Raw genomic sequence first — 230,686 nt, forward strand, 5'->3', positions numbered from 1 at the left:
AAATACTAATCGGCTTCCAGTAATTCCTTAAGTCTGAAATTCTAAATTTAAGTGCAGAAGAAGTTAAAATAAAGCAAATGACGCCATTGATTAGAAAATCATAAAAATCAATATTTCTTACAGCTGCCTCAATATTATGAATATTAATTGTAATAAACTGATTACCATTTAATAGGCTGGCGCCCCACTGCAAAATAAAGACAAAAATAGCTGAGACAATTGGAACACCAATCGCCTGAGGAAAACCTAAAATTCGTTTATTAAAAATGGTCGTCGCAATGGATAAAGCAAAAATGACCGTCAAAGCCTGCAAAAGAAAAAAATTACCCATACGACCTCTTTAATTTATTCAATTTTAATAACATAGACTTTATTTAAATTTTACAACTTTGATAAATCATAAATTTAAAAGACTTTGTGATCGAATAAAGAATGAGGGCCTATGCTGTATTTTATCCATCTTATTATTTAACTTTTATTCACAAATGGTTTAGACACAACAATAAACCAATCATCCTCAATTCAGCATAGACAATGCTATTTTACGTCAATTGTTCTTCTGATTCGTATATCTTCCGTATAAAAATCAAGGAGCAACGCTCCTTTTTCATCCTATTTAAAGGTATTACACTGGTTCACATCACCTGATTTCAGACCAATCTGGAACCATTGCATCCGTTGTTCACTCGTACCATGGGTAAAACTATCTGGTACAACTTGCCCAGTCGCACGACGTTGTAAGTAGTCATCACCAATTTTTTCGGCTGCATCCATTGCTTCTTCGATATCACCCTGCTCAAGGAATTGTGTACGTTTTTGGTTCTGATGTGCCCAAATCCCTGCAAAACAATCCGCCTGTAATTCTAAACGAACAGAGAGTTGATTACCTTGTGCGGGGCTAGCCTGTGCTCGTGCTTGCTGCACCTGACCAGAGATCCCTAATAAGTTCTGAATATGATGTCCAACTTCATGCGCAATCACATAAGCTTGGGCAAAATCCCCCGCCTGATCTTGACGAGAAAGTTCCGTTTGATTCTGTTCCCCAGAAATTCCCATTTGTTGACGCATTTCTTTAAAGAAAGAAGTATCAATATAAACTTTCTGATCAGCAGGACAATAAAATGGTCCCATAGCGGCTTGTGCTGTCCCACAACCAGAGCGATCTACTCCACTAAATAGTACAAGGCGTGGTGGTTTATAGGTCATCCCAAGCTGCTGAAAAATGGGGGTCCATGTATCTTCTGTATCGGCCAAAACAGTACCGACAAAATCACTGGCTTCTTTTTGTTCAGCAGTTAGATTTTGTGGTGCACCGCCTTGCTGAGAAGACTGTGCTGTTACTGCTTGTGTCGCTTGATAGGCCTGCTGCGGGTCAACCCCAAAAAACTTCCAAGCCACAAAAGCGACCACTAGCCCAATAATACTAATGCCACCTGCTTTTGCTCCGCCACCACCGCGACGGTCTTCTACATTGGTACTGACTCGACGACCTTTCCAACGCATAATTACCTCACATAATTCTGATGATGACGACCTAGGTTTAAGTGGCTGGCTTTACTTTAGACCAAACCTTCTGAATGAGCATAACAACGATCAACACAACTGCACCTGCAAGCAAGCCAATGCCTAAGTTAATCAGGGTTGGTGTTAAGGCACCAATGATTGAACCGACACTTGGGATCAACTCTAAATGATCGACCGTTTCTTCAGTAAAATGATGCAATAAAGGAATGGTATGGCTAATAATCCCGCCACCAACTAAAAACATTGCAACTGTTCCAACAATTGAAAGTGTTTTCATTAAGATTGGAGCAAAACCAAGTAAACCACGACCGATTTTATTTTTAAATTCAGAAGCTTGTTGTGTTAGATATAAACCTAAATCATCAATTTTTACAATCATTGCAACCAGACCATATACCCCTACGGTCATGACAATTGCAATAATACTTAATACTGTCACTTTAGTCATAAATGCTGCTGTTGCAACTGTACCTAACGAAATCACCACAATTTCAGCGGAAAGAATAAAATCGGTTCGAATCGCTCCCTTAATTTTTTCTTTTTCAAATTTGGCTAAATCAACTTCAACCTGTTGTAGGTTTTCACTCGCTTCCTCTGCTGTTTTGGCCTTTTTGTGTTGCAGCATATGCACAACTTTTTCGACCCCTTCATAACAAAGGAATAAACCACCAATCATCAATAATGGGTTAATCAACCAAGGCGCAACAACACTAATGAGCAAGGCAAGAGGCACTAAGATTAACTTATTAACAAATGATCCTTTAGCAACACTCCAAACCACAGGTAACTCGCGGTCTGAACGAACACCACTGACTTGTTGTGCATTGAGGGCTAAATCATCCCCCAATACCCCTGCTGTCTTCTTTGCTGCCATTTTACTCATGACCGCAACATCATCTAAAATTGTTGCAATATCATCAAGTAATAATAATAAACCACTCGCCATTTTTATTTCCTAGTTTGTATTTATAGGGCTATTGTAGAATCACGCTGTGAAATCACAATATGATTTTGAGAAAAAGTTAAAATAATCGCTGACGAAAAAAATTTATTTCTCGTACAATAATATCAATCTTATATCTATGAAATTACTGAATCTTGGAACATCTCATGAGTAATATTGATCAACGTCCCATCATTTTGACAGGCGACCGCCCAACTGGACAACTCCACCTTGGACATTTTGTCGGTTCATTACGTTCTCGTGTAGGTCTACAAGACAGTCATCATCAACATCTATTATTGGCTGATGCGCAAGCGATGACAGACAATGCAGATAATCCAGATAAGGTACGCAACAATATTCTTCAAGTTGCACTTGATTATCTTGCTGTCGGGATTGATCCAAGCAAAACAACCATCTGCGTGCAATCTTGTTTACCTGCACTAAATGAATTAACCATGATTTACCTCAACTACGTGACCGTTGCACGTTTAGAGCGTAACCCAACCGTAAAAGCTGAGATTCAATTACGTAACTTTGAGCGTGATATTCCAGCAGGCTTCCTGTGCTACCCAATTGCACAAGCAGCAGACATTACTGCATTTAAAGCGACTGTTGTTCCTGTTGGGGAAGATCAACTGCCAATGATCGAACAAACTAACGAAGTAGTACGTCGTATTAACCGTCAAATTGGCCATGATTTGCTGCCAGAATGTAAAGCGCTTTTATCAAATATGGCACGTTTGCCTGGTTTCGACGGTAAGGCGAAAATGTCTAAATCATTGGGCAATACCATTGTGCTGAATGCTACTGATAAAGACATCAAAAAAGCCGTGAATGCAATGTATACCGATCCAAATCATTTACGTATTGAAGATCCAGGTCAGGTTGAAGGCAATATTGTCTTTACCTACCTTGATGCGTTTGATCCAAATAAAGAAGAAGTGGAAGAATTAAAAGCACATTATCGTCGTGGTGGTCTCGGTGATGGTACTGTGAAAAAACGTTTAGAAGGTGTTTTACAAGAGTTGATTGCGCCCATTCGTGAACGCCGTGCTGAGCTAGAAAAAGATCCTGATTACATTATGGATGTATTGAAACAAGGTACCGAAAAGTGCCGTATCATTACCCAACAAACACTTGATGAAGTTAAAGCGGGAATTGGATTATTTAAATTCTAATTTGCGTTACTTTTCATATAAAAAGCCCATGATTGGGCTTTTTATATTTTAACCTTTTGATTTAAGTTTAATTTTAGAACTCCTTCAAAAAATCCAAAACTAACAATTATCGTCACTTCTTAACATCTATTAACAGTAGTTAACATGAATACCGATGAACTTAGTCAGGTTTTTAAATACTATGGCGTTGTAGGTTAGTTAACACTAATCTCATGACATTTCTCCTTTCAACCGAAACTGTTTTAAACAGATTCGTTGTTCAACGCAGTGATCACCCCAATCATTGCGTTTTTTTTCGCGCGCCATAATGTGATCGATTTAGGTTGAAATTTAGCCGAGTTCGTTTTACTCTTATAACTGTTTTATTTCTATAAAAAATTTATTAATTAACGCTAAAAGAAATAAGAGTAATTGTGATGATCTGGGATCTTTTAACACATCCTTCCAATATTGTTTTTAGCATTGCTTTAATGTTGTGTCTATTTATTGGCATTCTCGAATTAATTCTTCTATTATTCGGTGGCAGTGCTAGCTTCTTGGAACAGTTTTTACCTGATAGCCTGACTGATATTGATCATGCAGACCTTTCTCTAGAGCAGTCTGATAGTGTTCTGACTCAACTTTTAGAATGGCTTTATCTAGGTAAAGTACCTTTACTGATCTGGCTAATCATCTTCTTAACTATTTATGCGCTCACAGGTTTAATCATTCAAGATTTGTTCTATCAGTTTACAGAACATTATCTCTCTGCTTGGATCATTGCACCTGTTTGCTTATTTTTATGCATGCCATTGGTGCGTTATAGTGCTGCATTCATTGCCAAAATCATTCCTAAAGATGAAACCACTGCAATTCAAGCAGATGATTTAATTGGTAGAACAGCGCATATTATATTAGGGGATGCTAAACCCAACTCCCCTGCACAGGCCAAAGTTAAAGATCAATTTGGTCAAACTCATTATGTCTTGGTTGAGCCTGAACTTGATCTTGTTTTTCATCAAGGACAAGACGTAATTTTAACGCAAAGAACCAAAATTGGATTCCAAGCGATTGCTTGTTAATTTTTATATTTAATACATGAGGGTGTTTACATGTTGAATTCAGCATTGACTGAAATTTTAATTATTACTGGTATTATTTTTGCGGCACTCATCTTTATTGGCATTGTTATCGCGCGTTTATATACACGTTCGAGTAAAGAGGTTTCTTTTGTACGTACAGGTTTTGGTGGCGAAAAAGTCATTTTAAACGGTGGTGCGATTGTCCTCCCAGTTTTACATGAGATTATTCCTGTAAACATGAACACTTTACGTCTCGAGGTAAAGCGTGCAGCCGACCAAGCACTCATTACCCGTGACCGTATGCGTGTTGATGTCATGGCTGAGTTCTATGTCCGTGTAAAACCGATTGCAGAATCAATTGCAACGGCAGCACAAACCTTAGGACGTAAAACCATGTCCCCGCCTGAACTTAAAGATCTGGTGGAAGGTAAATTTGTTGATTCACTTCGTGCCGTTGCTGCTGAAATGGCAATGGAAGAGCTCCATGAAAAGCGTGTCGACTTTGTACAAAAAGTTCAACAAGTGGTGTCTGAAGATTTATCAAAAAATGGTTTGGAGCTTGAAACCGTATCTTTAACAGGCCTCGACCAAACCAGCTTTAAATTCTTCAATCCGCAAAATGCGTTCGATGCAGAAGGTTTAACCAAACTGACTGAAACCATTGAAGACCGTCGTAAAAAGCGTAATGACATTGAGCAAGATGCTGACCTTGCGATTCGAGCAAAGAACTTAGAAGCAGAACGCGCACGCTTAGAAATTTCGCGTGAAGAAGAATATGCAAAGTTACAGCAAGAGCGTGAAATCTCAATTCGTAAAGCTGAACAAACCGCAGAAATCGCCTCTCAAGAAGCAGGTAAAAAACGTGAAGCTGAAGAAGCTCAAATTGCGGCTGAGCGTGAAGTGGAACTAAAACGAATTGCTTCTGCTCGTGATGTAGAGAATGAAAATATCCAAAAAGCTCAGCTCATTCAAAAAGCACAGGTCGAACAAAAGAAAACGATTGAATTGGCTGAGCAAGACCGCGCCATTGCCATTGCTGAAAAATCTCGTGCTGAATCAGAAGCCAAGGCGCAAGCTGACAAAGCCCGTGCCGAAGCGGTAAAAGCAGAGGAAGAAGTTGTGACGGTACGTGAAACACAACGTGCTGAGCGTCAAAAAGCAGTCGAGCTGGTTGCAGCTAAACAAACCGCTGAGAAAGAAGCGATTGCGATTACAGTGGCTGCTGATGCTGGTAAAAAAGCCGCTGCCGATGAAGCAGAAGCTGTGCGTATTGCCGCAGAAGCAGAAGCTGAAAAGATTCGTTTAAAAGCTAAAGGTGAAGCAGATGCAAAAATCCTACTTGCTCAAGCGTTGGAAAAACAATATCAGGTTGATGCGGAAGGTGCGCGTGCGGTGAATGAAGCAGCCAATACTCTTTCTGCTGAACAGGTAGAAATGCAAGTGCGCTTGGCACTATTAAAGCATTTACCAGAGATCATTCGTGAAAGTGTTAAACCAATGGAAAACATTGATGACATCAAGATTTTACAAGTGAATGGTCTAAGTAGCTTTGCTGGTGGCGGTACTGTCGGTAGTGATACGGTTGAAAATAGTCAAACCTCTTTATCTGATCAAGTGGTAAATAGTGCCCTACGCTACCGCTCACAAGCACCATTGATTGACAGTTTAATGAATGAACTTGGCCTACAAGGTGGCGATATCAATGGTTTAACGCAAGGGCTTAAACCAAAAGCTGAGTAATATAAATTTTTTTCAGGATTGTCTTGTTCCATTACATTAAAATGGAACAAGACAAATTATTAAACACACTCAATCCCAGCCAATAAAGCAGAGATAAAAGTACGTTTATCAATGATTTCATTATCAAATGCTAGTTCAATACGATCAAATAGCGTAATAAAGTCTTCGCTGGAATCCAAAATTGTTGCATGAAGTAGAGTGATTAGTCGTTGTTGCGAAACCTGAGAGTATGTATGGAACTCAGGCAAAAGTAATACCTTTACAGCAGTAATAACATCCTCAGGCTTGTTTACATCCAAGCCATGCAGCTTTAAACAATCTTCATCGCTTACATAGTTTGCATCAAATACTTTGAGCAAACTAAGCAGATCTAATATTTCTTGTTTAGCTTTCATTATTTCACTTGAACTTATAGTTAGATTGTAAATGCAATATCTTGATGGCTTACTTCTTTGACTGCCCAATGGTTGATTAATACTCCTAGCCCATGTTCTGGTTCCCATGAACACTCAAAAAGCAAACCAATAGCCTCATCTTTTGGCTCTAATTCCCCAATGTAAATGCCAACAGAAGTCAGTAGTTCTTTAAGTTGAGAGGCATTTTCTACTGAGGGAATGAGATGGGCAAAATTCTCACCGAACTGAGCTTTTAAATCTACCCAACAGTCGTGATAATAAGCCAATATGCTTTCAAATATCTGTTCTTTCAGTTCTTTTTCTTTTTCACAAAATTGGTAAGCCAGATTTAATTGCCATTCTTCAATCACTCCACTTTCAGTAGGAATAGTTAAAGTGACTTCTTTTTCGAAAATTTCACTGACATAAGGAATAATATATCTGCCATATTCATCTGGCTCAATCCCTTCCAATGATATACCCGTAATCGACTCCATATAACGTTCCAGAAATTAGATCTATAACTCAATTACTTTCTTATTAAGATTTAAATTTATCAAAAAACAACCACATTAAATATTTTATCATAGCTATTCCCTCATAAATTAAATGTGAATTTTCTAGATAACATTACTCCAATAAAAAAACCCCAATGTCTCCATTGGGGTTTTTTTAAAGATTAAAATCTAACGTATTACGCTAAACCTTTCTCTTTTAAAACTTGCAACATAGTAGAACCAAGCTCAGCTGGGCTACGTGTGTAAGCCATTCCCGCACGTTCAAATGCAGCGAATTTCTCTTCAGCAGTACCTTGACCACCAGAAATGATCGCACCAGCATGACCCATACGCTTACCTTTAGGCGCAGTTACACCCGCGATGTAACCGACTACAGGCTTAGTCACGTTAGATTTGATGAATTCAGCAGCTTCTTCTTCCGCTGTACCACCGATCTCACCGATCATGATGATTGCATCAGTATCTGGATCGTCTTGGAACAATTGAAGCGCTTCGATCTGGTTCATGCCTGGGATTGGGTCACCACCAATACCGATACAAGTAGACTGACCTAAACCAAGCTTAGTTGTTTGAGCAACAGCTTCATAAGTCAATGTACCTGAACGTGAGATGATACCAATACGACCTGGTTGGTGGATGTGACCAGGCATAATACCGATCTTACATTCACCTGGAGTGATCACGCCTGGGCAGTTAGGACCAACTAAACGAGTACCGTTACCGTTAGTTTCTAAATAGCGTTTAGCTTTAAGCATGTCGATAGTTGGAACACCTTCAGTGATCACAACGATTAAGCCAACACCTGAATCAACCGCTTCAACGATTGAGTCTAAAACGAATGGAGCTGGTACATAGATTACAGATGCATCTGCATTTGTTTCACGTACAGCTTCTTTCATTGTGTTGAATACTGGTAGGTCAAGGTGAGTTGTACCACCTTTACCTGGAGTAACACCACCAACAACTTTTGTACCGTAGTCTAAAGCTTGTGCAGAGTGGAAAGTACCGTTTTTACCAGTAAAACCTTGTACCAATACTTTAGTGTCTTTATTAATTAATACGCTCATGATTGATACTCCTTACGCTTTAACTGCAGCTACAACTTTTTCTGCGGCATCAGATAAACCGTTCGCAGAAATTAATTTCAAACCAGATTCATCAAGTAATTTAGCACCTAACTCAGCGTTGTTACCTTCTAAACGAACAACAACTGGTACAGTTACGTTTACTTCTTGAACCGCTGCAATAATCGCTTCAGCAATCATGTCACAACGTACGATACCACCGAAGATGTTGATTAAAACACCTTGAACAGAAGTATCAGCAAGGATGATTTTGAACGCTTCGATTACACGCTCTTTGGTTGCACCGCCACCAACGTCAAGGAAGTTTGCAGGCTGACCACCATAAAGTTTGATGATGTCCATCGTTGCCATTGCAAGACCAGCACCGTTCACCATACAACCGATGTTACCTTCTAAAGCAACATAGTTAAGGTCAAATTCAGATGCTTTCAATTCACGCTCATTCTCTTGAGACTTGTCACGTAAAGCAGCAACTTTAGGTAAACGGTAAAGCGCGTTAGAGTCGATACCTACTTTCGCATCTACACATAAAATATCGCCATTTTCACGAACTGAAAGTGGGTTAATTTCGAATAATGCAAAGTCATTTTCAACAAATGCTTGGTAAGCAGCAGCCATGATTTTTACAAATTGGCTGATTTGCTTGTCTTTCAAACCTAAAGCAAACGCAACTTCACGCGCTTGGAATGGTTGTAAGCCAACTAATGGATCAACTTCAACTTTGATAATTTTTTCAGGCGTTTCTTCTGCAACTTTCTCGATTTCTACACCACCTTCGGTAGAAGCCATGAAAGTAATACGACGGCTAGAACGGTCTACAACCGCGCCTAAGTAAAGCTCACGTTCAACTGGATAAACGTCTTCAGCAACGATAATGCTGTTAACTGGTTGACCATTTGCATCTGTTTGATACGTTACAAGACGAGTACCAATGATGTTGTTAGCAAATTCGATAACATCTTCTTTAGATTTTGCAACTTTAACGCCGCCAGCCTTACCACGACCACCAGCATGAACTTGCGCTTTCATTACAGCGAATTTACCACCAAGCTGTTCAAATGCAGCAACTGCTTCGTCTGCATTTGTTGCCAAGATACCTTCTTGTACTGGCATGCCATATTCTTTCAATAATGCTTTAGCTTGATACTCATGTAAGTTCATTTAGTTACCTACTATGTTGTTTGTAGTGATACAGCCCTGATCTTCTTAAAACCAGACTGCTACATATTGAATCAATGCTTGTCTAAACCAGACAATCATCATCATTCAAAAAAGTGTGGCGAACCACACTTTATGTTTTATTTACGCTTACGTTGAATGGCGTGGATTGCACGACCATCAACCGAAAGCGCTGCTTCATGTACAACTTCTGAGAATGTTGGGTGACCAAAAGTCATCAACTGTAAGTCTTCAACAGAAGAAACAAACTCGAGCGCGATCATACCTTGGTGTACGATATCAGATGCATTAGGACCCACAACGTGCATACCTAAAAGACGATCTGTTTTCGCATCAGCAACGAACTTCACAAAACCAGCAGTATCACCCGCAGCTAACGCACGACCATTCACCGCAAACGGGAATTGACCAGCTTTAACTTCGTGACCTTTTTCAGCTGCTTGTTCTTCAGTTAAACCAACCCAAGCTGCTTCTGGATGCGTATAAATAACGCTGATGATTGTGTCATAGTTCACTTGAGCAGCATGACCGTGAATACGTTCAACAGCCATTACACCCTCTTCCATTGCTTTATGTGCAAGCATTGGACCGCGTACTAAGTCACCAATTGCATAAACACCTTCTACAGATGTTTGGCACTGATCATTTACATCAACTAAACCACGTTCAGTCAATTTAATGCCAGAGTCTTCTGCCAATAAACCTTCTGCATACGCTTTACGGCCTACACAAACGATTAACTTGTCAAAAACTTGTTCTTTGTCTTCACCAGCTTGATTATATTTAACCGTTACTTCGCGACCATTGGTTTCAGCACCAGAAACTTTTGCACCGATACGGATATCTAAACCTTGTTTTTTCAAGATTTTTTGATATTCCTTCGCCAGTGCTTTATCTGCCATTGGTAAGAATGCATCTAATGCTTCAAACACAACAACTTCTGAACCAAGGCGACGCCATACAGAACCAAGCTCTAAGCCGATAACACCAGCACCAATAACACCAAGACGCTTAGGAACTTCTGAGAATTTCAATGCGCCAGTAGAATCAACAATTAAGTCTTCATCAACAGGTGCTACAGGAATATTTACAGGTACAGAACCCGTCGCAAGAATCACGTACTTCGGCTCTAAAACCTGTACTTCGCCTTCAAAAGGTGTGAATTCTACTTTTTTACCTGCAAGTAATTTACCAGTACCTTGTAACCACTCGATACCATTACCTTTAAGTAATTGAGCAACACCACCAGTCAATTGATCTACAACTTTGTCTTTACGTGCCAACAAAGTGTTTAAATCAAATTTAACTTCACCTGTCGTGATGCCGTGTTCAGCAAGTTCATGAACAGTTGCTTCGTAACGGTGAGAAGAGTCAAGCAATGCTTTAGAAGGGATACAACCAACGTTTAAACAAGTACCGCCTAAAGATGGCTTACCATTGTGAATACGTTTTTCGATACAAGCGACTTTGAAACCAAGTTGAGCTGCACGAATCGCCGCTTCATAACCACCAGGTCCACCGCCAATGACAACAAGATCAAACTGTTGAGACATTTTTCTATTCCTTAAATCTCCCCCTAACCGCCTCTTTCACAAAGAGGGGAAATACCTTTAGTGGTAGTCCCCCTTTATCAAAGGGGGATTTAGAGGGATTTAAATATGTTAAAGATCAAGAATGAGTTTAGCTGGCTCTTCTAACAATTCTTTGATTGTTACCAAGAAACCTACAGCTTCTTTACCATCGATTAAACGGTGGTCATAAGAAAGCGCTAAGTACATCATTGGCAAGATTTCAACTTGACCATTTACCGCCATAGGACGTTCTTGGATTTTATGCATACCCAAGATCGCTGTTTGTGGCGTATTCAAAATCGGCGTAGATAATAATGAACCGAAAGTACCACCATTGGTGATCGTGAACGTACCGCCAGTCATGTCTTCGATGCCTAATTTACCGTCACGCGCTTTGAAAGCGTAATCACGGATACCGTTTTCCACTTCTGCATAGTTCATGCGGTCAGTATCACGAAGCACTGGCACAACTAAGCCACGCTCACTTGATACAGCAACACCGATGTCATAGAAACCGTGATAAACAATATCATCGCCATCAATAGAACCGTTCACTGCTGGGTAGCGTTTTAATGCTTCAGTCGCTGCTTTAACAAAGAAAGACATAAAGCCTAAACGAGCACCATGACGTTTTTCGAATGCATCTTTATATTGCTTACGCATTTCCATGATTGGCTTCATGTTAACTTCGTTGAACGTTGTTAACATTGCAGTTTGTTGTGTAGCAGCCAATAAACGCTCAGCAACGCGCTTACGTAAACGAGTCATTGGAACACGTTTCTCGATACGCTCGCCTACCGCAACGCTTAATGGTTGAACTGATGCAGCAGGTTTAGCTTGATGGCTCGCAACATCTTCTTTAGTAATGCGACCACCGCGGCCTGTACCTTGTACGTCAGCAGCATTGATACCAGTTTCAGATAATGCTTTACGAACTGCAGGCGCTTGGTTTTGATCAACTGCTTGAGTTGATGCCGCCGCAGGAGCAGCAGCTGTAGGAGCTGCCGCTGCTGGTGCAGCAGCTTCAGGAGCAGCTTCAGGAGCAGCTGCAGAAACAGCACCAGCTTCGAATTGAGCAATCACTTCGTCAGAAAGAACTGTATCGCCCTCACCTTTGATGATTGCAACTAAGCTACCATCAGCTGGAGCAACCACTTCTAAAACAACTTTATCGGTTTCAATGTCACAGATCACTTCATCACGTGATACAGGTTCACCTACTTTCTTGTGCCAAGTTGCGATCGTACCGTCAGCAACTGACTCTGGAAATACCGGTGCTTTAATTTCGGTTGCCATTATTTAGAATCTCCTGATTGTTCAACTTCAATCGCAAGTGCGTCATTGATAAGCTGAGCTTGTTGTTTTGCATGCAAGTATGGCGAGCCACAAGCAGGTGCGGCAGATGCTTCACGACCAGCATAGCTAATACGGATTTGTTTACCAGATTTAAGAACGTCTTCATACAAACGAGGAACGATGAATAACCAAGCGCCTTGGTTCTTCGGCTCTTCTTGTGCCCAAACAAGTTCTTGAATGTTTGGATACTCAGCCATAACTTCAGCCAAGCGTTGTTCTGGGTATGGATATAATTGTTCGATACGTACAATCGCAATGTGGTTTAAACCAAGCTCACGACGTTTTTCGAGTAAATCGTAATAAACCTTACCACCACAAAGCACTAAGCGAGTTACGTCAGCTTTGTTGATTTGATCAATTTCATCGATCACAGTTTGGAATGAACCGTTTGCTAATTCATCTAAAGTCGAAGTCGCAAGTTTATGACGCAATAATGATTTTGGTGACATCACGATCATTGGCTTACGAATCGGACGAACAGCCTGACGACGTAAAGCATGGAAAATCTGTGCAGGCGTTGTTGGTGTCATCACTTGCATATTGTCTTCAGCGCATAGCTGTAAGAAGCGCTCTAAACGTGCAGATGAATGCTCTGGACCTTGACCTTCATAACCGTGTGGTAACAACATGGTTAGACCACACACACGCTCCCACTTGGTTTCACCCGAAGCGATAAACTGGTCAATTACAACTTGCGCACAGTTAGCGAAGTCACCGAATTGAGCTTCCCAAACGATCAAGCTTTTCGGCAATGTCGTTGAATAGCCGTATTCGAATGCAAGCACTGCTTCTTCTGACAGTAAAGAGTCATAGACCGCAGTACGTGGCTGATTTTCTTTGATATGGCAAAGTGGAATATAAACAGAACCATCGACTTGGTTATGTAATTTGGCATGACGGTGCGAGAATGTACCACGACCCACGTCTTCACCAGTAATACGAACCAAGAAACCATCATCAAGTAAAGTCGCATACGCTAAAGTTTCTGCAGCACCCCAGTTGAGTGGCATTTCACCTGTTTGCATTTTCACGCGATCATCAATGACTTTTTGAACTTGACGCTGTAATACAAAACCTTCTGGTAATGTATTCATTGTTAAACCAAGCTCTTTCAAACGATCGATGCTGAATGTTGTATCCCAAAGGTCTGTATATTCATGGCCCAAATATGGGGTCCAATCGACAAACATCTTTTTATTTGGTTCACGAACTAAAGCATTGGCAACGTGATTACCTGCTTCTAAATCAGAACGATAGCCTTCAACCATTGCATCTGCGCTTGCGCGATCAAGTACTTTTTCCTGAACCAATTGATCAGCATATAAAGTACGCGTAGTCGCCTTCTTGTTGATCACTTGATACATCAATGGTTGTGTTGCAGATGGTTCATCTGCCTCGTTATGACCGCGACGACGGTAGCAGAACAAGTCTAAAATGACATCTTTACGGAAAGTATGACGGAAATCATGTGCAAGCTGAGTTACGAAAATCACAGCTTCAGGATCATCACCATTCACATGGAAAATCGGTGATTGGATCATTTTAGCAACGTCAGTACAGTATTCTGTAGAACGTGTATCACGTGGATCAGAGGTCGTGAAACCAACTTGGTTGTTGATCACGATATGGACTGTACCGCCCACTGTATAACCACGTGTTTGTGACATTTGGAAGGTTTCTTGGTTTACACCTTGACCCGCAAATGCAGCATCACCATGAACAATCACTGGAAGAACGTCATCACCGCCAATGTCTTTACGACGAACTTGACGTGCACGAACCGAACCTTCAACAACAGGTCCAACGATTTCTAAGTGTGATGGGTTAAACGCTAATGCCAAGTGAACTTCGCCACCTGGTGTCATTACGTTTGAAGAGAAACCTTGGTGATACTTAACATCACCAGAACCTTTTTTATGTAGGCTTTTACCTTCAAACTCACCAAAAAGGTCAGCTGGGTTTTTACCCATAATGTTAACAAGAAGGTTGAGACGACCACGGTGTGGCATACCAATCACAACTTCTTTACAACCAACACTACCTGCACGCTGGATGATTTCGTTCATCATCGGAATAAAAGACTCACCGCCTTCTACACCAAAACGTTTCGCACCAACGAATTTATTACCAAGATACTTTTCTAAGCCTTCTGCAGCGGTTAAACGCTCAAGGAAGCCTTTCTTCTGATCACTGGTATAGTTAAATTTACCGCGAACACTTTCCAAACGTTGTTGAATCCAACGCTTTTCTTTGGTGTCAACGATATGCATATATTCCACGCCAACTGAACTACAGTAAGTCGCTTCCATTGCCTCAACCATTTCAGACAATGTTGCTTCTGCTTTGCCAATTGCGAGGTTGCCTGTATTAAATACAGTATCAAGATCCGACTTGGTTAAACCGTGAGCAGATAAATCTAGGTCAGGAACGTCTTCGCGTTTCGCAAGACCTAATGGATCGAGTTTAGCTTTTTGATGACCACGGTTACGGTAAGCAGCGATGAGTTGTAATACACCAATTTGACGACGCTCATGTTCTGTACTTACAGTGCTTTGTACGACAGGCTGAACTCGGCTTGCATTACGTCCCAAAAGGAGGAATTGCTCGCGCACACTGCCGTGTGGTTGATCACCTTTAGGGTATTTATCGAAATATTCACGCCAATCCTCTGACACTGAGGTTGGAGAAGTTAGGTACTGTTCGTATAGCTCTTCAATATACGCTGCACTATCAGCGGAAAGTTCAGTGTCAAGACGCGATGCGTCAGCAACTTCTTGCATTTTTGGACCCATTTCCTATTGCAAAAAATAATACAGGCTGCCTTTTAAGCACACCCATGATTCATAGTGTCAAATTGGTAAACACGACACTACTACCCAAGATCATCCAACCTTGAGACATTATTACTACACATCAGGAGTATTCCCTTTGATGTAACAAATGAGCTACGCACCTTCAATTCAAGGCACATAACTCATTTTTCATACTCGATGAAATCGAGCAATTTTTTGCAAATCATTTTAGAAAAATTAACTGGATTTTTAACTTTTCTAAATTGACTTTTTCCATGAAATCTGTACAAATCTCTAAGACATTATCGTTCGATAACATCAAGAATCTGTTTATTTTTTGATTTCATTTGTGGCAGAAATCCTAACATGTTCTCAAGCTTGGATTGATTTTTTTGACACATACCATCCATAAAGCAGCGAAATACACATATCAAATTATATTCTAATATAGCGCCCTTTTGATAAAAGTTGCACTCCAATCGATCAAAAATAAACATTCTCTACAAATCTTGCACAAATGTTATTCGGTTTGATGAAAAATAGATCAATATATTTAACATATCGATTCTCATGATTTGGTTTAACAGCAAAATCTATAAATATTTAAGGCCGAATTGCTGAAATTCAAGCCTAATTTTTCCAAGTAAACACTTTTTAACCAAGCTCACCCTTTAAGCAAATTCCAATAAAAAAGAAGCCCCTTTCGGGGCTTCTTTTTTAAGCTAGAAAAAGTGGATTAACCCGCTTGATCTAACAACATATTACGAATGTGACCAATTGCCTTTGTCGGGTTCAAACCTTTAGGACATACAGATACACAGTTCATGATCCCTTTACAACGGAACAAAGAGAACGGATCGTCTAAACGAGCCAAACGCTCTTGTGTTGCCGTATCACGAGAATCAATGATAAAGCGGTATGCATTTAACAATGCAGATGGCCCAAGGAACTTATCAGGGTTCCACCAGAATGATGGGCATGACGTTGAACAACATGCACAAAGAATACATTCATATAGACCATCTAAGTGTTCACGTTCTGCTTGAGACTGTAAACGCTCTTTTGCTGGCGCAGGTTGATTGTTAATCAAGAATGGCTGGATCTTGTCATATTGATCATAGAACTGATTCATGTCTACAACCAAGTCTTTTACCACTGGTAAACCAGGTAAAGGACGGATCACAATCTTTTCTGGCAAGTCGTTCAAGTTCCACAAGCACGCTAAACCATTTTTACCATTGATGTTCACACCATCCGAACCACAAATACCTTCACGGCAAGAGCGACGGAATGTTAATGACTCATCTTGCACTTTCAACGCAAGTAACGCATCAAGCAACATACGGTGCTTATCGGTTAACTCAAGTTTGAAAGTTTGCATGTACGGCGCTTTATCCTTATCAGGATCATAGCGGTAGATTTCGAATGTACGAGTGCCTCTACTCATCTTTGTTCTCCCGATTAGAATGTACGTGGTTTAGGTTCAATTGCTTCAACCGTTAATGGGCTGAAACGTACTGGCTTATATTCAAGACGGTTGTCTGATGAATACCATAAAGTATGCTTCATCCACTCATCATCACGGCGACCGTAAGAATAAGTTGGGTGGTCAGGTGCTAACTCATAGTCAACAACTGTATGTGCACCACGACATTCTTTACGTGCAGCAGCAGAAATCAGAGTCGCCTTCGCAACTTCATATAAGTTTTCAACTTCTAATGCTTCAACACGCGCAGTGTTAAATACTTTAGATTTGTCTTTTAAATGAATGTTACGAACACGTGGTTCAATCGCAAGGATTTCTTTTACGCCCTTATCAAGCAATGCTTGAGTACGGAACACACCTGCGTGATCTTGTACGATGTCACGGATTGCATCAGCAACTTCTTGCGCGTTTTCACCCGTAGTTGAATCATCCAACTTACGAATACGCTCTAATGTATTTACCAATACATCAGTCGGAAGCGGTTGATAATCATCGCCATGATGTTTAGTCACGTAGTCAATGATGTGCTCGCCCGCTGCTTTACCAAATACTACAAGATCAAGCAATGAGTTTGTACCTAAACGGTTTGCACCATGTACAGATACGCAAGAACATTCACCAATTGCATAGAAACCTTTTACTGGCTTCACATAGTCACGTGTACCTTTATAAGAATACTCTTTAGTATCCTTATCATAATGCGCAGAGAATTCACCCTCTTCAACACCATGTGGAACAACCACTTGACCATGAATATTGGTCGGAATACCACCCATTTGATAATGGATTGTTGGTACGACAGGAATTGGCTCTTTGGTACAGTCAACGTTCGCAAACTTCTTACCAATCTCAAATACAGATGGAAGACGCTTCATAATCGTTTCAGCACCCAAGTGAGTCATATCCAATAAGATATAATCCGCCTTAGGACCACAACCACGACCTTCTTTAATTTCTTGGTCCATAGAACGTGATACGAAGTCACGCGGTGCCAAGTCTTTTAAAGTCGGTGCATAACGTTCCATGAATGGCTCGCCGTCTTTGTTACGAAGGATACCACCTTCGCCACGACAACCTTCAGTCAACAATACGCCTGCGCCAGCAACACCCGTTGGGTGGAATTGCCAGAATTCCATATCTTGCAATGGAATACCTGCACGAGCCGCCATACCAAGACCGTCACCAGTATTAATATAAGCATTGGTTGATGCGCGATACACACGACCAGCACCACCTGTAGCGAACAAGGTTGCTTTCGCTTGGAATACTGCAATGTTACCTGTTTCTTGGTCAATTGCCGTCACACCAAGGACATCACCTGCTTCGTTACGGATTAAGTCTAATGCAATCCATTCAACGTAGAACTGAGTACCCATTTTTACGTTGCTTTGATACAAGGTATGAAGTAACGCATGGCCTGTACGGTCAGCAGCAGCACACGCACGCGGAACTGCTTTTTCACCATAGTTTGCAGAGTGACCACCAAATGGACGCTGATAGATCGTACCATCTTCGTTACGGTCAAACGGCATACCTAAGTGTTCAAGCTCGTATACCACTTTTGGCGCTTCACGTGTCATGAACTCGATTGCGTCCTGATCGCCTAACCAGTCAGAACCTTTTACCGTGTCATAGAAGTGATAATGCCAATTATCTTCTTGCATGTTACCTAACGACGCACCAATACCACCTTGAGCAGCAACTGTATGCGAACGTGTTGGGAATACTTTGGTTAATACTGCAACTTTTAAACCTGCTTGAGCAAGTTGATAAGCAGCACGCATACCAGAACCACCACCACCAACGATAACTGCGTCGAAAGTGAGGTTTTGAATATTTGAATAATCTTCTTTAGGGTTAATTGCGCCCATGATCTCTTCCTATCAATTTGCCCAGAAAATCTGGATACCCCAGATTGCGTACACGAACACTGAAATAATGACAGCAGAAGTGAGTACAAGGCGTAAACCTGAAGCTGAAGGGCCCATTTGACGAGTCGTTACATAATCAGTAAAGACTTGCCACATACCAATCCAAGCGTGTGCAACGAGCGCTAACACTGCTAATAAAGAGAAAATCTTCATTGGCAACGTCAACATAAAGCCAGCCCACTGTTCATAACCAAATCCGCTATTGCAAAGGATCCAGCCAAACAAAACCACAGTGTATGCAGCTAACACTACAGCACTGACACGTTGGATATACCAATCGCGAGAACCTGAACCTGTTAAACCTGTAGCACTTTTCATCAGAACATAATCCATACGAATGCTGCGACAATACCAATCGCAGACAAGATCAATGAAACTGTAGCAGCGATACGACCGCTTTGAAGTTCTTCAGCAAAACCGAGGTCAGCAAGTAAATGCTTCACGCCTGCGATAAAGTGGAAAATCAAGCCAGCTACAAATACCCATACGATGAAACGTACAATGATATTTCCGAAAACGACATTTTTAACGTAGTCAAATCCTTCTGGTGAAGATAAAGATTTATCCAAAATCCATAAAAGAACTGCAACTAATACGAAAACGATTACACCTGATAGACGGTGTAGAATTGATGCAATAGCCACGGGTGAGCGTAAATTTACCGCTAACACCTGACCCATGGACAAATTGACAGGTCTGTTGCTTTTCACAGCGGGCATCCTGTAGGTAGAAACTCCAACTGGAGTTTGTTTGAATTAATTCAAAGGAAAGCTGGCATTGTTAGGCAAGCACAGCACATGCCTAACCTATAAACGACAGCGAATTATAAAACGTGAAATATCAAAATACAAACAATCAACTTTCGCTTTAGTCGAAAAAAACTTTAAATAAGAATCATTCACACGCATAATAACGGCGATAAATGCATCAAGTTTTATCAAAAACAACTATCTATTTGTTTTGTAATGATAAAAATAAAATACTATTTTTTATAGATACTTTTTAATTTTATAAATTCTTTTCTTGTTATTTCACAAAAAAGTGCCCTTTTCAGCTTCAAAGCAACACAAATTTTCTACCTTTATATATAGTCAAAAATAATACCCCTCATTTATATATTAAATATAATCAATTAATAATATATTTTCATAAATCAATTAACCAAAATTAATCAGTCATTTTTTATACAAATAATCGCACCATAATGGGTCAATTATTACTCCATAAATAACGCTTTTAGATGGTTTTTGAATGAACAGTTCACCTCAAACCTTAACAAATAGAGGGATTGCAAGCGTCATAAGTATTTATTTTATAAGCAGCAACATCCGACCCAAATAAAAATTTACTTACAATTGGACTGATGCTTCATTTTTTTTATGCACCTGAAACTTGATTTGACATATTATACTCGACCGGTGCTGTGATTTTACTCAGTTTTTTCTTCGATACTGAATGACTAATTGACTGTAGCAACGTCATTTTTTATCCCTAAGTATAATTGACAAAATTTTAGTAGCCACTAATCTTATAGCAAATTTTGACACCGTCTGATTCGCACATGACAAGATTAGTATTTCGAGTCAGATAATCATTCACCAGGACAGGAGATCTATTGAATGTCTGCAGCAACTGGCAAAAAAGCCGTATTACAGCTTGATGGCAAAGAAATTGAATTACCAATTTACAGCGGCACATTGGGCCCAGATGTAATTGACGTTAAAGATGTATTAGCATCAGGTCACTTTACTTTCGATCCTGGTTTTATGGCGACAGCTGCTTGCGAATCTAAGATCACATTCATTGATGGTGACAAAGGTGTGTTATTACACCGTGGTTATCCAATTGATCAATTAGCGACTCAAGCAGACTACTTAGAAACTTGCTACTTATTGCTAAATGGCGAGCTTCCAAATGCTGAACAGAAAGCAGAATTTGATGCGAAAGTACGTAACCACACAATGGTTCACGATCAAGTAAGCCGCTTCTTCAATGGTTTCCGTCGTGACGCTCACCCTATGGCAATCATGGTTGGTGTTGTTGGTGCGTTATCTGCGTTCTATCACAATGGTTTAGACATCGAAGATGTGAACCACCGTGAAATCACTGCAATTCGCTTAATCGCGAAAATCCCTACACTTGCAGCGTGGAGCTACAAGTACACTGTAGGTCAACCATTCATTTACCCACGTAATGACCTTGGTTATGCAGAAAATTTCTTACACATGATGTTTGCTACTCCTGCTGACCGTGATTACAAAGTAAACCCAGTTCTTGCTCGTGCAATGGATCGTATCTTCACGCTTCATGCTGACCACGAACAAAATGCGTCTACTTCTACAGTTCGTCTTGCTGGTTCTACTGGTGCGAATCCGTATGCATGTATCTCTGCTGGTATCTCAGCACTTTGGGGACCTGCTCACGGTGGTGCAAACGAAGCTGTACTTAAAATGTTAGATGAAATTGGTAGCGTAGAAAACGTTGCTGAATTCATGGAAAAAGTAAAACGTAAAGAAGTTAAACTCATGGGCTTCGGTCACCGTGTTTATAAAAACTTCGACCCACGTGCGAAAGTCATGAAAGAAACTTGTGACGAAGTTCTTGCTGCATTAGGCATCAACGATCCGCAATTGCAACTTGCAATGGAACTTGAGCGTATTGCGCTTAACGACCCGTACTTCGTTGAACGTAAACTTTACCCGAACGTAGACTTCTACTCAGGTATCATCTTAAAAGCGATTGGTATCCCAACAGGTATGTTTACAGTAATCTTCGCGCTTGCACGTACAGTTGGTTGGATCAGCCACTGGTTAGAAATGCACAGCGGTCCTTACAAGATCGGTCGTCCACGTCAGCTTTACACAGGTTCGACGCAACGCGACATCAAACGTTAATTTCGATTAGCGTGAACAAAAAAGGATGCTTCTGCATCCTTTTTTTATTTTATCGGTTATGCTCTTGGAATAAAGCTTAAACAACATTCATTTTGCATAACTACTTTTATCGAGCCAATGAGCAAAAAAACCACTGTTTTGATGCAAGTCACACTACCCGCCTATCAAATAAAAATTGCGTCTTTTACGTTGTTTTTATTGATGATCATACTGACTTGGCTGCTACTCGTTTACTTTAGTTATGATCTAAGCCTGTACTATCTTTATCAATTCCTGCCTTTCTTCGCCCAACTACTCAGTATTGCTTTAATGTTTGCTTTATTGATCCCAACGCTTTACCTCTATAACCAGCTTTATCAGAAATACTTTAGATGCTGCATCACCTTTAAGCTATATCAGCAAGGCATTGCACTGGATGATTCAAAACAATCTACTTTTTTCTCTTGGCTAGATTTGATTCAGATACAGCTTCGACAACAACAAACTCAAATCCATAGTTTTCATCTCTTAAGTAAAAACAAACCTTATCGACAGTATTTTTATTTTAACTCATGGATGTGGCCTGCCACCTTAACCCAGCAACATTGTGAGTTTTTACCATTCTGGAAAAAACTGGAAGCTCTAGCAAAACAGCAACAGTTGCAACGCATTCACAGCTCTAGTAGCAACCAAAAGACTCATATTGAGATAAGCACTTTAATTGCAGATCAACAAGCGCTAGACATTTTCCAACGAAAACAGAGATGGTCTGCTATCGCATTAACACTTGGTATTTTAGTCAGCTTTAGTCTTTTTATGGGTTATCTACTCTGGCATGAATTTGAGGATGGCAGTATTGATCTACCCCATCAACAAACACAGGCAATCTCTGGCACAAATTTCGAAACTTTTCAGAATCAGGTCTATATTTTTAAACAAGGTCAAGGTACTTTTTTAGTTCCTCAAGTAAAGGCTAATCAATTTACAGGTTTAGCTTTAGGCAATCTCCCTGATCGTGCAGATGAGCTGTATAGCAATGTCGGTAAAACACCACAACATGTTTACTGGCAAGACCACATCTTGTCACAATTAAATCCTGCGCAAACAAGCTATTTAGGCAATGATTTCACCAAAGATGGTCAACAGGTTTATTTTCGGGATATACGCTTAACCAACGCGAATGCCGCACATTTCACGGCAATATTGCATCCAAGATTCAATACGCTTGGCTATTTTTATGCTAAAGATAATCAACAGGTCTATTACAAAACAACGGTCTTAACAGATTTAGATCCTCAACAGAGTCAAGCATTTCCAAATAATAGCCAATATATTCACGATCAGCATGTTGTCTATTACCTAGATAAAAAGCTTCACGGATTAAATGCTCAACAGACTCAAATTTTTAGCGGCAACAACCGTTTTAGCCACAAGCTTAATTTAGCAACAGATGGTCATGCTTATTACTTAAATGAACATCGATTACCAACTGTAGCCGAGTATAAATTTGGGGGAACTACCCCTGTTGTCGTAGCGCAACTACAACTGCTCGGTAGCCAAAGTAGCGAACCCTACCCAGGAAATTTCAGCTATTTTTTCGCTGATCAACAACACATTTATCTCTATGATGAGTTTTATCAAAACCTAAAAGTTCTGTACCGTTTTAAGCATCCAGTAGAGTTAAAGGTTTTAGATGATCGACGTTTTAGCGACGGGAAAAATATTTACATCCTGACCGAAAAGATCTACCGCTCTAGAGGTCGCTCTTCTGGAACCACCACACATGGTTTTAAAATCAGCCTGATGCGTGAAAAAGACCAGCAGATCATCGCTCAGTATTTTGCCCGTAATCCAAGTGCCTTAAAACTATCCAACCTGCTTCAGGATAGGGACATCAACTAAACTCAGAATATGAACAAGATAAGCTAGATGTCGATCAACACTTTTCATGATCGACAAGACTCTCTACAACAGGTGATTGTCTTAAATCTCATCTTCTTCTAGCTCTAATGCACGCAATAAAGTATTGCTGATGCCATCGGCACGCAACCATGCCAACTCATAACTCGCCTTTGCTAAAGCCAGTACACGACGTTCAAACTCATCCCAAATCGGCTTAACTTGTGCATCACTAATACCAAGACCACTTTCATGCGCCAAATGTTTATTCTTTTCACAAATCTTTAAGGCGTGGTACAACTTGCGCCCTTTACTCGCACTCTCCAATACACGGGTACGCTTATTCTGAATAAAGCCCTCAATATGCTGTACATTCGCATGAGGTAATAAAGGCACCAAGATCTGATCAAGTTGTGCATCTAAGCGTTTCCACACCATCAAGCGTTGCTCAGCCGTATAAGTATTCCACTGAATCACTTCATGATTAAAGCGGCGACAGCCACGACAGACTAGATCACCAAATACCGTTGAACAGCGCCCTGCACATGGGGTCAATGATGGAATTCGACGATCATTACTCAAAACCAACTCCTCTAAAACCATATTTATTTTATGGTTTTCTCGCTTATTTTCAGATTTCGCGCTAAAATGTGCGCCTTATTTTTCTATCTTAATACATTTGGAGTTATCCATGAACGCTACTGTAGAACAGCTTGCACCTGTAGAACAGCAAGCGACCAATAATTGGGTTGTTGCAGCACTATATCAATTTAAAGAAGTTTCAGATGCAGCGGATCTGCAACAACGTCTTTTGGACTTAGTGAATAGCATCAATTTATGTGGAACTCTGATTGTAGCCTCTGAAGGAATTAATGGAACTGTTGCTGGCGACCGTGCCGCGATTGATACAGTTCATCAATTCCTTTTGAACGAAGGTTTTAACGCAATGGAATATAAAGAGTCAGAAAGCTCTGAAAAACCATTCCGTAAAATGAAAATTAAACTCAAAAATGAAATTGTAACTTTAGGTGTAGAAGTTAAGCCACGTGATTTAGTCGGTCACTATCTTGACCCTAAAGAATGGAATGAATTGATTAATCGTGATGATGTGATCTTAATTGACACACGCAATGACTATGAATACAAAGCAGGCACATTCAAGGGTGCAATTGATCCTAAAACAGAAAGCTTCCGTGAATTCCCTGAATATGTAAAACAAAACCTTGAACAGCATAAAGACAAGAAAATTGCGATGTTCTGTACAGGTGGTATCCGCTGTGAGAAATCAACTTCATTGCTGCTACAAGAAGGTTTTAACGAAGTTTATCACCTGAAAGGCGGTATTTTAAAATACCTTGAAGAAACCCCTGCCGAAGAGAGCATGTGGGAAGGTGAATGCTTCGTCTTTGATGGCCGTACCGCGGTTACACACGGTGTTGAAGAAGGCGAAAATATTAAGTGTCACGCTTGTGGTTGGCCACTGACTAAAGTTGAAGCCGAGTTACCAAGCTACGAGCATGGTGTTTCTTGTGTTTACTGTATCGACAAAACCACTGACAAGCAAAAAGCGGGCTTCCGTATGCGCCAGTCACAAATTGCAGCAGCAAAACGCAAACGTCTATAAGCTGAAAAATTAAATTTAAAGCCATAGTTAAACTATGGCTTTTTTATTGTGCTGATAAAAATCATGTAACGATTCGGCTATTGAGCGTTACATCAACTACAACTATGCTAAAAACAATAATCAAATGAATCATATAAGGGCATTATGGGACTGGAACAATGGGTCTTATCGATCATGGAGAAACTTGGATATTTAGGTATCGCATTTTTAATGTTTCTGGATAATGTCTTCCCCCCTATTCCCTCTGAAATCATTATGCCTTCAGCAGGCTATACTGCATCAAAGGGCGAACTTACCCTGATCGGTGTCATTATTGCAGGCAGTGCAGGTTCAATACTCGCAGCGATGCTATTGTATTGGATAGGACGCAAAGTCCCTCAGCAACGTCTGTTTAATTTTGTAGAGCACTATGGAAAATATCTTCGTATTCAGGTGGCTGACCTAGAAAAAGCCTTAATGTGGTTTAACAAACATGGACATCGCATTGTTTTCTTTGGTCGTATGATTCCAGCTGTACGTTCTTTAATTAGTATTCCTGCTGGTATGAGTAGAATGCCTTTTGCCAAATTTATGTTCTACAGCACTGCTGGAACCGTGATTTGGACCAGTTTTCTGGCCTACCTAGGTTATCATTTTAGTGAAAATCAGGCACTGATGCTGGCGATTCTGCAACGTATCAGCTACATCATTTTTGCGCTTGTACTCATTTATATCGTGTGGTGGATAATCAAAAAGTTTTATCTGAATAAATCAAATCCCTAAAAGCGCAGGCTTGGTGACAACGATCATTCAGCTTTTGTTTGATCAAATGAAGCCAACCACAATTGACTCTTTTGCATTTCATCTTTCAGCCAATCTCTAAACACCAACTTGCGAATATCATCCTCAAAGGGCTGAGCTGATAATAAATGATAAGCGGAGCCATCAGCATACACAGCTGTCAGCCGATCCAGCATTTGATATTTTATTTCCCGCTCAACCATATAGGCAGAAACCACAGTCGCGCCCAAGCCAGCCAAACAAGCCTCTATACACAAATAAAAATGCTCCAGAGACGACCTTTTTAAATCCTTCAACTGTTCTGGGTGCTGACGCTTAAACTGTTGCCATAGTTTTGCTCTAGACTTGGAAATAAACACTTGTGTCGGTGCTGCACGATCATTCTTCCTGATCACACCTAACATCTGCTCATCTGCAATTTTTTCGCTATGGAGCACATCACCCCAATCGAAGTCATCCCGCCTTAAGGCCAAGTCAATGTTCTGTGAAGCAAAATCGACAGCCCCTCCACCCGTCAATAAACTGACTTCAAATTCAGGATAAAGCTGCTTAAAGTGTAGCAACCGAGGAATGAGCCATTTCATTGCAAGTGTGGGTTCACAAGAAAGAATTAAGCTCTTTTGCGCTTTGCTATATTGCTGTAATTGTAATAAACACTGATCTATTTGCTGGAATACCTGCTGGCAACAATCAAACAGTACTTCTCCTTCTGAGGTTAAAGTTAATTTTCTGGCTTCACGTACAAATAACAGCAAGCCTAAACTTTCCTCCAAGTTTTTAAGTTGCTTGCTCACCGCACTTTGCGTCACAAATAGCTTTTCCGCAGCAACAGTCACGCTTTCATAACGCGCGACATAATAAAAAAACTTGAGTGAATTCAAAGACACTCTCTCAATCATTCCAAAAACTCATGTATTGCAGGAATTAACTTCAATTTTAAATATAGCAAAAATATGAAAAATATAAAAAATCTTTAATACATCAATTTAGGAATAGATGAGTGAATGAAATCATTGCAGTAGCCTTAGTCACCCTGCTAGCGGTCATCAGCCCTGGTGCAGACTTCGCCTTAGTCACTCGAAACAGTTATCTTTATGGTCGTCATTTGGGTATATGTACAGCCTATGGTATTGCGATGGGTGTCTGGGTTCATATCAGTTATAGCTTAATTGGACTCACTTTTTCACAGCAATATCTCCCTAATTTAATTCAACTGATTCAATATATTGGCGCAGGCTACTTGATCTATATTGGTTATAAAACCTTTACGCAAGTCGCCATTTTATTTGATAGAAACAGCAATGACATTACACCTTGGCAGGCCATCAGACATGGTTTCCTCACCAATAGTCTCAACCCCAAAACCACACTTTTTGTCATGAGTATTTATTCTCAAGTCATGACCAGCAATAACAACCTACACACGTTAATTGGATATGGTATTTTTATTTCTGGCAGTCATTTAGTTTGGTTTTGCCTCATTGCGATTTTTTGCTCCACTCCTTTCATTCGAAATAAAATTCTCGCTCGCCAAGTCAGTATTAATCGAGTCATTGGTTGTATCTTGAGTGCTTTAGGAGTGAGTCTGTTTTTCGCTCATTTTTAAAACGGCCTAAATACAAAGCCGAAACACCAACAATCGGCAATAAAAAAACGCCTGCTAGAGGCGTTTTAATATTCTATTTGTTTCTCATTCATCAAACACAATAACCGCAGTATTAGCGGCATGTTTATGCTGGTGTATGGTACATCAGATAAAGTTCATTTAAATTATTTGGAATTTCTTCCGCTAATTCATCCATCAACTGACCATTACGGCGGAAAGATTCCATTTGTGGATCTTCTTCATCAATTCCACTAAACACCATAATTGGTAATGTTAAATCGATAAGCTGTTCTTCAAACTCAGGCGCGAACCATGCATCCTCATTAAGGAACATGGCATCAACAAAACCAACACTCCAATCACCTAAGCTCGATTCAACATCTGCTTCTTCGATTTCAAATGGAAACTCGATTCCATTTTCATTGGCTAAATCTTGACGAATAGATTCCAACCAAAGCTTAACCTGCTCAAGAACTTCAGCAGGAAGTTTCTTTTGATTACTTTCGAACAGCTCATCTAACCAACGATCAAATTGTGGACCAACTGCAATCGCACACAAAAAGCCATGAGTCGCTGCAAAATCTAGACCATATTCATTTTGATCGCCGTCAAGATAGTTACTCAATAAGTCTAAATCTAACGTGCTCATTCTTTAATCCAATTTTAAAAATACATCGCCAACAGCATAACATTTTCGGACATAAAGTCTTAGCAATTTTGCTTAGTCTTCGTCATCAAGATCATCGTCGTCGAAATCGTAATCAAAATCTTTGAGTTCTCGTTCTAAACGACGTTGCGCCAGAAGCTCATCGATCAAACGGCGCTTTTCTAATGATTCTTTGGCAGTAATTTTTCCAGATGACTCATCAAAACCTGCATCATCTTCACCATAGTTATCATCATCTAATTCAAAATCTGTAGAAGACACTAAGTACCTCTAATGAAAAAATATAAATGGGTCTAGCCGCTATTTATCGGTCTTAGCCAGCCTTGTCAAGTTTTATTTGTTTTTTTTGTGATAAAACGATGTTTTGTACTTTTTTTCGTCAGTTTTTTTGTGTATTTATAATCTAAGAACAATTGTAATTAAAAAACATCTTTAATCAGGACTGACTGCTTGAAAATTTATGACTTAACCCCATATTCAAGAAACGAACGTGAAATCAAAGCTATTTTTTATTTAAAGCAAACCGATCAAACCCAAAACATTCGTCGTGAATTGTGCTATCATGCACGGTTTTTCACCGCCACAGATTCAACAAAAGAGTAAGCAAAGATGAGCGATATGAATTCCCCTACTTCGCAAGTAGCGGCTCTGATTAGCCGAGGCAAAGAGCAAGGTTATTTAACTTACGCTGAGGTTAACGATCATCTACCAGACTCAATTACGGAAAGTGAGCAGATTGAAGACATCATTCAGATGCTTCAAGACGTTGGTATTCCAGTGCATGAACGTGCGCCAGAAACTGATGACACCATGTTTGGTGAATCAACTGAAGCGGCTGACGAAGTTGCCGAAGAAGAAGCTGCTGCCGTATTAGCATCGGTTGAAAGTGAGCCTGGTCGTACCACAGACCCTGTACGTATGTACATGCGTGAAATGGGTACGGTTGAACTTCTTACACGCGAAGGCGAAATTAGCATTGCAAAACGCATCGAAGAAGGTATTCGTGACGTTTTACATTCGATTGCTTACTGGCCAAATGCGGTTGAAGTTGTTTTACAAGAATATAATGACTTTTTAACAGGTGAGCGTCGTCTTGCCGATATTCTCTCTGGTTATTTAGATCCAGAAACTGACGAAGATATTCCAGAAGTTCTTGAAGAAGAAGCTGAGCTTGAAGACGACGAAGGTTCTTCATCTAAAGCAAAAGACGTCAAACTCGATGATGATGACGAAGAAGAAGAATCTGAAGGTGATGATGATTCAGAAGGTGAATCAGGTCCAGACCCTGAAGTTGCTAAAGTTCGTTTCTCTGAATTAGAAGCTGCTTGGAATGAAACCAAAGCGGTTGTCGCGAAACATGGTCGTGATAGTGATGAAGCAAAAGCTGCGCTTGAAGCACTTGCTGCTGTGTTCATGATGTTCAAATTTACACCACGTTTATTCGAAATCATTTCAGAAATGATTCGCGGCACACATGACCAAATTCGTGCAAATGAACGTGAAATTATGCGTTATGCAGTGCGTCGTGGTCGTATGGATCGTACTCAGTTCCGTACAACGTTCCCTGAGCAAGAATCAAATCCAGCTTGGTTAGACGAACAAATTGCCAAAGCACCTGCTGAAACCAAAGCACATTTAGAAAAAGTGCGTCCTGACGTATTGGCATTCCAGCAAAAAATTGCTGATATCGAGAAAGATCTTGGTTTAAACGTTAAAGATATCAAAGATATCTCGAAACGTATGGCAGTTGGTGAAGCAAAAGCGCGTCGTGCTAAAAAAGAGATGGTTGAAGCAAACTTACGTTTGGTAATTTCGATTGCGAAGAAATACACCAACCGTGGCTTGCAGTTCCTCGATCTGATTCAAGAAGGTAACATCGGTTTGATGAAAGCCGTAGACAAGTTTGAATATCGTCGTGGTTATAAATTCTCGACTTATGCAACTTGGTGGATTCGTCAGGCGATCACGCGTTCGATTGCTGACCAAGCACGTACCATTCGTATTCCAGTACACATGATTGAAACCATCAACAAGATCAATCGTGTTTCTCGTCAACTTCTTCAAGAAATGGGTCGTGAACCGACACCTGAAGAGTTAGGCGAACGCCTGGAAATGGATGAAGTTAAAGTTCGTAAAGTACTTAAAATCGCAAAAGAACCGATTTCGATGGAAACACCGATCGGTGATGATGAAGATTCGCATCTTGGTGACTTCATTGAGGACTCAAACATCACTTCACCAGTGGATGCTGCGACCTCGGAAGGCCTAAAAGAAGCGACGCGCGAAGTGCTTGAAAACTTGACTGAACGTGAAGCAAAAGTATTGAAAATGCGTTTTGGTATTGATATGCCAACCGACCATACTTTAGAAGAAGTTGGTAAACAGTTTGACGTAACACGTGAACGTATTCGTCAGATTGAAGCGAAAGCGTTGCGTAAACTTCGCCACCCTTCTCGTTCAGAACACTTACGTTCTTTCTTGGAAAACGACTAATATTTGGGAAATCTTGCGCTAGACCAAAGCATTACATTGGCTTAGCACAAGACTTGAAGTTCAACACTTCATCCCCATCTATGTATTAGATCAAAAGCGCCTGCACTGATGCAGGCGTTTCAAATTAAGAGGTTGCTCATGTTAGACCGCACTCCTTCTCGTGAATTGCAAGAACATCTTTGGGTTTTCCCGATGGACTATCCGATCAAATTGATTGGTAATGCAGGGGATGAACTTCGAGTGGCTGTTGTTGATATTTTGCAGAAGCACTTCCCTGAATTTGATGGCGAATCAGTAAAAGTTCAGCCGTCACGTACAGGTAAATACCATTCTCTGACTGCTCAACTGCGCTTTGAAGAGTTGGAACAAGTTCATGCCTTATATGCTGACCTTGCAGCCTGTCCTTTAATTAAGACAGCGCTTTAATAAAAAAATCCAAAATACGAAAGTGTTTTGGATTTTTTTTATAGGAATAAAAATGCAAAACACTGATGATGAATTCTACGAACGAGCTGACCAACACATTCGCCTGTCTAATCAGCAAATTACGAAAGAGATAGGAAAAGGGAAAGTAAGCGCCTCTATGCTTTTTGCAACATCCCGTTTTAATGCTTGGATCAGCGCAAGTGGATGGGAAACAGCAGAAGAACTCGCTAATGCAAAACAAGAAACTATCGAATACTTTCTTGCTGAATATCGTAAAATGCTTGAAGAAAATTTAGATGAATATATCGAAAATTTTGAAGAGTATATGTTTATCCCACCTAAATGATGACTTAAACACTAATCAATTCAAAGCCGCAAAGGGAATCCTGTTGTAATGAGTGCTGCAAAACCGACTTTAATCATTCGTTGTTTCAATGATCTACAAGATTACACCACTCGTTTTGAAGCAATGAAAGACTTCACAACACACCGTGATGAAACCACCCCTGATGAAGTCTGGTTATTACAACACCAAGATGTCCTGACCCAAGGACAAGCAGGCAAAGCAGAACACATCCTCATGCAGAGCAACCTTCCAATCGTACACACAGATCGTGGTGGTCAAGTCACTTGGCATGGCAGAGGTCAGTTGGTTGCCTATTTCCTGTTAGACCTGAATCGCTTGAAATGGCATGTTCGTACCTTGGTTAGTTTTGCAGAACAAGCCATGATTGATCTACTCAAACAATATAAGATCAATGCCTATGCCAAACCAGATGCACCTGGCGTCTATGTCGATGAACGTAAAATTGGTTCACTCGGTTTTAAAATCCGTCGTGGTCGTAGTTATCATGGTCTTGCCCTGAATATTGACTGTGACTTAACTGGATTTCAGACCATTAACCCATGCGGGTACGCAGGTTTAGAAATGGTACGCTTACAGGACTTACTTGAAGATTATCCAAGCTTTGAACAGCTCTGTGATACTTTCATTGCTTATTTAAAAAATACTGATTTCTTTAATGACCTTGTAGTCAAATCTGAATAATTTACTTTTCAATTCTAATAAAATAAATTAGAGTAAATACTCTAAATTAGCTTTTGCATAATTTTAACAAGGGATACGCAAGTGATTTCAACCAAAGCAGTGAAGCCCACGTTGCAATTTGCCTACGTCAAACTCATGATGGATGTTGTGGGTCGTGGCCTCGTGATGGCAAGCCAAGTGGATGATGAAGTACAACAGGAAGTGTCGAAATTTCCTGTTGGTTTTATCCTTTCAATGAATGTTTTCCCCAATGGACCTGCATTTGTTGCTCGAGTAACCGAACAAAAACAATTAGAGCTATTGTCCAATTACAAAGGCAAGCCTGATTTAACCATTACCTTCAAGCATTTAACCCATGCATTTTTGGTATTTTCTTTCCAAGAAAGTACCGCGCAAGCCTTTGCCAATGACCGTATGATTGCCGATGGTGATGTTTCAAGCGCCATCCGTCTAGTGCGCTGCTTGAATAAAATGGAAGCCCTGATTTTACCTAAGCTAATCGCTTCACTTGCAGTCAAGCGCTACCCTGCTGAATTAACATTAAAAGAAAAATTCACGGGTGCAAAAAATATTTATCTTAAAGTCGCAAAATCATATCTCAAACGGAGCGCATAACATGGCTAAGCCTTATTACGAGTTTTTCTGTCCTGTAAAAGTCATTGCTGGTAACGCTGCCTTAGAGCATATCCCATTTGAACTTGCGACACTTGGTGCAAAACGCCCGATGATCATTACCGATAAAGGTGTGCGTGCCAATGGTTTGCTCAGCCCAATCGAAGCAGCATTCAGCACTACTGATGCGGTGATTGGTGCGATCTTTGATGATGTTCCACCCGATTCAAGCTTGGAAGTTGTTCGCTTAGCAGCAGAACTTTACCGTAAGCAAAAATGTGATGCGATCATTGCGATTGGTGGTGGCTCAGTCATCGACACCTCTAAAGCGACCAATATCTTGGTGTCTGAAGGTGGTGATGATTTATTGCAATATTCAGGTGCACATAACCTGCCAAAACCACTCAAACCATTCTTCGTGATTCCAACCACCTCTGGTACAGGTTCGGAAGTCACCATGGTGGCTGTCGTTTCCGACACACATCGTAATGTGAAACTGGCATTTGCTTCATATTACCTCATGCCACATGCCGCGATTCTTGATCCACGCATGACTCAGACTCTACCACCGCATCTTACTGCTCTGACAGGCATGGATGCACTAACTCACTGTGTAGAAGCCTACACCTGTTTGGCAGCCAATCCACTCAGCGATGCCTATGCCAGTGCAGGGATTAAAAAGATCAGTGAAAACCTGTTCAAAGTTCTAGACAACCCAAGCGATGCACAAGGTCGTTTAGAGCTTGCACAAGCATCCACCATGGCGGGGATTGCCTTCTCTAATTCAATGGTGGGCTTAGTTCACTCATTGGGTCATGCGCTTGGTGCAGTTGCCCATCTGCCCCACGGCTTATGCATGAACTTATTCCTGCCATACGTTCTGGAATACAACAAAGAGATCAATGGCGACAAGATTGGTGAATTACTGCTGCCTCTCGCGGGCGCTGATATTTACGCTCAAACACCAGCCAACTTACGCGCTGACAAAGCAATTTCGACGATTTTAGCCATGCGTGATCGCTTATTCAGCTTGACTAAATTGCCACGTACTTTACGTGAAACAGGTAAAGTCACTGAAGCGCAACTGGATGAGGTTGCAGACAAGGCACTCAATGATGGTTCTATCATTTACAACCCGAAAGAAGCAAACCTGCAAGACATTCGTGCAATCTTACAAAAAGCATGGTAATACATTAAGTTAAATCAAGTATTCCTGCGTAAAAGCCTCGATATTGATTGAATATCGAGGCTTTTCATTTTTAAGTGAATCTTTATTCATCTATTTATTTACCCAATTGGCAAAAAAATTGCTAAAAAAAGCATAAAAGTACTGACAATTTATAGTGTTTTAGGATAGATTGGCGCACTTTCGTTTTTTGTACGGGGGATCGTTTTTGTCTCAAACGATCCTTAACACTATGGCTGATCTTTGATCAACGATTATGAGGATAACGCCGTTGACAAATTTATCTGGGACTCAACCAACAGCGAAGCTTCAAAAGAATCTTGTGCTTTGGCACATCATCATTATTGGCTTGGCTTATATTCAACCATTAACTTTATTTGATACATTTGGTTTAGTATCTGAAAGAAGTGGTGGTCATGTACCGACTTCCTACATATTTGCCTTAGTTGCAATTCTTTTAACGTCGATCAGTTATGGTCACATGATTCGTCGTTATCCATCTTCTGGTTCTGCATATACCTATGCCCAAAAGTCGATTCACCCTAATGTTGGTTTTATGGTGGGTTGGTCTTCGTGGTTAGATTATTTGCTCTCTCCTCTAGTCAATATCATCCTTGCTGATATTTATTTGAGAGCATTATTCCCAGAAGTAAACAACTGGATTTGGGTGATTGGTTTAACCATCCTGATGACGGTGATCAACCTGTTTGGTGCACGTTTTGTCGCGCGTTTTAACAGTACCATCGTGGTGATCCAGCTCGGTGTGATTTTCTACTTTGTGTATCAGGTCTATATCCTGCTCACACAAGGGGTTTATGCCGATGGCACACTGAATCCAGACAAAGCTGAGTTATGGTCACTTGCGCCATTCTGGAATGAAATGACCTCTGTCGGGGCGTTAATTGCAGGTGCAACCGTTCTATGCTTCTCATTTACGGGTTTTGATGCGCTTTCTTCACTTGCTGAAGAAACCAAAGATGCTGAGAAAACTTTGCCACGTGCAATTTTTACCACAGCATTGCTTGCAGGTATCATCTTCATTGTCAGCACTTACTTTATTCAGCTTTACTTCCCAAGTAATCCAAATACCTACTTCAACCCACTGGATGAGTCTCAGCCAGTTATGGTTGCTGCGATTGGTAGTCTGGCATTTAAGACCATGGTTTTATACTTTGCGGTCGTGGCAGTGATGGCATCAGGTATTTCGGCACATGCAGGTGTATCGCGTTTAATGTATGTGATGGGTCGTGATGGCGTGATCAATAAGAAGTTATTCGGTCATATTAGCCCACGCTTGCACACCCCAACTTACAACATCTTGATTGTAGGTGTTGTTGCACTGTCTGCTGGTTTCCTTGATCTTGAGCATATCGTGAACTTGATTAGCTTCGGTGCTTTAACTGCATTTAGCTTTGTTAACTTCTCGGTGATTTCTCGCTACGCGTTGCGAGATGGCAAGAATAAGACACCAAAAGATATTATCAGTTACATCATCATTCCTACACTGGGTTTCGCCAGCGTGTTTATGATGTGGTTAGAAATTGACAAATTGGCTTTACAGATTGGTCTGGCTTGGGCAGTAATCGGTGTCGGTTATCTTGCTTATAAGACTAAAGGCTTCAAATACAATGCGCCACAGCATAATGAATTTGATGACAGACATTAATCTGATAAGTTAATAAAAAAGGCGCTCAATGCGCCTTTTTTATGGCGTGAAAATTTAGCCGTGCAGCTTTTCAACAATCGATTTCACACGTTTTGCATAAAGCTTCGCTGTTTCCAAGTCTCCTGTTGGGATCTCATCGGTACTCGCATCTGATGGCGATTGAACCAACAAGCCAACTGAACCACCTAAATTGTTTACATCTTCACGTTTTGCATTTTTAGTATTGGCAGGCAATAATCCCAAGCTCACCCAAATACCGCCATGCTGTGAAGCTAAAGTTTGTAACTGAATCAAGGTGACCTGCTTATCGCCATTCAAGCTCGCGCTATTGGTAAAGCCTGCAAAGACTTTATCCTGCCAGCCACGGGTAAACCAGATTTTTGAAGAAGCATCGGCAAACTTTTTAAACTGCCAAGGGGCTGCCGCCATATAGGTTGGCGCTCCAAACACAATACCTTGTGCCTCATTTAAAGTCTGCCAGTCTTGCTCGGTAATCTCACCATTCTGATCAATTTCAATCAGAGAGGCGTCAATCGCACCCGCAAAAGTTTCAGCAACCACTTTGGTATGGCCATAGCCTGAGAAATAAACAACCGCAATTTGTGTCATGAGAGTATCCAAAATTTTTCAAAAGTTCGATTTAATGATATATTTTAGAAACTAGGTGTCAATTAGTTACCAGATGGTAACTAGGGACATTCAATTGGGAATTTGAGGGTTTTAGCTATGAATCAGGCATTAAAATATGATATTTATCAACAACATTGCCCTGCTCGGTTATTTTTTGAAAAAATTGCAGACAAATGGGTACTGATGATTATCAATGTGCTTGCGCGAGAGACCCAACATTTCAATTTATTGAAAAAAAGCATTCAAGGCATTTCACCGAAAGTATTGTCTCAAAAACTAAAAATGCTTGAACGCGATGGTTTTATTGAACGACAGGTACAAGATACCGCACCAATTCGAGTGGATTATTCACTCACCGCACTTGGTTTAGAAGTCGCGGAAATGGCGTATCAACTCAAAGATTGGGCTGAAAGTAATATCGAACAAGTCATCTATGCTCAACAACGGTTTGATTCAATTCAAGAAGAATAAACAAGACGATATGGTGAGGTTCATATGTATCCACAACCTTTAATTGCAGTTGCAGATGTCGAGAAAACCAGTCAGTGGTATCAAACTGTGCTTGGCTTAAAAAGCGGGCATGGCGGCAAAGACTATGAACAGTTGCTGTTTGAGCAGAACATGGTACTGCAACTGCACCAATGGCAAGCGCATGATCACCCACATATCGGAGATCCGAAACGAGTGATTGGTAACGGCATTTTGCTTTGGTTTGAAAGCGATCAATTTGATGAGATTGTCAAAAAGCTACAAACCCATCAAGTTGAAATTTTGGAAGGTCCTAAATATAACCCCAACGCACATCATCGCGAAATTTGGTTTAAAGACCCAAATGGCTATACGCTGGTTGTGGCAAGCCCATATGGAGATATCTAAGCTGGGAAATTAGAGTTGTTTAAAACCCTGTTGTCGCCACGCTTCATAGACAATCACAGCAGTTGCATTAGAGAGGTTTAAACTTCTTGAATTTTCAGCCATCGGTAAACGGATCCACTGTTCTTGCGGGAACATGAGACGTACCTGCTCAGGCAGACCACGAGTTTCAGGCCCCATCAACAAGGCAACTGGACGATTCAGATCAACCGTATGCGGTGTCGCTGAGCCTTTAGTGGTGAGTGGAAAAATATGCTCTACCCCTTTGGTTTTTAAGTCAGCAAGGCAAAGTTCGATATTGTCCCAGATTTGCATTCTTGCCCATTCGTGATAATCCAATCCTGCACGTTTCAACTTTTTATCATCCAGCTCAAAGCCTAATGGTTTGACCAAATGTAGTTGCGCACCTGTATTGGCACATAGACGAATGATATTACCTGTATTCGCTGGAATCTCAGGCTCGTATAGGACGACATGAATCACAAATTTTCTCTACTTTTCATAATCCCTCCTAGCCTCCCTTTGAAAAAGGGAGGAACTCCTCCTCTTTTTTAAAGAGGTGAGGAGCGGTTATAGCTCCGCAAGGAGGGATTCTATTGCCATTTTAACTGTTCACGTAAACTCACCACTTCACCAATAATGGTTAAAGTTGGTGCTACGATCTGATGTTCAGATACTTTGGTCGCGATATCTGCCAATGTACCCACCACCACTTTTTGATCAGGAGTAGTACCTTTAGAAATTAGGGCCACAGGCATGGTTGGACGTTGACCATGTGCAATCAATTGTTCACAAATGCGCTCCAAACCGACCAGTCCCATATAAAGGACTAAAGTTTGGTTTTCATAAACCAACTCATTCCAAGGTAATTCAGGTGAGCCTTCTTTTAAATGCCCTGTCAAGAACCGTACGCTTTGTGCATAATCACGATGCGTCAGTGGAATACCTGCATAGGCAGAACAACCTGAAGCTGCGGTAATACCTGGAACAACTTGGAAAGTCACATTGGCTTCCACCAATTCTTGAATTTCCTCTCCACCACGGCCAAAGATAAAGGGATCGCCACCTTTTAAACGGCAAACACGTTTACCTTGCTGTGCATATTCCACCAATAAGGCATTGATGCCGTCTTGTGGAACCGAATGATTAGAACGGGCTTTACCCACATAAATCTTTTCAGCATCACGGCGACACAATTCCAAGATGGGTGCAGACACCAAGCGATCGTAAATCACCACATCGGCTTGCTGCATCAAACGTAAGGCTTTTAAGGTCAAAAGCTCGGGATCACCTGGACCTGCACCCACTAAATACACCTCACCTTTCGGTGCAGTCCATTCCGTTAAAGCCTGCTCAATCAGATCATTTGCCACTTCAATATTGTCATTGAAAACCTGTTCTTTCAGCGGACTGGCATACAAGTTTTCCCAGAAGATACGACGCTCATCTGGATTGGCAATTTTGGCTTTCACTTGCTTACGCCACTGGCCTGAAAACTCAGCCAATTTGCCCATACCGTGCGGCACGATGGTTTCAATCTGAGTGCGCAGCTGTCTAGATAAAACGGGTGATGCTCCATTGGAAGCAACCGAAATCACCAACGGTGAGCGATCAATAATCGCAGGCACCATAAAGCGGCAATGCGGAATATCATCGACACTGTTGACCAGTAGATTACGCTGTTCACACTGTTCAAATACCGTTTTATTAACATCAGGTTGGTCTGTCGCGGCAATCACTAAGCGATACGCTGTTACCAAAATGGTTTCAGAAAAAGGCGCTTGTATATATTGTCCCGTTGATTGCTCAACAAGTTGACCTAATTCAGGAATGATGTCTGGTGCAATCACATCAACAATTGCACCAGCTTTGACGAGCAGGTTTGCTTTGCGGTAGGCAATATGCCCACCACCCACAATCAGACAACGTTGCTGCTGCAACTTTAAAGAGATTGGGAAAATTTCCACGTCACGCCTCTATATTTTCAATCTGATTGAGCTTAAGCAAAAACTATGCACAAATTCGATGCAAAGTTTAGTCGATGTAGCTAACACCGCCCATATATGGACGTAAAACTTCTGGAATTTCGATTGAACCATCAGCGCGTTGATAGTTTTCCATCACCGCAAGTAAGGTACGACCAACTGCCAAGCCAGAACCATTCAAAGTATGCACCAATTCGATCTTCTTCTGATCAACACGGTAGCGTGCTTTCATACGGCGTGCTTGGAAATCGCCCACATTTGAGCAGCTTGAGATTTCACGATAAGTATCTTGGCTCGGTACCCATACTTCTAGGTCATACGTTTTGACTGCACCAAACCCCATGTCACCACCACAGAGCAAAATCTTACGGTATGGTAAGCCCAATGCCTGCAAAATGCCCTCTGCGTGTGCAGTCAACTCTTCAAGTGCCTGCATAGAGTGCTCTGGTTTTACGATTTGCACCATTTCGACCTTGTCGAATTGATGTTGACGAATCAAACCACGAGTATCACGACCATAAGAACCCGCTTCACTGCGGAAACATGGGGTGTGTGCAGAATATTTCAGTGGCAAACGATCCGCATCAATAATTTCGTCACGCACGAAGTTGGTTACTGGCACTTCAGCGGTTGGAATTAAGTAATACTCTTTTTCACCTTGTAGCTTGAACAGATCTTCTTCAAACTTAGGCAATTGACCTGTACCACGTAAGCTGTCTGCATTGACCAAATACGGTACATAAGCTTCGGTATAACCATTTTTAAGGGTATGTGTATCCAACATGAACTGGGCTAAAGCACGTTGTAAACGCGCCAAAGGTCCTTTCAATACGCTGAAACGTGAACCTGTTAATTTGGTCGCTGTTTCAAACTCCAGACCACCCATCATTTCACCAAGATCGGTATGGTCTTTGATCTCGAAATCAAACTGGCGTGGTGTACCCCACTTTAAGATTTCAAGGTTATCACTTTCATCTTTACCAAAAGGAACAGATTCATCTGGCAAGTTTGGAATCGCCAATGATTTTTGTTCAAGCTCAGCTTGCAACTCAGCCAAAGCCACTTCTGCAGCTTTGATTTCATCACCAATGGCCGCCATACGCGCCATGATCTCAGAAGCATCTCCACCCGACTTTTTGATTTGACCGACTTGCTTGGCACCAGCATTACGCTCTGCTTGTAAGTTTTCAGCTTTGGATTGCAAATCTTTGCGGCGAGCTTCTAAATCAGCCCACTCTTGTACATTTAGCTGAATACCACGTTTTGCCAAAGCAGCATTAACTGCTTCAATATTATTTCTGAGTAATTTTGGGTCGATCATAATCAATCATGAATAGAGAAAAAAACTGGCTATAGTGTAAGGCTTTAACCCAAAAAAATACAGCGATTGCGCAGCATCTACACATCATATGTAAATGCTGCACTAAAACTAGTTCGGATCTTTTGGTAGGCTTGGTAAATATTCAGCCTTCACAAACTGCTTGGCTGCGTAGTATGGCAAGGTCAACTCGCTCATGCCTTCTGCATAAGATGCCAATTCATAGAGTGGATAAACAAATACAATACCATTTACCCCATAGTAATAGTTATCACTGACCTGTAACTGTTCTTTTTTAATGCTGTGGTCTTCCAACCAGTTTTGATTGGATGCATAGAGTTCATCGCGTAGTTTGGTATTCATATCGGGTTTAAGCAACTCACTGACCGTAATGTGTTTTTTATTGCTCAAGTCAAAATTCACAAACTCTTGATGTGACATGCCATGTGCAGCGCCTGCAGAATAGGAATAGGTCTGAATTGCAAAAGTCGCTAGATTATAATTTTGCCCAACAAAGCGTACATAAGTGCTGCTTTCACTTTGTGATGGCTCATCTGCGGGGACTTTGACTTTCTGATCTGCAATATTCGAAAAAGCATTCGGCTCGGCCTTTTTCATACGATTGACGAAATACTCATTAATCCACTTCTGATTAGTTTCAACCGTTTGTAAATCATAAGTGGTACAGCCATCTTCCAAACACACTTTTTGCTTTGGAATTTTAACAGCCACCACTTTTGCATGAATCAATGGAATATCCACTTTTTCAGTTGCCGCTGCGGACTCTTTTTTAGGTTGGCAACCTGCGAGCACAACGACAGTCAGGATGGGAATAAGTGGAATAATTTTTGATAGTTGTGAAGTATTCATCGTCATGCAAGTCTCTGATGTTTTTCTTCACTATACAAAGCCTTGCCCTGAGATGAAATTAAAAAATGTATCCAAGCTTCACATAAAAAAAGCCGCAACATGTGCGGCTTTTTAAATCAAACAATCAATTACTGATCAATAATATCGGTACCCTTTGGCGGTGTAAAATTAAACACCGATGCTGGAATCGTCTGATTCACCTTAATATCACTGAAACGGACATACGTGGTTTGACCTAAAGAGTCCTGTAACACCATCAAATTCGGTGCCTTATTACCACCAAAACTAATGGTTAAACTCTGGAATGCACCATCTTCCTGTTTTGGATATAAGGTATAATATAGTTTAGTACGGTCAGGCTGAGTCACACGATAGGACTGCATGATCTGGTTAGTATTGCCCGATAACAATAATGCAGGGGTATTGGCAATTTGGTCATCTAAGCTTTGACGCACTGCTTGCTGCAAGTCTGGGTCATAAATCCACACCACTTTGCCTGTGGTCACAATGGTTTGTTTGGCAGGACTGGTGGTTTCCCAATAGAATTTCCCAGGACGTTCAACTTTCATGGTCCCTTTGAACGTCTGATTCATATGTTGAGCAGTTAAGCCCTTTTTCTGTGCGACTTTATTACTATTACTAGGTGCAACTTTTGTAGTTTGTTCAAAATCTGCGGTGAATCGTTGCAAGCCAGATAACTGTTGAACCAAACTTGTGGTCGCTTGCTGAGCCGATGCAGCTACAGGTGCAGCGAATACCTGACTACTCACAACTGGAGCAAGTGTCATTGCACTTAACGTTGCAGCATAAGCCATTTTTTTTACGAAATTCATAAAAACAACCTTCTATCAGATTTCTACTGGTATGACGACATCTTACTGTTTTTGATCATTAAAAAAATGAAGAAAAGCAACGGTTTTGTGTAATTCGTGTCGCAAAGTTCTGCATTATGTATGAAGTTGCAGCCTTTATGTAGAGATTGTAAGGATGAAATTCAACTTTTCGACCATTCACCGATTAACAACTTCAATATCAGATCAGAGAAATTATTCATCAACAATGCTCTAGACGAAAAATAAGAGTTTGGTAACCTAAAACCAATAACTTAAAAAAGCACCATCCATGAAAAGTCTTGCCTTTATCCACCGTAATGACACTCGATTTGCAATTGGTGATTTTTATCCCGCCCTGTCAGTCTTTTCTTATCAGGAACTCGGCAATACCACCTCCCCTTTTTTGCTTTTAGATCATATTGGACCTGGACGTTTACCACCTAAAAGTACTAAAAAAGGTGTCAATGAACATCCGCATCGTGGTTTTGAAACCGTCACCTTTGTTTTTGCTGGTGAACTGCAACATCAAGACTCAACAGGAAGTGGTGGCGTGATTAGCCAAGGTGATGTGCAGTGGATGACTGCTGCATCAGGTATACAACATATTGAACATTTCAGTCCTGAATTTCGTGAGCAAGGTGGATTATTTGAAATGGTGCAATTGTGGGTCAATCTACCCGCCAAAGATAAAATGTCTGCACCACATTATCAAAGCTTGCTGAATCACAATATACCAAAAGTTATACTCGAAAATAATGCAGGCTATGTTCGTATCGTGGCAGGACAATTTAAGAGTACGCAGGGTATCGCCCAAACCTTTAGCCCAATGCATGTATTTGATATCCATTTGGCTAAAGGACAGCATCTTATACTTCCCGCCAATCATGGTGATAGCACCTTAATTTATTTACGCAATGGAAAGCTTCAATTCTCTGCTGAAGAAGAAGTTTTAGAAGAACAAGCTTTGGCAATCATGTCTAGTTTCGACAATGATGTAGCAGTTACCGCTTTAGAAAATTGCGATTTGCTATTTTTATCCGCCCCACCATTACAAGAGCCAATCAACGGGCATGGCTTTTTTGTTATGAACAGTTATGAGGAAATTCTGCAGGCCTATGACGATTTAAAAACAGGGCAATTTGGAAAACCATAAAACTCTCCACCTTAAAATCCAGTAGGCATAAAAAAACCCGCTAAAAGCGGGTTTTTCGAACTATTAAAACTTAAGCTTCAACAGTTACATAGCGACGGCCAAATTGACCTTTCACTTCAAATTTTACTACGCCATCAGCAGTAGCAAATAAAGTATGGTCACGACCCATACCAACATTTGCACCAGCGTGGAACTCAGTACCACGTTGACGAACGATGATGTTACCAGCAGTTACAGTTTGACCACCGTAAACTTTAACACCTAACATCTTAGGATTCGAATCACGACCGTTCTTCGTCGATCCACCGGCTTTTTTAGTTGCCATGTCTATTTACTCCTCGTGTTAGCCTGCGATACCAGTAATTTTCAACTCGGTAAACCATTGACGGTGACCTTGTTGCTTACGGTAGTGTTTACGACGACGCATTTTGATAATGCGAATTTTGTCGTGACGACCATGGCCAACTACTTCTGCAGTTACTTTTGCGCCAGCTACAACTGGAGCACCGATTTGAATGTTGTCACCGTTAACAACCATTAATACGTCATCAAACGTAATAGTCGCACCAGTTTCAGCTTTCAATAATTCTACTTTAAGGGTTTCACCCTCAACAACACGGTGCTGTTTACCACCGCTTTGGATTACTGCGTACATAATGTACTCCAACATGCCCGTGTCGTCGTGCCGATAAAAGGATATACCGATCTTAAAACGAGCGCCACTGGGTTTATACAAGGGGACAAATTTTAAGTGAAAATTGATCAAACAACAAGTTATTTTGTATAAATGCACGCATAACGATAACTTGCTTGGATTTTCCAGTAAAATCAATTAGATTGATGGCGAGCTGTTTTGATTGATTCGCATCAAAATTTGAAATACATTTTTGAAAACAAAATGTGACAATAACAAACTGTGTTTTTACAGTGCCCTAAGTAAAGTAATGGCGTTTGATGAAAACCGCCTTTTTCTGTCTAATTTAAGACCAAAAAGCTCTTCATTGTGTTTTAAATGACAAATTATACAGTCTGTATAACTGTTTAGTCACAGATTAATTGATACACTTGGCAACATTACCACCTATACGAGGTTTTCCTTCATATGGTTATCGATTTTAAGCAAGACATTCTCTCCCCTGTTGCGACAGATTTTGCTGCGATGGATCACCTCATTAATGAAGGGATTAGTTCTAAAGTTGGTTTAGTGATGAGTGTCAGCAAGCATGTTGTTGAAGCGGGTGGCAAACGTATGCGCCCAATCATGTGCTTACTGGCTGCACGTGCCTGTGGTTTAGCCAATATGCAACAAGCACAGCATTTAGCTGCTGTGATTGAAATGCTACACACTGCAACCTTAGTTCATGACGACGTCGTCGACGAATCAAGTTTACGCCGTGGTCGTCCAACCGCAAATGCAACGTGGAATAATCAAACAGCAGTTTTAGTCGGTGACTTCCTCATCTCTCGAGCTTTCGATTTATTGGTCGACTTAAATAATATGACCTTATTAAAAGATTTCTCGACTGGAACTTGTGAAATTGCAGAAGGTGAAGTTTTACAACTACAATCTCAACATCAACCAGAAACCACTGAAGAAACATATTTAAGAATTATCCACGGTAAAACATCTCGTTTATTTGAACTTGCAACCGAAGGTGCCGCCATTTTGGCAGGAACTGAAGAATACCGTGAACCGTTACGTCGTTTTGCTGGTCATTTTGGCAATGCCTTTCAAATTATCGACGATATTTTAGATTACACCTCTGATGCGGAAACATTAGGTAAAAATATTGGTGATGATTTAATGGAAGGTAAACCAACTTTACCGTTAATTTCAGCATTAGCCCATTCAACTGGTGAGGATCAAGCGATCATTCGTCGTAGTATTGCAACGGGTGGTGTTGAGCAATTAGATAAAGTGATTGAGATTGTTCATCACTCGGGTGGCCTAGATTACTGTCAAAAACGTGCGCAACAAGAAACGGATGCTGCTTTAGAAGCGTTAAAAGCGCTACCAGATAATGAATATCGCCAAGCACTGATCAATTTGACCTTAATGGCTTTACATCGTCTACAATAATTTTTTTGACCGCCTATGCATTTAACGTTATCTGATCTTTTTTTAAAAATGCAGGATCAGCTTGATCAACCTCAAGCTGTTCTTGACGAACAACTTCTCATCGAACTGGTCGACCGTATACGGCCAAAAAATCCAAATAATGCAGATGAGGTCAAGCAGCGTATTCATGCGCTAATCAAAATATTATTACTCACTCCAACATCTGCAATTCTACTGCAAAACTTTTTACTTAAGCTGATCAGCCAATACAAACAGCTTAGCTTATATGCCGATAGTGGCATTTTATCGCTTGATGGTTTCTGGAACCAATTAGGGCAACGTCTAGGCGCGCACTTCCTCCCTTTGGTCGAAGACGGTCAACAGCTTAAAACCCTCATTGGGAAAGTCTTTCACCAAGAAAATGACAGTGAATGGCTCGATCTGATTGAGAATCAAGACTGGATTACACTATTCAACCTGTTAGGTGAAAGCCAAAGCAATACCAGAGAAAAGCAAATTTCAAAGAATGAGCTAATTAAAGCGATTACGGTATTGTCCTATCGGATTAGTGGTATCGGTTTATATCCTGAATTTATTAATGCCCAACCCGAAATTACCGAATATGAATCGCCTTTTTTGGTACAAAACCGAGAAATCGTAGAATTCATCGAAAAATATAAAAAACAGATTGATGATCAAGATGCGGTTGCAGTTTTACCACCACCTGATGCTTCACAAGCCTTTGTGATGCTTGATCAGTGCCGTGAGGTAGTACTAAAAATTCGCCGTGCCACCAAACGGATTGGGGTCAGTATCAGTCTGACCTACTTATTGTCGCTATTAGAACAGGCGATTGACCGTATTGAACTACTGCTAACCTTGTTAGCCAGTAAAAATGATGCACGTTATACCGCATTGGGTGAGCTGATCGTCGATTTGACCAAAGCACATTATAATGAAAAAAGTGTACGTCATTTGCTCACCTCGACCAGTGAGTTGATTGCCTTACAGGTCACTGAGAATGCCAGTAAAACAGGCGAGCATTATGTAAGTACCGACAAAGCTGGCTTCTTTGGCATGTATAAAGCTGCAGCTGGCGCAGGTGCGATCATTGCCACCATGGCGACACTGAAAATTTTAACGGCACGCTTGGTACTCGCACCGTTTGGACATGCTTTCTTATACAGCATGAACTATGCACTTGGTTTTATGCTGATTCATGTACTGCATTTTACTGTTGCAACCAAACAGCCAGCGATGACTGCTGCCGCACTTGCCTCGACTGTACAACAGCAAAAAGGCAGTAAAACTGCGCAGATCGCAGAACTGGCGGCATTGATTATTAATATTATTCGAACCCAGTTTATTGCGATTTTGGGGAATATCTCAATTGCAATCCCAACCGCGGCGCTGATTACTTATTTGTGGCAATACAATTTGGGTGAACCTCTACTCAATCATGCCAAGTCAGCCGCATTGCTACATAGTCTCAATCCATTTACCTCATTGGCTGTTCCGCATGCAGCAATTGCTGGTGTTTGTTTGTTTTTCTCTGGTTTGATTGCTGGCTATTTTGATAACTTAGCGGTTTATCGCAAAGTCGGCCCACGTTTAAAACAGCATCGCCGCTTAAAACGCTGGATGGGACAGCAACGTTTAGACAAGTTTGCCAACTATATTGAGACCAACCTTGGTGCATTAGCAGGTAACTTCTTGTTCGGGATCATGCTTGGAAGTATGGGCACAATTGGATTTATCTTAGGTTTGCCTTTAGATATCCGTCATATTGCCTTTGCTTCTGCCAACTTTATTCAAGGTTTAATGACCATTGGTGGTCCTGACATTGGTTTAATTTTGGTATCATTCTTAGGTGTTATGCTAATCGGCTTAACCAACTTATTTGTCAGTTTCACCTTAACGATTATTGTTGCTCTACGCGCACGTCGTGTTCGTTTTGCACAATGGAAGCCTTTAGCCAAGTTAGTAACAACGCATTTCTTAACGCGACCAAGTGATTTTTTCTGGCCACCTAAGCAGCCCGTAGAAGTTGAAGAGCAAACCAAGAACGCATCTTCGCATCACTAACTTTGTACAGAAAAAACGGTGAAGTACAAGTCTAACATTTGAACTATTTTTACGTATAATCAATCCACCAAAAATAGTTCAAATGGGTTGGTATTCCCTGCGTCTATTGTTCAATAGATCACTTCTCAGCCATGGTATCCCCTTTACCCTAAGGAGATACGATGACGTGAGTCCGTATCTCAATTTGAATGATAGAGATCGAAACAATGCTTCTTGATTACTGACGTCCAAAGAATTTTATAATGTACTTGAAATAAGTCGTTTATTTTTTGCTTTCGTTTAATCATGTTCTATAGCAGATATGTGGTGTATATGGTGAAACGAATAAGTTAAAAAGAGCCTATTTCAATAAGTACATATATCAATCTAAAATGAGATATACATCAAATTTTGTTATGTTTTTTTACTAGCCCTTAAAAAAACACAAAAATGAAATTATCATAAAATTTCAAGACTTGACCAAAAGTGTACTCGCGAGTACACTTTCAAACACTCAACAACCCTGAATAATGGTTAAGCAAATAATGAGTAGCGCATGCCGTACCTATTGCTTTGTATTGGTTGCTTTTTTTTAGGACTCGGTGTGATTGGATTAATGAATTCCAACGCATCAACTTTAGACCTTTTTAGTGTTCAAGCTTTTTTTGAGCACCGTTCATTTACGCTTAACCATGTGACAGTTCTGCTCTCCCGACTAGGTGGAATGCCTTTTTTACTATTTTTAACAACATTTTTGTGTATTTACCAAACGTGGATTAAAAATTATAAGAATGTGACTTTTATCGCTTTAAGTGTGAGCGGCAGCATTGTGATTGGTTGGCTTCTGAAATGGAGCATTGATCGGCCAAGACCAATGGAGTTTTATCACTTGGTTCAAAGTTATGGCGCATCCTTCCCAAGTGCCCATAGCCTTTATGCTGCAACCCTTGCGAGTCTAGCCATGCTGTTGTGTCAACAGTATAAGTATCGCACCAGTGTCATTTTAGTATCTACTTTATGGTTTATATTCATGGGGATATCTAGAGTTTATGCAGGGGTTCACTTCCCAACTGACGTACTTGCTGGTTGGGGAATTGGGTTGATTTGGACTTCGTTGCTTTGGTTAGGGCTGTATCAAAGCACTTTCAGCAACAATTTGTTTTTAGATAAAAAATCTAAATTGAGGTGGAATAATGATGTCGGCTAAGCTTTGGGCTCCTGCCCTAACTGCTTGCGCATTAGCAACAAGCATTGCGCTTGTTGGTTGTAGCAAAGATCCTAAAGATGCACAGCAAGCTGCTGCTGCTCAAAAAATGCCACCTCCAGAAGTTGGTGTCATTGTTGCGCAACCACAAAGCGTTGAACAAAACGTCGAACTGTCAGGACGAACCTCTGCATATCAAGTTTCGGAAGTACGCCCTCAAACAGGTGGCGTAATCTTAAAACGATTATTTGCTGAAGGAAGCTACGTTCAAGCAGGTCAAGCACTTTATCAAATTGATGCAAATACCAACCGCGCAACGGCAGACAGTGCTCGTGCAACGTTATTGCGTCAACAAGCAAACTTAAATGCATTACGTGTGAAAGAAGGCCGTTATCGTCAGCTTGTCGGAACAAATGCTGTTTCTAAACAAGAATATGATGATATCAATGCTCAAGTAAAATTGGCTGAAGCTGATGTAGCTGCGTCTGAAGCTGCATTGAAAAATGCTGAAATCACTTTGGGCTACTCAACTGTTCGCGCGCCAATTTCTGGTCAATCTAGCCGCTCTTCGGTAACGCCTGGTGCGTTGGTGACTGCAAACCAAGCTGATCCACTGGTCACGATTCAACAACTAGATCCAATCTATGTTGATATCAATCAATCCAGTGCTGAATTATTGCGTTTACGCCAACAACTCAGTAAAGGCAGCTTGAATAACAGCAACAATACCCGTGTCAAAATCACGCTGGAAGATGGTTCTGAATACCCAGTTGAAGGTCAACTCGCTTTCTCTGATGCGAGCGTGAATCCAGATACAGGTACTGTGACTTTACGTGCAGTCTTCTCAAATCCAAACCATTTATTATTACCAGGTATGTATGCAACGGCTAAAATTTCGCAAGGAGTTTTACCAAACGCTTATCTGATCCCTCAAGCAGCTGTGTCTCGTTTACCAACAGGACAAGCAATTGCTTTAGTGGTAAATGCTAAAGGTGCGATCGAAACACGTCCAGTTAAAACTGTGGGTGTCAAAGGTCAAGACTGGATTGTAACCGAAGGCTTACAGGCTGGTGATAAAGTTGTTGTTGATGGTGTTGCCAAGGTAAAAGAAGGACAAGAAGTGTCTGCTAAACCTTATCAACCAAAAGCAGCTGAAGGTCAAAATGCAGCACCAAAAGCTGCTGAACAACAAAAGCAAGCCAATTCACCAAAAGCTGAACAAAAAGCAACTTCAGAAGCTTAAGGGGTAGATTGCATGGCTCAATTTTTTATCCATCGCCCAATTTTCGCTTGGGTGATTGCACTGGTCATTATGTTGGCGGGTATTATCACGCTTACAAAAATGCCAGTTGCACAATATCCGACAATTGCCCCCCCCACGGTAACTATTTCTGCAACTTATCCTGGGGCTTCTGCTCAAACTGTTGAAAATACCGTAACCCAAATCATTGAACAACAAATGAATGGTTTGGATGGCTTACGTTACATTTCATCGAACAGTGCGGGTAATGGTCAAGCATCGATTAACTTGAACTTTGCACAAGGTATCGATCCAGATATCGCACAGGTTCAAGTTCAAAACAAACTGCAATCAGCAACAGCGCTTTTACCTGCTGACGTACAACGTCAAGGTGTAAAGGTAACTAAGTCTGGTGCAAGCTTCTTACAAGTTATTGCTTTTTACTCGCCAGATAACAGCCTTTCTGCATCTGACATTAAAGACTATGTGAACTCAAATATTTCTGAGCCACTGAGTCGTGTGGCGGGTGTAGGTGAACTCCAAGTGTTTGGTGGTTCATATGCAATGCGTATCTGGTTAGATCCAGCAAAGCTGACGAGCTTTAACCTGACACCAAATGATGTTGCGACAGCCATTCGTGCACAAAACTCTCAAGTTGCAGTTGGTCAGCTCGGTGGTGCGCCATCGACTGCGGGTCAAGTACTCAACGCAACCGTGAATGCACAAACCATGTTGCAAACCCCTGAACAGTTTAAAAACATCTTCCTGAAAAATACTTCAGGTGGTGCTCAAGTTCGTTTAGGTGATGTTGCACGTGTAGAACTGGGTTCTGATAACTACCAATTCGACTCGAAATTTAATGGTAGCCCTGCAGGTGGTGTTGCAATCAAACTTGCAACAGGTGCCAATGCACTGGATACAGCTGCTGCAGTTGAAAAGCGTTTATCTGAGTTACGTCATAATTATCCAAGCGGCTTAAAAGACAAGCTTGCGTATGACACGACGCCATTTATTCGTCTATCAATTGAAAGTGTTGTCCATACGCTGATTGAAGCAGTAGTGCTGGTATTTATCGTAATGTTCTTGTTCTTACAGAACTGGCGCGCAACGATTATTCCAACATTGGCTGTACCTGTGGTTGTACTCGGTACATTTGCCGTGATTAATATCTTCGGCTTCTCAATCAACACACTCACCATGTTTGCAATGGTACTTGCCATTGGTCTATTGGTGGATGATGCCATCGTTGTGGTTGAGAACGTTGAACGGGTAATGCAAGAAGAACATCTCGAACCGATTCCAGCGACTGAAAAGTCAATGAGTCAGATTTCGGGTGCCTTAGTCGGTATTACCAGTGTGTTAACAGCGGTATTCGTACCGATGGCATTCTTCAGTGGAACCACTGGTGTTATTTATCGTCAGTTCTCGATCACGCTGGTTACCGCGATGATTCTGTCATTACTGGTAGCATTAACCTTTACCCCTGCCCTGTGTGCGACCTTGTTAAAACAACACGATCCAAACAAGCAGGAAAGCAACAATATTTTCGCGCGTTTCTTCCGCTGGTTTAACCGTAGCTTTGAAAAACTTTCAGAGAAATACCAAGGCGGTGTCAATCGTATGACCCACCACAAGTTATTCTCTGGTGTGCTTTATATTGTTGTCATCGCAGCTTTGGTTGGTATCTACAAAGTATTACCATCTTCTTTCTTACCAGAAGAAGACCAAGGTGTGGTCATGACCTTAGTTCAGTTACCACCAAGTGCGAGCTTGGAACGTACTGATAAAGTCATTGATACCATGACGGGCTACTTCTTGAATAAGGAAAAAGAAAATGTAGAGTCGATCTTTACCGTTGCTGGTTTCTCATTCACAGGGGTAGGTCAAAACGCGGGTCTTGCCTTTATTAAATTAAAAGACTGGAGTGAGCGTACGACACCAGAATCACAGATTGGTGCCATTATTCAACGTGGTATGGCATTGAACATGATTGTGAAAGATGCGTCTTACATCATGCCATTGCAGTTACCGGCAATGCCTGAATTGGGTGTCGCTTCTGGTTTCGATATCCAGTTGAAAGATGCAAGCGGTCAAGGGCATGAGAAGCTGATTGCTGCACGTAATGCGATTTTAGGTATGGCATCTCAAGACAAACGTCTTGCGGGTGTACGTCCAAATGGTCAAGAAGATACACCACAGTACCAGATCACCATTGATCAAGCACAAGCAGGTGCAATGGGTGTCAGTATCGCTGATATTAACAACACCATGAGCATGGCTTGGGGTGGTTCGTATATCAATGACTTCGTTGACCGTGGTCGTGTGAAGAAAGTTTATGTCCAAGGTGAAGCGGATACTCGCATGATGCCTGAAGACTTGAACAAGTGGTATGTACGTAATAACAAAGGCGAAATGGTTCCTTTCTCTGGCTTTGCCAAAGGTGAATGGACTTATGGTTCACCTCGTCTAGAACGTTATAACGGTGTATCTTCTGTTAACATTCAAGGTACTCCTGCACCGGGTGTCAGCTCTGGTGATGCAATGTTGGCGATGGAAGAAATCATTGGTAAGTTACCTTCTATGGGCTTAACTGGTTTCGACTATGAATGGACAGGTTTATCTTTAGAAGAACGTGATTCTGGTAGCCAAACAGCTCCACTCTTGGTTCTTTCATTATTAATCGTGTTCCTGTGTCTTGCTGCACTCTATGAAAGCTGGTCAGTCCCTGTTTCTGTATTACTGGTTGTACCTTTAGGTATCGTCGGCGCATTTACATTGACATGGTTAGGTATGCTGATTAAAGGTGATCCAAACTTATCCTTTAACATTTACTTCCAGGTTGCGATTGTTGCCGTAATTGGTCTATCCGCGAAGAACGCGATCTTGATCGTCGAATTTGCGAAAGAATTACAGGAACAAGGTGAAGAGCTTTTTGAAGCAACTCTACATGCTGCAAAAATGCGTTTACGCCCAATTATCATGACCACACTTGCATTCGGTTTCGGTGTTTTACCGTTAGCTCTAGCAAGCGGTGCTGGTGCTGGTAGCCAACACTCGGTCGGTTATGGTGTACTTGGTGGTGTAATTTCATCAACGCTTTTAGGTATTTTCTTCATCCCTGTGTTCTTCGTGTGGATTCGTAGTATCTTTAAGTACAAACCTAAAACTTTAAATACTCAGGAGCATTGATCGTGATGCAAACTGTATGGTCTATTTCCAGTCGTGGCATTGCAATCTCTGCACTCGCGCTTTCTTTGGCTGCCTGCCAAAGCATGCGCGGGCCAGAGCCTGTTGTGAGTTCAGATGTTCCTGAAAGCTTCGCGTCTTATGGTAATGCTTCTGGAAAATCAATCGCAGAACAAGGTTACAAAGATTTCTTTGCTGACCAACGTTTATTACAAGTGATTGATCTGGCGCTTGCCAATAACCGTGATTTACGTACTGCCGCTTTAAACATTCAAAAAGCGCAACAGCAATACCAAATCTCGGAAAACAATCAATTGCCGACTATTGGGGCAAGTGGTAGTGCCGTTCGTCAAGTCACCCCTAGCCGTGACCCTAATAACCCGTATTCAACTTATCAAGTTGGCTTAGGCTTAACTTCATATGAATTGGATTTCTGGGGTCGTGTACGTAGCTTGAAAGATGCAGCTTTAGATAGCTACCTCGCAACACAAAGCTCACGCGATGCAACGCAGATCAGTTTAATCAGCCAAGTCACTCAAGCATGGTTAAACTACTCATACGCGAATGCGCAATTGAAATTGGCGGATCAAACGCTAAAAGCTCAACAAGACTCGTTTAACTTAAACAAGAAACGTTTTGATGTGGGTATTGATAGCGAAATCCCTGTGCGTCAAGCACAAATTTCAGTTGAAACTGCACGTAATGATGTCGCGAACTACAAGACTCAAGTTGCTCAAGCACAAAACTTGTTGAACTTGCTTGTTGGTCAGCCAGTTCCTCAGAACTTGCTCCCTCAACAACAAGTTGCACGTATTACGCAACAAAGTGTGTTTAGTGCTGGCCTACCAAGTGACTTACTCAACAACCGTCCAGATGTAAAAGCGTCTGAATACCAGTTAAGTGCTGCGGGTGCGAATATTGGTGCTGCTAAAGCCCAACTGTTCCCAACCATTAGCCTGACTGGTTCTGCTGGTTATGCATCAACTGATTTGAGTGACTTATTCAAATCTGGTAATGGAGTCTGGTCAATTGGTCCAAGCTTGAATATCCCAATTTTTGACTGGGGTACACGTAAGGCCAATATCAAAATCTCTGAAACCGATCAGAAAATCGCACTTGCTAACTATGAAAAGTCAGTACAGTCCGCTTTCCGTGAAGTGAATGATGCTTTGGCAACGCGTGCTAACATTGGCGACCGTTTAACCGCGCAACGTCGTTTGGTTGATGCAACCAATACCACTTATAAGCTTTCAAATGCCCGCTTCCGTGCTGGTATTGACAGCTATTTAACCGTATTGGATGCACAACGTTCTGCTTATTCAGCTGAACAAGGCTTATTGTTGCTTCAACAAGCAAACCTCAACAACCAAGTTGAACTGTACAAAACTTTAGGCGGTGGTCTCAAAGCATCTAGCAGTGAAACGGTAACGCACCAGCCATCTAGCTCAGAACAACACTACGCAAAAAAATAATTTCATCTTTTGCGAATAAAAAAGCTCACTTCGGTGAGCTTTTTTATTGCAACCATGACCAATATTTCTTATCTTCAAACTGAATATATTGATGATTTAGAAAATACAATGTTACTAAGCAGTTTAGAGTCTGTACCTGGTCATGAAATCTTACGCCAGCTAGATGTGGTGTATGGCAGCACCGTTCGTAGTAAACATGTGGGCCGTGATTTGATGGCAGGCTTAAAGAATATTGTGGGTGGTGAATTGACGGGCTATACCGAATTGCTGGAAGAATCACGTCAAGAAGCGACACAACGTATGATCGATAAGGCAAAAGCTCTAGGTGCCAATGCCATTGTCGGTATTCGTTTCTCGACTTCAAATATTGCCCAAGGCGCATCAGAGTTATTTGTCTATGGTACCGCAGTAGTGGTACAACCCGTTGCACCTAAACTTCCTGATCCATTTGGCGCATAGGCAAAATTATGGATGGATTCATTTTTCAGATTGTCCTGTTTCTGATCCTATTTTCAGTCGGTTGGGGTTTTGGTCGTCATATCGAGCAAAAGCACTTACGTGAGCTGGATCAGAAAGAACAGCAATTTTCCCATATCCGTATCGATACCAATCGCTTTGTCGAAACCTCAGCCTATGGGCAAATGGTGAGCAGCAATGTGGTGATCTCCCATGATTATTTTAAGTATGTACTGGCAACCATTCGAAACTTCTTTGGTGGACGTCTAGTCAGCTATGAAAGTGTGGTGGAGCGTGCGCGTCGTGAAGCTGTAGTTCGCCTGAAGCAAGAGGCGCATGCCATGGGGGCGAATCATATTATGGGGGTTCGGCTCAGTACTACAGAATTGGGGATGCAAGGTGGTATGGTTGAAGTCTTTGCCTATGGTACGGCAATCGTAAACGCTCAACATTGATGACAGTAGCCTATTTGGGAATTACTGTACTACCCATAAAATAAAAAATGCCTCAAATCATGAGGCATTTTTTATCGCTTAGATTTTAAAATTAATGAAATAAAACAATCGCCTTTTGTAAGGTAAACCAAATCCCTACCAATAAAGGGAGGCCTACCACCAACCAAGCAAGTACCACAGTAATGGTCTTAGATGGTGCATGTGCTACATTATTTTCTATGCTTAGATCTTGTGATACTTTCTCATGCGCTAAAGCCTTTTCTGCGGCTAATTCCGCATCTGTCATATATTGATCTTCATCGACAGGTTTGATCAAGAGATTAAGCACAAACCCAACTGCCAACATCCCCGCTAAAATATACATGGCAACATCATAAGATTGTGCCTGAGTTACACCGTGCGCCAGTTGATAATCACGAATATTGGTAATCAGTAACGTTCCCAATATCCCTGCGACAGACCATGCGGTAAGCAAACGCCCATGAATGGCCCCGACCATTTGCGTACCAAAAATATCTGCCAAATAGGCTGGTACCGTCGCGAAACCACCGCCATACATCGACAAGATGACACAGAAAGCTAAAACGAATAATGGCAAATTTTCAGCATGTGCCAAGTGTGGAATTGAGACATATAACAAGAAGCCCAACGCGAGAAAAATAAAGTAGGTGTTTTTACGACCAATAAAGTCCGATGTCGATGCCCAGAAGAAACGCCCAGCAATATTAAATAAGGACAGTAAACCCGTAAAACCTGCTGCAAAAGTTGCAATCTGCATTTTTTGCTCTGCGTTTAATTCATTAATTCCCACATCTAAACCGATGAGGCGTCCGCCAAATACCTCCTGTAATAACGGCGAAGCCATCGCTAAAATGCCAATACCAGCAGATACATTTAGACAGAGCACGCCCCAAATTAACCAAAACTGCTTGGTTTTCCATGCCTTATTTAAATGAACATGACGATTGGTCACAAGACCCGTCGCCTGCGTTACGCTCGGTTGCCAGCCACTCGGTTTCCAATTTGAAGGCGGAATGCGGTAACCAAATGCACCACCGATCATAAAAATAAAATAAACGACAGCCAGTACCAAAAACGTTTGCCAGACACCAACAGAGGTATCCGTTGCAAAGAGCTTCATTAACTTATCTGCCAATGGCGCACCAATCATGGCGCCTCCACCAAAGCCCATAATGGCAAGACCTGTTGCTAAACCACGACGGTCTGGAAACCACTTAATCAGGGTAGATACAGGTGAAATATAGCCAAGCCCAAGCCCGATGCCCCCTATTCCACCTCCCAACCACAATAACCACAACTGATGTGTATAAACACCCAGTGCAGATAAGATCAAACCACTCGCCCAACAAAATGCCGCAACCACGCCTGCCTTTCGCGGTCCTGCATGTTCAAGCCAACCACCAAACAAAAATGCGGATGAACCTAAAAATACAAAAAACAGCGTGTACATAATGCTTAATGTAGACACACTCCAGTCGCAGGATGTAGTGAACAACTGCTCAAGCAGACCTATATTTTTACATTCGATCGGGGCATCAATTCCCAATGCTTTGGATAATGGCAACCAGAACACGGAAAAGCCATATGCCATACCAATACTGAGATGAATCGCTAACGCGGCAGGAGGCAATAGCCAACGGTTATAACCAGAATGGGCAATCGTGCGTTCCTTGGCCAAAAGTGAAAGTCGTCTTTCCATGTACAATCTCCGTGCCTTCACTGCTAAAGAAAGGTTAGTATTATTCATTTGGATCTAGGCAGCCATTCGCGCTTATGCCAGAGCTTTGTATTATGCTTATTTTTCAGTGAAGACCAATCAAATGATTGTGCAAAAAATATCTTGTTCTTATCAAGTAGCTTTTTTTAATGAAAAGTAAATAACAGGTTTAATGATTTTTAAAAATATCCTGTGACATGCACAGGATATTTGCCCTACTCTGCAAAAATTGCTTGCCAATAGTGATAGGTTTTCTCTTCCCCATCTTCTAACTTAAACTCATATGACATCTGACGAATTTCAGCAATTTCAAATTCAACAGCATGTTTAAATAAACCACCTGCATAAGCAAAAGTATGGTATTCGCCATTTTCACCACAAACATCAACATCACTAGGCATCCGCTCTAGCAAAGCTGCATCGATATCCTGTCCAATAAACGACTCATCCAATTTGCTGGCATCAGTCACAATGATTTTGGTTTTAATGCCTGAATCCAAGAAATCCTGCATCACTTCAAGCGAGTTGAGATTCCATATTGGCTCAACTACTTCGATGCCTAAAGGATGCAAACGATCTTCACGATATTTACGCACATCACTGAGGTAGATATCACCAAAGATAAAGTGCTCAACGCCCTGTGCCTTAAAATGATTGGCTGCATCGAGCATACGTTGCTCATAGACAGGCAGATTTTTCGGCAGGAATACAGGATAGAGTGGAATACCAATACTTTCAGCCTGCTTTTCAAGCAATGTATGCGGAATGGCATGCATGGACGACAAGGCTGTTTCTTCATTGACCGTAGTTAATAAAGCAACCACCTCAAACTCATTTTGCTGTAAGACCTTATACAAGGCCAAAGAAGAGTCTTTACCACCGCTCCAATTAAAAACGGCTTTCTTACGCTTATTCACACTCATTTCACTTTCATTTTGCGAATCATCTTATACAACAAGTTGGGTGACAATCGAGAGACCAGCACACCCAATTGTTCTTTTTTCCCACCAACTACAATATATTGCTCGCCTGCCATCAAGGATTCCACCACACGCTCCGCAAATACATCGGCATCTAAACCATTTTCAATGGCTTCATCCTGATGGCCTTGAGGCTTACCTTCACCATTTAAGGCATTAAAAGAGACATTGGTTTTGACAAAGCCTGGGAAGACCACCGAAACTTCAACACCCTCTGGTGCAACTTCAGCACGTAAACTGTTGGCCCACATATGAATCGCCGCCTTAGCCGCAGAATACGTGGCACGATATTGGGTTCCCAATAAGCCAGCCACACTCGAAACAAACACCACCCGACCTGATTTTTGTTTTAACAATGTTGGCAATACTGTTTTGGTAAAAAAGACCTGTGAAAAATAATCGACTTCCATGATGGCACGTTCAGTGTGCATGGTCGTATCTTGAATCAAGGCACGTTGACTCAAACCTGCATTATTGATCAGCCAGTCAATACGCCCTTTACTTGCCAAAACTTGTTCATGGGCATGACGGACTTGGGCTTCATCGGTAATATCCGCAGCAATCGAAAGATGCTGTTCGGGCTTGAGTAATCCAACTCGTACTGCTTCTAATTCATCATAACGACGTGACGTCAACACCACTTGTGCGCCTTGCAATGCACATTCACGAGCTAAAGCTTTACCTAAGCCAGATGATGCGCCCGTAATCCAGACCACTTTATTTTCAAGAGTTTTGAGTTTTGCCATTTTTATGTTCTGCCTATGCTTGATGACGCATAAATTTCAGGAAGTAATCTACATATGTTGCCGCTACTTGCTGATCAATTTGCGTGCCTAATTTTTCCAAACGTTTATAACCCAAATGTGTGGTCATATTAATCACCCCATTAAGAGTTTTATCGACCACAAAATTGAACTTGAGACATTTCTTTGGTTCACGAATCAAATGGGTGACACCAGCATCAATCACTTCGGTAAGAAGTTTAAGTGCATTTGAAACTTCTCGATGATCTCCTCCTGCCAACTTTTGGCTAGAAGCGATGACCTTTTGAGCCAAATGCTGCTCAACAGGATAAGTCATATATACCTGTTCATCTTCAAGTTGCAGGGTTTTAGAGAGATATTCCACCAAAGGGATTAAGCGGTCATTGCCAAAAAATGAAATCGACCATGGCATATATTTGCGAATTGCTTCCAAAATTTGCTGAATCACTTTTTCAGATTCACCCGTTTGTGAATACTGCTGATTTTCTTGTAACAGCACCATAAAAACTTGTTCAATCACTTCACAAGCCATTTCAGACAATACACTGCCCAAAGCATTGGCCTGACTTTCTTTACTTCCTTGCAATAATTGCGTCCGAATATGTGCAAAACGTGCATAAGTATCCGCATGAATATTTAAAAAAACGGCGGTGTTCATTCTCATAACCCTAATTGTAAGATTCCATAAAAAAAGAGCTTGTTTAACAAGCCCTTTAATCAGATCAATTTTTCTATGATTTTTGGCGTTGTACACGCCGAATTTAGCACACTCTATTCTGTATCGACATGCATAAATGCTAAAAAATGGTTGACGCAATCCGTTGCGGCATTGGCATCAACCTGATTGCCCATTTTCTCTAAACGCTTATAACTTAAATGTGCAGTCATATTGATCACCCCATTTAAGGTTTTATCGACCACGGTATTAAAGTTGAGACATTTTTTCGGTTCACGAATCAAGCTGGTCACGCCCAAATCCACAATCTGAATCAAGGTTTGAAATACATCAACCATGTCACTGATTTCATTATTCTTCAGTTGTGTGATCAATGTATGTGCCTGCTGCACCAACTGACGATCAATCGGATAAGACACATAAACCTGTTCATCGTGATACTTAATCATATTGGAAAAATAATTTGCAAAAGGACAGAGACGCTCATTACCAAATAAGGCAATCGACCACGGCATATATTTACGTACCGCGCCAATAATCTGTTGAATTACTTTTTCTGATTCAGCCGTATATTTCTGCGTTAACTGCGTCGGTTGGCGATTTTGAATCAAGAGTACTGAAAACACTTGCTCGACAATATCACAGGCAATTTCGGATAACACCTCACCCAAGATACGTGATTGACTCTCATGCGTACCAGCATTGAGCTGCTGGCGGATCGTTTCAAATTGTCCATGTGTGACGTCATTAATTTTCAATAGGATTGAATAACTCATGAGAAGCATCCCTTTTTTAGTTTTTCGCATTCTTATATTGTTGTTTTGAGCATCAATATTTTTAAGTTATGTGATGCATTACACAAATCTAACCCTATTTGTATAAAAATCCAACGCCTTTCATCGGCTTTTTCAGAAAAAAATGAAGTCTATAAAGCATTTATCTTGATTGAGCTGTCGATCATCAGTCATAAAAGCCACATTATGAAGATGTACTAAACATCTGCTCTATAAAAGCTCAAAAAACAGCAATTCAGACATTATTTAAGCAGCTTTTCGCATTAACACTTGGCATGGCTGAAATGCCTACAGAAGCGAGGATTTTTTGCTACAATAGATCTAATTTTTTATTCAATTTTAATCTTCTGTACTATGACTGACGCTCAATCTGCTCAAAATATTGCAACCACTTACGATCCAACCGAGATCGAAAAGAAATGGTATCAAATCTGGGAACAACAAGGTTATTTCAAACCATCAGGTCAAGGTGAATCGTTCTGTATCATGATTCCACCACCGAACGTCACTGGTAGCTTGCACATGGGGCATGGCTTTAACAATGCCATCATGGATGCACTGACCCGTTACAACCGTATGATGGGTAAAAATACCTTATGGCAACCAGGAACTGACCATGCGGGGATTGCAACGCAGATGGTGGTCGAGCGTCAACTGGGTGCGCAAGGCGTTAGCCGTCATGACTTAGGTCGTGAAAAGTTCATCGAAAAAATCTGGGAATGGAAAGAGCAATCAGGCGATACCATCACCCGTCAGATCCGTCGTTTAGGTTCTTCAGTGGACTGGTCGCGCGAACGCTTCACTATGGATGAAGGTTTGTCCAATGCAGTAAAAGAAGTGTTCGTAAAACTGCATGAAGATGGCTTAATCTATCGCGGTAAACGTCTGGTTAACTGGGACCCGAAACTACAAACAGCACTTTCAGACTTAGAAGTTGAATCGGATAAGGAAGAAGCAGGCTCATTGTGGCACTTCAAATATTTCTTTGAAGATAAAAACCTACGTACCCATGATGGTAAAGACCACATCGTTGTCGCTACGACTCGTCCTGAAACCTTGTTAGGTGATACCGCGGTTGCTGTGGCACTTGATGATGAACGCTATACGCATCTTGTGGGTCAGAACATTATCCTGCCAATTACAGGTCGTGCTGTTCCAATTGTTAAAGATGAATATGTAGATAAAGAATTCGGTACAGGCTGTGTGAAAATCACCCCTGCACATGACTTTAACGACTATGAAGTCGGTAAGCGTTGTGAATTACCAATCATCAATATCTTCAATAAAAATGCAGAAATATTGGCTGAGTTTGAATACATCGCCAAAGCAGGCGAGCAAATTTCTAAAACTATCCCTGCGCCTTCGGACTATATTGGTTTAGAGCGTTTTGCAGCGCGTAAAAAACTGGTTGAACAAGCTGAAGCTGAAGGCTGGTTAGATCAAATTCAACCTTATACACTGAAACCACCACGCGGTGACCGTTCAGGCGTGATCGTTGAACCATTATTGACAGATCAATGGTATGTAAAAATTGCACCATTGGCGCAACCTGCAATTGAAGCGGTTCAAGACGGTCGTATCAAGTTTGTTCCTGAACAGTACAGCAACATGTACATGGCGTGGATGAACAACATCCAAGACTGGTGTATCTCTCGTCAACTTTGGTGGGGTCACCGTATCCCAGCTTGGTACGATGCTGAAGGCAATATCTATGTGGGTCGTGACGAAGCTGAAGTCCGTGCCAAAAACAACATCCCTGCTGATGTTGTGTTAAACCAAGATGAAGACGTACTGGATACATGGTTCTCTTCTGCGCTGTGGACCTTCTCAACTTTAGGTTGGACTGGCGATACCAAGAAAGATGCGGAAAACTATTTCCTCAATACCTTCCACCCAACTGATGTATTGGTGACTGGTTTTGACATCATCTTCTTCTGGGTTGCTCGTATGATCATGTTTACGATGCACTTCATGAAGAATGAAGATGGTACGCCACAAGTACCGTTTAAAACGGTCTATGTTCACGGTCTGGTTCGTGATGGCGAAGGTCAAAAAATGTCGAAGTCTAAGGGCAACGTGCTTGACCCATTAGATTTAATTGATGGCGTAGACCTTGAGACCTTAGTACAAAAACGTACGACGGGTCTGATGAACCCGAAACAAGCAGCAAAGATTGAAAAATCAACTCGTAAAGAATTCCCAGAAGGCATTCAAGCTTACGGTACTGATGCTGTTCGTTTTACGTTCTGTGCACTAGCGAATACCGGTCGTGACATTAAGTTCGATATGAAACGTGTTGAAGGCTACCGTAATTTTGCCAACAAGATCTGGAACGCAACCCGTTTCGTATTGATGAATGTTGAAGGTCAAACCGTTGCTCAAGAAGCGCGTCCTGAGCTGTGGGAACTTCCAGAAAAATGGATCATGAGCCGTCTGCAAAAAGCAGAAGCTGCGGTACATCAAGCATTCGCTACGTATCGTTTAGACCTTGCTGCGCAAGCGATCTATGACTTTATCTGGAATGAATACTGTGACTGGTATGTTGAGTTAACCAAACCAGTTCTGAACGATGCCAATGTATCAGAAGAGCGTAAAGCGGAAGTTCGTCGCGTATTACTTGCAGTGATGGAAGCATCTTTACGTTTGGCGCATCCTTTGATGCCGTATTTGACTGAAGAAATCTGGCAAACCCTTGCACCAATGTTAGGCAAAGGTGGTGCTACGATTATGACTGCGCAATACCCTGTTCCTGATCAAGCGAAAGTGAATGATCAAGCTGAAGCAGACATGCAGTGGTTACAAGGTTTGATTGGTGCGGTACGTAACATCCGTGGTGAAATGGGCCTAGGTAATGCGCGTTTATTACCTGTATTACTCAAGAACATTTCTGATGCTGAGCGTGAGCAAATCATCCGTATCGAAGCTTTATTCAAAGCACTCGCTAAAGTTGAAAGCATCGAGTTCTTAAGCAATGAGCAAGAACCACCGTTGTCTTGCTCTAGCGTTGTTAGCCATGCATCGGTATTTGTACCAATGAAAGGTTTGATTGATCCTAAAGCTGAATTGGGTCGTTTGCAGAAGGACTTGGATAAAGTTCAAAAGCAACATGATCAAATTGCCAATAAACTTTCGAATGAAGGTTTTGTTGCTAAAGCACCTGCAGCAGTTGTTGAAGGTGAAAAAGTAAAATTGGCTGAGTTTGCTGATCAGTTAGTGAAAATTAAGCAAAGTATGGAGCAGATTGCTGCGCTTTAAGGTAGTCTGATAGACAATAGCGCGTTACTTTGAATAGAGTAACGTGTTTTTTGTTTAAAAAATCCCTGCTACTAATATCAATAAGCCCCTTGATTTTTTAGCACGATCAGCACAAGTATATTTAGCAATTTGTAGAGAAGGCAAATAATGCATACTTTTTCTTGCGGTCAAATTATCAATACGTATGCACTGGTTCTGTTACATTCCAAGGCCCTGTAAATAAAGTTATCCAAGATAATGTCACTGATTTAATTAAAATTATCAATACACCAATCTTGTAAAATGAATATAAAGTTAACGTAGGCTTGGGCTCGCCTAAGCCTACGTCCCTGTGAGCCATTTTAAAATACTTTTAGAATCCAGCATGTACCTTTAACACCCCATTAAAGAGTTTGTCGTCTGCATTTACTGGCCAGCCAAGCAATTCTTTTATATTAGTATCTACCCTGCTTTTAGCCCACTCACGCCCCTCTAAAGCATCAATTATATACAAAAAATTTCTAACACAATCAATGTACTTTCCTAGACTATCCACATCTGAGAACTCCCCACGATGTGCCAACTTGTTCCTTTGAACTATCATTTCATCAAATATCTTGAATAGGCTCCTTAACTTTTCCCAGCTTGGAACTACAGTGCTGTCAGGATGCAGTTCTGGAAAATATTTATTTAGAATTTTAATAATAGGGGGGCTTGGTAACTCAGTTATAAGCCAAGTCGATTTTGGAACCATATAACCGACATGTTGTTTAACTGCAATTTCTAAAGCAGAACATAGTATTAGCAATGCACTCCTAGGACTAGAATCTAACACTGAAACTGCCTCTCTAAGTAACTCATGGGCTAGAGGCTCCTCAATATCCTTAGATTTCCAAATTTTCTCTAATTCTACAACTTCGCTATCACTCCATTTAATACCTTTCCTCACCTTCAAACTAATTACAGGATGTCGCGGAGAAGGTACTGCATGATAAAATCCTTCCCCTGTTGTTCTCCAATAAAAACTTGGTGAGTTCTTTAAGGGCCTATGGCTGTTTTCAATATTTTGATGCCATCGCAATAAAGACAAAAACCTCATAAGAGTGCTATTTAGAAATAGTTCTTTTTCTTTACAAATCAATTGGACGTCATCTGGCAATAAATCTAATGGGCAAGGAAATCCTTCCTTTATATTACCTTCAGCATCTATTTGCTCTTCATCTCGAACAATATATGGAAGATTTATTTTAGGATTTATTCCAATTAAATACCTTCTCTTGATAAAACCATCTACAAATTTATAAATTTCTGAATCCACTTCCGCATCACTAAGACAGCGTATCTCTATTTTCTTGCCATAATCTTTATCTGGAACCATCCTAATTGAAAAATTTTCTTCCCTATTTTTAAAAAACGCCGCATCATCTTTGAGCACACTGAAATAAAAATCAGACATTTCAGCCTCTAATAGAAATTCTATTTTCATACTTTTTCTCTAACCCTTCGTAGGTCAATAACCAAAGAATATTATTCCGACTTTCAATTCAAACATGACCCACTCATCAAATCAATCAAACAGCAAGCGTTGGCCGCCAACACAAAGGCGCAAGCGGAATCTGACAACGACGTTATTGGGATGAGTCATATACGACTCAAGTAATCCGTGATGAATTGGATTATCAGCGACATATGGACTATATCCATTACAACCCTGTAAAACATGGACATGTGAGCGCAGTTAAGGATTTGAACTATTCAAAATTTCATCAATGTGTACGAGGTGGGATTTATACGGAGGATTGGGCAACGGAAGATGATTATGGAATGATTGGTTAAAATTAATGCGCTGGGGCAAGCAGCTGCCTACGTTGAGTTGATAAACGTGGTCAAAAGAAATTCTGAAGTTTCGACACTTAATCCATATGTGATTGTGGTATTAAATAAACTGCTCTGTAATTTGTAGTAGCTCATCCCAGCCCTCTCCCTAAGGAAGAGGGAGCATCCTTTGTGAATTAATTTATAATTTGATACGCGACATTCCCTCACCTTTCAGGAGAGGGAATTTTCATTATAAATTTTATGTAGATATATAATTATATGCCGCTCTTATCCCACCGTAGAATGTAAAAGCTTACAAAGCCCCATGCCCCAATAACATCTCCACCCCACTCACTTTTTTCATGTGTTTTAAACGCTCTTTTTCCCACTTCAACTGCTGCTTTAACTCAGCACAATCCGCATCTATGGCTTTATACACATCACTGATATGCAGATGCTCCGCTTTGACTTTTTTCGCCAACTGAAAAGAATCTAAAATCTCCTCAATTTGACTTTCAAGCTGCTGACTCTGTGCATCCAAAGCGAGTTTATAAAACTTCACTTGCTCTGCCGATAACTCTTTAGCTCCAACACCTTTGTTCTGTTCCAACTGTAACTGTAGCTTTAATAAATAAAACAAATCCTGCTGTTCATAGGCCTGACTCGCCTGCTGAAACAACTCGGTTTTTTCTTCTTTTTTGGACTCGTCTTGCTCACGGTCAGGATGAATCATGGCAGCAATTTTTAAATAAACCGTTTTCAACGATTGCGCTGCCATCTGCTCAGCTTGTTCTCTTTTCTGCTGTTGTCGAAGTTGCTTGGCCTCTTCCCGTGCCTGTTGCTGCTCGGCAGCATATTGCTCAAAATCATCCTCTTCTGATTCTTCACTTTGCTCAGAACTTTCATTAACTTCAAACTTAGCTGACTGTACTTTTTTATTCTTTTTAACCAATTGCTGAGCATGTTGCTGATAAAAAGTGTCAATCTGCTTGACCAACTTTAACTGTTCATCCTTCAACATTTTGGAACGCTTTAACATTTGGGCAAGCTGAGCAATTTTTTCATCCAATTGCTGCATATTAGTTTTGGAAAACTCATGCTGCTGTAACAGCGTCCAAAGCTGATCTAGCTGCTGAAACAACACTTCATGCAATTCGGTATACACAGGCATCAGCTTTTGCCGTGTGTGTTGTTGAATCTCGGCTTGCGCATTTTGCCATTTGGCAAGGCTGATTTTTTGCTGTTCTATTTGATCAATCAGGCGATTCAGCTTTTTCTGCTGTGAGGAAGGTTCAGCCCTTTGCTTTAAACTGACTTTGAGATCAAAGGACATAACACATCCACCTGAAAATAAAAAAGTGTAGCAATAATCAGCCGATAAAGGCAGCAAATGCTTTCAATATCGTGTTTGGACAACCGAGTCGTTTAACTAAGCTTTACTCATCGCCAAATAAGGCATTGGCTGAAACCACTTTGGTGATTTTAACTTTATCTTGTTTCAGCAAAGGATAGATTTTTTGTCTAAGTACATCACTGGTCATAGTACCATTCAAATTCAGTAATACAGGTTCTTCACTCAGTGATCCTTTGCCCAAGTACTCTTGATTCAAATCATTGGTGGTTGCTTGATTCACTACAACAAAATATCCCGTAATACCCTTAGCCTGACCACAGGCCAAACTTTGTGGTGACCAATCTCCTTGGCGAATCACTTTTTGCAACTTATAGCCTTTGCTTTTTAATTGCTGCGTTTGTGCTGCGGTTGCAATTGGAAAATCAATCCGCTTTTGTTGTCCTTTCCAATTCACCAGCAAATGGCTTGATTGACAAGATTCACGCATGACACCCCCACTTCCACTCAATGCGCCTTCATCGGGATCAAAACAGGATGAAATCACTTGAAAAGTCGCTTCGCCGCAATGCAACGGCTCGGATTGATAAGTTTTGAATGGCGTTGCTTGGGCTTGGCTCAACTGAATTAAACACACTGATAAAAGGCAAAAACTAATGAATTTATTGTTCATATGAGGTCGTATTAGAATTAAAGGCTGATTCATTCTAACTCAAAAAATAGCGGCTAAAGAAAGTTCTCATACTCCTCAATTTGAATTAAACATTAAAAATGACAAACCCAACTTTTAAGCTAAAATCCGTTATATACATCATCATTTAAATACTCGAATTGTATGAAGAATAAAATCCTATTGCTCACCTCATTTATTTTGCTCGCTGGATGTAATGAAAAACCAAAAACATCATCAGAAAGCGATCAACCCACACAGAAGGCAGCTCAACAGACTCAAGCCGTATCAGAATCGGTGCTTAATCCCGCTACCCCCGAATCCGATTATCTCGCCAATAATTCAACTCCACTACCAAAAGGCTATTTAGTCGATACAACCCATCTCAAAAAGCCTTTGTTTATTGATTTTAATGGCGATGGAGATCTGGATACTTTTCGAGTGCTGAAAAACCCAAATAAAAAAGGAATGAAATATCTCTTTGAATTCCGTATCTCAAATAGCAACAAAGTTTATTACTACGAAAATACAGATAAAGATTATGACCTCGATATTTTCGGAACTTTTGAAGTTGCACCTAAAACAGATATTTACGTAGATGAAGATTATCGCTTTGATGAAGATGGAAATATCTTAGCTGATGAGCAAATTGACCCAAAACATTATCTAAAGTTCAAGGGTGATGGTATTTCTGTCAATGTTTTAGAAGAAACCTGTGCAACTTCTGTATTTTTCTTAACAGATGAAAAAATTAAACGAATTGCGCTGTGCTAGCTCATCACTTGCATTTCATAAAAAAACCGCCCAATTGGGCGGCATATTCAATCACATAAATGGATTATTGCGCAGTATATCCACCATCCATAACCACCGCCTGCCCTGTAATCCCTGCGCCTTTGCTGCTGGCTAAGAAAATCGCATAGTCGGCAATTTCTTCAACACTGAGTAAACGCTTCTGCGGTACCATCGCTAAAATCACATCTTCCAGAGCACTTTCCAGACTCACGTTACGGGTTTTGGCCAAATCGGCAATTTGCCCACGCACCAATGGCGTATCCACATAACCTGGACATAGCGCATTCACGGTGATTCCGTCACGGGCACATTCCAAAGCTGCCACTTTAGTCAAGCCAATCACCCCGTGCTTGGCACTGTTATACCCTGCCTTCCCTGCAAAACCAATTAAGCCATTGATCGAAGACATATTGATAATACGGCCATATTGCTGTGCTTTCATAATCGGAAACACATGCTTAATCCCGATAAATGAACCTGTCAGCATCACCTGTACCAGTTTCTGATAAATATCGGTTGAGAAATCTTCAATTGCTGCGACATGCTGAAAACCCGCATTATTGATCAGGATATCCAGACGTCCGAAAGTTTGCTTGGTCAAATCAATTGCAGCTTTATAAGCCTGTTCATCGGTCACATCACATGGCGCAGATAAGGCCTCAAAACCTTGTTGTTTTAACTGCTCCACTGCTTGCTGGCATTTCTCTGCATTGACATCAGAAATCACCACTTTCGCGCCTTCCTGAGCAAATTTTTTCGCAATTTCTAATCCAATACCACTGGCAGAACCCGTAATAAAGGCCACTTTGGCTTCGAGTTGTTGAGTCACTGTTCTACTCCTGTTCTTGATGATCTTGATTGCTCACCAGTCATTACTGACAAGCTCAAATAAATTCGACTTAGACAATACCGAACCATGTAAATGCAGCAATCACCACAAATACTGCCAAGGTTTTAATAATGGTGACCGCAAAAATATCTTTATAAGATTGCTTATGAGTTAAGCCTGTGACCGCAAGCAAGGTAATCACTGCACCATTATGTGGAAGTGTATCCATACCACCCGATGCCATCGCTACCACACGATGCATCACTTCTGGTGGAATGCCCGCAGCTAAAATAGCTGCGTTATAGGTTTCCGCCATCGCACTCAAGGCAATACTCATCCCCCCCGACGCCGAACCTGTAATCCCTGCCAGTACTGTCGTAGTTACCGCACCATTGACCAAAGGATTGGTAAAAGTCGTACCCAGTGCATGACTAATCAGAGCAAAGCCTGGCAATGCCGCAATAATCGCACCAAAACCATATTCAGAAGCGGTGTTCATCACCGCCAATAATGAACCACTGATACTGGCATTAACGCCTTCTTTAAAGTTGGTCACCACGCGCTGATAATCAAATAAAATCGCAGCAATAATCCCGACAATCAAGGCCAAACCGACTGCCCAAATCGCCCCAGTTTTTGCTACATCAACAGTGTAGTTGGCTAGACCAATTGCATTAAAATCAAAGCCATTTGGGTACCATTCTTTGATGGCCGTAGACAGATAACGGTTCATCACTGCAACTAGAATCAACGGAACAAAGGCCATGCATTGACGTAGTACTGAACCATTGTTTTGGGTTGATGACTCAATATCGACTGCCGTTTGCGAGACTGCATCTTCAGCAGCAAAACCTGCATAGCCTTCACCTGCACGAGCCGCAGCTTTACGACGTGATTCCAAATATAGTAGACCCATGCTCAAGACGAAAATCGCCCCAATCACACCCAAAAACGGCGCTGCATAAATATTGGTGCCAAAGAATGTGGTTGGAATCACATTCTGAATTTGTGGTGTCCCTGGTAAGGCGTCCATGGTGAATGTAAATGCGCCTAAGGCAATGGTGCCAGGAATCAAACGTTTTGGAATATTGGCTTGTTGGAACAACTGATTGGCAAATGGATAAATCGCAAATACTGCCACAAACAGACTGACACCGCTATAAGTCAGAATGGCACCGAGTAAAACCACGGTTAAAATGGCTTTTTTTGCGCCAATCAAATTGACAATAGTGCGGGCAATCGACTCGGCAATACCCGACATTTCGACCACTTTGCCAAAGATCGCGCCAAGCAAGAACACCAAGAAATAGTCTTTAATAAAATTGACCATTTTCGGCATGAAAACGCCCGAATAAAACGGCAGCACATTGGCAGGGTTAATCAGAAAAACTGCCAATAATGCACACAACGGTGCCATGAGAATCACGGAAAAACCGCGATAGGCTGTGTACATCAGCAAGCCTAAAGACAGCAGAATGACAAATAAGTCCCACATATTCTTTTACTCCATTCCAAAGAATATATGTCAGGGTCAACCAAATTATTTTTTTTATACTGTGTGGTGGTTATCCTAACCATAAATAAAATCAAAATACTGCTAATTACAGTACAGAATCTAAAACAATGACGCATGTTAAAACGTATTTTAAAATAGCATTAAAATCACAAAAAACAAGACCATTAAAACAAAATAAATAATTTTAATTATTATTAAAAATCAATATATTGAATAAATAAGTATCAAATAATTTAATTGATTAATAAAATAAATCAACTATTCAAAAATACTCATTAATCCCATTAAATTATATTTAGCTTATTCTTTTTAAAATCCATTTTCCGATATTGAGATAAAATAAATGAATAATCACATGTGGGATTTTAAAAATAAACGGCTTGCCTCTCGTCACCGAATTAACAAAAATGCCAGTCACAATGTGCTGTTTTTTTTATAAATTACAGCATATAAATCAAAAACTTTCCGCATAGGTCGTCCACCATGACTTTAAAGCAACTCAAAGCATTTCTGGCTTTGACTCGTACCCTGAATTATGCAAATGCCTCTGCTGAATTGCATCTCAGTCAGTCTGCTTTAAGTCTGAGTATTAAATCACTGGAAGAAGAGCTGGGCGGCAAGCTGTTTAAACGCAATACCCGTCGGGTTGAGCTGACACAAGAAGGAAATTCATTGATTCCCTATGCCAAGAAGCTACTCGCCAATTGGGAAGATATGGAAAAAGACGTCAAGCAACGTTTTAAACTCAATCGCGGCACTCTGAACATTGCCTCGATGCCTTTTGTCACGCATGCGATTTTGCCGCAAGTCATTCATAGCTTTCTAGCCAAGCATCCCAATATCAGTTTTTCTATTCATGACATTCCCAATGAAAAAGTACTGGAGAATGTGCAGGATGGCATTTTTGAAATTGGCATTTGCTTTGAGCCACCACGCAATGATCAACTGGAATTTAAACCATTATTTGAGGAAGATTTCCTTGCGCTCTTACCAAAAACTCATCCTTTGGCAAGTGCGGATTCGATCAGTTGGAAACAGCTCTGCGCCAACCCCTTTGTGACCTTGCAACATCCCTCGATTGTTCGTCATCTAATTGAAGAAAACTGTCTTAAAAATCATCTGACTTTAGATTTAAAAGTTGAATGTCATCAGATCAGTTCCCTCTCCAGCTTTGTCGCATTGGATATGGGAGTCAGTGCCATACCCCGCCATTTTCAAAATTTTATCGACAAGGAACATAATGTCTTAATTGAAATTGAGGATGGCAAACTACCGCAAGCGATTGGCATTGTCTATAAAAAAGACTTTGAGCTTTCCAATATCTCAGCCGAGTTTATCGAGATCTTGCTACAACATGATTTTGACTAATCCATTTCGGTCGCTACTCCAACACGGACCCGCCCCGCCACAGCGTCCTTTTGAGTGAAATAGATGAAATTTATTGTATTAATGAGTTTCCCTCATTAATCCTTTAAAAATTTAAACTTCTGTAAATAATCCCTGAGTGCTAAAACTATTAGAAACCAAGGAATTTACAGGTGAAAAAAATGAATAAAGTCTATTCAACCGCAGCACTGGCACTGCAAGATGTAGTGCAAGATCAACAAACATTTGCGGTTGGCGGTTTTGGCCTATGTGGTATTCCTGAAGCCTTGATCCAAGCACTGAAAGAAACAGGCGTAACAGGCCTAACTTGCATTTCCAATAATGCAGGCATTGATGATTTTGGCTTAGGTGTCTTGCTCAAGACCCGACAAATTAAAAAAATGATCTCGTCTTATGTGGGTGAAAATAAAGAATTTGAACGCCAGTATCTAAATGGTGAACTTGAAGTTGAACTCACCCCTCAAGGCACATTGGCAGAAAAATTACGCGCTGGTGGTGCAGGCATTCCTGCCTTTTATACCGCAACAGGTGCAGGCACCTTGGTGGCTGAAGGTAAAGAGCAACGCGAATTTAATGGTCGTACTTACATCCTTGAACCTTCACTGACCGCAGATGTGGCACTGGTCAAAGCCTATAAAGCGGATAAAGCTGGCAATCTGGTGTTCCGTAAAACCGCGCAAAACTTCAACCCTGAATGTGCAATGGCTGGAAAGGTCACCATAGCCGAAGTGGAACAGATTGTTGAAATTGGCGAACTTGATCCAGATGAAATTCATTTAGCGGGCATTTATGTCAATCGTGTGGTGCTGAATGCCACCCCAGAAAAACGTATCGAACAAAAAACCTTAAAAGCACAGGACGCATAATCATGGCATGGACACGTGAACAGATGGCACAACGTGCCGCGCAAGAATTACAAGATGGTTTCTACGTCAATCTCGGTATTGGCCTGCCAACACTGGTTGCCAACTACATCCCAGAAGACATGGATGTGTGGTTGCAATCGGAGAATGGTCTACTCGGTATTGGTGAATTTCCAACAGAACAACAACTCGACCCTGATTTAATCAATGCAGGCAAACAAACGGTTACCGCTCGTGCAGGTGCAGCATTTTTCTCAAGCAGTGAATCATTTGCCATGATTCGTGGCGGCCACGTCAATATTGCCATTCTGGGTGCTATGGAAGTCTCTGAACAAGGTGACCTTGCCAACTGGATGATTCCAGGCAAAAAAGTCAAAGGCATGGGTGGCGCGATGGACTTGGTTGCAGGCGTTCAACGTGTGGTGGTGCTGATGGAACACAATGCCAAAGATGGTACCGCTAAAATCGTCAAACAGTGTAGCTTACCACTGACAGGCCAAAAAGTCGTACATCGTATCATTACCGACTTGGGCGTTTTAGATGTTGTCGCAGAAGGCATCAAACTGGTGGAGTTAGCACCGGATGTCACTGAACAACAAATTCAAGATGCCACAGGTGTTGAGCTTTTGATTGAAGCCAAAGCTTAACGTACACACCCTTTTATTTTTCTCGTTGAAGTGATGCTGTAATGGCATCACTTTTCGCTGTTTTCTCAACAGCAAAAACTCATTTAGGACAAATGAGTAAGGTGCAATAAAATTAAAAATGGATGCGAAAGATGAATAAACAACCTGCCCTGTTAGAACGCTTTGCCCTGCGTATTAGTAACTGGTCGGAAAAATGGTTTCCAGACTCTTATATCTTTGCCTTACTTGGCGTGATTATCGTTTCCTTTGCTGCCATTGGCATTGGTGCATCGGTACAAGATGTAGCCAGCTCCTTTGGTAATGGTTTTTGGAGCTTAATTCCCTTCACCTTACAAATGACCATGCTGATTATTGTTGGTTATGTGGTTTCTGTTTCTGCGCCTGTGAAAAAGCTGATTCAAAAGATGGCACGTATTCCCCATTCGGGACGTAGTGCCATTGTCTTGGTTGCCACCGTTAGCTTATTGATCTCATTGGTGAATTGGGCGGTTAGTACCATTTTGACCGCGTTATTGGTGATTGCGCTAGCCAAGCGTAAAGAGCTACAGATGGACTATCGTGCAGCAGCCGCTGCCGCAATTATTGGTATGGGGGCCACTTGGGCACTCGGTATCAGCTCTTCTGCGGCACAATTACAGGCCAATAAAGCCAGCTTACCTGAATCGATCTATAACCTAACAGGTGTGATTCCATTTACCGAAACCATTTTCCTGTGGCAATCGATGCTGATGACTTTGATCTTGGTGATTGTTTCGATTGCGATTGCTTATTGGTCAGCGCCAAAGGGCGACAATGTCAAAACCATGCAGGATTTTGAGCTTAATTTTGAAGAAGAGGAAAAGACCGAAGTCAAATCGACCCGACCTGGAGATTGGTTAGAGAACTCACCGCTTTTAACCATTATTGTGGTGGCATTAGGTTTGATCTGGATGTTTATCGAATTTTCAAAAACCAATCCAATCATCGCCATTTCCAGTCTCAATACCTATAACTTTGTGTTTTTGATGTTGGGTCTGGCACTACATCGTACTCCACGTAATTTTCTCAATGCTGTCAGTCAGGCGGTGCCTGCTGTGTCGGGTATTCTGATCCAGTTCCCACTCTACGGTAGTATTGCCTTTATTATGACCCAAGCGCTGAATAGTCAGGATTTATCCCTGTCACACTATATCGCTGAATTCTTTGTCTCGATTGCCTCCAAAGAGACCTTTGCGATTGTGATGGGCATCTACTCTGCGGTACTCGGTTTCTTTGTTCCCTCTGGTGGTGGTAAATGGATTATTGAAGCGCCTTATGTGATGCAGGCTGCCAATGATTTGCAAGTGCATTTAGGTTGGTCGGTACAGATTTATAATGCGGCAGAAGCATTGCCCAATCTGATCAATCCCTTCTTTATGCTGCCGATGCTGGGTATTTTAAAACTCAAAGCCAAAGACGTGATTGGTTTTACCGTCACTCAATTGGTGTTCCATCTGCCTTTAGTACTGTTCTTATTGTGGATTTTAGGGCGTACCCTCAGCTATAGCCCACCAGTCATGTAAGACCAGTAACAATTCACAGCGCTACTTTTCATATTGACAACATGGATATGAAAAGTGGCGCGAGCTATTCTTTAGCACAATAAAAACCATCTACCCATTTGCATTCAAATCCCCCACAGCCTTTCATTCAGAAGTGCCCAGAACTGTGCTATTTTTAGGCGAATTGCACCACTTTTCATCAAAATTACAATTTAATTTCTAAATTGGTGCGTTTTTTGCTTTATAAATTTCATCAAATTGAGTTGTTTCAATACAGCTTGAGTTTTTAGATTTACTAAATCTATTTTGGTGCAAAAAATGAATCAAATATTTGCATCAAAATAAAATTTAGCACTTTTTTTGAGCACCACTATGCAAAACGTAGATCTATTTTTCTTACTGCTCGGTGCAGTACTGGTATTAGCAATGCACGCTGGCTTTGCTTTCTTGGAATTGGGCACGGTACGCCATAAAAACCAAGTCAATGCATTAAGTAAAATCCTCACCGATTTTGCTATTTCAGCGATTGCCTATTTCTTTGTAGGCTATTGGATTGCATATGGTCAAAACTTTTTCCATGCAGGCAGTACCTTAGCAGCCGATCATGGCTATAACCTGATGCGCTGTTTCTTCTTACTCACCTTTGCCGCTGCAATTCCCGCGATTATTTCAGGCGGTATCGCAGAACGTGCCAAAATGCGTGCTCAAGCGATTGCAACATTGATCTTGGTGGCGCTGATCTATCCTTTCTTTGAAGGTATGATCTGGAATGGTAACTATGGTCTGCAAAAGTGGTTAGAGAACTCTTTTGGTGCAAGTTTCCATGACTTTGCAGGTTCGGTTGTGGTTCATGCAATGGGGGGTTGGATTGCACTTGCTGCGGTGATTTTACTTGGTGCTCGCCATGGTCGTTATAAAAATGATGGTCGTGTCAGTGCTCATCCGCCTTCATCTATTCCATTCCTTGCTTTAGGTTCATGGATTCTCATCGTGGGTTGGTTTGGCTTTAACGTGATGAGTGCCCAACGAGTCGAAGCTATCTCGGGACTTGTTGCCATTAACTCACTGATGGCAATGGTGGGTGGAACTTTAGCGGCAAACTTCATGGGTAAAGATGACCCTGGTTTCTTACACAACGGTCCATTGGCTGGATTGGTCGCAATCTGTGCAGGCTCCGATATTGTGCACCCAATTGGTGCGTTAGTGATTGGTGCTACTGCGGGTGCACTATTTGTTTACCTATTTACTTACACTCAAAACAAACTCAAAGTTGATGATGTACTTGGGGTATGGCCATTACACGGTGTATGTGGTGCATTAGGTGGTATTGCGGCAGGAATCTTTGGGCAACAAGCCCTCGGTGGTCTAGGTGGTGTTTCCATCATTTCACAAATTATTGGCACCAGTTTAGGTATTGTCATTGCACTTGCAGGTGGTTTCTTAGTGTATGGTCTACTCAAAGTAACCATGGGAATTCGCCTTTCTCAAGAAGATGAATACCGTGGTGCAGACCTTTCCATTCACAAAATTTCAGCGAATTCTGAAGAATCGATGTTCTAATTTTTAAAATCTTTTTAAGCGACGGAAACGTCGCTTTTTTTTATCTAATATTAAAAGGTATAGACTCAAATTTACGGGTTCATTGCAAGATAAGGAACTTATTGATTGGTCATCGCCCGCGTTTGAAATACACAGTCCAATAGCGCTTTTTATCGTTGTATTGCAAAGCTAAATCGCCATCATGGCACATATTATGCTTTACGTTTCTTGCAATTTTTACTGTAATTCATTCATTAAAAAATTGCTTAATTCATCGACAGTTACTATTAACAAAACGGTAAAGAATATAGCTTGAGCAATCGTATTGAAGTCTATTAAGATGAAAAATAATGTATTTTTATGCATAAAAAAAGAACACATTATTTTTCATAACAATGAACGGTTAAACCGCAACAATTACGAATGCGATCATAACGATACAAAAGGAGTTTTGTATATGACACCTAAACGCACCATGACCTCCCTACTTTGTGCAGGCACTCTGATGCTTGGATTAAGTGCCTGTAGTGACAATAAAGCGCCCGCTGCAGGTGAAAAAGCTGCTGAAGGTAGTGCTTCCGCCTCTGGTACGTTAAACAAAATCAAAAGCTCTGGCACGATTGTGCTAGGTTATCGTGATTCATCTATTCCGTTTTCTTATATTGCCTCTACCCCAAATCAGCCAGTAGGTTATGCACACGATTTACAACTTAAAGTTGTTGAAGCCCTAAAGCAGAAACTCAACATGCCAGATCTGAAAATCCGCTATAACCTCGTCACCAGTCAGAACCGGATTCCATTGGTTTCGAATGGTACGGTAGATCTGGAATGTGGCTCGACCACCAACAATAAAGAACGACAGCAGCAAGTCGATTTCTCTGTTGGTTTCTTTGAGGTTGGCTCTCGACTGCTGACTGCTAAAAACTCTGGAATTAAAGATTTTTCAGATTTAAAAGGCAAAAAATTGGTGACAACAGCAGGAACCACATCTGAACGTTATATTCGTCAACATCAACAAGAACTAGGGATTGGAGAAATTATTTCTGCCAAGGACCATGCTGAATCTTTCTTGATGCTGCAAAATGGCCGTGCTGTGGCATTTATGATGGATGATATTCTGCTTGCGGGTGAAAAATCCAAAGCCAAAGATCCAACTCAATGGGATATCGTCGGTACCGCGCCAATCCATGAAATCTATGGTTGTATGCTGCGTAAGGGCGATACTGGTTTTAAACAGGTCGTGGATGATGCCATCAAGGCAACCTATGCTTCTGGTGAAATCAACAAGATGTATGAAAAATGGTTCCAACAACCGATTCCACCAAAGAACATTAATCTAAACTTTGCAATGTCCGATCAACTTAAAGCATTAATCAGCAGTCCGCATGATCGGGATCAATAATTTGTCCTTATAACCAAAATCTTATTATGGAATCGGGGAACAGTGGATGTTCTCCCGCTTCTTCTCAGGAGTTATTATGACGTATAGCTGGAACTGGGGAGTTTTGTGGCAATCTACAGGTATCGGGGATACAACCTACCTGAGCTGGATAATAACGGGTCTGGGATGGCTTGTGGTGATTGCTATTGTTGCATGGAGTATTGCCATGCTTCTCGGCAGTATCCTTGGAATTATGCGAACGCTCCCAAATAAAACAGCCAGAGCCATTGGTACAGCCTATGTCACCCTGTTCAGGAATGTGCCCTTACTTGTTCAGTTATTTATCTGGTTTTATGTGGTTCCCAACTTTCTCCCTGCACCAATCAAAAACTGGTGGATGAATGATCTAGGTGCTAATACCACAGCCCTGATTTCTGCCAGTGTTGGGCTCGGGCTATTTACTGCTGCTCGTGTTTGTGAACAGGTTCGAACAGGTATCGAAGCCTTACCCAAGGGACAAATTAATGCAGGCTATGCTATGGGTTTTTCCACGGCACAACTGTATCGCTATATCATTCTGCCACAGTCTTTTCGTACCATTTTACCGCCACTGAGTTCAGAGCTAACCAACTGCGTGAAAAACACCTCGGTTGCCTCTCTGGTTGGGGTAGCGGAAATTATTTCACAGATGAAAACCATCAGTGAATATACCCAGAACACCATCGAAATTTACACCTATGTCACAATCATATTCATTGTGATCAATGTTTGTCTTATTTTTACCATGAACCTGCTGGAAAAACGTCTACGTATTCCTGGTTTAATATCAGGAGGAAAGTAGTATGGAATGGTTAACTTCTTTTCTAAATGATTTACAGCAGTCTGGACCTGCACTCTGGTACGGTTTCAGCATTACTTTAAAAGTGGTTGTTCTAGCAACGATCGGTGGTATTGCCATTGGTACGATATTGGCCCTGATGCGTCTATCTTCGATCAAGATTCTAAATTGGATTGCACAAGCTTATGTGGATCTGTTCCGCTCTATTCCCCTGCTGTTGGTGTTGATGTGGTTCTATTTTGCAGTTCCGTTTCTTTATACTGCGATCACGGGTCAATACCTGACCATTGATACTGCTCTGGTTTCAAGTATTGTGGCCTTTATGCTGTTTGAAGCTGCTTACTTTTCTGAAATTGTACGTGCTGGTATTCAGTCGATCCCCAAAGGTCAAGTTGCTGCGGCATATGCGCTGGGTATGAATTACAACCAGTCGATGCGATTGGTTATTTTGCCGCAGGCATTCAGAAAAATGACACCGTTACTGCTTCAGCAGACAATTATCCTGTTTCAGGATTCAACTATGGTCTATGCCATTGGATTATTAGATTTTTTCAGAACCAATTATGTTCGTGGCGATCTAATGTCCTTACTCACCCAATATATTCTATTTGCAGGGCTGGTGTATTTCACCATTAGTGCTTTAGCAACGTTCACAGTGAAGCGTTTACAAAGGAGGTTACGTGTATGAGTGACAAGAAAGTAATGATAGACCTCCAAAATGTCAGTAAATGGTATGAACAATTTCAGGTACTCACTGAATGTAGTACTCAAATCTGTCAAGGTGAAGTTGTCGTGGTCTGTGGCCCATCTGGTTCGGGAAAATCAACCCTGATTAAAACCGTAAACGGGCTAGAACCATTTCAACAAGGTAAAATCTTTGTCGATGGCGTGCCAGTTCATGAACCCAAAACAGATATGACTAAGCTACGCAGTCGTGTCGGTATGGTGTTCCAGCACTTTGAACTATTTCCACACTTGAGTATTACCGAAAATCTCACTATTGCACAAATCAAAGTGCTTGGTCGTTCAGAAGCGGAAGCAAATAAAAAGGGACTGGCTTATCTAGATCGTGTCGGTCTGAGCGCCCATGCAAATAAATACCCTGCTCAGCTTTCAGGTGGACAGCAACAGCGCGTTGCGATTGCGCGTGCCCTTAGTATGGATCCGATTGCCATGCTATTTGATGAGCCAACTTCTGCGCTTGACCCCGAAATGATCAATGAAGTACTGGACGTGATGGTCGGACTGGCCAAAGAAGGCATGACCATGATGTGTGTCACCCATGAAATGGGCTTTGCCCGGCAGGTAGCCAATCGCATTATTTTCATGGATCAAGGAAAAATTGTAGAAGACTGTTCCAAAGATGAATTTTTTGGTTCACCACGTGGAGAACGTGCCCAGCAATTTTTGGATAAAATTCTGCATTAATTTTTTCATGTTACACCAGCATAAAGCAGCCTTTTGGCTGCTGTATGCTGAAAATCCTACAAAATAAATCACCTATCTTATTTTCCAATAATTACCTTTCGCTCTTTTAAGACTCATTTAAGAGCCAATTAAGCTTCTCCGCATTAAATAATCTAACCATCATCTAGCCCTAACAGCCAGTTCCATGATTCAGAAAACACCCTTTTTTTTATGGCTGAGTTTTTTACTTTTTATCAGTTTTTTCATTTTGTTATGGGTGTTTCCTGTAGGTGGAACAATTGACTTAAACCTGATTCAACCGTGGGTTAGTCAACATGGTAGCTTCCCTTATAAAAATGATTGGTTTCTCGATAAGCTGAATCATACTTACGTCAAACAACTTTTAACGCTTGTTTATGTGGCTTTTTTCTTTTTGTGGTGTGCTTCTTTTAAAATTGAAAAACTGAAATCGAATCGTTGGCAATATGGCTATATGTTTTGGGTCAGTATGCTCTGCACCTGTATTGTCGGATTACTCAAAGCACATTCTACCCAAGCCTGCCCATGGTATATGACTCATGCAACGACTACAGGTTTTGTTTGGGATTTCTCTGCAACCGAAGGACATTGTTTCCCTGGCGGACATGCCAGTACAGGCTTTGCGCTGATTACAGGATTCTTTGCCTATCGCTTACATCAAACACAACGTGCTTGGTTTTATCTGATTGCAGGTATAACCCTAGGCTTTGCCATGGGTTGGGCCCAAATGATGCGTGGTGCTCATTTCCTAAGTCATAATCTTTGGACCGCTTGGGTTTGTTTTGTGATTAATTTACTCTGTTATGCATTGACTTATCAGCATCATCAAGCAGTTGCAAATCGTAATTCTGTACCTTTCCCGACGCCTGATGTGGTAAAGTGAACGCCCGTGCTCATAGAACGAGTACGTTTGACACTCACATTAGGATTATTTTTGCTGCCGTATGTCTGACTATCAAACGTTTTTAGAATCCACTTTAACGACCCAATCTGACTCTATTCAATCTTATGAATTAGATTCACGAAAAGTATGGCTTAAAAAAGCATCTGAACGTCATGGTTTATGGTTATATACTCCATTGAAATGGTTAGCTAAAATATTTAACTTAGGTTCAATCACGCCTGTTCCAAATCAAGGTGGATCAACCGCAATCCAATGTGAGTTTAAGCGCATCCAACAGCTTAAAGCTCTAGGCATTTCTACACCAAATGTATTAGCTATCTCTAAAAAAGGCATTTTATTGGAGGATGTTGGTTCACAGCGCCAGAGCCCTGTCAGTCAACTTGATCAAAAGTTAGGAAGCTTGAAAGATCATCCTGAACAACAGTTTCAATTATTTCATCAAGCAATTCAATCGATTAGTCAATTACATCAACAACAAGGATATTTGAGCGAAGCCTTTGCTCGGAATATTTTGGTTGATCAAGAAAATCATTTTACTTTTATTGATTTTGAAACCGATCCTCGTGATGTTCTGAGCCTACATGATTGCTTTGTGCGCGATTGGTTACTGTTTATCTTTTCAACTGCTTATCATTTTGAATTCGAACAACTTGAGCAAGCCAGCCACCAACTCTATCAAGCTTTATTAGATGAAATACAAGTCTATAAAGATATTTGCAAAGTCGGTAAGCGCCTGAATTGGGTATTACGCTTTAATGTCAGTAAAGTGGGCAATGATGGCAAACGTATTCAAAAATGTGTGCTGTTTCTGCGTTATCTCAAAGAACAAGCAGAACGTAGCAATGGTTAATGGTACTTTTGCTCATTATTTAATGTAGCTCATGATGGGCAAGTTTTTTTGGCAATTTGACCAACACACTTAAACCACCTAATTCAATACTTCGAGATAAAGTTAAAATCCCACCCAAACGCTGAGTGGCTTTGTCTACAATCGAAAGTCCAAGTCCACTCCCCACTTCTAAGTGATGATGTACGCGATAAAAACGTTTGAGCACTTTGTCATATTGTTCAGGATCAATCCCCGTACCACTGTCTTCAATTTGGACATAGGCAAAATTATCGGTATCGCTATACACTGAAATATTGATAACACCTTGGCTTGGGGTGTACTTAATTGCATTATCAATTAAGTTAAAGATAATCGAATGCACGGTTGATTCGAGGCTCTGCATTTCAATCGGCTCATTGCGTTCGAAACCTAAGTCAATTTCCTTTTGCATGGCCAAATTCACCAATTGCTCAACACAATTGAGTGCAACATCATTTAATCTGAAGTTTGTATTGGGTTCAATCAGACTCAGAGCAACATCCTGTTTAGCCAATGCCAAAAGCTGAGTGACTAAATGTTGAATACGGGCTAAACCTTTACTCAGATTTTGCAAAGCCTCATGTTCTGGAAACTGACTCATCAGAATTCTGGTCTGTAAATTCAGCGCAGTCACAGGTGTTCTAAGTTCATGTGCGGCATCGGCAATAAATTGCTTTTGTTCAGTCTGAGCATGCTGAATGCGTTCAAATAGACGATTCATTTCTTCAATGGTTGGCAACAGTTCTTGCGGATAATCTTTAACATTGATAGGCGACAAGCCATCCGAATCACGCTGCGTAAGTTCCTCTTTAAAATCATCTAAAGGCTTTAAACTCAAACTGATAATAAAGGCCAGAACTAAAATCGCAATCGGTAATAGGAGTAGATAAGGAACAAACATACTCCCAGCCAATTCCCAAGCAAAGGCATGGCGAACCTCTTCTTGCTGGCTGACCTGAATCTGATAATCTTTTAATGGGATCACATAAACACGCCATTTTCCTTGCGGTGTGTTCTGGGTATAAAAACCTGCTTGCTTCACAGGAGGGACTAAAAGATGTGTCTGATGCCATAAATGGCTTTGATCTTTATAAGCCCAGATATCAATCAGCAAATCTTCTTCGTGATAAGCTCGATGTAACTCCACGCGACTCGCCATAGGAGTTACAGGATGAGAGCTTGAACGTTCCGCCATATACTGCATTTGGGTATCTAAAATTTCATCGACCTCATGCAATGAAATTTTATATGCGGCTAAAATCAAAAAACAGCCCAGTACAATACTGAAAATGGAAGTGCCCCAAATCAGTCTTTTCTTGAGCGAATAATGCTGAGCTGTTTTCATCAATTTAAGCTTGCCCCAAACGATAACCTAAACCACGAATCGTACGAATAAAGTCTTTCCCAAGTTTGGCACGCAAGTGGTGTACATAGACTTCAATGGTATTACTGGTCACTTCACTATCAAAATCATACAACTTATCTTCAAGATTGGCTTTCGAGAAAATTTTGTTTGGATGAGAAACCATTGGAATCAGAATCGCCCACTCTCGATTAGAAAGTTCGATCTGTTGTCCTTTAAAAGTCGCCAAGTGTTGTTCAACATCTAATGTCAACTCGCCACTTTTTAACAATTGCGACTGACTTTTCAATTGTGCTGTTTCTACACTACCGCGGCGCAACAAGGCATTGATTCGTGCAAGTAGTTCATCAAACTCATAAGGCTTGATCAGATAATCATCCGCACCTTGATTTAAACCATCAACACGGTTTTGTAACTGGTCACGCGCAGAGATAATCAATACAGGCACAGTACTACGTTGACGAATTTGCTTGAGAATTTGCATTCCATCCATTAAAGGAAGACCCAAATCCAACAGAACCAAATCAAAAGCCTGCTTGGTCAGCAAAGCTAATCCATCTACCCCATTGTTGACCCATTCCACTTCAAACTGATGATATCGCAATAAAGTCAATGTAGACTCTGCAATCATAAAATCATCTTCTATCATCAAGATCTTGGTCATGATTTCACTTCACCTTATGGCTTAGGACATGTTTGCAACATGTCATCTTTAGGATTAATTACTTTAGTTTTAATATCAAGCAAACTGAGCATGGTTGGGAATAAATTATCCTGACTGAGTTTATTTTTACTTTGTTGTGCTAAGCATTTGATTTGCTTGCTTGCCTGTTGCTGCCATACACTAGAAAACCACATCAACATCGGAACATGTGTCTGTTGGCTCGGTGCAATCGCATAAGGCGCGCCATGCAAATACATACCACTTTCACCCGTTGATTCACCATGATCAGATAAATACCACAAACCTGTTTGATATTGCGTAGTATTTTTTAATGTATTGATCAATGAATCTAGAACATAATCAGTATAAAGCAAGGTATTGTCATAAGTATTGATTAAAGCTTCTTGAGTGCATCCCTGAATCGCATTGGTATCACACGTTGGCTTAAACACACGAAACTCCTCAGGTGCACGTTTATAGTAAGCTGGGCCATGACTCCCCATTTGGTGCAAGACCACCAATTGCGGACGTTTATCATCTTTTGGAATCGTTTCGAGATAAGCTTTCAGGCTATCAATCAAAATGTCGTCCAGACATTCACCATCCTTACACCATTTCTGCTTGATTGATTCTGGAATTTTATATTCTCCAATCCGATCACATGTCCCCTTACAACTTGAATTGTTATCAATCCAAGTGACTTGGTAACCCACACGTTTTGCAATATCCAGTAGCCCTTCTCTATGGCTAGCCAACCGCTCATCATAATCCACCCTTTGCATACCTGAGAACATACACGGTACGGACACTGCCGTTGCTGTACCACATGAGCTAACCTGAGAGAAATTCAAAATATCTTGTTTAGCTAACTTAGGATTGGTCTCTTTTGCATAACCATTCAAAGAAAAATTTTCTGCACGTGCTGTTTCACCTACCACCAAAACCATCAGTTTAGGTACACCTTTTGGAGTTTGAGAAACTTGTGCATCTTCACCGTAATGCACCAGAGGTAAATTCTCTTTAGGTGCTTTCTTTTTATAATAAGATACCGATGCAGCAATCATATTTTGCGGGGAAATCATCCCTTTCAAATCACGATTTTCACGAAAGATTGCAGCAAAATCGACATAGAAAATAAATAGTAAACCACCTACCATTGCCAAAGAAACCAGTGAAGCCACCACTTTTTTCCATATTTGTCGAATAATCGGTTCAGGTTTTAATTTAATTAGCAAAATCACAATAATTGGTACAATCACCATACCAATGATCCAAACCAGCAAATGCCAAGACCATGTATCCTTTGCTTCAGCTATATCCGTTTGCATCAGATTTTGAATTTGGTCAGCAGTAATCCAAACGCCTAGAGTGTTCACCGCATAGGCTGCAAAACCACCAATAAATATCAAAGCAATTGCAATTGGCTTTGCCGTCCATTTCCAATTTAAAATCTGTAACGCAAATAAATACAAGGCTGTCACGACACCCACTGAAGCAACCACAAATAGCCCAGCCTTAAGTCCTGTATAAGGCGTTAATGCTTGCATCTTTTGATAAAATGCAATATTCAGAAATACACCCAACCAAATTGCAAGTAGCACATTGAAGGTCAGAAGTGAAATCGATCTAGGCATGGCTTTTTGTAGCAACATAGGCATCACAGTCTAAAAATAATTTTCTTTGCTTTTTTTAAAATAAGAATAAAAACTTAAAAATCACTTAAACCTTGTAATAAGTGTGCAGATTTGCTGAATTGCTTTGTTCAAAAATAGGATGAACCATACAATCTAAAAGCACTGATTATATTTTTATAGTTGATGAAATAAATTTTATGATGATTATGTTTTTCTCTTATTACGCCCCAATATAAGCAAAAAAGCCCTTTAAGCAAGCTTAAAGGGCTTTTTTGAATGACAGCAGCTTAGAATTTGAATTCTAAACCTAAGCCTGCAACAGGTTGTTTATCCTTTTTGCTTGCTTGTTCAAGCGTTAGATAACCTGCATAACCATAAGTTTTAACTTGTTTGTTAAAAGCATAGTCAGCACCTGCAATAATTTGTTTTGCTTTAAAGTCGGCTGTATTGTTTTTAAAGCTCGTATCATTTTGGCTATATTGCCCCTTCACCGTCCAGTTTTTTGCTTGTGGGATATTATATTCCGCACCCACTAACCAACCTTGTGCATCGTCAATATTATCTGTAAGCACACCATTACCATTGCCAGCTGCTTTTTCAACTTCAGAAGTTTGATATAGAGCTTTTAATGCCAAACCATCAATCGGCGTTACTTTACCAATTGCACGTACGGTATTTGCCGCTGCAAAAGTATCTGCCGCTGCTGGCGCTGATCCAAGTTTCGGCTCAGCTGCATTTAAGAAACCGCGACCCAAGAAGTTACTTGGAATGGCTTTATCATAACCGATACCAGCAACCACCAATGGGTTTTCATAGGTAACAGATGCTGACCATGCATCGCCTAAACCGCGACCTGCAGTTTTAACAACGCCCTTATCTGATTTAATACCACTCGACTCACCAGTAGCCAATAAAGCATTAAACTTAAATGCACCATCTAATAACTTAAGCGCTGGAGACTCATACACAACAACGTTCGAAACACGGTTTTCACCTGTAAAAATACCTGTGATATCGGCTTTGTTAGCAACATAGTTATTAAACGTATCAACCACACTCGATAATTGCTTTAATGGCGTATCATGCGCACCAATTTTCAAGGTACCCAATTGCGCATCTTTTAAACCGACAAAACGGTTACGCTTGCTCCAGTCATCGCCATCACCATCGGCATTAAATGCCCACTCAATCGCATAAACTGCGCTTAAGCGTTCAGTCAGTTTTTCATCGCCTTTAAGTCCAAGGAATGAACTGTTTGAGCTAATTTCCCAAACATCTTTATTTGATTTTTTTGCATTTTTTTCTGGTAAATAATCAACACTGGCATCGATCTCGCCATAAAATGTTGGTGCTGCAAAAGTGGTTGTTGCAAGTAAACTAAGCACTGCTGCTGTTACAATTTTGATTTTCATTGTTTACATCCTGGTTAAATTTGTAACAAATCCTACACATTAACTTTATATGACAAAACGATTAAAATCTTATTAATTTATTCCTATTTCGACTAAAGTTTAATTTTTGTACACACACTTATTGTTTTTATTGAATCATTCCACACTTTTATTTATGAGTAATTTAATTTAAATATCAATCAATTAAACCAATATTTTCTTGATTATTATTCACCCACCTCTCTATATTCAAAAAATTTAAAAATCCGACAAAAAACATATAATCTATAGATAAGTCCTACTTTAAGCACGCTTAGTTGTTTCAGATCAGGTCTGTTTAACACAAAAATTGTAATAAAAAGTGATCTTCATCTTGCTTTATTTTTCCAATAATAAATTGGGCATAAACATAGGATAGAAACGATACAAATCACGATCAAATAACGATAATAGCCCAGCCAATCTCCAATCACGCCACTGAATAAATAGAGTAAGCCACTTATCGTTGCCATGATGGATACTTGGAAAGTAAAGTCAGTACCTGCAAATTGTTTACGGCTGTACTGCATAACTAGTGTCAGCATCACCACCAGCAACATCGCTGAACAGGCATCTTCAAATGCATTCACAACATAAAGCCAAATTGGTGTAATGTGATTTTGAGCTTCATAATGATAAGCAAGAACTGTATATCCACCTAAGCTCATGATTTTAAAAAAGGAAAATATAAGTAGGCAATGTACTCGGGAATAATGCTTCAATAATAGTCCAGCAATGCCAGCACCCAATAAGGCAGCCACAGCACCAAACATGGTAATAAACACACCAATCTGAGTGAAATTTAATCCCATATCGACCATCAATGGTTTTAATAGAGGTCCTGCCATACCGTCAGCCACTTTAAAACTGATCAACACCAGCAGCCATGCTTTTAATTCAGAAGAAGACTGAAAATAATTTAAGTAAGCTTTAATTGCCTGAGTAAAAGATTGAGAGTTTGCTTTATTTAGGGCGGCTTTACTTTCATGCCGCGGCTCAGGATAAAACAAAACAGGTAATGTGTTGATAAAAACCAATACAGCCAAAGCTAGAAAGGTTTTTTGCCAATGCAGCCAATCCAAGCACCAAAGTACAGCTCCCCCACCGACAATAAAACCTAAGCGCGATCCAACCACCTGAAAGGTATTACCCCAATGTTGCTGATCACTTTTAAGTAAGTTGACAGCTAGACCATCTGTAGCAATATCCTGAGTTGCACCAGTTAAATTTATCAAAAGCAGCAGCGCAAAGAAAATCAGCAGATAACTCGGCTGATCCAAAGCATGAATAGGGAAAAAAGATAAAATAATCAGAATAACAACGCTGCACAGTTGCGTTGGAATGATCCAGCTACGGTAATGCCCTAATTTCGATAAAGCAAAACGATCTACATAGGCCGCCCAAAAAATCTTAATTGACCAAGGCAACATGAGTAAGCCAAAGCCACCAATATGTGCCAACGATACGCCCTGTGTTCTTAAAATTACGGGCAATGCATGCGTCATAAAACCAACAGGCAAACCCTGCGCCCAATACAAAGAAAACAATAAAATGTAAATCTGTCTAAGATTAGGCATTTTGAGTTTTCCATAGCTATATGATGAAGTTGCTCAAGTATCTAATCCTTTCATCTACATGGCAATAAAATCTTATTTTTTGCCAATGCAGTACATGTAATGAGCGTTTAACATAATTGTAGTTGTCATTACATATCGTGATTTATGCCACAACATTTCCCTGATTTACCTCCGCTAGTTCCACAACGTGGCACTGCTTATAGCCGTGCCTTGTGTAAAAAACTTTTTCTTGGACAAGGCTGGACAGTCGTTGGTGAAATACCAAACTTACCAAAAGCTGTCGCGATTATCTCCCCACATACCTCTAATATTGACGGTTGGTATGGCTTTTTAGCCATTGGCGGTTTAGGTTTAAAAATTACAGTCTTGGGCAAAGATAGTCTGTTCAAACCACCATTTCAGCCGTTATTAAATTGGGCTGGGCTGATTCCTGTCCGTCGCGACAGCGCACACGGACTGACAGAACAGGTTGTTGCCACGATTCATGCGCACGATAAAATCTGGATCGGAATGGCACCTGAAGGCACCCGTAAAAAAGCTGAGAAAATGAAAAGTGGTTTTTATCATATTGCGCATGCTGCAGGGATTCCCATCGTAATGTTTGCCTTCGATTACGATCATAAAACCATTTATTGCTTAGGTGCTTTTACCCCGACAGGTCACTATCAACAAGATCTAGAGCAAATCATGCAACGCTATGTGGGACATTTCTCACCAAAGAATCCAGATTGGCTGGCTGAACCCTTACAAAAACTTGTGAAAAAAAACTAGAAAAATAAGGGCAAATCTGCTCTGATGTGCCCATCTTTTTGTTCATTTTATCTGCACCTGATATGAAAATTGCTCGACTGTCTTGCATGGCCGTCCTTAGTCTCGCTTTATTTGGTTGTGATCAAACAGCGAAAAAAACTCCCTCTACAACGGCAATTAAAGCGCGTGAACCCGTCATCGCACTCGCCTTAGGTGGTGGCGGTGCCAAGGGCTTTGCTCATATTGGTGTGATCAAAGTTTTAGAGTCTCATGGTATTAAAGCCAAAATCGTGACAGGTACCAGTGCGGGCAGTTTTGTGGGTAGTATTTATGCTAGCGGGCAAACACCTTATCAAATGCAAAACCTTGCATTGAAACTGCAAGAGTCTGATTTGCGTGATTTAACACTAAATAGTCAAGGCATTATTCTCGGTCAAAAACTACAGAACTATGTAAATACACAAGTTGGCAATAAACCGATTGAGCAGTTTCCAATCCGTTTTGCCGCCGTTGCAACACGTTTAGATAGTGGTAAAAAAGCTGAGTTTATTAAAGGCAATGCAGGTCAAGCCGTACGTGCTTCTTGTAGTATTCCAAACGTATTTGTGCCTGCGGTGATTGGTAATACCAAATACGTCGATGGTGGTCTAGTCAGCCCAATCCCTGTGAAAACAGCCAAAGACATGGGGGCTGATATTGTGATTGCAGTGGATATCTCTGCACGACCAGTCGGTGGTAAACCACTCAGTATGTGGGGCTTATTAGATCAAACCATTAATATTATGGGACAACAAAGTATTAATGAAGAACTCAATCAAGCCACGGTTGTGATTCAACCAAAAGTTGGGCATCTTGGTGCACTTGATCTTAAATCAAGTAATGAAGCAATTTTAGAAGGTGAAAAAGCGGCTCAAGCCAAGATCACTGCGATTCGAAATGCGATTACCACATTTAAAAACTCTCCTGCAGCTCTTAAGCCTGCGCCAAAGTCTAAATTCTAAAAACCCACCACAAGGGCTGTTGTTCTCTATAAATACTTGCGATACAAGTAAGATTTTTAGCAGGTATCAGCCCTAAATTCTAAAAAAACAATCTTTGTATATTCATAAAGATAATGATCTGCTAGAGTGCTAAAGGTGAATATTTTTTCACCTCCACTCCGTTTAATGATGCGAGCAAATCTATGGAATTTGTAGTTGAACCTTGGCACTGGTTTGTATTAGGGATTTTACTGATTCTTTCAGAGTTAATTTTGCCTGCTTTTGCTGCATTATGGTTTGGCATTGCAGCAGTCATGGTCTGTATTTTACTGTGGCTTTTCCCGATGATGGGCTTTACCACCCAAGTGATTACTTGGGGAATTTTATCTATTTTATGCACGATTCTTTGGTTCAAATTTATCAAACCTCTCTCCATTGATAAAACTAAAGCAGGACTTCCTCGTGAAGCAACCATTGGTCAAGTAGGTATGGTTATCCAAACTGGACTTGAGCATGGACAAATTGTTGTACGCTTTCCGATGCCTGTTTTAGGTAATGATGAATGGAATTGCCGTTGTACCGTACCTGTACAAGTCGGTGATCGCGTTCGAGTAGTTGATATTTTGGGTAATGATTTAGTCGTTCAACCGCATAGCACGTCATAAACACAAAAGAGGGTTTTCAATGTCTGTCGGTACTATTGTTGTTTTAGCTTTTTTAGCTTTTATTGCTATAACTATCTTTAAAGGGGTTCGTATTGTTCCCCAAGGTTATAAATGGATTGTTCAACGTTTAGGTAAATATCATACCACGTTGAATCCTGGTCTCAATTTCGTTATCCCCTATGTAGACGAAGTTGCTTATAAAATTACCACTAAAGATATTGTTTTAGATATTCCTTCACAAGAAGTAATTACCCGAGACAATGCCGTACTGGTGATGAATGCCGTAGCTTATATCAACCTGACAACACCAGAAAAAGCGGTGTACGGGATTGAAAACTATACTTGGGCAATTCAAAACCTTGTTCAAACTTCACTCCGTTCAATCGTTGGTGAAATGGACTTGGATGATGCACTTTCTTCACGTGATCATATCAAAGCGAAGTTAAAAGCAGCCATTTCTGATGATATTTCAGATTGGGGGATTACCCTTAAAACGGTTGAAATCCAAGATATTCAGCCATCTCATACCATGCAAGCTGCGATGGAAGCTCAAGCTGCTGCTGAACGTCAACGTCGTGCGACTGTGACTAAAGCAGATGGTGAAAAACAAGCTGCAATTTTAGAAGCAGATGGTCGTTTGGAAGCTTCGCGTCGTGATGCAGAAGCGCAGGTTGTTCTTGCAGAATCGTCACAACGTGCGATTGAAATGGTCACCACAGCTGTAGGTGATAAAGAAATCCCTGTTGCTTACTTACTCGGTGAGCAATATGTGAAAGCGATGCAAGATCTTTCTAAATCAAGCAATGCAAAAACTGTGGTACTTCCAGCCGATGTACTCAATGCCATTCGTGGAATTATGGGCAAACACTAAGTCCTGTTTCCAATAAAAATAAAGCAGCGTTATCGCTGCTTTATTTTTTATACACTCTGAATCCTTTTTCGATCTTTAAGTGGAAGTTTTCCCACCACCAAATCATAAGAATCCTTAATCAGGTCTTGCAGTAAATCAGCTGTAATTTCATGACCACTAGCAATTGATATCCAATGTTTCTTATTCATATGGTAGCCTGCCGAAATTGAAGGATACAGCTCCTGATATTCCAAACTTTTCTCAGGCTTGCATTTAATCGTCACCAGCAGCTTACCAGAATAAGCACCAATCAACATAAATACCTTATCAAAGACCTTAAAGACCTCACAATCTGGACCAAAAGGTTGTGACTGGATGGAAAAAGCCAGCTGTTGTCCATATTCAAGCGCACATTGTTCTAATTTATCGTCGTTCATTAAAATATATCCTATTGTTATTAAAAATGAATTTAATATTTCACGCTGTCTTTTTTCATTTTAGTTGATCATAAAATACTTCGAACTCTACTTCACCACCCTTTGCGGATATTCCCCAAGGTTGTTCTGTCGTTATAATGCAACGTTCCCGCTCATCTTGTTCACCCCATAAACGAATCATCTCACACGCAATCTTTCCATGTTGTGGATAGCTACTCGTTTCATGCAAATTTTGATCGGTAAAAATAGGGATTTTATCTATAAAAAACCATTTTCGATTCGACGTATCAATTAATAGACATTCAACCCACCCTGGAAAATATGAATCTACGAACCGAACGATTTGGACATTTACCATGTACATAACATATGTCACCTAGATTAAATTTCGATAATTAAGCCTATCTCATTGCTCTAAATGATTAATCAAGAATACATATTTTAAGAAATGAATATCAACTTTTCCGTGCCAGTAAAAACTGTGAAATCTCGACCAGCTCTTTGGCATCATCACCAAAATAAGCCAAGGCTTCAAAGGCTTGATCATGTAAAGTTTGTGCATAGGCCTGTGCTTGCGCTAAACCCATCAACGATGGATAAGTTGATTTCTGAACTTGCTCATCTTTACCCGCAGTCTTGCCTAAAGTCTCAGTGCTTGCCGTCACATCTAAAATGTCATCTTGTACTTGGAATGCCAAACCAATCGTTTGTCCAAATTGGCGTAATTTTGGAATTGCTTGATCAGTCCCATTAAAAATGGTCACCGCGCCCATCATAATTGCCGCTTGAATCAAAGCACCTGTTTTATTGCGGTGAATGTTTTCCAATTCAGCTTGATCAACTTGCTTCCCTTCCCCTTCAGCCTGTAGATCCAATACCTGACCACAAACCATTCTTGAACTTGCTGTTGCTAAAATTTGTACTTGTTTTAAGACAATGGCTGCTTCAGTACCTTGACCCTGCTCATCAAACAAACGGCTGCCCAATATTTCAAAAGCCATCGACTGCAAAATATCACCAGCCAATAACGCAGTATCTTCACCAAATGCGACATGGCAAGTTGGTTGTCCACGACGTAGTAAATCGTTGTCCATGCATGGTAAATCATCATGTGCCAACGAATAACAGTGAATCAATTCAACTGCAACTGCGGCACGGCGAGCTGCTGCAAAATTGTGATTTGGCTGTAATGACGCTGCTGCATAACAGAGTGCAGGACGAACCCGTTTACCACCTAACATCACGGTATGATGAACGGCTGCTTTTAAAGGTTCTGGAATTGAAAATGCAGCCAATGCTGTCAATAAATCTTGTTGAATACGTTGTTGAGCTTGTTTTAGAACATCCGCATTAACTTGAGAGATAGATGACACAGTTGTTGCCTCAGGAAATCTGAATGGAAGAGTAAAATGACAAGACTTGTCAGAATGGCAACATCATAACATTATTTATCTCATGAAATTGTGTTTGTATTTTTAATAGATTTAAAATAATAAAGCCTTCAAATGAAGGCCTTACCAATAAAATTCAAACCGATAAATTAGAAGCTATCTCCTGGCACACGAACCCAGCCTTCCATCAGCACACGTGCGCTACGACTCATAATGGCCTTTTTCACAGACCATTTACCATCAATCAATTCTGCTTGAGCACCCACACGTAAAGTCCCAGATGGATGACCGAAACGAACGGCTTCACGCTCACCTCCACCAGCTGCCAAATTCACCAAGGTACCCGGAATAGCTGCGGCTGTACCAATTGCCACTGCTGCTGTTCCCATCATGGCATGGTGTAATTTACCCATCGACAAAGCGCGAACCAATAAATCCACATCACTCGTCTCAACGGGTTTACCACTTGATGAGGTATAGTTTTTTGGTTGTGATACAAAAGCAATTTTAGGTGTATGCTGACGTGCAGCAGCTTCTGAAATATCTTTAATCAAGCCCATGTGTACCGCACCATAAGCACGAATCTTTTCAAAACGTGCTAAAGCTGCTGCATCAGCATTAATTTGATCTTGTAATTCTGTACCTTGGTAACCAATATCTTCTGCATTGAGGAAAATGGTCGGAATACCTGCATTGATAAATGTCGCTTGGAATGTGCCAATTTCAGGAACGGTCAATTGATCGACTACATTTCCTGTAGGGAACATATCCCCCCCTTCTTCACCATCATCAGCCGGGTCTAAAAATTCAATTTGAACTTCAGCGGCTGGAAAGGTCACACCGTCCAGTTCAAAATCACCTGTTTCCTGAACTTGACCATTGGTCACAGGGACATGGGCAATAATGGTTTTTTGAATATTCTTCTGCCAGATCCGTACCGTACAAATGCCATTTTCAGGAATACGCACTGTATCAACCAAACCATTTGAAATTGCAAATGAACCCACCGCTGCAGTTAGGTTGCCACAATTCCCACTCCAGTCGACAAATGGCTGATCAATTGATACTTGACCAAATAGATAATCAACATCATGTTCTGGCTCTGAACTTTTTGCCAAAATAACGGTTTTACTGGTACTTGACGTTGCCCCACCCATGCCATCAATCTGTTTGCCATAAGGGTCTGGACTACCAATCACACGTAGAAGAAGTTGATCACGCGCTTTGCCCGCTACTTGTGCCGCTTCAGGTAAATCATCCAGTTTGAAAAATACACCTTTACTTGTGCCTCCACGCATATAGGTTGCTGGGACTTTTATTTGCGGTACTGAGCTCATGTCAATGTCTTCCTTTTATCATATTCTTGGTGCAGATAAATTTTGAATCTAAAGGTACTGCACTGCTATTAAAAATACCACACGACCAATGGTTTTGGGATTGGTCATAATGCGTAAAATCTGCGCATTATAGTGAGTAGATTTCAAGGCTTTCACAATGGCAGAAATAGCAATCCATCCGTCGGGAAAAACTTGGGGATTTTTTAACTGTATAAAATTACAGCATATTTCATTTTAATATTCATATAAATATAAGATTTTAAATAACTTTTAAAAACAACTTTCCAGTCATAGCATCGCTGTACTTTTACTAGGCGAAAATCTTTCAATCTATTAGAATAATCCAGTTAATTCCTCGTCGAGCTCAGTCCTTTGAACAACGATTCTTCTCAACTTCAGCGTGGACTAAAAAACCGCCATATCCAACTCATTGCGATGGGTGGAGCGATTGGTACGGGCTTATTTTTAGGTTCTGCGCAAATTATCCAGTCTGCTGGGCCATCTATTATTTTGGGGTATGCGATTGGCGGCTTGATTGTTTTTCTAATCATGCGTCATTTAGGTGAAATGATTGTTGAAGAGCCTGTTGCAGGTTCATTTAGCCATTTTGCTTATAAGTATTGGGGTAAATTTCCAGGCTTTATAACGGGTTGGAACTATTGGGTGCTCTACATCCTTGTTGCAATGACTGAGCTAACGGCAGTAGGTAAATACATTAATTACTGGTGGCCGCAAATTCCTGCATGGCAATCTGTATTATTTTTCTTTGTCGTGATTACGGCAGTGAACCTGACCAATGTTAAGTTCTATGGTGAATCTGAGTTCTGGTTAGCAATCATCAAGGTGACTGCCGTAGTTGCTATGATCTTGTTTGGCTTGTTCTTACTCTTCACTGCGGATGCAAACTCAACAGCCTCATTTAGCAACCTTTGGTCACAGGGCGGCTTTTTTCCGCATGGCTTTGATGGCCTGTTTTACATGCTGGCTTTCTTGATGTTTGCCTTTGGGGGAATTGAACTGATTGGTATGGCCGCAGCAGAAGCCAAAGACCCAAAGACAACAATTCCGAAAGCGATTAACCAAGTCGTTATTCGTATTTTAGTATTCTATGTGGGTTCTCTTGCTATTCTCTTGTCACTTGTGCCTTGGAATCAATTGGATCTCGGTGGCTTAGATAAAAGTCCATTCGTGATGATTTTCAGCCAAATGGGGATTGGTTGGGCAGCCCACCTACTTAACTTTATTATCCTGACAGCAGCATTGTCGGTGTATAACAGCGGCATGTATGCCAATAGTCGAATGGTATTTGGTCTAGCTCAACAAGGTAATGCACCAAAAGTATTTACCAGAACCAATAAACAAGGGGTTCCTGTTCCAGCAGTACTGCTCTCAGCTTTCCTAATCTTTGGTTGTGTATTACTCAACTACTTTGTGCCTGAAGATGCCCTCGGACATTTGATGTATGTGGTTGTTGGTGCTTTAGTTTTAAACTGGGCAATGATCAGTTTGACCCATTTGAAATATAGAAGTTATATAAAAAAAGCTCAAATTAAAACCTCTTATCCAGCGTTATGGTCTCCGTTCAGTAACTATTTAGTATTAGGTTTTATTGCTGTTGTGCTTTACATCATGTGGCAACAAGGCTTCAAAGAATCTGTACTGATGATTCCGATCTGGATCGTAGGTATGTTTATTTTCTATAAGTTTTTAAATCGTAAAACTGAAAATTAACATTTGATCGGTTTCATTAAAAAGTGATTGCTTCTGCAATCACTTTTTTGTTTATAATCATAAAATTATGCGCTTATAGCTTAACTGGATAGAGCAGTTGCCTCCTAAGCGACCGACGTGGGTTCGAGTCCCGCTGAGCGCATAACCCATCTTCATTTTCCTTATGCAGCGATGGAAGACTTTAAATATCCCAGCTCTTTTCAATAGCTGTAATTTGGCTATATACACTTTGATACTCTGCCTGCTTTACGGTGCACCAAAGATCAACAAAGGCTTTGCCTAGATATTCAGTTAAACAGGTATTGGCTTTCAATAATTTTAGTGCTTGCATTTGCTCGGTTGGCAATAACACATGCTCACTTTTAAGTTTTAATTGATGTGCTTGCTTAGGAATATCTAATTGATGCGTTAAACCATGTAAAGTCCCAATCAAAATTGTTGCCAAAGCCAGATAAGGATTACAATCGGCTCCCGCAACACGATATTCTAAACGCTGATTTTCTTGATCTGAACATGGGATTCGAATTGCTACATTCCGATTATTCAGTCCCCAATTGGCTTCCAAAGGAACATGATTACCCAACTTGAAGCGACGGAAAGAATTTAAGTTGGGTGCCAAAATTGCCATTGAATCTGGCATCAAAAACAACAATCCACTCACTGCTTTTAATAATGCATCAGCTATATTGTCCTGTGATGAGCTAAAAAGATTCCGTTGGTTCTGATCCAAAAGACTCATATGGAAATGCATACCACTACCCGCTTTATGCATTTCAGGCTTAGCAAGGAAGTTTGCACGCAGATCATGCTTATTCGCAATCTGTTTGATGGTTCTTTTTAGCAACATAATCTGATCACATAAGGTCAAAAGATCCGTTGTATGTTGCAGATTAATCTCATACTGGCCTGAAGATGATTCGGAAACAATTCCTGTAATTTGAATGCTCTGCTGTTTTGCAACCGCTTCAATCTCATTCAGAATATTTTGATAATGATCAGAGGTATTTATATCAAAGCATTGTGACATCGTTTGTTCAGTATCATTAGCCTCACGTAAAGGATGTAAATAGAACTCAACTTCTGCAGCAATACAGGGGTAGTAGTTTTGCAGCTGTAATTGAGAGAGCATTTTCTTTAAGATATTTCTGGGCTCTAATAGACAGTCCTGCTGATGATCATCTTTCATACTGAGCAGTAATTGGGCCGTTATTTCAGGTTCAAGCGCATGTGGCTTTAATGTTCCTAAAACAGGCTCACATAAACGATCAGGTTCACCAATATATTTACCAAGCCCTGTTTCCTCAATCACTTTACCATCCAGACTCATGGCATAAATCGACAATGGGAAATAACAGCCTTTACTCAAATTTTTTAGGCAACCGACATCTATCCGTTTACCGCGTAAATGCCCATTTAAATCACATAAATAAATATCGACGTGTTGGGTCTGTGGGTAATGTTTTAAATAGGTTTCAACTTCTTCTATAAATCCTTTTTTTTGCGAAACACCGTCAACATCATTTTTCGAGGCTGCGGTATGAATATACTTTTTAAGCGCAGATGGATGATTGATCTCAACAAGTACAGCACTCATAGCTGAAAGCTCAAGTTATATAGATAGATTCAGCTTAGTTGAGGCTTAGGCAGAAGTAACGTAAACAGTGCGTAAATTGACTATGCTATTGAATAAATTTTTTATAAAAAGCAGAAAAATAAAAGCCCACAGTGCATGAGCTTTTATTATTTAAAAATAAATTACTGAATTTTGCCTTCAATCAACTGTTGATTCAGTAAAGTTTTAGCTTGCGATTGCAACTGTTCAACTTTCACTGTTTTCCCTGCAACCGACTCAGCTTGGTCATTAAAATAGCTAAAATGAGACTTTTCATTTTTCTCTGCAAATTTTAAAGCCACAATTTGATTTTGGTTAAACGCATTACTCCAAGCACCTCTGACTGCGCTCCAATAAGCCGCATTAGTTTTCCAATAATCATAAGCAGGCTTAAAGTCATAACCTTCGATTTTGTTGTATTGATTAACCCCAAGTTCGCGTGCAAGTGCGGTATTGGTTTTACTATCAAACTTAATATTGTCTTGCTCATGTACCCAACCCGTTGCCGTGAGTGCATGTCGATTAATACCAATAATCACGTCATAGTCATTACGTGTGGTATGTTCACGACGAGGCAATGGACGATAAGTTTCATTGGATACCCATTCAACAGCACCATTATCTTTAGTCCATTTACCTAAACCAGCATAACGGGGTGAATCATCCACTTGCCAAACAGTTTGTAGCCACTTGCCTTGGGTCTCTGCTTTTTTTAGCTCAATGCTTTTCCAACGATAGTCGCCAATATAGCTCCACATTTTAGTTGGTTCATATTCCCAGTCTTGTCGCCAGTGTTTTACCACATGCCCACCAGCCACCAAGATATGCTGTAGCGATACTTTATTGGGTGTGTTCTCTAAAACGATGACCGTTTCATGCCCACTCGATAAATCATCATCTTTGAGTTCATAACCTTGTTTAAGTGAATAAAGCTCTTCAAAACGAAAGTCGACTTTGTATTCCCCTGCCATTTTTAAAATGGCTTGGCGAGCTTGTTCTTGAGTCAGATCTTCATGTAAAGATTGCTGTTGTAATGCCTCAGCTAATTTTATTGGCTGTTGTGCAGCATTTACACTTGTTGTCCCCAGAACAAATGCCATAACCAAAACATAAGACAGCTTAAGTTTCATAAAAAAATCTCAATTCAACACTAAAATACTGATTCAAATAAATAAAACAACTTTTCAAACTCTAGTTGCATGTATCTTTTTGAAATAAACCTGTAAAGCATTGTAAATTATTGTGAGAATGATTACCATTTATATTATGGAATAATTTTCATTGCGACCAAATATTGTGAATATGCTGTCTCCTCAATTTTCGTTTAAGCCTAATTTTTTATTTGCTTCCCTTTTAGCAGCAGGCTTAATTTCTCCATCAGCTTATGCAATCGAGCAAACAACTGATACAACTGCAAAAGCACCACTTCATGTTCTTGACACGATTGTCGTGACAGGAACACGTTCAGAAAAAAAATTAATTGATAGCCCAATCCGAACTGAAATTATCAGTGAAGATGAACTGAAACGGACCAATGCCATAACCTTAAAAGATGCTTTGGAAAATATTCCAGGGATTCTGTTAAGAGAAATTCATGGCAAATCAGGCTATGAAATTTCATTGCAAGGCTTGAGTAGTGATCAAGTCCTGATTTTGATTGATGGCTTACCGCTTGCTGCCAGTACCAGTTCTACCGTTGATTTGGATCAATATTTAATTGGTGGTATTGAACATATTGAAGTGGTTAAAGGCGCTGCATCCGCACAATATGGCTCATCTGCGATGGGTGGTGTGATTAATATTATTACCAAGAAAGTTCAGGACGGTGTCTCGATTTCAGGACAGATCGATATTGGCTCTTATGGCAAACAAAATGCGGATGGAAAAAACACGTCCATCAACAATCACCATCAGAAAATCAGTATTGAAGCCGCAAATGCAAATTTGAAAGGCCGAATTATTGCAGATCAATTCACTAATGATGGATTTGCGGTAGAACCTGATGCTTACCCACGACAAGGAGATGAACAAAAGCGTCAACAATATGCTATTTATGGTGCATGGCAGGCCTCAGATCAAGTTATGCTTTGGGCAGATTTCAATGAATATAAAGAAAAAGATCATCAACGCAGCTTAAATTTTGTTCCACCCTTTTATTTAAAACAACACAAGATTGAAGATATTGAACGTCAACGCTTTAGCGCAGGATCTCAATTCGACCTTATGAATACTGCCAAAGTTGATTTAAAAGCAGTCCATGAAACTTATGACTCTACTTCTACTCAAACTTTAGATGGTTATCTATCTGCATTGAGAAACTCAAAACAAGAAAATAATCATTTCAGCTCTCAGCTCACATTCCCTAAATGGCATAAGCAAAATTGGCAGTTGGGCTATGACTGGCATGAAGAAAAGCTAGAACAGAGCAACAATGGAAAATTTGAGATGCAAGGTGGCAGTGTTAAGCGTGATCGCCATGAACTCTATGTTCAAAATGATTTCAATTTAGTCACCAATCTTGATGCGGTTATTGGTTGGCGTTTCCAAAATGATGATGATTTTGGTGACCACAATGCCTTTAAACTCAGTACTAAATATCGCTTTTATGAGCAAAATGATTTATTGGCAGATCTACGCTTAAGCTATGGTCAAGGCTACCGTGTTCCCAATTTAAAAGAACGCTTCTATTCTTTTGATCATAGTCACTTAGGCTATATCGTGATTGGTAATCCAAACCTAAAACCAGAGTCATCGGATAGCTATCAACTGGGATTAAGCCTGGTTCAAAATGAGCGTTGGAATGCTGATTTCAACCTATTCTGGAACGATGTTAAAGATCTCATTCAAACAGACTATGACAATGCCACAACGCTAAATGGTATAACCCAATATAGCTATAGCAACGTTGCCAAAGCTGAAACTAAAGGCTTTGAAAGCTCAGTTAAATGGAATCTGACACCGTATTTTTCACTCAATGGCGCATATACCTATACAGAAGCCAAAGATAAAACGACAAATACACTTTTAACACGACGCCCAAAACATATCGCGCGTTTAGGGGCTGATTATGCCTTGAATGATCAAGTTGATTTGACCTTCCGTACTCGTTATCAAAGTGATGAATATGGTGATAGTGCCAATCAACATAGCTCCCCGAGCTGGATCACTTTTGACTCACAAGTTGATTACCGCATCAACAAATATATCAGTGCCTTCGCAGGTATCGACAACATTTTCAACGAACAACGTGATTTCTCTGCAGCTTTCGATTATCGGCCTATTTCTGGTCGTTATACCTATATGGGTCTGCGCTTTAACTGGATGAAATAATCTTTAAAGGATAACTGGACAATGTCTCATTTAAATTTAGCTAAATTATTTGCCCTCAGTACTTTAAGTACTCTGCTCATCGCTTGTGGTGGTGGAAGTGATGGCTCACCTTCAAATAATGGCGGCTCAACCAATCCCCCTACAACACAGACAGATCTCTTTACAGTCAAAGCTAAAGAATGGTCTTTTCAAGGAAATACTACTGAAGCCCAATGCTATGATATTGATCTTCAACAAGCAGTTAACTGCTCTGGTATGGATTGGGATATCAAAGCAGTAATGAATCGTGGCACACCAACTTTTTCGAGTAATGGTGGTGCAAGTGGGAATGGTAAAGCAGCTGTTCTTTATTCACCATTTGATGCAACATGGAATAACTTATCCAAGCTAATTGATGCAAATAAACAAGGAAATGATGCGATTCCTGCATCGGCATGGTCTCAAGATGCATATAGCAATGGATTTACCGCAACAACAGGTTATAGCTTTTTAGAATATAATTTGTTTGGCGATCATCGTATGTCACCAAATTTTAAAATCTATTTTGTCACCACAGATACAAAAAATCTCAATACGGTTGGGACAGAAGACAAACCTGTGTATGCAGTACAAATTTATAATTATTATAATCAATCAGGTACTTCAGGTTATATCAGCATCCGCTATATTGATACACGATACCCTGATGTTGTTAAAACAATTGAGAACGTCGATGCAACAAATGGCTGGGCTTATTTAGATCTAAAATCTGGTGTTGCAACAAACTCCGCAACACAACCATGGCAGTTAGCTTTTAATCGTTACAATGTTCAAACCAATACAGGTATCGGTAGTACCATTGGTTTACAGCCTACTGGTTTTTATGATGCTGATAGTAAACCGATTATCAATAAATTTAAATCAGCCACGGTTTTTGTAGATACTTTAGCTGAACTTAAAGCAGTAGCAACAACAGTAAAACAAGTAAATAGTTGGACGAATAATGGTGTGAAGTCATTACTCAATCCAGCCTATAAAGGCGCATACGGTAGAGAACCACTTAACTATGGCTGGTTCACTTACTATTCAAGTGATAGCTTAGCTGCACCAGTTGGTTTAAAAGCGCATATGCTTAAAGCAAATCCTGAAGCCGCATCTCTTATTCGTGGTAATACAGGCAATAGCTATGCCCGTCTACACCTTAAAGATGTCAAATATGCAGATCCAAGCAATGCTTCAAGTGCAACCACATGGACCTTTGAGCTAGATATCCAACCTGCCAAATAAGCCATAAAAAACGGAGCCATGCTCCGTTTTTTTTACAAATTCATTCAGGTCTGATATGTATCAATCAATCAATCAATTGAACTGGCTTTATACGTCTAACTCTAATTGCCAACTCTTTCAGTGCGTGATTGACCAATACAACCAACATAAAGCCAATCACAAAAGAACCTATCACATCAAATGGGAAGTGAACACCTACAAAAACTCTCGATAGTCCGACAACAACACTACACAACAATCCAATCAGACCAATCTTTTTAAAACCCGCCATCCAATAAGAAAACCCAATAATCACAACTGTGATTGTATGTTGACTTGGGAACGATGAAGTTGAGCCATGACCAATTAACTTATGACCTAAGTCGATTTGAAATGGACGAGGATGATGATAAAAGAATTCAATAATGTCGCTTAAAAGTAAAGAAAACAACACAATCACTAAAGTTTTAGCAAATAAAAGACTATATGTTTTCCATTGGATTACCAATAAAAATACAAGAAAACTGATCAATACTGTATTTAAATCTTCTGCTAAAAAAATTGCGATTTTGTCTAAAGCAGGATGCTCTTTTGCAAAAGAATTTATGCTATTAAACAATGAGATATTTAAATCTTTAAAAATCATTTCCTTTTCTATCCACACTATCCATGAAGATCAATGCGCTCAATATACAGGATAATAATGAAGAAATTATTAATAATTTTTATATTTTATTATTCACATATTCCAAAAGGATTTAAGTCAAGTATTGCTTAATCGGCAAGTAAAATAGGTCAAGTAAAATCATCGATAAATAGGACAAAATTATCCTATTTATCAATGTTAATTGACTGAAACTTAGAACTTAAATTCTAAACCAGTACCCGCAATCGGTTGCTTATCTTTAGCACTTGCTTGCTCGAATGTTGAATATCCAGCATAACCATAGACTTTCACTTGTTTGTTAAATGAATAATCTGTTCCTAACAAAAGTTGTTTGGCATCGAAGTCCTCATTACCATTGTTAAAACTGGTGCTGTTTTGGCTATATTGCCCTTTCACGGTCCACTTAGATTGATTCGGTAGCTTATATTCCGCACCAATCAACCAACCTTGTGAATTATCAATACTACGGATGAATCCTTCTGGGTCTAAAGTTGTTGGATCTACAACTTTATTGCCTGGCTTATCTACAACCTTTGATGTCTGATAAAGCGCTTTTATGGCAAGTCCTTCAAGTGGCGTCAAACGACCAATGACACGTACAGTATTCGCTGCCGCAAACACCTCATCCACTTGCGTTTCTGTTTCTGCTGCATTCAATAAGCCATGCCCTAAGAAATCACTTGGAATCGCTTTGTCATAACCGACACCAACTAAGAATACTGGATGGCTATAGCTTAAGGATGCCGACCAAGCATCGCCTAAGCCACGCCCCGCGGTATTCACTCCACCGCGTTTATCATCTTCAATCCCGCGGCTTTCTCCTGTTGCAAGTAGAACACTTGCTTCCAAGTTACCACCGTTCAACGCAATTTCAGGGGAGTCATAAACCACTGCATTATTCACGCGATTTTCACCTGTCATAATGCCTGTGATATCTGCTTTATTACTAATATAATTATTAAAACTATCAACAGGGCTCGATAAATCTTTTAACGGTGTATTATGTTTACCGATTTTGACTGTACCAAAACGATCATCTTTCAACCCGACAAAACGGTTACGTTGCGACCAATCAGTTTTATCACCATCTGCATAAAATGCCCATTCCGCCAAATAAACCGCACTTAAATTTTCGGTTAATTTTTCCTCGCCTTTAATTCCGACAAACGAACTATTGCTATTTACTTTCCAAACATCATGATCTGCCGAATTTGCATTTTTTTCTGGTAGATAATCAATACTTGCATCAATTTCTCCATAAAATTTTGGCGCTGCAAATGCAGAGCTTGTCGCAATACTTATCATCGTCGCGAGTACAATTTTCATCTTCATTGTTATGTTCCTAACCATCTAAAAAAGTGTAAAAAATCCCTATTTCGCTATATTTCAAGCAAAATTTTAAATTAAGTGGGAATGCGTAAATAAGTATGCTTTTATATTCTCATGAATATAAAAGCATTATAACAAATTGATTTACATATTATAAAATGGAAATACACCGAATATTAAGGCACTACCCATCAACACGCAGCAGGTAATAAATGCCCATTTCAAAGTGAATTTCTGATGATCACCCATTTCTACAGCAGCCAAACCACATAACAAATATGTTGAAGGAACTAAAGGTGATAACAAGTGAATCGGTTGTCCAATAATCGACGCACGTGCAATTTCAACTGGTGCAATGCCATAATGCGATGCAGCTTCTGCAAGAATCGGTAAAACACCGAAATAAAAGGCATCATTAGACATAAAGAAGGTTAAAGGCATACTCAAAACACCCGTAATCGGTGCCAAATAAGGTCCCATGCTTGGTGGAATCACAGCAACAAACCCTTTAGACATCGCTTCAACCATGCCTGTACCCGATAAAATTCCTGTAAAGACACCTGCAGCAAAGATCACACCAACAACTGCTAGTACACTATCCGCATGCATGGCAATCCGTTTTTTCTGCATGTTGACGCATGGATAATTCACGACTAAAGCAATACAGAAACCGAGCATGAACAGGATAGACATTGGTAAAATCCCTTTCACCAAAGAAGCCATTAAAACTAAGGTCAAAATACCGTTAAACCAACGTAAATGAGGACGTTGTGCTTCAGGATCTTTTGAGATCGAAATATCATCCGCATGGCTAATATCGACCAGCTCAATCACACCTAAGCGTTTGCGCTCGTACATGCCATACAGATAGGCCAAGAAGAATAACCAAGCAGCCGCCACAATCATCGATGGAATCATTGGAATAAACACTTCACTGGCATCAACTTGTAATGCACTGGCAGCACGGGCTGTTGGTCCACCCCATGGCGTCAAATTCATCACACCACTACAAAGCAACATCAAACAGGTCATAATCAGTGGATTCATGCCTACACGTTTATACAAGGGCATCATTGCAGCCACACAGATCATATACGTGGTTGAACCATCACCATCTAAAGAGACCAATAATGTTAGAAAAACTGTACCTAAAGTGATTTTTAATGGATCGCCTTTTACTTTCTTTAAAATCCATCTTACCGAAGGGTCAAATAACCCCGAATCAATCATTAATGCAAAATATAAAATAGCGAAAAGAAGCATGACGCCTGTTGGTGCGAGCTTTTTAATACCCTCTAACATGGTATTGCCAAGTTCGGCCAATTGAATATGACTTAAGCTGTCAAAATAAAAACCTAAGCCCCAAGCGATAATAGCAAATATGAATGGGATTAAAATTAATGCAACTAATGCACTGAGACGTTTTGACATGATCAAATACATAAAGCACATGATCATGCTGATACCTAAAAAAGTCAGCATTGAATGCAATCCTTAGCATAATAAGTTTTTTTAATGGGTAGACCCTACCCTAATCCAGCACAGATTCTATGCGATTTAACTTTAGGTAATTCATTTAATTTAATTATATAACCAACACACCCATTCACATGAAAAATACCTTAAAAGTATGCAAATATACTTTTAATTGTAAGACTTTAATTATTAATATATTTTTAATAAAAAATTTAGATCAATCGATCAAAACACCTGAACAATAACCAATCAAAATGCTATATATTTAAAATATCAATGCAATATTATGGTGCATTTTTTGATTAAAAAATAACATTTTCAATTAAATGATAATTAAAATAAATATCATTCATTTATAAAACTTCTATTCAAGTTAAAATAAACATCTGTCTATTATCACTTCAACAATTATAACAATCATTATTATCCTGCGATATTAAAGTTAAATTAAAAAATTCATATTTTGAGAATAAAACCTATTTTTTAAACTAAATTATCTTATTTTTATCCGCTCGATATTCATTTGGTGAAATCCCAACCCAATTACGATAGGCTTTCCTAAAATTTGATGTATCAGAAAATCCTAAGCGTTCTGCAATTTCATCAATGCTCAAACTTGTTGCCAAATATTCATCTGCAAGTCGCCTTCTGGTACTGTCTAAAATCTCTTGATAACTGACTTCCGCATCTGCTAAACGGCGGTATAAAGTTCGCTTGGATAAATGCAATTGATCTGCAATCTCTTGTGCAGTTGGAAAGCTGCCTACCGCATCTAATAAGATCAGACGAATCGTACGAACTAAATCGGGTTCTTGTTGATCATCATCGCTACCCAGCATCCTTTCACAAAAAGACTGACACATATCAGCAGTAATCGGATTGGCATTGGGGCAAGGCTTCTCTAGCCAATCAAGATCAAAATGCCATTGCATTACGTCAGTATCAAACTCAACTGGACAACGAAAAACCTTTTCATATTCACCTGCATAGTCAGGTGCAGGATAAGGAAGTAACAATTTTTTCGCTTGAAATGGTGCTTCTAATACACACTCAATTAGGGTCTGCATTGAACTAAACCAAAACTCACATACCAAAGGCAATAATTTACCGAGCGCGATAATTTCATGACCTTCAAAAATGGCAACTTGCTTTTGGATCGAAAAGGTTTTCTTGAGAACTGGCGCCGCAAGTTTGATATGGCGAATCCCAAACTCTACCGCCTGCTGGAAATTACGAGAGGAATACAGTGCATAACCATAGACCCCAAAGTCCGAAAGGCGCTGTTTTTGCCCAGCTCGTATACCAATAAGCGGATCTTTTGATAAACGCTGAATCGTTTGAAAAAGTTGTAATTTTTGATAGGGGGAGATATGAGAAGCCGCACTATTTAGTGCATCTTGAGAAATTCCTGTACCCGTTAAAATCTCCTCCAAGCGATAGCCTTGCTGTTGCATAGCCTCCAGTAGACTAGTTAGACCTAAAATCGGTGTGCCTTGACCCAACTCTTTTTGATCATAACGCGCTTCGACTCGTACTGGAATAAGATCCTGTTTACGCATTTTTTCACCTCATCCCTTGAGTGATGATGCATAATGGCACTAAATTACTCTTTGTTGTCTCAATTTAACATCGACTACAAATCTCATCAATCATAAAGTCTATTCTACTAATAAGCATGAAAGGAGCAACAATGACACTTTCAACTTCACAACCATTCAGTGATCCTGCAACCGAACATATGTATTCTGTGTTTAATCAACAGCGTGCTGCTTTTGATGCTCAGCCCTACCCAGATCTTGATAATCGACGTACAAAATTATTGCAAATAAAAAAACAAATTATCCGTTATCAAGATGTGATTGCGACTGCAATTAATAGTGACTTTAGTTCACGCTCGGTAGATGAATCTAAACTGCTTGATTTGCTCGGCTCCGTACTCGAAGCAGATCATGCGATTCGCCATTTACGCCGTTGGATGCGGCCAAGTAAACGTCATACTGAATTGCTATTTTTATCGAATCGCCTACGTGTGCAATACCAGCCTAAAGGTGTAGTAGGTGTTATTGTTCCTTGGAACTTCCCTGTTTATTTAGCCTTGGGGCCATTAATTGCTGCAATTGCAGCGGGCAATCGGGTGATGATCAAACTACCTGAAGTGACTCCAGCAACCAATGCTGTGGTTAAACGAATGCTAGCTGAAATTTTTAGTGAAGATGAGGTTGCTGTTTTTGGTGAAGAGATCCTTGATCCAGCACAATTTACCTCGCTGCCATTCAACCATATTGTATTTACAGGTTCACCAGCGATTGGTCGAGTGGTGATGCGTGCAGCCGCAGATAATTTAACCCCAGTCACCTTAGAACTTGGCGGTAAGTCCCCTGCTTTAGTCAGCCGCAACTATCCGCTTGCTGATGCAGCAAAACGCGTTCTACATGGTAAAGCGACCAACTGTGGTCAAATCTGTGTTGCGCCCGACTATGCACTGGTGCCAAAAGAAAAAATCGATCAATTCGTTGCAGAATGCCAAGCGAATTTCACTGCGATGTATGGCAATAATATTAGCCAAAACACAAACTACACGTCGATTGTGAATGATCGTCATCTAAAACGGTTGCTTGATATCTTGGATGATGCCAAAGCCAAAGGTGCTCAAATCATTGCATGTGGTGAATATGATCGAGATAAAGATGCACGTCGTATGCCTATACATATCGTACTGAATTGCACAGCAGATATGCGGATTCTAAAAGAAGAACTATTTGGTCCAGTTTTACCTGTGGTTGCTTACGGTACAGTGGATGATGCAATTCAATATATTCAAGCGGGCGAACGACCATTGGCCTTATACCTCTTTACCCACGATGCCAATGAACGTGATTATGTCTTAAAACAAACCCATTCAGGTGGTGTGACTTTAAACGATTGGGGTTGGCATGTGGTCAACCATGATGCACCATTTGGTGGTATTGGTAACTCTGGCATGGGGACATATCATGGAGAAGAAGGTTTCCGTGAGCTCTCCCATGCAAAAACTGTTTTTGCACGTCATCGCTTCTTCCCAACTCAATTGTTCTATCCTCCATACGGTACTTGGGTACAAAAATTGGCTTTACGTTTCTTCTTGAAACAAGGTGATCCAAATATTAAATAAGATTTAATATTAAAAAAGCCTCTTGTTGAGGCTTTTTTAATATGCAGATGACAATGGATTACTTCACAACACCATCTTGTTGATATTTAGGTGAACGAGGTCCGTAGAGCAAGCCCAGGCCGGGGTTGTGCTGCGTTGGTGTAAATAATTGGGTATTTACAATCGCTGCCAAAGGATAAGCACGATCATTTAAGCTACCCGCAATCTGTTCAACCAATGCGCCAACAAGTGCAGTGAGTAAATCATTATTACCGCTATTGCTGGATTGAACGGCTTTCTTCTCACCAGTCCAAAGTGTCTCATTGGTTTTTAAATCAACCAGTTTTGCCTCTACACTAACTGCCGCAACACTTTGAATGACTTGATACTTGGAACCATATTCTTTAATTCGAATATAAAGTGCAGCATCAGCACCAAAAATTTCCTGTAATTTCTGTGGCGAGATGCTTTGAGCATCATGACCATTGGTCACGCCGTTCTCTTTAAACATTGAGTCGACAACAGAAATTGGAAAGACATAGTAACCCGCTTCGGCAACTGGTGTGATCACAGTCGGCCAATAGCTATAAGTTGCTTTTACATCTGGAGAATCATTGACAGGTGGTAATATCAAAATTGATTTTGGCATATGCTGTTTATAAGCAGTCATATCTTTATTGACTACAGGAGAAGATGCACATCCTGTGAGTAACAGACCAGTGATGACAAGACTCGAAATTATACACTGCTTGATCATGACTTGCCCGATCCTACATTTGCACTCATTTTCTGTAATAAGCGATCCATTAATACCGTTGACTCAGGATAAACCTGTCGCTCTAACTGAAAATATTCAGTTGCTTTTTGCGCATTATTTTCCTGCAAATATAACAAGCCCAGATGTGCATATAGACCAGGTGGGACTGCAAGATTTTTGCCTTTGGCTTTTTCTATTTCAGCTTCCAACTTGGTTATTTGTGCATTCGGCATCGCTTTTTCTGGTGCGTTATACATCAAATAGGTCTGCTGTGTATAAGAGCCCCAACTATATAAAGGTTGAGGCCCCGCAGCACAGCCAACCAAGCCGATCGTGATTAGACTGGTCAACAGAATTTTTTTCATTTCTACAACAATCCAAGCTTATTGAGCAGTCCAACGATTATTCTGGATATCAGTCACTAAGTTATTCACTGCTTCACGTACAGCCAAGTCGAGAACTTTACCGTTTAAGGTCGAATCATAAGAGGCTGTAGAACCAAAACCCAGTACTTCACGAGCACTTAAGGCATACTCACCCGCACCTTGTACTGAATGTACAATTTCTGAGGTCTTAACATCGACAATATTTAAATTTACTTTTGCATAGGCAACTTGTTGCTTACCGCGGCCTAAAATACCAAATAACTGTTGGTCACCCACTTCTTTACGACCAAACTCAGATACATCACCAGTAATGACATAACGAGCACCCTTAATGGTTTGGGCAGTATTGCTATAACCAACTTCTTGCTTAAGTTCGGACAAATTGTCGCGGTTTAATACAGAAAAATAGCCTGTTTGCTGTAGATGCGTTTCTAAAATAGTTTTTGCCTGTCCACCAAGACGGTCAACATTATCTGAAAATATGCCTCTCATATAGCTTGAACGATTATCAAACTTACCGATCGACACAGGTACTTTCGCCCCATTATATTTAATTTGCTGAACTGCTGCGGTCACCTGAGGGCTTTGAATCACTTTTGATGTTTCTGTGGTTGAACAGGCCATTAGACCTAAAGAACTGAATGCTGTCATCGCTAATAATTTTTTCATTTTGACTCTAGTAAGACATTAAAAAAGCCTTATAAGTATATACTAAAACAGTGATCCAACTCACCTTTTATACTTATCAGCATACACAAAAACCAATAAATAGCATTATAATACAGTGTATTACAAATACTATCACAAGCTATTCTCCAAACCTCAATCCGACTCCAGCAATCGTAAAAATATATTTAGGTGTTATTGCAGAATCTCCGATTTTGGTTCTGAGCTTTTTCACCAAGATCCTGAGATAATGAGTATCTTCTTCATGGGTAATCCCCCATAACTCGGTCATAATTTGTTTTTGTGTCACAATCTTGCCCTGATGGCGAATCAATAAAGCCAACAATTGAAATTCTTTTTTGGTCAAGGCGATTTCTTCACCACCCAGCTTGGCTGTATGCTCAGCAACATCAATACACAGTTGCCCGTCATTAAAGACTAAATGGTGCTCCAACTGTTGTGGCATATTCCTAAACATCACTCGAATACGCGCACATAACTCCTGGATACTAAAAGGCTTGGTAACATAATCATTCGCCCCTGCATCCAATAGCTTAATTTTCTGGTTTTCATCGGGACGCGCAGATAACACAATCACAGGAATAGCAGACCATTGTCGTAACTCAATCAAAACATCCTGTCCATCCATATCTGGTAGACCAAGGTCGAGAATCAACAAATCCGCACCACGTGTCGCCAAAACCTCTAACCCTTTCATGCCATTTTCAGCTACATGAACTTGATAACCTTGGGCACGTAAGGCAATATCCAGAAACTTCCGAATTTGTGGTTCATCATCAATAATGAGAATAGATGCTTGAGAATTTAATGTTTGCGGCATAGATGATAATTTTAATCCTGATGCAGTGGTAATCGTATTCTAATTAAAGTGCCCTGACCATATGTACCTGCCAAAGCTTCAATACTCCCCATATGCGCCCCAATAATCGCTTTGACAATTGCAAGACCTAATCCAGTGCCTGTTTTACCGCGATCCCCACGTTGCATGGTATAGAACATATCAAAGATTTGCTCTCGCTCCTCTTCTGGAATGCCAACACCTTGGTCAATAATATCAATCTGAAGATCACCTTCATCCTGTTGGATCCGTACTTCAATTGGCACATTATCAGGTGAAAACTTAGCTGCATTTTCTAGCACATTAAATATCGCTTGCTCAATCAAAGCAGGATGGACATACAATTGTGGTAAATCTTGTTTTATTGCTACATCAATGTTGACCTTAGGCTGATAACGTTTAAGTCGCTGCGTGGCAGAACCAATCAGCTCTTCTACCCCAATCCAGTCCCGACTTAAGCTTAAACCTTGATGACCTAATCGGGTCATATCCAGTAAATTTTGAATATAGCGATCCAGCCGTTCACCTTCAACATGAATGGTATCCAGTAAACTTTCTCGATCCGCTTCAGACATTTGCTCGCCATAGTATTTCAGGCTGTCTGCTGAACCAATCATTGCAGCCAACGGTGAACGTAAATCATGGGAAACAGATGAAAGTAAAGCTGAACGTAACTTTTCAGTTTCAGCAACTACGCGGGAGTTTTCCAACTGTAAAGACAACTGTACGCGAGAAGCGGTTTGAGCAATATCATCAATCATTAACTCAGCTAAACGCTGCTGCTCAAAACTAATGCTATCTGTATTTTGATTAAATCGAATAGCGATAACACCATAGTCCCCCACCAAATTCAGTGGATTAAACCACCATGCTGATTGAGTTAAAGTATTGGTAAAACGTCCACATGGTTTGGCATTTTTCTGAGTCCAATTTGCCGCAATTTGATCTTTTTCATTAAATAAACGGCTATCCCCTAATTCCTTTGTTCCAATTCTTAGCCAAACTGTTGCATTTAAAGAGCTTTCTAAATGTTGCTTGGCGATATTCAAAACTTGTTCAATATCGACACAACTGGATAGTTTCCGTTCCAATTCCTGCATTTGTAAGGAAACTGAATTCGCTGCACGTAAACTCAATACTTGAGCGCGTAATTGATTGGCTAAACGCCCCACCAACAATGCTGAAATGATAAAGATGATAATCGTCATCACCCCACGCTCTGCACTAATTCGAAGTGTAAATCGTGGTTCAATAAAGAAATAGTTATACAGCAAGAAGCAAATCACGACACTTAGAATAGTGATGAACATCCGTGCTCGCATCGCCACAATAAGTACGGTGACCACAAAAATTAAAGCCAGCTCGCTATAACCAATAAAATGATCACTCACGGTTGCGGTAATCAATCCCAACAAAACGATCAGAATACTTTCGATCATCTCACGTGGGTTAAATGCTAAACTTTGCTCGAACCAAGAAGAACGAGCACTATCTAGCTGTGGTTTAGCCTCATTATTGTTTTTAACTTTTAAGGGTTGAACAAATGTGATCTCAAATGGATGCTGTTTTTCTAACAGTTGATCCGCAATATGATCTGAGAATAAACGCTGCCACAACGATTTTTTAGGGCTTTTCCCCAATAAAATATTAGACGCACCATAATCATAAGCTGCTTGTAAAATAGTCGATGCAATATGATTGCTATAGAGTAAATAAGTATCTGCACCAAGTTTTCTTGCCAGATTAAAGGCCTTCGTCACAGCAAAGACTTGTGTATTCGAATTCTGACTTTTTTGGATTGAAATTACACTCCAGATTGCATTACGTCTTTCTGCAATACGATGTGCTCGTCGGACTAAATCTTCGGAAAACTCTGAACCATCAATCGCCAACATTACATGATTTTGAATAGGGATAATCTGTCCTTGGGCAACAAACTTTTCCCGATAATCAATTTCAACCTGCCCTGCAACTGTTTGAATCGCCAAATCACGTAAAGCGGTTAAATGTGCAGGTTTAAAAAAGCCTTGTAATGCGTGTGGTGCAACATCTGCCAAATAAATCTTGCCGTGCTGCATTCGTTCCAACAGCTCTGGAACAGGCAAATCAACCAGACGGATATCTTTCAAGCGTTTTAATAACGCATCGGGAACCGTTTCGCTGACCCGAATGCCCGTGATTTGATAAACCACATCATTCAGGCTTTCTAAATGCTGAATATTTAAAGTGCTATACACATCAATGCCTGCATCCAGCAACTCATTCACATCCTGCCAGCGATATTCATGTCGGCTATTGGGTACATTACGATGCGCGAGTTCATCCACCAAAACAATTTCAGGTTTTAATTTAAGAATTTGATCAAGATCCATCTCCTCCAAAATTCGACCTTGATACTCCACAGCTTTCCTTGGAACAACATTGAGTCCTTGAATTAAACGCTCAGTATCAGATCGACCGTGAGTTTCAACCACCCCAACCATCACATGTTGCCCTTGCTGCATCAATTCATGTGCTCGAGTCAGCATGGCATAGGTTTTACCCACCCCTGGTGCTGCACCCAAGAAAATGGTCAAACGTCCAGACTGTTCACGCTGACTATGAGCCAACCATGCATCTGCTTTATGATTACGGTCAATCTGCATAAGTGCGCTCTATTAATGAGGTTTAGACGACAATTGATCTAAGGCTAGATTCAACTGTAAAACGTTGACTCGAGCTTGCCCATAGAGATTGAACTGAGCAGGCTGAGTCTGTTGTTGCACTAAATCTCGCAGTTGCTGTTCAGGTAAATGACGTTGTTCTGCCACACGTTTCACTTGTAATAATGCACTCTCAGGTGAAATATCAGGATCAATCCCACTGCCTGATGCCGTGACTATATCGTTAGGTACCTGCTGCTCTGAAACATGATTATTGTGAGCAAATTGCACTGTTCTTTCCTTAATTTGTTTTTGTAAGTCAGGATTAGAAACCGCCAAATTACTTCCCGCCATCCCATCGACATTGTAACTTACCGCACTTGGGCGACCATGAAAATATTGTTCACTGACAAAGTTTTGCCCCACCAAACTTGAACCAACAATTTTGCCATCCAGTTCAATCAAACTGCCATTAGCCTGCTTCGGAAAAATCAACTGCGCAATAGACACACTAACGGTAGAGTACAGCAACCCTGCAATTAAGAAACCCACAGCTGTCAGCCCAAGACTAGGACCTAAGACCGAATGCCCTTGACCTGATAATGTCAAGTCATGTTGATTCAATTGCTCATGATTCAATAAAGTATTCATTTCCAACTCCTAAATCCACAATGACACAATAAGGTCAATTAACTTGATCGCAATAAACGGAAAGATCACACCACCTACACCGTAAATCAGCATATTACGGCGTAACAATTGCAAAGCACTCGCTGGCTTGAACTGCACACCTCTTAATGCCAATGGAATCAGCATCGGAATAATCAAGGCATTAAAGATCAATGCAGAAATTACTGCACTGCTTGGACTACCCAATTGCAAAATATTCAGTACCCCAAGTTCAGGAATTGCTACTGCAAACAGCGCAGGTAAGATCACAAAGTATTTAGAAACGTCATTGGCTAAAGAGAATGTGGTTAATGCACCACGAGTAATCAATTGCTGCTTCCCAATTTCGACCACATCAAGCAATTTAGTTGGATCAGAATCCAAGTCCACCATATTGCCTGCTTCTTTCGCAGCCTGAGTGCCTGAGTTCATGGCTAGGCCAATATCCGCCTGAGCCAAAGCAGGAGCATCATTGGTACCATCCCCCACCATCGCGACCAGTTTACCTGCAGCTTGTTCATTACGAATACAGGCCAATTTATCTTCAGGTCTTGCCTCAGCAATATAATCATCTACACCTGCTTCAGCAGCAATTGCTGCGGCAGTCAGCGGATTATCCCCTGTGACCATAATGGTTTTGATGCCCATCTCACGTAACTGTGCAAACCGTTCTTTAATGCCTTGTTTGATTACATCCGAGAGTTCAATTACCCCTAAAATACTGTGATTCGAAGCTACTACGAGTGGTGTCGCACCTTTAGAGGCGATTTGTTCAACACGAGTTTTAAGTTCAATGTTGTCTTTGATCTCTTGATTGGTAAATTTAAGAATAGCATCGACAGCACCTTTACGAATCTTTTGTCCGGTCACCAAGTCCACCCCAGATAATCGTGTCGATGCACTAAACTGAATGAATTCGGCATCTTGAGGTTCACGAATGTTCTCGCCCATTTCTTTACCCAAACTCACCACGGATTTACCTTCAGGGGTTGGGTCAGCAAATGAAGTTAACATCGCTGCTTGGCGTAACTCGGTTGGAGTCACACCTGCCAATGGATAAAAAGCAGTGGCCTGACGGTCGCCATAGGTGATCGTGCCTGTTTTATCCAACAACAACACATCAATATCACCGGCAACCTCAACCGCTTTCCCTGATTTAGCCAAGACATTGGCTTTTAAAGCACGGTTCATCCCAGCGATCCCAATTGCAGGTAATAAGCCCCCAATCGTAGTTGGAATCAAACATACCAACAGCGCAATCAGTAAAACCATACTGATTTTGATTCCCACCATTGAGCCAATAAATGGTAATGTCGCTACCACCACAATAAAGGTAATAGTCATGATATTAAGCAAAATACTTAACGCGATCTCATTTGGTGTTTTCTGACGGTTTGCACCTTCAACCAAGGCAATCATACGGTCTAGAAAGCTATGACCAGCTTCATTACTGACCCGAATAATAATTTCATCTGACAAAACTTTAGTACCACCAATCACACCTGAACGATCAGTGTTGGCTTCACGCAATACAGGTGCAGACTCACCAGTAACTGCCGACTCATTGATGGTGGCAAAACCTTGAATAATCTCCCCATCTGCTGGAACAATCTCACCAGCTTTGACAATCACCAAATCATCTTTTTTGAGTAGATTGGCAGAAATCGTATTCGGTACTGCATCTAAATCTAAAATACGATTTGCTGTTAAGTTTTCACGTGCCTGACGCAATGATGCTGCTTGTCCTCGACCTTTGGCTTCTGCGACCGCTTCTGCATAATTCGCAAATAAGACGGTCACCAATAAAATTAAGCTCAGCAATAAACCAAAACCTAAGCTAGTGCTCCCCATCAAAGTGGCCGCAATAGTCAAAACGGTTCCGACCCAGACACATGCCATAACAGGATTTTTAAAAGCATATTGTGGCAACAGTTTATGAAAAGTTTGCTGAATAATTTCTTTATTCAAAATATCCATCTGTTGTGTCGCATTTGAATGTTTCATTGTGCTTGCTCCACACTTAAACTTTTATCGATAAATAGTCAGCAATTGGTCCAATCACCAACACCGGCATGAATTGCAATAAGGTGAGAATCAACACGATCCCGATCAAGGTCAAAGCAAATGTCGGTGATTCAATGTGTAATGAACCTTTGCTTTCCGCTGCTTGAGCTTTGGTTGCTAAACTGACTGCAATCAAGACTGGAATGATTAGCACGCTATAACGCCCTGCTAATAAAGCGATACTGGCACTGAGATTCCACCATAGGGTGTTATCGCCTAAACCTTCAAAACCAGAGCCATTGTTTGCGTAAGCTGAAACATATTCATAAAACACTTGGCTAATCCCATGGAATGCTGGATTTGAATTCCCTGTAATTGCTGGGAATGCAATTGCGATTGCAGTCAAACCAAGAATCACCACAGGCTGTAATAGAATCACAAGCGCTAACAACTTAATTTCAGTGACTTCAATTTTTCGACCAAACAATTCAGGGGTACGCCCTGTCATCAAGCCTGCGATAAAGACAGCAAGAAACAGGTAAATAAAGAACTGCAATAAGCCACAACCAATCCCGCCCCAAATGGCATTAATCAGCATATTGCACAGCTCAACCAATCCTGTCAGTGGTGAGGCTGAATCATGCATCATATTGACCGAGCCATTATTGACTTGTGTGGTCAAACTTCCCCACAGGGCAGATGCTTCAACACCAAAGCGAAGCTCTTTCCCCTCCATCAACGCTGTGTTTGAAATTAACGAAGATTTTTCAGTCCACAAGGTTAATAAGGTTGAAGCCAATGACATCAGCAACATGGTGCCAAAAATCATCCACATCAATTTCTTACGCTGGATAAAGCGTCCAACCATAAATACTGCTGACAATGGAATAAGTAAGATCGCAATCATCTCAATCACATTCGATAACGGCGTTGGGTTTTCTAACGGCACACTGCTATTTGGCCCATACCAGCCGCCACCATTACTACCCAGTTGTTTAATCGCGACCATTGGCGCAACAGGACCAAGTGGAATATGTTGTGTTTGTACCTCAGAGCTTTGATCTAAGACCTGTGCTGTCGGGCCAGCAGATAATGTTGCTGGAACACCTTGAAAGGTCAGTAACAAAGAAAAAATAAGTCCTAATGGAATGAAGAATCTAAATAATGGTCGAATGATATCCATCCAATAATTACCTAGATTAATCTGATTCCAATTCTTTTGATCTGAATCTTCTGTTTGACGTGATTGCAGGAACAAAGCTCGTAACATTGCAACCAATAAAGCAAGCCCAACAATTGGAGACAAATATTGCAGCCCAACGATTACCGTCATTTGTGATAAATACGACAGTTGAGCCTGTCCTGAGTAATGTTGCTGGTTGGTATTGGTCAGGAATGAAATAGTGGTATGTAATGCCAAATCCCAGTTCATATTGGGAATATGATCAGGATTCAGTGGCAACCATGCTTGAGTCATTAAAACGGTAACGCTAGCGCCCAGCAATAAAACGTTACTGAGTAGGAAAGCAGCAAGATATTGCCGCCAATTCATACCGACTTGCTTCACATTTAGAACAGCATAAATCGGTTGCTCAATCCATTTAAACAATCGGTCGCTTTTCATTGGTTTTGCCTGCATCACATCCGCAAGATAAGCACCTAGCGGGTAAGCCAACAGCAATGAAAGGATAAATACAGAAATAAATTCCCACATAGCAAATGCCATTTAAAAATAGGTCAGCTTTAGTATGGAAATTGAGGACGTAAATTCTCTATATTGAAAAACGAGGGCAACGTAAATTTTACGTAAATTATTTGAATTAGATTTAAAATGCTTAAAAAATTAGCTAAAAATCAAATATGAAGAAATAAATCTCATTTTTTACAAAAAATCTTTGACCATATAAAAAACTTTTTTTCTAAAAATGCAAAAAGAAACGATTATTATTTTAAAATAATAATTTATATTTATCATTATTTTACAAATAAAAACACATATGTATATAAATTTTTTAAGATTTATTTTTATCCATTTTCATCTAATCCTTAGTACTGCTTAGTTCATTTAGAACATTTACTCTTATTTTAATTATGGTATTTTTGTTACATGAAGTTATAGCCAATCACGATAGATAACTTTTTGTTGTCAGATCATAGCTTCTTAACACTTAAGAATCTTGAAGTTCAAGGAAAGATTTACAATGAAACTAAAACATCTTAGCACTGCCATGATCTTAGCAACGCTACCTGCAACTGGAGTTTTTGCAGCTGCGTTAGACCGTTCAGGTCAATCTATGTCTGCTTTTTTACAACCGGGCAACTATTTTGAAGCCGGTCTTTCGGTTTTAGACCCAACAGTTAAAGGTCAAGAAGCGGGTACTTCATCAACGACACGTAAAATCGGCGATATGGGCGATGATTACATGTTCCCTAGCGCAGCATTAAAACTACAGCTGACTGATAATATTTCTTTTGGTCTTCTTTATGACCAACCATTTGGTGCTGATGCAAAATATACAGGTGACAATGTATTCGTATCTAGCCCAACTGACGGTGTTTTATCTGCAAAATCAATTGATGGTATTGTAACAAGCAGAGCAATTGCTGCATTGCAAGCACAAAACCTTCCTGTAAATGAACAAACCATTGCAGCTGCGAAAGCCCAAGTACAAAATACGCCTCAATTTAAGCAATTGGCTGGTGCATTAAATGCAGCTAAGAACTATCTTGGTTCTAGTACTGGTCAAAATAGTACCCAAGTTGAAGTTGATACACAAAATTTATCTATGGTTTTTGGTTTTCAACCAAATCAAAACCTTAATTTCTACGCAGGTCCTGTACTTCAAACAGTAAAAGGAAATGTAAGCCTTCGTGGTGAAGCATATAGCGTTTACAATGGTTATGATGCTGATATTAAAGAAACAACAGGTGTGGGCTGGTTAGCAGGTGCTGCTTACCAAATTCCTGAGATCGCACTTAAAGCGTCTGTAACTTACCGTTCAGAAATCGACCATGACGTAAAAATTAAAGAAGACTTATCTTTGTTAGGCTTCCCTGGATTAACAAGTGTTCTTGGTGGATTAGGACTTGATCCAAGCAAACTCACTGCTGGCCTTGCACAAGACAAGAAAACCAAAATCACAACACCTCAATCTGTTAACTTGGATTTCCAAACAGGTATCATGGCAAACACCGTTGCATTTGCCAATGTTCGTTGGGTGAACTGGAAAGATTTCTCAATCCAACCATATAAATTTGGTGTTTTATCACAACAAGTTGGTGGTTTAGTTGGTCGTCCAAATGGTTTCAACTTAGTTGAATATTCTGATGACCAATGGTCTGTAAATGCTGGTGTTGGTCGTAAACTCAATGACCAATGGGCTGGTAACGTTTCTGTAGGTTGGGATTCTGGTGCAGGCAACCCTGTAACAACTTTAGGTCCAACAGAAGGTTACTGGAATGTTGGTGTAGGTGTTCAATATAGCCCTACTCCTGCAACCTTTATCTCAGGTGGTGTGAAATACTTCTGGTTAGGCGATGCTAAAGCTCAAACTGGTGCTCAAGCAGGTGGTAATGACTATGTTGCAGACTTCCAAGATAACAAAGCAATCGCTTATGGTATGAAAATTGGTTACCGTTTCTAATTCGTTTCTATAAAAGAAAGGTCATCATCAGATGGCCTTTTTTATTGTGCTTTAATAAATAAAATCAAAACTATAGATCAATACCTAATATTCATTTCATACACTAGAACCACCAAGGTAAAACTTGAATGCTCAACTATTTTTCGTGACCTCATCAGTTCATTTATTGACATTTGTAAAATATTTAAGCGAATAAAAATTATGTTACTTTTCGCGCCATTCTGTTACAAAGTGATTTGAGAGAACATATTAATGAAGCTGAATGCTATTCAAACGGCTCTTCTACTTAGCTTAGTTCCAACAACGACAACATTTGCCGCAGCATTGGATCGCTCTGGCCAATCAATTACAGCGTTCCTACAGCCAAATAATTATTTTGAAGCAGGTATCACAGTTCTTGATCCCAATGTATCAGGTAAGGACATATCTCAAAACAATACAGGGAATATGGCGAATCATTACTACTCGCCAAATGCTGCCCTAAAAATTCAAGCAACGGATAAATTCTCGATTGGTCTTATTTATGACCAGCCTTATGGGGCAGATGCAGAATATACAGGTAAAAGTAACTTTATCGAAAGTCGCCCTGTTCCATTTAAAGGCGGTACATCGGTTACAGTTGATACCGAAAACTTAAACTTGTTATTTGGTTATCAGCCGAATCAAAACTGGAACGTTTATGCTGGTGCGGTTTATCAAACCTTAGACAGCACTGTGTTATTACGCGGTGAAAGCTATAGTGCTTATAACGGTTATGATTTTAAAACAGGTCGTGATGAAGCAGTGGGTTGGTTAGCGGGTGTTGCTTATCAAATGCCTGAAATTGCACTCAAGGCTTCTTTAACTTATCGCGCCAAGATCAAGCATGAAATGAATGCTTATGAAAAACATGGCGCTGCAGGTATGACACAATCACCAACACTTAATGCAGGTTTAACTCAGATTAATAACGCTGAAGGCCAGACAGAAATCACTACCCCACAATCCGTCAACCTAGACTTCCAAACAGGGATTATGGAAAACACGGTTGCATTTGCCAACTTACGTTGGGTGAACTGGAAAGACTTTGCCATCCGTCCATATAAATTTGGTACTGCCTCGGTTTTACCAACTATTACTGAAAAAACTGGTAAAAAAGACGGTTTTGATCTTGTTGCGTATACCGAAGATCAATACTCGATTACTGCGGGTGTAGGCCGTAAAATTAATGACCAATGGGCAGGTAATGTATCAGTCGGTTGGGACTCTGGTGCAGGCAACCCTGTCACGACATTAGGTCCAACTGAAGGTTATTGGAATGTCGGTGTTGGCATTCAATATAGCCCAACTCCTGCAACCTTTATTGCGGGTGGTGTGAAATACTTCTGGCTCGGCGATGCGAAAGCGCAATCAGGTTCACAATTCAATACACCAGGCTATGTAGCTGAATTTGAAAATAATGATGCCATCGCCTATGGTTTAAAGATTGGTTATAAATTCTAAGAAATCTCCCCTCACCCTGAGCCACGACTGAAGTGGCGCAAGGTGAAAAAGCCCCCTCCTTTTCTAAAGGAGGGCTGGGGAGGATTAATTACTCTGGAATATCACGTTGTGATACAGAACGAATCGCCTGTTTTAACGCTTCATAACCATGTAGTGGTGGGAATTGTGGAAACTCAGCAATCACATTGGCTGGCGCATCAAACAAGAAACCATGATCAGCTTCGCCAAGCATAGTCGTATCGTTATAAGAGTCACCTGCCGCGATGACGCGGAAGTTTAAACCGTGCAATGCTTTTACCGCCTGACGCTTTTGATCAGGTTGGCGCAATTTATATGCGGTAATCATACCGTTTTCATCAGTTTCAAGCTTGTGACAGAAAATCGTTGGCCATCCCAATTGCTTCATGAGTGGATGAGCAAACTCATAAAAAGTATCAGATAAAATAATCAATTGAAAATGAGTACGCACCCACTCAACAAACTCTTTAGCCCCTTCAAAAGGTCCCATATCAGCAATCACAGCTTGAATATCATTTAAGCCTAAACCATGCTGTTTCAAGATATTCAGACGTTGAGTCATGAGTACATCGTAATCTGGAATATCACGTGTAGTTGCTTCAAGTTCTTTAATCCCTGTTTTTTTTGCAAAGTTGATCCAAATTTCTGGAACCAAAACCCCTTCAAGATCTAGGCATACGATTTCCATGCTTATCCAACTATCCTATGTGTTAAAAATTGCGCTAGTTTAGCATGGAGAGCTGTTCAAGAATCGCCCTTTTTTCATACTCTAACCATAGATTTTTTGAATAAGAATTTGCTTGATGGTCATATCCGACTCGGCATAATTACATTACTATATGGCGTAGTGTGTCGTGTATACGATAAAGACCGATGATCATAAAAGGCAACGCGTTATGACTTTAAACTTGGATCAAATCAATACAGAATTTGGCAATGATGCTGAAAAACTAGTTGAATGGGCATTAAGCTTAAATGAAAAAGCTATTGTGACAACTAATTTTCGTCCATTTGAAGCTGTCATTTTACATATGTTGACCCGTGTCAAACCTGATATCCAAGTGGTATGGATGGATAATGGCTACAACACCGAAACAACCTATAAGTATGTTGATGAGATTACAAAACTGTTGAATCTTAATCTTCTGACTTATTTGCCAAAACGTTCACGTGCACATCGTGAAGCACTGGAAGGCACCGTGCCAGCATTGGATGATCCAAAGCATGAAGCTTTTACTGCTGAAGTAAAATTAGAACCTTTTGAGCGCGCATTACGAGAAACCGCACCCAAAGTTTGGTTTACGGCATTACGTGCAACAGATACCGCTGTTCGTGCTGAAATGGACCCTGTGAGTATTAATCCAGATGGTCTTATCAAGGTTGCGCCATTATTGAAATGGACTTCAAAAGACCTCTGGGAATATATGCAAAAACATAATTTACCTGATAATGAAGATTATTTTGATCCGACAAAAGGTGAAGAGCATCGCGAATGCGGTTTGCATCTAAACCACTAAATCTCTATTCCATTAAAACAAAACCACTGATTCGTCAGTGGTTTTGTTTTTTATGACTCGCTTGTCTAAAGTCATATTTTAACCAGAACAAACAGTATATACTGCGCAGAACGGTTCCAATAATTCTAATAAGAGCTCTTCGAGAGTATCTTAGAAAAAATGCGATGAGAGGCTAGGTCTGCTATGCGCCCACTACACCCAATTGATTTTATCTTTCTCTCGCTAGAGAAAAGACAACAACCTATGCATGTAGGTGGATTGTTTTTATTCGAGCTTCCAGAGAATGCTTCACCTACGTTTGTGCACGATCTAGTCAATGAAATTCGCCAATCAAAAAGTATCCCTGTTCCACCATTTAACAATCAATTGAATGGTTTGTTTTGGGGAGAAGACAGTGAGTTTGATCTAGACCATCATTTCCGCCATATCGCGCTACCAAATCCAGGGCGTATCCGTGAACTACTGGTGTATATTTCACAACAGCATAGCTCTTTGATTGATCGTGCCAAACCACTTTGGACCTGTGACATCATTGAAGGAATTGAAGGTAACCGTTTTGCCATGTACTTCAAAATTCACCATGCGATGGTGGATGGCGTTGCAGGTATGCGTCTGATTGAAAAATCACTGTCTCAAGATCCAAATGAAAAGCATGTCGTACCGTTATGGTGTGTGGAAGGAAAACGAACCAAGCGTTTGAAAGCACCTAAGCCACCAACGGTGAGTAAAATTAAAGGTGTGATGGAAGGGATTAAATCTCAGCTTGAAGTTGCACCTAAGGTCATGCATGAACTGTCACAAACCATCTTTAAAGAGATTGGTAAAAATCCTGATTATGTATCAACATTTCAGGCGCCTCCTTCAATTCTGAATCAGCGCGTGAGCTCTTCACGTCGCTTTGCAGCACAATCTTTTGAACTCGGTCGTTTCCGTCATATTGCCAAATCTTTGGGTGTAACGCTCAATGATGTGATTCTAGCAGTATGCTCAGGTGCTTTACGTGAGTATCTGATCAGTCATAACAGCTTGCCAAAAAAACCTTTAATTGCAATGGTTCCTGCATCACTGCGTACCGATGACTCTGATGTCAGCAATCGTATTACTATGATTTTGGCCAATCTTGCAACGCATATTGAAGATCCTATTGAGCGCTTAGAGATTATTCGTCGTAGCGTGCAGAACTCGAAACAACGTTTTAGCCGTATGACTGCCAATGAAATTCTGAATTATAGTGCGGTTGTGTATGGTCCAGCAGGTTTAAACATTGCATCAGGCATGCTACCTAAACGTCAGGCATTTAACCTTGTCATCTCTAACGTACCCGGTCCGCGTGAACCGCTCTACTGGAATGGCGCGAAATTAGATGCACTCTACCCTGCATCAATCGTGATGGATGGGCAAGCCCTTAATATCACCATGACGAGCTATTTAGATAAATTGGAAGTGGGTTTAATTGCATGTCGTAATGCTTTGCCAAAAATGCAAAACCTACTAACCCATTTAGAAGAAGAGATTCAACGTTTTGAACAAGCCATTCAAAACTTGCCACAGCAGAAAGTTGCGAATTAATCTTAGAGAAAATTAAGGGGCTTCGAATAGCCCCTTATTTTTTAATTGTGCGGCAGCGCTGTAACAGCTGATGGCAGGCTGAACGAATCATTGCCGTAGTAATCTGAACTTCTTTACCTTGGCTATCTACCATATAACATGTGTTTACAGGATTACTGTCTAATACATGCTTAAAACCGTGACTTACTAATCTTTCACTTACATTCATAATTAGATACCTCATATTATTTGCTAAGGCACCGAAAAGTACCTATGGCTCATTCTATGGTTCTAGTATTTAAAATTCATGATAGAAAGTAAAATTTCAGTTGTAACAAGGATTAAGCGAAATCTTGTTACAACTTTAGGTCAAAATGATATCGTATTGCTCTTGCGTATATAGATTTTCCACTTGGAATTTAATCACACGATTCACAAAATGTTCTAAATCCGCGACAGCAGGGGCTTCTGCTGTTAATAGCCGATCTATCACAGCTGGATGAGCAACGACAGTAAAGCCACCCTTGGAATCAAATGCACGTGCATAACGCATGACTTCTCGAAATATCTCGTAACATACTGTCTCTGCTGTCTTCACATAGCCCCGCCCTTGGCAGGTCGGACATGATTCACAAAGCAAATGCTCCAATGATTCACGGGTCCTTTTACGTGTCATTTCAACTAAACCCAACTCCGAAACTTGGGTAATTTTAGTTTTTGCATGATCACGTTCCAGCATTCGTTCAAACTGACGCATCACTTCTTCACGATGCTCAGCTTCTTGCATGTCGATAAAATCAATAATCAGAATACCACCCAAATTACGCAGACGCAGTTGTCTTGCGATCACTTGAGTTGCTTCCATATTGGTTTTAAAGACCGTGTCTTCTAAACTGCGGCCACCCACATATGAGCCTGTATTGACATCAATCGTGGTCATCGCTTCGGTCTGATCAATCATCAGATAGCCGCCAGACTTGAGTGCGACACGGGTCTGCAACGCTTTTTGAATATCTTCTTCGACGTTATACAAGTCGAAAAGTGGCTTTTCACCAGGATAATGAATTAAGCGATTTTGAATCGTGGGAACAAACTCATCGACAAACTCGCTGAGCTTGCCATGAATCTCACGTGAATCGACATAGATCTTCGCCGTTTCATCACTGGCTAAATCTCTGATGATACGTTGAGGTAAAGGGAGTTCCTCAAAGATCAGTTCAGCCGTTGCCGCTTCTTTTTGTTTGCGCTGAATGAATTCCCAAAGTTTACTGAGATAACACATATCTTGTGCAATCGCAGCTTCATCGACACCTTCTGCCGCAGTACGAACAATGACACTACCCGGCAAATTATGTTCTGCTTGAATATGTTCAATGATACTACGTAGACGATCCCGCTCCTCTTCAGACTCAATTCGCTGTGACACACCAATGTGATTGCCATAAGGCATGAGCACGAGATAGCGCGATGGGATAGAAAGATCAGTACTTAGACGAGCACCTTTGGTACCCAACATATCTTTCATAACTTGGACAGTGAGCATCTGCCCCGGATGTAACAGTTCAAAAACGTTTGGGGTCGGCTGCGAACGCGACCACACCATATCGTTAATATGCAAAAAAGCGGTTCGAGACAAACCAATATCGACAAAGGCAGCTTGCATACCCGGCAGTACACGCACTACTTTACCCTTGTAGATATTACCCACTAACCCACGTTTTACAGTTCGCTCAACGAATAGTTCATTGACCGTACCATTTTCAATCAATGCCACACGACATTCCATCGGCGTGACGTTAATCAGCAACTCTTCTGCCATAACAAACTCAAAACTTTATAAAAATTCTTATAACCGAAAGTGTCGTTCCCTGTATTGAAATACTTAGGTTTTAACGCTTTCTAATAACTGTGCAATCTCATGCAAAGGCAAACCGACGACATTACTATAACTGCCTCGAATCTGTGGAATATATTGTGCTGCAATTCCCTGTATTGCATAAGCACCTGCTTTGCCTACAGGTTCGCCTGTTGCCCAATATTTTTCCATTTCCGCATGACTGAGTTGTTGTAACTCAACTTGCGTTCTTACCACTGTACTTAATATCTGAGCAGAACTTGCAACACAAATTCCAGAATAGACATCATGCCATTGCCCTGAAAGCATCGACCAGATGGAAAAAGCATGTTGCTTTGACTCTGGCTTCCCAATAATCTGCCCAGCAAAACTTAAACTGGTATCTGCAGCAATCACAATTGCGTCAGCATATTTATTTAAAACAACTTGTGCCTTCTCGCGCGCCAAGCGTTCAACATAATGCTCAACAGCCTCTCCATCATGCACCGTCTCATCGACATCTGGACTATAAACCTCAAAGTCCAAACCCAATTGCTGTAATAGCTCCTGCCGACGAGGCGAGCTTGATGCGAGAATTATATGCGCCATTTATGTAAGCAATAATAAACCAATGGCCATGCCAGTACACTTGTCACGACCGGCTGCCAATGGCGCGCAATCGAAAAATGTGTTCCTGCAATGGTCTGGCTAATCCACAAAAAAGTAATATGTGCAACAACCGCAATCACTGCGATAACCCATGAATTACCAAACGTCAGAATACGACGTTCACGGATTAAATAGCGAATACCAAAACTGATCACAACAAAACTGAGTGCATTTAAGCCAAACGGTGCATCGAGCAACAGGTCGGCAAAAAGGCCCATGCCAAAAGCAAACCAAACACCACACCAAACAGGCTGATAGAGAATCCAGAACAGCATAATCATTAGCATGATGGATGGTCGCCAACCCGACGCCTCATAGGCCATTGGATAAACCATCAATACAGAACCAATCACGATGGATAGAATAATCATCCATAGTGGATCTTTGCGTTTCTCATAATTGAGCTTAGCGATCGGCATACGGTTGCTCCTGCGCTAAGGATTCAGAGAAGAGCACCACAACATGATGACCACTGGCAAGTTGAGCTGCTGGTGTAACATCAATTTCAGCAAACTCACCTGAAGTATGACGACTGACTTTAGACACAGTTCCCACTAAATAACCTGCTGGGAAATGTTCGCCTAAACCTGAACTAAAGACTTTGTCTCCAACCTGAATATTGGCACTGGTTGGCACATATTCCATTTTGAGTTGCCCCAAATCGCCAGTACCCGAAATAATCGCACGCATTCCCGTACGTTCTAAACGCACAGACAATGAATGCTCTTTATCAGATAGCAACATGATACGGGCACTATGTGGATAGACATTTATGATCTGCCCCATAATCCCTTTATCGTCTAGAACAGTTTGTCCCGCACTTAAATGATCCACTGAACCACGGTTAATGATAATAATATGGCGTAATGGGTCAGCATCAGTCCCTATCACCTCCGCAATTTGCATACGTCCATCAATAATTAACGGAGTATCCAAAAGCCCTCTTAAACGGTTATTTTCCGCAGAAAGTTCTGAAAGTTTTTGGAGGCGGACTTGTGCTTGTAATAGTTCAGCTTGCATTGCCGTGTTTTCACGACGCAATTGCGCTTCAGATTTGGTTTGTTGGTTAAGCCATTCTCGCGACAGTACAGGATAGCTTGCCAGCGCATAAATTGGATTATACGCGGCGTACAAGACATCCCTTGCAGGTTGAATTACATAAGGCATGCGCCAATCAAAGAAAAGCACCACCAAACATGTAATTACCGCAATAACAAATGAGCGAAAAGATGGCGGTTGTCTTGAAAAAAGATTCGGTTGCACCGCCTAGTCCTTATGATTTAACCAACGAAAAGCATGTCGTGGTTTGGATTGTCAAAGAACTCTAATACTTTACCGCCACCACGAGTGACACAAGTTAAAGGATCATCTGCAACAATTACTGGCAAACCTGTTTCTTGCGCAAGCAATTTATCAAGGTTACGCAACAATGCACCACCGCCTGTCAACACAATACCGCGCTCAGCAATATCCGAAGATAATTCAGGAGGCGTTTGCTCTAGTGCAGATTTAACAGCGCTCACAATGCTTTGTAACGGATCAGAAATGGCCTGCGTAATTTCATCAGAAGTCACCGTAATCGCGCGAGGTACACCCTCAGCCAAGTTACGACCACGAACTTCGATTTCGAGGGTCTTGCCATCAGCAACAGCCATACCCACTTCTTTTTTAATGACTTCGGCTGTCGTTTCCCCGATCACACAACCGTGTGCTTTACGCACATAATTGATGATTTGCTCATCAAATACATCACCACCGATACGTAAAGAATCAGCGTAGACACAACCCTGTAATGAAATGATTGCAATTTCAGTGGTACCACCACCAACATCAACCACCATCGAACCACATGCTTGCTCAACAGGCATACCCGCACCAATTGCAGCAGCCATTGGCTCTTCGATTAAACGTACATCACGCGCACCTGCATTAAATACAGCCTCGCGAATCGCACGACGCTCAACCAATGTCGATTTACAAGGTACACAGACCACAACACGCGGTGCTGGCGGGAACAAACGCTTTTCATGCACTTTGCCAATGAACTGATTCAACATGGTCTCAGTGACTTCAAAATCAGCAATCACACCGTCTTTCATCGGACGAATTGCTGAAATATTCGCTGGTGTACGGCCTAACATTTGTTTAGCATCAATACCTACAGCGGCAACAATTTTTTGTGAACCACTATGGCGAATTGCCACAACAGTTGGTTCATTTAATATAATGCCACGGCCTGGTGCATAAATAAGTGTATTTGCAGTACCTAAATCAATGGCTAAATCCGGCGAAAACAAGCCAATTAGTCGTTTTAGAATCACGGGGGCGTTCTCAATTAAACTTTGTGTGAATACAAGGTGGCAACTTTAACTAAATGTGATGATTTGAACAAGTCAATCGCTTATTATAACGCACGATATTTTGAAATTTTTTAATACTGAATTAGGTAAAGTTATGTCTACATCATCAGATGCTCAGCAGACAACAGACTTAAATGCGCAAACGGTCTCGCAAATCGCACACCTTGCACGTTTATCTCTCAATGACACGCAATCTGCTGAATATGCTCAAAGTTTAAATAAAATCCTTGGCATGATGGAAAGCTTGAAAGGCATTAATACCGATGATGTTGAGCCTTTAAAGAGCCCATTTGACAACCCGCAACCCTTACGCGCTGACGTTGTGACTGAAAGCAACCATCGTGATGAATATCAAGCGGTCGCGCCTGCTACAGAAGCAGGTTTGTACCTCGTACCTCGCGTAATTGAATAAGATTTATTCAATTAGTCAATATTTTATATTTAGAATGTAAAGAAATTTTTCATATGACAGATTTACATCGCTTATCAATCCGTGAACTCTCTGAAGGCTTAAAAACAGCCCAATTTTCATCACGCGAATTGACTGAACATTATTTAAAGCGTATCGCCCAAATTGACCCGAAAGTAAAAAGTTATGTGACAGTGACTGCAGAACAGGCACTTGCAGAAGCAAATGCGGCCGATGCGGCACTGAAAGCAGGTAATGCACATGCTTTAGCAGGTATTCCACTTGCCCACAAAGATATTTTTTGTACCCAAGGCATTAAAACCACTGCCGGTTCAAAAATGCTGGATAACTTCATTTCACCTTATGATGCAACTGTGGTTGCTAAAGCTAAAGCTGCGGGTCTCGTGACTTTAGGTAAGGTGAACATGGACGAATTCGCCATGGGTTCCACCTCTGAAAACTCGTATGTCGGTGCAACGTCTAACCCTTGGGCACTGGATCACGTTCCAGGTGGTTCGTCAGGTGGCTCTGCTGCGGCTGTGGCAGCTGATCTTGCGCCAATCGCAACAGGTACCGATACAGGTGGCTCAATTCGTCAACCTGCTTCATTCTGCGGCTTAACGGGCTTAAAACCGACCTATGGTCGTGTGTCTCGCTTCGGTATGATTGCGTATGCATCATCACTCGATCAAGGCGGTCCAATGGCACGTTCTGCGGAAGACTGTGCTTATTTGATGAATGTGATTGCTGGTCATGATGCCAAAGACTCAACTTCTATCAACAAAGAAGTGGACGATTACGTTGCTAACTTGAATGGCACAGCAGTGAAAGGTCTACGCATTGGTATTCCAAAGCAATACTTCAATGTTGCAGGTCTAGACGCTGATGTAAAAGCACGCGTTGAAGAGTCGTTGAAAAAGCTTGAAGACATGGGTGCGATCTTGGTTGAGATTGACCTCAACATGACTGAAGCCTATGTACCAACTTACTACTTGATCGCACCTGCGGAAGCTTCTTCGAACCTGTCACGTTTTGACGGTGTACGTTATGGCTATCGCTGTGAAAATCCTGTGGATTTGATGGACTTGTACAAACGCTCACGTTCAGAAGGTTTTGGTGCTGAAGTACAACGTCGTATCCTGATCGGGACGTATGCCCTTTCTGCGGGTTACTACGATGCATATTATGTCAAAGCACAAAAAGTACGTCGTTTGATTCAGCAAGATTTCCTCAAAGCATTTGAAAATGTCGATGTGATTGCTGCACCATCTGCACCAACCACAGCCTATAAGATCGGTGCAAACCTTAGCCCGACTGAAATGTATTTAGGTGATATCTATACCCTTGCTGTGAACTTGGCAGGTCTGCCAGCCATCAACGCACCTGTTGGTTTTGATAAAGACAGCTTGCCTGTGGGCTTACAGTTGATTGGTAACTACTGGTCAGAATCACAATTGCTTTCGATTGTGCATCAATATCAACAAAACACAGACTGGCATACCAAACGTGCGGCAATTGCTGAGGAGAATGCATAATGGCTGAAGCTCAAAAGTTAAAGTTAATTGACGGTTGGGAAGTCGTTATCGGGATCGAGATCCACACGCAGTTGGCAACCAAGTCTAAAATCTTCTCTGGTTCATCGACTGAATTTGGTCAAGATCCAAATACACAAGCCAGCCTTGTTGATTTGGCCATGCCGGGCGTATTGCCAGTATTGAATGCTGAAGTGGTTGATCTTGCAATTCGTTTTGGTTTGGGGATTGATGCCTATATCGACCAAGCCTCTGTGTTTGCACGTAAGAACTATTTCTACCCAGATTCGCCAAAAGGCTACCAGATCAGCCAGATGGACAATCCGATTGTTGGCTTGGGTCATATCGACATCCAGCTTGAAGATGGCACTGTGAAGCGTATTGGCGTGACTCGTGCCCATCTTGAAGAAGATGCAGGTAAATCGATCCATGACCAATTCGAAGGTATGTCGGGTATCGACTTAAACCGTGCGGGCACACCATTGCTAGAAATCGTGTCTGAACCAGATATGCGTTCGGTTGAAGAAGCGGTTGCCTATATCAAATCGATTCATACCCTAGTGCGTTGGTTAGGTATTTCTGACGGTAACATGGCAGAAGGTTCATTCCGTGCCGACTGTAACGTATCGTTGCGTCGTCCGGGTCAACCATTCGGTACACGTTGCGAGTTGAAAAACCTCAACTCATTCCGTTTCATTGAGCAAGCGATCAATGTTGAAATTGAACGCCAAATGGAAATTTTGGAATACGGCGGCGAGATTGATCAGGAAACCCGTTTGTTCGATCCGAACAAGATGGAAACCCGTTCAATGCGTTCGAAAGAAGAAGCGAACGACTATCGCTACTTCCCAGATCCAGACTTGTTACCAGTAATTATTGCTGACGAACAAATCGAAGCGGCACGTGCTGCCCTTCCAGAGCTGCCTAAAGCGCGTCGTGCACGCTTTATTGCTGACTTTGCTGTGACTGAGTACGATGCACATGTATTGACGCTGTCACGCGAAATGGCGGACTTCTACGAAGCGGTTGTGGCTGCTGCTGGCGGTGCGAAGCAAGGTAAAGTCTCTGCAAACTGGGTGATGGGTGAATTCTCAGGTGCTTTAAACAAAGCAGGCCTAGAATTGGCGGACTCTCCTGTTTCTGCTGAGCAGTTGGGCGGTATGATCGCGCGTATTGTCGACAATACCATTAACGGTAAAATTGCGAAGCAAGTGTTTGGCTTTATGTGGGAAGCAGAAGGAAAATCTGCGGATGACATTATTGCCGAGAAAGGTTTGAAGCAAGAAACCGATACAGGTGCGATTGAAGCGATTATCAAAGACGTACTTGCAGCCAATGAAAAAATGGTTGAAGAGTACAAGTCTGGTAAAGAAAAAGCCTTTAACGGTCTGGTTGGTCAAGTCATGAAAGCTGCAAAAGGTAAAGCCAACCCAGCTCAAGTGAATGAATTAATGAAGAACTTGATTGGTTAAACTGATCTAATTTCAAAAGAAAACCCGCTTTAGAGCGGGTTTTCTTTATTAAATTCCAAATAAATATAGTAAAATGATGGATAAAATTTCCTTGGAGAAAGTTTTGTGCTAAAGCAATTAAATATTAATAATTATAGATCCTTCCAAAATTTTAATATTTCTCTAGACGGCATTCAAAGTGCTCTAATACTGGGGAAAAATGGCTCAGGAAAGTCCAATCTTTTCAAATGCCTAGAGGTTTTCCAGAAGATTGGGCAAGGTATAACTTCTGTGAATGAGCTTATTACAGATGAAGATTTTCCATTTAATAACACATCACTCACTATTACTATGAATATCATAGTCTCAATAGATAATAAAACTTATGATTATTTAGTCGAAATAGATCAGCCTGAGGGGTTTTATAAACCCAAGATAAAGCGGGAAATCTTTAAGGTAAATAAAAAAATTATTATTGATAGAGATGGAGGGCGCACCACATTAAAAGGAAAAACTGAATTTTCATTAGACTGGCATCATATAGGTCTACCAATTATTACCACTAAAGATCAAAATGATAGCATTGCTATTTTTAAGTCGTGGTTAGCAAACATTATCATTCTTTCACCGAATCCAGCTTTAATTCAATCAATAAGTCTTGAAGAAGGTCCTCACTTAAAGAAAAATAGTGGAAACTTATTAGATTGGTTACGACATTTACTGGCAGATCATCCAAACCTATATATGCCAATGTCAGAGTTTTTAAAATTCAGAATGCCTGATTTTGAATTATTCAAATTTGAAAACCTAGGTAAAAACTCAAAGGAACTTAGTTTTTCATTTAGAACAGATTCAGCTAAAAATCTGAGTCTAAACTTCTCTCAGTTATCTGATGGAGAAAAAATTTATCTATTAGCCGCCACTTTAATAGCAAAGCTATCGGCTAAACAACCAATATTATGCTTATGGGATGAACCTAATAATTTTATATCACTAATAGAGTTAAATCATTTCATTATGTCGTTTAGAAAAGCATTTGAAAATGATCCGAATAAATCTCAAATTATTATGTCTACACATGCCCCCCAAGTTATTACGGAATTTTCCTCAAATAATACTTTTATTTTTCATAGAGATAATCATTTTACTTCAACTCAATTAGAGCTACTTTCCAACAAAGAATATTTAAGTCCAACACTTGTAGATGCGATTGAAAATGGAGAAATTCTATAATGGCTGTAAATAAGCATAGACCACATATTACAGTATTTTTAGAAGATTCACCATATAGAGAAATTTTTAACGGTATAAAACAAGTTAGCTTTGTTAACGAAAATATTTTAGATGTTAAAAATCCGTGTGGTGGATGGAAAAAAGTATTTAGCAACTTTGAAGAGAATTTAGAGTTAATCAATAAAAATATTCATCAGCATGTTTTTCTAATAATGGATTACGATGATGAATTTGAGAAAAGAATGGAAAAATTTAATAAAATAATTTCAGATCAACCTTGTAAAGAAAGAGTATTTTTATTCGGGATCGATAAAAGTGAAAGTGAAGATTTAAAAAGATTTCTCCATTGCACAGACAATGAAAAAATAGGTAAACTCTTAATTGAATCATGCGAAGAAAAAACGTATGAGCATTGGAGCAATATTCATTTACAGGCTAACTTTCCTGAAATAAATCGTTTCAAGGCCATTAGTATTTATAAGATTTTCTTAAATTTTTGTAAATAATTTTTCCATTAATTAGTGGCATGAATAATTTCATATCAAGAATATTCATTCCACTTTTTATTTTTAATATTCTCTAAATTGAATTACAGATTCCTTAACACACCCAACTTATTCCAGATATCAGGTGTTAAAAAAGTTGTGACCAATTTATTTAAATCAATATAACGCAAGGTACCTTGCAACTGCTGTCTGACCGCTGGGTCTTTGACAATATCCTGCCCTGCACTCTGACCTAACTGCTGGAAAGCCTGTCCGACGGCTTGAATTCCCTCAGCCTGAATTACGGCCTTAGTCTGAGTCGAACACTGCTCCACAATCACACGCTGTAACACCTGTGCCAACTTCTGATCCAACTGAGTTTTCTGCTCAGGTGTGACATTACTAAAAGACTTTAAATCTGGATGTGCTGCCAAAGCAGTGAAAGTCCATTGCAAAACCGTGGTCTTATCCGCTGCCGTTGTGGCTTTCACTAAACAATCACTCAGTTGATCCACTGTTGGCCCTGCCATTGCCACTTGGGTTGTACCCAACACAGCCGCAGCCATCAACACAGAACGACTCAAATGAGAAAATTTACGGCGGACAGAAGTATAAACACGAGACATAAGCACAGTTCCAAATTGCAATCTTTCCCTTTGTACCATGCTCTGTCTAGATCATCTGTTATGACGCTGTAAATTGCGTAAGTCCACGCCCTTAAAGCTTTGGCAAAATGTAAAGGTTATTAGGATTACAAATGACTCAACCCGCACCCTCATAGTCCCATTCTTCTGGTATATTCGGCTGCTCAGGTGCTTTATTTAAATCAATATTCAAGTTGCGGCTGCCCTTAAACGATTTCTCACCCGAATCTGACGCAGGTGACACATCCAGACTGTAGCGATAACGGAATTGCCAAAGCATCGGCTTGATCGGACGAATATCTAGGCCCAAACTATCTTCATCATGGCACTTGCCCTTAGAGCTTTCATAATCCTGTTCTGAGAAACAGGCCCGAATCATGCGATAAAAATGAAAAGGATAGTTTTCAATAAAGCGATGCGTCTTACCTGAATCCTTTAACTCATAAAAGCTGGCACGCTCAACACTTGCGCCACCACCTGAATATGATTCTGAAAAAGTATCAATCACCGCAACGGCATAACGGTTTTGCTCCATTGGAAATAGTTTAGGGAAAATATATTGGCTAGATCGTGCCATTTCTTCCGAAGCCGCCAACTGAATACGCCACTGCTTTAACAATTTAAAACCTGTGGTCGATGTCGCAAACTGGGCAATATTTCCCTCAGATAATAACCATAAGGTTTGATCTGGTGTTTTCAAACTCTGCCATTGTGCGCGCTGCTGACATAGCTCTTTGACTTGTTCACAGAGTTGCGTCTGCTCCGTTGCACTCAGTTGCCCCTTTTTAAAGTCAAGAATCTGTAAAGGTGCCGCAAAAACAGATGTACTAAAATAGGCAGATGCACCTATTAAAATCATTCCACCTAAACCCATCTTATATTTAAGCATTGCATTTCCTTAGGTTATTTTTATATTCATAATATTATTTGACAATCGCTTCGACCTGATCAAGTTCCCATACCCCACCTGCAGCAAGCCCTTTACACATCCCTGTCCAGCGATCTAGCGTATGTACAAACTTCTGTCCATCCCACACCCATTCATCACTCGACCAGCAATCACCAATACCACGCCCTTTCTGTGAGCTACTGATAATACCCGCATAAAACTCAGAAGCATGTTCAGTCACAAAGTTCGGTTTTGTCGTAAGTGATTCATCCAACACCCATGCACCTGATCCTTCGTTATAAGCACCACGCCAACACAAGGTCATCGCCAATACTTTTTTATTGGTCAATTTATACAGTTCAATCGCTTGCGGCTTTGTTTCACCACCATCATAAATCCCTTCACAAAACCCCTCTTGTTTTGGTGTCGGCTGTACCGCCATCAAATTACGATATAAGGCAGCATAACGTTTATTGTTTGGCTGCAAAGTCAGATAAGGCTTATTCGAGGTTTTAATCTGTTTTACCATGAATTTTGGTTGTGCAGCCAAGACATGCGACTCATCCACTTTGCCCTTTTTAATCAATGCGCCAACAGTACCAACACGCTTTTGAAAATCATCCATTTTCAATAAGACTGCAGTCATGCCCAAATCCGAAATTTGCCATTGCAAGTTCGCATTTTTAAAGATGATTTCGGTCTTTTTCTTGGATTGCTGCAATAAGACATTAACCTGTTGCCCAGACATCCTTCCCATTAACGGAAATTCAGTTCCCTCGAATGAGACCGCACCTAAATCTTTCCCATTCACATAGAAATGAATATTTTTAAGCTTGGCTGCTGGAAAAGACGGTTCTTCATAACGTGCCAATGCAAATTCCACTTGAACAGGCTGCCGTGCACCCGCCTGACGTGTCAAAAGTAGAGAAGCAGGTTCGTTGCGATATTCTTCATTCTGATAACCCGCTGCACGACAAGTGCCTGTGTTACTACAATAAATTTCCCAATCTTGATGCGAGAATGAAATTCCTTTGATGTCTTGGGCAAAAGCACTAGAACTCATCGCCATAAAGCAACAGGCTAAAAATATCTTGTTCATAAGACGTATTTCTCAATGCAATTTATTTATTATTCAGTCAAAATATTCTAAATCTTTTAAATTGATCACTTTGTAGGTTCTTGTATTTCAGAATATGTTAATTTTAACTCAACTCGAAAATACCAACTTAAGAATGAAAACATTAATCTCCATTTCTACTGCACTATTGGCACTGTCTGCTACACTAACTCATGCCGAAGTCAGTAGCTTTAAGCCCATTTTCCCGAAATTTTCAAATACAGCACAACAACGCCAAGCCGAAAATCAAATATACACACTCGGTGAGGTATCCTTTGCCAACGATGTCCGTGTTCCCTTTTATGGCGTTACCGCACTTAACCCTGCCGATGATGGTCTATTAAAAGACTTTAAAAGCTGTACAGCGAAAAGCTGTCATTTTGATTTTAAACTGGATCCAAATCAGGCCAAACAACTTAAATTATTTGCGCTCCCTGAAATAGGTCTTGTACTGGTACCTAAAAATTGGAGTGACGCAGAAGCAAGTGCTGGCGCAAATGGTACGGGTTCAGCCCTGCTGATGAGTCCAAATCAAAAACAGGCAATTGAATTATACGACTCATCTTTCTGTGTCGGTTGCGGCATGCCCAATGCCACGCTTTATTTTCCTAACCTGTTAAAAGAAAGTGTTGAAAATGAATTTGGCGGCTATAAAGATTCGCAGAAATTAATCAATGTAGTGCATCCTTCTAAACAAGTGGCTTTCTTTAGTTATCAAATTCCAAACTTGAATAATAAAACCCATGGCGTCGCAAAATACTATGATGAAGACACCTTTAATTTTAGAGAAATCATCGTGACGCTAGATAAATCACAACAGCACTTGGTTGGACCAATTTTAAATTTCTATCACTTCAGCCATTAACGACCGCTAATTTTTAACAGGCTTGACTAGCCCTGAGCAAACTCAAGAAATGTTCAACCCGAATATTATTTTCTTTGGCTCGACAAATTGCGTAAATCGGTGCAATACAAGGTTTCTTGGCTTCTAAAGGTCGATAGATAATCTGTTTATTCCAAAAGTCTTGAATCGAAGCCGGCACAATAGAAAGTCCAATCCCAGCAGCAATTAAATTGAGACTGGAAGTTAAACGTGGTGCTTCTTGTACGATATTGGGACTAAATCCTGCCTGATAGCAATTTGCCAGAATATTATCGAATAAGTCCTGTCCTGCAATACGACGATACAACACGAATTCATAAGGCTCTAAATCGACTAAGCGGATTGCACCGTCTTTGCCTGTTAATGGATGATTGCTAGGTAATGCAACAATCAATGGTTCATTCAACACATGAATACTTTGTACTTGTGCATGAATGGGCGCAGGTTTGCGTAAAAAGACAATATCCAGTTTTTCATTGATCACCGCATCGGTTAAAGCCGTACTGCTATCCTCTTCCAAATGAATGGCGACAGCAGGAAACTTTTCCCTAAATTGACGCAATAATGCAGGAAGAAATGGATGTAAACCTGCGGAATTGGTAAAGCCAATATTAATTTGACCTTCCAAGCCTTGGGCTATGTTTTTTACCCGTTTCGGAATCGACTGGGCATGCGCCAAAATTGTGATTGCTTCTTGATATAAAGCCTTGCCTGCTTCGGTTACTTCCACGCCTCGCGGCAAACGTTTCAGTAATGAGGTATCCAATTCCTCTTCCAGACTTTTAATCAAGCGAGTCAGTGGTGGTTGTTGCATATGCAGTCGAACGGCCGCTTTAGAAATATTACTTTCCTCGACCACAGCAACAAATGCATTGAGCTTATGAATATCAATCATACATACCCTAAAAGTATAGATAACAGCAAAAATAGCATTTGTGAATATACCACAAATCATCCATTCTATAGCTCACAAGGTTGAACAGAAAGGTAATCCAATGAAAGCCCAAGCCCTATCAATACAGAATGAGCCACTCACCACTGCTCCTGATTGTAAGGCATTATTCACGGGATTTATGAAGTTGGGGTTGATGGGTTTTGGTGGTGTTCTACCACTGGCACATCGCATTATCGTTGAAGAACACAAATGGATCGATGAAGGAAAATTTACCGACTTACTTGGTGTCTGCCAGTTATTACCTGGTGGAAACATCATCAACATGTCGGTTGCAATCGGCATGGAATTCCAAGGTGTTAAAGGTGCGATCAGTTCAGTGCTCGGTTTGATCTCCGCACCCACTGCAATTGTGCTGATCATCTACCAAGTCTATGAGTATTTTCAGTACCTCCCAGCGGTTAAACACATGATTCAAGGTTTGGCCGCAGCAGCAGCAGGCTTATTGTTTGCGACAGGCTTTAAGATGCTCAAGCCGATTTTAAAAAGTTATCTGACCATTTTTACGATTGGATTAACCTTCGCGTTTATGATCTGGATCAAGCTGCCATTGGCACTGACTTTAGCCATTCTACTTGCCATTAACATGCTAGTTTTAGGAGTGAAAAAGTCATGATCTTAGTTACCCTTGCTGTCGTGTTTACTCAGCTCTCGCTACTGGCTTTTGGTGGTGGTAATGCCATCCTGCCTGAAATGCAGCACCAAGTAGTGACCGTGCATCAATGGATGAGTGCAGAACAGTTTAGTTCGCTGTTTGCCATGGCACAGGCTGCCCCAGGCCCCAATATGATGATCGTACCTTTGGTCGGTTGGCATGTCGCAGGCCCAGCAGGATTATTGGTGACTTCTCTAGCAAAATTCGGTCCATCTTCAATCATTACCATTTATGCGCTTAAATTCTGGGAACGCTTTAAAGATAATCCATTACGCGCGCGTTTTGAAAAAGCCTTAAAACCGATTACCGTAGGCTTGGTTCTGGTCAGTGCATGGTTGATTGCGGACGCATCTGCACAAAACCTACTTCTGGTCATGATCGTGATTGTCACTGCAATCCTCGGTATGTTTAAAAAGATTCACCCACTCTGGGTCATGGCTGCGGGTGCAGGACTTGGAATTGCTTTCCTTTAAGCTTTAAACCCCAATAAAAAAACCTGCTTAATGCAGGTTTTTTTATTGAATCTCGAATTACCAAATACTGACGCGTTTTTCAGGAGCCAAATACATTTTATCTCCCTCTTTAATCTTGAAAGCATCGTAGAACGGTGCTTGATTGACTAAAGCGCCATTGGCGCGAACTTTATCTGGTGCATGTGGATCTGTTTTTAAATACACAATCGCTTGCGCTTCACGAGTTTTGGCACGCCAAACTTGCGCCCACCCCATATAGAAACGCTGCTCTCCTGTCTGCCCATCAATGATTGGTGCAGGTTTACCAGCCAAGGATAATTGATACGCTTTATAGGCAATCGACAGACCTGAATTATCGGCAATATTTTCCCCCAAGGTCAGCTCACCATTGACGTGATAACCTGCAATCGGCTCATAAGTATTGTACTGTGCCACTAAAGCCTGTGTTTTGGCTTTAAAGCGTTTGTGATCCTGTGCTGTCCACCAATTGCGCATATTGCCCAATTCATCAAACTGACTGCCTTGATCATCAAAACCATGACTAATCTCATGTCCAATGACACTGCCGATTCCACCATAATTCACCGCATCATCAGCATCGATATTAAAGAATGGCGGTTGCAATATTGCGGCTGGGAATACAATTTCATTTGATGATGGATTGTAATAGGCATTCACGGTTTGAGGGGTCATAAACCACTCATCACGATCCACAGGCTTACCGAGCTTATCTATATCATCTTGATGTTCAAATTCTCTGGCACGAATCACGTTACCAATCAAATCACCATCTTTAATGTCCAGTGCTGAATAATCACGCCATTTCTTTGGATAGCCGACTTTAATCGATAAGCTGGCTAATTTCTTTTTAGCCTGCACTTTAGTTTCAGGGCTCATCCAATCCAACTGGCTAATGCTTTGATCATAAGCCTGTATCAAGTTTTGAACCAATGTATCCATGCGTTGTTTTTTCTCTGCAGAAAAATGTTTTTCCACATAGATTTTGCCTAGACCATCACCCAACACTGCATTTACTGTTTGTACACCACGCTTCCAGCGAACTTCTTGTTCTGCAACATCACGCAAGGTTTTGCCATAAAATTCAAAACTTTCATCCACAAAAGCCTTGTTTAAGAACGGTGAAAAATTACTGATCAAGTTCCATTTAAAATAAGCTTTCCATACATTTAAAGGGGTTTGATTAATCACTGGATCAAGCGCTTTGAAATAACTTAATTGATGTACTTGGATAGTCTGAATTTTATCCTTGACGCCAACTGTCTTGAGATAACTATCCCAATCAAAACGACGAGTTAATTTGTTTAAATCTTTAAGTGAATAAATATTGTAGCGCTTAGATAAATCACGGTTTTGTACATTACTCCACTGGATCTTGGCCAAGTCTGTTTCGAGCTTGAGAATTTCTTTTGCGTGCTGTGCCGCTTGCTGATCACCAGACAGTTGTAGCATCCGCTCAATATGCTTCAGATATTTGGCGCGAGTTTCGACAAACTTTTTATCATCTTTTAAATAATAATCTCGATCTGGTAAACCCAGCCGACGCTGAGCCAGACCTGCAATCATCACATCAGAACGTTTCATATCTTGATCAATACTGATATCAAACGGTGTTCTAACTCCGATGCGAGAGAAATGCCCCATTAATTGAGCAAGGTCTTGTTTATTTTGAATTGCATCAACCTGTGCCAATTCTTGCTGTAAAGGTTTAACTCCTTTCGCTTCAATCTCTTTTTCATCCATAAAGTTGGCATACAGACTTGAAACTTTTTGCTCAACCGTTCCTGTTGCCCATTTTTGAGCGTTAAGCTCCTCAACAATGGTATGTAACTGATTGGTCGATAATTCATGTAATTCATTGAATGCGCCCCAACGTGATTTGTCTGCAGGAATCTCAGTATCTTTTAACCATTTTCCATTCACATAGTCATAAAAATCGTGATTGGCTGATACGCTTGGATCAATATATTGCTGGTCTATGCCTGAGATTTTTTCAGTTGGGGAGGATTTTATTGCTTGGTCTGCCCAGACATTTGCAGTAAAAGCCATCAGTGCAAGTGCTAATGCACTTTTGAGCAATACAGGTTTCATGATTTATCCTATTTATTTAAGTTTTAAGCGATCCAAGAGAGAAATGAAAAAAGATCATTAATTTTATCAAAGGACTATAGTGAAACCACACGCTCAAATAAAGTAATTTTCACAGAAATGCATATGCAAACGTCACATAAGAAACAAATTAGATGAAACAAAAAAGCCTTAGCATCAGGCTAAGGCTTTCTCAATTTAAATCGTTTGGACTAATCGAGTATTTTTTCAAAGGCTTTAAGACGCTTATGAATCGACAATAATTCGATAATTGTTTTCCATGAGCTAATTAGATATTGGAAAGATTCACGAACCTTACCAAAAACCCCACCAATCTGGTTAATTAAACCAAGAGTTAACTTGCCTGCTGCAATCGCAGGGAATAAAACGAATAGGTTGTAAATAACATCCAGTTGTCCGTACCACGTTGCAGTTAAATTAAAATAGGTGTAGTGAAAATATAGTCGAAAATAGTTGTGACGAACACGACTAAATAACTCTTTTAATGTTGCAGGTTGTGCCCGATCTTCATGATCTTCACCATAAACCAATTCCTTACGAAATGCAGCTTCAACTTTTTGGTTGTTGAATTGCAAACCAGGCAGTTTTATCCCGACCACCATGAGCAATACTGTACCGAAGATTGCCCAAACGACCGCGGCCCAAACTAAAGAATATTGCAGCTCACCTATGATCGGAATTTCAGGGACATGCTTTGAAAGCTGGAACAATAATGGCAAAAATGCGATCAATGTCATGATTGCTTTGACCAACTCAACACCCAAATCTTCCACAATGGTTGCAAAACGCATGGTATCTTCTTGCACACGTTGCGCCGCACCTTCGACATGGCGTAGCTTAGGCCAATGTTCGGTATAGTATTCATTCATGGCTGTACGCCAGCGGAAGACGTAATGACTGGTAAAAAAAGCATTCACGACGGCTAAAGTCACACCGACCATGGCAATATATAAAAACACCATGGTCTCTTTATACAAGTCAGTAATACTACCTCCACCATTGGTCAGCATATTTTGAATCATGTCCCAAAATGGTACATACCAAGCATTTACAGCGAGGCTGACCTGCACCCCAAACCAGATATTAAACAAGATAAATGCAGAGCCCCAAATCGACCAGCGCTGCCATTTATTATCTGAAAATATTCGCCAAAACCCTGCAAATAATGCCGTTGCCACAATAAACCAAAGATAGAACCAGAGTGAAGAAGGCTCCCAAAATCGATTAACTCCGACAGATAACTCTGCTTCAGCATAGCCCTTAGGAAAACCTAGATATTCACCCCAACTATGACCGCCTGTATACCAGAGCAGCATATTGAGTGCTAACCACACAAGCACTGAAATAAAAAACAGGCGTGGGTTTGGAAAGAATGACTTAAACATCGTGCTTAACAATCCTTGTCATGTTGCAATTAATCGTATAGGTCATCCTATGACCTAAAACTTAAGATTAACTGATAAAAAAGTTTTATGATTTGTAGTTATTTACCTGTTTTTCTCTATTTTTAATAGCTTTTTGTAGAGGTTTTACAATTTGTTTTTTGCCTGAATATTTGTTGAGTAAATGGGCTCAACGACCTAAGCCCATTAAACATCATTCAATGGCTTATTGGCGAGGCGAGGAAGTACTCATTTTTAAGGCAATATCTTGTCGTTCCGTTTGTGTTGGATAAGTTTTACTTTGAATTGCCCATTGGATTTCAGCTAACTTTTCATTTGCCGCATCTGCACCTGCCTGCATAGTCATTTCCCTACCTTTCACATCAAAAATATGTGCCTTCTCACGTAGGTCAGGTTGAATCACGATATCTGCATCTTTCAACTCTTCTTCAGCCAAACGCCCTTGCATGATATTAATGTTTTGGTTGAACAGTCCCCACACATTGCTGGTTTCAGTATGGATTGGTTGCGCCAAGATATCGACTGCAATCACAACATCTGCACCAAGCTCACGCGCGACTTGAACAGGAACTGGACTAACCAAGCCACCATCAACATACTCAACATCATGAATTTTGGTCGGCACAAACATACTTGGAATTGATGCAGATGCACGAACAGCCTGCCCTGTATTGCCATAGTTAAATACAGTTCTGGTACCATCTTTTAATTCAGTTGCAACGACGTACATTGGAATCTTTAGTTTTTCTAATGGCATGTTATGGACTTGCTCGTTGATATAGTCTTCAACCTTCTTACCGTCAAAAAAGCCCTTTAGACTGACATTCACTTCGCGAACATCATTGGCTTTGAGTTTTAATGCAATATCACGTAATTCGGCAGGACTTTTACCACTGGCATAGATAGACCCAACAATACTCCCAGCACTGGTTCCAACGATAAAATCTGGGCGAATTCCTTGTCGCTCTAATACTTCAATCACACCAATGTGTGCATAGCCTCGTGCACCACCGCTGCCCAATACCAATGCAATCACAGGGCGTTTTTGTTGCTGTTTAATTGAGGTAAAAGGTTGGTTGACAGCATGGGCTTGTGCATCTTCAATGACAGGTGCTAAGTGTGATGTGGTTTGACAGGCTGTCAAAACCGTCATTGAAAGGCCGAGCATCCATAATTTAAGCTGTTTCATACGCAACAATTGCCATATTCACCATATTTCTTGGCTAAATTTTAGCGTTTAGCTGATCTAAAAACTGTAGCATTTTTTGTATTTGTCATAAAAACAACATAAAAAAAGCTCCTCGAGAGGAGCTTTTTTAGGATCTAAGCTTAACTTAAATCAAATTACCAAATATCAGAATCTACTTTTTTCTTCAATTCTGGATAGTTATCAATCTTAAATTCAGGCTCTTTAATGCCTCGTTTAAGTTGAGAGGTATAATCTTTCAACAAAGTTCGTGCCATTGGTGTTAACAGCAAGATTGCGATCAAGTTAATTGTTGCCATGATCCCCATGAACAAGTCAGCCATTGACCAAACCAACGGAACACTGCCGATCGCACCGAAATACACCATCACCAATACAAAGATTCGGAAAATGAACATGACTTTCGGGTTGTTATTAATAAACTGTACATTACTCTCTGCATAGGCATAGTTACCCAATACTGCTGAATAACAGAATAAGAATAATAGCACTGCAAGGAAATCAGCACCCCAATGTCCGACTTGCGTCTCTAAGGCACGTTGCGTCAGCTCAACCCCAACAAAACCTGCATCGTGATAAACACCTGACACCAAGATAATGATTGCCGTACTGGTACATACAATGAAAGTATCTACGAATACACCAAGCATTTGCACCAAGCCTTGGTTCACTGGATGTTTCACATCCGATGCTGCTGCAGCGTTTGGTGCAGAACCCATACCCGCTTCGTTAGAGAACAAGCCACGCTTAATCCCTTGCATCATCGCCATCGAAATCATAGCACCAAAGAAACCACCTGCCGCAGCATTGAACTGGAATGCTTCCGTGAAAATGAGTTTGAAGATACCCGGAAGAAGTTCGTAATTGCTGATTGCAATATACAAAGCGACAGCCAAATACAGACCTGCTTTTAACGGTACAAACATTTCTGCAAATTTAGCGATACGTTTAATACCACCAAAAATTGCCAATGCAACCATTACCACAAGTGCAAGACCGACCCATGAGATTTCTAAATCAACGCCACCTAAGTGAGCGATGAGATTGGCTTTATCCCAACCCCAAGCATGAGAAGAGGCATTGGCAATCGCATTGATTTGAACTGAGTTGAATACGAAACCATAAGTAAAGATCAATGCAAGTGCAAAGATTACACCAAAGGTTTTGCTACGTAAGCCTTGAGTAATATAGTAAGCTGGGCCACCGCGGAATTGCTTACTGTTACTGTCTCTAACTTTAAATAATTGTGCGAGTGAAGATTCGATAAAAGCTGAACTCATACCAAGTAATGCTGTAAACCACATCCAAAACACAGCACCTGGTCCACCAATCGCGATCGCGATCGCAACACCTGCGATATTACCAACACCAACTCGACTTGCTAACCCCGTAACAAAAGCCTGAAATGGAGTAAGTCCATGTGAATCTTTTTCTTCACCTTTAGTACGACTGCCTCTCATCACCTTGATACTGTGAAAGAACATTCTAATCTGTACAGCTTTGGTCGCAACAGTATAGAAAATACCTACAGCAAGCAGGAAAACAACGAGGAAGTCCCATAAAGGATCATTAAAAAAACTTACCCAAGCCATCAGGGTGTCATTTAATTTTTCATTCATCACTTATTCGCTTTTAAATATTTTATGTACATCCGTACATATACGATAACAATGGATGAATCAAAAAAGCCCCACATGGGGCTTTTGATCCGACTTAGGCAAAGAATTTCAAAATTAATTGAATTACTGTTGCGTTAATTAAATCAACGAAGAACGCACCACAAAGCGGAACAATCAAGAAGGCTTTATGAGATGGTCCATACATATTGGTAATCGCTTGCATGTTTGCAACCGCAGTTGGTGTTGCCCCCATACCAAAACCACAGTGACCTGCTGCTAAGACAGCTGCATCGTAGTTTTTACCCATTACACGGAAAGTAATGAATGCTGCATACAATGCCATAGTAATGGTTTGTGCACCTAAAATAACGACAAGTGGACCAGCCAAATCTGCCAATTGCCATAATTTTAATGAAAGCAATGCCATCGCAAGATAAAGTGATAATGAGGCATTACCAAACACATCAATTGCACGGTCAAAGATATCTACTTTTAATACGCTTTCTAAGATATTACGTAAAATCACACCACCGCCAAGCGCCCAAACAAATGTTGGTAGCTCGAACCAAGTGCCCTTACTGAAACCTGTCATGAATTCTGCGAATGCTAAACACGCAGCAAACATACCCAAAGTCGTAATCGCATTATCAGCTGTAATTAAACGAACCTGATGTGGATTTTCAAATGGTGCTAACTCGTCAGGATGTTGATCTAAATGCGTATCGCGATCTTTGATCTCTGCTGGGGTTTGCGCTTGAGCAAGGCTATAACGATTGATCAGCAATTTCGCCAATGGACCACCGATAATACCACCGATAATCAAGCCAAAAGTTGCACTCGCCATACCTAAAGCCAAAGCGCCTTGAATCCCATGCTGAGTTTCAAGAATCTCACCCCACGCCCCTGCTGTACCATGACCGCCTGTCAATGTGATTGAACCTGCAATCAAACCAACCAACGGATCAATACCCAGCATCGTTGCTAGGCTCATACCTACAGCATTCTGTACCACAATAAATGATGCGACACAGACCAAGAAGATCACTAAACCAATACCACCTTCTTTGAGCTTCATAAAGTTGGCACTTAAACCAATAGAAGCAAAGAAGATCAACATAAAACTGGTTTGTAGTTCACTACTAAAGATAATGCTGTAACCCCAAAGTGAGTGTACAAGTAGCGAAACTACCGCTGCAACCAAACCACCCGCAACAGGCTCAGGAATGTTATAGCGTTTTAAAAAGTCAATTTTATTAACGAGTAAACGCCCCAATAACAAGACGATCACCGCCGAAATTAGGGTATAGAAACCATTAAAAGTAAATTCCATATCTTCTTCCGTTTATTTTATTCGTTCTGTCTATGATTTTATCGACACATCAGAACGTATAAAATAGTAACTCTCAAAATGAGTGAAAACTCAATCAACTTAATAAAAAGCATACAGTTCTAAGCCAGAACTAAGGCCTATTTCGTCGATCAGTTTTCACGGATGATTTACACCTACAGGATAGATGGCTTAGAAGTTATAGCGAGCCATTGCCCCTACACGATTATCCTGACCTTTTTGTCCATCAAAGGTCTTACGTTCACCATAGACATACTCTAGGCCAAACGTAATCGGTGTAACTGGTGAATACATGATATTCCACCAACCTTGTTGCAAGGTCTTGTTCTGTGCAGCATCTTTTGCAATCACGGCTTGTTTAGCAAAATCATTACTGTCATCAGCGAACATTGCACCATAAGCCAATGTACTGCGTAATTTAGGGTTAATTTGATAAGTCGCCCCTAAGGTTAGAGCATCGAACTCATTTAGATTTAAACCGAAATTATTTGGGTTTACGTTGTAAGCATTGTTGGTATACAACAAGAATTTACTATCGCCCTTCACATGCGAATAGTCGATCATCGCTTGCAATGCATCGGTGAGCTTATATTTTGCACCAACCGCAACACCCCAGCCTAACTCTGAATCATTGGCACTAATCTGCTTGCTCTCTTTCTTAAAGGTGTCTTTATCGATTTGTGTTAGCACCTCTTTATAAGCATCTTTACTACGTGCTTCGGTAATTAACGCACGTGCAGAAGTCGTACCTTTACCTTCAGCAAAATCATATTTTAATTTTGAAGTTAAAGCGGGTGCTCGGTTATCGTCATTACCTTTTTCCAAGGCAACAAAATAATGTGTATTTGGATTAAATGCACCACTATAACGAACCATTGGCGTACGATAAGTACCAATTCCCAAAGGAGAGTTAAAATCAAGCATTTCTGGCTGTAAATCAGTTGCCAAGAAAGTTGATGTGGTTTGACCAAATAACCAGTCATTCATCGTTAAATACGCATGGCGAATACGAATCGTGTCATTGCTGCTGCCACCACGGAAATCGACTTCTAACTTACCGCCCACCTCAGTACCTTCGACAGGTGCTTTAAAATCAAGCCCCAAACGTGTAACCGTTGCAGTGCTATAGAAGCGATCACTGTTCTTTTCGGCACCTTCTAAATCAACCTTGTTGATGCGGTTAAATATCCCGTCACCACCTTTAGATTGATAAGATGCATCACCACGTAAGAAACCATGTAATTTAACTTCTGCACCAGAGGCAGTGTTAAACACCAATTGCGACTTTTTAGGGACAGTAGGTGCCACAACTACATTTGTAGGGTGATCTGGATGTGTTTCTTTAAAATTAGAATGTTCCTGTACAGGAGCAAGGTCATTTTTTTGTTTTGCTTGGGGAACATATTGCTGTAATAAAGCTTTTAATTCCTTCACTTCATCACGAAGTTGTTGAATCTGTTCTTGCTCACTAGCAGCGTGTGCATTGTTCATCATTAAGGCAGCAACAGTAATTGCCAAACCTTGCAGTACGAACGGCTTACGGATGAGAGATACACTCATGAGAAGCTCCTTGTATCTGTGTATATTTCAACATTTTCTAACAGCATAAAATTGGATAAATTTGCTATGCCTGGTATAGAAAATTCCCCTCACCTTATCAGTAAGGAAAGCCCAATCAGTTTTTTAAAAAGGGCGTATTATGCATAAATTTCGAATATTGTGTGTACTTTTTATTTAAGGAGTTCTCATCATTTTCGCGTGAATAAAAAAATAGTTTTTCGATTTCATTATGTTACTAATAGTTTTCTTTTTCACACAAACCAAACAAAATACATAAAACACACTACAACTTATCTTAAAGCTTTATTTTTGTGATTATTTTTTACACACCGCTAAAGTTGTATGTGAAAAACTATCTGCAAAAACCATTTATTGATTTATAGTCAGCACACATTAAAAGATCAAAATGATGAGGAGTTTTTTATGAACACGGAACAAGTCCACTATGTCGATGAAGCGATTACGTCTCGTCATTCAGTCCGTGCATTTTTAGATACCCCTATCGAAATACAAACCATCAAAGATATTTTAGCTGTAGCAAGTCGTGCGCCCTCTGGCACCAATGTTCAGCCTTGGAAAGTTTATGTGGTAACAGGGCAAAAACGTGCCGAGATGATTGATCGTGTTTGCACAGCCCAAATTGAACTGCTACAGAAACCTGAACTAGCAGCACAATATCAAGAGACGTTTGCCTATTATCCTGAAACATGGATTTCCCCTTTTATTGACCGTCGTCGTGCCAATGGCTGGGGGCTTTATGGCTTATTGGGTATCCAAAAAGGCGAAAAAGAAAAAATGGCAGCGCAACAACTGCGTAACTTCCAATTGTTTGATGCACCTGTTGCCTTATATTTTACTGTGAATAAAGTCATGGGGATTGGCTCAAAAATGGACATCTCCATGATGATCCAGAACGTGATGGTCGCAGCCAAAGCACGTGGCTTAGATACTTGCCCACAAGCAGCATGGAATCACTTTCACCCAATCGTACTCGATATTTTAGGTGCGCCTGACGACGAGGAATTGGTTTGCGCAGTGGCTTTGGGTTATGCCGACCCAGATCATATTGTGAATACCTTCATTACTCCACGCGAGCCCGTTGAAAACTTTACAGTGTTTCTCGATTAAGCATATAGATAAAGCAGTTTCTCTAAGCTGAGAGACTGCTTTGTTGTTTTCCAACTTTTAAAATGGCAAACAATCCTGCACTGGTAAACAGTAACATCATGATCCCCATGTTCAGAGATGCCTTCCACACCAAGAAGTTCAAGATAACCCCAGCCAGCAGACCACAAGCAAATTGCATACTACCCATTATCGCGCTGGCTGTACCAGCACGCGCGCCTTGCTGAGACATCGCCAGAGCCATCGCATTCGGGCCAGTTAAACCAATTCCAGACACCACCAAGAACAAACCTGACATTAACAGTAATAACGGTGCATGCGCCATAAGACCCGCACTCAGTACAATCAATGCCCCAAAACACTGAATTAAACCACCCAAACGCAAACGTTGAAAAATTCCCATTCGGGTATTCAGATGCTTATTCAGGGAAGACATCAACATAATCCCTGCTGCATTCAAAGCAAATGCATAAGAGAAATGCTGCTGTGACAAGCCATACTGCCCCATAAATACTTCGGAAGCAGAGCTGATATAGCAGAATAAAGCTGCGCCAGTTAAACAACCTGCAAACATTGGCACCCTAAAGCTCTCATCTTTAAGAATTGCAGCATAGAGCGTGGTCACTTGATAAGCCGATAATTTTAAACGGCGTTCAACAGACAGTGATTCTTTAAAGAAGAAATGTACGCAGAGCCAACACACCACCCCAATCATCGATAAAGTGATAAAAATCGCCTGCCATGGGAAAAAATTCAAAATCCATGCCCCAAAGATTGGTGCAAGAATCGGTGCCAGTCCCATGACAATCATCATACTCGAAAATGCTTGTGCAGAGCCCTGCATATCCAGACGATCACGAATGGTTGCGCGAGCCATCACCACACCAACACAGCCACCCAAAGCCTGAAAAATACGTGCTGCAATCAAAGCCCACTCATTGGTCGCAAATACACAAGCTAAACTGGCAATTGCATAAAGCCCTAAACCAAAATATAAAGGTTTTTTACGTCCAATACGGTCACTAACAGGGCCATAAATCAACTGACCAATCGCCAGTCCCAAGAAATAAGCAGGTAAGGTATTGGCGACCATTTGTGTACTTACCCCAAACTCATCTGCCATTTGAGGCAAAGCGGGTAAATACATATCAATCGATAACGGTCCTAATGCGGTTAACAAAGCAAGCAACAAAATCCATGCTGTTGAATATTGACGCTGATTGGTTTGCTCTGCCTGCATAATGCTCTACTTTTCATGTTAATCACCATTCTAAGCTTAGCATCCTCAACATATTTGTGCATAATAAGAATCAGAAAATTGATTGCAGAATACAAAAAGGACAAACTTTGAATCCTTGGTTCGGACGTTTAAGACAAGCAACCTATAACACCACGTTCATGTATAACGTGCGTATGTTAATCGCGTTTACGGGCACAGCTTTTGTCCCCTATCTTTTAGATTATCAATTGGCAACAATTCCCTTAACACTTGGTGTCGTTGCTGCAGCCATTAGTGATATCGATGACCGCTTTTCTGTGCGCATCATGAACCTGATTTATACCTATATAGGATTCTTCATTACAGCGGCTTCGGTTCAACTGTTATTCCCCTATCCGATCGCCTTTGCAATTGGATTAATCGCCTCTTGTATCGGCTGGATCTTATTGGGTTCTTTAGGTCGTCGCTATGCCACCATTGCCTATGGTTGCTTGGTCATTTCAGTCTATTCGATGTTGGGCGTACATTTATTTGAACAATGGTATTTGCAACCTGCTCTACTTGTTGTCGGTGCGGCTTGGTATGGTTTACTTTCTACGATCAGCTTCCTATTGTTCCCAGTACGTAAAGTTCAAGATCAACTGGCTGCGTCCTACACCGCCTTAGGGAGTTTCTTATTCGCCAAATCAAACTTATTTGATGTGGATATGACCCCCTCTAGCTATCAACAAAGCATGATTGATATCGCTATGGAAAATGGCAAGTTGGTGGCAATCTTTAACGATATGCGCATGTCGCTGTTGACTCGATTAAAAGGGGATCGCGGACAGAAAGGAACTCGACGAAGTCTGCAATATTATTTTGTCGCTCAAGATATTCATGAACGTGCCGATTCAGCACATATTGACTATCAAAAACTGGCAAAAGTGTTTCAACATAGTGATATTTTATTTCGCTTTCAAAGGATCTTATCGATCCAAGGTAAGGCCTGTCAGGATTTGGCTCAATCTATTTTAAGTCGTACCCGTTATATCCATAACAAGCGCTTTAAGCATAGTTTTGAGAACTTACGTTTATCATTAGAAAAACTGCGCAAAGATGGACACTATGACCAAGTCAGAATTAATGCTTTATTTGCACTTTATCAAAACCTCAAATCGATTGATGCACAACTACAAAACCTAGAAACAGAAAGAAATCTGCAAAAGATCAATGCACAACATACCGAAAGCCAGTTAAAGGATGATGATCTAAAAGGCTGGAACGACATCATGGTACGAGTGAAACAACATCTCACACCAGAGTCCGTATTGTTCCGTCATGCGGTACGTTTATCGATCGTATTATTTATTGGTTATCTGTTTATTCAGCTTACCAATATCGCCTATGGTTACTGGATTTTGCTCACCGCATTATTTGTCTGCCAACCCAATTTCAATGCCACCAAACGACGCTTGTATTTACGTATCGTCGGAACATTGGTCGGTATTATCGTTGGTCTCGCCATCATCTATTTTATTCCTTCAATTGAAGGTCAATTGGTGATGTTGATCCTGAGCGGTGTACTGTTCCTTGAGTTGCGCAGTAAACAATATGCGCAAGCCACTGCATTTATTACCATTCTTGCTTTAATCAACTTTAATTTAGACGGCTCTGCATTTGCAGCAGGTTTGCCACGTCTTATTGATACCGTGATTGGCTGTGCCTTGGCATGGTTTGGTGTCAGCTTTATTTGGCCAGACTGGAAATTTCGCAGACTGCCCCGCTCAATTCAACGTTCTCTACAGGCGCAATGTAAATATCTTGCCGAAGTGGTAGAGCAATATCATCAAGGTCGTAATAATGCCTTGAATTATCGCGTGGTTCGACGTGCTGCACACAATACCGATGCCGAAGTAGCATCCCTGATTTCAACCATTGCAACCGAACCGAATATTGATGTGAATCAAAAAAGCTTAGCGTTTGAATTTTTATGCCTCAGCCATACTTTTTTAAGCTATATCGCAGCATTAGGTGCGCACCGTGAGCAAATCCAAGATCAGGAAGTATTAGATTTACTCGATCAAGCTTTAGATGACATTCAAGGTGCGCTGCTCAGAGATGAAGTTCCGGATTTATCAGCACACAACCTGATGCAAACCATCCGTGATCGTCTCAGCCGCAATGAAGATGATGATCCAAAATCGCTCATCATCTTGCAGCAACTTTCGCTCATGCTCAGTGTGTTAACACGTTTAAGTATGTTAAAACAAAGCTTGAGCCACGAGCCCAATGAAGATGGTACCGAATTTGCTTCACTTTAAGGGCTGCCGAGATTGCAACAGCCCGTTATGATTCGCCTTTGGCATAATATCTTTGCATGCCAATAGATGTTAAACTAAAACCAGTTATATACTCATTTTTTATACTATGACCGCCAAAACGCTATACGCTTATACGCTACAACCTGTTCCTTACGAAGTTTCTGAAACTGAACAACGTCAAGCTCAACTGATGATTTGGCGTAGTACCAATAAATTCAGCCGCAAAGCATGGATGATTATGATTGCACTTGTGGTGCTTTCTTTGGTTGCTGCAGGACTTATTAAATATTATTCGACTTACTCAACAGTGATTTGTTGGGTGGTAATTGTGAGTGTTGTGCTGTTCTATTTGATCAAACGTTTTGGTCTGGAGTGGTACGTTAAACGCAAGATGACTGAATTCCCAGTACAGGAAATTAAAGGTCTACGTTTAGGCGTACAGCCGCACGGCATCGTGATGCGCCAAAAGATGGGACTTCAAGAAGGTACCGCAACGATCGGTTGGAAAGACATTTATGAATGGTATAGCTCTCCTGACTTTATTTTGGTGAATTTCAAAGTAAAAACACCAAAAGGCGAAGAACAGCAAGGTGCTTATATTTTACCAAAGCGTATGGACTCAAAGAATTTCTCGTTCAATACAGTACGTAGACACCTGAATGAAACAGTTGGTGCACCTAAATCAATCTAAGTTTTAGTCTCTGACTTAAAAAACCTCCCTACATGGGAGGTTTTTTAATGTCCGCTAAATAAATGAGAATCAAAATCAATATTATCTGCAAAATCCATATTATGTACTTATTCTTGGGTTATAATTTTTTACATGAATTTCATTATCTTTCCATTCTTTGACCATGTTTAAAAAAGTTTTCTTCCAAATCCATTGGTTTTTAGGGATTACAGCGGGGCTTATTCTCTCTTTGATGGGGGTAACAGGTGCAATCTACTCATACGAACCACAGATTCTAAAATGGATCAACCAAGACAGCTATGTGGTTGAGGCTGCCCAAACAGCAAAACTCACCCCTGCCCAGTTGTATCAACATTTCAATCAGCAACAACCCGAGATTGAAATTAACAGCATTACCATTGCTTCCGACCCAACAGCATCTTCTACCGTCAATATCAAAAAAGAAGGTGCGCGTCGTGGCTACAACATGATGGTCAATCCATATACAGCAGAAATCTTACCCGATGTAAAAGGTCGTGACACCCTACAATTTATTCAGCGTTTGCATCGTAATTTAACCGCTGGTGAGTTTGGGGCTCAAATTACGGGTGCATCAACCCTGATGCTCATCTTCTTTGTTTTGAGTGGCATCTATCTGCGCTTTCCGAAGAAACATAGCTTTAAACAATGGTTCTTTATTAAACCCAAACTCAAAGGTCGCAATTTTATTTGGGACTTACATGCTGTTGTTGGGACATGGGTAGTCGTATTTTATCTACTGTTTGCATGTACAGGCTTATATTGGTCTTATGACTGGTGGCGTGCAGGTATGTTCAAAGTCATGGGCGTTGAACAACCACAACGGAATCAACAAAATAATGAACGTGGCAAAGATAAACAACCTGAACTGGCAAAACCACAGGTCAATGCTATCCTGAGCCAAACATGGACAGGAGTAAATGCACAGATTGGGCGTGAGTACTCAAGCCTCACCTTAAATATTCCGAAACACGATAATGCCAAGGTTGAGCTTTCATTTGTCGATGCAATTCCACAACATGAACGTGCACGTAACCAAGCGGTTTATAACTATCAAAACAATAAATTCGAAAAATTTGAACTCTATGAAGACAAGAAGCTCAATGAAAAAATCATGAGCAGTATGCTACCTGTGCATCGTGGTAGTTTCTTTGGTTCAACCTATCAATTTATTGCCATGCTGGCTTCATTGGCAATGCCACTGTTCTTTGTAACGGGTTGGATGCTGTATCTAAAACGTCGCAAACAGAAGAAGTTAACTCAAGCGGCACGTCAGTCACTCAGCGTACAGTCGATTGATCCAAATGCCAAGCCTTGGCTGATTACTTATGCAACCCAAACTGGTGTGGCTGAACAATTGGCTTGGCGTACAGCGACCAGCTTGCAAGAAGCACAGCAGCCAACTACGGTTAAACCAATTCAGCAACTCACTGAGCAAGACCTATTACAGGCACCACAGGTTTTATTTGTCGTCAGTACCTATGGCACAGGCGAAGCACCTGATCTAGCCGTAAGTTTCAGCAAGAAATTGATGCAACAAAAGCTCGATCTGAACCAAATGCAATATGCTGTACTGGCACTCGGCTCAAAAGAATACCCAGATAGTTATTGCAGCTTCGGTTATGCTGTAGATACATGGTTAAAGCAATGTCATGCGCAACCATTATTCGACTTGATCGAAGTGGATAATGCCAATGCCACTGATATTCAACGCTGGAATCAAGGCTTGTCTGCGGTAACTCAACATGAGCTACATGCAATGAATATTGAGAAAGTATTTGATCAATGGACGTTAAGCGAACGCACCCTACTCAATCCAGATAGCTTAGGACAAGCGGCCTATAATATTGAGCTGACCTCAGCATCTGACATGACATGGCATGCTGGTGATATTGCAGAAATTCAACCAGCCAATAGTTTGGCTGATATTCAGAATTTCTTGATCAAATATCAAACCCCTGCACACAGTATCGTTGAGTCATTAAACCAAAATATTGAACAAGCACTTTGGGATAAAAATCTGCGGGTTGATATCCAGCCGTTTAGTACGCTTGAAGATTTACTGGAACAACTTCCAACCCTGCCAGCACGTGAATATTCGATTGCCAGTATTCCATCTCAACAAGTACTAAGACTGGTGGTTCGCCAAAAACGCGATGAAAATGATCAACTCGGTCTTGGTTCTGGCTGGTTAACCGAATTGGCTCAGCTAAAACAAACCATTTCCCTGCGTATTCGAACCAATGAATCATTCCATCTCATTGACGATAACCGTCCAATTATCTGTATTGGTAATGGTACAGGAATTGCGGGTCTCATGAGCTTGTTACAGCAACGTAATCGACAAAACTATACCGCGAATTGGCTGATCTTCGGTGAACGTCAACGCGAACATGACTTTTTCTATCAAGAAACCATTCAAGCCTGGTTAAACATGGGAACATTACAGCGTTTGAATTTGGCTTTTTCTCGCGATCAAGAACAGCGTATCTATGTTCAGGACGTATTACGCAATAATGCTGATGAACTCATCAAATGGGTTGAGCAAGGTGCTGTGATTTATGTCTGTGGTAGCATTGAAGGTATGGCCTCTGGTGTCGATCAGGCACTGATGGATATTCTAGGTGAAGAAAAACTAGATGAATTAAGACAAACTGGCCGTTACCGTCGAGACGTGTATTAACTATTGTTCGGAATAAAAAAAACGAGTGCAAGTCACTCGTTTTTTTATAAGACAATAAGAGGATTTGCCTTTCTCTGAATTTTGCATACACTTAGCACGGTTCAAATCGACACAATTAAGATTATGCAAATAAGTTCATGGGTTCGTATTGTTTTAGCCCTTATCGGTTCAGTTCTGTTCTTAGATGGCGCAATTCTGATCGCCTTTAAAAAGATTCATATCGGAACAGTACTGCCACTGCTACTTGGACTATTTTTCTGTCTCTATGCTTATTTCTATTACCATATTGAACGTTTCTTTTTCTATCATTTCCATTTACATTCAATCTGGCGCTTCGGCTGGCTGTGTTTCTGGATTTGGGTGGTTAGCTTAGGCTATTTCTTCGATTATCTTTCAGATAATAATGCCAAAGCTCAAAACATTCCTCCAGTTAAAGCAATTATTGTATTAGGAAGCGGTGTTGAAAATGGACAACCTTCTGCCACACTCGCAAAACGCTTAGATCGCGCTGCACCTGTTGCTTTAGCTCAACCCCAAGCAAAATTAGTCATGACAGGTGGTATTGATTTTGGTGAAACAGACAGCGAAGCTGTAGTAATGTCACGTTATGTACAACAGCACTATCACATTCCTGCATCACATATCATTTTAGAAGATAAAAGTACCAGCACTGAATTGAATCTTAAAAATAGTCAAACCTTATTGCAGGCACAACACATTACTATTCAGCAGCCAATTGCAATCGTCACCAGTGATTTCCATACCTTACGTGCTGCTGCCATTGCCAAGAAACAAGGCTACAGCAATATCACCATGCTTGGTGCAATCACACCTTTGGCAACACGTTATAATGCATGGTTAAGAGAATACTTCGCCTATGCAAGTGGCTGGATCTTAAATGAGTATTGATTGAGGGTCTTCCTTTTCAATACTAGGATGAAGCTGAGTTATGCAAACGAATATCGCGAGGTAGAGGAAGTTTTAACTCAGCAAATACATCAGGACGTTGTAAATATATTTGGTATAAAAAATTCTTAATATCCAATAACAAAGCATCAGGGGAAACCAATAAATTATTTCCCTCTGGTGTTAAATCTAAAGATAAAATCGTATTGTTTTCTTTTAAAAATGGAATCATCTTCTCAATAAAGGCCAGCAACGGCACTTCCTGAATTTCGTATTGCGCCCAATTGTCTTTAATCAGTAATTTTGCCAAACTTTTATTCTGCCAAACGGATAACGCATGCTGTCCTGATGGTGTTGAGCATAAGGCCCACCCCTCATGATAAAGTGCAATCACGTGACGTTGCATAATAATATTTTGAATAAACTGACGGTAAGCGTCTTTAAGCGAAGAATTAGCAGGTGTAGTTTGAGATTTCGACGCAGCCTTGCGTTGATAAGGGTTTCTCATAAAGTACTTCATATTAGAATCATTATTGATGCTAATCATAAAATAACTTTGTAATGATTACAATGATATGAGATTTGGAGAGATATATGGTGGGCGCTGACGGGATCGAACCGCCGACATTCTGCTTGTAAGGCAGACGCTCTACCAACTGAGCTAAGCGCCCTGAGCGAGGATAAACAAAGCGAAGCTTTGTCTGAGCGCAAGAGAAAAAACTTTGATTTTTCTAATGGCATCTCGAATCAGAGATCAAGTATAAAAATACTTGTTAAAACTAACATTCTCTTAAACTGATATCAAGAAAATGGCGCAGCGGACGGGGCTCGAACCCGCGACCCTCGGCGTGACAGGCCGATATTCTAACCAACTGAACTACCGCTGCACTGTATTACTTCATAGTGAGAAGTAAATGTCACAAATTATGGTGGGCGCTGACGGGATCGAACCGCCGACATTCTGCTTGTAAGGCAGACGCTCTACCAACTGAGCTAAGCGCCCTGAGCGAGGTAACAAACTTAAAGCATTGCTTTAAAATTTGTTTAAGTATAAAAGAAATAAATTCCAATGTACTCAACTCTATTTCATTCTTGCAAATTTAAGTGGCGCAGCGGACGGGGCTCGAACCCGCGACCCTCGGCGTGACAGGCCGATATTCTAACCAACTGAACTACCGCTGCACGATAATTTTGCAATCATGACAAACAATTATTAAAACTTAAGTGGCGCAGCGGACGGGGCTCGAACCCGCGACCCTCGGCGTGACAGGCCGATATTCTAACCAACTGAACTACCGCTGCACTTGAGTTTTAACGTAAAGGCTTGGTGGGCGCTGACGGGATCGAACCGCCGACATTCTGCTTGTAAGGCAGACGCTCTACCAACTGAGCTAAGCGCCCTTAACGTCTTCATCGTTTGTGAGGTGCATTATAGAGAATCTTTACAGCCTGTCAAACGCTTTTGCCACTCTTTTCCGAAAAAACCGCACGAATGATTAAAAAATAAGTGATTCCATTAAAAATTTGATATTTCCGTATTTTATTTAAGCACTTATTTGCATTTTCACACTTTATTTTCTAAGGCATGTTCAGAAATATAAACCACGGCTTGCTCAGAAACGAGCTCAAACAATTCAACAATTTCATCATTCTTCATCCGAATGCAACCATGTGACATTGGAATGCCCATCGGTTCTGTGTCTGGGGTACCATGGATATAGATATAACGCTTAAACGTATCGTGCCCTTCCCCATGGTTAAAGCCTTCCTCTAAACCATCCAACCATAAAATTCGTGACAAGATCCAATCTCGTTGTGGAAATTGCTGTGCTAGTTGTTGGTCATACACTTCACCTGTGGGTTGGCGTGCAATAAAAACGGCATTTTTAGGTGCATCACCACCAATCTTTTGTGCAACCTGATGCCAACCTCTTGGTGTCTTGCCACTATTTTCCTGTTCACCGATACCGTTTTTACCTGAAGAGATCACATAGAATTTATTATGTTTTGGCAAATGTAAGGTTTGCTTTGCTAAATCAATGACGATATCTGCCTGATCTAGGGTATAGCTCATTTTTATCTCGATAGATGATAGAACACTTTTATTTCAACATAGACCGTAATCTTTTTCTTGTACTTTTAGGTAGTTTTAATTGTTCGTCGGTTTTAAATATAGAAACAAAAAACAATGCAGCATGATTTAATCTTATTCTGATCTTTTGGATCGGCGATAAGCAATGCTTTTCGATTCTCAGAACAAAGGATTGCTTTTCTTAACTCGCCACTCACAGCATATGAGCCATATTTGGCGCAAGGTCTTGCGCTCGGACAAAGCGTTGCTTTTCTTAACGCTGCTCAGGCTCGGGGCGTAACCACAACCACACTGCAACGATAAACATAGTGACATCAGTAAAGACTTTCACCCAAAATGGCGCATTGGTAAATAGCATCAAAACACCACTGATCAGCATCATGATACTGGCAATCCATTTTGCCTTACGCGGGACTGTGCCATGCTCACGCCAATTGCGTAACGTTGGTCCATACTTCGGATGATTCAATAGCCATGCATCCATTTCTGGCCAGCCTTTTGAAGCAGCCCACGCTGCAAGAATCAGAAAAACAGTGGTTGGCATACCAGGTAAAATTGCCCCAATAATTCCCAACGTAATAAAAATCACGACTAAACTACGCCAGAACAATGTTTTCATTGAGTAATTAACCGACACTTATTTGCAACCGTGCTAGTATAAAGTGTTTTTATCACTCTTTCTTAAACTTCACTTATTATTTCAATGATTGAGTTATTTTATGCCTAGCGCAATGAGTCCTGTTTATTATTTTGAACCTTGGCTACAGTTTAAGACTCCTATCGTAAGACATTTAGCGTTTTGTATTGCCAGTCCGAATATCTTGACGCAAATACCCAGTGAACTAGCTGTAAAGCATAATTTTGAATTTCATCATGATTCCAAGTGGCAGAATTATTATCAAAACTATGAACAACGCTTAAAGCAACTCGATCAACAGCCTCAAGCGCTGATTGATTTTCTGGCACAACTAAAAAGTACACGCCTTGGTTTACGTTTTGAGAATTTACTCTGGTTTTGGCTATTGGATGATGAATACCATCCCTATCAACTACTTGGACACAGTATTCAGAAAATTGCAGGTGCAGTGACTTTAGGTGAACTCGATTTTGTTGTACTCAATCGACAGACGCAAGAAGTTGAACACTGGGAAGTGGCTTTAAAATATTATCTTGGTGAAGAAAAACTAGATTTAGCGCAATGGTATGGACTCAATCGACAAGACACATTACAAAGAAAATTAAGACATTTTACCGAACGTCAATTTCAATTTTCGGAAGCAAACCAGTATCAGATTCAACGAAAATTTGCCGTCATGAAAGGACAACTCTATCTACCCCATGAGCAAAATAATTTAAGCCTACCTTCTTGGATCAATACATCACGGCGTTTAGGACAATGGGGTACACAGATTCCGCAAACACCTTATTATCGCTTACAACGTCATGAATGGCTCTGCCCTGATCTAGGGTCTTCATCACAAACAGCTGTTTGGTGGACCAATGGTTTATATTATCAGGACCAACCAACACCTTCTTATTATATGTTCCGCCAACCTTCACTTTTATTTATGAAATAAAGTGAATTATTATTCTACAAATTAACATTTTATAACATATCTACCATCAAACCCACATGGTCATTTTCTGTTAACTTTTTTAGCCTCTTAAGTACATCATAATTAAATTGAAATGGAGACGATGATGAAAAAAATTTTAGTTGCTTCAATCATGACTGCTTTTGTTTTAACTGGCTGTAATACATTTAAAGGTATTGGTAAAGATGTATCTAAGGCGGGTGATAAAGTCACTCAAACCGCGGAGAAAACACAAGATAAGATGTAATCCCTGAAAGCAACTTACCAAAACCTTATCTAAACCTAGATAAGGTTTATTTTTACATACCTTTCTGCATCATATTCCCCTATTATATCGGTTCACATTTCACCAGATTTAGCTACATCTCGCATGAACCATTCCGATACGCTCGAACTTAGTTTACAACTCCTTCGTCAACCGTCTGTAACGCCTGTAGATCATGATTGTCAAAACATCATGGCAGAGCGTTTAGCAAAGATTGGCTTTAATATCGAAAACATGCGTTTTGAAGATGTTGATAATTTATGGGCACGCCGCGGTACTCAAAATCCAGTATTCTGTTTTGCAGGACATACCGATGTTGTACCAACGGGTCATTTAGACGCATGGAATTCAGATCCATTTTTACCAAGTATTCGTGATGGTAAATTATATGGGCGCGGTTCAGCCGATATGAAAACCGCATTGGCTGCGATGGTGGTTGCATCTGAACGTTTTGTTGCTAAACATCCAAATCATAAAGGTTCAATTGCCTTCCTGATTACTTCGGATGAAGAAGGACCATCTATCAATGGTACCGTTAAAGTCGTTGAAACATTAGAAGCGCGTAATGAAAAAATGACGTGGTGCTTGGTCGGTGAACCATCAAGCACAAATCAACTGGGCGATATCGTCAAGAATGGTCGTCGTGGCTCTCTAAATGCGGTACTCACAGTTCATGGCAAGCAAGGTCATGTTGCCTATCCACATCTGGCTGAGAACCCAATTCATTCTGCTTCTAAAGCCATCAATGAATTGTGCGAAACAGTTTGGGACAACGGCAATGAATACTTTCCTGCAACCTCATTCCAAATTTCAAATATCCAAGCAGGCACTGGCGCAACCAACGTTATTCCAGGTACATTAAAAGTCACTTTCAACTTCCGTTATTCAACCGAAGTCACTGCAGACATCTTAAAACAACGTGTACTTGAGACCCTAGATAAGCATCAGCTGAATTATGATATTCAGTGGACTTTATCTGGTTTGCCATTCCTTACACCCGTTGGCGAGTTGGTGAATGCTGCAAAAACGGCGATTAAAAATGTTACAGGCATTGATACTGTACTTTCAACCAGTGGCGGAACCTCAGATGGTCGCTTTATTGCCCCTACAGGTGCGCAAGTACTTGAGTTAGGTGTGTTGAATGCAACCATCCATCAGATTAATGAGCATGTCAATGTCGCTGAACTTGAACCATTGGCTGAAATCTATGAACAGATTTTAATCGAGCTGCTTGCTTAAAAATAAAAAGAGATCAATAAAAAAGGAACTCAAATGAGTTCCTTTTTTATTACAACCCGAGCTGGGTTTGTATATTTTGCAAATGGGGAACATAGAATTCATGCTCTCCCATTTTTACATATTTAAAAACTTTGTCGTCATCGGTTTCGCGCTCTTCATCCACAATTTCTGAAATACGCACACGAATCGATTCAGGCATTTCATCGCAGACCAAAGCAAATCGCTCAGAAACATCATCCCCTTCAATCACCAACGCAACCCCTTGTTTCTGCTTCGGATCATTCACGGCATAGACAGGAAGTTTTAGATCATGCCATTCAATATGATCAACATTGGTTTGAGTATCCATTGCGGATAACACAATATTTTGCGGTAACAGCATCGGCACTTTTTGATGGCATTGAATAATATATGCATCAATAAATCCTGTTGAAACCGTAATTAAATGTTGTAACTCTTGCTGGTCAATCTGCCCCAGTGCTGAGTTTACGCTTTTCTTTGCCATTATTTTTCACCTCTTAGCGCACTGCAAGTAAGCTTTCAATATTTTCCAAGAGTGCCTCCTCTTGGAACGGTTTACCCATATATTGGTTTACACCAAGCGATAATGCACGTTCACGATGCTTCTCACCGGTACGTGATGTAATCATAATGATTGGTAAATCACGGTGGATTTCATGATGTCGTACCAGATTCGATACTTCAAAGCCATCCATACGTGGCATCTCGATATCCAACAACATCAGATCTGGCTTAATCGTCTCAAGTTGTTCGATTGCATCCACACCATCTTTCGCAGTTACAACGTCATAACCTTGGCGCTCTAACAAACGTGAAGTTACCTTACGTACCGTTACTGAGTCATCGACAATCATAATCAGGCGACGTTCATCATAACGCTGTTTGGTATAAGTCTCATCAGCCTGTTTACTACGCGCAGTTGACTGTGCTTGTCGAGCAATGTTTTGACCATCCAAAATCAAACATACTTGACCATCACCTAGGATGGTGGCACCTGCAATTACGCCAATACTTGAGAACTGTTGCCCCACAGGTTTTACAACAATTTGTCCTCGCGATCCAATCAACTGGTCAACTAGCAATGCCGTGGTCTGACCTTGGGCACCTTTAATTAACAGCACAGGCAATGAGTGAACCACACCGCTCAAACGTGGAATTGGTTGCCCAGCAACGAACTCCGACAAATAACGTAAACGATAGCGTTCTTGGTCAATACTGAAGTAGTCTTCTTGACTATCAAAGTACTGCTCTAATGCCATTGGTGAGATACGCACAATACGATCGATCTGCGCCAACGGGAAAGCAAACTGTTGATCGCCTGCTTTTACCATCAAGGCATCGCTTACCGCTACTGTCGTTGGTACGCGAATGGTAAAGGTCGTTCCTTTACCTAAAGTTGAATCGACACTGACGTGACCGCCTAGCGTTTTAATATCACTTTGTACCACATCCAGACCTACACCTCGTCCAGAAATTTGAGTGACTTGAGCCGCGGTACTAAAGCCTGGATGGAAGATAAATTGTAGAATTTCTTCCTGATCAAGTTTCTGATCTTTGGTCATTAAACCAGTCTGTAATGCTTTTTCTTTGATACGGTTAACATCAATCCCTTTACCGTCATCGCTGAAGGTCACAACCACATCTGTACCTTGACGCCCAATGTTTAGCACAATATGTCCAGTCTCTGGCTTTTGTGCCTGTAGACGTTGTTCGCGGTCTTCAATCCCGTGGTCAATCGCATTACGTAACATATGTTCAAACGGTGCAACCAGACGTTCAAGAATACTGCGGTCTAATTCACCTTCAGTATTATTCACCACCAGTTCTGTAGGACGGTTCAAGGTCGATGCTGTTTGACGCACGATACGTTGTAAACGCGGCAATAGACGCGAGAATGGGACCAGGCGAGTACGCATCAAGCTTTCTTGAATTTCAGCCTGAATACGTGACTGCTGTAACAACAAACCTTCGGTATCACGAATCTTTTCAGACAGTGTGGTTTTGAAGTCAACCAAATCCGATGCAGACTCTGCCAATGATTTAGACAATTGGTTCAACGATGAATACTGGTCCATTTCCAGTGGGTCAAAATCGGCATAACGCGAGTTTTCACCACCGTGTCGTGCAATAATCTGGCTTTCCAACTCACCTTCCATTCGACGTAATTGATCCGCCAAACGTTTGATTGCCAGTTCCATTTCCGTCAAGGTACCGCCCAACTGACCTAGGTCCATTTCAATACGTGAACGGTTGATCGCATTTTCCCCAGACAAGTCAATCATCTTCTCAATGACATCAGCAGAAACACGGATCATTTCATTATTCTGTTCAATCCGTTCTGTGGTTTCCCACTCACCCAGCATTGACGGCGGTTCAGTACCGTCTCCCTGAACAAATTCCATCGTATATTCAGGGGTAAAGATATCTTTAGCAGAAAGCTTTTGTGGCAGTTGTGCAGAAACGTCGACAAACTCCATTTTTTCTAGGCTTTGTTTTAAGCCGTCGAAATTCGCATATTGACGTTTAAAGATTGCATCATTCAGCCAAGCAAATGCGGTATTGAGTAAGTTGTCATACACATTCGAATTGAAATGATGTACACCAAATTGCTCGAATGCATTTTCTAAGTGGTAGGCAATAATGGCAATAGCATCCATTTCTGCCATACGTGCACCACCTTTGAGACTGTGGGCATTACGCTGTAACTGCAACAGTAAACTACGGTTACCACGTTGATCAAACCATTGTTTTAATAAGCCTTGTGCCTGCTCTATTAATTCTTCCGCTTCCTCTAGGAAAGTTTGTTCAACCAGAGAACGAACATCGTCATCTGCCGACGTGGTCTCTGTCACAACAGTTTGAGCTGCTGAAGTATCTTCCAACACTTCCTCTTCAACTACAACACTGCTAACTTGCTCTTCAAGCGCTATTGGCTGCACGTCAACTTCAGCTTCAGCCTCGATAAGTTCAAGTACTTCTGCTTGAGTAGCAACGCTCTCAGTTTCATTGACTTCATCTACAGGCATATCCTCAACAGCTGTGTCAAACGTTGCAGGAGCAACTACTTGATCTGCCTGTTGTAGTAACTGCACCACATGGGTAGATGGATAATCTGTTTGCTGATCGCGAATAGTTTGAATACGATCTGCAATATCATCTTGGACTAAACGAATGATCGCAATTAGTTGTGGCGTTGCTTGAATCTGCTGGTTGATCAGCTTTTCATAAATCGTTTCTAATTCATGCGCGATCAAACCGATATGACGTGCCTGAATCATATTTGAACCACCTTTTAAGGTGTGCAAATAACGCATCAAGTTCTTTAACGCATTGATATTTTGATGATCGGCAGTCCAAGTATTCAGATCCGTATCAATCCCACCCATCAACTCATCTGCTTCTTCAAGGAAGATATCCAATAAGTCTGGGTCAAAGTCACGGTTTGCATCTGTTGATTGTAACTGTTGCTTATCCAGAGCTAACTGAGCAGCAAATGTGGTGACATCAATCGCAGCTGATACAGACTCAGTTTTGGCTGGCGCTACCGTAATCATTGCCTCTGATGACTCAACAACATCTTCAATTACAGTTGATTGATCTGGTAGTGTTGCTGGTACCGATTCAGTTTCAACTGCATCTTCCACAACAGCAGTTTTGGATAAATTAGCAAGCACAACCAAAGTGTGTGTCGATGGATAATCCACCTGTTGATCACGAATAGTTTGAATACGATCTGCAATATCATCTTGAACTGAACGAATCGTAGCAATCAATTGTGGCGTTGCCTGAATTTGTTGATTGATCAACTTCTCGTAGATCGTTTCTAACTCATGTGCAATTAAGCCAATATGACGCGCTTGAATCATATTTGAGCCACCTTTTAAGGTGTGCAAATAACGCATCAAATTCTTTAAGGCATTGACGTTTTGATTGTCCGCAGCCCAAGTATTTAGATCAGCATCAATACCACCCAGTAACTCATCGGCCTCTTCAAGGAAGATATCTAATAAATCTGGATCAAAGTCACGATTCGCATCATCCGACTGCAACAGTTGCTTATCTAAAACAAATTGAGCAGCTAAATCGGTAGTGGCGGCAATAACAGGTGTAGTTGCCTGTTTGAGTTCGACGGTATTTGTCTGTTCAACTGCCTCAGTGACCTCAACAACTGGTATTTCCAAAGACTCAACATTTTGTTGAGTGAATGAGCTTAATTCATTTAAAACAAGTTCATGCGCTTTGCTTAAGGTAACCCGTTGTCCCGCGGCCAAAGTATCAAACAGTTGAATAAACTGTTGATGTACTTGATGATAAAGCTCAAAGGCATAATCAAGATTAAGTAAACTTGGTTTAAAGAGAATATCTTGATAGCTTGAACGCAACTGGCTGGTGTATTGATACATACCAATCGTTGCATGGTGATGGGTATGCTGCAACAAGGTCTCAGCTTGCTGGCTGAGTAACTGAATATACTTAGGAAACTCGTGACGCGCACGTTTTTCAAAATCGAACTCGACATCTAAGAGATCATTGATATTCAGTTCGAGTAGCTCAGAAACCAACCCTTGTGGTCGAACTGTGGTCCCATTCTTTTCTTCGAGTTGGAAGTCATAGCTATCCCATGCAACGTTGAAGGTTGCATAGATTTCATCAAACTTCTGCTGTGGCGCTTGTTGCTTCAAGGTATGTAAATAATCACGTACAAATTGAGCATAATGTGTCAGCAATGCCGTTTCATCTGAACTTGAATCCAGCTCTTCTTGTAGTAATGTTTTAAACAGATTCTCGACTTTTGAGCTGGCCTCAAACACATGATCAACCTGCGCCATGGCAGAGCTACCACGTAAGGTATGTAATGCTCGGATCAGCGTATTATAGTGATCATTACTCGGATGATCATTCACCAAGAATTGATCAATTGTGGCAAGATGCTCTTCTGCCTCTTCCAAGAAGATTGCCAAAGTTTCTTTCGCAAGAACTTCATCATCGGTATGATTTGTTGTCTCGGCTGAAAGAGATTCGACTGCAATAATTTCAGGTACAGTTTCTTCAACTGCTTCAGCATCTGCCGCCCATTCAAGGCCTGTCATTACATCATCATGTGTCAGATCAGTAGCAAGCTTAAACAACTCTGCCAACGCTGGCTCAGGACTTTGCTGTTGTTGTAATTGTTGTCCTAATAAAACCAGTGGCCTGAAATCGATGAGATGTTTTTGAACGGCTTTAAAATCATGAATCAGTTTAAAACGGTACAGATTAAAAACTGATTGTATATAGCGCTGAATATCGGTATTTAAGGTAATCGTACCAGCAATGACACGATTCAAAGTATCTTCAACCGTCCACGCCAACTCTCCAGACGACTTCGCTCCAACCATTCTTCCAGAGCCTTTCAGCGTATGAAAATGGCGGCGAATATCTGTAAGCACATCTTGCTGATGTGGTTGTTCCGTCCATTGAACTAATAATGGTTCTAACTCAACAAAGATCTCATCTAATTCTTCAATAAAAATTTCAAGAATCTCTGCATCTTGTTCAAGATAACTGTCTTCAGGAAGCGTCATCGTTTCAACTAACGTTTTTAATATTTGTTTCATAGCTGCTTCTTTCGTTTTTATCCACCAACGTGGGTAAAAATTACGTCTATCTATCACACAAGATGTAGTTACATTTCGCCATCACCTTGTTGAGATATCCAACATCTCTAAAAATGGAAAGACAGACACCCCCATCTGCCTTTCCAATTCGGTTTACTCAGGTAACTTAAAGTCAGTTACCGATTCACGTAATGATTCAGCCATGTTTGCCAACTCAGAAACTGAGCGCGCTGTATCAAACGTTGCAGTTGTTGTTTGTGAAGTAATTTCCTGAACGACATTCATCGTGGTTGCAATATGGCTGGCAGATGCTGACTGAAGTTTTGCTGCATCCGAAATGCTTGCAATCAGTTTTGCCAAGTCACCCGATACCGTTTGAATCTCATCTAGTGCAATACCTGCATCTTTCGCCAAGTTCGCACCACGTACAACTTCCGACGTAGTTTGTTCCATCGAAATTACAGCTTCGTTAGTATCTGTTTGAATGGTTTTTACTAAGCTCTCAATCTGCTTGGTTGCTGATGCAGAACGTTCTGCAAGACGTTGTACCTCGTCCGCTACGACCGCGAAACCACGACCTGCTTCACCTGCCATCGATGCTTGAATCGCTGCGTTTAATGCCAAGATGTTAGTTTGGTCGGCAATATCGTTAATCAACGAGACGATGTTACCAATTTCTTGAGAAGATTCACCCAAACGTTTAATACGTTTTGAAGTCTCTTGAATCTGTTCACGAATGTGATCCATACCTTCGATCGAACGGTTTACCACTTGCGCACCATTGGTTGCAATTTGTACCGAACGTTGTGCTACGTCAGCTGATTCAGATGCGTTGGCAGATACTTGGTCAATTGACAATGCCATTTCGTTCATCGCGGCTGATGCACCTGCAATTTCTTGCGCCTGATGTTCAGAAGCTTCCGCTAACTGGTTGGTAATGCTCTGGGTATCTTGGGTATAGCGTGCAACTTCTTGCGAGGTATCTGTAATTCGAGATACAAGGTCACGTAACTGGTCAATCGCAAAGTTAATCGAGTCGGCAATCGCACCCGTAAAGTCTTCAGATACCGTTGCATACGAACGCAAGTCACCGTCCGCTAAGTCGGCAATCTCATCCAGTAAACGCAAAATCGCATTTTGGTTACGGTCATATTCATCTTGTAAACGTGTCACACGCTCTTTATCCGTGTTACTACGTAGTGCAAGTAATTGCAATGCAGAGAATACAAGTAAGCCTAAAGCACCAATCAGCACAATACCTGCGATTACGTTACCCCAACCGCCTTCTGCTTTGTTTGACAAATCATTGAGTGAGGTCAAAAGCGCATCAGACTGAGAGAAAATTTGTGAAGATGCCTGACGTACACGAACAATCTGATTGGCGTTTTGCAATACGGTTGCTGCCGCAGATTTCAATACTGCATCATAATCAGATTTAATGCTGTCTACAGACTCACGTAATGCTGATGAACTAATACGGTCTACACCAAGCTCTGAGCTACCATTTAACTGTGCATTTAAATAAACACCAAAGGTATCGATATCGGCACCAAAGTCATTCGCTGAAACGTTTGAGTTGTCTGTACCCACCAGTACCGAGTTAATCGAACGTAAAATACGTTCCGCGATGAACACTTGGTTTTTGGTGATAATTACCTGACTACTCGGCATGTTCTCACGAACCATTTGATCGACCATCAAGTTATATTCAGCCTGAATTTCAGGAATCGTTTCACTGATCGAGATGTTGGTATCGTAAAGTTGGTTAATGACTTTTTGTTGCGACGCAATCAAGTCAATATTCTTAGCGACAGTGTCCCAAAGTCCACTCACCTTCTTATATTCATCAGAGCCTTTACCATACACACTTTCAACCGTGTCTAGGTTTTCAGCAAACTGCTTCTCTGACTCAACTAGTTTTTTCATTGCTTCTGGCGTACCAGACGCAGTTGCTTCAGTTGCTTGACGCGAAATGGTTTGCGATAACAAACGCAATTCACCCAAACTACGGGTCAATTGGTTCGAACGCGGAACACTCACGAATAAGTAAATTAAGAGGATAACTGCAAGGGCCAAAGCAATTAAAGCACGATAGATAATCGGTTTTGATTTCTCTGTTTCACCGAATAAGCGCGAAAACTGGTCAAGTTGCGTTTTAATATTATCTAAAAACGCACCACCTTTTTTCAGCCCTGCACTATCGCCATTGCCGTTCTTTTTTTTAAGTTTAAAGCCCATATCAGCTTCTCCCCTGAATACGCGTTTATGTTCCGTAGCGTATAAATTAGTTTATAAATTTTATTGATGCATTCATGTATTGAGGATTGCTGAGCAACCGACTCAATAAAAACACATGCCATTGTTGATTATGTTGATGGAAATGACCTTGGCAATAATCTTTCAATTTATTATCCAGCTCATTATTTTGAGAGAAAAAACTCTTTTTATTAAAGTGTTGAATCCCCAAAACCTGATCGACGACCAACCCCACATAATGGTCTTGATGGCTAATACAAATCACTTTTTGCGTTGGGGAAAACTGACTTCGCTGTCCTGAAATAAAATGTGTTAAATCAGAAACGGAAAGTAGTCGTCCACGAATATTGGCCAAACCGCGCACCCACGCCTGAGTATTTGGTACTGGTGTATATTTCGGAGGATAAATCACCTCCGAAATTTCCCCTAACGGCGCAACAAAATATTGCCCCAACATCTCAAATGCGATACCAGACCAACGGCTGACTTCATTTTGAGTTGAAGTATATTGCTTATTGCCTCGCTTGGATAAACGAAGCAATTCGATAAATCCATTTGCTGCCATACCCTATCCCGTATTGAGAAGGCTCATCTTGAGCAAAAATTAACTTAATAATTGTTTAATTACATCAATAAGCTGCTGTTCATCAATCGGCTTAGTCAAATAATCACAAGCCCCTTGACGTTTACCCCATACACGGTCTGTAGCCTGATCTTTAGTACTGACAATCACCACAGGAATATGTTGTGTGTCTTTACCTTTACTGATTTGGCGTGTCGCTTGAAAGCCATTCATCCCTGGCATCACCACATCCATCAACACCAAGTCAGGCAATTCTGCTTGCGCCATGGTTACCCCGTCAGCACCATTGGTTGCTTCAATAACGTCATAACCGTGCTTTGTCAAAATTTCTCTAAAGCGAAATGTTTCAGTAGGTGAATCATCTACAATAAGTATACGAGCCATTTTTTCCTCAATCTTAAATTTTATGCGCTAACGTGGTTGCGAATCGCGTTTAACAACTCATCTTTACTAAATGGCTTCGTTAAATATTCATCCGACCCCACAACACGCCCTTTAGCCTGATCAAACAAACCGTCTTTGCTTGACAACATAATTACTGGAATATTTTGATAATTTAGAGAATTTTTGATTAATGCACAGGTTTGATAACCGTCTAAACGAGGCATCATGATGTCTACAAAAACGATATCTGGATTGGCTTCAGCAATTTTTGACAATGCTTCAAAGCCATCAACCGCAGTGATCACTTCACAACCTTCACGTTGTAACAAGGTCTCAGCTGTACGGCGAATCGTTTTTGAATCGTCAATCACCATCACCTTTAAATTTTGAAATTTATCGTCCATTTATTGTCCTGCCCCAATACTCAATACAAACTATGGTTGGTTTAATTTGTTTTATACAGATTAGTTGATATTTTTAACATATCTTTACTTGCATTATCAATGAAGTTTTTTGAACCAACCTATCAGTTTCTCTTAACAATCACAAACAGTTCACACTTTTGATTAAATTCCTATTTTTTTTGCTGCATAACTATTTTTAAATGTCTAAATTAGCACTAATATACAACTGATTATTATTTAAAAATAAGTGATTTAATTAACTTTTTTACGGGGAATGTAATGACTGGTTCGTTAAAGTGCGGTTTCCGCATTCGTCACTTTACAACGATTACTCGTAGTTACATTTGTTGTTTTTTTCTATTGCTATTTGTCAACAGTTCCACTTTTGCCGCAACTGAACAAGCTAAGCCTGTTTGGTATCGTTATTATGACAAAAACGGTGTTGCCAATGTCAGCACCTCCGTCACGCCAGAACATATCCGTCACGGTTATGAAGCACTCGATCGTAATATGCAAGTGATCAAACGCAATCGTGCTTATAATGCCGCAGCTGATGCTCAGCAATCTGCCCAACGAGAATCTCAAGCACGTCGTCGTGAACAAGACTTAAGATTAAAACGCGCCTACGGTAGTCCGCAAATTGCCGCAGCAAAACGGGATCAGATTTTAGCCACCCTAAAAAAACAGTTGAATTATCAACAGGAACAATTGCAGCAATTACAAAAAGATAAGATTAGTTTTAAACGTCAAGAAATGGAGTATCACCGCAAAGGTGAAATGCTACCAGCACAACTTAAAAACAACCTTGAGAATAATGCTCAGAATATTGAAAACGTCAAAAAAACCGTTGAAAGCCTACGCAACGCCTACCATAAGACTGAGGTTGAATATAGCGATATTATCAATCGTTTAAATACACTCGGCTCGACTTAATCTCTCAATCTTCTATAAATCTCCTACCGTCTCGATACTAATTTTTAACGATTTCAATATTTAACCACATGCTACTGCTTTATACTGCGCGAAATTGCACGTTTCATGTCATAATGCCATTTGCTCAAAACTGAGCCCATTATTTTGCTCATTTTATAGCACTTTTTAAATAACACTTAACTTTAGGACAGTTTCCATGCGCGCAAGCCGCTTTTTATTTGCAACGTTAAGAGAAACCCCAAATGATGCTGAAGTGATTTCACACCAGCTCATGTTACGTGCGGGGATGATTCGTAAATTAGCTTCTGGCTTATACTCTTGGTTGCCCATGGGAACGCGCGTTTTAAAGAAAGTAGATGCGATTGTTCGTGAAGAAATGAATCGTTCAGGCGCATTAGAAGTGTTCATGCCTGTGACACAACCTGCTGCGCTTTGGGAAGAATCAGGTCGTTTTGAACAATACGGCCCTGAGCTATTACGCTTTAAAGATCGTCATGATAATCCTTTTGTACTTGGTCCAACTCACGAAGAAGTGATTACCGACTTGGCGCGTAACGAGCTTAAAAGCTATAAGCAATTACCATTGAACTTCTATCAAATTCAAACCAAATTCCGTGATGAAATTCGTCCACGTTTTGGTGTGATGCGCTCGCGTGAATTCATTATGAAAGATGCTTATTCTTTCCATGCGGATCAAGCATCATTACAAGAAACCTATGATGTCATGTATGACACCTATAGTCGTATCTTTACGCGTTTAGGCTTGGATTTCCGTCCAGTACAAGCAGATACAGGTTCAATTGGTGGTTCTGCATCGCATGAATTCCATGTACTTGCATCAAGCGGTGAAGATGACATCGCGTTCTCGACAGAATCGGACTTTGCTGCGAACGTTGAAATGGCAGAAGCACTTTTAGTCGGTGAGCGCGCTGCTGCAACTCAAGCATTGACCTTGGTCGATACGCCAAACCAAAAAACCATTGCTGATGTTTGCCAGTTCTTAAATGCCGATGCCAAACAGTCTGTTAAAGCATTATTAGTACAAGGTCCAACCGATGACAAAGGCAATACACCAGTTGTAGCCTTGTTCTTACGTGGCGACCATGAGCTCAATGATATTAAAGCTGAAAAGCATCCATTGATTGCAGCACCTTTAGCATTTGCGACTGAAGAACAATTGCAACAACACGGCCTAACAGCTGGTTTCTGCGGTCCACAAGGTCTGCTAGAAAAAGGCTTAACTGTGATTGTGGATCGCGCTGCGTCAGTATTGTCTGACTTTGTGGCGGGTGCAAATGAAGTCGACAAACATGCAACAGGTGTAAACTGGGAGCGTGATGCAAAATTCACGGAAGTGTTTGACCTACGTAATGTGGTTGAAGGTGATCCTTCTCCAGATGGTAAAGGTACAATCCAAATTAGACGTGGTATTGAAGTTGGTCATATTTTCCAACTCGGTACAAAGTATTCTGAAGCTTTGGGCTGTAAAGTCTTAGGTGAAGATGGCAAACCATTTACCGTAACCATGGGTTGTTACGGAATTGGGGTAACACGTGTAGTCGCTGCTGCGATAGAACAAAACTTTGATGATAAAGGCATTATCTGGCCACAAGCGATTGCACCATTCGAAATTGCAATTGTGCCAATGAATGCACATAAATCACCACGTACGCTTGAAGCAGCTGAAGCACTCTATGCTGAATTACAAGCACAAGGCTATGACGTATTACTAGACGATCGTAACGAACGTCCAGGCGTGAAATTCTCTGATCTTGAGTTGATGGGTATTCCTCATCGTATCGTGATTGGTGAGAAAGGCTTGGATGCAGGCACTTTCGAATATAAAGGGCGTCGCGATGCTGATGCCAGCAACCTCAATAAAGAAGAATTATTAGCAAAACTTGTTCGCTAATCTCAATTCTAGCTGTAAAAAAGCCGTTTCAATGAAACGGCTTTTTTATTGGGGTTAAGTGGTTAAATCTTTAATCGTTTCTGATGGTCCATTCTTTTTCACAGACTCAATGCCTTTATCACGCGACTGTTCACTTGAATACAGCTGACTGTTACCAATCACCTGATGGTTTGCAGCTTTTAAATTAAAGTATGGCTTATCATTTTTAGAAGTTAATTTTTCATAACGACCATCATCAGGACTATTTTTTTGTACTGATGCAATCCCATTCAGTGCAGCTGCTTTGGTTTTATATAATTCACTCGTTAAAACAGTCTCACTATTACCTGCTTTTAATACGAAGCGATATTGCCCATCACTCGCCTGACTGACTTCAAACCATCCTGACATAAAGACCTCTATTCTTGGAGTTACTGTTGTTTGTTATCTCAACAATATAGATCAGCTCTCACCGTTTAAGAAGATTGTTTTTTGTTCACTTTTGGTAATTTATATCAGATAGAAAAAAGGAGCATTTTCATGCCCCTAAATAAAAATTTAAACTTTTTTCACAAACTCTGATTTCAATTTCATCGCACCAACCCCATCAATCTTACAATCAATATTATGACCATCACTTGCATCAGGTACTAAGCGGATACTTTTTACCTTTGTTCCCACCTTCACCACAGAAGATGAACCTTTAATTTTTAGGTCTTTCACAACCGTAACGCTATCACCATCTGCCAATACATTACCGTTGGCATCTTTAATAATGTCTTGTAATTCTGAAGCTGATGTTTCCCCTTCCTTCCATTCATGTGAACATTCAGGGCAAATCAATAAATCGCCATCTTGATAAGTATATTCTGATTGGCATTGTGGGCAATTTGGAAAAGACATAAAAGAAACTCAAAACGACTATTATGATGGATAGACGCAGTTTTTCAAAATTTAGGCTTGAATCGCTTTGCCAAGTAAATAATTTTTAAGTACCAAAGCATGATTAAGCTCAGGATCTTTAGCTGCATAAATCAGCGTCAATTGCTGTTGCTCTGCCATTTCTCGGAGCTGATGTACATACGGATTATCTTTAAGCTCTTGATAATATCCCTCTTGAAAACTCAACCAGTGCTCTGCTTGATGACAAAAAGCCTGCCGCAATTCAGTTGAAGGTGCAATTTCTTTCAGCCATACATCCAAATGCGCACGCTCTTTAGAAATACCTCTTGGCCATAAGCGATCAACCAGTACACGCTGCCCATCGGTTGACTCCACAGGATCGTAAATACGTTTGATCTCAATTTGCACACGACTCTCCAACAGCTTATTCAGTCAACTTTCCATTGATATATCAATAACCTGCCCTTTTGCATCAAAACTCACGCAAATCACATAGTTGGTGATTTCATCTGGCAAGGTAAAATCCAGCATATCATAACTGTCCAAGTCCTCATCTTGCCACTGATGAGCAAGCACCAACAACGCTAACACCTGTGTAGGTAATGGTGTTGCAGTTCCAAAGTGTTTTTTCCAATATGCTGGCTCCACTTCCTCCAGATGGTGTTGAATAAACAATTCCACACTATCTTCAGCTTGTTGATTTTCTAAGGCTTCACGCATCGCTATACGTGCAAGTTGTTCACGGCGTTCAACAATCGCTTGTTCTGACATAGCATCCCCCAATGTAATAATCATCAAAACTCTTTATTTAAGATTTAAGTCGTTTGATTTATTGGTCTGGTATCTCCGCTTGCACCAATAAGCCCAATAAATAAAGCGACTCTTGCCAACCGAGATAACATGCCTCAACAGGTATTACATCAGGTAATCCTTCTTGGGTAATATGCACTTCGGTTCCAACCAAGACTTGCTTCAATTGAATTGTGACCTGAATGTCACCCGGTAAATTCGGATCATCAAATTTATCGGTATAACGTAGCAATTCATTTGGCACGAGTTCTATATAGGTTCCACTAAACGAATGACTACGTCCTGTTGAAAAATTGCTAAATGAAATTTTATAAGTTCCACCTTCTTGTGGATCTAGATGATGAACTTTCGCTGTAAAGCCATGCGGAGCCATCCATTTCACTAAGGCATCTGGGTCAAGAAAGGCTTTAAAAACTCGAGCGGGTGGCGCATTGAATACGCGATGTAATCGTACTATTCCAGTCATTATTATTCTCCAATTTCACTATTATTCTGTTGGATCGATTTATCATAGCGATTTGTTGTTCAAATGCTACGCCATCAATCGCTCATTTGAACACGAATATCGAGAATCTCAAGCTGCTTTTTTATGAAAAATGGCGCAAAATAACAATCCATATTTTTAGTGACCAGAACGCAGCTTTAGGATTGATCTATGAGTCAGCTTGCTTTTAGTGCTTTTAGTTTAAATGGTGTCGATGCACAAAAATTTTTACAGGGTCAAGTGACTATTCATGTAGAACGTTTACCTGAAAATGAAAGTCGCTATACTGCTATTTGTGACTTAAAAGGACGTATTCATTTTGGTTTATGGATTAAAAGATTAAATCCAGAAGCTTTTGAACTTGTCACCACTCAAGACCAAGCAGAAGAATTTGCTAAACATATTAAAAAATTTGGTGCTTTTTCTAAGATGAAATTAGAAGAAATAGGTTCTGTCTTTCCAACGGCAAACGGCATTCAAACTGAATTTTCGCCAACCGAAACCGATATAAATGCTTGGCAGATTCAAGCAATTCAGTCTGGACAAGCATGGATTAGTCAAAATACTGAACACCTATTTCAACCTCAAGAATTACGTTTACATCAACGTGATGGTGTGCATTTCGATAAAGGTTGCTATCTCGGTCAGGAAATTGTGGCACGTCTATGGTTTAAAGCTAAACCCAAACACTGGCTTCATTTAATCCAAGCCAAAGGTGATCTTCCTGCCTCTGCAACTCAACTCAATAAAGATGTTGAAGTGGTCAATAGTATTGCATATGAAGAAGGCTATTTAGCGCTGGTCATTGCAAAACCAACTGCTTTAGAGGAACTCGGTGTAAGCATTTTAGATTTACCAGAAACGCTTAATGGTGATGTAGCAAGACCGAGCTAAATACTTGTAAAAATCAGGCTTTGTTTTATATTAAAAACTCATGTGTTATCGCGGCTGCTAAACCCGATCAACGCATGAGTTTTTTAATATGGATCATGTATCACAATAACCTAATCGAGCCTGGCGACGTAAACAAAAACTTCTATTTCGTGGTCGAGACTGTAGGCATCGTTCCCTCTGTTGGAAGCCTCCTAAACAATAGAAATATCTGTATACACGACAAGATAAACTTGTACGTGCCAAACAATTAAGAATTGAATATCCTCGAATTCCCAAAGCAAAATATTTACGTGAAGCTCATTTCAACTCATGGATTTAAAATTCTGAACACTCTTTTCATTTGCAGTCGCAATCAATGGCGTAGTCCTACAGCCGAACGTATTTTCGCTCAAGGGTATGGTCTACATACCCGTTCAGCGGGAACCAGCCGTCACGCCAAACATACAATTTCATCCAAAGATATCGCTTGGGCCGAGCAAATTTTTGTGATGGAATCTCGACATAAACAACAAATCAAAGAACAGTTTTCCAAACAACTCACGCATAAGAAAGTGTTTGTGCTCGATATTCCAGATGACTATCACTATATGGACTCAGATCTGATTGAGTTACTTCAATTAGCGATGCAACCTTATTTAAAATAAAGTTTAACGATCATTCTTGTCGAAAACCAAAATGAACGTTATTGTTCACCTATTCTCAATACAACCGATTTCTCATGAAAATAATGATCAAAACATGGTTATCTGTACTCAGCTTGAGTCTTCTCAGCGTACAAAGCCTACATGCCGACAGCAAAACACTGGAACGAAACTTCAAACAGAATTATCCAGATATTCCAGTCAAATCAGTTAACCCCTCTCCTTTACCTGGTATTTATGAAGTCTATGCCGCAGGTAAAATTATCTATACCGATGAAACAGCTAAATACCTGTTTTTTGGTAATCTACTTGACGTCAAAAACAAGAAAAATCTAACCGAAGAGCGTTTAGCTGAATTTGGCAAAATTGATGTCAAACAACTACCTCTCGATCAGGCAATTAAATATGTCAAAGGAGATGGAGAGCGTATCCTCTATGTCTTTAGTGACCCTGATTGCCCTTATTGCCAAAAGCTTGAGCAGCACATGACTTCAGTTGATAATGTCACCGTGTATCTGTTCTTGTTCCCGCTCAAGAAACTACATCCTCAAGCAGAAGCTATCGCCAATAAAATTTGGTGCTCAAAAAATCAATATGAAGCTTGGGAAGATTATATGCTGCACCGTAAAGCACCTAAAAATGCAGCGCAGTGTGAGACTCCAATACAGAAGAATCTCGCCCTAGGTCAAAAATTACAAATTGATGGTACACCAACGATATTCTTGCAAAATGGTATACGACTCTCTGGTAGTCCGCAAAATGCAGAACAGATTGAGCAACTTTTACAGGAAGCCAGTTCTCAGAAATAAAGATTAAATTTGAAGGCTTGTTGAGCATTTTGCCACAAATGACTCACAAGCCTTTTGTTAAATTCATTATAATTCAATGATTTTAATTAATTTAATAAAAATATTAAATCCATTTCACTATCCACCTTTGCTACGTTTTATACAAAATCCTTATTTACATTTTGTCGTAAGCTTTTATGATGAGAGCAACATATTGAGTTCTGCTATGCAAAGGATGAAAGCAGATCAACGTGAAAGGAAAATAAAGATGAAAAAAGTGCTCATTGCGAGTTTAATTACTATTGCAAGTCATTCAGCATTCGCCGCAGACAATAAAACCTCGGTCACTAAAGTAGATCCTCTGTTTACCAAAGCAACCCAACTTTATGAAGCAAAGGACTACCCTGCTGCTTTCCAAGAAATGCAACGTTTAGCCAATACAGGAAATAAGCAAGCAATCTATAACCTTGGCTACATGACTCAACTTGGTCAAGGAACAGTAAAAGATGATAAAAAAGCGCTACAATATTATCAAGATGCATCTAATAAAGGTTATGGGCCAGCAAGCTATGTCCTAGCACAGGCATATCATAAAAGTACACTTGGCTTAGCGCATAATCCACAGAAGTATAAAGAGTATTTAGATAAAGCCTCGAATCAAGGTTCAGATGAAGCAACTGTCGAATTCGCGGATTTACTTTTTAGACAAGGCAAACCACAATACGACCAAATTGCAATTCAAAAGTTATTGCCTCTACTTCGCAAAGACTACTATCCTGCAAAGAATTTAAAAGCAGTCTATGACCTTGGCATTGGGGTTAAAAATAAAAATCCCTTCATGCAACAACAAGCTGTTGAAAGCTTAAAAGATTTAGCCAAGAAGAATTATGCACCATCCCTAATGATTCTAGGTAACATGCTCGCTAACGGCAATATTATTGATCAAGATTTAGAGCAGGCAAAAAATATTTTTTCTCGTTTAGCTGCAGCAAACTATCCTGATGCAAAAGAATCTTTAGCCAAAGTTGAAGAAGCCATAGCAGCAAAGAAAGCTACACCAGCTCAAGCACCCAAAAAGTAAACAGTAAGAGCAGCATAAAAATGCTGCTCTTTTCAGATTAGAATTGCTTACTGACTTTAATTCCCGCACTCCAGTTACGACCATCAGCAGGTTCAAAGAATCGGCTATTACTATCGTTGACAATCACTGAACCTGCATAGTTTTTATCAAATAGGTTGTCTACACGTGCAAAGCCATTAATACCCCAATCTGCGTATTTCCACGCATATCCAGTATAGACTGAAGCAACGGTATAACTTGGTGCTGCATCGCTATTGATGTCATCAACATAAATCTTGTCCATATACTGAGCATCAATACCTGCATAGAATCCTTGCTCTGGTTTCCACGCTAATCCCATAAAAGCTTGGTTTTTAGCGACTCCTGGGATTGCATTGCCCTTTTCAACAGCTTTCACAGTACCAATTGCTGGAATAGTAGCATCAAATTTGGCATCCAAATAACCATAACTGGCATTCATTTCCAAGTCTTTCCAAAGCTTTTTATTCCATGCGAATTCAGCGCCTTGGCGTATTGTTTTATCCGCATTTCTAAACGTTGAACGACCATCAGAAGTACCTGCCGAAACAATATCATTCTGAGTCTTGCTCTGGAAAACAGCCACAGTGAAATCACCAAACGGGTTTTGCGATTTCAAACCCACCTCATAGTTATCACTTGTAGAGGGTTTTAGATCAAAGTTAAACCCAGACTTTTTAGGATCAGCTTGATAAGCCATTTCTGTAAATGTCGGAGTTTCAAAACCTTTGGCATAGCTGGCATAGGCCAATAACTCAGGTGCAATTTGCCAACTTAAAGCAGCTGATGGCAAGACCTTGTTGTAATCTGTTTTATCACTATCATCGCCATTACTTAAATAACGATCCTTGGATTTGTAATGCACATTACTATAACGTACGCCCGTATCTAAGCGCCAAGTCGGTAAAAATTGCCACGATGCTTGTAAGTATGGATCAACATTCCACAGGCTATTGTCTTCATTACGACGCAATGTACCCTTTACGCCATAAGACGGCGAGCCATTAACAAGATTAAAGTTCTCATACCCTTTACGATCTTCATCCATACTATCAACAGCAAGCCCTGCGCTGAAGGTTGTATTCGGCAATAATTCTTTACCTGTCCAGCGGAAATCAGCACCATAATAATTACGTTCAAAATCAATCACACCACCCGCATGATTTTTATTTAGTTGCGTACTATTAGGGATACATTCTCGAGTGTCTTTTTTAAAACTACATCTTGGTATCGATTGATATTGAGTCACCTGACGATTGCCCAAATAGGCCATGGCATACAACTCATGCTGATCATTAATTGGTTTAGACCAAGTCACACCCGTTTGGGTTTGTTCAATATCTTTACGAACCTTATATTCATTATTCGCATCATTCACCTGACGTGGGTTTTGCTGCCACTGAGTTCTATTCAATCCTTGAGGATCATCGGCATGAATCTTGACATAGTTTGTGACCCAATTGATTTTACTACCATCATCCAAATTCCACGTCAGTTTCGCATTATTTAAAACTTTTTCTGCACTGCTATGATCACGATAGCCATCGGTGTCAAAATATGAGGAACTGATAATATAGCTCGGTTCATTTTGATTTTTCGCACCACCCTGTAGTACCAGACCTGCACGATTCTTGTTATGACTACCACCCGCATAACTCATCTCAATCGAATCTTTACCCTGCCCCTCTCGAGTTGTCGCCAAAATTGCCCCACCCGATGAGTTGCCATAAAGTGATGAGAATGGGCCTGTTAATACCTCAAGATGACTGAGGCTGCTTAAATCAATATTCGAGGTTTGGCCCTGTCCATCTGGCATCGTTGCTGGAATACCATCGGTATATAAGCGGATCCCACGTACACCAAAGGTCGAACGCGCACCAAAACCACGCATCGAAAGCTGCAAGTCTTGCGCATAATTCTCGCGATTGCGTAATTGAACACTTGGAATCCCTTTCACCACTTCGGTTAAGTTCACCTGCGCAGATTGATCATTTTGAGGCATATCCACTCTAAAGATCGACGCAGGAGTTTCCATATAAGTGGTATCGGTACGTGTTGCTTCAACTTTAATTGTTGGAAGATGTACGGCTAGTTCTGCATTAGGTGCATCAGCCCAAACAAGGGAGCTGCTTAACCCCATACACATTGCAACACAACCGTATAAAAGGTTAATTTTCGGTGAAGGCATGAAGATTCCTTATTTCTCAAAATTTCAAAGAAAGGCTTTTAAAAAGTAAGAGTCTGATTATTTTATATTTATCTTACACATTTAACTTTAGCTAAAACCATCAATCACGTTACTGATCTGCATTAGCAAATAAGATTAAATACCGTCATAATTGTAAGTGAAACATTTACCCTCATTGTATTGTTGTTGAAACAACTTGAGCTCATTATGCCCGAACTTCCTGAAGTTGAAACTACCAAAACTAGCCTACTCCCGTTGTTAGAACAACGTGTGCAAGCGGTCAAAGTATTGAATGCAAGCTTACGTTGGCCAATTCCCAATAACCTTGATAAATTAATTGGACAACGCTTAACTCAGCTTAAACGTCGTTCTAAATATATTTTGGCAGAATTTGAACAAGATCATATGCTTTGGCACTTAGGTATGTCTGGCAGCTTTCGTTTATGTGAGCCGAATGAAGCACTCAGAAAGCATGATCATTTAGTAATTGATTTTGAAGATCTGCAACTCCGTTACCATGATCCGCGACGCTTCGGCTGCATTCTATGGTTGGACCAAGCCAATCAGACCAAGCTAATCGATACACTCGGCCCTGAACCATTGAGTGATGACTTTAACGCAACTTATTTGCATGAAAAACTAGCCAAAAAGAATGTCGGCATTAAAATTGCTTTGATGGATAATCATGTGGTGGTTGGTGTCGGCAATATTTATGCGACTGAAAGTTTATTCAACATCGGGGTTCATCCTGCACAACCTGCTTCGACGCTGAGCAAAGCACAAGTGGAAAAGTTGGTCATTGAGGTTAAACGCATCTTAAAACAAGCGATTGACTTAGGCGGCTCAACCTTACGTGACTATAGCAATGCAATGGGTGAAAATGGTTATTTTCAGCAAACACTTTTGGCCTATGGCCGTGCTGGAGAGATGTGCGTGAATTGTGAAACCACTTTGGAAAACTTAAAGTTAGGACAACGTGCCAGCGTATTCTGCCCACAATGCCAACCACTGAAGTTAAAGAAAGCGTAAGCGAATTGAGATGTACCAAAGGAGAACACATCATGCAAACTGCGATTGTTCGACATATTCTAGTCAAAGATAAAGATTTAGCTGAACAGCTAAAAAAGCGCATTCAGTCAGGTGCTGATTTTGCTAAAGTCGCCAAGCAATATTCAACCTGCAATTCAGCAAAACGTGGCGGCGAACTTGGCGAAGTTAAGAAAGGCCAGTTAGTCCCTGTGATTGATAAACTGGTATTTACTGCCGCAGAACGTATTTTACATGGTCCAATTAAAAGCCAATTTGGTTTTCATCTGGTCGAAGTTAAATTTCGCATGAGTAGCTTGAGATAGTAGTTAAACTTGAGCTTAAATTCCGATTTAAGCTCAAACGTCTATTGTGAAATCAAACCCTTCAACTCTGAGGCTTCATCACATAAGTCCATGCTGATGTCGCCGTACCATCAACTAACTGAACCAGAACCTCTACACGTTGATACTGCATCCCTTCAAAATCATCCAACATCTGCCAGTTTTGTTCTAATTTATCCGTACTAAATAGATATCCCTCAACCAAAGGATCAGCCTCATTCAGTATCATTGCAGGCAAACCTTGATCTGGCCCCCAATCTAAAATATGAATGGTTCCATGTACAAAAGCTTGTTGCCAGTCACCACCTATTCCACCCAAAATATGAGCATTTTCTCGATTTGGGCAAAGTGTGCCGTAAACAAATAGTCGATTCATGTTGATTGATCCCCACGCAATATGCACAGCATCTTAGAATGAAAACAGCAATTTTTCTACGTAAAAACGAGTATTTTCACATCATTATTCAGCAGTATCCTATTCAAATAGACAATAAAAAAACGGCATTAAAAATGCCGTTTTCACTCAAGATCGCATTAACCTTGTTTTTTTAATTCATCACGAATTTCACGTAACAATTGCACATCTTCTGGTGTTGCTTCAGGCTCAGGTGCAGCCTCTTCTTGTTTACGGATACGGTTCATCACTTTCACCAACAAGAATACAACCCATGCTAATAATAAGAAGTTAATCAGGATCGTTAAGAAACTACCATAAGCAAATACATTTAGTCCTGCATCTTGTGCCGCTTTTAAGGTCGTCACATTGTTCGGGTTATCTCCGAGGATAAGGAACCAATTGGTGTAATCCACATCACCACCCAAGATCCATGAAATCACCGGCATCACGATATCTTTCACTAATGAATCAATGATTTTACCGAAAGCACCACCAATGATGACACCAATCGCCAAATCCATCATATTGCCTTTGATGGCAAATTCTTTAAATTCTTTAATAATACTCATCTATAACTCTCCAGAGTTGAACTTGATCGCAACCTGTTTTTGCATTGTTTATTACACAGGTGTAGTTATCCACATAATGTTGATAATTTAATATTTTTATCAAAAAAAGAAAGTTATTTCACACTTTAACAACACTTTTTATTTTAATAAAAATATGTGTTTAAGCATCTCTCGACCATTAAGTTTATGCAATAAAAAACCGCTAAATAAATTTAGCGGTTTTTTCATTTTTCGGTGAAGAAAAATTATTTATCGCGGTTACGCTTACGTTCGTTTTCAGTTAAGTAACGCTTACGAATACGAATCGATTTTGGTGTAACTTCTACTAACTCATCATCTTCAATGAATTCAAGTGCTTGTTCAAGCGTGTATTCAATTGCAGGTGTCAAAGTTAAAGCATCATCAGTACCAGACGCACGAACGTTGGTTAACTGTTTTGCTTTAGTTGGGTTTACAACCATATCGTCTGAACGAGAGTTAATACCCACGATCATCCCTTCGTACACTTCTAACTGTGGCTTCGCAAATAAACGTCCACGGTCTTGAAGCGTGAAGAGTGCATAGCCCAAGCAAGTACCTTGAACCATAGAAATCAATACACCGTTTTGACGCTTCGCTACGCTACCCTGTTTCACAGGACCGTAATGAGAGAAGCTTGATGTCATGATCCCTGTACCAGAAGTCATGGTCAAGAATTCAGAACGGAAACCAATCAAACCACGTGAAGGAACAGTTGCTTCAATACGGATACGGCCTTTGCCATCAACTTCCATATTGGTCATCTCACCTTTACGGTGACCCATTTGCTCCATTACAGAACCTTGGTGCTGTTCTTCAACGTCAAACGTTACGTTTTCATACGGCTCTTGTCTTTCACCATCAATTTCTTTGATGATTACTTGTGGACGTGATACGCCCATTTCGAAGCCTTCGCGACGCATGTTTTCAATCAATACTGAAAGGTGAAGTTCACCACGACCAGAAACCTTGAAACGGTCTGGACTGTCAGTATCTTCAACACGTAATGCTACGTTGTGAATCAATTCGCGATCAAGACGTTCACGGATGTTACGTGAAGTAACAAACTTACCTTCTTTACCAGCGAATGGTGAGTTGTTTACTTGGAATGTCATCGAAACTGTAGGTTCGTCTACAGACAATGGCGGTAAAGCTTCTACATTTTTCGGATCACAAATCGTGTCAGAAATGTTTAATGCATCGATACCTGTAATACATACGATATCACCTGCTGATGCAGATTCTACATCAACACGCTCTAAACCGTGGTAACCCATGATTTTTAAGATACGACCGTTACGTGTCTTACCTTCTTTATCAATCACAGTGACTGGTGTGTTTAATTTCACTGAACCACGCTGGATACGACCAACACCGATAACACCAACGAAACTGTTATAGTCAAGTGATGAAATCTGCATTTGGAAAGGACCATCAACATCAACTGCTGGTGGTTCAACAATATCTACAATCGTTTGGAACAACGGTGTCATGTCTTCCGCTAATTCTTCTGGTGAAGGACCAGCAACACCACGTAAGCCTGAAGCATAAACGATTGGGAAGTCTAACTGTTCGTCAGTACCGCCAAGGTTATCAAACAAGTCAAATACTTGATCAATAACCCAATCTGGACGCGCGCTTGGCTTGTCGACTTTGTTGATAATCACGATTGGCTTTAAACCACGTGCGAACGCTTTTTGCGTTACGAAACGAGTTTGTGGCATTGGACCTTCTTGTGAGTCTACAAGAAGCAATACGCAGTCAACCATCGACATTACACGTTCCACTTCACCACCGAAGTCGGCGTGTCCTGGGGTATCTACAATGTTAATGCGGTATTCAGTGTTTGTACGAGCATCTAACCATTTAATTGCAGTGTTTTTTGCAAGAATGGTAATACCACGTTCAGACTCAAGCGCGTTAGAATCCATAACACGTTCAATCTCGCCTGCGCGATCACCAAGAGCACCTGATTGTTGTAAAAGTTTGTCGACTAAAGTCGTCTTACCATGATCGACGTGCGCAATAATGGCAATGTTACGGAGAGTTTTAATATCTGACATGTAAAATTCGATACGCTTTAAATTTGAGGGCAAATTATACAGAAGAATCCTAAACTTTAGTAGTGACAGTTTATTGACAGTGCACTTTTTTTCTGACGAAGTGTCATAGAATCGTTGGTAAAGCGAGCTAACTCTATTAGAATATTCCACTAATGCCTCTCGCTTTTTATACTCCCATGTCGAATTCACAACCTCAGCAGCAGCTTGATCTGGTCTACGGACTCAATGATCGACCGAAACCTTTTGTTGCATTTTTAGCCGCTTTACAGCATCTTTTGGCGATTTTAGTCCCGATCGTAACCCCTGGATTACTCATTTGTTTGGCACTTGGCGTATCTCGCGAAGACACCAACATGATCCTTTCGATGTCTTTAATCATTTCAGGAATTGCAACCTTTTTACAGTGTAAAAAAGTAGGTCCATTCGGTGCAGGACTGCTCATTGTTCAAGGAACAAGTTTTAACTTCATCGGCCCAATTATTGGTATTGGGAGCGCAATGGTTGCTGCTGGAACACCAGTTGAACAAGTGATGGCTGCCATTTTTGGTGTCGTGATTGCTGGTTCGTTTATTGAAATGGGCGTTTCTCGAATTTTGCCTTGGGTGAAGAAGCTGATTACACCATTGGTGACAGGTATTGTGGTTCTGCTGATTGGTCTTACCTTAATTAAAGAAGGTCTGATTAGTATGGGCGGTGGTTATACTGCGATGCAGGACAACACCTTTGCCAATGCGGATAATCTGATCATGTCATGTACCGTACTTGGCATTATTATTTTACTCAATCGTATCAAAATTATTTGGGTGAAAAGTTCAGCAATTTTAATTGCACTGGTGATTGGCTATATTCTTGCTGGCTTTATGGGGCATTTAAACTTTTCAGTGCTCAACGATGCCCCTCTAATTCAAATTCCAACACCGATGCATTTTGGACTCAGCTTCTCTTGGAGCTTGTTCATTCCTATGGCATTCATTTATCTGGTCACTTCACTTGAAGCGATTGGTGATGTTACCGCAACCAGTAAAATCTCAAACCAGCCTGTAGATGGTCCAGTTTGGATGCAACGTATTAAAGGCGGTGTATTAGTCAATGGTGCTAACTCTTTCCTAGCAGGTATTTTCAATACTTTCCCAAGTTCTGTATTTGCACAAAACAATGGCGTGATTCAACTCACGGGTGTTGCAAGTCGCTATGTAGGTATCTGGATTGCCGTACTTTTAGTGATTTTAGGCTTATTCCCTGCTGTTGCTGCAGTAATCCAAGCAGTACCGCAAGCCGTGCTTGGTGGTGCTGTGATGGTAATGTTTGGTGCAGTCGCTGCTTCAGGTATTAATATTCTTTCAAGTATTCACCTTGATCGTCGCGCTTTGTTGATTATTGCGATTTCGCTTGCTCTAGGTTTAGGTGTTGCACAAGTCCCTCAGATCCTTGAGCACCTACCTGAATTATTTAAGAATATTTTTAGCTCAGGTGTCGCGACTGGCGGTATTGCTGCCTTAATTTTAAATATTGTTTTACCTGAAACACATAAATAATCAACCAACAATCGCAACTGCCCAGTTTCACGACTGGGCTTTGTTTTTGATGAGAGATCAAAATGGATCCACGTAGTGAAGTTGTCATCAGACAACAAAATTATTTAAATGGGCAAGTTTTACTGATTAATGCCCCAAATGACCAACTCGCCAAAAATTTACCTGAGCAAGTTCAAGCATCAGTATGGACTTGGAATTATGCTGATCATCAAGGTTTTATCAGCTCTGGAATTCGCTCTCATTTTTCCGTGGAATTCCCACAAGCACCGTTTGATCAAGTTGTTATTTTCGTTCCCAAGTCAAAAGAACTCCTCAATTATATTCTGCACGTTGTGGTTAGCCATTTAAAACTTGATCAAAATATTTTTCTGGTTGGTGAAAAAAAAGGCGGCGTTGAGCGAGCAGCAAAACAATTATTGCAATATGGTAAAACACTGAAACTTGACAGTGCACGTCACTGCCAACTTTGGCAAATGAAAATTGAAAAAAATGATGAGTTAAAACCACTTGAGCGTTGGTTAAAAACTTATACAGTTCAAATAGATCAAGAACAGTTAAATATCTGTGCCTTGCCTGGTGTATTTAGTCAAGATCATTTAGATGTCGGAACAGCCGTATTAGTCCCTTACCTTAGTCAAGTAAAATCAGGTAAGATTGCCGACTTTGGTTGTGGTGCTGGAATTATTAGTGCTTATTTAGCCAAGCTAAATCCAAACCAGCAGATTTTTGCACTTGATGTTGATGCATTTGCATTACGATCAACTGAATTGACTTTTCAGAAAAATAATCTGAATCTCGATCAGTTAAATCTACTACCTGTAACAGGTTTTGTAGATGCGCCCAAAGATTTGGATGCAATCGTAAGCAATCCGCCTTTTCATCAGGGGATTCAGACCAATTACGATGCAAGTGAAGAACTTTGCCAACGCGCTAAACAACATCTTAAAAGCTCAGGTGAGTTATGGATCGTGGCAAATCGTTTTCTGAATTACCCTCCACTCATTGAACAGAGTTTTGGTCAATGTCTGGTCAAGGCAGATCAACAAGGATTCAAGGTTTTATATGCCTGTGCAAAATAAACATTTTAAGGAATTTTTATGAGCGATACATCTGCTCCTCAACACCTTCAGCGCAAGCTCGGGGCTCGACACCTGAACATGATTGCGATCGGTGGATCGATCGGCACAGGCTTATTCCTTGCTTCAGGTTCTACCATTGCTAACGCAGGCCCTGGGGGTGCGTTACTGGCATATGCTTTAATCGGTATCATGATTTATTTCTTGATGACCAGCTTAGGTGAATTAGCAACGCATAATCCAACATCGGGTGCCTTCTTTACCTATGGTAGCCGCTATGTCGAAGATGGTTTTGGTTTCGCCTTAGGTTGGAACTACTGGTATAACTGGGCCATTACAGTTGCCTTTGAATTGGTTGCAGTCCAATTCATCATGAAATTCTGGTTCCCAGATATCCCTGGGTTTTACTGGAGCGCAATCTTCCTTGCCATTATTTTTGCAATTAACGCTTTAACAGTAAAAGGTTTTGGCGAAAGTGAATTCTTATTCTCTTTGATCAAAGTAATTGCCATTATTGTCTTTATTGTGATTGGTATCTGGATGATTTTTAAAATCATGATGACGCCTAATGTATCAGTATTCCAACACTGGACTTATAAAGATGCACCTTTTGTCGGCGGTTTTCAGGCACTGATTGGTGTAGCCATGATTGCTGGATTCTCATTCCAAGGCACAGAGATGGTTGGTGTTGCTGCTGGCGAGTCAAAAGATCCTAAAAAGACCATTCCACTAGCGATTAAGCAAATTTTCTGGCGCATTTTACTGTTCTATATCTTGTGTATCTTCATCATTGGCACACTGGTTAGTTATGATGATCCACTGTTATTAAAAGCAGCGCAAAGTGAAGATATCGCGCTATCCCCTTTCACACTATTGTATGAAAAAGCTGGTTTTGCCTTTGCTGCAAGTTTGATGAATGCGGTTATTCTCAGTGCAATTTTATCTGCGGGCAACTCAGGCATGTACTCTTCTACCCGTATGTTATTTGATATGGCTAGAGAAGGCCGCGCGCCAAAATGGTTCTCCAAATTGGATGTTCGTGGTGTACCAATGAATGCACTTTATGCAACTACTGCAGTTGCTGCACTGTGCTTCTTAACCACATTTATTGGCGAGAAACAGGTGTTTAACTGGTTACTCAACATGTCAGGTATGTGTGGTTTCATCGTATGGCTAGGGATTGCGATTTCACATTATCGTTTTCGTAAAGGCTATATCGCTCAAGGTTATAAAGTTGAAGATCTTGCCTATCGTGCCAAATTCTTCCCTTTTGCACCTTGGTTTGCATTCATCTTATGTTCGATCATTATTCTAGGTCAGAACTATCAAGCACTATTAGGTGGCAAAATTGATTGGTTAGGCTTAATTTCTACCTATATCAGTATTCCACTCTTCTTAGCCATTTGGTTAGGTTATAAATGGAAACACAAGACCAAACTAATTGCTTATAAAGACATGAACGTGAAAGAAGGCGAATAAAATCGCTTTTTACTTGACCCAAATGAAAATATGAGTAAAATCTCGCTCATATTTTCAACGACACTAACGATATAGGAGGACGACAGCATGCCATTAACACTAGGAACAACACAGTAAGATTTGGCACTGTCGACTCACGGACAAGTGTACAAATCTAATGATCACTTGTCCGAATGCTCTATTCAACCTAGCATTCGCTAGGTTTTTTTATGCCTATTCGGACCAAATATTAAAATATCCCGAGACAAGAAAATGGGCATACAAAAAATACTCAACGCAGATGCACAATATGGCGTTCCAGTGAAAATCTTCACTAACGATATTGATAGCGAAAGTATTGAACAACTCAAGAAAATGGCGCAACTACAATTTGTTTATTCACATATTGCAGTAATGCCAGATGTACATGTAGGCAAAGGTGCAACTGTAGGCAGCGTGATCCCAACCAAACATGCGATTATCCCTGCTGCTGTCGGTGTTGATATCGGCTGTGGTATGAATGCAATTCGGCTCAACCTCAAAGCATCACAACTTCCAGACAACCTTGCGCCATTACGCCATGCCATTGAACGTAAGGTCCCTGTAGGCTTTGAATTACATAAACAAGTAAAAGCAAAAGCATCTAGTATTATTCCGCTAGAAAAGCGCTTACAACCCATCATTAAAAAACATCCCGGCTTGGTTCGAATGCTAAGAAAATTTGATGCAACTTGGCAAAAACAACTGGGAACTTTAGGGGGTGGTAATCACTTCATCGAGCTCTGTCTTGATGAAAATCAGGATGTTTGGGTGATGCTGCATTCTGGCAGTCGTGGTTTAGGCAATGTCATTGGAACCTATTTCATTGAACTGGCAAAGAAAGAAGCGCAACACCGTTTTGGCCATGTTCCTGACAAGGATTTGAGTTACTTTGCAGAAGGCTCAAATAGTTTTAGCGACTATGTTGAAGCGGTTGAATGGGCACAGGAATATGCTTTCGAAAATCGACGCGAAATGATGCGTCTTATTTTAGAGGCGATTCGCCCGCTTCTACCGCCTTTTCAAATGACCAAAGAAGCGATTAACTGCCACCACAACTATATAAGTCGAGAAACTCACTATGGCGAAGAGCTGCTAATTACACGTAAAGGAGCCATTCGGGCAGGGTTCGATGAATTAGGCATCATCCCGGGTTCAATGGGAGCACGCTCCTATATTGTTAAAGGTAAGGCTGACCCTGAATCATTCTGCTCATGTTCCCATGGTGCAGGGCGAAAAATGAGCCGCAGTAAAGCGAAGCTGCTGTTTAACCAAGATGACTTGATTCAACAAACTCAAGGCATCGAATGCAGAAAAGACAGTGCGGTAATTGATGAAATTCCGGCTGCTTACAAAGATATTGATCAAGTTATGGCAAACCAATCCGACTTGATTGAAATCGTGCATACTCTCAAACAAGTTTTATGTATCAAAGGATAATCAGATGAAACTCAAACAAATGCCAAAAATTAAAGTCCGTAACCCCGTAGCGCTTTCGCCTTTATTACACAAAGGTGGAGTTCATGAGACTGAGAAACCTAGAGCACAACATCGTCGTGAAAGACAAAATACCAAGCAGCAGTTAAAAAAAGAGGTATGGTAAATAATTAATCATTATTGAAATATCTTAAAACCATTAAATAAAAAGGAGAATCTCAATGTTTTATCACTTAGCCTCCCCATATAAAAAAAGCGACTCTGACGAGTCGCTTTTTTTTCAGTTCATAAACTCAAATTATTGAGCTTGTTGACCTGGTTGTACAAGAACAGTACGGCTACCAGAAATCGCAGCGAATACGCGACGGTTCATAGCACGACCTTCTTTAGTTTTGTTGTCAGCAATCGGTTGATCCCAAGCGAAACCTTGAGTTGTCAAACGAGTTGCATTTACGTTGTATTCATTTACAAGTGCAGACTTAACAGAGTTAGCACGCGCTAAAGATAAACGTTCGTTTAACTTACGTGGACCAGTGTTATCTGTGTGACCTTCAATACGAGCAGTCGCATTCGGGAACTCAGCTAACTTCTCTGCAACCTTAGCAATTTCAGACTTGTACTGTGGTTTGATATCAGACTTGTTCGTATCAAAGAATACGCGAAGTTCCATGTTAAGGTCTTCAGTCAACTCTTGTGGCTGTGGAGCAACTGGAGTTGGTTCAACTGGAGCAACTTCAACTACTGGAGCAGCTGGTTTCAAGTGACCACCAAGAACTACGTTTAAGCCAGCAAGTGCTGTATAGTTCCAGAACTTCTCATCAAAATGATAAGTACCACGTGCTTCTGTACGAAGAGATAAAGCATCGTTTAAACGCCAGAATACACCACCACCAGCATTTGCTAATGTACCTTCTTGCTTACCACCATAAATATCATCACCTTCGTATTTGTAGTGACCCGCACCAGCTAACACATAAGGTTTGATTTTGCTGTCATAGTTTTTAGTGATCAAATCAGACGTTACATAAGCATTAGCAGCAATATTACGACCTTTATAGTCATTGTTAGTACTGGTATCGCCTTTGATTTGGCTGTATTCAACCTCAGCACCTAACCAAGGTGTGATTTCTACGCCAAGCGCAGCACCAACGAATAAATCATCTTCAAGTTCTGCACCTGGAGTTAACTGACCTTTATCGCCACGGTTGTTATGTTCAGTATCGAACATTGTATAACCAAGCATTAACGGAGTTACTGTTACGCCTGCGTTCGCAGCAGCTAAAGGAGCAGCAACAAGCATAGCAAGTGCAATACGACTCAATTTCATGGATATCCTCCAAAAACAAAAAATTGTTTGTTCTCTAAATTCTAATAGCTTTTGAATACTGAGAAATAGTCTTATTGTATCTTTTTCAGTCATTCACTTTATGTAAAATCATACAAATACTCGATCAACTTTCCAAGTATTTGGTAACATTTAATCAGCAGCTACTGAAAATGACTTATTTCCCGCCCAAAAAACTAGAAAACTCTAATTTTACAACATCTAACAAGGCCGTGAGAGCTTATCACTTTTTAATCAAAATTTTAACAAGCTATCAAAATCTTTTCAACGAAACTAAATAATTCTCACAAGCGATCTAAAGTTAAGGCAAGATTATGCCAGTTTTTAGCTCTTATGTTTTAGTTTTACATCAATGCTACAAAAACATATGTCGATAAAAAAGCGACTCTTACGAGTCGCTTTTTTTAGTCTTAGCTAAAATTATTTAGCTTGACCTGGTTGTACAAGAACAGTACGGCTACCAGAGATCGCAGCGAATACGCGACGGTTCATAGCACGACCTTCTTTAGTTTTGTTGTCAGCAATCGGTTGATCCCAAGCAAAACCTTGAGTTGTCAAACGAGTTGCATTCACGTTGTATTCATTTACAAGTGCAGACTTAACAGAGTTAGCACGCGCTAAAGATAAACGTTCGTTTAACTTACGTGGACCAGTGTTATCTGTGTGACCTTCAATACGAGCAGTCGCATTCGGGTATTCAGCTAACTTCTCTGCAACTTTAGCAATTTCAGACTTGTACTGTGGTTTGATGTCAGACTTGTTCGTATCAAAGAATACGCGAAGTTCCATGTTAAGGTCTTCAGTCAACTCTTGTGGCTGTGGAGCAACTGGAGTTGGCTCAACTGGAGCAACTTCAACTACTGCAGCAGCTGGTTTCAAGTGACCACCAAGAACTACGTTTAAGCCAGCAAGTGCTGTATAGTTCCAGAAGTCTTCATCGATGTTATATGTACCACGAGCTTCAGTACGAAGAGATAAAGCATCGTTTAAGCGCCAGAAAGCACCGAAACCAGCATTACCTAAAGTACCTTCTTCTTTATTACCACGGGTACCGCGGTTTACATCATCAAATGTATATTTGTAGTGACCAGCACCTAATAATACATATGGCTTGATTTTGCTGTCATAGTTTTTAGTGATCAAATCAGAAGTAACGTAGAAGTTACCGTTGATTTGTTGTTGCTTGTATTCAGCATTTGCAGCTGCAGCATCAACATCACCTTTAACTTGGTTATATTCAGCTTCGAAACCTAACCATGGGGTTAATTCGATACCTAATGCAGCACCAACAAATAAATCGTCCTGAAGCTCAGGACCATTTGTTAAATGCTTATCGCCATTATTATGTTTAGTGTCTTGGAATGTGTAACCAAGCATTAACGGAGTTACTGTTACGCCCGCATTCGCAGCAGCTAAAGGAGCAGCAACAAGCATAGCAAGTGCAATACGACTCAATTTCATGGATATCCTCCAGAGATAACAATTGTTTGTTGTGTAAGCTTAGCCTATGATTTTTCGCCCCTAGAACAATAATGTTCTACAGCATTATTTTAAGCCATTCACTTCACTTTGAATCATACAAACACTTGACGAATTTTCCAAGTGCTTGATAACTTTAACCTCGTAAATTATTGACAAAATTTCTTACAATTTCCGTTGTAGTTCAGTAAATTTTCAATTCCCCTTAGATATCTTATTGAATTATTGTTTATGAAGTTATGTTTTAGTATATCTTAACTATTTTTTTAATAATTCTCACTATCAAGATTAAATTTACATTTAAGGCTATGTTTATAAAAAAGTTAATAAAAATAGATAGGTAAATATGTTTAGATCTTTTGGCTTTACTTTAACTGAGTTGATCATCACTACTGGAATCTTGGCAATTTTGAGTGCACTTGCACTCCCCTATTTCCGAGAAATGATGATCTCAAGCGAAGCAAATCACCTCAAAAGAACTCTCACAATTCATATACAAAAAGCAAAGACTGACGCACAACTTCATCATAAAAATGTGATGCTTTGCCCAAGTTCAGATTTTGAAAACTGCCATAAAGATTGGAATAAAGGCTTTATCGGATTTATTGATAGCAATCGAAATCATCGTCGTGATCAAGCTGAAAGACTACTCTTTACCGTTCCTCTCAACCATAAATATGGTAACCTCAATTTTAAATCTTTTGGGCAATCGCCTAACTACCTTATCTTTCAAGCAGAAAATGGACTCCCCTTTGCATCTAATGGCAGTTTTGTCTACTGTTCAGAGTCACCACAGCACCATACTAAAATTGTTTTAAGCCGTATGGGCAATATACGTTTTGAAAAGCTCTCCACCTGCTAAAAACTCTTCAGTCTAGCCTAAAATAGTTAAAACACTTTATTCCAATCCTTTTTTTACTATACTGCTTAAGTTTGGAACATTTTTATAAATTATAAGTGTGGAGACACATCATGACTGATATCGTAATTGTTAATGGCGCGCGTACAGCAATGGGCGGCTTCCAAGGTGCATTATCTGGTGTAACTGCGCCAGAATTAGGTGCTGTTACCATTAAAGAAGCAATTGCGCGTTCTGGTCTACAACCGACTGACGTAGAAGAAGTAATCATGGGTTGTGTTTTACCAGCTGGCTTAAAACAAGGTCCAGCGCGTCAAGCTATGCGAAAAGCAGGCTTACCAGACTCTACTGGCGCAGTGACAATCAACAAACTTTGTGGTTCTGGTATGAAAGCTGTGATGCAAGCAGCAGATATGATAAAAGCAGGTAGTGCAGAGATCGTTGTCGCTGGTGGTATGGAATCGATGACCAACGCACCATATGTTTTACCTAAAGCACGTGCTGGCTATCGCATGGGTCATGGTGAGATTAAAGATCACATGTTCCTAGATGGCTTGGAAGATGCTGAAACAGGTCGTTTGATGGGTTCATTTGCTCAGGATATGGCAAACAAACGTAGCTATACACGTGAACAAATGGACGACTTTGCTATTCGTTCATTACAACGTGCACAGAAAGCGATTACTGAAGGTTACTTTAAAGATGAGATTGTTGCTGTAACTGTTTCTACTCGCAAAGGTGATGTTGTTGTTGATCAAGATGAACAACCATTAAGTGCGAAAATCGACAAAATTCCATCATTAAAACCAGCATTTGCAAAAGATGGCACGATTACAGCTGCAAATGCGAGTTCAATTTCTGATGGCGCATCTGCACTGGTATTAACATCAAGCGACGTTGCGACTCAACGTGGTTTAAAACCTTTAGCGAAAATTCTTGCAACTGCATCAAACTCTCAGCACCCTTCAGAATTTACCATTGCACCAGTAGGCGCAATTGAAAAAGTTTTGAAGAAAGCAGGTTGGGATGCTCAAGATGTTGATCTTTGGGAAATTAACGAAGCTTTCGCAATGGTGACCATGTGTCCAATTGATGATTTCAAATTAGATGCAGCAAAAGTAAATATTAATGGTGGTGCTTGTGCTCTAGGTCACCCTGTTGGTTCTACTGGTTCTCGTATCATCCTGACATTGATTCATGCACTTAAGCGTACTGGCGGTAAGAAAGGTGTAGCAGCCTTGTGTATCGGTGGTGGTGAAGCGACCGCTGTTGCGATTGAATTGATCTAAATATTTTTCAATCTGTTCAAAAAAATCCTGCTTGATGCAGGATTTTTTTATTTTTAGGATTACAAAAAATAATGCACCTATAGTCAAAATATCGATAAGTTATGCTGTGTATAAAAAAACAACAAGGAGTACATCATGCAACTTAATCATTATCTAAATTTTAAAGGACAAACAGAACAAGCATTCAACTTTTATAAATCTGTATTTGGTGGTGAATTTGCCATGCTCAGCCGTTATGGCGATATGCCACCTACTGAAGGCGTCAGCCTTTCAGAAGCTGATAAAAACCTGGTTTTACACGTTTCTTTACCCATCAATGAATTTACCGTATTGATGGCTTCAGATGTTAATGATCAATTCTGCGCTCAAAATAGCGTATTTACCCAAGGCAACAACCACTATATTTCAATTAATCTTGACCCAGATGAGCAAGACGAAGCACAACGCCTCTTTGATGCCTTGTCTGCAAATGGTCAAATTGAAATGCCTCTAGAAAAGACCTTCTGGGGCGCACTGTATGGTGCGTTTACCGATCAGTTTGGGATCAAATGGATGATTAATTGCCAGTTAGATGGGTAAGTTGAACCAATAAAACATGACTTCATAGAAATACATCGTTATTTCTATGAAGACTACACATCAATATTGGAATACTGCGCGATAATCATAAGTCCAATCGTAATAAACCCAATGCCTACCCACCCTGCTAAATCAATATGCTGCCCTAAGAAGACCTTAGCCAAAGCAGCTGTTGCAATAACACCAAGCCCTGACCACAGCACATATAAAATCCCAGCCTGCATATATTTCAAAGCAATCGCAGCACAAGCAAAAGAGATAAGGTACAAAACCAATGCGATGCCTTGATCAAGTTTATTCACTAAACCATTGCCCTTCGCAGAATAAAATGTTGACAGCACATCAGCGGCAATCGCAAAAAGCAACCACACCACCCCAGGATTTATTTTTAAAATAAAGTTCAGCATTTTATTCTTCAATTGATTTACTAAAACGATGCCCCATAAAAAAGCTGAACCGTAGTTCAGCTTTTTTGATCTCTAGTGACTTATGCACCAGTTTGATAACTTGCTTTTGGCACAGCAGTAGAAGCTTGATAAGGATTGGTAAAATCTTGAAGCCCAGCAGCTGCTTCATGAATATCTTTACCTTCTTTGACTACAAATGTATCAAAGCCAGAACGTTTTAAATAGTTTAAAACATCCTTAAAGATATCACCGACTGCGCGTAACTCACCTTGATAACCTTGGCGACGTAACAAGGCAGCAAATGAATAACCACGGCCATCATTAAAACCAGCAAATTCAATAAAAATGGCATCAAGCTCATTCAATGGAAATTCATGGGTTTCAGGTGAATCATTGACTGTGATGTAAAGGGCTTTTTTGCCTTGTACATTTGCCAATTGATCCAACTGCGCAGTTGTTACAACCACATCACCTTGTGGAAGTACGCCATCTTCGGCAATGACTTGATAAGTATTGTCTGCAATTGTGCCATCTTTAAAGAGCACTTGTAGCGTTGTATTAAGCATAAGCACGCTCCTTAAATGGTTGAATACCAACACGGCGATAGGTATCAATAAAACGCTCACCTTCTGTACGTAAGTCAAGGTAAGTATTCAAGATTTCATCAATCACATCTGGTACAACTTCAGCAGCAAATGACGGTCCTAAGATATCACCGAGTGATGCATCATGATCTGCATGACCACCTAAAGTGATTTGATAGAACTCAGCACCTTTCTTATCGACACCTAGAATACCGATGTTACCGACATGGTGATGGCCACAAGCATTCATACAACCCGAAATATTCAGATCAAGTTCACCTAAGTTATAGATGGTGTCTAGATCATCAAAACGACGGCTGATTGCTTCTGAAATTGGAATCGATTTGGCATTTGCCAATGAACAGAAATCACCACCCGGGCAACAGATAATATCGGTAATAAAGCCGATATGTGCACGTGCCATGTCGCTGTGTTCAAGCGTTTGCCACAATTCGAATAAATCTTTCTGCGGCACATCGACCAATGAAATATTCTGTTCGTGCGTAGTACGGAACTCACCGAACGTGTATTTATCGGCTAAATCAGCAATTAAATTCATTTCTTCAGTGGTGACATCACCCGGTGCAATACCCGCACGCTTCAAAGAAATCGTGACGATACGATAACCTTTCACTTTATGCGCATTGGTGTTGACGTTAAACCACTGTTTAAATTTCGGATGTGCAGCGAATAAGTCTGTGAAGTCCTGATCTTCTAAATCTTGATAATCAAACGGTGTAAATTCTTCATCCAATTTTTTCAAGATTTCAGGTTGAATCTTCAATGCTTCACGCGTGTGCTCAAATTCAGCTTCCACTTTTTGTGCAAACACTTCTGGTGTTAATGCTTTCACCAAAATTTTGATACGCGCTTTATATTTGTTATCACGACGGCCATGTAAGTTATAAACACGCAATGTCGCTTCTAAATAAGCAATCAGATCTTCACGTGGTAAAAACTCACGGATCACACTACCAATAATTGGGGTACGACCAAGTCCACCACCAACCATGATTTTATAGCCCATCTCGCCCGCATCGTTACGTACTAGATATACACCGATATCGTGGAATGCAGTTGCAGCACGATCTTTCTCTTCTAAAGCAGACACCGCGATTTTAAACTTACGTGGCAAGAAGGCAAATTCAGGGTGAAACGTACTCCACTGACGAATCAATTCACAAGTCGGACGTGGGTCAGCAATCTCACCTGCAACCACACCTGCAAACTGGTCAGTTGTGGTATTACGGATACAGTTACCTGAAGTTTGTACGGCATGCATTTGTACCGTTGCCAGCTCAGCTAGAATGTCAGGTACATTTTCCAATGCAGGCCAGTTCAACTGAATATTTTGACGAGTTGAAACATGCGCATAGCCACGATCATATTCAGTCGCGATCTCAGCAATTTTTCTTAATTGTTTAGTATTCATCAAGCCATACGGCACAGCAATACGAAGCATAGGCGCATAGCGTTGCACGTATAAACCATTTTGCAAACGTAGTGGACGATATTCGTCTTCTGTTAATTTTCCTGCTAAATAGCGTTCTGTTTGATCGCGAAACTGAGCAACACGTTGGTTAATCAGTTGTTGATCGAAATCCGTATATAAATACATGGCGTATGGCTAGTCATTCATTATAAAGGCGACTAGCATAGCGAGCTTTTATTCATCAACAAAATGCTTTTTTTGCATATTTAATAACGGTTTTATTGATAAGCCTATCTAATTGCCACAAAAAGAAAAAGCCCAGATAAATCTGGACTTTTAATCTCCCCTCACCCTGAGCCAAGATTATAGTGGCGCAAGGATTAAATTAGGGAACTCCTCTCTTTCATCAAGGGAGGTAGGGAGGGATTTAAGGTAAAGCGTACGCAACGAGATAATCACCCATTTTGGTACCGAATGAACCATGTCCACCAGCCATAATCACCACATATTGTTTACCATTTGCTTCATAAGTCATTGGTGTTGCTTGTCCACCTGCTGGTAAACGTGCTTCCCATAACTTATCGCCATTTGAAACATTAAAGGCACGGATGTAATTATCTTGTGTCGCACCGACAAACATCACATTACCCGCAGTCGAAATCGAACCGCCTAAACCTGGTACACCAATTTTCACTGGTGGTAACTGGAATAAGGTTGGTAAGCTGTCACGAATGGTACCAATACGTTTTTTCCACACCACTTCATGCGTTTTTAAGTCCACACCAGCGACAAAGCCCCAACCTGGTTGTTTACATGGTAAACCTAATGGAGACAGGAACGGACTAATATCAACACCATATGGCGTACCATACATTGGTTGCATGCCCTGCTCAGTACCAGCACCACGCGCCACAGGTTGACGGTTTGGATCCGCTGGAATTAAACGACTCACGAATGGCAAGCCAATCGGGTTCATGACCGCGACCTGACGATCAGCATTCACTGACATACCGCCCCACTCAAATACACCCAAGTTTCCAGGGAATACCAAGGTTCCATTTTCAGAAGGTGGTGTATAAATACCATCGTAATTCAGACGTTTAAATTTCACACGACACATCAGCTGATCAAACATGGTGGCACCCCACATGTCTTTATCAGTCAATTTATCTTTCGGTGCTAAATCAAAGTCAGAGAATGGTTGAGTTTTTGAGTAGAACTCACCTTTGGTTTGTGGACCCCATTTCACAGTTTGCGGAACAGGTTTCTCAGTAATTGGTACAATCGGCTGACCATTACGACGGTCTAAAACAAAGGCATTCCCTGTTTTAGTCAATACATAAATCGCTGGAACCGTTTGACCTGATTTATCTTGAATATCAGCCAATGAAGGTTGTGATGGTACATCCATATCCCACAAATCATGATGTGTGGTTTGGAAGTGCCATACCAGTTTACCTGTCGTAGCATTGATTGCCAGCATTGAGTTGGCATAACGCTCTTTCAACTCAGTACGATCTCCACCCCAGATATCTGGTGTACCTACACCGGTTGGAACATAGACGATATCTAGTTTTGAATCATAGGCAAGTGGCGCCCATGCATTTGGTGAATTATGAACAAACTGCGTGTCTTGACCTGGCATTGCATTTGGATCAGCTGCACCTGTATCAAACACCCATAATAATTTACCTGTGTTCACGTCATAACCACGAATCACACCTGATGGCTCTTTATTCGAATGGTTATCGGTCACTGAACCTGCAATCACGACAGTAGTACCAGAAACCACACCTGGAGATGTTGGGTTATAACCACCTGGATAAGCATATGGCATGAATTCTTGTAAATTCACTTCACCATTTTGACCAAAGTCAGAACATGCTTTACCTGTATCAGCATTGACTGCAACTAAACGACCATCATTCACAGGAACAAAGACTTTACGCGGACACTCGGTTGAGGTCGACTTTTTCGCCTGTAAGCTGGTTGCAAATTCAGTAGTATTGGCAGCATCGTAGTACATCACACCACGACAAGTTAAATGCTGGAAGGTTTTATCAGTTTTGAGTTTTGGATCAAAACGCCATTTTTCCTTACCCGTTGCTGGGTCAATCGAAATTAAATGTTGATGTGGAGTACACATAAACATGTTATTTCCAATCTTGATTGGCGTTACTTGATTCGTGGTTTCGCCCGAATCATTTTCAGTTCGGAAATCACCCGTGCGTAATGTCCAAGCCACTTTGAGATCTTTGACATTTTTATCGTTGATCTGTGTCAATGGAGAATAACGTTCACCGCCCTGACTACGACCATATGCAGGCCAATCTTCAGGGGCAATACCATCTACTGCTTTTGCTTGTGCTGGCTGTGGCGTTTGAATCACGCCATTAATTTCTTGTGGATCATTAAAGATCGAGTACACCATCACCACAATCGCAATAGCTAAAGTAGATGATAACGCCACTTTACTTGAAGTGAGGTTATCAATCCCGCGTGTTACAGCAGGAACCAGTAACCACAAACCTAAGATGCCAAGGATATCAAGGCGTGGTGCCAGTGCCCAGAAGTCCGTTCCAACTTCCCAAACACCCCAAACCACACTACCTAACATCAATGCCGCATAAACCCATAATGGACCTGAGGCACGTTTATAGAGTTGTACTGCTACAATGAGTAACAGCACACCCGCAATCACATAATAAAAAGACCCGCCAATTGCTGCGAGCCAGATACCGCCAACGAGCAAGAACAATGCAATGAGGGCGATAATCACCACCGTCAAGGTTCTAAGCCCAGATTTTGAAGCAGATTGATTCATAAGATCACCTTGCATCTTTTATATTTTAGATCCATAAAAAGAAAAAAATCTCTTTTTATGGTCGAGTTCAAAACACAATAAGAACTTTGCAGATATCGCCCATCGTATGAACTACATCTGCAAAATTGCTCAAGTATCAAAATTAGAAAATAGTTTGGAACTTAATACCGCCAACCCAAGTCTTATCCCCATCTTTCAATGCACCTACATGGTGGACATATTGAATATTTGGACGGATGGTGAGCCAGTTGGTTGCATGAATGCCGTAATACAGCTCGGTGTTATATTCTTCATCCAATAGACTATTGTTTTTGTCATTGGCATGAATACGGGCAACACCTAAAGCAATTTCATCTTGAGGACGTTGATCCAACAAACCTTTATAGACCAAACCGACATTTTGCATGTCTTTGATGGCATTGGTTTTAGAATCATGTACTGTGACATTGACAAAGCCCGTCAAACCACGATCTGACTGACCATCATGACGAGTCAATTGTTGTTTCGCAGTAAACCAGCCGCCTTGTTTATGTCCAGTCTTGGCAGGATTCTCAATTTCTGCGGCATCTGCTGTACTGTAGTAATAACCAAAGCGATATTCACCCGGCAGAGCAAGTGCACCTAATTTAGGATTCCATACCACCTCAGCAGGAATGATCGCACCATGTGAACCATCCGTACTCAAGTTAAAACCTTTGCCACGCTGTAAGTTCTCAGGGTTATATTCATACGCCCCGATTTGTGCATAAAGATCTGGCTGTAGGTTATATTTGACCCGCAATGCCCATTGGCTTACTGGCCAGTTGTACCATTGATCACCAACCCAGTTGCCCACCTGAGAACCGCATAGCGACAAGTTCTGGAAGTCACAGTTAAAACTGTTGAAATCTTCACCTTCACCGAAACGACCGACTTTAATATCTAAAGCTTGATCTAAAAATTTCTTTTTGATCCAGAGGTCGGTTAAGCGCCAAGTTTGACCACGCCCCCAAACTTCTTGTACAGAACTTTGGTGACCTTGCAAGCCATCTGCAGTTTGTGACAAAGACTGACCATCACGATAAGTCACCGTGATTTGCGCCTCAGTGTCTTGCCAACCTAAAATTTTATTTAGGTCGAAGTTCGTGCCTAAAGCCAATTGCCCAGTGAATTCACTGCCATGACTTGAGTGTTGTTTAGAATCTAAAACCCCTGCAAATTCACCAGTGTAATCAGCAGAAAATTTGTAACCCTGTTCTTGCAACGCAGTGCGTTGACCGTTCCAATCACCAAACAGCCATTGACCATTTGGATCAAATGCGGAAGATGCTGCTTGAGTATGTTGTGCGAAAAGACTCAATGATAGAACGGATAAACAAGAAACAATCAAAGATTTAGAGATTGTCATGTTTACGTAACCTTTTATGTTATTGTGTATAAAAGGTTACTCTCATTTTTAAATTACAACTTATTCAAAATGTTAACAAACTGTACAATATTTTAACAATCAGTGATTGGTCGCACATATTTTCTACCATTTACCCTCCCCCAAACCTTGGCCAATAAAAGCATACTTCATTTGTGAACGAGAAAACTTGATCGGACACGCCAACTGAGGTTCGGTTTGTGATGCATTTTCCGATACTGGTACGTCAACCACCCATCCTCTCTGTTGAGCCATTGGCGAGACCAATGCTTCATCCAAGCTGAGTACAGGTTCAACACAAATATCCAAGCTTTGGAATAGCTGTTGCCATTCGGCAAAATTTTGAGTTTTAAACTTCTCCTGCAAAGCTTGCTTTACCGCTTGACGATCTTCTGGATCAAAAGATGTCCCTTTTGCAAGGAGTACAGGTAATTGTAACGCTGTAGCCAAGCCTGTCATAAATTGTGGCTCTAAACTTCCCACTGAGAAATAACGACCATCTTTGGTCTGATAATAATCATAGAAGCTTGCACCATTCAGCATTCCCGTCTCGGGTGCTTGCGGCGTTTGTCCTGCCAAACTTGCAGAAGCCGCCATACTATTCAGACTTGCCACACAATCTGTCATCGAAATATCAAGATATTGCCCCAGACCACTGCGTTGACGCTCGACCACAGCAGCAAGAATGCCAATCACTGCATGCAAAGAGCCACCTGCCACATCCGCAATTTGAATGCCCAAGGGTGGAGGTCCACTATCTTGACGACCACTGTGCCCAGATACACCAGCCAATGCTAAATAGTTAATGTCATGACCTGCCCGATCTTTATAAGCACCTGTTTGACCATAACCTGTAATCGAACAGTAAATGAGTCGTGGATTAATCTCAGCTAAGGTTTCATAGTCCAAGCCCAAACGTCGCATCACATCTGGACGGAACTGTTCAAGCACAATATCGAACTCAGAGATTTTATTTTTGATCAGTTCAATATTGGCCGCTTCTTTGAGATCAAGGGCAATCGACTGTTTATTCCGATTCAGGTAACTGTGTGCAGTGGCCTGACCATTGGCATAGGGTGGCATAATCCGTACTAGGTCTGGACGAGTCGGTGATTCAACATGGATAACTTCTGCACCCATGTCCGCAAGATACATACTGGCAAATGGCCCTGGTAACAAAGTCGAAAAGTCTAGGACTTTCAATCCCTTTAATGCAGATGGCATAATAATTTTTACTCAATTTGTTCAAATTTTCTTTTATACTAGGTGTGGATAAACACAAAAACAATGTCATGTTCAGCCATTTACCTTGATAGTTTCGGCAATTTAACATGTATACAAGGCGCAATTATTTTTCTTGTCAATTGCCCAATTTGATATTTTAGACGGTTATTTAGGTCAATTATCGTGAATAGTAAAGAAACTGAAGGATTCAATATGAGCCGTGATACGATCAGCATCCACTTCGTGAATGCGGCTTTAACAGGTGTTAAACGCCTAGGCATGGACGTTGAAACGTTACTTTCACATGTCGGCATAGAGGCTGAACTGCTTCGCCAACCGAAGGCTCGAATCTCTCCAGAGCAGTACACCCGTTTTGTAAAAATGTTATGGATGGTTACCCAAGACGAACACGTAGGCTTCGATGTACAGCCACGTCGCTTGGGTACATTCGCAATCATGTGTCAATTGATCATTCATTCCAAAACACTTGGACAAGCACTCGAACTCTCCTCTCAATTCTATAAACTGTTTGGAGATGAATGGTCGGTAAGCTTGGAACGTGACAAACATGAAGCACGTTTAGTCCCCCACATTCCTAAAGCCTTAGACCCTGATCATTTTATTACTGAAAGCATGCTGATGATCTGGCATGGCCTAGCATCATGGTTAATTGAACGTCGCCTACCTTTAGAGCGTGTGCATTTCGGCTATGAACGCCCAAACCATGCTGATGAATACGATGCATTGTTCTTTGCGCCTGTGATGCAATTCGATGCACCACGTACCGAAATTACCTTTGCAGCAGATTATCTTGATCTCCCAATCCGTCAAGATGAAAAGACCTTAGAAGAATTCTTGAAAGCAGCGCCTGCCCAGTTGTTAGTGAAATTCAAAAATACGAACTCACTCACTTCACGTATTCGTGATGTATTGAAGAGCCAGATTGGTGAAGAAATGCCAACGCTCAATGATGTAGCGGCAATGTTGTATTTATCACCGCAAACCTTACGTCGTCGTTTGGCTGCAGAAGGTAAAAGCTACCAAGGTGTTAAGGATGCCTTGCGTCGTGATGCTGCGATTCATTTATTGTTGACTCCAAATCTCACCCTTGAAGATGTAGCACAGCAAGTCGGCTTTAGTGAAACCAGTACTTTCCACCGTGCCTTTAAGAAATGGACAGGAGTAACACCTGGTTTATATCGTCAGTTGCATGGCCATCACAACTAATAATAAATATAATGCAGTGTTCAACACTATACAGTTGAACACTGCATTTTAAATATGCTAATAATCAAGCAGATCTCTACAGTGTGCTTGAATCACAATGATCATTAAAAAAGCTGACTTTACTCACCCACAAGTACAAAATTTGATTTATATCCACTTGCATGGCCTGCATCAAAATACCCCACTTGAACATAGTTTCGCATTAGACCTCAGCAGTCTGCAAAAAGATTCAATTAGCGTCTATACCTTATGGAACAATGAGCAATTACTGGGCTGTGGCGCAATCCAAGAACTGACACCCAACCATGCAGAAATCAAATCTATGCGGACTCATCCTGCCCATTTGCGTCAAGGGGTCGCAGCACAACTACTGAACTACTTACTAGAACTTGCTCGGCAACGTCACTATAAAAGAGTCAGTTTAGAAACAGGAAAAGACGTTCACTTTGATGCAGCAATCAAACTTTATAAAAAATTTGGTTTTGTTCAAGGCGCAGCTTTCTCAGAATATACCGAATCACCTTTTAACCAATTCTTTCATTTAGATTTATCGAATGAGTCCATAAACTCAAGCTTGGGATAATCTACCCATTGAATAGCCATTGCTCAATGCCTTTTGGATAAACAGGATATTGAGTCAGTGCGATTTGTTCTCGACTCAGCCACTGTGCGATATAGCGATGTCCATTGGGTTCACAACCCTGTATCTCGTATTGATGATACATATGCGAGTCTACAAATTCAGCATCATATACAAACACAATTTCATGGCCTTGCTGTCCATCAAAGCTAAATAGATTCTCCATGACACAGACAAGTTTAGGCTGGGTCAGTTGCTGCTGAATTTCTTCCAATATCTCTCTTTCAATTGCCTGAATAGAGGTTTCCCCAAACTCGATACCACCACCGATCGGTCTGAAAAAATGCTCATCCTTATCGGGATCATACGCTTTTGCAAGTAACACCTTTTCATTATGACGAAATAAGCATAACGCTTTTGCTCGAATAGACGTCATTGCACGGCCTTAATCTGTTCTAAAAATTTTTCTGCTTGTTTTGGAGACGTTAAATGGATAAACCGAATCTGCTGATATCGAGCATCATTCATCATCGCCAAATACTTTTTTCTATTTTTAGCATGATGACTGATCATCCATAAAATAATTGAATCCTTTGACATAAAACTGGTCTTAAAACTTTCTCGATTGTTTGAGTTTGGCCACAATTTTTTTTGCGTGACTGCCCGAGCAATTGCCCGTTTTACTGATCGAAAAAGATTTAAAGAAAATGAATAGTCTAACCAAATAATGCTATCAACATATCTAAGCTTTAAATCTTGAGTTCGAGAATAGTTACCGTCAAGTACCCATCCACCAGTCGCTTGGTCCATTTGACTTTGCAATTTTGGAAAAAATTCGTGATCAGGTGTTTCTTGCCAATTATCCAGCCAGAATAAATCATCCATTTCAATATGAGCCACAGCTAACTTTTGGGCCAGTTGACGAGCAAAAGTGGTTTTTCCAGCAGCAGATGTGCCTACGACATTGATGAATTTCATCTCAAACACCCTATTTTATAAGCTATTGTTTCACTCAGATTGAAGATGATTATTTATACCTTCAGATGCGCTAAAAAACGTCTTGTTTGTTTTGGGGAGGTTAAATGAATAAACCGAATATGCTGATGGTCAGTGTTTTGCATCAAAGCTAAGTATTTTTTTCGGTTTTTCGGATAGGATTTAATTAACCAGATAAAAATAGATTGTTTGGACAGCATCAATTTTAAACTTTCCCGATTATTTGAATCTTCCCATAACTTTTTCCGACTGATCACACACCCGAATGTACGCTTGGTCAAACGATATAAATTGATATAAAAGGGATAATCTAACCAGATAACGGTATCTACTTTCTCCATCATCATTGGAATAGTGCGGGTATAAAGTCCATCAATGACCCACCCTGTCGCAGCATTTTTCATGGCGATTTTCAGCTTCAAAAACAAGGCTTCATTAGAAGATTCTTGCCAATCATTCAACCAAAGCAAATTATCCAATTCAATATATTGTAATTGTTGTTTTTGAGCCAACTGTCGGGCAAACGTGGATTTGCCTGAACCTGTCGTACCAATAATATTAATAAACTTCATTTGTTATTAGCACAATCAAAAGGCATGTAAGTTTAAACAACTTGCATCGGCTTGTGAACCAGTCGATGCAAGTTATAAATCAATTACTTATCTCGAGCAGCTTGAATCAGTTTCTCAGCATTTTCCCCTGTCACCTGCCAAGTGAGACAACGCACACTGCCACCCATTGGACAAACACTTTCAGCATTTACAGGAATGACTTTCTTAGAAGTGTTTTGCTTGATGATCGTGAGTGCTTTTTGATCATGTGGCATATTAAAGGTCGGCACATATATATTGTTATGCGTGACAGTGGCATTTAAATTCACACCGCATGCAGACTCAAACCCTTCCCATTGCCCTTTGGGATTGGTCTTGTATTCAACAGGCACTTCCACAATTTTTGCAGTTGGAAACGAAGCTTTTAACACCTTCATTACGGTTGTTCTAAATGCTGGTGTTTTTGAATAGTCATTCACCAGCAAAGTATTTTTATCCACCCAACTGACCATGCCATCTGAATGAGCAAGCACTTCTTCATCTGGTTCTAAAATGGCAACTTCGGTTGCACCCAAAGTCGCTTTTAACTCTTGTTTAGCCTCGTTATAGCTAAGCTCATTATCTTCCATAAAACGTGTAGTGGTGATCACACGACCTGCATAATCATCAACAAGGTTACCCCCATCAATCATCAAATCAGTTTTAGCTCTTTGAATTTGATAACGATCAGCAAACTGACTAAAACTTTTTTGCACATCTTTACTTTGTTTCTTGGTCATCGACGCCCAAGTATAGGTAAATTGCACAGGCTGCATTGGGTTGACCGTGGTGAAGTCGCGCATCCAGATATCACGCACATCATCCACCAATAAAATATCTTCAGGCACTTTGCCAGTGAAATACGACTTAGTGTCTTTATCTACCACAATGACCACATTGTCATTGCCCAAAATCGATTTTGCATAATCAATCTGGAAATCCACAATCCGTTGAAACGCTGATTTGTAATAGGGATCATGTACAGAAGGTGCAGATAAAACCAATAGCATTTTGTCATCAGCAGTTTGATTTGAATGGGTTTGGCTCACCTTGTTTTTATCCTCGATTGCTTTGTTATTTTCAATATTCCGTCCAGATGAATCACATCCAAAAAGTGACAAGATCAATGCCATAACAGCATAGTGACGCTTTAGTATTATCATGTGCTTTCGCCCATCTTTTCTATCAATCATTTCCAAATGCTAGTCTAATCGAAGATGTCGCAAGACATGCAGAAAAATACCAAATTTAACGCTTGGCTTGATCACTCAGGCAATCTATCAAATTGGCGAAAAGCATCAAACTTGCCAATGTTTATCATCATTGCACTGACACTTAAATTGAGTACACTCGATAAACAACAATTTTAAGGTGATACAAGGAAAACCTATGAGCGAGGCCTACATTATTGATGCCATTCGCACACCACGCGGAAAAGGGAAAAAAGACGGCTCACTTCATGAAGTCAAACCGATTACTTTACTCACATCATTACTGAATGAATTACAACAACGCCATCAACTTGATACTTCAAAAGTCGATGACATCGTCTTAGGTTGTGTCACACCAATTGCTGATCAAGGCGGTGATATTGCTAAAACTGCAGCCATTGCAGCAGGTTGGAATGATGATGTTGCTGGTGTACAAATCAACCGTTTCTGCGCATCTGGCTTGGAAGCAGTCAATTTGGCAGCACAAAAAGTCCGCTCTGGTTGGGAAGATGTGGTGGTTGCTGGTGGTGTGGAGTCCATGTCACGTATCCCGATGGGTTCTGATGGCGGCCCTTGGGCACTTGATCCTGAAACCAACTTAAAATCTTCTTTTGTGCCTCAAGGCGTTGGCGCAGACTTGATCGCAACCTTAGATGGCTATAGCCGCGAAGATGTCGATGCTTTTGCAGTCGGCTCACAACAAAAAGCAGCGGCAGCACAGGCCAAAGGTTATTTTGATAAATCAGTCGTACCTGTTAAAGATCATTCGGGTGTACTGATTTTAGAAAAAGATGAATTTATTCGAGGTGCGACCACAGTTGAAGGCTTGGCAAAACTGAATGCCAGCTTTGAAATGATGGGACAAATGGGCTTCGATGCGGTTGCGCTACAAAAGTACCCTGAAGCACAAAAAATTAACCATGTGCATCATGCGGGTAACTCATCAGGTATCGTTGATGGTGCGGCAGTGGTGTTATTGGCTTCTGAAAAAGCCGTCAAAGAACAAGGCTTAAAACCACGCGCCAAAGTACTTGCAACATCATTGGTGGGTACAGATCCAACGATCATGCTGACAGGTCCTGCGCCTGCTGCACGTAAAGCCTTAGCCAAAGCTGGCTTAAGCATTGACGACATTGACCTATTTGAAGTGAATGAAGCATTTGCGGCTGTGGTGATGCGTTTTATCAATGAACTCAAAGTTCCAGCTGAGAAAGTCAATGTCAATGGTGGTGCAATTGCGATGGGTCATCCCTTGGGTGCAACGGGTGCCATGATTTTGGGTACTTTGCTGGATGAGTTAGAGCGTCAAGGTAAAAAACGTGGCTTAGCCACATTGTGTGTCGGTGGTGGAATGGGGATCGCCACCATTATTGAGTTGGTGTAAGGAGCACAACATGAGCGCTATTAAATACGAAAAAAACGCTGACAATATTGTAATTCTTACCCTTGATTCATCGGGTCAATCTGCCAACACCATGAATGCAGAATTCCGTGATTCACTCAATGAAGTCAGCCAAAAGCTCAAAGCAGAAACGGATCTAAAAGGCATTATTTTCCGTTCTGCCAAGAAAACTTTCTTTGCTGGTGGTGATCTAGATGAGTTGATTCAAGTTCAACCAGAACATGCCACTGAATTCTTCAAAATGATTGAAGAACTCAAGGGTGACTTACGTGCGATTGAAACTTTAGGTGTACCTGTTGTTGCTGCCTTAAATGGTACGGCGCTCGGTGGCGGTTGGGAGATTGCTTTAGGCTGTCATTACCGTATTGCCATCAATGATCCAAAAACCAAATTTGGTTTACCTGAAGTGACTTTAGGCTTATTGCCAGGCGGTGGCGGTATCGTGCGTATGGTACGTTTGCTTGGCTTACAAAATGCGTTTCCATTCTTGATGGAAGGCAAACAGTTTGGTGTCGATAAAGCAAAATCACTTGGTTTGGTACATGACACTGCTGAGAACGAACAAGAGCTGTTAGACAAAGCCATTGCTTGGGTCAAAGCCAATCCTAAGTCACAGCAACCTTTTGATGTTAAAGGCTACAAAATCCCTGGAGGCGATCCGAAAACTCCTGCTGTAGCACAAGTGCTTGCAATTGCTCCAGCGATGCTACGTGATAAAACCAAAGGCTGTTACCCTGCACCTGAAGCGATCATGGCGGCTGCGGTAGAAGGTGCACAGGTTGATGTTGATACCGCTTTGCGTATCGAATCACGTTACTTTACGCAACTCACAGTCGGTCAGATTTCTAAAAATATGATCGGTACTTTTTGGCATGGTCTCAATGCAATTAAGTCTGGTGCAAGCCGCCCTGCTGAAGTTGCAAAATGGCAAGCGACTAAAGTAGGTGTATTAGGTGCAGGCATGATGGGGGCAGGCATTGCTTACTCAACAGCAATCAAAGGCATCCCTGTCGTACTCAAAGATGTCTCTGTTGAAAATGCTGAAAAAGGCAAAGCCTATTCACAAAAATTACTCGATAAACGTGTTTCACAAGGCCGTATGACGGCAGAAAAACGTGACCAAGTCTTAGCACTGATTACCGCAACCGCTGATGCGGCTGATTTGCAAGGCTGTGACCTGATCATCGAAGCGGTGTTTGAGAATCAGGAATTAAAAGCCAAAGTGACGCAAGAAGCTGAACAATATTTGGCTGAAGGTGGAATCTTTGCATCGAATACCTCTACCCTACCAATCACTGGTTTGGCAACGGCAAGTAAAGATGCTCAAAAGTTCATTGGACTACATTTCTTTAGTCCAGTCGATAAAATGCAATTGGTCGAAATTATCAAAGGTAAACAGACCTCTGCTGATACTTTGGCGAAAGCTTACGACTTTGTTCAGCAAATTGCCAAAACCCCAATTGTAGTGAATGACAGCCGTGGCTTCTTCACCAGCCGCGTGTTTGGTACATTCATTCAAGAAGGGATGCGACTACTTGCGGAAGGTGTACATCCTGCCAAAATTGAAATGGCAGCACTAAAAGCAGGTATGCCGGTTGGTCCACTGGCGATTCAGGATGAAGTTTCTCTGACCTTGACTGAACATGTCGCAGCAGAAACCCGTAAAGCCCTGCAAGCAGAAGGCAAAGATTTACCGAAAACTCCAGTCGATGACGTGGTACACACCATGATTCATGAACTGAATCGTAAAGGAAAGGCTGCGGGAGCTGGCTTCTATGACTATCCTGAAAATGGTAAAAAACATTTATGGGATGGACTTAGTCGCTGGCAGAAAGAGAACACTATTTCTGAACAAGACATGATTGACCGCTTCTTGTTTGTACAGGCACTAGATACATTACGCTGCTATGAAGTAGGTGTTTTAGAGTCTGTGATTGATGCCAATGTCGGTTCGATATTCGGAATTGGTTTTGCTCCATGGACAGGCGGTGCAATTCAATTCTTGAATCAAAATGGCATTCAAAAATCCTTGCAACGTGCTGAGCAACTGGCTGCTCAATATGGTGACCGTTTTACGCCACCAAAGTTATTGAAAGAAAAAGCACAGCAAAATACTGTGATTCAATAATCTCGATTTAGCCAAGCCAATTAAGGCCCGTATGGAACTCCTTGTCTGTACGGGCTTTTTTATGTGTCCGACAAAATCACAGCAAAACATCTGAGTAATGCATCACAATTTATGCTATAACTTTATCAATTCTGCTTTATTTTTTTGCATCATTTGGAAATTTCTTATGTCTGAAAAACTCTGCCCAGAAACTTCGCCTTGGGGTTGGAAAGCATTAATTATCACCACAGTTCTCAGTGTACTGTTTATGGTGATTTTCTACTTGGCTATTAATAATGAACCAGATTATATGCCAATGAACCAAAAGAAAGCGGCTACCCCAGCTGAAATGTCACAATCATCAGTGACAACAGAAACAAGCTCAACTGAAGCACATCAACACAATCACTAAAGTGTTATTGTCGAATATGATAAATCCGTGTAAAACATGGGTTTATCATGATATTCGAGATTTTCAATGCTTCAACAAAATCGTCAGGCACTGGTCGTTGAAGGCGGTGGAATGCGCGGTGCATTCACCAGCGGTGTCTTAGATGCATTTTTGCAGCAACAATTTAACCCCTTTGATCTTTGTGTCGGTGTCTCCTCTGGTTCAACCAATGTCGCCAACTACCTCGCTGCCCAACAAGGTCGGACCTTACAAATCTATTTAGATCATTCACTCCGCACTGAATTTATCCAATATGGTCGCTTTTTCAAAGGTGGTGACTTACTGGACTTAAAATGGATGTGGGATGTGGTTGAACAAGAGCATCCGCTCAATCAAGCTCATCTGTTTGCCAATCATCCTGAATTCTATATGGTACTCACCCACGCCATTTCAGGTGAAGCCACTTACATCAAAGCGTCTAGAGACAATATCTTAGAAGGTTTAAGAGCATCGAGTTCAATTCCTGTCTTGACTCGTCAAGCCGTTGAAGTCTTTGGTGAACCTTATTTTGATGGCGGCGTTGCCGATGCCTTACCCGTACCTTGGGCCGCCCAACAGCATGATGTTTCCAAGTTAATGGTGTTGAGAACACGTCCACAGAATTACTATAAAGCCAGCAGTAAAGGCGACCAGTTGCTTGCCAAATACCTGTTTAAACAGCAACGTGGTTTTGCGCAAAGTTTATTAACGAGGACTCAGCGTTATAACGATGCAGTCGAATTTACTCGTACCCCCTCTGAACAAAAAATCTTGGAAGTTTGCCCCCCTGATTTAAAAAATATGGCAGGTCGACTTTCAAAGAATAAGACCAAGATCCGTTATAGCTATGATGTTGGGATAGAAACAGGTTTAAAGGCAATTGAAGACTGGAACAAACTTTAATTCTTATTCAAATAAATCCAATTTTACTTTGGATAGCGAAGCGTTTTTTAATTTAACGATGGCAGCATCTTCGGTCTACGCGCCCCTATCCAAAGTATGAGCCAATTTCTTATTCAAAATTTCTACTTGGCAAATCAGCCCCAAAAGGCGCAGAATCTAGTTTTGTTTTTTGTTATTTTTGGAATTTATTATGAATAATCAACCATCCCCAAAAAAAGATTCAAATGAAGAAACGGTATTGGGATGGAAATTTGTCATCATTGTTGGTGTGCTCAGCACGATTTTTTTAAGCTTTTTCTATTTAGCCATGACCCAAGAACCTGATTATATGCCAGGCGCGCAACGTAAAGCGCAACAACAGGAACATGCTCAAAATAGCTCTTCAGCGAGTTCTGAAGTGGCTACCCAAACTCAGCAGCAGCCATAAGCCTTATTTATCCTACTTTCGCTCAACAAAAAATAGGATACTCGGAAAAGTCATCAGCAAGTTGAGCAAGCCAAAGCGACTAAAGCTTTGGTGAAGCGCAAGACAACAATTTGTATAGTCTATACTCAAGCATAGCTTTCGCCTTGCGGTGCGGCAAAGATAATAAATCTTTGCTATTAGCACCTCAGGTTTTGCCTACTTTTCCCAAAATGAGAAACAACGTTTCGTAAGGTAGGTCGAGCCGAAGGCTAATCTTGAAATTGAATGAGAAGTCATCAAGACACCGTCAAGTACTTTCTTTTCAACAAATTGACTCAATATTTAAACCAAATTTAGGTTATTTACATTGCACTTGTTCAATCATTGACATAATCATCTCAATATGTGGAATTCCACACTCATCATATTCATCCCCTTGCACCACAAAACCAAGCTGCTGATAAAATGACATCGCATGGACTTGTGAAGACAAATGCAGGAATGCACGTCCCTGCTGCTTCGCAAAGGCAATAATATCCAGCATAATCATTTGACCAAGCCCTTGCCCCCGATAAGCCTTAAGCACAGCAACTCGCCCAACGCTATTATTTTGCAATAATCGTGCTGTCGCAATCGGCTGATCCTGATCATAGATGACAAAGTGTTGTGAGATCGCATCTTGCTCATCCCACTCGTCCGCTTCAGCAATACCTTGTTCCTGAATAAAAACCAATGTTCGGATCAATTTCGCATCATGCTGTAATTGATCCCAATTTCCCTGTTTGATTTGGTACATCGTTTTCTCTGTTTTAATTAACACTTACAACCGATATTCTCGACTGGCATCTGATCTTGTAATAATAATTCCAAACTCTGTTTCTCAATGCCATACATGACTTTTAACGCTTGAATCTGTTGCATGATTTTGGCATCAGGTTGTTGAATATCCTTTCGTTTCGTCGCCAAAATCATTTTATTCTTACTGGTATGCTCCAAAGACACAAACTCAAAAACTTTAGTTTCATAACCATAGGCTTTAAGCAGTAACGCACGTAAAGTATCGGTCAGCATTTCAGCCTGTTGTCCTGCATGAATGCCAAATTGCAACATCGGCTGTAACACCTCTGGACTTTGTAGCTGTGGACGGAGTTCCTTATGGCAACACGGTGCACACATAATCATGGATGCATTCAGACGAATGCCGGTATGAATAGCAAAGTCAGTGGCGATATCACAGGCATGCAATGCAATCATCACATCTAATTTTTCTGGCTGATAACTACGCACATCCCCTTCAAAGAAATCCAGATGACTAAAACCCGTTTGATCAGCAACATTTTGGCAAAATTCAACCAGATTCGAACGCAATTCAACGCCCGTAATTAACGGTGTTTTATGCTGTGCCTGTAAATAGTCATATAAAGCAAAAGTTAGATAGCCTTTGCCTGAGCCAAAATCGACAATATTCAATTCTTGTTGTGATGCATCAATCTGTTCATAGGCATGTGAAAAGATTTCAATAAATTTATTAATCTGCTTCCACTTACGCGCCATACTTGGAACGATTTGCCCTTTTTCATCAGTAATACCGAGATGCTTTAAAAATGGGCTCTGCTGTTGTACATAACGCTGCTTTTCACGATTGTGCTGCTGTTGCCCTACTTTATCGGTCGATGCCTGTTTCTTCTGAGTGTTCAATATGGCTTTCTTTTTATTTTTCTTCAGTTGAACGTCTTGTTCAGTGCTAAATAGATTGGCTTGCTTAGACAGACTCAATAACTCAGCAATCTTTTCCAAACCTTCGGCAATACTATAGTTTTTAGTGATGTCTTGTGTGGTGTGATGATATAAACAAGACAAGCTTGCCTGTCCCTGTAGTTCAATCACACGGAATGTCATTTTTTCTAGTTGCGCCATTTCGCCTTTGTACTGACTTAAAATCAGGCGATCAAAGCTATTATTTTCAATAGATTGCTGGATATCCAAGAAAAACTGCTGTTCTTGTTCAAAAGAAAAATTCGGCGCAAACATAATGAAAACCTGACAAATAGAAACTAAATTTTAAAGCGTCTTACTTTAAAAGGGAAATTGCATTACGATACAGTTGTATTTTTATGCAACCAGATCGCTTGATGAACACAAACACATTACTGGACTATGACCCCAAAGAAGAATTGATTAACGCCTATAGTCATGGGGCTGGCGCAGTACTGGCTTTAATTGCCTCAATTTTTTTGATCATCAAAGGCTATGGCCTGCCTTTAGGGCAATGGATCAGTTTATGGGTCTATGGCTTTAGCTTGGTACTATTGCTCAGTAGTTCCATGCTGTATCACTTTGCCCAAGATGAACGTAAACGCTATTGGTATAAAAAACTGGATCATACCGCGATTTACTATCTGATTGCAGGCACCTATACCCCTTTTCTCAGTATTGCCATTCCAACTGCCAAGGCACATTATTTATTGATTGCTTTATGGGCCATTGCCCTGATCGGTACTTTGTTCAAACTGGTATTCATTCATCGCTTCCAAAAACTTTCTTTAGCCGCTTATTTAGTCATGGGCTGGCTCGCTGTTTTGGTGATGGATGATATGCAACGTTATCTGTCTAAAGAAGCGGTACAACTGCTAATTGCTGGTGGGTTGGCTTATACCATCGGCACATTGTTTTATGCCTTAAAAAAGGTAAGATATACCCACGCAATTTGGCATGTTTTTGTGCTATTAGGCGCAGGATTACACTTTTTGGCAATCTACTGTTATGTATTATAAGTCCATATATAGCATTAAGTTTTCGAAGTAAAACTGCACATTCAAAAGGAATTTTTCAAGACAACCGCTATTCTGTTTCTTGAATGAATAACATGAAGGTCTTGTATGTCGTCAAGCACTACGACTGCCACCCCAGAAGTGGCCAGCAATTCAAAAGCGCGAGTATTATTTGCCAGCCTTGTCGGTACGACAATTGAGTTTTTCGACTTTTATATCTATGCCACAGCAGCAGTACTCATTTTTCCACACTTATTTTTCCCTGAAAGTAGCGATGGTGCTGCGGTGCTTAAGTCACTCGCGACCTTTGCGATTGCTTTTATCGCCCGACCGATTGGCGCAGCAATTTTTGGACATCTCGGTGACCGAATCGGACGCAAGGCCACGTTAGTTGCTGCCTTGCTGACCATGGGGATTTCAACAGTGTGTATTGGTCTGTTACCGACCTATGCACAAATTGGTCTAGCAGCACCACTATTGCTTGCCTTATGTCGTTTAGGCCAAGGTTTAGGTTTAGGTGGTGAATGGAGCGGTGCAGTACTGCTTGCTACTGAGAATGCACCAGAGGGTAAACGCGCTTGGTATGGTATGTTTCCTCAACTCGGTGCACCAATCGGTTTCATCCTTGCAACAGGCTCATTCTTGCTACTCAATGCCTTTATGTCTGAACAAGCATTTATGACATGGGGTTGGCGTATTCCATTTATTGCCAGTGCTGTGTTGGTTTTAGTTGGTTTATACATCCGTTTAAAACTGCATGAAACCCCTGCTTTCCAAAAAGTATTAAACAAGCAAAAAGAAGTGAATGTACCGTTTAAAGAGGTCATGACCAAGCATTTACCAATGTTGGTGCTTGGGACAATTGCAGCCATCTGTACTTTCGTGGTGTTCTATCTCACCACCGTATTTGCCTTGAACTGGGGTACCACCAAGCTCGGCTATGCCCGTGGTGAATTCTTAGTATTACAGCTCATCGCGACCTTATGTTTTGCAGCCTTTATTCCACTCTCAGCAATTTTTGCAGAGAAGTTTGGTCGTAAAAATACGTCGATTGCAGTATGTATTCTTTCTGCACTATTTGGATTGTGTTTCGCACCGCTATTAGGTTCAGGTAGTCCAATTCTGGTATTCCTGTTCTTATGTATCGGTCTTTCGATTATGGGCTTAACCTATGGCCCAATTGGTACGGTACTGTCTGAAATCTTCCCCACCTCAGTTCGCTATACTGGCTCAGCACTGACTTTTAACCTAGCTGGTATTTTTGGTGCATCCTTTGCGCCTTATATCGCCACCAAGCTCGCAGAAAGTTATGGCTTAGGCGCAGTTGGTTTATATTTAAGTCTGGCTTCCATTTTATCGTTGATCGCATTTTTAATGATTCGCGAAACCAAACATGATGATGTAAATAACCAGATCTAATCATTATTTTTCAGATGATCTGTGAAAAATACACGCTCAGATCATCTGAAATACCATTCAATTGCATAGTTTTTATCTTATAAAGTTGCTTTTACAACTGCATTCTTCCAAATATTTTTTATGCTAAAATAGCCGCCTTCATTTTTTTTAGACGATTGTGTTATGTACGCAGTGATTATCGTTGCCGTATTTTTAATCAGCTTTTTATATACCTATTTTCGGGGCAAAGAACGATTAAAAGCATCTCGACAATTATTTGACCATTCGACATTTTTAGCGCCCGTGAACATGTTCATGACTGGTTTTTCTAAATTGCCGAACCAACCCTTCTTTGATGTGGCACAGTTTCCAGAACTGAAGCCCTTACAAGACAATTGGCAAGTGATTCGAGAAGAAGCAATTCAACTGCAAAACCAAATTAAAGCGTCTGAAAAAAATAATGATGCTGGCTTTAATACTTTCTTTAAACGTGGGTGGAAACGTTTTTATCTAAAATGGTATCAAGACAGCCATCCTTCAGCACAGCAACTCTGCCCAAAAACAGTGGCTCTGTTGGAAAGCATTCCTTCAGTCAAAGCAGCGATGTTTACCGAACTACCATCAGGTAGTTATCTGGGTAAACACCGTGATCCTTATGCTGGTTCTGTTCGTTATCACTTAGGTCTGGTCACGCCAAATAGTGATGATTGCTTTATTGAAGTCGATCAAGAGCGTTATAGCTGGAGAGATGGTGAGGCAACCGTTTTTGATGAAACCTTTGTGCATTGGGCTGAAAACAAAACTGAGGAAACCCGTATCATCTTATTCTGTGATATTGAACGTCCAATGAAATGGGGCTGGGCACAAAAGTTGAATTATTGGTTTGGTCGTAATGTCATGTCTGCGGCAAGCTCACCGAATGATGATCAAGACAAAACTGGTTTTATTAACCGTATTTTCAAATATGGTTATGCCGTCCACCATTATGGTCGTGGCTTAAAAGAGCGTAATCGCCCACTCTACTATGTATCCAAGTGGTTACTATTTGCCATCCTGATTGGTTTAATTTTATTACCAAGTTTTTTATAAAAATATTCTTCCATAAAAAAGAGATGCAATTGCATCTCTTTTTTATTTTTAAACAAATCGTAATTAATTTGCTTTTGCTGTCTGTGTACTAGCCGTTTGTGCTGCCGCAGCATTCGCAGCCTGAACAGCAGTTTCACCGATTAAAGCAATCTTCGCTTTCTCTTGGCTTTGTGCTGACAATGCAGGGTTTGATGCCACAATACGGTTAATATTTGCTGAGTTTGCAGGTGCGATTGCTGCAGTTTGCAATACGATTGGGCGATTGCCTGTATCACCTAAGGTATAGCGAATGCCAGTACGCGGACTAATAACTGTAGTTACTTCACGTTTTATTTGAGCTTCTGCAGTAGTGGTACCTTTTGCTGCCAAAACTTTATCCACAGTCGTGGTTTGTGGGGCATCATCTGCAAATGCAAAACCAGATACCGCCGCACTTGCCAAAATTAAAAGTTGTAATGGTTTTTTCATTGTCTTCCCGCTTTTAAGGCGCACTCAATCAAGATCTATAAGTCCAATAATGAAACTACAAAGTGTGCTTGTACTCAAGTAAATTCTCGTAAAAAAGCAGAGACAAATGCTCTGCTTTTTTATTTTAGGTTCGTCTAGGTCAAAACTTAGATTTTACCGTGACATTGCTTGTACTTTAGACCTGAACCACACGGACAAGGTGCATTACGACTTTCTGGAACTGGGAATGTATGATCAGCAATTTCTTCAGAAGCGGTTACTTCACCGGTTAGGCCATCAACATCATCATGTTCAAAAGAAAGGCGCATTGATTCAGCCTGACGTTGTTGCTGAGCTTCAAGTTCAACCAACTCTTCTGCCGTTGGTACATGAACACGAGATAAATCAGTCACCACATCTGACTTAATCACACCCAACATATTTACAAATAAGTTGAATGCTTCTTTCTTGTATTCTTGCTCAGGATTCTTCTGTGCATAGCCACGTAAATGAATCCCTTGACGTAGATAATCCATCGCAGCCAAATGATCTTTCCAATGGCGATCAAGTGAGTTCAACATAAAGTGACGTTCAAGCATTGCTGCTGATTCATCACCCATTTGTTCACGGCGTTGACGATAACGTGCAATTACCTCATCAGTAATACGTGCAATCAAACCTTCTTCATCTAAACGACGATCTTGGTCTAACCATTGCTGTACAGGCAGGTCAATGCCTAAATCTGTATGCAAAGCGTTTTCTAGACCGTTAATATCCCACTGATCGTGAACCGACTCTGGTGGAATAAAGTCCGCAATTAAGCCCTTCACCACTTCTTGATGCATTTCTTCAATGTAATCTTGTAAAGTGCTTTCAGCCAATACTTCATCACGTTGCGAGTAAATGATCTTACGTTGTTCGTTGTTAACATCGTCATACTTCAATAAGTTCTTACGAATATCAAAGTTACGTGCTTCAACTTTACGCTGTGCATTCTCGATTGAACGACTGACCATTTTGTGTTCAATGGCTTCACTTTCTTGTAAGCCCATTGCACGCATCATAGCAACCACACGATCACCCGCGAAGATACGCATCAAATCATCTTCAAGTGACAAATAGAAACGAGATACACCAGGGTCACCCTGACGACCAGCACGACCACGCAGCTGGTTATCAATACGACGTGATTCATGACGTTCAGAACCAATGATATGTAAACCACCAGAACTTAAAACATCTTCGTGATCTTTTTCCCACTGTGCCTGTAAACGCGCTTCATCTTCTGGCGTTGAATTTTCAATTTTGGCAAGCTTGGCTTTCCAGTTACCACCCAGCAAAATATCCGTACCACGACCCGCCATGTTTGTCGCAATCGTCACAGCATTTGGACTACCCGCTTGAGCAATAATATCCGCTTCGCGTTCATGCTGTTTTGCGTTCAAGACTTCGTGATGAATACCCGCTTGTAACAACTTAGAAGACAAGATTTCACTTGCTTCAATGGTCGCTGTACCAATCAAGATCGGTGCAACACCCTGCTGACGAATATTGGTAATTTCTTCGATAATCGCAGTGTATTTACCATTACGGTTTAAATAGATTAAATCGTTATGATCTTTACGAACCATTGGACGATGTGTCGGAATAATCACAACGTCTAAGCCATAAATCTCTTTCATTTCCGCAGCTTCTGTATCGGCAGTACCGGTCATACCTGAAAGCTTTTTATATAGACGGAAATAGTTCTGGAAAGTTGTTGTTGCAAGTGTTTGGTTTTCAGGTTGAATTTCCATGTTTTCTTTGGCTTCAACCGCTTGATGCAAACCTTCTGACCAACGACGACCTGGCATTGTACGACCAGTACTTTCATCCACAATAATGACTTCTTCTTTCTGAGTCTGTGGATTAACACCGATGATGTAGTGCACGTTCTTTTGATAGAGATAATGTGCACGAATCGCTGCAGTCACATGGTGAACCAAATTCAGGTTGGTTGCTGAATACAGGCTTTCACCCTCAGCCAACAAGCCCATTTCAATCAGATTTTGCTCAACTGTTTCATAACCAACTTCAGTCATTTCCACTGAACGTTGTTTCTCATCCACCCAAAAATGTCCGCCATCAGCCACTTTTTCTTCTTTCTGTGGACGAAGTGTTGGAGGAATATTATTAATGAGCTGATAAAGATGAGATGAATCTTCACTTTGACCAGAAATGATCAATGGCGTACGCGCCTCATCAATTAAAATTGAGTCAACTTCATCAATGATGGCATAGCTTAAACCACGCTGTTTTTTCTCTTGTAGAGAAAACACCATATTGTCGCGTAGATAGTCGAAACCGAACTCATTGTTGGTCCCGTAAGTAATATCGGCAGTATACGCTTGTGCTTTTTCATCTGGCATTTGCATGGAGTAAATCACACCAATGCTCAAGCCTAAGAATTCAAATAGTGGACGGTTTAACTCAGCATCACGTTGCGCCAAGTAATCATTCACTGTAATCACGTGAACACCTTGACCACTTAATGCATTAAGGTAACAAGCCAAAGTACCCATCAGGGTTTTACCTTCACCTGTACGCATCTCAGCAATTTTACCTTCATGTAAGGTAATACCACCGATGAGCTGCACATCATAGTGACGCATACCCATGACACGTTTTGCAGCTTCACGACAAACAGCAAAAGCTTCTGGTAATAATTTATCTAAACTTTCACCATTATTAAAACGTTGTTTGAATTCTGGAGTTTTTGCAGAGAGGTCTGCATCGTTAAGAGCAGATATCGTCGGTTCAAGCGCATTGATTTGTTCAACAATTTTACGCATGCGTTTGAGCTCACGCTCATTTTTTGTACCGAAGATACCTCCGATCAGACTTGCCAACATGAATAAACTCTCTAATCCTGTTTGTTATAAGGTTTGTCAATTTCAACAAACCCTAGGTCGGTTAATTTTTTCTTAGCTGTTATTATGGAGTCAGAAATTAGAACTACAAGTGCTTTGCATTCAAACAGGCAAAAAAATCTGCGAGGCGATTCTGACGTCACATCACTAAAGATGCGTTAATGTAGCAAATTTGCATTTAACTTACATCGATTTGAATGTGAATTTCTGATCATTTTTTTAGCATCGCTACTTATGCATATCTCAAAAACTCATAATAAAATGAAAAAACAATCTTTTTATTTATAAGGAGAATACTGCATATTGAATACAGACAGAAAACATAAAGAATGTATAGAGGACTGATCATGACATTACGTTTAGGCGACATCGCCCCAAATTTCCAACAACAATCAAGCCAAGGTGATATTGATTTTTATGGCTTTTTAGGGGATAGCTGGGGGATTCTTTTTTCCCATCCAGCGGACTACACCCCGGTCTGTACCACGGAACTTGGCTATACCGCAAAGCTAAAAGATGAGTTTGATAAGCGTGGTGTGAAAGCCATTGCACTTTCTGTGGACGATGTTGAATCACATCAAGGTTGGATTCAAGACATCAACGAAACACAGAATACTACTGTTAATTTTCCAATCATTGCCGACAAAGACCGTAAAGTTTCTGAGCTGTATGAGTTTATTCATCCAAATGCCAGTGAGACCTTAACAGTGCGTTCATTGGTAATTATTGACCCGAACAAAAAAGTTCGCTTGATTATTACCTACCCAGCATCAACAGGTCGTAATTTTAATGAAGTACTCCGTGTAGTCGACTCACTGCAACTAACCGACAAGCATAAAGTGGCAACCCCTGCCAACTGGCAACATGGTGAAGATGTGGTCATTGTACCGTCCTTGAAAGATGAGGAAGAAATCAAACAACGCTTCCCGAAAGGCTACAAGGCAGTCAAACCTTATTTACGATTGACCCCACAGCCTGAGTGAGGATCAAACGAGCAACGCTCGTTCCGAAACGCAAGATGAGCAGCTATGCTGTGAATTAAGGGATTGAAGCCGATTAAAGGCTTCAAGCGAAGTGCAAGACAAACGAAGTGCGTAGCAATAAAGACGAGCAACGCTCGTTCCTGAGAAGCGACTAAAGCTTCGCAAGAAGATGAACAGCTATGCTGTGAATTAAAAGATTGAAGCCGATTAAAGGCTTCAAGCAAAGTGCAAGACAAACGAAGTGCGTAGCAATAAAGACGAGCAACGCTCGTTCCTGAAAAGATTGAAGAACAAACATCAAGCCTATCCATTTGATAGGCTTTTTTATGTGCAATTGAAATTTGTTTTGGTATTCCTGAATCAATAGGTTATAAGAATAATTCGATCCGCCACACAATAAAAACAGCACCATGATCTACAATATCCACCATCTGCACTGTGGAAGCTTCTGCCCTGTTTGTGCCCCTTTATTTGGACAAAAAGGCTGGAAAGCACACCTCGTTTGTCATTGCCTATTGATTGAAACTGATCGTGGTTTAGTCTTAATTGACACAGGTCTGGGGCTTCAAGATTATTTACATACCGAACAACGTTTAGGCCGTTTGCTCAAACAATTCGGTTCAATTGTACCGAATTTAAAATTAACTGCCATTCAACAAATACAGCAACTCGGTTTTAACCCGAGTGACGTAAAACATATTTTTGTGACCCATCTAGATTTTGACCATGCGGGTGGAATTTCTGATTTCCCAAATGCTACCGTACATCTCTTAGCTGCGGAATTTAATGCTACCCAATCACTCACAACAAAAGGCAAACTACGCTATAAGACAGAACAATTTAAACAACATCGTCATTGGAGCTTTGCTGAACATAACAATGGAGAGCCATGGTTCAACCTCCAAAAAGTCAAAGGATTACCTCTATTTCAAGATGAAATTCTGATGATTCCACTGATTGGGCATACCGCTGGACACTGTGGGATTGCAATTAAAAAGGCAGATGGATGGGTTCTATTCTGTGGTGATGCCTATTACACCCATTTGGAACTCAATCCGAAAAATAAACTCAGAGCCCTGGACCTCACCGAACGATTACTCGCGGAAGAGAACCAACTGCGTTTGCAAAACCTGAAACAGTTACAATATCTAGCTCAACATGAACCAAGCATTGAGTTAATTTGTGCGCACGATCCAGTCGAATTCAATCGTTATCAGTAAAGCATATGAAAAAAACACTCATTACCGTTGCTCTTGTTTCAACATTAACACTTGGTGGGTGCATGAAACACCCAAGTTTGGATGATGAACAACGCCCAAAAAATTGGGGAACACTCATTTCTCATACGCATAATTTTTATCAAATTAGCAATGATGTATTTCGTAGTGATCAGCCCAGCAATGAGCTCATTCCAAGCCTAAAACAATATAATATTGATACGGTCATCAATCTCAGAGCCAGAAATGAAGATGCCAAAGTTTTAAAAGATCAACCTTTTAATCTAGTGCATATTCCGATTTATACATGGGCCATCAATCGTCAAGACCTATTGCAGACCATGCAAGCGATTCAAACAGCTAAACAAAACAATCATAAAATTTTAGTACATTGTTATCATGGCTCAGATCGTACCGGAGCAACCATTGCCATGTATCGGATTATTTTTGAAAACTGGTCGACTGAAGATGCAGTTAAAGAAATGAAACAGGGGGGCTATGGCTTCCATGTGATCTGGAAAAACATTGATCACTTATTTACGCCTGAAAATGTAAAATGGATTCAACAACAACTGTCGAATCCATCTAGTTAAAACATTGATTTTTGAGATGAAGCTCTATCTACTTAGCAGATAGAGCTTGCCTGAAATGGTCAACCAGCCTGCAAACTACGACTGTTTAAAATTGCATGATCAACAGACCGAGCTCCCCCTAATCTCCCGACTTGGCAAAAGCAGAACTGTTTAGCAGTACTTTCAAAATTTCAGAATCACCGCCATCACTATCCGTAACCAATAAAAAAACTTCACCATCAGGTCTCGATTCTAACCAAGTAATTCCTTCAACTTTAATCGGTAGCGTTTTTCCTTCCACATCCTGAATCAGATGACTAGACAAAGCGTTCCCATCTGGCGTGAACACTAAAATAAAACTACCCAGCACATCCCCATCGTCATAGGTATTTAAGGTTTGCTCAACCGCTGCCGTGGCAACAATTAGATTTTTATCCACAAAAAAATAGGCATCAGAAATCCCACTTGCAGCACCCTCAATCTCAGGCAAATTGAGATTAAGCGAGTTGATAAGCGCACTTTCTAACGGTTCTCCTGCTTGAATTTTGACTAAATCAAAGACTAAAACACCATGATGGCGATTAATGTTGCCACGTTGAAAAATGTAGAGATGACGATGATCCGAACATACAGCTTCTATATTCAGTTCAGCTCCACCCGTTAATTCGACACTGTCTTCTAAAAAGTGATAATCGATCGCATCCAGAAAAATGCTAATTTGATTGTTAAATGGATTATAAAGTAATGCTTGTTTCCGATTTTCGGTAGAACCTGATCCCATCACCAGTAGTTGCTGTTGCCCATCCAGGCTTATGCAACTTAGTGCTTCAAAATCAGGTTTTTTTGCTTTGCTCAATGCAACAAGTGGTATTTGTTCGGACGGTTCAGATAAGGGAACTTTTTCAAAAACTGTTGCACTGACCATTTTATTGTTTCGATTAGTTTTTAATAAATAACGGACATCGTCACCAACAAAATAGAGATCTTCCCCAACACAAGCAACACCAGAGAGTGCACTAACAACAGAATCATGCTCAAAAACAAATTGTTCTAATATTCTGATCGTTGTATTCATCATCTCATCAGTCCCCTATTGTAATTTTAATGGAACACGCACAGCCCCAATAAAGCCTGTGACGTGTTCCTGATTTGATTAGAGGATGATTAGATATTTATCGCTGGTCAAGCGGAACCCAATCAATCACCCAAGCTGATTTCATATTTAAGCTTTCATCCGTTGTAATTTTCTTACGGGTTGCATCAGCTACATCGCGGTCTTTGGCTGGACCAACCATAATACGAATCCCTTTAGACGTCGGACTAGTGGTCACTTTATAACCTTTGGCACGCAACTTAGAAACAACGGCATCTGCATTGGCTTGGTTCGCAGCTAAGGCTACTTGTACCATC

General features: G+C 40.7%; 210 protein-coding genes, 7 tRNA genes and 1 pseudogene (2 of these 218 running past the window's edge). 99 read left to right on the forward strand and 119 right to left on the reverse strand.

Translation table 11 applies throughout. The features are described 5' to 3' along the window. The 3 genes from NDN11_RS13945 to NDN11_RS13955 all read right to left on the reverse strand — a co-directional run. Positions 1 to 331, reverse strand: partial view of a cation:proton antiporter gene (locus NDN11_RS13945; protein ID WP_167249542.1) — the 5' end (the start) only. The gene continues 1,169 nt to the left of window position 1, outside the view; 331 of the gene's 1,500 nt are visible here — the first part of the coding sequence; its start codon is at positions 329 to 331; the stop codon falls past the left edge of the window. A gap of 281 nt (positions 332 to 612) precedes the next feature. After that, positions 613 to 1,503, reverse strand: coding sequence for a KPN_02809 family neutral zinc metallopeptidase (ypfJ, locus tag NDN11_RS13950; protein ID WP_167249544.1), 891 nt, complete (start codon positions 1,501 to 1,503; stop codon positions 613 to 615). A gap of 37 nt (positions 1,504 to 1,540) precedes the next feature. Beyond that, complete coding sequence (locus NDN11_RS13955; RefSeq protein WP_251109980.1) at positions 1,541 to 2,470, reverse strand: DUF808 domain-containing protein; 930 nt, start codon at positions 2,468 to 2,470, stop codon at positions 1,541 to 1,543. A 164-nt stretch (positions 2,471 to 2,634) separates the two neighbouring features. On the opposite strand from NDN11_RS13955, the gene trpS reads away from it, so the two are divergent. The 3 genes from trpS to NDN11_RS13970 all read left to right on the forward strand — a co-directional run bounded on the left by trpS (position 2,635) and on the right by NDN11_RS13970 (position 6,449). After that, positions 2,635 to 3,648, forward strand: a complete 1,014-nt coding sequence (gene trpS, locus NDN11_RS13960) for a tryptophan--tRNA ligase (RefSeq protein ID WP_004652187.1) — start codon at positions 2,635 to 2,637, stop codon at positions 3,646 to 3,648. Between the two features lie 416 nt (positions 3,649 to 4,064). Continuing rightward, complete coding sequence (locus NDN11_RS13965; RefSeq protein ID WP_251109981.1) at positions 4,065 to 4,709, forward strand: YqiJ family protein; 645 nt, start codon at positions 4,065 to 4,067, stop codon at positions 4,707 to 4,709. Positions 4,710 to 4,739: 30 nt separating this feature from the next. After that, positions 4,740 to 6,449, forward strand: coding sequence for a flotillin family protein (locus NDN11_RS13970; RefSeq protein WP_251109982.1), 1,710 nt, complete (start codon positions 4,740 to 4,742; stop codon positions 6,447 to 6,449). 59 nt (positions 6,450 to 6,508) lie between these two features. On the opposite strand, the gene NDN11_RS13975 is transcribed toward NDN11_RS13970, so the two are convergent. The 11 genes from NDN11_RS13975 to sdhC form a co-directional block, all read right to left on the reverse strand. Further along, positions 6,509 to 6,844 (reverse strand): hypothetical protein, encoded by a 336-nt coding sequence (locus NDN11_RS13975; protein WP_251109983.1) that lies wholly within the window; start codon positions 6,842 to 6,844, stop codon positions 6,509 to 6,511. A gap of 20 nt (positions 6,845 to 6,864) precedes the next feature. Next, positions 6,865 to 7,341: a DUF6985 domain-containing protein gene (locus NDN11_RS13980; RefSeq protein ID WP_251109984.1), complete on the reverse strand. Its 477-nt coding sequence runs from the start codon at positions 7,339 to 7,341 to the stop codon at positions 6,865 to 6,867. Between the two features lie 197 nt (positions 7,342 to 7,538). Next, complete coding sequence (gene sucD / locus NDN11_RS13985) at positions 7,539 to 8,429, reverse strand: succinate--CoA ligase subunit alpha (RefSeq protein WP_003655479.1); 891 nt, start codon at positions 8,427 to 8,429, stop codon at positions 7,539 to 7,541. Between the two features lie 12 nt (positions 8,430 to 8,441). After that, entirely contained in the window at positions 8,442 to 9,608 is a 1,167-nt protein-coding gene (gene sucC / locus NDN11_RS13990) for an ADP-forming succinate--CoA ligase subunit beta (protein ID WP_003655470.1), read from the reverse strand. A 137-nt stretch (positions 9,609 to 9,745) separates the two neighbouring features. Beyond that, complete coding sequence (gene lpdA / locus NDN11_RS13995; RefSeq protein ID WP_251109985.1) at positions 9,746 to 11,179, reverse strand: dihydrolipoyl dehydrogenase; 1,434 nt, start codon at positions 11,177 to 11,179, stop codon at positions 9,746 to 9,748. A gap of 108 nt (positions 11,180 to 11,287) precedes the next feature. After that, the gene (odhB, locus tag NDN11_RS14000; protein ID WP_251109986.1) at positions 11,288 to 12,493 is read right to left on the reverse strand and encodes a 2-oxoglutarate dehydrogenase complex dihydrolipoyllysine-residue succinyltransferase; all 1,206 of its coding nucleotides are present in this window, start codon (positions 12,491 to 12,493) and stop codon (positions 11,288 to 11,290) included. Then, on the reverse strand, positions 12,493 to 15,333 hold the full coding sequence (locus tag NDN11_RS14005) for a 2-oxoglutarate dehydrogenase E1 component (protein ID WP_167249559.1): 2,841 nt from the start codon (positions 15,331 to 15,333) through the stop codon (positions 12,493 to 12,495). Before NDN11_RS14005 ends, odhB begins: the two co-directional genes overlap by 1 nt. A gap of 748 nt (positions 15,334 to 16,081) precedes the next feature. After that, positions 16,082 to 16,792, reverse strand: coding sequence for a succinate dehydrogenase iron-sulfur subunit (locus tag NDN11_RS14015; protein WP_004664446.1), 711 nt, complete (start codon positions 16,790 to 16,792; stop codon positions 16,082 to 16,084). A 14-nt stretch (positions 16,793 to 16,806) separates the two neighbouring features. Next, complete coding sequence (gene sdhA, locus NDN11_RS14020; RefSeq protein ID WP_167249561.1) at positions 16,807 to 18,702, reverse strand: succinate dehydrogenase flavoprotein subunit; 1,896 nt, start codon at positions 18,700 to 18,702, stop codon at positions 16,807 to 16,809. 12 nt (positions 18,703 to 18,714) lie between these two features. Continuing rightward, the gene (gene sdhD / locus NDN11_RS14025; protein WP_005243783.1) at positions 18,715 to 19,080 is read right to left on the reverse strand and encodes a succinate dehydrogenase, hydrophobic membrane anchor protein; all 366 of its coding nucleotides are present in this window, start codon (positions 19,078 to 19,080) and stop codon (positions 18,715 to 18,717) included. After that, positions 19,080 to 19,481, reverse strand: coding sequence for a succinate dehydrogenase, cytochrome b556 subunit (sdhC, locus tag NDN11_RS14030; RefSeq protein ID WP_050559990.1), 402 nt, complete (start codon positions 19,479 to 19,481; stop codon positions 19,080 to 19,082). Before sdhC ends, sdhD begins: the two co-directional genes overlap by 1 nt. 900 nt (positions 19,482 to 20,381) lie before the next feature. On the opposite strand from sdhC, the gene gltA reads away from it, so the two are divergent. Beyond that, the gene (gene gltA, locus NDN11_RS14035; RefSeq protein WP_004652200.1) at positions 20,382 to 21,656 is read left to right on the forward strand and encodes a citrate synthase; all 1,275 of its coding nucleotides are present in this window, start codon (positions 20,382 to 20,384) and stop codon (positions 21,654 to 21,656) included. 117 nt (positions 21,657 to 21,773) lie between these two features. Beyond that, a complete protein-coding gene (locus tag NDN11_RS14040) occupies positions 21,774 to 23,537 on the forward strand; it encodes a DKNYY domain-containing protein (protein WP_251109987.1) in 1,764 nt (587 codons plus the stop codon). Positions 23,538 to 23,618: 81 nt separating this feature from the next. Here the strand turns inward: NDN11_RS14040 and NDN11_RS14045 are convergent, their stop codons facing one another. After that, entirely contained in the window at positions 23,619 to 24,116 is a 498-nt protein-coding gene (locus NDN11_RS14045; protein WP_032857212.1) for a DUF1289 domain-containing protein, read from the reverse strand. Between the two features lie 109 nt (positions 24,117 to 24,225). Here NDN11_RS14045 and trhO point away from each other — a divergent pair, with 109 nt between their 5' ends. Next, a complete protein-coding gene (trhO, locus tag NDN11_RS14050; protein ID WP_167249565.1) occupies positions 24,226 to 25,158 on the forward strand; it encodes an oxygen-dependent tRNA uridine(34) hydroxylase TrhO in 933 nt (310 codons plus the stop codon). Positions 25,159 to 25,302: 144 nt separating this feature from the next. Then, entirely contained in the window at positions 25,303 to 25,920 is a 618-nt protein-coding gene (locus NDN11_RS14055) for a DedA family protein (protein ID WP_251109988.1), read from the forward strand. 23 nt (positions 25,921 to 25,943) lie between these two features. Here the strand turns inward: NDN11_RS14055 and NDN11_RS14060 are convergent, their stop codons facing one another. Continuing rightward, the gene (locus NDN11_RS14060) at positions 25,944 to 26,837 is read right to left on the reverse strand and encodes a LysR family transcriptional regulator (protein WP_251109989.1); all 894 of its coding nucleotides are present in this window, start codon (positions 26,835 to 26,837) and stop codon (positions 25,944 to 25,946) included. Between the two features lie 101 nt (positions 26,838 to 26,938). Here NDN11_RS14060 and NDN11_RS14065 point away from each other — a divergent pair, with 101 nt between their 5' ends. Next, the gene (locus NDN11_RS14065; protein WP_251109990.1) at positions 26,939 to 27,544 is read left to right on the forward strand and encodes a LysE family translocator; all 606 of its coding nucleotides are present in this window, start codon (positions 26,939 to 26,941) and stop codon (positions 27,542 to 27,544) included. Between the two features lie 124 nt (positions 27,545 to 27,668). Here the strand turns inward: NDN11_RS14065 and NDN11_RS14070 are convergent, their stop codons facing one another. Both NDN11_RS14070 and NDN11_RS14075 read right to left on the reverse strand, forming a co-directional pair. Next, entirely contained in the window at positions 27,669 to 28,193 is a 525-nt protein-coding gene (locus tag NDN11_RS14070; RefSeq protein ID WP_004803148.1) for a YecA/YgfB family protein, read from the reverse strand. A gap of 72 nt (positions 28,194 to 28,265) precedes the next feature. Next, complete coding sequence (locus NDN11_RS14075; protein ID WP_004803146.1) at positions 28,266 to 28,472, reverse strand: PA3496 family putative envelope integrity protein; 207 nt, start codon at positions 28,470 to 28,472, stop codon at positions 28,266 to 28,268. Between the two features lie 348 nt (positions 28,473 to 28,820). Between NDN11_RS14075 and rpoD the strand changes: the two genes are divergently transcribed. The 7 genes from rpoD to NDN11_RS14110 all read left to right on the forward strand — a co-directional run bounded on the left by rpoD (position 28,821) and on the right by NDN11_RS14110 (position 35,642). Next, positions 28,821 to 30,704, forward strand: coding sequence for an RNA polymerase sigma factor RpoD (gene rpoD / locus NDN11_RS14080; protein ID WP_251109991.1), 1,884 nt, complete (start codon positions 28,821 to 28,823; stop codon positions 30,702 to 30,704). A gap of 138 nt (positions 30,705 to 30,842) precedes the next feature. Next, positions 30,843 to 31,130: a YbeD family protein gene (locus NDN11_RS14085; RefSeq protein WP_167249575.1), complete on the forward strand. Its 288-nt coding sequence runs from the start codon at positions 30,843 to 30,845 to the stop codon at positions 31,128 to 31,130. A 52-nt stretch (positions 31,131 to 31,182) separates the two neighbouring features. Continuing rightward, complete coding sequence (locus tag NDN11_RS14090; protein ID WP_251109992.1) at positions 31,183 to 31,476, forward strand: DUF3144 domain-containing protein; 294 nt, start codon at positions 31,183 to 31,185, stop codon at positions 31,474 to 31,476. 48 nt (positions 31,477 to 31,524) lie between these two features. Then, on the forward strand, positions 31,525 to 32,178 hold the full coding sequence (gene lipB / locus NDN11_RS14095) for a lipoyl(octanoyl) transferase LipB (RefSeq protein WP_251109993.1): 654 nt from the start codon (positions 31,525 to 31,527) through the stop codon (positions 32,176 to 32,178). 81 nt (positions 32,179 to 32,259) lie between these two features. After that, complete coding sequence (locus NDN11_RS14100) at positions 32,260 to 32,793, forward strand: hypothetical protein (RefSeq protein ID WP_251109994.1); 534 nt, start codon at positions 32,260 to 32,262, stop codon at positions 32,791 to 32,793. Position 32,794: 1 nt separating this feature from the next. Further along, positions 32,795 to 33,979: an iron-containing alcohol dehydrogenase gene (locus tag NDN11_RS14105; RefSeq protein WP_251109995.1), complete on the forward strand. Its 1,185-nt coding sequence runs from the start codon at positions 32,795 to 32,797 to the stop codon at positions 33,977 to 33,979. Between the two features lie 268 nt (positions 33,980 to 34,247). Further along, a complete protein-coding gene (locus tag NDN11_RS14110; RefSeq protein WP_241312017.1) occupies positions 34,248 to 35,642 on the forward strand; it encodes an APC family permease in 1,395 nt (464 codons plus the stop codon). A gap of 54 nt (positions 35,643 to 35,696) precedes the next feature. On the opposite strand, the gene NDN11_RS14115 is transcribed toward NDN11_RS14110, so the two are convergent. Continuing rightward, complete coding sequence (locus NDN11_RS14115) at positions 35,697 to 36,251, reverse strand: flavodoxin family protein (RefSeq protein WP_251109996.1); 555 nt, start codon at positions 36,249 to 36,251, stop codon at positions 35,697 to 35,699. Between the two features lie 117 nt (positions 36,252 to 36,368). On the opposite strand from NDN11_RS14115, the gene NDN11_RS14120 reads away from it, so the two are divergent. Next, the gene (locus tag NDN11_RS14120; RefSeq protein WP_005150311.1) at positions 36,369 to 36,743 is read left to right on the forward strand and encodes a winged helix-turn-helix transcriptional regulator; all 375 of its coding nucleotides are present in this window, start codon (positions 36,369 to 36,371) and stop codon (positions 36,741 to 36,743) included. Between the two features lie 24 nt (positions 36,744 to 36,767). Next, positions 36,768 to 37,148: a VOC family protein gene (locus NDN11_RS14125; protein ID WP_251109997.1), complete on the forward strand. Its 381-nt coding sequence runs from the start codon at positions 36,768 to 36,770 to the stop codon at positions 37,146 to 37,148. 9 nt (positions 37,149 to 37,157) lie between these two features. Here NDN11_RS14125 and NDN11_RS14130 read toward each other — a convergent pair whose 3' ends face one another. The 5 genes from NDN11_RS14130 to lolA all read right to left on the reverse strand — a co-directional run bounded on the left by NDN11_RS14130 (position 37,158) and on the right by lolA (position 42,151). Continuing rightward, on the reverse strand, positions 37,158 to 37,628 hold the full coding sequence (locus tag NDN11_RS14130) for a tRNA (cytidine(34)-2'-O)-methyltransferase (RefSeq protein ID WP_251109998.1): 471 nt from the start codon (positions 37,626 to 37,628) through the stop codon (positions 37,158 to 37,160). Positions 37,629 to 37,738: 110 nt separating this feature from the next. Further along, positions 37,739 to 39,112: a siroheme synthase CysG gene (cysG, locus tag NDN11_RS14135; protein ID WP_251109999.1), complete on the reverse strand. Its 1,374-nt coding sequence runs from the start codon at positions 39,110 to 39,112 to the stop codon at positions 37,739 to 37,741. Positions 39,113 to 39,179: 67 nt separating this feature from the next. Continuing rightward, positions 39,180 to 40,451 (reverse strand): serine--tRNA ligase, encoded by a 1,272-nt coding sequence (gene serS, locus NDN11_RS14140; RefSeq protein ID WP_005205904.1) that lies wholly within the window; start codon positions 40,449 to 40,451, stop codon positions 39,180 to 39,182. A gap of 108 nt (positions 40,452 to 40,559) precedes the next feature. After that, positions 40,560 to 41,324, reverse strand: coding sequence for an RsiV family protein (locus tag NDN11_RS14145; protein ID WP_251110000.1), 765 nt, complete (start codon positions 41,322 to 41,324; stop codon positions 40,560 to 40,562). Positions 41,325 to 41,446: 122 nt separating this feature from the next. Further along, a complete protein-coding gene (gene lolA / locus NDN11_RS14150; RefSeq protein WP_251110001.1) occupies positions 41,447 to 42,151 on the reverse strand; it encodes an outer membrane lipoprotein periplasmic chaperone LolA in 705 nt (234 codons plus the stop codon). A 289-nt stretch (positions 42,152 to 42,440) separates the two neighbouring features. Here lolA and NDN11_RS14155 point away from each other — a divergent pair, with 289 nt between their 5' ends. Continuing rightward, positions 42,441 to 43,304 carry a pirin family protein gene (locus NDN11_RS14155; RefSeq protein WP_167249591.1) on the forward strand — a complete coding sequence of 288 codons (864 nt, stop codon included), beginning with the start codon at positions 42,441 to 42,443 and terminating at the stop codon, positions 43,302 to 43,304. 70 nt (positions 43,305 to 43,374) lie between these two features. Here the strand turns inward: NDN11_RS14155 and rpmA are convergent, their stop codons facing one another. Next, positions 43,375 to 43,629 (reverse strand): 50S ribosomal protein L27, encoded by a 255-nt coding sequence (gene rpmA / locus NDN11_RS14160; RefSeq protein WP_004640422.1) that lies wholly within the window; start codon positions 43,627 to 43,629, stop codon positions 43,375 to 43,377. 18 nt (positions 43,630 to 43,647) lie between these two features. After that, on the reverse strand, positions 43,648 to 43,959 hold the full coding sequence (gene rplU / locus NDN11_RS14165) for a 50S ribosomal protein L21 (RefSeq protein WP_004652230.1): 312 nt from the start codon (positions 43,957 to 43,959) through the stop codon (positions 43,648 to 43,650). A gap of 447 nt (positions 43,960 to 44,406) precedes the next feature. On the opposite strand from rplU, the gene sdsA reads away from it, so the two are divergent. From sdsA to NDN11_RS14205, 8 genes are all read left to right on the forward strand, one after another. Then, positions 44,407 to 45,384 carry an All-trans-nonaprenyl-diphosphate synthase gene (sdsA, locus tag NDN11_RS14170; protein ID WP_167249593.1) on the forward strand — a complete coding sequence of 326 codons (978 nt, stop codon included), beginning with the start codon at positions 44,407 to 44,409 and terminating at the stop codon, positions 45,382 to 45,384. 15 nt (positions 45,385 to 45,399) lie between these two features. After that, the gene (locus NDN11_RS14175) at positions 45,400 to 47,448 is read left to right on the forward strand and encodes a site-specific recombinase (RefSeq protein ID WP_167249595.1); all 2,049 of its coding nucleotides are present in this window, start codon (positions 45,400 to 45,402) and stop codon (positions 47,446 to 47,448) included. A 535-nt stretch (positions 47,449 to 47,983) separates the two neighbouring features. Beyond that, positions 47,984 to 48,634: a phosphatase PAP2 family protein gene (locus NDN11_RS14180; protein WP_167249597.1), complete on the forward strand. Its 651-nt coding sequence runs from the start codon at positions 47,984 to 47,986 to the stop codon at positions 48,632 to 48,634. Next, the gene (locus tag NDN11_RS14185) at positions 48,621 to 49,874 is read left to right on the forward strand and encodes an efflux RND transporter periplasmic adaptor subunit (protein WP_167249599.1); all 1,254 of its coding nucleotides are present in this window, start codon (positions 48,621 to 48,623) and stop codon (positions 49,872 to 49,874) included. Before NDN11_RS14180 ends, NDN11_RS14185 begins: the two co-directional genes overlap by 14 nt. Before the next feature lie 12 nt (positions 49,875 to 49,886). Further along, a complete protein-coding gene (gene adeJ, locus NDN11_RS14190; RefSeq protein WP_251110002.1) occupies positions 49,887 to 53,060 on the forward strand; it encodes a multidrug efflux RND transporter permease subunit AdeJ in 3,174 nt (1,057 codons plus the stop codon). Between the two features lie 5 nt (positions 53,061 to 53,065). Then, the gene (gene adeK / locus NDN11_RS14195; protein ID WP_251111550.1) at positions 53,066 to 54,529 is read left to right on the forward strand and encodes a multidrug efflux RND transporter AdeIJK outer membrane channel subunit AdeK; all 1,464 of its coding nucleotides are present in this window, start codon (positions 53,066 to 53,068) and stop codon (positions 54,527 to 54,529) included. 108 nt (positions 54,530 to 54,637) lie between these two features. Next, positions 54,638 to 54,988, forward strand: a complete 351-nt coding sequence (locus NDN11_RS14200; protein ID WP_005227055.1) for a YbjQ family protein — start codon at positions 54,638 to 54,640, stop codon at positions 54,986 to 54,988. A gap of 8 nt (positions 54,989 to 54,996) precedes the next feature. Continuing rightward, a complete protein-coding gene (locus tag NDN11_RS14205) occupies positions 54,997 to 55,440 on the forward strand; it encodes a YbjQ family protein (RefSeq protein WP_251110003.1) in 444 nt (147 codons plus the stop codon). 91 nt (positions 55,441 to 55,531) lie between these two features. Here the strand turns inward: NDN11_RS14205 and NDN11_RS14210 are convergent, their stop codons facing one another. From NDN11_RS14210 to NDN11_RS14230, 5 genes are all read right to left on the reverse strand, one after another. Continuing rightward, on the reverse strand, positions 55,532 to 57,160 hold the full coding sequence (locus tag NDN11_RS14210) for an OFA family MFS transporter (protein WP_251110004.1): 1,629 nt from the start codon (positions 57,158 to 57,160) through the stop codon (positions 55,532 to 55,534). Between the two features lie 233 nt (positions 57,161 to 57,393). Further along, complete coding sequence (locus NDN11_RS14215; RefSeq protein ID WP_251110005.1) at positions 57,394 to 58,101, reverse strand: Dph6-related ATP pyrophosphatase; 708 nt, start codon at positions 58,099 to 58,101, stop codon at positions 57,394 to 57,396. Further along, positions 58,098 to 58,904 carry an SDR family NAD(P)-dependent oxidoreductase gene (locus tag NDN11_RS14220; protein WP_167249609.1) on the reverse strand — a complete coding sequence of 269 codons (807 nt, stop codon included), beginning with the start codon at positions 58,902 to 58,904 and terminating at the stop codon, positions 58,098 to 58,100. Before NDN11_RS14220 ends, NDN11_RS14215 begins: the two co-directional genes overlap by 4 nt. Positions 58,905 to 58,917: 13 nt before the next feature. Continuing rightward, positions 58,918 to 59,580: a hypothetical protein gene (locus NDN11_RS14225; RefSeq protein ID WP_167249611.1), complete on the reverse strand. Its 663-nt coding sequence runs from the start codon at positions 59,578 to 59,580 to the stop codon at positions 58,918 to 58,920. Positions 59,581 to 59,693: 113 nt separating this feature from the next. Beyond that, a complete protein-coding gene (locus NDN11_RS14230; protein ID WP_167249613.1) occupies positions 59,694 to 60,374 on the reverse strand; it encodes a hypothetical protein in 681 nt (226 codons plus the stop codon). Positions 60,375 to 60,746: 372 nt separating this feature from the next. Here NDN11_RS14230 and NDN11_RS14235 point away from each other — a divergent pair, with 372 nt between their 5' ends. Further along, entirely contained in the window at positions 60,747 to 63,647 is a 2,901-nt protein-coding gene (locus tag NDN11_RS14235) for a valine--tRNA ligase (protein WP_251110006.1), read from the forward strand. 352 nt (positions 63,648 to 63,999) lie between these two features. Here the strand turns inward: NDN11_RS14235 and NDN11_RS14240 are convergent, their stop codons facing one another. Beyond that, complete coding sequence (locus NDN11_RS14240) at positions 64,000 to 65,112, reverse strand: hypothetical protein (protein ID WP_251110007.1); 1,113 nt, start codon at positions 65,110 to 65,112, stop codon at positions 64,000 to 64,002. 203 nt (positions 65,113 to 65,315) lie between these two features. On the opposite strand from NDN11_RS14240, the gene NDN11_RS14245 reads away from it, so the two are divergent. After that, positions 65,316 to 65,462 carry a hypothetical protein gene (locus NDN11_RS14245; RefSeq protein ID WP_251110008.1) on the forward strand — a complete coding sequence of 49 codons (147 nt, stop codon included), beginning with the start codon at positions 65,316 to 65,318 and terminating at the stop codon, positions 65,460 to 65,462. Positions 65,463 to 65,757: 295 nt separating this feature from the next. On the opposite strand, the gene NDN11_RS14250 is transcribed toward NDN11_RS14245, so the two are convergent. Further along, on the reverse strand, positions 65,758 to 66,777 hold the full coding sequence (locus tag NDN11_RS14250) for a coiled-coil domain-containing protein (protein ID WP_251110009.1): 1,020 nt from the start codon (positions 66,775 to 66,777) through the stop codon (positions 65,758 to 65,760). 103 nt (positions 66,778 to 66,880) lie between these two features. Then, positions 66,881 to 67,468 (reverse strand): hypothetical protein, encoded by a 588-nt coding sequence (locus tag NDN11_RS14255; protein WP_251110010.1) that lies wholly within the window; start codon positions 67,466 to 67,468, stop codon positions 66,881 to 66,883. A gap of 162 nt (positions 67,469 to 67,630) precedes the next feature. Between NDN11_RS14255 and NDN11_RS14260 the strand changes: the two genes are divergently transcribed. After that, positions 67,631 to 68,239, forward strand: coding sequence for a hypothetical protein (locus tag NDN11_RS14260; RefSeq protein WP_251110011.1), 609 nt, complete (start codon positions 67,631 to 67,633; stop codon positions 68,237 to 68,239). A 64-nt stretch (positions 68,240 to 68,303) separates the two neighbouring features. On the opposite strand, the gene NDN11_RS14265 is transcribed toward NDN11_RS14260, so the two are convergent. Together NDN11_RS14265 and NDN11_RS14270 are read right to left on the reverse strand one after the other, a co-directional pair. After that, on the reverse strand, positions 68,304 to 69,089 hold the full coding sequence (locus NDN11_RS14265) for a 3-hydroxybutyrate dehydrogenase (protein WP_251110012.1): 786 nt from the start codon (positions 69,087 to 69,089) through the stop codon (positions 68,304 to 68,306). A gap of 70 nt (positions 69,090 to 69,159) precedes the next feature. Further along, a complete protein-coding gene (locus tag NDN11_RS14270; protein ID WP_251110013.1) occupies positions 69,160 to 70,584 on the reverse strand; it encodes a GntP family permease in 1,425 nt (474 codons plus the stop codon). Positions 70,585 to 71,088: 504 nt separating this feature from the next. Between NDN11_RS14270 and NDN11_RS14275 the strand changes: the two genes are divergently transcribed. The 11 genes from NDN11_RS14275 to NDN11_RS14325 all read left to right on the forward strand — a co-directional run bounded on the left by NDN11_RS14275 (position 71,089) and on the right by NDN11_RS14325 (position 81,979). Next, positions 71,089 to 71,973 carry a LysR family transcriptional regulator gene (locus NDN11_RS14275; protein WP_251110014.1) on the forward strand — a complete coding sequence of 295 codons (885 nt, stop codon included), beginning with the start codon at positions 71,089 to 71,091 and terminating at the stop codon, positions 71,971 to 71,973. A 179-nt stretch (positions 71,974 to 72,152) separates the two neighbouring features. After that, positions 72,153 to 72,857 carry a CoA transferase subunit A gene (locus tag NDN11_RS14280; RefSeq protein ID WP_070075836.1) on the forward strand — a complete coding sequence of 235 codons (705 nt, stop codon included), beginning with the start codon at positions 72,153 to 72,155 and terminating at the stop codon, positions 72,855 to 72,857. A gap of 2 nt (positions 72,858 to 72,859) precedes the next feature. Next, a complete protein-coding gene (locus tag NDN11_RS14285; RefSeq protein ID WP_151715044.1) occupies positions 72,860 to 73,501 on the forward strand; it encodes a CoA transferase subunit B in 642 nt (213 codons plus the stop codon). Between the two features lie 131 nt (positions 73,502 to 73,632). Beyond that, positions 73,633 to 75,042 carry a short-chain fatty acid transporter gene (locus NDN11_RS14290; protein ID WP_005208562.1) on the forward strand — a complete coding sequence of 470 codons (1,410 nt, stop codon included), beginning with the start codon at positions 73,633 to 73,635 and terminating at the stop codon, positions 75,040 to 75,042. A 351-nt stretch (positions 75,043 to 75,393) separates the two neighbouring features. Further along, entirely contained in the window at positions 75,394 to 76,581 is a 1,188-nt protein-coding gene (locus NDN11_RS14295; protein ID WP_251110015.1) for an ammonium transporter, read from the forward strand. Between the two features lie 436 nt (positions 76,582 to 77,017). Further along, on the forward strand, positions 77,018 to 77,962 hold the full coding sequence (locus NDN11_RS14300) for a transporter substrate-binding domain-containing protein (RefSeq protein WP_251110016.1): 945 nt from the start codon (positions 77,018 to 77,020) through the stop codon (positions 77,960 to 77,962). Between the two features lie 76 nt (positions 77,963 to 78,038). Further along, a complete protein-coding gene (locus NDN11_RS14305; protein ID WP_159886682.1) occupies positions 78,039 to 78,782 on the forward strand; it encodes an amino acid ABC transporter permease in 744 nt (247 codons plus the stop codon). 1 nt (position 78,783) lies between these two features. Continuing rightward, complete coding sequence (locus tag NDN11_RS14310; protein WP_251110017.1) at positions 78,784 to 79,467, forward strand: ABC transporter permease subunit; 684 nt, start codon at positions 78,784 to 78,786, stop codon at positions 79,465 to 79,467. 14 nt (positions 79,468 to 79,481) lie between these two features. Further along, on the forward strand, positions 79,482 to 80,207 hold the full coding sequence (locus NDN11_RS14315) for an amino acid ABC transporter ATP-binding protein (protein WP_251111551.1): 726 nt from the start codon (positions 79,482 to 79,484) through the stop codon (positions 80,205 to 80,207). Between the two features lie 184 nt (positions 80,208 to 80,391). Continuing rightward, complete coding sequence (locus tag NDN11_RS14320; RefSeq protein ID WP_251110018.1) at positions 80,392 to 81,108, forward strand: phosphatase PAP2 family protein; 717 nt, start codon at positions 80,392 to 80,394, stop codon at positions 81,106 to 81,108. 61 nt (positions 81,109 to 81,169) lie between these two features. Then, on the forward strand, positions 81,170 to 81,979 hold the full coding sequence (locus tag NDN11_RS14325) for a lipopolysaccharide kinase InaA family protein (protein ID WP_167249636.1): 810 nt from the start codon (positions 81,170 to 81,172) through the stop codon (positions 81,977 to 81,979). A gap of 19 nt (positions 81,980 to 81,998) precedes the next feature. Here the strand turns inward: NDN11_RS14325 and NDN11_RS14330 are convergent, their stop codons facing one another. The 5 genes from NDN11_RS14330 to NDN11_RS14350 all read right to left on the reverse strand — a co-directional run bounded on the left by NDN11_RS14330 (position 81,999) and on the right by NDN11_RS14350 (position 88,665). Then, complete coding sequence (locus NDN11_RS14330; RefSeq protein WP_251110019.1) at positions 81,999 to 83,342, reverse strand: ATP-binding protein; 1,344 nt, start codon at positions 83,340 to 83,342, stop codon at positions 81,999 to 82,001. Positions 83,343 to 83,346: 4 nt separating this feature from the next. Next, positions 83,347 to 84,024, reverse strand: coding sequence for a response regulator transcription factor (locus NDN11_RS14335; protein ID WP_167249640.1), 678 nt, complete (start codon positions 84,022 to 84,024; stop codon positions 83,347 to 83,349). 14 nt (positions 84,025 to 84,038) lie between these two features. Continuing rightward, on the reverse strand, positions 84,039 to 85,676 hold the full coding sequence (locus NDN11_RS14340) for a phosphoethanolamine transferase (protein ID WP_251110020.1): 1,638 nt from the start codon (positions 85,674 to 85,676) through the stop codon (positions 84,039 to 84,041). A gap of 269 nt (positions 85,677 to 85,945) precedes the next feature. Beyond that, positions 85,946 to 87,070, reverse strand: a complete 1,125-nt coding sequence (locus NDN11_RS14345; protein WP_251110021.1) for a porin — start codon at positions 87,068 to 87,070, stop codon at positions 85,946 to 85,948. A 347-nt stretch (positions 87,071 to 87,417) separates the two neighbouring features. Next, a complete protein-coding gene (locus tag NDN11_RS14350) occupies positions 87,418 to 88,665 on the reverse strand; it encodes an MFS transporter (protein ID WP_251110022.1) in 1,248 nt (415 codons plus the stop codon). A gap of 144 nt (positions 88,666 to 88,809) precedes the next feature. On the opposite strand from NDN11_RS14350, the gene NDN11_RS14355 reads away from it, so the two are divergent. The 4 genes from NDN11_RS14355 to NDN11_RS14370 all read left to right on the forward strand — a co-directional run bounded on the left by NDN11_RS14355 (position 88,810) and on the right by NDN11_RS14370 (position 91,931). Continuing rightward, positions 88,810 to 89,436: a lysophospholipid acyltransferase family protein gene (locus NDN11_RS14355; RefSeq protein ID WP_005192690.1), complete on the forward strand. Its 627-nt coding sequence runs from the start codon at positions 88,810 to 88,812 to the stop codon at positions 89,434 to 89,436. A 62-nt stretch (positions 89,437 to 89,498) separates the two neighbouring features. Further along, positions 89,499 to 90,416 carry a patatin-like phospholipase family protein gene (locus NDN11_RS14360; protein WP_251110023.1) on the forward strand — a complete coding sequence of 306 codons (918 nt, stop codon included), beginning with the start codon at positions 89,499 to 89,501 and terminating at the stop codon, positions 90,414 to 90,416. 182 nt (positions 90,417 to 90,598) lie between these two features. Further along, on the forward strand, positions 90,599 to 91,060 hold the full coding sequence (locus tag NDN11_RS14365; protein WP_167249652.1) for an NfeD family protein: 462 nt from the start codon (positions 90,599 to 90,601) through the stop codon (positions 91,058 to 91,060). A gap of 19 nt (positions 91,061 to 91,079) precedes the next feature. Next, positions 91,080 to 91,931, forward strand: a complete 852-nt coding sequence (locus NDN11_RS14370) for an SPFH domain-containing protein (protein WP_004803045.1) — start codon at positions 91,080 to 91,082, stop codon at positions 91,929 to 91,931. 47 nt (positions 91,932 to 91,978) lie between these two features. On the opposite strand, the gene NDN11_RS14375 is transcribed toward NDN11_RS14370, so the two are convergent. The 4 genes from NDN11_RS14375 to prpF all read right to left on the reverse strand — a co-directional run bounded on the left by NDN11_RS14375 (position 91,979) and on the right by prpF (position 95,075). After that, positions 91,979 to 92,347 (reverse strand): MmcQ/YjbR family DNA-binding protein, encoded by a 369-nt coding sequence (locus tag NDN11_RS14375; RefSeq protein WP_251110024.1) that lies wholly within the window; start codon positions 92,345 to 92,347, stop codon positions 91,979 to 91,981. 55 nt (positions 92,348 to 92,402) lie between these two features. Further along, entirely contained in the window at positions 92,403 to 92,528 is a 126-nt protein-coding gene (locus NDN11_RS18225; protein ID WP_285292126.1) for a hypothetical protein, read from the reverse strand. 274 nt (positions 92,529 to 92,802) lie between these two features. Next, a complete protein-coding gene (locus NDN11_RS14380) occupies positions 92,803 to 93,720 on the reverse strand; it encodes a polyprenyl synthetase family protein (protein WP_167249658.1) in 918 nt (305 codons plus the stop codon). 167 nt (positions 93,721 to 93,887) lie between these two features. After that, positions 93,888 to 95,075 carry a 2-methylaconitate cis-trans isomerase PrpF gene (gene prpF, locus NDN11_RS14385; RefSeq protein WP_167249660.1) on the reverse strand — a complete coding sequence of 396 codons (1,188 nt, stop codon included), beginning with the start codon at positions 95,073 to 95,075 and terminating at the stop codon, positions 93,888 to 93,890. A gap of 372 nt (positions 95,076 to 95,447) precedes the next feature. Between prpF and NDN11_RS14390 the strand changes: the two genes are divergently transcribed. Together NDN11_RS14390 and NDN11_RS14395 are read left to right on the forward strand one after the other, a co-directional pair. Beyond that, complete coding sequence (locus NDN11_RS14390) at positions 95,448 to 96,806, forward strand: amino acid permease (RefSeq protein ID WP_251110025.1); 1,359 nt, start codon at positions 95,448 to 95,450, stop codon at positions 96,804 to 96,806. 69 nt (positions 96,807 to 96,875) lie between these two features. Beyond that, positions 96,876 to 96,948, forward strand: a tRNA-Arg gene (locus tag NDN11_RS14395). Between the two features lie 39 nt (positions 96,949 to 96,987). Here NDN11_RS14395 and NDN11_RS14400 read toward each other — a convergent pair. Together NDN11_RS14400 and NDN11_RS14405 are read right to left on the reverse strand one after the other, a co-directional pair. After that, positions 96,988 to 98,400: a glutamine synthetase family protein gene (locus NDN11_RS14400; protein ID WP_251110026.1), complete on the reverse strand. Its 1,413-nt coding sequence runs from the start codon at positions 98,398 to 98,400 to the stop codon at positions 96,988 to 96,990. Between the two features lie 161 nt (positions 98,401 to 98,561). Then, a complete protein-coding gene (locus tag NDN11_RS14405) occupies positions 98,562 to 99,548 on the reverse strand; it encodes a DUF6607 family protein (protein WP_167249668.1) in 987 nt (328 codons plus the stop codon). A gap of 151 nt (positions 99,549 to 99,699) precedes the next feature. On the opposite strand from NDN11_RS14405, the gene NDN11_RS14410 reads away from it, so the two are divergent. Then, positions 99,700 to 101,748: a TonB-dependent receptor plug domain-containing protein gene (locus NDN11_RS14410; RefSeq protein ID WP_251110027.1), complete on the forward strand. Its 2,049-nt coding sequence runs from the start codon at positions 99,700 to 99,702 to the stop codon at positions 101,746 to 101,748. Between the two features lie 21 nt (positions 101,749 to 101,769). Beyond that, the gene (locus NDN11_RS14415; protein ID WP_251110028.1) at positions 101,770 to 103,014 is read left to right on the forward strand and encodes an HmuY family protein; all 1,245 of its coding nucleotides are present in this window, start codon (positions 101,770 to 101,772) and stop codon (positions 103,012 to 103,014) included. A gap of 64 nt (positions 103,015 to 103,078) precedes the next feature. On the opposite strand, the gene NDN11_RS14420 is transcribed toward NDN11_RS14415, so the two are convergent. The 4 genes from NDN11_RS14420 to NDN11_RS14435 all read right to left on the reverse strand — a co-directional run bounded on the left by NDN11_RS14420 (position 103,079) and on the right by NDN11_RS14435 (position 108,024). Beyond that, on the reverse strand, positions 103,079 to 103,639 hold the full coding sequence (locus NDN11_RS14420; protein ID WP_251110029.1) for an undecaprenyl-diphosphatase: 561 nt from the start codon (positions 103,637 to 103,639) through the stop codon (positions 103,079 to 103,081). Positions 103,640 to 103,852: 213 nt separating this feature from the next. Beyond that, the gene (locus NDN11_RS14425) at positions 103,853 to 104,992 is read right to left on the reverse strand and encodes a porin (RefSeq protein WP_251110030.1); all 1,140 of its coding nucleotides are present in this window, start codon (positions 104,990 to 104,992) and stop codon (positions 103,853 to 103,855) included. Between the two features lie 141 nt (positions 104,993 to 105,133). Then, positions 105,134 to 106,471, reverse strand: coding sequence for a CitMHS family transporter (locus NDN11_RS14430; RefSeq protein ID WP_167249676.1), 1,338 nt, complete (start codon positions 106,469 to 106,471; stop codon positions 105,134 to 105,136). 482 nt (positions 106,472 to 106,953) lie between these two features. After that, entirely contained in the window at positions 106,954 to 108,024 is a 1,071-nt protein-coding gene (locus NDN11_RS14435; protein WP_251110031.1) for an AraC family transcriptional regulator, read from the reverse strand. Positions 108,025 to 108,155: 131 nt separating this feature from the next. Between NDN11_RS14435 and NDN11_RS14440 the strand changes: the two genes are divergently transcribed. Beyond that, positions 108,156 to 109,616 carry a coniferyl aldehyde dehydrogenase gene (locus tag NDN11_RS14440; protein ID WP_251110032.1) on the forward strand — a complete coding sequence of 487 codons (1,461 nt, stop codon included), beginning with the start codon at positions 108,156 to 108,158 and terminating at the stop codon, positions 109,614 to 109,616. A 58-nt stretch (positions 109,617 to 109,674) separates the two neighbouring features. On the opposite strand, the gene NDN11_RS14445 is transcribed toward NDN11_RS14440, so the two are convergent. The 8 genes from NDN11_RS14445 to kdpA form a co-directional block, all read right to left on the reverse strand. After that, entirely contained in the window at positions 109,675 to 110,352 is a 678-nt protein-coding gene (locus NDN11_RS14445; protein ID WP_251110033.1) for a DUF799 domain-containing protein, read from the reverse strand. Next, entirely contained in the window at positions 110,349 to 110,717 is a 369-nt protein-coding gene (locus NDN11_RS14450) for a DUF4810 domain-containing protein (protein WP_251110034.1), read from the reverse strand. The genes NDN11_RS14445 and NDN11_RS14450 overlap by 4 nt, the downstream gene beginning before the upstream one ends. An 18-nt stretch (positions 110,718 to 110,735) precedes the next feature. After that, positions 110,736 to 111,407 carry a CsgG/HfaB family protein gene (locus NDN11_RS14455; RefSeq protein WP_251110035.1) on the reverse strand — a complete coding sequence of 224 codons (672 nt, stop codon included), beginning with the start codon at positions 111,405 to 111,407 and terminating at the stop codon, positions 110,736 to 110,738. Positions 111,408 to 111,546: 139 nt separating this feature from the next. Beyond that, the gene (locus tag NDN11_RS14460; protein ID WP_167249688.1) at positions 111,547 to 112,245 is read right to left on the reverse strand and encodes a response regulator; all 699 of its coding nucleotides are present in this window, start codon (positions 112,243 to 112,245) and stop codon (positions 111,547 to 111,549) included. 11 nt (positions 112,246 to 112,256) lie between these two features. Further along, entirely contained in the window at positions 112,257 to 114,908 is a 2,652-nt protein-coding gene (locus NDN11_RS14465; protein ID WP_251110036.1) for an ATP-binding protein, read from the reverse strand. Positions 114,909 to 114,920: 12 nt separating this feature from the next. Next, positions 114,921 to 115,556: a potassium-transporting ATPase subunit KdpC gene (kdpC, locus tag NDN11_RS14470; protein WP_251110037.1), complete on the reverse strand. Its 636-nt coding sequence runs from the start codon at positions 115,554 to 115,556 to the stop codon at positions 114,921 to 114,923. Between the two features lie 9 nt (positions 115,557 to 115,565). Then, on the reverse strand, positions 115,566 to 117,578 hold the full coding sequence (gene kdpB, locus NDN11_RS14475; protein WP_251110038.1) for a potassium-transporting ATPase subunit KdpB: 2,013 nt from the start codon (positions 117,576 to 117,578) through the stop codon (positions 115,566 to 115,568). A 16-nt stretch (positions 117,579 to 117,594) separates the two neighbouring features. Next, entirely contained in the window at positions 117,595 to 119,292 is a 1,698-nt protein-coding gene (kdpA, locus tag NDN11_RS14480) for a potassium-transporting ATPase subunit KdpA (RefSeq protein WP_251110039.1), read from the reverse strand. A 487-nt stretch (positions 119,293 to 119,779) separates the two neighbouring features. Here kdpA and NDN11_RS14485 point away from each other — a divergent pair, with 487 nt between their 5' ends. Next, positions 119,780 to 121,222, forward strand: a complete 1,443-nt coding sequence (locus NDN11_RS14485) for an OmpP1/FadL family transporter (protein WP_251110040.1) — start codon at positions 119,780 to 119,782, stop codon at positions 121,220 to 121,222. Between the two features lie 252 nt (positions 121,223 to 121,474). Beyond that, positions 121,475 to 122,704 (forward strand): OmpP1/FadL family transporter, encoded by a 1,230-nt coding sequence (locus tag NDN11_RS14490; protein ID WP_251110041.1) that lies wholly within the window; start codon positions 121,475 to 121,477, stop codon positions 122,702 to 122,704. Between the two features lie 88 nt (positions 122,705 to 122,792). Here NDN11_RS14490 and thrH read toward each other — a convergent pair whose 3' ends face one another. Next, the gene (gene thrH, locus NDN11_RS14495) at positions 122,793 to 123,410 is read right to left on the reverse strand and encodes a bifunctional phosphoserine phosphatase/homoserine phosphotransferase ThrH (RefSeq protein WP_004652299.1); all 618 of its coding nucleotides are present in this window, start codon (positions 123,408 to 123,410) and stop codon (positions 122,793 to 122,795) included. A gap of 208 nt (positions 123,411 to 123,618) precedes the next feature. Between thrH and NDN11_RS14500 the strand changes: the two genes are divergently transcribed. Next, a complete protein-coding gene (locus NDN11_RS14500; protein ID WP_005192766.1) occupies positions 123,619 to 124,239 on the forward strand; it encodes a phosphoadenosine phosphosulfate reductase domain-containing protein in 621 nt (206 codons plus the stop codon). Positions 124,240 to 124,422: 183 nt separating this feature from the next. Further along, positions 124,423 to 125,808, forward strand: coding sequence for a WS/DGAT/MGAT family O-acyltransferase (locus tag NDN11_RS14505; protein WP_167249702.1), 1,386 nt, complete (start codon positions 124,423 to 124,425; stop codon positions 125,806 to 125,808). A 34-nt stretch (positions 125,809 to 125,842) separates the two neighbouring features. On the opposite strand, the gene NDN11_RS14510 is transcribed toward NDN11_RS14505, so the two are convergent. The 6 genes from NDN11_RS14510 to NDN11_RS14535 all read right to left on the reverse strand — a co-directional run bounded on the left by NDN11_RS14510 (position 125,843) and on the right by NDN11_RS14535 (position 130,611). Further along, positions 125,843 to 126,016 carry a PA1571 family protein gene (locus NDN11_RS14510; RefSeq protein ID WP_125318358.1) on the reverse strand — a complete coding sequence of 58 codons (174 nt, stop codon included), beginning with the start codon at positions 126,014 to 126,016 and terminating at the stop codon, positions 125,843 to 125,845. A 135-nt stretch (positions 126,017 to 126,151) separates the two neighbouring features. Further along, positions 126,152 to 127,606, reverse strand: coding sequence for a ribonuclease G (gene rng, locus NDN11_RS14515; RefSeq protein WP_167249704.1), 1,455 nt, complete (start codon positions 127,604 to 127,606; stop codon positions 126,152 to 126,154). A 63-nt stretch (positions 127,607 to 127,669) separates the two neighbouring features. Continuing rightward, positions 127,670 to 128,230 (reverse strand): Maf-like protein, encoded by a 561-nt coding sequence (locus tag NDN11_RS14520; protein WP_251110042.1) that lies wholly within the window; start codon positions 128,228 to 128,230, stop codon positions 127,670 to 127,672. Further along, positions 128,218 to 128,709 carry a rod shape-determining protein MreD gene (gene mreD / locus NDN11_RS14525; protein ID WP_167249708.1) on the reverse strand — a complete coding sequence of 164 codons (492 nt, stop codon included), beginning with the start codon at positions 128,707 to 128,709 and terminating at the stop codon, positions 128,218 to 128,220. The genes NDN11_RS14520 and mreD overlap by 13 nt, the downstream gene beginning before the upstream one ends. Beyond that, complete coding sequence (gene mreC / locus NDN11_RS14530) at positions 128,696 to 129,553, reverse strand: rod shape-determining protein MreC (protein WP_004802987.1); 858 nt, start codon at positions 129,551 to 129,553, stop codon at positions 128,696 to 128,698. Before mreC ends, mreD begins: the two co-directional genes overlap by 14 nt. A gap of 17 nt (positions 129,554 to 129,570) precedes the next feature. Beyond that, entirely contained in the window at positions 129,571 to 130,611 is a 1,041-nt protein-coding gene (locus tag NDN11_RS14535) for a rod shape-determining protein (RefSeq protein ID WP_004652309.1), read from the reverse strand. A gap of 133 nt (positions 130,612 to 130,744) precedes the next feature. Here NDN11_RS14535 and gatC point away from each other — a divergent pair, with 133 nt between their 5' ends. The 5 genes from gatC to NDN11_RS14560 all read left to right on the forward strand — a co-directional run bounded on the left by gatC (position 130,745) and on the right by NDN11_RS14560 (position 135,781). Then, the gene (gatC, locus tag NDN11_RS14540) at positions 130,745 to 131,062 is read left to right on the forward strand and encodes an Asp-tRNA(Asn)/Glu-tRNA(Gln) amidotransferase subunit GatC (protein ID WP_004652310.1); all 318 of its coding nucleotides are present in this window, start codon (positions 130,745 to 130,747) and stop codon (positions 131,060 to 131,062) included. A gap of 53 nt (positions 131,063 to 131,115) precedes the next feature. Beyond that, positions 131,116 to 132,594, forward strand: coding sequence for an Asp-tRNA(Asn)/Glu-tRNA(Gln) amidotransferase subunit GatA (gatA, locus tag NDN11_RS14545; RefSeq protein ID WP_005269490.1), 1,479 nt, complete (start codon positions 131,116 to 131,118; stop codon positions 132,592 to 132,594). Next, entirely contained in the window at positions 132,594 to 134,063 is a 1,470-nt protein-coding gene (gene gatB, locus NDN11_RS14550) for an Asp-tRNA(Asn)/Glu-tRNA(Gln) amidotransferase subunit GatB (RefSeq protein WP_251110043.1), read from the forward strand. The genes gatA and gatB overlap by 1 nt, the downstream gene beginning before the upstream one ends. Positions 134,064 to 134,168: 105 nt before the next feature. After that, on the forward strand, positions 134,169 to 135,275 hold the full coding sequence (locus NDN11_RS14555; RefSeq protein WP_251110044.1) for an AAA family ATPase: 1,107 nt from the start codon (positions 134,169 to 134,171) through the stop codon (positions 135,273 to 135,275). Beyond that, on the forward strand, positions 135,275 to 135,781 hold the full coding sequence (locus NDN11_RS14560; protein WP_251110045.1) for a hypothetical protein: 507 nt from the start codon (positions 135,275 to 135,277) through the stop codon (positions 135,779 to 135,781). Before NDN11_RS14555 ends, NDN11_RS14560 begins: the two co-directional genes overlap by 1 nt. An 83-nt stretch (positions 135,782 to 135,864) precedes the next feature. Here NDN11_RS14560 and NDN11_RS14565 read toward each other — a convergent pair whose 3' ends face one another. The 3 genes from NDN11_RS14565 to NDN11_RS14575 form a co-directional block, all read right to left on the reverse strand. Next, positions 135,865 to 136,386, reverse strand: a complete 522-nt coding sequence (locus NDN11_RS14565; RefSeq protein ID WP_251110046.1) for a hypothetical protein — start codon at positions 136,384 to 136,386, stop codon at positions 135,865 to 135,867. 136 nt (positions 136,387 to 136,522) lie between these two features. Then, positions 136,523 to 137,293, reverse strand: coding sequence for a hypothetical protein (locus NDN11_RS14570; RefSeq protein ID WP_251110047.1), 771 nt, complete (start codon positions 137,291 to 137,293; stop codon positions 136,523 to 136,525). Between the two features lie 34 nt (positions 137,294 to 137,327). Continuing rightward, positions 137,328 to 138,392, reverse strand: coding sequence for a DUF1176 domain-containing protein (locus NDN11_RS14575; RefSeq protein ID WP_251110048.1), 1,065 nt, complete (start codon positions 138,390 to 138,392; stop codon positions 137,328 to 137,330). 133 nt (positions 138,393 to 138,525) lie between these two features. On the opposite strand from NDN11_RS14575, the gene NDN11_RS14580 reads away from it, so the two are divergent. Continuing rightward, positions 138,526 to 139,275: a DUF4850 domain-containing protein gene (locus NDN11_RS14580; protein WP_251111552.1), complete on the forward strand. Its 750-nt coding sequence runs from the start codon at positions 138,526 to 138,528 to the stop codon at positions 139,273 to 139,275. A gap of 13 nt (positions 139,276 to 139,288) precedes the next feature. On the opposite strand, the gene NDN11_RS14585 is transcribed toward NDN11_RS14580, so the two are convergent. Beyond that, on the reverse strand, positions 139,289 to 140,188 hold the full coding sequence (locus tag NDN11_RS14585) for a LysR family transcriptional regulator (RefSeq protein WP_251110049.1): 900 nt from the start codon (positions 140,186 to 140,188) through the stop codon (positions 139,289 to 139,291). A 100-nt stretch (positions 140,189 to 140,288) separates the two neighbouring features. Between NDN11_RS14585 and NDN11_RS14590 the strand changes: the two genes are divergently transcribed. Further along, positions 140,289 to 140,861 carry a chromate transporter gene (locus tag NDN11_RS14590; RefSeq protein ID WP_005192794.1) on the forward strand — a complete coding sequence of 191 codons (573 nt, stop codon included), beginning with the start codon at positions 140,289 to 140,291 and terminating at the stop codon, positions 140,859 to 140,861. Continuing rightward, positions 140,858 to 141,373, forward strand: a complete 516-nt coding sequence (locus NDN11_RS14595) for a chromate transporter (protein ID WP_005206042.1) — start codon at positions 140,858 to 140,860, stop codon at positions 141,371 to 141,373. Before NDN11_RS14590 ends, NDN11_RS14595 begins: the two co-directional genes overlap by 4 nt. Before the next feature lie 57 nt (positions 141,374 to 141,430). On the opposite strand, the gene NDN11_RS14600 is transcribed toward NDN11_RS14595, so the two are convergent. The 6 genes from NDN11_RS14600 to NDN11_RS14625 form a co-directional block, all read right to left on the reverse strand. Further along, complete coding sequence (locus NDN11_RS14600) at positions 141,431 to 143,482, reverse strand: M13 family metallopeptidase (protein WP_251110050.1); 2,052 nt, start codon at positions 143,480 to 143,482, stop codon at positions 141,431 to 141,433. Positions 143,483 to 143,691: 209 nt separating this feature from the next. After that, complete coding sequence (gene sbmA / locus NDN11_RS14605; protein WP_251110051.1) at positions 143,692 to 144,885, reverse strand: peptide antibiotic transporter SbmA; 1,194 nt, start codon at positions 144,883 to 144,885, stop codon at positions 143,692 to 143,694. Positions 144,886 to 145,108: 223 nt separating this feature from the next. After that, on the reverse strand, positions 145,109 to 146,092 hold the full coding sequence (locus tag NDN11_RS14610) for a patatin-like phospholipase family protein (protein WP_251110052.1): 984 nt from the start codon (positions 146,090 to 146,092) through the stop codon (positions 145,109 to 145,111). Between the two features lie 155 nt (positions 146,093 to 146,247). After that, positions 146,248 to 147,729 carry an alanine/glycine:cation symporter family protein gene (locus NDN11_RS14615; protein WP_167249730.1) on the reverse strand — a complete coding sequence of 494 codons (1,482 nt, stop codon included), beginning with the start codon at positions 147,727 to 147,729 and terminating at the stop codon, positions 146,248 to 146,250. Between the two features lie 94 nt (positions 147,730 to 147,823). Continuing rightward, a complete protein-coding gene (gene gltS, locus NDN11_RS14620) occupies positions 147,824 to 149,059 on the reverse strand; it encodes a sodium/glutamate symporter (RefSeq protein ID WP_167249732.1) in 1,236 nt (411 codons plus the stop codon). A gap of 189 nt (positions 149,060 to 149,248) precedes the next feature. Next, on the reverse strand, positions 149,249 to 150,637 hold the full coding sequence (locus NDN11_RS14625; protein ID WP_251110053.1) for a DcaP family trimeric outer membrane transporter: 1,389 nt from the start codon (positions 150,635 to 150,637) through the stop codon (positions 149,249 to 149,251). Positions 150,638 to 151,060: 423 nt separating this feature from the next. Between NDN11_RS14625 and NDN11_RS14630 the strand changes: the two genes are divergently transcribed. After that, entirely contained in the window at positions 151,061 to 151,765 is a 705-nt protein-coding gene (locus NDN11_RS14630; protein WP_167249736.1) for a nitroreductase, read from the forward strand. 22 nt (positions 151,766 to 151,787) lie between these two features. On the opposite strand, the gene NDN11_RS14635 is transcribed toward NDN11_RS14630, so the two are convergent. Beyond that, positions 151,788 to 153,002, reverse strand: a complete 1,215-nt coding sequence (locus NDN11_RS14635; protein WP_251110054.1) for a multidrug effflux MFS transporter — start codon at positions 153,000 to 153,002, stop codon at positions 151,788 to 151,790. A gap of 107 nt (positions 153,003 to 153,109) precedes the next feature. Here NDN11_RS14635 and yccS point away from each other — a divergent pair, with 107 nt between their 5' ends. The 4 genes from yccS to NDN11_RS14655 all read left to right on the forward strand — a co-directional run bounded on the left by yccS (position 153,110) and on the right by NDN11_RS14655 (position 159,585). Next, on the forward strand, positions 153,110 to 155,284 hold the full coding sequence (yccS, locus tag NDN11_RS14640; RefSeq protein WP_251110055.1) for a YccS family putative transporter: 2,175 nt from the start codon (positions 153,110 to 153,112) through the stop codon (positions 155,282 to 155,284). 106 nt (positions 155,285 to 155,390) lie between these two features. After that, a complete protein-coding gene (locus NDN11_RS14645) occupies positions 155,391 to 155,975 on the forward strand; it encodes a YcxB family protein (protein ID WP_167249742.1) in 585 nt (194 codons plus the stop codon). A 163-nt stretch (positions 155,976 to 156,138) separates the two neighbouring features. After that, positions 156,139 to 158,676 (forward strand): PepSY domain-containing protein, encoded by a 2,538-nt coding sequence (locus NDN11_RS14650; protein ID WP_251110056.1) that lies wholly within the window; start codon positions 156,139 to 156,141, stop codon positions 158,674 to 158,676. A 123-nt stretch (positions 158,677 to 158,799) separates the two neighbouring features. Then, positions 158,800 to 159,585 (forward strand): YdcF family protein, encoded by a 786-nt coding sequence (locus NDN11_RS14655; RefSeq protein WP_251110057.1) that lies wholly within the window; start codon positions 158,800 to 158,802, stop codon positions 159,583 to 159,585. Between the two features lie 22 nt (positions 159,586 to 159,607). On the opposite strand, the gene NDN11_RS14660 is transcribed toward NDN11_RS14655, so the two are convergent. The 9 genes from NDN11_RS14660 to NDN11_RS14700 form a co-directional block, all read right to left on the reverse strand. Next, complete coding sequence (locus tag NDN11_RS14660) at positions 159,608 to 160,090, reverse strand: DUF2750 domain-containing protein (RefSeq protein WP_167249749.1); 483 nt, start codon at positions 160,088 to 160,090, stop codon at positions 159,608 to 159,610. 87 nt (positions 160,091 to 160,177) lie between these two features. Next, a tRNA-Val gene (locus NDN11_RS14665) sits at positions 160,178 to 160,253 on the reverse strand. Between the two features lie 139 nt (positions 160,254 to 160,392). Beyond that, positions 160,393 to 160,469, reverse strand: a tRNA-Asp gene (locus NDN11_RS14670). Between the two features lie 40 nt (positions 160,470 to 160,509). After that, a tRNA-Val gene (locus NDN11_RS14675) sits at positions 160,510 to 160,585 on the reverse strand. A gap of 102 nt (positions 160,586 to 160,687) precedes the next feature. Then, positions 160,688 to 160,764, reverse strand: a tRNA-Asp gene (locus NDN11_RS14680). A gap of 43 nt (positions 160,765 to 160,807) precedes the next feature. Next, positions 160,808 to 160,884: transfer RNA gene (locus NDN11_RS14685), tRNA-Asp, on the reverse strand. A 23-nt stretch (positions 160,885 to 160,907) separates the two neighbouring features. Next, positions 160,908 to 160,983, reverse strand: a tRNA-Val gene (locus NDN11_RS14690). A gap of 163 nt (positions 160,984 to 161,146) precedes the next feature. Further along, the gene (gene elsL, locus NDN11_RS14695) at positions 161,147 to 161,656 is read right to left on the reverse strand and encodes a cell wall-recycling L,D-carboxypeptidase ElsL (protein WP_167249751.1); all 510 of its coding nucleotides are present in this window, start codon (positions 161,654 to 161,656) and stop codon (positions 161,147 to 161,149) included. A gap of 271 nt (positions 161,657 to 161,927) precedes the next feature. Continuing rightward, positions 161,928 to 162,293 (reverse strand): YbaN family protein, encoded by a 366-nt coding sequence (locus NDN11_RS14700; protein WP_167249753.1) that lies wholly within the window; start codon positions 162,291 to 162,293, stop codon positions 161,928 to 161,930. Between the two features lie 100 nt (positions 162,294 to 162,393). Between NDN11_RS14700 and NDN11_RS14705 the strand changes: the two genes are divergently transcribed. The 3 genes from NDN11_RS14705 to dapE all read left to right on the forward strand — a co-directional run bounded on the left by NDN11_RS14705 (position 162,394) and on the right by dapE (position 164,773). Then, positions 162,394 to 163,251 (forward strand): DUF1853 family protein, encoded by an 858-nt coding sequence (locus tag NDN11_RS14705; RefSeq protein WP_251110058.1) that lies wholly within the window; start codon positions 162,394 to 162,396, stop codon positions 163,249 to 163,251. Positions 163,252 to 163,372: 121 nt separating this feature from the next. After that, complete coding sequence (locus NDN11_RS14710; protein ID WP_016541456.1) at positions 163,373 to 163,516, forward strand: entericidin A/B family lipoprotein; 144 nt, start codon at positions 163,373 to 163,375, stop codon at positions 163,514 to 163,516. 123 nt (positions 163,517 to 163,639) lie between these two features. Next, on the forward strand, positions 163,640 to 164,773 hold the full coding sequence (gene dapE / locus NDN11_RS14715; protein ID WP_251110059.1) for a succinyl-diaminopimelate desuccinylase: 1,134 nt from the start codon (positions 163,640 to 163,642) through the stop codon (positions 164,771 to 164,773). 49 nt (positions 164,774 to 164,822) lie between these two features. Here the strand turns inward: dapE and NDN11_RS14720 are convergent, their stop codons facing one another. The 6 genes from NDN11_RS14720 to pilG form a co-directional block, all read right to left on the reverse strand. Then, positions 164,823 to 165,278, reverse strand: coding sequence for a hypothetical protein (locus NDN11_RS14720; RefSeq protein ID WP_251110060.1), 456 nt, complete (start codon positions 165,276 to 165,278; stop codon positions 164,823 to 164,825). A 13-nt stretch (positions 165,279 to 165,291) separates the two neighbouring features. Beyond that, positions 165,292 to 170,391: an Hpt domain-containing protein gene (locus NDN11_RS14725; RefSeq protein ID WP_251110061.1), complete on the reverse strand. Its 5,100-nt coding sequence runs from the start codon at positions 170,389 to 170,391 to the stop codon at positions 165,292 to 165,294. A gap of 153 nt (positions 170,392 to 170,544) precedes the next feature. Next, positions 170,545 to 172,629 carry a methyl-accepting chemotaxis protein gene (locus NDN11_RS14730; protein ID WP_167249759.1) on the reverse strand — a complete coding sequence of 695 codons (2,085 nt, stop codon included), beginning with the start codon at positions 172,627 to 172,629 and terminating at the stop codon, positions 170,545 to 170,547. Positions 172,630 to 172,675: 46 nt separating this feature from the next. Continuing rightward, complete coding sequence (locus NDN11_RS14735) at positions 172,676 to 173,212, reverse strand: chemotaxis protein CheW (RefSeq protein WP_005206065.1); 537 nt, start codon at positions 173,210 to 173,212, stop codon at positions 172,676 to 172,678. Between the two features lie 39 nt (positions 173,213 to 173,251). After that, complete coding sequence (locus NDN11_RS14740) at positions 173,252 to 173,614, reverse strand: response regulator (protein ID WP_004652355.1); 363 nt, start codon at positions 173,612 to 173,614, stop codon at positions 173,252 to 173,254. Between the two features lie 20 nt (positions 173,615 to 173,634). Continuing rightward, positions 173,635 to 174,018 (reverse strand): twitching motility response regulator PilG, encoded by a 384-nt coding sequence (gene pilG / locus NDN11_RS14745; protein WP_004802929.1) that lies wholly within the window; start codon positions 174,016 to 174,018, stop codon positions 173,635 to 173,637. A 279-nt stretch (positions 174,019 to 174,297) separates the two neighbouring features. On the opposite strand from pilG, the gene NDN11_RS14750 reads away from it, so the two are divergent. Both NDN11_RS14750 and NDN11_RS14755 read left to right on the forward strand, forming a co-directional pair. Continuing rightward, complete coding sequence (locus tag NDN11_RS14750; RefSeq protein ID WP_167249761.1) at positions 174,298 to 174,951, forward strand: hypothetical protein; 654 nt, start codon at positions 174,298 to 174,300, stop codon at positions 174,949 to 174,951. 196 nt (positions 174,952 to 175,147) lie between these two features. Further along, on the forward strand, positions 175,148 to 176,863 hold the full coding sequence (locus tag NDN11_RS14755) for a proline--tRNA ligase (protein ID WP_251110062.1): 1,716 nt from the start codon (positions 175,148 to 175,150) through the stop codon (positions 176,861 to 176,863). Positions 176,864 to 176,917: 54 nt separating this feature from the next. On the opposite strand, the gene NDN11_RS14760 is transcribed toward NDN11_RS14755, so the two are convergent. The 5 genes from NDN11_RS14760 to NDN11_RS14780 all read right to left on the reverse strand — a co-directional run bounded on the left by NDN11_RS14760 (position 176,918) and on the right by NDN11_RS14780 (position 179,021). Beyond that, positions 176,918 to 177,253: a YegP family protein gene (locus tag NDN11_RS14760; RefSeq protein WP_167249766.1), complete on the reverse strand. Its 336-nt coding sequence runs from the start codon at positions 177,251 to 177,253 to the stop codon at positions 176,918 to 176,920. Between the two features lie 147 nt (positions 177,254 to 177,400). Then, positions 177,401 to 177,745, reverse strand: a complete 345-nt coding sequence (locus NDN11_RS14765) for a zinc ribbon domain-containing protein YjdM (RefSeq protein WP_167249768.1) — start codon at positions 177,743 to 177,745, stop codon at positions 177,401 to 177,403. Between the two features lie 51 nt (positions 177,746 to 177,796). Next, positions 177,797 to 178,153, reverse strand: a complete 357-nt coding sequence (locus NDN11_RS14770; protein ID WP_251110063.1) for a DUF488 domain-containing protein — start codon at positions 178,151 to 178,153, stop codon at positions 177,797 to 177,799. Positions 178,154 to 178,177: 24 nt separating this feature from the next. After that, entirely contained in the window at positions 178,178 to 178,540 is a 363-nt protein-coding gene (locus tag NDN11_RS14775; RefSeq protein WP_167249773.1) for a DUF2004 domain-containing protein, read from the reverse strand. Positions 178,541 to 178,574: 34 nt separating this feature from the next. Beyond that, positions 178,575 to 179,021 (reverse strand): SRPBCC family protein, encoded by a 447-nt coding sequence (locus tag NDN11_RS14780; protein WP_251110064.1) that lies wholly within the window; start codon positions 179,019 to 179,021, stop codon positions 178,575 to 178,577. A gap of 189 nt (positions 179,022 to 179,210) precedes the next feature. Between NDN11_RS14780 and ygfZ the strand changes: the two genes are divergently transcribed. The 5 genes and pseudogenes from ygfZ to NDN11_RS14805 all read left to right on the forward strand — a co-directional run bounded on the left by ygfZ (position 179,211) and on the right by NDN11_RS14805 (position 182,443). Next, entirely contained in the window at positions 179,211 to 179,933 is a 723-nt protein-coding gene (gene ygfZ / locus NDN11_RS14785; protein ID WP_251110065.1) for a CAF17-like 4Fe-4S cluster assembly/insertion protein YgfZ, read from the forward strand. 88 nt (positions 179,934 to 180,021) lie between these two features. Continuing rightward, a pseudogene (locus tag NDN11_RS14790) lies at positions 180,022 to 180,252 on the forward strand (hypothetical protein). A gap of 4 nt (positions 180,253 to 180,256) precedes the next feature. Continuing rightward, complete coding sequence (locus NDN11_RS14795) at positions 180,257 to 180,577, forward strand: low molecular weight protein tyrosine phosphatase family protein (RefSeq protein WP_251111553.1); 321 nt, start codon at positions 180,257 to 180,259, stop codon at positions 180,575 to 180,577. Positions 180,578 to 180,660: 83 nt separating this feature from the next. Beyond that, positions 180,661 to 181,383: a DsbC family protein gene (locus NDN11_RS14800; protein WP_251111554.1), complete on the forward strand. Its 723-nt coding sequence runs from the start codon at positions 180,661 to 180,663 to the stop codon at positions 181,381 to 181,383. A gap of 247 nt (positions 181,384 to 181,630) precedes the next feature. Next, a complete protein-coding gene (locus tag NDN11_RS14805) occupies positions 181,631 to 182,443 on the forward strand; it encodes a tetratricopeptide repeat protein (RefSeq protein ID WP_251110066.1) in 813 nt (270 codons plus the stop codon). A gap of 37 nt (positions 182,444 to 182,480) precedes the next feature. On the opposite strand, the gene NDN11_RS14810 is transcribed toward NDN11_RS14805, so the two are convergent. Further along, positions 182,481 to 184,649 carry a TonB-dependent receptor family protein gene (locus NDN11_RS14810; protein WP_251110067.1) on the reverse strand — a complete coding sequence of 723 codons (2,169 nt, stop codon included), beginning with the start codon at positions 184,647 to 184,649 and terminating at the stop codon, positions 182,481 to 182,483. A gap of 207 nt (positions 184,650 to 184,856) precedes the next feature. On the opposite strand from NDN11_RS14810, the gene mutM reads away from it, so the two are divergent. Continuing rightward, the gene (mutM, locus tag NDN11_RS14815; RefSeq protein ID WP_167249781.1) at positions 184,857 to 185,678 is read left to right on the forward strand and encodes a bifunctional DNA-formamidopyrimidine glycosylase/DNA-(apurinic or apyrimidinic site) lyase; all 822 of its coding nucleotides are present in this window, start codon (positions 184,857 to 184,859) and stop codon (positions 185,676 to 185,678) included. A gap of 32 nt (positions 185,679 to 185,710) precedes the next feature. After that, positions 185,711 to 186,001 (forward strand): peptidylprolyl isomerase, encoded by a 291-nt coding sequence (locus tag NDN11_RS14820; RefSeq protein ID WP_167249783.1) that lies wholly within the window; start codon positions 185,711 to 185,713, stop codon positions 185,999 to 186,001. A 61-nt stretch (positions 186,002 to 186,062) separates the two neighbouring features. On the opposite strand, the gene NDN11_RS14825 is transcribed toward NDN11_RS14820, so the two are convergent. The 3 genes from NDN11_RS14825 to typA form a co-directional block, all read right to left on the reverse strand. Next, positions 186,063 to 186,395, reverse strand: coding sequence for a gamma-glutamylcyclotransferase family protein (locus NDN11_RS14825; protein ID WP_251110068.1), 333 nt, complete (start codon positions 186,393 to 186,395; stop codon positions 186,063 to 186,065). 158 nt (positions 186,396 to 186,553) lie between these two features. Further along, a complete protein-coding gene (gene mscL, locus NDN11_RS14830; RefSeq protein WP_004652374.1) occupies positions 186,554 to 186,985 on the reverse strand; it encodes a large conductance mechanosensitive channel protein MscL in 432 nt (143 codons plus the stop codon). Positions 186,986 to 187,230: 245 nt separating this feature from the next. Then, positions 187,231 to 189,066: a translational GTPase TypA gene (gene typA / locus NDN11_RS14835; RefSeq protein WP_167249787.1), complete on the reverse strand. Its 1,836-nt coding sequence runs from the start codon at positions 189,064 to 189,066 to the stop codon at positions 187,231 to 187,233. Positions 189,067 to 189,242: 176 nt separating this feature from the next. Between typA and NDN11_RS14840 the strand changes: the two genes are divergently transcribed. The 5 genes from NDN11_RS14840 (at position 189,243) to NDN11_RS14860 (ending at position 194,777) form a co-directional block, all read left to right on the forward strand. Then, on the forward strand, positions 189,243 to 190,601 hold the full coding sequence (locus NDN11_RS14840) for a uracil-xanthine permease family protein (protein WP_032864597.1): 1,359 nt from the start codon (positions 189,243 to 189,245) through the stop codon (positions 190,599 to 190,601). Between the two features lie 62 nt (positions 190,602 to 190,663). Beyond that, on the forward strand, positions 190,664 to 191,680 hold the full coding sequence (locus NDN11_RS14845) for a methyltransferase (protein WP_251110069.1): 1,017 nt from the start codon (positions 190,664 to 190,666) through the stop codon (positions 191,678 to 191,680). Between the two features lie 18 nt (positions 191,681 to 191,698). After that, positions 191,699 to 193,156, forward strand: coding sequence for an amino acid permease (locus NDN11_RS14850; protein WP_167249791.1), 1,458 nt, complete (start codon positions 191,699 to 191,701; stop codon positions 193,154 to 193,156). Between the two features lie 252 nt (positions 193,157 to 193,408). Then, a complete protein-coding gene (locus NDN11_RS14855) occupies positions 193,409 to 194,614 on the forward strand; it encodes an RtcB family protein (RefSeq protein WP_251110070.1) in 1,206 nt (401 codons plus the stop codon). 4 nt (positions 194,615 to 194,618) lie between these two features. Next, complete coding sequence (locus NDN11_RS14860; RefSeq protein ID WP_167249795.1) at positions 194,619 to 194,777, forward strand: hypothetical protein; 159 nt, start codon at positions 194,619 to 194,621, stop codon at positions 194,775 to 194,777. Positions 194,778 to 194,909: 132 nt separating this feature from the next. Here the strand turns inward: NDN11_RS14860 and omp38 (NDN11_RS14865) are convergent, their stop codons facing one another. Next, on the reverse strand, positions 194,910 to 195,938 hold the full coding sequence (omp38, locus tag NDN11_RS14865; RefSeq protein ID WP_251110071.1) for an outer membrane protein Omp38: 1,029 nt from the start codon (positions 195,936 to 195,938) through the stop codon (positions 194,910 to 194,912). Between the two features lie 438 nt (positions 195,939 to 196,376). After that, entirely contained in the window at positions 196,377 to 197,417 is a 1,041-nt protein-coding gene (gene omp38 / locus NDN11_RS14870; RefSeq protein WP_251110072.1) for an outer membrane protein Omp38, read from the reverse strand. 364 nt (positions 197,418 to 197,781) lie between these two features. Here omp38 (NDN11_RS14870) and NDN11_RS14875 point away from each other — a divergent pair, with 364 nt between their 5' ends. The 3 genes from NDN11_RS14875 (at position 197,782) to NDN11_RS14885 (ending at position 200,162) form a co-directional block, all read left to right on the forward strand. Then, positions 197,782 to 198,297 (forward strand): GspH/FimT family pseudopilin, encoded by a 516-nt coding sequence (locus NDN11_RS14875; protein ID WP_251110073.1) that lies wholly within the window; start codon positions 197,782 to 197,784, stop codon positions 198,295 to 198,297. Between the two features lie 110 nt (positions 198,298 to 198,407). Beyond that, positions 198,408 to 199,583 (forward strand): thiolase family protein, encoded by a 1,176-nt coding sequence (locus tag NDN11_RS14880; RefSeq protein WP_251110074.1) that lies wholly within the window; start codon positions 198,408 to 198,410, stop codon positions 199,581 to 199,583. Positions 199,584 to 199,718: 135 nt separating this feature from the next. Beyond that, positions 199,719 to 200,162 carry a VOC family protein gene (locus NDN11_RS14885; RefSeq protein WP_167249805.1) on the forward strand — a complete coding sequence of 148 codons (444 nt, stop codon included), beginning with the start codon at positions 199,719 to 199,721 and terminating at the stop codon, positions 200,160 to 200,162. A gap of 53 nt (positions 200,163 to 200,215) precedes the next feature. Here the strand turns inward: NDN11_RS14885 and NDN11_RS14890 are convergent, their stop codons facing one another. The 6 genes from NDN11_RS14890 to NDN11_RS14915 form a co-directional block, all read right to left on the reverse strand. Further along, positions 200,216 to 200,569 (reverse strand): DMT family transporter, encoded by a 354-nt coding sequence (locus NDN11_RS14890; RefSeq protein WP_167249807.1) that lies wholly within the window; start codon positions 200,567 to 200,569, stop codon positions 200,216 to 200,218. An 80-nt stretch (positions 200,570 to 200,649) separates the two neighbouring features. Then, complete coding sequence (locus NDN11_RS14895) at positions 200,650 to 201,135, reverse strand: DUF934 domain-containing protein (RefSeq protein ID WP_251110075.1); 486 nt, start codon at positions 201,133 to 201,135, stop codon at positions 200,650 to 200,652. Next, complete coding sequence (locus tag NDN11_RS14900; RefSeq protein ID WP_167249811.1) at positions 201,128 to 202,771, reverse strand: nitrite/sulfite reductase; 1,644 nt, start codon at positions 202,769 to 202,771, stop codon at positions 201,128 to 201,130. Before NDN11_RS14900 ends, NDN11_RS14895 begins: the two co-directional genes overlap by 8 nt. A 241-nt stretch (positions 202,772 to 203,012) precedes the next feature. Further along, complete coding sequence (locus NDN11_RS14905) at positions 203,013 to 205,409, reverse strand: glucose/quinate/shikimate family membrane-bound PQQ-dependent dehydrogenase (RefSeq protein ID WP_167249813.1); 2,397 nt, start codon at positions 205,407 to 205,409, stop codon at positions 203,013 to 203,015. Positions 205,410 to 205,551: 142 nt separating this feature from the next. Next, a complete protein-coding gene (locus NDN11_RS14910; protein ID WP_251111555.1) occupies positions 205,552 to 206,775 on the reverse strand; it encodes a carbohydrate porin in 1,224 nt (407 codons plus the stop codon). Positions 206,776 to 206,919: 144 nt separating this feature from the next. Further along, entirely contained in the window at positions 206,920 to 208,038 is a 1,119-nt protein-coding gene (locus tag NDN11_RS14915; RefSeq protein ID WP_251110076.1) for a CaiB/BaiF CoA transferase family protein, read from the reverse strand. A gap of 213 nt (positions 208,039 to 208,251) precedes the next feature. Here NDN11_RS14915 and NDN11_RS14920 point away from each other — a divergent pair, with 213 nt between their 5' ends. Both NDN11_RS14920 and NDN11_RS14925 read left to right on the forward strand, forming a co-directional pair. Further along, positions 208,252 to 209,265, forward strand: a complete 1,014-nt coding sequence (locus NDN11_RS14920; RefSeq protein WP_004652394.1) for an AraC family transcriptional regulator — start codon at positions 208,252 to 208,254, stop codon at positions 209,263 to 209,265. 97 nt (positions 209,266 to 209,362) lie between these two features. Next, the gene (locus NDN11_RS14925; RefSeq protein ID WP_251110077.1) at positions 209,363 to 209,848 is read left to right on the forward strand and encodes a GNAT family N-acetyltransferase; all 486 of its coding nucleotides are present in this window, start codon (positions 209,363 to 209,365) and stop codon (positions 209,846 to 209,848) included. Between the two features lies 1 nt (position 209,849). Here NDN11_RS14925 and NDN11_RS14930 read toward each other — a convergent pair whose 3' ends face one another. From NDN11_RS14930 to NDN11_RS14945, 4 genes are all read right to left on the reverse strand, one after another. Further along, positions 209,850 to 210,281 (reverse strand): NUDIX hydrolase, encoded by a 432-nt coding sequence (locus NDN11_RS14930; protein ID WP_251110078.1) that lies wholly within the window; start codon positions 210,279 to 210,281, stop codon positions 209,850 to 209,852. Further along, positions 210,278 to 210,823, reverse strand: coding sequence for a P-loop NTPase family protein (locus NDN11_RS14935; protein WP_251110079.1), 546 nt, complete (start codon positions 210,821 to 210,823; stop codon positions 210,278 to 210,280). The genes NDN11_RS14930 and NDN11_RS14935 overlap by 4 nt, the downstream gene beginning before the upstream one ends. Positions 210,824 to 210,876: 53 nt before the next feature. Further along, a complete protein-coding gene (locus tag NDN11_RS14940; protein WP_251110080.1) occupies positions 210,877 to 211,413 on the reverse strand; it encodes an AAA family ATPase in 537 nt (178 codons plus the stop codon). A gap of 83 nt (positions 211,414 to 211,496) precedes the next feature. Beyond that, the gene (locus NDN11_RS14945) at positions 211,497 to 212,594 is read right to left on the reverse strand and encodes an agmatine deiminase family protein (protein ID WP_251110081.1); all 1,098 of its coding nucleotides are present in this window, start codon (positions 212,592 to 212,594) and stop codon (positions 211,497 to 211,499) included. A gap of 226 nt (positions 212,595 to 212,820) precedes the next feature. On the opposite strand from NDN11_RS14945, the gene NDN11_RS14950 reads away from it, so the two are divergent. The 5 genes from NDN11_RS14950 (at position 212,821) to NDN11_RS14970 (ending at position 217,911) form a co-directional block, all read left to right on the forward strand. After that, complete coding sequence (locus tag NDN11_RS14950) at positions 212,821 to 214,026, forward strand: acetyl-CoA C-acetyltransferase (RefSeq protein WP_251110082.1); 1,206 nt, start codon at positions 212,821 to 212,823, stop codon at positions 214,024 to 214,026. A gap of 10 nt (positions 214,027 to 214,036) precedes the next feature. After that, positions 214,037 to 216,172 carry a 3-hydroxyacyl-CoA dehydrogenase NAD-binding domain-containing protein gene (locus NDN11_RS14955; protein WP_251110083.1) on the forward strand — a complete coding sequence of 712 codons (2,136 nt, stop codon included), beginning with the start codon at positions 214,037 to 214,039 and terminating at the stop codon, positions 216,170 to 216,172. 166 nt (positions 216,173 to 216,338) lie between these two features. Continuing rightward, positions 216,339 to 216,563, forward strand: coding sequence for a hypothetical protein (locus NDN11_RS14960; RefSeq protein ID WP_251110084.1), 225 nt, complete (start codon positions 216,339 to 216,341; stop codon positions 216,561 to 216,563). 66 nt (positions 216,564 to 216,629) lie between these two features. Further along, positions 216,630 to 217,484 (forward strand): patatin-like phospholipase family protein, encoded by an 855-nt coding sequence (locus NDN11_RS14965; protein WP_251110085.1) that lies wholly within the window; start codon positions 216,630 to 216,632, stop codon positions 217,482 to 217,484. A gap of 190 nt (positions 217,485 to 217,674) precedes the next feature. Further along, positions 217,675 to 217,911, forward strand: a complete 237-nt coding sequence (locus NDN11_RS14970) for a hypothetical protein (RefSeq protein ID WP_251110086.1) — start codon at positions 217,675 to 217,677, stop codon at positions 217,909 to 217,911. A 337-nt stretch (positions 217,912 to 218,248) separates the two neighbouring features. Here NDN11_RS14970 and NDN11_RS14975 read toward each other — a convergent pair whose 3' ends face one another. Together NDN11_RS14975 and NDN11_RS14980 are read right to left on the reverse strand one after the other, a co-directional pair. Continuing rightward, on the reverse strand, positions 218,249 to 218,686 hold the full coding sequence (locus NDN11_RS14975) for a GNAT family N-acetyltransferase (protein WP_251110087.1): 438 nt from the start codon (positions 218,684 to 218,686) through the stop codon (positions 218,249 to 218,251). Positions 218,687 to 218,703: 17 nt separating this feature from the next. After that, positions 218,704 to 219,921, reverse strand: coding sequence for a class I SAM-dependent methyltransferase (locus NDN11_RS14980; protein ID WP_251110088.1), 1,218 nt, complete (start codon positions 219,919 to 219,921; stop codon positions 218,704 to 218,706). Positions 219,922 to 220,022: 101 nt separating this feature from the next. On the opposite strand from NDN11_RS14980, the gene trhA reads away from it, so the two are divergent. From trhA to lpxO, 3 genes are all read left to right on the forward strand, one after another. Further along, positions 220,023 to 220,664 carry a PAQR family membrane homeostasis protein TrhA gene (gene trhA, locus NDN11_RS14985; RefSeq protein ID WP_023271383.1) on the forward strand — a complete coding sequence of 214 codons (642 nt, stop codon included), beginning with the start codon at positions 220,023 to 220,025 and terminating at the stop codon, positions 220,662 to 220,664. A 105-nt stretch (positions 220,665 to 220,769) separates the two neighbouring features. Beyond that, a complete protein-coding gene (locus NDN11_RS14990) occupies positions 220,770 to 222,080 on the forward strand; it encodes an MFS transporter (RefSeq protein WP_251110089.1) in 1,311 nt (436 codons plus the stop codon). 162 nt (positions 222,081 to 222,242) lie between these two features. Then, on the forward strand, positions 222,243 to 223,148 hold the full coding sequence (gene lpxO / locus NDN11_RS14995) for a lipid A hydroxylase LpxO (RefSeq protein WP_167249846.1): 906 nt from the start codon (positions 222,243 to 222,245) through the stop codon (positions 223,146 to 223,148). 63 nt (positions 223,149 to 223,211) lie between these two features. Here lpxO and NDN11_RS15000 read toward each other — a convergent pair whose 3' ends face one another. Both NDN11_RS15000 and secA read right to left on the reverse strand, forming a co-directional pair. After that, positions 223,212 to 223,616 (reverse strand): thioredoxin domain-containing protein, encoded by a 405-nt coding sequence (locus tag NDN11_RS15000; protein ID WP_167249848.1) that lies wholly within the window; start codon positions 223,614 to 223,616, stop codon positions 223,212 to 223,214. 146 nt (positions 223,617 to 223,762) lie between these two features. Continuing rightward, positions 223,763 to 226,486 carry a preprotein translocase subunit SecA gene (secA, locus tag NDN11_RS15005; RefSeq protein ID WP_251110090.1) on the reverse strand — a complete coding sequence of 908 codons (2,724 nt, stop codon included), beginning with the start codon at positions 226,484 to 226,486 and terminating at the stop codon, positions 223,763 to 223,765. Between the two features lie 365 nt (positions 226,487 to 226,851). Here secA and NDN11_RS15010 point away from each other — a divergent pair, with 365 nt between their 5' ends. The 3 genes from NDN11_RS15010 (at position 226,852) to NDN11_RS15020 (ending at position 229,297) form a co-directional block, all read left to right on the forward strand. Continuing rightward, positions 226,852 to 227,487: a peroxiredoxin gene (locus tag NDN11_RS15010; protein WP_251110091.1), complete on the forward strand. Its 636-nt coding sequence runs from the start codon at positions 226,852 to 226,854 to the stop codon at positions 227,485 to 227,487. Positions 227,488 to 227,897: 410 nt separating this feature from the next. Further along, a complete protein-coding gene (locus NDN11_RS15015; protein ID WP_251110092.1) occupies positions 227,898 to 228,707 on the forward strand; it encodes an MBL fold metallo-hydrolase in 810 nt (269 codons plus the stop codon). A gap of 5 nt (positions 228,708 to 228,712) precedes the next feature. After that, a complete protein-coding gene (locus NDN11_RS15020) occupies positions 228,713 to 229,297 on the forward strand; it encodes a dual specificity protein phosphatase family protein (RefSeq protein WP_251110093.1) in 585 nt (194 codons plus the stop codon). 118 nt (positions 229,298 to 229,415) lie between these two features. Here the strand turns inward: NDN11_RS15020 and NDN11_RS15025 are convergent, their stop codons facing one another. Together NDN11_RS15025 and NDN11_RS15030 are read right to left on the reverse strand one after the other, a co-directional pair. After that, a complete protein-coding gene (locus NDN11_RS15025; protein WP_251111556.1) occupies positions 229,416 to 230,351 on the reverse strand; it encodes a DUF6929 family protein in 936 nt (311 codons plus the stop codon). A 97-nt stretch (positions 230,352 to 230,448) separates the two neighbouring features. After that, positions 230,449 to 230,686: the 3' end of an SPOR domain-containing protein gene (locus tag NDN11_RS15030; protein ID WP_167249857.1), read on the reverse strand. Its footprint extends 827 nt past the window's final position; only the last 238 of its 1,065 coding nucleotides appear in the window; the start codon falls outside the window, past its right edge; the stop codon is at positions 230,449 to 230,451.

The sequence above is a fragment of the Acinetobacter sp. C26M genome (genome assembly GCF_023702675.1).
Taxonomy (GTDB): domain Bacteria; phylum Pseudomonadota; class Gammaproteobacteria; order Pseudomonadales; family Moraxellaceae; genus Acinetobacter.

Coding starts and splice junctions, on each gene's coding strand:
- ypfJ (WP_167249544.1), bottom strand. CDS start 1,503: ATGCGTTGGAAAGGTCGTCGAGTCAGTACCAATGTAGAAGACCGTCGC.
- NDN11_RS13955 (WP_251109980.1), bottom strand. CDS start 2,470: ATGGCGAGTGGTTTATTATTATTACTTGATGATATTGCAACAATTTTA.
- trpS (WP_004652187.1), top strand. CDS start 2,635: ATGAGTAATATTGATCAACGTCCCATCATTTTGACAGGCGACCGCCCA.
- NDN11_RS13965 (WP_251109981.1), top strand. CDS start 4,065: ATGATCTGGGATCTTTTAACACATCCTTCCAATATTGTTTTTAGCATT.
- NDN11_RS13970 (WP_251109982.1), top strand. CDS start 4,740: ATGTTGAATTCAGCATTGACTGAAATTTTAATTATTACTGGTATTATT.
- NDN11_RS13975 (WP_251109983.1), bottom strand. CDS start 6,844: ATGAAAGCTAAACAAGAAATATTAGATCTGCTTAGTTTGCTCAAAGTA.
- NDN11_RS13980 (WP_251109984.1), bottom strand. CDS start 7,341: ATGGAGTCGATTACGGGTATATCATTGGAAGGGATTGAGCCAGATGAA.
- sucD (WP_003655479.1), bottom strand. CDS start 8,429: ATGAGCGTATTAATTAATAAAGACACTAAAGTATTGGTACAAGGTTTT.
- sucC (WP_003655470.1), bottom strand. CDS start 9,608: ATGAACTTACATGAGTATCAAGCTAAAGCATTATTGAAAGAATATGGC.
- lpdA (WP_251109985.1), bottom strand. CDS start 11,179: ATGTCTCAACAGTTTGATCTTGTTGTCATTGGCGGTGGACCTGGTGGT.
- odhB (WP_251109986.1), bottom strand. CDS start 12,493: ATGGCAACCGAAATTAAAGCACCGGTATTTCCAGAGTCAGTTGCTGAC.
- NDN11_RS14005 (WP_167249559.1), bottom strand. CDS start 15,333: ATGCAAGAAGTTGCTGACGCATCGCGTCTTGACACTGAACTTTCCGCT.
- NDN11_RS14015 (WP_004664446.1), bottom strand. CDS start 16,792: ATGAGTAGAGGCACTCGTACATTCGAAATCTACCGCTATGATCCTGAT.
- sdhA (WP_167249561.1), bottom strand. CDS start 18,702: ATGGGCGCAATTAACCCTAAAGAAGATTATTCAAATATTCAAAACCTC.
- sdhD (WP_005243783.1), bottom strand. CDS start 19,080: ATGAAAAGTGCTACAGGTTTAACAGGTTCAGGTTCTCGCGATTGGTAT.
- sdhC (WP_050559990.1), bottom strand. CDS start 19,481: ATGCCCGCTGTGAAAAGCAACAGACCTGTCAATTTGTCCATGGGTCAG.
- gltA (WP_004652200.1), top strand. CDS start 20,382: ATGTCTGCAGCAACTGGCAAAAAAGCCGTATTACAGCTTGATGGCAAA.
- NDN11_RS14040 (WP_251109987.1), top strand. CDS start 21,774: ATGAGCAAAAAAACCACTGTTTTGATGCAAGTCACACTACCCGCCTAT.
- trhO (WP_167249565.1), top strand. CDS start 24,226: ATGAACGCTACTGTAGAACAGCTTGCACCTGTAGAACAGCAAGCGACC.
- NDN11_RS14055 (WP_251109988.1), top strand. CDS start 25,303: ATGGGACTGGAACAATGGGTCTTATCGATCATGGAGAAACTTGGATAT.
- NDN11_RS14060 (WP_251109989.1), bottom strand. CDS start 26,837: ATGATTGAGAGAGTGTCTTTGAATTCACTCAAGTTTTTTTATTATGTC.
- NDN11_RS14070 (WP_004803148.1), bottom strand. CDS start 28,193: ATGAGCACGTTAGATTTAGACTTATTGAGTAACTATCTTGACGGCGAT.
- rpoD (WP_251109991.1), top strand. CDS start 28,821: ATGAGCGATATGAATTCCCCTACTTCGCAAGTAGCGGCTCTGATTAGC.
- NDN11_RS14085 (WP_167249575.1), top strand. CDS start 30,843: ATGTTAGACCGCACTCCTTCTCGTGAATTGCAAGAACATCTTTGGGTT.
- NDN11_RS14090 (WP_251109992.1), top strand. CDS start 31,183: ATGCAAAACACTGATGATGAATTCTACGAACGAGCTGACCAACACATT.
- lipB (WP_251109993.1), top strand. CDS start 31,525: ATGAGTGCTGCAAAACCGACTTTAATCATTCGTTGTTTCAATGATCTA.
- NDN11_RS14105 (WP_251109995.1), top strand. CDS start 32,795: ATGGCTAAGCCTTATTACGAGTTTTTCTGTCCTGTAAAAGTCATTGCT.
- NDN11_RS14115 (WP_251109996.1), bottom strand. CDS start 36,251: ATGACACAAATTGCGGTTGTTTATTTCTCAGGCTATGGCCATACCAAA.
- NDN11_RS14120 (WP_005150311.1), top strand. CDS start 36,369: ATGAATCAGGCATTAAAATATGATATTTATCAACAACATTGCCCTGCT.
- NDN11_RS14125 (WP_251109997.1), top strand. CDS start 36,768: ATGTATCCACAACCTTTAATTGCAGTTGCAGATGTCGAGAAAACCAGT.
- serS (WP_005205904.1), bottom strand. CDS start 40,451: ATGATCGACCCAAAATTACTCAGAAATAATATTGAAGCAGTTAATGCT.
- NDN11_RS14145 (WP_251110000.1), bottom strand. CDS start 41,324: ATGACGATGAATACTTCACAACTATCAAAAATTATTCCACTTATTCCC.
- lolA (WP_251110001.1), bottom strand. CDS start 42,151: ATGAATTTCGTAAAAAAAATGGCTTATGCTGCAACGTTAAGTGCAATG.
- NDN11_RS14155 (WP_167249591.1), top strand. CDS start 42,441: ATGAAAAGTCTTGCCTTTATCCACCGTAATGACACTCGATTTGCAATT.
- rpmA (WP_004640422.1), bottom strand. CDS start 43,629: ATGGCAACTAAAAAAGCCGGTGGATCGACGAAGAACGGTCGTGATTCG.
- rplU (WP_004652230.1), bottom strand. CDS start 43,959: ATGTACGCAGTAATCCAAAGCGGTGGTAAACAGCACCGTGTTGTTGAG.
- sdsA (WP_167249593.1), top strand. CDS start 44,407: ATGGTTATCGATTTTAAGCAAGACATTCTCTCCCCTGTTGCGACAGAT.
- NDN11_RS14175 (WP_167249595.1), top strand. CDS start 45,400: ATGCATTTAACGTTATCTGATCTTTTTTTAAAAATGCAGGATCAGCTT.
- NDN11_RS14180 (WP_167249597.1), top strand. CDS start 47,984: ATGCCGTACCTATTGCTTTGTATTGGTTGCTTTTTTTTAGGACTCGGT.
- NDN11_RS14185 (WP_167249599.1), top strand. CDS start 48,621: ATGATGTCGGCTAAGCTTTGGGCTCCTGCCCTAACTGCTTGCGCATTA.
- adeJ (WP_251110002.1), top strand. CDS start 49,887: ATGGCTCAATTTTTTATCCATCGCCCAATTTTCGCTTGGGTGATTGCA.
- adeK (WP_251111550.1), top strand. CDS start 53,066: ATGCAAACTGTATGGTCTATTTCCAGTCGTGGCATTGCAATCTCTGCA.
- NDN11_RS14200 (WP_005227055.1), top strand. CDS start 54,638: ATGTTACTAAGCAGTTTAGAGTCTGTACCTGGTCATGAAATCTTACGC.
- NDN11_RS14205 (WP_251110003.1), top strand. CDS start 54,997: ATGGATGGATTCATTTTTCAGATTGTCCTGTTTCTGATCCTATTTTCA.
- NDN11_RS14210 (WP_251110004.1), bottom strand. CDS start 57,160: ATGGAAAGACGACTTTCACTTTTGGCCAAGGAACGCACGATTGCCCAT.
- NDN11_RS14215 (WP_251110005.1), bottom strand. CDS start 58,101: ATGAGTGTGAATAAGCGTAAGAAAGCCGTTTTTAATTGGAGCGGTGGT.
- NDN11_RS14220 (WP_167249609.1), bottom strand. CDS start 58,904: ATGGCAAAACTCAAAACTCTTGAAAATAAAGTGGTCTGGATTACGGGC.
- NDN11_RS14225 (WP_167249611.1), bottom strand. CDS start 59,580: ATGAACACCGCCGTTTTTTTAAATATTCATGCGGATACTTATGCACGT.
- NDN11_RS14230 (WP_167249613.1), bottom strand. CDS start 60,374: ATGAGTTATTCAATCCTATTGAAAATTAATGACGTCACACATGGACAA.
- NDN11_RS14235 (WP_251110006.1), top strand. CDS start 60,747: ATGACTGACGCTCAATCTGCTCAAAATATTGCAACCACTTACGATCCA.
- NDN11_RS14240 (WP_251110007.1), bottom strand. CDS start 65,112: ATGAAAATAGAATTTCTATTAGAGGCTGAAATGTCTGATTTTTATTTC.
- NDN11_RS14245 (WP_251110008.1), top strand. CDS start 65,316: ATGGACTATATCCATTACAACCCTGTAAAACATGGACATGTGAGCGCA.
- NDN11_RS14250 (WP_251110009.1), bottom strand. CDS start 66,777: ATGTCCTTTGATCTCAAAGTCAGTTTAAAGCAAAGGGCTGAACCTTCC.
- NDN11_RS14255 (WP_251110010.1), bottom strand. CDS start 67,468: ATGAACAATAAATTCATTAGTTTTTGCCTTTTATCAGTGTGTTTAATT.
- NDN11_RS14260 (WP_251110011.1), top strand. CDS start 67,631: ATGAAGAATAAAATCCTATTGCTCACCTCATTTATTTTGCTCGCTGGA.
- NDN11_RS14270 (WP_251110013.1), bottom strand. CDS start 70,584: ATGTGGGACTTATTTGTCATTCTGCTGTCTTTAGGCTTGCTGATGTAC.
- NDN11_RS14275 (WP_251110014.1), top strand. CDS start 71,089: ATGACTTTAAAGCAACTCAAAGCATTTCTGGCTTTGACTCGTACCCTG.
- NDN11_RS14280 (WP_070075836.1), top strand. CDS start 72,153: ATGAATAAAGTCTATTCAACCGCAGCACTGGCACTGCAAGATGTAGTG.
- NDN11_RS14285 (WP_151715044.1), top strand. CDS start 72,860: ATGGCATGGACACGTGAACAGATGGCACAACGTGCCGCGCAAGAATTA.
- NDN11_RS14290 (WP_005208562.1), top strand. CDS start 73,633: ATGAATAAACAACCTGCCCTGTTAGAACGCTTTGCCCTGCGTATTAGT.
- NDN11_RS14295 (WP_251110015.1), top strand. CDS start 75,394: ATGCAAAACGTAGATCTATTTTTCTTACTGCTCGGTGCAGTACTGGTA.
- NDN11_RS14300 (WP_251110016.1), top strand. CDS start 77,018: ATGACACCTAAACGCACCATGACCTCCCTACTTTGTGCAGGCACTCTG.
- NDN11_RS14305 (WP_159886682.1), top strand. CDS start 78,039: ATGACGTATAGCTGGAACTGGGGAGTTTTGTGGCAATCTACAGGTATC.
- NDN11_RS14310 (WP_251110017.1), top strand. CDS start 78,784: ATGGAATGGTTAACTTCTTTTCTAAATGATTTACAGCAGTCTGGACCT.
- NDN11_RS14315 (WP_251111551.1), top strand. CDS start 79,482: ATGATAGACCTCCAAAATGTCAGTAAATGGTATGAACAATTTCAGGTA.
- NDN11_RS14320 (WP_251110018.1), top strand. CDS start 80,392: ATGATTCAGAAAACACCCTTTTTTTTATGGCTGAGTTTTTTACTTTTT.
- NDN11_RS14325 (WP_167249636.1), top strand. CDS start 81,170: ATGTCTGACTATCAAACGTTTTTAGAATCCACTTTAACGACCCAATCT.
- NDN11_RS14330 (WP_251110019.1), bottom strand. CDS start 83,342: ATGAAAACAGCTCAGCATTATTCGCTCAAGAAAAGACTGATTTGGGGC.
- NDN11_RS14335 (WP_167249640.1), bottom strand. CDS start 84,024: ATGACCAAGATCTTGATGATAGAAGATGATTTTATGATTGCAGAGTCT.
- NDN11_RS14340 (WP_251110020.1), bottom strand. CDS start 85,676: ATGTTGCTACAAAAAGCCATGCCTAGATCGATTTCACTTCTGACCTTC.
- NDN11_RS14345 (WP_251110021.1), bottom strand. CDS start 87,070: ATGAAAATCAAAATTGTAACAGCAGCAGTGCTTAGTTTACTTGCAACA.
- NDN11_RS14350 (WP_251110022.1), bottom strand. CDS start 88,665: ATGCCTAATCTTAGACAGATTTACATTTTATTGTTTTCTTTGTATTGG.
- NDN11_RS14355 (WP_005192690.1), top strand. CDS start 88,810: ATGCCACAACATTTCCCTGATTTACCTCCGCTAGTTCCACAACGTGGC.
- NDN11_RS14360 (WP_251110023.1), top strand. CDS start 89,499: ATGAAAATTGCTCGACTGTCTTGCATGGCCGTCCTTAGTCTCGCTTTA.
- NDN11_RS14365 (WP_167249652.1), top strand. CDS start 90,599: ATGGAATTTGTAGTTGAACCTTGGCACTGGTTTGTATTAGGGATTTTA.
- NDN11_RS14370 (WP_004803045.1), top strand. CDS start 91,080: ATGTCTGTCGGTACTATTGTTGTTTTAGCTTTTTTAGCTTTTATTGCT.
- NDN11_RS14375 (WP_251110024.1), bottom strand. CDS start 92,347: ATGAACGACGATAAATTAGAACAATGTGCGCTTGAATATGGACAACAG.
- NDN11_RS18225 (WP_285292126.1), bottom strand. CDS start 92,528: ATGATTCGTTTATGGGGTGAACAAGATGAGCGGGAACGTTGCATTATA.
- prpF (WP_167249660.1), bottom strand. CDS start 95,075: ATGAGCTCAGTACCGCAAATAAAAGTCCCAGCAACCTATATGCGTGGA.
- NDN11_RS14400 (WP_251110026.1), bottom strand. CDS start 98,400: ATGAGTGCTGTACTTGTTGAGATCAATCATCCATCTGCGCTTAAAAAG.
- NDN11_RS14405 (WP_167249668.1), bottom strand. CDS start 99,548: ATGAAACTTAAGCTGTCTTATGTTTTGGTTATGGCATTTGTTCTGGGG.
- NDN11_RS14415 (WP_251110028.1), top strand. CDS start 101,770: ATGTCTCATTTAAATTTAGCTAAATTATTTGCCCTCAGTACTTTAAGT.
- NDN11_RS14420 (WP_251110029.1), bottom strand. CDS start 103,639: ATGATTTTTAAAGATTTAAATATCTCATTGTTTAATAGCATAAATTCT.
- NDN11_RS14425 (WP_251110030.1), bottom strand. CDS start 104,992: ATGAAGATGAAAATTGTACTCGCGACGATGATAAGTATTGCGACAAGC.
- NDN11_RS14430 (WP_167249676.1), bottom strand. CDS start 106,471: ATGCTGACTTTTTTAGGTATCAGCATGATCATGTGCTTTATGTATTTG.
- NDN11_RS14435 (WP_251110031.1), bottom strand. CDS start 108,024: ATGCGTAAACAGGATCTTATTCCAGTACGAGTCGAAGCGCGTTATGAT.
- NDN11_RS14440 (WP_251110032.1), top strand. CDS start 108,156: ATGACACTTTCAACTTCACAACCATTCAGTGATCCTGCAACCGAACAT.
- NDN11_RS14445 (WP_251110033.1), bottom strand. CDS start 110,352: ATGATCAAGCAGTGTATAATTTCGAGTCTTGTCATCACTGGTCTGTTA.
- NDN11_RS14450 (WP_251110034.1), bottom strand. CDS start 110,717: ATGAAAAAAATTCTGTTGACCAGTCTAATCACGATCGGCTTGGTTGGC.
- NDN11_RS14455 (WP_251110035.1), bottom strand. CDS start 111,407: ATGAAAAAATTATTAGCGATGACAGCATTCAGTTCTTTAGGTCTAATG.
- NDN11_RS14460 (WP_167249688.1), bottom strand. CDS start 112,245: ATGCCGCAAACATTAAATTCTCAAGCATCTATTCTCATTATTGATGAT.
- NDN11_RS14465 (WP_251110036.1), bottom strand. CDS start 114,908: ATGCAGATTGACCGTAATCATAAAGCAGATGCATGGTTGGCTCATAGT.
- kdpC (WP_251110037.1), bottom strand. CDS start 115,556: ATGAATACTTTATTGAATCATGAGCAATTGAATCAACATGACTTGACA.
- kdpB (WP_251110038.1), bottom strand. CDS start 117,578: ATGAAACATTCAAATGCGACACAACAGATGGATATTTTGAATAAAGAA.
- kdpA (WP_251110039.1), bottom strand. CDS start 119,292: ATGTGGGAATTTATTTCTGTATTTATCCTTTCATTGCTGTTGGCTTAC.
- NDN11_RS14485 (WP_251110040.1), top strand. CDS start 119,780: ATGAAACTAAAACATCTTAGCACTGCCATGATCTTAGCAACGCTACCT.
- NDN11_RS14490 (WP_251110041.1), top strand. CDS start 121,475: ATGAAGCTGAATGCTATTCAAACGGCTCTTCTACTTAGCTTAGTTCCA.
- thrH (WP_004652299.1), bottom strand. CDS start 123,410: ATGGAAATCGTATGCCTAGATCTTGAAGGGGTTTTGGTTCCAGAAATT.
- NDN11_RS14500 (WP_005192766.1), top strand. CDS start 123,619: ATGACTTTAAACTTGGATCAAATCAATACAGAATTTGGCAATGATGCT.
- NDN11_RS14505 (WP_167249702.1), top strand. CDS start 124,423: ATGCGCCCACTACACCCAATTGATTTTATCTTTCTCTCGCTAGAGAAA.
- NDN11_RS14510 (WP_125318358.1), bottom strand. CDS start 126,016: ATGAATGTAAGTGAAAGATTAGTAAGTCACGGTTTTAAGCATGTATTA.
- rng (WP_167249704.1), bottom strand. CDS start 127,606: ATGGCAGAAGAGTTGCTGATTAACGTCACGCCGATGGAATGTCGTGTG.
- NDN11_RS14520 (WP_251110042.1), bottom strand. CDS start 128,230: ATGGCGCATATAATTCTCGCATCAAGCTCGCCTCGTCGGCAGGAGCTA.
- mreD (WP_167249708.1), bottom strand. CDS start 128,709: ATGCCGATCGCTAAGCTCAATTATGAGAAACGCAAAGATCCACTATGG.
- gatC (WP_004652310.1), top strand. CDS start 130,745: ATGTCTACATCATCAGATGCTCAGCAGACAACAGACTTAAATGCGCAA.
- gatA (WP_005269490.1), top strand. CDS start 131,116: ATGACAGATTTACATCGCTTATCAATCCGTGAACTCTCTGAAGGCTTA.
- gatB (WP_251110043.1), top strand. CDS start 132,594: ATGGCTGAAGCTCAAAAGTTAAAGTTAATTGACGGTTGGGAAGTCGTT.
- NDN11_RS14560 (WP_251110045.1), top strand. CDS start 135,275: ATGGCTGTAAATAAGCATAGACCACATATTACAGTATTTTTAGAAGAT.
- NDN11_RS14565 (WP_251110046.1), bottom strand. CDS start 136,386: ATGTCTCGTGTTTATACTTCTGTCCGCCGTAAATTTTCTCATTTGAGT.
- NDN11_RS14570 (WP_251110047.1), bottom strand. CDS start 137,293: ATGCTTAAATATAAGATGGGTTTAGGTGGAATGATTTTAATAGGTGCA.
- NDN11_RS14575 (WP_251110048.1), bottom strand. CDS start 138,392: ATGAACAAGATATTTTTAGCCTGTTGCTTTATGGCGATGAGTTCTAGT.
- NDN11_RS14580 (WP_251111552.1), top strand. CDS start 138,526: ATGAAAACATTAATCTCCATTTCTACTGCACTATTGGCACTGTCTGCT.
- NDN11_RS14585 (WP_251110049.1), bottom strand. CDS start 140,188: ATGATTGATATTCATAAGCTCAATGCATTTGTTGCTGTGGTCGAGGAA.
- NDN11_RS14590 (WP_005192794.1), top strand. CDS start 140,289: ATGAAAGCCCAAGCCCTATCAATACAGAATGAGCCACTCACCACTGCT.
- NDN11_RS14595 (WP_005206042.1), top strand. CDS start 140,858: ATGATCTTAGTTACCCTTGCTGTCGTGTTTACTCAGCTCTCGCTACTG.
- NDN11_RS14600 (WP_251110050.1), bottom strand. CDS start 143,482: ATGAAACCTGTATTGCTCAAAAGTGCATTAGCACTTGCACTGATGGCT.
- sbmA (WP_251110051.1), bottom strand. CDS start 144,885: ATGTTTAAGTCATTCTTTCCAAACCCACGCCTGTTTTTTATTTCAGTG.
- NDN11_RS14610 (WP_251110052.1), bottom strand. CDS start 146,092: ATGAAACAGCTTAAATTATGGATGCTCGGCCTTTCAATGACGGTTTTG.
- NDN11_RS14615 (WP_167249730.1), bottom strand. CDS start 147,729: ATGAATGAAAAATTAAATGACACCCTGATGGCTTGGGTAAGTTTTTTT.
- gltS (WP_167249732.1), bottom strand. CDS start 149,059: ATGGAATTTACTTTTAATGGTTTCTATACCCTAATTTCGGCGGTGATC.
- NDN11_RS14625 (WP_251110053.1), bottom strand. CDS start 150,637: ATGAGTGTATCTCTCATCCGTAAGCCGTTCGTACTGCAAGGTTTGGCA.
- NDN11_RS14630 (WP_167249736.1), top strand. CDS start 151,061: ATGAACACGGAACAAGTCCACTATGTCGATGAAGCGATTACGTCTCGT.
- NDN11_RS14635 (WP_251110054.1), bottom strand. CDS start 153,002: ATGCAGGCAGAGCAAACCAATCAGCGTCAATATTCAACAGCATGGATT.
- NDN11_RS14645 (WP_167249742.1), top strand. CDS start 155,391: ATGACCGCCAAAACGCTATACGCTTATACGCTACAACCTGTTCCTTAC.
- NDN11_RS14650 (WP_251110056.1), top strand. CDS start 156,139: ATGTTTAAAAAAGTTTTCTTCCAAATCCATTGGTTTTTAGGGATTACA.
- NDN11_RS14655 (WP_251110057.1), top strand. CDS start 158,800: ATGCAAATAAGTTCATGGGTTCGTATTGTTTTAGCCCTTATCGGTTCA.
- NDN11_RS14660 (WP_167249749.1), bottom strand. CDS start 160,090: ATGAGAAACCCTTATCAACGCAAGGCTGCGTCGAAATCTCAAACTACA.
- elsL (WP_167249751.1), bottom strand. CDS start 161,656: ATGAGCTATACCCTAGATCAGGCAGATATCGTCATTGATTTAGCAAAG.
- NDN11_RS14700 (WP_167249753.1), bottom strand. CDS start 162,293: ATGAAAACATTGTTCTGGCGTAGTTTAGTCGTGATTTTTATTACGTTG.
- NDN11_RS14705 (WP_251110058.1), top strand. CDS start 162,394: ATGCCTAGCGCAATGAGTCCTGTTTATTATTTTGAACCTTGGCTACAG.
- NDN11_RS14710 (WP_016541456.1), top strand. CDS start 163,373: ATGATGAAAAAAATTTTAGTTGCTTCAATCATGACTGCTTTTGTTTTA.
- dapE (WP_251110059.1), top strand. CDS start 163,640: ATGAACCATTCCGATACGCTCGAACTTAGTTTACAACTCCTTCGTCAA.
- NDN11_RS14720 (WP_251110060.1), bottom strand. CDS start 165,278: ATGGCAAAGAAAAGCGTAAACTCAGCACTGGGGCAGATTGACCAGCAA.
- NDN11_RS14725 (WP_251110061.1), bottom strand. CDS start 170,391: ATGAAACAAATATTAAAAACGTTAGTTGAAACGATGACGCTTCCTGAA.
- NDN11_RS14730 (WP_167249759.1), bottom strand. CDS start 172,629: ATGGGCTTTAAACTTAAAAAAAAGAACGGCAATGGCGATAGTGCAGGG.
- NDN11_RS14735 (WP_005206065.1), bottom strand. CDS start 173,212: ATGGCAGCAAATGGATTTATCGAATTGCTTCGTTTATCCAAGCGAGGC.
- NDN11_RS14740 (WP_004652355.1), bottom strand. CDS start 173,614: ATGGCTCGTATACTTATTGTAGATGATTCACCTACTGAAACATTTCGC.
- pilG (WP_004802929.1), bottom strand. CDS start 174,018: ATGGACGATAAATTTCAAAATTTAAAGGTGATGGTGATTGACGATTCA.
- NDN11_RS14750 (WP_167249761.1), top strand. CDS start 174,298: ATGACTGGTTCGTTAAAGTGCGGTTTCCGCATTCGTCACTTTACAACG.
- NDN11_RS14755 (WP_251110062.1), top strand. CDS start 175,148: ATGCGCGCAAGCCGCTTTTTATTTGCAACGTTAAGAGAAACCCCAAAT.
- NDN11_RS14760 (WP_167249766.1), bottom strand. CDS start 177,253: ATGTCAGGATGGTTTGAAGTCAGTCAGGCGAGTGATGGGCAATATCGC.
- NDN11_RS14765 (WP_167249768.1), bottom strand. CDS start 177,745: ATGTCTTTTCCAAATTGCCCACAATGCCAATCAGAATATACTTATCAA.
- NDN11_RS14775 (WP_167249773.1), bottom strand. CDS start 178,540: ATGATTATTACATTGGGGGATGCTATGTCAGAACAAGCGATTGTTGAA.
- NDN11_RS14780 (WP_251110064.1), bottom strand. CDS start 179,021: ATGACTGGAATAGTACGATTACATCGCGTATTCAATGCGCCACCCGCT.
- ygfZ (WP_251110065.1), top strand. CDS start 179,211: ATGAGTCAGCTTGCTTTTAGTGCTTTTAGTTTAAATGGTGTCGATGCA.
- NDN11_RS14800 (WP_251111554.1), top strand. CDS start 180,661: ATGATCAAAACATGGTTATCTGTACTCAGCTTGAGTCTTCTCAGCGTA.
- NDN11_RS14805 (WP_251110066.1), top strand. CDS start 181,631: ATGAAAAAAGTGCTCATTGCGAGTTTAATTACTATTGCAAGTCATTCA.
- NDN11_RS14810 (WP_251110067.1), bottom strand. CDS start 184,649: ATGCCTTCACCGAAAATTAACCTTTTATACGGTTGTGTTGCAATGTGT.
- mutM (WP_167249781.1), top strand. CDS start 184,857: ATGCCCGAACTTCCTGAAGTTGAAACTACCAAAACTAGCCTACTCCCG.
- NDN11_RS14820 (WP_167249783.1), top strand. CDS start 185,711: ATGCAAACTGCGATTGTTCGACATATTCTAGTCAAAGATAAAGATTTA.
- NDN11_RS14825 (WP_251110068.1), bottom strand. CDS start 186,395: ATGAATCGACTATTTGTTTACGGCACACTTTGCCCAAATCGAGAAAAT.
- mscL (WP_004652374.1), bottom strand. CDS start 186,985: ATGAGTATTATTAAAGAATTTAAAGAATTTGCCATCAAAGGCAATATG.
- typA (WP_167249787.1), bottom strand. CDS start 189,066: ATGTCAGATATTAAAACTCTCCGTAACATTGCCATTATTGCGCACGTC.
- NDN11_RS14840 (WP_032864597.1), top strand. CDS start 189,243: ATGTCGAATTCACAACCTCAGCAGCAGCTTGATCTGGTCTACGGACTC.
- NDN11_RS14845 (WP_251110069.1), top strand. CDS start 190,664: ATGGATCCACGTAGTGAAGTTGTCATCAGACAACAAAATTATTTAAAT.
- NDN11_RS14850 (WP_167249791.1), top strand. CDS start 191,699: ATGAGCGATACATCTGCTCCTCAACACCTTCAGCGCAAGCTCGGGGCT.
- NDN11_RS14855 (WP_251110070.1), top strand. CDS start 193,409: ATGGGCATACAAAAAATACTCAACGCAGATGCACAATATGGCGTTCCA.
- NDN11_RS14860 (WP_167249795.1), top strand. CDS start 194,619: ATGAAACTCAAACAAATGCCAAAAATTAAAGTCCGTAACCCCGTAGCG.
- omp38 (WP_251110071.1), bottom strand. CDS start 195,938: ATGAAATTGAGTCGTATTGCACTTGCTATGCTTGTTGCTGCTCCTTTA.
- omp38 (WP_251110072.1), bottom strand. CDS start 197,417: ATGAAATTGAGTCGTATTGCACTTGCTATGCTTGTTGCTGCTCCTTTA.
- NDN11_RS14875 (WP_251110073.1), top strand. CDS start 197,782: ATGTTTAGATCTTTTGGCTTTACTTTAACTGAGTTGATCATCACTACT.
- NDN11_RS14880 (WP_251110074.1), top strand. CDS start 198,408: ATGACTGATATCGTAATTGTTAATGGCGCGCGTACAGCAATGGGCGGC.
- NDN11_RS14885 (WP_167249805.1), top strand. CDS start 199,719: ATGCAACTTAATCATTATCTAAATTTTAAAGGACAAACAGAACAAGCA.
- NDN11_RS14890 (WP_167249807.1), bottom strand. CDS start 200,569: ATGCTGAACTTTATTTTAAAAATAAATCCTGGGGTGGTGTGGTTGCTT.
- NDN11_RS14895 (WP_251110075.1), bottom strand. CDS start 201,135: ATGCTTAATACAACGCTACAAGTGCTCTTTAAAGATGGCACAATTGCA.
- NDN11_RS14900 (WP_167249811.1), bottom strand. CDS start 202,771: ATGTATTTATATACGGATTTCGATCAACAACTGATTAACCAACGTGTT.
- NDN11_RS14905 (WP_167249813.1), bottom strand. CDS start 205,409: ATGAATCAATCTGCTTCAAAATCTGGGCTTAGAACCTTGACGGTGGTG.
- NDN11_RS14915 (WP_251110076.1), bottom strand. CDS start 208,038: ATGCCATCTGCATTAAAGGGATTGAAAGTCCTAGACTTTTCGACTTTG.
- NDN11_RS14920 (WP_004652394.1), top strand. CDS start 208,252: ATGAGCCGTGATACGATCAGCATCCACTTCGTGAATGCGGCTTTAACA.
- NDN11_RS14925 (WP_251110077.1), top strand. CDS start 209,363: ATGATCATTAAAAAAGCTGACTTTACTCACCCACAAGTACAAAATTTG.
- NDN11_RS14930 (WP_251110078.1), bottom strand. CDS start 210,281: ATGACGTCTATTCGAGCAAAAGCGTTATGCTTATTTCGTCATAATGAA.
- NDN11_RS14935 (WP_251110079.1), bottom strand. CDS start 210,823: ATGAAATTCATCAATGTCGTAGGCACATCTGCTGCTGGAAAAACCACT.
- NDN11_RS14940 (WP_251110080.1), bottom strand. CDS start 211,413: ATGAAGTTTATTAATATTATTGGTACGACAGGTTCAGGCAAATCCACG.
- NDN11_RS14945 (WP_251110081.1), bottom strand. CDS start 212,594: ATGATAATACTAAAGCGTCACTATGCTGTTATGGCATTGATCTTGTCA.
- NDN11_RS14950 (WP_251110082.1), top strand. CDS start 212,821: ATGAGCGAGGCCTACATTATTGATGCCATTCGCACACCACGCGGAAAA.
- NDN11_RS14955 (WP_251110083.1), top strand. CDS start 214,037: ATGAGCGCTATTAAATACGAAAAAAACGCTGACAATATTGTAATTCTT.
- NDN11_RS14960 (WP_251110084.1), top strand. CDS start 216,339: ATGTCTGAAAAACTCTGCCCAGAAACTTCGCCTTGGGGTTGGAAAGCA.
- NDN11_RS14965 (WP_251110085.1), top strand. CDS start 216,630: ATGCTTCAACAAAATCGTCAGGCACTGGTCGTTGAAGGCGGTGGAATG.
- NDN11_RS14970 (WP_251110086.1), top strand. CDS start 217,675: ATGAATAATCAACCATCCCCAAAAAAAGATTCAAATGAAGAAACGGTA.
- NDN11_RS14975 (WP_251110087.1), bottom strand. CDS start 218,686: ATGTACCAAATCAAACAGGGAAATTGGGATCAATTACAGCATGATGCG.
- NDN11_RS14980 (WP_251110088.1), bottom strand. CDS start 219,921: ATGTTTGCGCCGAATTTTTCTTTTGAACAAGAACAGCAGTTTTTCTTG.
- trhA (WP_023271383.1), top strand. CDS start 220,023: ATGAACACAAACACATTACTGGACTATGACCCCAAAGAAGAATTGATT.
- NDN11_RS14990 (WP_251110089.1), top strand. CDS start 220,770: ATGTCGTCAAGCACTACGACTGCCACCCCAGAAGTGGCCAGCAATTCA.
- lpxO (WP_167249846.1), top strand. CDS start 222,243: ATGTACGCAGTGATTATCGTTGCCGTATTTTTAATCAGCTTTTTATAT.
- NDN11_RS15000 (WP_167249848.1), bottom strand. CDS start 223,616: ATGAAAAAACCATTACAACTTTTAATTTTGGCAAGTGCGGCGGTATCT.
- secA (WP_251110090.1), bottom strand. CDS start 226,486: ATGTTGGCAAGTCTGATCGGAGGTATCTTCGGTACAAAAAATGAGCGT.
- NDN11_RS15010 (WP_251110091.1), top strand. CDS start 226,852: ATGACATTACGTTTAGGCGACATCGCCCCAAATTTCCAACAACAATCA.
- NDN11_RS15015 (WP_251110092.1), top strand. CDS start 227,898: ATGATCTACAATATCCACCATCTGCACTGTGGAAGCTTCTGCCCTGTT.
- NDN11_RS15020 (WP_251110093.1), top strand. CDS start 228,713: ATGAAAAAAACACTCATTACCGTTGCTCTTGTTTCAACATTAACACTT.
- NDN11_RS15025 (WP_251111556.1), bottom strand. CDS start 230,351: ATGAATACAACGATCAGAATATTAGAACAATTTGTTTTTGAGCATGAT.